Origin of the sequence: Shimia aestuarii (assembly GCF_900114635.1) — a bacterium.
Lineage (GTDB): Bacteria > Pseudomonadota > Alphaproteobacteria > Rhodobacterales > Rhodobacteraceae > Shimia > Shimia aestuarii.
In genome coordinates this window covers 553814-776107 of sequence record NZ_FOTQ01000001.1, presented here as the reverse complement: position 1 = coordinate 776107, position 222294 = coordinate 553814, and the positions used below count along the sequence as shown (strand labels likewise).

Sequence of the window (222294 nt, the reverse complement as noted above, 5' to 3'; positions counted from 1 at the left end):
TCTGGTCGGGTTGCCGCTTGGTGCGGACCTGATGGTGGACAATGCCGAAGTGATTGCCCGCCGGTACGGGGTTTCGGAAGTGGTGATCGGCCTGACGCTGGTGGCCTTGGGCACATCGCTGCCGGAATTGGCGACGACGGTCATGGCGGCCCTGCGCCGACAGGCGGACGTGGCGCTGGGCAACGTGATCGGGTCGAACATGTTCAACCTGCTGGCCATCATCGGCATCACGTCGATCGTGGCTCCGATCCCGGTGGATATCGAGGAGCTGGAATTCGACCTGTTCGTCATGCTGGGCGCGTCGATCCTGATCGTGCCGTTCGTGTTCTTCCGGCAGGATATCAACCGGGTCTGGGGTATCGCCCTGACCCTGATGTATCTTACCTATGTGATGATCGTCCTTTCGTGACGGTCTGAAGGAGGGCAGTCGTGAAAAGAGCCTTGGTTACGGGTGCGGGCAAGCGGCTTGGCCGCGCCATGGCGCTTTATCTTGCAGAGCGCGGCTTTGATGTGGCGGTACATTACGCCAGCGCCGCCGACGAGGCGGAGGCTGTCGTTGACGAGATCCGGGCGATGGGCCGTCACGCGGTCGCGCTGCAGGCCGACCTGTTGCAGGAAGCCGAAACAGCGGCGCTTTTCGAGGCGGCGGTCTCAGGGCTGAACGGGCCGGTGACATGCCTTGTGAACAATGCATCGATCTTTGAATATGACCGGATCGAAACCGCGACTCGGGAGGGCTGGGACCGGCACATCGAAAGCAACCTGCGCGCGCCCTACGTGCTGATCCAGGCGATGGCCCGACAGGGGCTTGAGGCGCAGGAGGATGCCGGGGCAGAGCCGGTGGCGGCGGGGCTGGTGGTCAATATGGTGGACCAGCGGGTTCGCAAGCTTACGCCGGAGTTTTCGACCTATACCATTGCCAAGATGGGGCTTTGGGCGCTGACGCAGACCGCGGCGCAGGGGCTTGCGCCGCATATCCGGGTCAATGCGATCGGGCCGGGGCCGACCCTGCAGGGGGCGCGTCAGAGCGACCGGCACTTTGCGAACCAGCGGGCCAACACGGTATTGCAGCGCGGGGCGGATGCGGGGGACATCACCGCAGCTTTGGGCTATCTGCTCGATGCGAAGGCCGTGACCGGGCAGTTGATCTGTGTCGACGGCGGGCAGCACCTTGGCTGGCAAACCCCCGACATTCAGGGCGTGGAATAGGCCCGGGCGCGTCTGGTTTCAGGGTGACGTAAGGGCAAGTATTTCAGGTGCAGGAAGAAGCTCGGCGAGGTCTAAACCTGTCTCTCTCCTGCAAGTTTTGCACCGGGGCGCAAATCGTCACAAACGTGTTACATTTTTTGTAATGTTTTCAGTCCTTTGCTACGCATAGAAAAAATATTTATTTATTTCAAGTACTTAAAATAGTGCCTAAAAAATAGGCAAATCAACGAAGCGGGCCGAAAACAAGGAAAATTTCCGGTTCACGGAAAGATATCATCAGACTTATCCACAGGTTCGGTGGATTTGTTTTGCCTTGCGAAAAAACGCGGGAGATTGCAGGGCGCCCAAAAGAATCATATTTCGGTGGACTATGACATCCCAAGATCAAGAAACCCCTAACGCCCCCACCGGTTACGCCTGTATCCACGGATATCTGAAGACGCTGGACGGGTCGCCCGGTGTTTACCGGATGCTGGATGCGCAGGCGCGGGTGCTTTACGTGGGCAAGGCGCGGAACCTGCGGGCGCGGGTGTCGAACTATGCGCGACCGGGGGGGCATTCGGGGCGGATTGCGCGGATGATTTCCGAAACCGCGTCGATGATGTTTCTCACGACCAAGACGGAAACCGAGGCGCTGCTCTTGGAGCAGAACCTGATCAAGCAGCTCAAGCCGAAATACAATGTGCTGCTGCGCGACGACAAAAGCTTTCCCAATATCCTCGTGAGCAAGGCGCACGATTTTCCCCAGATCAAGAAACATCGCGGGGCAAAGAAGGAAAAGGGCAGCTACTACGGGCCGTTTGCCAGCGCGGGGGCGGTGAACCGGACGCTGAACCAGTTGCAGAAAGTGTTCCTGTTGCGCAATTGCTCGGACGCGATGTTCGAGAGCCGGACACGGCCTTGCCTGCTCTACCAGATCAAGCGGTGCTCGGGGCCTTGTGTCGACAAGATTTCCAAGGCGGATTACGCCGAAAGCGTGCGCGATGCAGAGCGGTTCCTGGCGGGGCGGTCGACGCAGATTCAGGAGACTTTGGCCAAGCAGATGCAGGCGGCTTCGGACGCGATGGAGTTCGAGCAGGCCGCATCGCTGCGCGACCGGATCAAGGCGTTGACCAATGTGCAGAGCGCGCAGGGGATCAACCCGCGCGGGGTGGCCGAAGCCGACGTGATCGCGCTGCATATGGAAAAGGGACAGGCCTGTGTGCAGGTGTTCTTTATCCGGGGGCATCAGAACTGGGGCAACCGGGATTTCTATCCGCGGGTGGGGGCCGAGATCGAGGCGGCAGAGGTGCTGGAGGCCTTTATCGGCCAGTTCTATGACACCAAGGACCCGGCACGGCAGCTGATCCTGAGCCACGGGATTGAAAACGCCGATCTGATGGCGGATGCGCTGACACAGAAGCTGGGTCGCAAGGTGGAGATTTTGGTGCCGCAGCGAGGCGAAAAGGCCGAACTGGTGGCCGGAGCGGCGCGCAATGCCCGCGAGAGCCTTGCGCGCAAGATGAGCGAGACCGCGACGCAGGCCAAGCTGTTGAAAGGACTGGCGGAAGCCTTTGACCTTGAAGGCCCGCCGCAGCGGATCGAGGTCTATGACAACAGCCATATTCAGGGCACCAACGCGGTTGGGGCGATGATTGTTGCCGGGCCCGAGGGGTTCATGAAAAACAGCTATCGCAAGTTCAATATCAAGGGGGATGCGCTCACGCCGGGGGATGATTTCGGCATGATGAAAGAGGTGCTGACCCGGCGGTTCAAGCGGCTGCTCAAGGAAGACCCGGACCGCGAAAACGGGATGTGGCCGGACCTTTTGCTGATCGATGGCGGCGCGGGGCAGGTCTCGGCCGTGGCCGAGATCATGCGCGAGATGGGGGTTGAGGACATCCCCATGGTGGGTGTCGCCAAGGGCGTGGATCGCGACGCGGGCAAGGAAGAGTTCCACCGCGTCGGGCAGCGGGTGATGGCGCTGCGCCACAATGATCCGGTGTTGTATTTCGTGCAGCGTTTGCGCGACGAGGCGCACCGGTTTGCGATTGGCACCCATCGGGCCAAGCGGGCCAAGGCGATTGGCGCGACGCCGCTGGATGATGTGCCGGGCGTGGGCGCGACGCGCAAGCGCGCCCTACTTGCGCATTTCGGGTCAACCAAGGCGGTGTCACGCGCCAACCTGGCCGATCTCAAGGCAGTGGATGGCATTTCGGACGCCTTGGCCGAAACCATCTATGATTATTTCCACGAACGCGGTTAGGCCGGGGCACGGTCCTGCACGAATTGCATGCGCACGACGCGATCCACGAAACCCGCCATGGCGTCGGGGCCGGAGGCGCGGTCCTTGACGTGGATGCAAATGTCTGGCCGTCGCGTGGCGATCATTGCCACGAGGTCGCCGCGCACGTCGTCAGGCAGGGAGCCGCCAATGATGGCGCAGGCAATATTGGGTTCATTTTCAAGCTGGTGCATGACCTCGGCATGGTCATGCGCGCCCAGCCAGTTGACCGGCAGGTGATCCAGCTGGCGGGGCACCTCGCTGATGACCTGACGCAGCTTGCCGATCAGGAGTACAACTGGTTTCATACTCTTCTCCTTTGCTTTGGCATATCGCGCGTGAGCCCATCATAGCACATTCGGTTCAAAGTCGGGCTAGCTGTTGTATTCAAAAGCCTTTAGGAAGGCAGACATGAACTGGACGATCCCAAATATCCTGTCGGTCCTGCGCCTTCTTGCGGCGCCGATGGTCGCTGTTATGTTCCTTTATTTCACGCGGCCTTATGCCGACTGGTTTGCGCTGTGCCTGTTCCTCGTGGCGGCGGTGACGGACTGGTTTGACGGCTATCTGGCGCGGGCCCTTGGGCAGGAGACCAAGCTGGGCGCAATGATCGACCCGATCGCCGACAAGGCCATGGTGGTGATCGCGTTGATGGTCATCGTGGGCTATTCGTCGATGTCGCCGTGGCTGGTGCTGCCGGCCACCGTGATCCTGTTCCGGGAAGTGTTCGTATCGGGCCTGCGCGAGTTCCTTGGGGACGTGGCCGGGACGCTTAAGGTGACAAAGCTTGCCAAATGGAAAACGGCCACGCAAATGATTGCAATCGCGACGCTTTTTGCCCAAGGCGTGTTCGAACATTACCTTGGCATGAGCGCCTGGGGCATGGATCAGGCGCTGGTGGATCAGGTCATGGCCGGGGAAGTCGAGGACCTTCAGGGGCTGCGTTGGAAATATGACGGCATGATCTGGTCGGGCTGGATCGGCATGGCGCTCTTGTGGATTGCGGCGGTGCTGACGGCGGTGACGGGGATCGACTATTTCAACAAGGCCAAGCCGCATTTGAAGGATTGACGCAGATGGATGTGCTTTACTTTGCATGGGTGCGAGAGCGGATCGGGGTGCCCAAGGAGACGGTCGACACAGGGGCCAAAACGGTGGCCGAGCTGGTTGAGGAACTGAAGGCGCGCGAAGAGCGTTACGCGGCAGCGTTTGCCGATCTGAGCGCGCTGCGGGTAGCGGTGGATCAGGAGCTGACCGACTTTGACGCATCGCTGGATGGCGTGCGCGAGGTGGCGTTTTTCCCGCCGATGACCGGAGGGTGACATGCGGATTTCGGTGCAGGAAGCGGCGTTCGATCTTGGGGCCGAGGCAAGCAGTTTTGCCAGTGGCCACAAGGACATGGGCGCGATCGTGACCTTTACCGGCGTGGTGCGGGACCTGGCGCGCGGAGATCTCGACCGGATGGTGATCGAGCATTATCCGGGCATGACCGAAAAGGCGCTGGAAAAGATTGCGAGCGAGGCGCAGGCGCGCTGGAACCTTGGCGATGTGCTGGTCATTCACCGCCACGGGGCGTTGGAGCCGGGGGACATGATCATGATGGTCGCCACGGCGGCGCCGCATCGCAAGGATGCCTTTGAGGCGGCGGAGTACCTGATGGATTACCTCAAATCGCGGGCGCCTTTCTGGAAGAAAGAGATCACGCGGGACGGGGCCGATTGGGTGGCCGCCAAGGACGAGGATGAGGACGCTCTCAGCCGTTGGTAAACGGGGTCTGAACGGGGCGATTCAGTGCAGAGGCGTCAGAGGGTCCGAATCGTGCTGAAACCCCTTGGTTAACAGGCAAAATGGCTTGCGGTTTTGCGTCGGTATCACGTCGGTATTGCGTCGGTATGGGCGGGCAAAATCGCTGGTTTAAGACGCCGGGCGGTGAGTTTGCCTGATGTGCACCGTTGTTGTCCAAAGGAGCGCGGAATCAAGCCCGAAGGGCGCCGCGCATCGCCCGACCGCCCCATGGGCGGGCGATTTGGAGAGTGCGGGCAGATTTCATTTGTGGAAGTGCTTGGTAAGATAAAGCGAGCATAACCGTCGTTTCATCGCCCACCCTCGGTCGGGCGATGCGCGGCTTGCTCTTATCCGCTCTGGTTCACCCGTTCGACATAGGCGCGCAGCTCTTCGGCCTCGTGGCGGGCATCGCGCAGGCCGTCCATGGCCGCCGAAAGCTCGGCCTCGGTCTGGGTGAGCTGGTTGGTCAGCTCGGCCTCGCGCTGTTGCAGGTAGGTGATCGCCTGATCGCGGGTTTCCTCGGCCTCGTGCAACTCCTGGCTCATGCGTTCGAGTTGGTCCACGTCGGATTGCGCGACGCGGGTGAAGCGGTGCACCAGCCAGTTGGCGAACCAGCCCATGCAGAAGGCCACGAAGAGGATGACGGCGGTCATCAGGATAAACTCAGTTCGTGTCATCGGTCGTGTTCTCCGTGCCGGTGGTGTCTGTTTCGGCGTTCGTTTCCGGGGCGTCTGGCGCGGCGTCGCCGCTGGTGTCGGGTTCGGCGTCGCCGGAGCCTTCGGTGTCTTCTGTGTCTTCGGCGGTTGCGTCGGGCTGGGCCTCTTCGGTCGCGGGCGCAGCCTCTTCCGCCGCGGGCGCGGTCTCCTCGGCCCCGTCTTCGGGCGCGGTCTCCTCGGCCCCGTCTTCGGGCGCGGTCTCTTCGGACCCGCTCTCGGGCGCGGTGTCGGTCGTCTCGCCGCCTGTTCCGTCGCCTTCCTCGGCCTCGGGCTGGATCAGGACAAACTCGATGCGGCGGTTGGCTTCGCGCCCTTCTTCTGTGCCATTGTCGGCGATCGGCTGGCTTTCACCATAGCCGGTTGCCACGATGCCCGCTGTTAGGATGCGACGATCCTGAAGTGCGGTCAGGACTGATTGGGCGCGGGTCTGGCTCAGGGCCTGGTTCATCGACTCGCGGCCCTGGCTGTCGGTATGGCCCTGGATTTCAACCCGCAGATCTGGGCATTCGGTAAGCTGCTGTGCAATCGCGTCGATGATCGGTTCGGCGCTGGCGTCCAGCGTGCCCGATCCGGGTTCGAACAGGATTTTCTGGTCTTTCTGGATTGCTTGCAGCCCGGCGATGCATTCCTCGGCCGTGGGCAGGGCCGCGATCGGGTCGAGTTCCTCGACATAGCGCACGTCGATCGAAAAATTGTCGGTCTGCGAGAGCTTCTCTGCGAGGTGGCGGGCGATCTCGGCGTTGGCCTCGGTGTTGCCGGTGCGTCCGGCGACGCGCAGGCCGTCAGGGGTGATGTTGAGCACGCCGTTATGCAGCAGCGACAGCGCATCCAGCCCGGCCATGACACGCACCGGCCAGCTTGCCGGGAGCGTGTCGTCAAGCCGCGCGGCCATGTGGACCGCGCCGCCGCCGAAGCGGGCCTTGGCATAGCTTTCGGTGGTCTGGCGTGACAATTCGTCGGGCAGTCGGCCGCGCAGCTGCAGAAGCCCTTCGGGGCTGAGTGTGGCGGTGAACTCGGGGATGGCCGGAGCGCCTTCCTCTTCTTCGGGCGGCGGGGGCAGGGTGGAATGCAGGGCGAAGACCTCGGGCAGGCCGCTTTCCAGTTCGCCGACGACGGTGTCGAACAGGGCCTGTTCGGTGCCTTGGCGGGCGACAAGCGTGATGTCGGCATCGGTAAAAGTGACGGAGCCGCCGCCCAGAACGGCCAGCCCGGCAATGGCCTTTTCGGCGGCGGTGGCCCAGCTCGGGGTGGGCACGCCAAGGCCGATCGTGCAATCGGCGCTGCCGTCGAGCCCGGCAAGGCGGGCAGCGGTCAGGATGCGGACGCGCGCCTTTTCGGTGTCGGCCGAGCAGGCATCGAAACGCGCGCCTTCTTCGTCGATCAGGAAGCGCAGGGTGAAAGGCGTGATCACCGGGCGCGGCGCGGAGATGTCGAGATCAAGGCGCAGGTCCTTGGGGGCGCGGCGCAGCAGGTCGGCTTCGAGTTCGCGCCGGGCCTCGGGGCTGTCGGACATGGCGGTGATCGAGACCGCGTTGGCTGCAACCGAGATCTTGGCGCGCGGCAGGATGTCGAGCGCCGAGAGCGCGAATTTCAGGGCCCGGTTCCAGCCGCGCGGGGCGGTGTATTCGGCGGTTTCCAGAAGGTCGGTCACGTTCGGGCGTCCGGCGATGTCGATCATCTGGTCGACGATGTCGGAGCGGTCCGAGGTTTCCGGGATCAGGCCGATGAGCGAGATACCCGCGTCGTTGCGCAGGATCTCGATGGAAAAGCGCGGCGGGGCGATGTCGGCCGTGGCCTCGACCTGCATGTTGTCGATCACGCGGGCCGCGTCGACGATGCTGCCTGCCGCGGAGATCGCCTTGAAGCGGGCGGCCTCGGAGGGGGCCACCCCGGCGAGAAAGACTTGCAGCCCCTCGGCATGGACCTCGGCCCAGGACATGCCCTGCACGTCGAGCTCGTGTTTGACGCTGCTGCGCGAGCTGTCCTCGATCAGGTCGGCGGAAAAGCTCGCGGCGATCAAGCTGAGAAGGGCGGCTGTTGCGAAGGTCGCAAAGACGATGAGCAGGGAAGATAGACGCATTCAGTCAGCCGTTTCAGCGAAGTGGTGCGGAGGTGATACGACGCGGGGGACGGGCTTGCAATCACAGGAACCACGCGACGGCGAAAAACAGCAAGGGGATCAGCCCTGTGTCGCGATTGGCGCGGAAGAGGATCATGCAGATATGCGGATTGGCGATGTCGAGGCGGCGCATCTGCCATTGCATGTGCCAGCCCATCGCCAGCGGCCCCAAGAGCGCCACGGCCAGCGATGCCGGGGAGCGGTCGATGGCGGCGAGGATCACGGCCAGCCCCATCAGGGCGACGGTGGCGATCAGGAACCCTTGCAGCCATTGCGGGGAGTTGTCGCCAAAGAGGCGGGCGGTGGATTTGACCCCGATCAGGGCGTCGTCTTCGGTGTCCTGATGGGCGTAGATCGTGTCGTAATAGAGCGTCCAGACGATGCCGGCGACGTAGAGCACGATGGCTGGTGCATTGAGCGTGCCGGTATGGGCGGTCCAGGCCAGCAGCGCGCCCCAGTTGAAGGCGAGGCCAAGGAAGACCTGTGGCCACCACGTAAAGCGCTTGGCAAAGGGGTAGACGACCACAGGCAGCAGCGACAGGATGCCCAGGAGGATGGCGTTGAGATTGAAGGTGAGCAGGATCGCAAAGGCGATCAGCGCTTGCAGGACCATCCAGACAGCGGCCTGTTTGGCCGTGACCTGTCCCGAGGGGATGGGACGCGAGCGGGTGCGTTCGACCTGGGCGTCGAATTCGCGGTCGGTGATATCATTCCACGTGCACCCTGCGCCTCGCATCAGGAAGGCCCCGGCTGCGCAGGCAATGAAGATCCAGAGGTCAAAGAGCGAAGCACGCCCGTCAAAGAGCATGGCCAGCCCCAGCCCAAGCCAGCAGGGCAGCAACAGCAGCCATGTGCCGATCGGGCGGTCTGCCCGGGAAAGGCGCAGGTAGGGGCGCGACCATGCCGGGGCGAGGTGATCGACCCAGTTGCCCTTGACGGCATCGGAAACCTGCCCTTGAGGCTCTGGCGTTGTCGGCGTGGCGGCCATATGTATTGCTCCATGAAAGATGCAAAAGTCAGGCTGTATGTAGAGCACCCGCTGGGGGAAGGGCAAACCATTCCTCTTGAGCGGGATCAGGCGCATTACCTTTTCGGGGTGATGCGTCTTGGCGTGGGGGACGCGGTCGCGTTGTTCAACGGGCGCGATGGCGAGTGGCGCTGCGGGGTGGTCGAGGCCGGGAAGCGCAAAGGGGTGTTGGTCTGCGAGGCGCAGACCAAGCCGTTGCAGATGCCGCCCGACCTGTGGCTGATCTTTGCCCCGATCAAGAAGGCGCGCACGGATTTCATCGTGGAAAAGGCCGCCGAGATGGGGGCGGCACGGATCATGCCGGTGCAGACCGATTTCACCAATTCCGAGCGTATTCGGCAGGACCGGTTGCAGGCACATGCGGTGGAAGCCGCCGAGCAATGTGGCGGGACATTTGTGCCGGAAGTTGCCGATCTGCAGAAGCTCGACCGGGTGTTGGCGGACTGGCCCGAGGGGCGGCAGTTGATGTTTTGCGACGAGGCCGAGGTGGGAAGTGCCGCGCGGTTGGGTGCGGCTTCTGGCGATCAGTGGGCAATCCTGATCGGGCCGGAGGGCGGGTTTTCGCCCGATGAGCGGGCGCGGCTGAAATCATTGCCTTTTGCCCATGTGGTCAGCCTTGGGCCGCGCATTCTGCGGGCCGACACGGCGGCGGTTGCGGCGATGACGATTTGGCAGCAGGCGCTGGGGGATTGGGGATGAGCTTTGTGCGCCCCGAGGCGCGCGCGGCCATGATGCGCTGGCGCGAGGCGTTGCTGGGGCTGGCGGTGCTGCTCCTTGGCCTGTGGTGGGCCAGCGGGTTCGGGCTTTTGAAATGGCTGGGCTATGGTGTGACCGTCTTGGGCGTCATCTTCATCATTGCGGGGATTCAGCGCGCCCGGTTTCGCAGCGGGCAGGGCGGCCCCGGCGTGGTGCAGGTGGATGAAGGGGCGGTGATTTATTTCGGACCGCTTGACGGGGGCAGCGTGGCGATGCGCGACCTCACGCGGCTGGCGCTTGATGGGCGGTCGCATCCGGCTGTCTGGGTGCTGTCGCAGGCCGGACAGGCGCCGTTGATGATCCCGGTCAATGCCAAGGGCAGCGATGCCTTGTTTGACGCCTTTGCCACCTTGCCGGGTTTGAAGACCGAAGCGATGCTGGCCAGGTTGCAGGAAAAACCGGATCACCCCGTCGTGATCTGGCAGAAATCCGGCGTGCTGTTGCATTGACACTCGGGGAAATTCCCCCCACGACTGCCTGAAGCGAGCGAAAAGGATCGGAGAAAAGCGCATGTCCATCCCTCAGTCCGGCGGCGGGCCGATCGAGCATCATGACCAGTTGGCAGGCTATCTTGAGAGCGGCTGTAAGCCACGCGAGACTTGGCGGATCGGTACCGAGCACGAGAAGTTCGGCTATTGCAAGGACACGCATAAACCGCTGCCCTATGAGGGGGAACGGTCGATTCTGGCCGTGTTGCAGGGGCTGCGCGATGGCCATGGCTGGGCCCCGGTGGAAGAGGGCGGCAAGCTGATCGGGCTGGAGAAAGACGGCGCCAACGTGTCGCTGGAACCGGGCGGGCAGCTGGAACTGTCTGGCGCGCCACTGGAAAACATTCACCAGACCTGTGATGAGGTGAACCAGCACCTTGTCGACGTGAAGGACATTGCCGACAAGATCGGCGTGGGGTTCATCGGGCTGGGAGCGGCGCCGATCTGGAAACATGAAGATATGCCGCTCATGCCCAAGGGGCGTTACAAGCTGATGGACAGCTATATGCAGGAAGTGGGCACCATGGGCACGACCATGATGCGGCGGACCTGCACGGTTCAGGTGAACCTCGATTTCGCCTCGGAAGCCGACATGGTGAAAAAGCTGCGCGTGGCGCTGGCGTTGCAATCGGTGGCGACGGCGCTGTTTGCCAATTCGCCTTTCCTTGATGGCAAGCCCAACGGGCACAAGAGCTGGCGCAGCCGGGTCTGGCGCGATCTGGATGCGTCGCGCACCGGCACGTTGCCGTTTGTCTTTGAGGACGGGTTCGGTTTTGAATCCTATGTGCAATACGCGCTCGATGTGCCGATGTATTTTGTCTATCGCGACGGCAAATACATCAACGCGCTGGGGCAGTCGTTCCGGGATTTCATCAAGGGGGAGCTTCCTGCGCTGCCCGGTGAGACGCCGACGCTGAGCGACTGGGCGGATCATCTAACGACGATTTTCCCCGAGGCGCGGATCAAGAAATACATGGAGATGCGTGGGGCGGATGGCGGCCCGTGGCGGCGGCTTTGTGCGTTACCCGCGTTCTGGGTTGGCCTGATGTATGATCAATCGTCGCTGGATGCGGCGTGGGATCTGGTCAAGGGCTGGAACACCGAGATGCGCGAAGGGCTGCGCGTTGCAGCGTCGCGTGACGGGTTGCAGGCGAAGTTCGGCGATGTGAACATGCATGATCTCGCGCGCGAGGTACTGGAGATTTCGGAATCGGGCCTGAAGGCGCGGGCGCGGGCCGGGGCCGGCGGGCTGGTGCCGGACGAGACCCATTTCCTCAATGCTTTGAAAGAGAGCGTCGAGAGCGGCAAGGTGCCGGCGGACGAGCTTCTGGAGCATTATGAGGGGGATTGGGGCGGCGATCTGAGCAGGATCTACGACGCCTATAGTTATTGAGCGGGTCGGGGGGCGCTGCCCCCCGTCGCCCAAAGGCGACTCCCCCCCGGAGTATTTCTGGCAAAATGAAGGGGTGGGGCCGCGCAGGGCCTATTTCTTGCCGATCTTCGGTTCGGTTCCGGCGCGCAGGCGGCGAATGTTTTCGCGGTGGCGCCAGAACACGATCAGGGTGAGCAGGACGCCAAGGAAAAAGGCCTGTGAATGGCCGAGAAAGACCATCCAGATCGTGCTGGTCGCGGCGGCAACGAGGGCAGAGAGCGACGAGATGCGCGTGAGCGCGGCGGTGGCGAGCCATGTCAGGCAGCAGGCGATGCCGACCGGCCAGGCCAGTGCCAGCATGAGGCCAAGGAAGGTGGCGACGCCCTTGCCGCCCTTGAAGGCGAGCCAGACCGGGTAGCAATGGCCGAGAAAGGCCGTCAGGCCAGCCAGTTGGGCGGCATCTTCGCCTGCGATGGCGCGGGCGAGCAGGACGGCGACAGCGCCCTTGCCGCCATCCAGCAGAAGGGTCAGCGCGGCGGCTTTCTTGGAGCCGGTGCGCAGGACGTTGGTGGCGCCGATATTGCCTGAGCCGATTTCGCGCAGGTTGCCGAGACCCATGGCGCGGCTGAGAACCATGCCGAAGGGGATCGAGCCCAGGAGGTAGCCGAGGGCGGCCCAAAGTAGCAGGACAAGGGGGGCGCTTTCGAGGGTGGGCATCAGGCTCTCCGGTAGACGGGGGTGCCGCCAACATAGGTTGCAAGCACCTTACCCTGCATGCGCTGGCCGTCAAACGGGGTGTTCTTGGATTTTGATTGCAGCTTGGTGCGGTCAAGGATGAACGGGGCGTCCGGGTCGAAAAGCACGAGATCGGCGGGAGCACCGGAGGTGAGGCGGCCTGAGGGCAGGCCCAGCCGGTTGGCCGGATTGAGCGACATGGCGCGCCAGAGTTCCGGCAGGGTGAGGTGGTCGGCGTGATAGAGGCGCATGGCGGCCGGGAGCAGGGTTTCAAGCGCAACGGCGCCGGAGGCGGCTTCCTCGAAGGGGAGGCGTTTGCTCTCTTCGTCCTGCGGTGTGTGCATCGAGGAAATGATGTCGATCAGGCCGGATTTTACCGCCGCCACGACGGCAAGCCGGTCATCTTCGGAGCGGAGCGGCGGCTTGATCTTGAAGAAAGTGCGGTAGTCGGCGACGTCGAGTTCGTTCAGAGTCAGGTGATGGATCGACGTCCCGGCGGTGATGTCGAAACCGTTTTTCTTGGCGCGTTCCAGCGCGGGCAGCGCGCGGGCGGTGGTGATTTGGTCGGCGTGGTAGCGCACGCCGGTCATTTCCACGAGGGCGATGTCGCGATCCAGCCCCATGCGCTCGGCCATGGGCGACACGGTGGGCAGGCCGCGCAGGGCGGCAAATTTGCCCGACGTGGCGGCGGCCCCCGACGACAGGCCGGGTTCCTGAGGATGCGAGATGATCAGCGCGCCAAGGGCGCGGGCATAGGTCATGGCGCGAGTCAGGACCTTGGTGTTGGTGACGACATGGTCGCAATCGGTAAAGGCCACGGCCCCGGCATCGAGCAGGAAGCCGAACTCGGTCATTTCGCGGCCCTCGCGGCCCTTGGTAAGGGCGGCCATGGGCAATACGTTCACCGGCGCGGCCTCGTTGGCGCGGCGCTCGACGAATTCCAGTGCCTCGGGGGTGTCGGTGGCGGGCAGGGTGTCGGGGCGGGTGATGATGGTGGTCACACCGCCTGCGGCGGCGGCAAGACCGGCGGTCTTGTAGCTTTCCTTGTGGCGCTCGCCCGGTTCACAGACCTTGACGCCGATATCGACGATGCCCGGCGCGAGGCATTTGCCGTTGCAGTCGATGGCTTCGTCTGCTTGGGGCGCATCGCCTGTCCCGCTGGCTGCGATCGTTCCGTTTTCGACCAGCAGCCAGCCGGAGGCGTCGGTGTTGGCTTCGGGGTCGATCAGGCGGGCGCTGGTGAAGAGCGTGCTCATGTCTTGTCTCTTTCCGGGTCTGCGGATTTCTGGCGGTCGATGTCCTGCACCTCGCGCATCAGACGCAAGACGTTGCGTCCGTCGGGGATGCGTTCGAAGCCGATCTTGGTGCGGCTGACACCGTGTTTTTTCGTCTGGGTGATCTTTTCGGCGAAATGGATGGTCGCGAGGTCTTCGTCATAGAAGGAAAACACCGTGCCCGCGTTGATCGGGTAGAAGTCGAGCTTTTTGCCTTTGAAGGGGATGTCCGTGGCGATGAAGGCGCGCTTGTCGGTGAGCGTGTACCACGTATGGCGCCGCCGCCATGTGGGCCAAAATACCGGGCCGAGGGCAATGGCAACGCCGACGCCGAAATGCAAAAGGCCGAACATCCAGAAGAAACCGCCTGCCAGCGATGCCATGACCATCCAGAACAGCGCGAACCCGGCAAAGAACAGGCCGAAGATCAGCGGGAAAACAGCCCCCCAGTCAAAGGCGAACGCGCCGTCGGGGCGTCCCTGCCAGAGGATTTTCTCGCCCGGATCGAGGATACCGTCCCAGCCGTCGCTCATGGGTGCCCCCCGACGCTAGCGCGCTGGATCGCGGCGATGGTGGCCTTGGGGGCGGTCTGATACTTGATCAGGTATTTGTCGCCGGAATGGGTGACGATCTGGACCACGGAGCCCAGCGTGTTGAGTTGCTTGATGCTGCCCAGTGGGATGGCGCGGGTCATCGGGCCAAGGATGCGCTGGTTGGTAAGGTCCCAGCGTTCGGAGAGGGCCTCGGACATGAGGTAGAAGGCGCGCACTGCAACCGCCGCGAGGCCGCCCACGGCGCCGGTCCAGACATATGGGTTGCCCAGAAGCCAGAGGATGACCATGCCCGCGCCCATTGCAACGGCGGCCATCCACGTATTGGTGCGCACATAGGTGGCGCGGTCGGCACGGAAGCTTTGCAACACCTCTTCGCCGTCGGCGAGCGGGGTGGTGGGAGTCATGGAGGGGCTCATTTGAGAACTCCGTAGAAGATCAGACCGATGATGATCGCGGCAAGCGGCAGGGCAAGAATGGCCAGAAGCACGTTGAGATGCGGATTGGGCTTGGCCGGTTCGGGGGCTGCGCCGGAGACCGGGGCGCCGGAGGCTGCTGCGCTGGGCAGTTTTTCGTAGATCACGGGCGGGCTGTCTTCGGCGAAGCTCCCCAGATGGGTGACGCCGGGGCCGGGGGTGAGCGTGGCCGCCTTGCCGCCAAAGGCGCGCGAATAGAGGATCAGGACCGGGCCGTCAAAAGCGTTGAGGCGCATTTTGGCGGCTGCGAGGGTTTCTTCGGCCACGCCGCCGCCGTCGCGCAGGTAGCCTGCGAGGCCCAGTTCCCCAAGCACGTCGGTTTCGAAGATTTCAAACCCGCCCTCTTCGAGCCAGTCGAGGCCGACCAGCATGGCGACGGTGGCCTGCGGGCTGGGGTCGGTCTGGCCGGGATTGGTGAGGCGGGCGAGGTCGCGCTCGGGCATGTCGAGCGCAAAGACGCGGACCATGCCGCGTTCCTGCTCTGCGACAGAGAGCGCGCTCATCCGGCCACCCAGATCATCACACCCACCAGCGCGAACATCACGATCAGCGCCACCATGGCGACCATGCCGGAGGCGCGGGGGTCTTTCGGGTCTTCGTCACTCATACCATCACCCTGGGTTTGGCGCGGGCCTCGTGCAGGTTGCGGGCGAGGAGGTCCATCGCGGCCATGCGGACGGCGACTCCCATTTCGACCTGTTCCTGAATGACCGAGCGGTTGATGTCGTCGGCGATCTCGCCGTCGATCTCGACACCGCGGTTCATGGGGCCGGGATGCATGACGATGGCGTCGGGCTTGGCATAGGAGAGTTTCTCGGCGTCGAGCCCGTAGCGGTGGTAATATTCGCGTTCGGAGGGGATGAAGCCGCCATCCATGCGTTCTTTCTGAAGACGCAGCATCATCACCACGTCGACGTCGCGCAGGCCCTCGCGCATGTCTTCGTAGACCTCGGCGCCGAACTCGGCGAATTGCGCCGGGACAAGCGTGGGTGGGCCGACAAGGCGGATGCGGTTTTCCATTTTGCCCAATAGGATCAGGTTCGAGCGGGCGACGCGGGAATGGGCGATGTCACCGCAGATGGCGATATTCAGGCGGTGCAGGCGGCCTTTGGAGCGCCGGATGGTGAGGGCATCGAGCAGCGCCTGCGTGGGGTGTTCGTGGCGTCCGTCACCGGCGTTGAGTACCGCGCAGTTCACCTTTTGCGCCAAGAGGTCGACCGCGCCGGAATGCGGATGGCGCACGACCAGCAGGTCGGGGTGCATGGCGTTCAGTGTCATCGCCGTGTCGATCAGGGTCTCGCCCTTTTTGATCGAGCTGGCCTGCATCGCCATGTTCATCACGTCCGCGCCAAGGCGTTTGCCGGCGAGTTCGAAGCTGGCCTGCGTGCGTGTGGAGTTTTCAAAGAACATGTTGACCTGTGTCAGGCCGGAAAGCGCGTCGGAGTGTTTCTGTTCGCGCCGGTTCAGATCGGCATATTGATCTGCGAGGTCCAGAAGCGTGGTAATCTCGGTCGGGTGCAGCGGTTCGATTCCGAGAAGGTGCTTTTGGCGGAAGGTCATGGGCCGTCACTCCGTGGCTGAACTCAACCGCTTATAGGAAGGGTGCGGGCGCGGGGCAAGGTGGGGAGAGGGGGCCAGCCCCCTCGTTTGATAATGCAGGCATTTTCAAACCCACCCCCGGGGTATTTTCGGAAAAAGAAAGTGCCGAGGGCGGGTGGATCAGCCGCGCCAGGTGACGAGATCGTCGAGCGGGGCGCGTTCGGTGCGGAATTGGTTCGCGGGATGGTCCGTGTCGGCATAGCCAAAAGAGATCGCCGCGAGCACTTTGAAATCCTCGGGGATGTCGAAAAAGGCGCGCACCTCGTTGGCGTAGAAGGCCAGCGCGGCTTGCGGGATGGTGGCAATGCCCTGGGATTGGGCGCTGAGGCAGAAGCTTGTGATAAAGCCGCCGCAATCGAGCGCGCCATAGGTGCCAAGCTCGCCCGCCGACGCGATGAGGGCCACGTGGGGGGCGCCGAAAAAGCGGTAATTTTCGCGCATCTGGGCGCTGCGGGCGGCGCGGTCGCCGCGTCCGATGCCGACGGCGTCATAGAGCTGCATGCCGCAGGTGCGGCGGCGTTCGAGATGGGCGCCGGTATAGCCTGTGGGCGGGTCGAAATCGCAGGACGAGGACTTGGTGTCGAAGGCGTCGAGCATGGTTGTGCGGAAGGCTTCGGTCTGGTCGCCGCTGGTGAGGTAGATTTTCCACGGTTGCGCGTTGCACCAAGAGGCGGCGCGACCCGCGTCGGTGAGGATGGTTTCGATCACGTCGCGCGGCACCGGGTCCGGGCGGAAGGCGCGGCAGGAATGGCGGGCATGCAGAAGCTCTGTCAGGGCGTCATGAGGGGTCATTTTGTCTGTTCCGGTGCCAGTTACTGGTTTTGGGCGATGATATAGCCAATCCCGGCAGCCACAATGGCCCCGAGCAGCACGGCGAAGGCAATTTTCCACGCCGAATAGGGGCGTTCGCCCTGAACCCGGCCGGTCTGGCCATTGACCACGAAACGGTAGGATTTGCCGTGATACTTGTAGGCGGCCATCCAGACCGGGAGCAGGATGTGTTTGAAGGTCACGTCGCTGACGCTGGTGGAAATCTGGTGGATGCGCTGGCGGTCGCCGCCGATGTCAAAGGCCACGTCGCGCCGGATCACGGCGTCCATATGGGCGCGGGCATACTCATAACCGTCTTCGAGGGAGATCGTGTAGCCTTCGGCCTGAAACCCGGCCAGATATTCGGGGCTGTAGGGTTCGAGCGCGGAGAGGTCCCAGGGCTGCAGCGCGTCGGTGTAGGATTTGGGCAGGGCGCGGGAGGCCAGCACCAGCACGTCGTCAAACCAGCGTTTGACCCGGCCCGAGGCCGGGGTCCAGCGGATTTTCTGGACTTGTTTCTGGACGCGCTTGCCGTCCTGCATCACGGTTTGGGTGACATAGTAGATGGTGCCGCGTTCGCCCGAATAGCTGGACTTGGTGTCGGCGTCATAGGTCCAGTAAGGGACGTAGATGCCATCCATCTTGCGCCCCTTGCGGGCGTAATCCTGAAGGCCGTTTGGCGCAAACCAGAGCCTGCCCAGCCAGTCGTTCATGGCTTTGTGGGCGGTGCGTTCGTCAAGCTGGAAGGGCAGCACGGCGCGCGGTTTGATCAGGCGGTGGGTGCCGGTGTCGACCACGACGGGCGTCGCGCAGAATGGGCATTCGGTGGCATGGGTGTCGCCATCAAAGGTGACATGGGCAGCGCAATTGGGGCAGGTCGAGATGCGAGTTTCGACGATCTCGGCCTGGGGAAGCTGGTCGGCCAGCGCCTTTTTGAAATCGAGTTCCGTGATCGCGGCGGCGCGGTCGCCCTGTTCCATGGGCTCCTCGTGGCCGCAATGATCGCAGACCAGCTTGGCCTCGCGCGGGGCAAAGCGGTAGTCGGCGCCGCATTGGGGACAGGGAAAACGGTGGGTTTCCTGTGGGGCGGGCGGCGGTGTGGCGGACATGAGACGGGGTTCCGGGGGAATATCTATGGAGGCAATGAAAGCAGGATCAGAGGTATTTGTGCAAGGCTTTGGGCGCCATGATGCGCAGGGCGTTGTCCTTGAGGACGAAATGCCGCCAGAGGTGGAAGGCGATATGGGCGATGATCAGGACCAGCAGCGTGTTGAAGGCGATCTCGTGCACTTCCTCGGCCAGCTTGTGAAGACCCTTGGGTGCGGTTCCGGGGGTGATCGGCAGCACGCCGAAGGCGCGGATCATGAAGGGCGCGGCCAGCCCCGTGAGGGCGCCAGTGGCGACCATGATCGGCAGGCCGTATTGCAGGGCCTTGTGCGAGAGGCTGTGAAAGCGTTTGCCCCAGCCGGGCAGCTTGGGACCGGGGCGACCGGCAAGGCCCTTGGACCAGAACATGCCCATCCAAAGCGCGGTGACAAGGCCAAGCAGCATCCCCATGCCGGCATGGGTGGAGAGGGCGGCGCCCTTCTGGGCCGCGCCGCTCACCTCTTCGGGTTCCACGAGAAAGAAATAGAGGATCAGACCGGCGGCGAGCCAATGCAGCCATTTCAGGAGTGTGCGACGGGTCACGGGGCGGTCTCCGATGGTTGGGGCAGGTGGGCGACGATGCGGAATTCGACGCGTGCGCCGGGGCGGCGCAGCCTGGCCACCTCGACGGCGGTCCATGCGGGCAGGGGCTCGTGCAAAATGGCACGTAGGCGGGTGTCGACTGCGGAAAAATCCGCGTCGATATCGGTGTGATAGCTGGTCAATTCGACCACCGAGCCCACCGTACCGCCCGCCGTTCTCAGGATTTCGAGCACCTTGGCGAGGGCGATGTCAGTCTGTTCAGCGGCGGTGTCCGGCATCGTCCCATCCGCCCGGCCGCCCGTGGCGCCGGTCAGGAACAGGAAATCACCCGCCCGCACAGCCGGAGAGAAGCCCGAGGCGGCGACGGCGTCGCGCAGCGCCTTGGGCACGATCACATCGCGCAAGGGTCAGGCTCCGGGGGGTGGGGGCGGAAGGATGGTGAAGAGCTGGGCCAGTTCGGCGACGTCCTCGGCATGTTTCCAACCGTCCTGACCGGCGGTCCAGACATGGGTTTCGCGGGTCAGTTCCCCGGCGGCGGCCATGCGGCCCATGGCGGCCTTGGAGAAGGGACCGCGCGTCTGGCCGTTCTCAGCAATATGCCAGACATGTTCGACCGGGGGCGGCGGGGGCGGTGGAGCCATGGCCGCCTGTGGCGCGGGGGCCATGGCGGCGGCGCGGGCGCCCCAAGGGCCGGTATTGGCCATCTGCTGGGCCATGGCCATGCCCATCCCCATTCCCAGCCCGGCACCCATGCCGGAATTCGGCGTCTGGGCAGCGGCGGTCATGGCTTCCGCGGCGGAGAACTGCGTGTATTTGCCAAGGTCGCCGACGATGCCCATCGAGGTGCGCTTGTCCATGGCTGCCTCGACGGCGGGTGGGAGCGAGATGTTCTCGATATAAAGCTCGGGCATGGAAAGGCCGTATTCGGCCAGCGTGCCGGAGATTTCCGCCGCCACCAGTTTGCCCAGATCGGCGGTGTTGGCGGCCATGTCCAGAACCGGGATGCCGGAGCCAGCGATCACGCGGGAAAACTCTTGCACGATGATGTTGCGGATCTGGAACGAGATTTCGTCCATTGTGAATTCGCCGTCGGTGCCGACGATCTCGGTCAGGAAGCGGGCCGGGTCGATCACGCGGATCGCATAGGTGCCATAGGCGCGCAGGCGGACCGGGCCGAACTCGGGGTCACGCGCCATGATCGGGTTCTTTGTGCCCCATTTCAGATCGGCAAAGCGCGTGGTGTTGACGAAGTAGATTTCCGATTTGAACGGGCTTTTGAAGCCGTGATCCCAGTGTTGCAGGGTGGTCAGGATCGGCATGTTGTTGGTCTCGAGCATGTAGAGACCAGGGGTGAAGACATCCGCAAGCTGGCCTTCGTGCACGAACACGGCGGCCTGTCCTTCGCGCACGGTTAGCTTGGCGCCGTACTTGATCTCGTGGCCTTCACGTTCGAACCGCCACACAAGCGTGTCGCGGGTGTCGTCGACCCAGTGAATGACGTCGATGAATTCGCCGGTGAGAAAATCGAAAATGCCCATGGGAGAGAGTCCTTTCGGGTGGTCCTGAATTCAGTATATGCGACCCGTCTGTTCGCGGGCCAGTGTTTGGATAACGGGGCGGGCCTGTTCCAGTGGCATGCCGATGGCGAGGCGGTCGTCGTAAAGCATCGACAACAGCATCTCGTCATGGGTGGTCAGGAAGGCGAACTCGTCATCATCGTTGAAGATCGAGGGGCGGGCCTCGGGGCTGTCATTGGCGAGGCCCAGACCCTGCGCGATTTCCTCGTGGATGCAGGATTTGCGCATGAGGTCGGGATGCTCGGCACGGATCAGGGCGATGGCGGTGGTATAGTTGCCCGCGTTGTTGTCCGAGGAGAAGGCGGCCACGAGGCAATGGATATTGCGTGGCACATCCTGGAACAGGGCGCGGGTCGAGGCATTGGCGCCGGGCACGATCTGGCGCAGGCGGGCGTCGATCGTTGGGTTGTCGTCTGCACTCATCACGAGGACATGGAAGTTGGGGCGACGCGCGGACATGGTGATCGGATGGCCGGTGATTTTGGCAAGGCGGGGGACATAGGCGTTCACCGTGGCCTTGTCGGTGGCGCGAATGGATTCGGGCACCGAGGGGCCGAATTCGACATTGACGCGTACCGGACCGGACCAGCGGCGCAGGGTTCCCGCGCGCCCGTTCGACGCACGCAGACCCCGGTTCAGGGCGTATTCATCATAAAATGCGATGCGTTCGAAATTGCGGGCCAACATGTCCGGGGTAAAGGGCGTGTCCGGTCCGCCGCCATCGGTGCGTAACAAGCCCCGCGCCAGCAGGTCGGATTGCACATGCGCATAGTAGTTGCGCAGGGATTCGCTCGCCTGCGAGGGCTTGGCCGGCGCCGGGGCCACCGGTTTGGGCGTGGTCGTTGGCACGCTGTCGCAAGCGACCAGCGCGCCAAGGGCCATTGTTGCCAGTATGCTAGCGAGGGGCCTCACGCCTTGGGCACTGCCCCGGCCGTGGTGTCCCCCAGCCCGGTCTGACGTGCCTTGGCGGCGGCCAGCGTGTCGCGCAATTCGGCCTCCATCTTCTTCATCTCCTCTTCGGCGGCGGCGCGGCGCGCCTTGCCTTCGTCGGCAATCTGGAGGCTTTCGTTGATGGTGGCAATCAGGTCGGCATTGGCCTGTTTCACGGCCTCGATGTCGAATACGCCGCGCTCCATCTCTTCGCGCACCATCTTGTTGGTGTCGCGCAGGTTCTTGGCGTTCGAGGTTAGAAGTTCGTTGGTCAGGTCATTAGCGTCGCGCACGGCCGCCGCCGCCTCGGCGCTGCGCTGGATGGTGACGGCCTGTGCCAGCTGGGTTTCCCAGAGCGGTACGGTATTGACCAGCGTCGAATTGATCTTGGTCACGAGCGACTTGTCGTTTTCCTGCACAAGGCGGATCGAGGGCAGGGATTGCATGGTCACCTGACGGGTCAGCTTGAGGTCATGCACCCGGCGTTCGAGATCGTCGCGTGCGGCGCGCAGATCTCGCAGTTCCTGTGCCTTCATGACCTGCGCGTTTTCATCTGCTTCCTGCACGGCGGCTTCGGCGGTGGGAATGTCCGTGGCGTCGAGATCGGCGATCTTGGCTTCGCCCGCGGCGATATAGAGCGCCAGTTCGTCGTAGAAATTCAGGGTCTTGTCATAGAGCAGGTCAAGCGACTTGATGTCTTTCAGAAGCTTGTGCTCGTGGTTCAGCAGGTTGTCGGTGATCTTGTCGATCTGGCCCTGCACCTCTTCGTAGCGGGCGGTGAACTTGGCAAAGGGCGCAGCGCGGCCCAGCAGCTTTTCCCAGAAGGAGCGTTCGCGGCGCACGTCGAGTTCGGAGACGGAAAAGCCCCGGATGGTGGTGACGATGTTGCGCAGGCTGTCCCCGGCGGGGCCGACATCCTTGTTGCGCACATCCTGCAGCATGGCCTGGCTGATTTCCTGAAGCTCGGCCTGCGCACCCGAGCCAAAGGACACGATCGAGTTGGTGTCGCTCATGTCCAGTTCCGCAATGCGCCTGGTGATTTCGGCGCTGAGCGGCGCGTCGGCCTTTTCCAGCGGCACGATGGCGTCGGCGTCAACCGGTTCCGCGAGTTCCACGGCGGTCACGGTTTCCAGCTCGACAAGGGCGGCTTCGGCCTTCTGGCGGGTGGTGTCGGACATGGGGTTCCCCTTTCTGAAAGGATTAGCGCACGCCTTCGCGTTGCAGGCGTTCGCGCAGAACGTCGATTTCAACGGTCAGGTCGCTGCGGTCATCAAGCAGCAGTTTCTGGTTGCGGGAGGCGAAATTCTCTTCGAGGTCATCGAGCAGCGCCTCGTAGTCGGCGCGGGCTTCGGCGTTGCGGGTGCGGGCATAGATGTCGGCGAATTTGACCGTCGCGTCACGCGCACCAAGCAGGTAGACGCCGAGGTAACGGCGGGCCGCCGTGAGGTCGCGTGGATCGTTCTCGACTGTGCGAAAAAGCGCGCGGGCCGCCTGTTGAAAGCGCTCGACGCGCCCCTCGAGCGTGCGGTCCCCTGCGCGTTTGATGGCATCGGACATGGCGCGCAGATGCTCTTCGGCTTCGTCCACGGCGCGGGCCACGCGGTCGGTCTGAAACAGGTCGACACCTTCGAGCCCCTTGTTGCGCATCGGGTCGGGGCCGAAGGCAAGGAAATGCAGGACCGTGCCGACGATACCATAGGCCAGAGGCGCAAGGAGATCACCGCCGGCGGCAAATCCCGCCGCGGCAAGACCGGTCCCTGTAAGCAGAGAACCGAGGATCTTGCGTGGCAGGGCGGGGCGGCGGGCCACCTTGCGCGCGTCGTATGCCTCTTGCGCGAGGAGCCCCTCGCGGGTCAGCCACGCAGCCAGAAGCAGGGTGCCAAGGGCGGCGAGGTTGAGCACCAGCGCGGAAGGGCCATTGCCAAAAGCCTGCCAGATCAGCGGAAGCGGGGCGAGGAACAACAGGTTGACGCGCCCCCCGGCACGGCTGCGCCGCGCGCCCTGAAAGGCTTCGGGCTGGGGCGTGCTGTCGGGGCTGTATTTCCCGCCGAATTTTTGCGCCATCACACGCCTCCTGCGATCGACACATAGAGGATGAGGATGACAAGAAGAACAAACGAAAGCTTTTGTAATCCGGTTCCGGACATGCGTTTGCCCCTTTGTTGAATCCGTTAGAAATCTAGGAACTATGGGGCGGAATGGCTAGGGGGAAGTTTGCGGCGTCCGCGTCAGCAGCGGGAATCCCCGGCCCGCGCCGCGCCCGCTTTTTGCGCAAGATGCCTTTTCCTTCTCAATGCTCGAAAATACCCCGGGGGTGAATTGAGCCGCAGGCTCAAGTGGGGGCTGGCCCCCGCATCCCGATTGTCCCGGTCGCGCGCCTAGTAATGCGGCGGGCGTTCATCCCCCAAAACCACCCCACCGGTGCCTTCGGCCTCGCGGCTGGCTTCGCGTTCGAGAAGCAGGGCGACGCGGCGGGTGAGCAGCGCGATTTCCTGATCCTGACGGGCGACGACGTCGCTGAGGTCTTCGACGGTGCGGGTCAGGTGGGCGATCTGTTCTTCAAGCTTTTCCATGAGGTGTGGCTAGCCCCGGCGGGCAGGCGCGTCAAGCGACGCGGCGTTTTGTTTGCTTGGGGAGACGCTGCGTGCTGGGGTTGGGGCGGGAGGACAGGAGATGACGATCAGCTTGGAAACGGTGGGACGGGTGCGGGTGGTGACGATCCATCGCCCCGAGGCGCGCAATGCGGTGAACCCGGAGACGGCGCGGGCGCTTTACGAGGCGTTTCGGGCTTTTGAGCAGGACGACGCGGTTGACGTGGCCGTGTTCGCGGGCGCCGGGGGGCATTTTTGTGCGGGCTATGACCTGAAGGCCGCGGCCGGGGGAGAAGGCGCGGATTGGCTGTCGCAGGTGCAGATGCCGGACGACTGGTCCGACGCGGCGGCGCAGCCCCTGCCGGGGCCGATGGGGCCATCGCGGCTTTTGTTGTCGAAGCCAGTGATCGCCGCCGTAGAGGGCTATGCCGTGGCCGGGGGGATCGAGCTGGCGGCGTGGTGTGACATGCGGGTCGCGTCCGAGAGCGCGGTGTTCGGGGTGTTCTGTCGTCGCTGGGGCGTGCCTTTGATTGATGGCGGGACCGTGCGCTTGCCGCGTCTCATTGGGCAGGGGCGCGCCAATGACCTGATCCTGACCGGGCGCCCCGTGGGGGCGGTCGAGGCGCAGGCGATGGGGTTGGCGGATCGGGTGGTGCCGGAGGGCGGCGCGCTGGCGGCGGCGCTGGACCTAGCCGAGGGGCTGACGCGGTTTCCGCAGAGCTGTATGCGCGCCGATCACCTGTCGGCGCGTTTGTCGGGTGTTGAGCTGGCGTCGGCGCTGCGCCGGGAATGGGCCTCTTTCGCGGCGTTTGCCGCCGAAGGGGCGGCCGGGGCGGCGCGATTTGCGTCCGGAAAAGGCCGCGGCGGCAGTTTTGGTGACATCTGAAGCAGGGGGCTGTCTGCCCCCCCCCCGGTTTCCAAACGGGGTTTGGAAACGCTCCCCCCGAGGGTATTTGTGGAAAAGAAAGTGGCGGGTCGGCGTATGTCTCGGGGTGGTGTGAAAGGCCGTAATGAACCAGATGCCGTGCGCCAGTGATGGTGACGCCATCGAGGTGCGACGCGGGCTGGAGCGGCTTTTTGGAGCAGGATTCCCCGTGTGACGTATTTCGTCATGCTTGCGCGTCTCGATCCCGGAGCGCCTTCGGGTCAGTGATTTTTCGGGCTGGAACGCGGGGCGAAAGCGGGTCTGCGACAGAGGGTTTGCTTGCCCCTGTGCGGGGCTTTGGGTAAAGGCGTGGGCGACCGCATTCCGAAGGGACCTGTGCCATGGCCAAAGTGAAGAAAGCCCCCCGCCCCAAGGCGATCACGCCCAAGGGGTTCCGCGACTATTTCGGCGCCGAAGTGAGCGAGCGTGCCGAGATGCTGCATCAGATTGCCGGGGTGTATCATCGCTATGGGTTCGAGGCGCTTGAATCGAGTGCGGTGGAGACCGTCGAGGCGCTGGGCAAGTTTCTTCCCGACGTGGACCGCCCCAACGAAGGTGTCTTCGCGTGGCAGGAATCGGATGAAGACGGAAATGGCGATTGGATGGCGCTGCGCTATGACCTGACGGCACCTTTGGCGCGGGTTTATGCGCAGCACCGCAATGATTTGCCGACCCCCTATCGTCGTTATGCGATGGGTCCGGTGTGGCGCAATGAAAAGCCCGGACCCGGTCGATATCGCCAGTTTTATCAATGTGATGCGGACACCGTGGGTACGGCGAGCATGGCCGCCGACGCCGAGATTTGCGCAATGCTGTCCGATACGCTGGAGACCGTCGGCATTCCGCGCGGGGATTACCTTGTGCGGGTGAACAACCGGAAGGTCCTGAATGGTGTTCTGGAAGCGATGGGCTTGCCCGAGGGGGAAGGCGCGCGCGATAACGTACTGCGCACCATCGACAAGTTCGACAAGGTGGGTGAGCAGGGCGTGCGCGAGTTGCTGACCAAGGGGCGGTTGGATGCGTCGGGCGCGTTTATCGACGGTGTCGGGCTGAGCGAGGATCAGGCGGAGCCGGTGATCGCGTTCCTGACCTCGAAGGCGGATGACGTTGCCAAGACCTTTGCCAACCTGCGCGGTGCAGTCGGTGAGTCCAAAATTGGCGCCGAGGGGATTGCCGAGTTGGAACAGATTGGCGAGTTGCTGGCTGCGGGTGGCTATGGCGCGGACCGGATCGAGATTGACCCCAGCGTCGTGCGGGGTTTGGGCTATTACACCGGGCCGGTTTACGAGGCCGAGCTGACGTTCGAGATTTTCGACGAGAAAGGGCGCAAGCGTCAGTTCGGGTCGGTTTCGGGCGGTGGGCGTTACGATGACCTCGTGAAGCGATTTACCGGGCAGGCGGTGCCTGCGACGGGGGTGTCGATTGGCGTGGATCGCCTGTTGGCGGCGTTGCGTGAGAAGGGCCGGATCGGTGGCGCGGTCAAGGGGCCGGTGGTTGTGACCGTGATGGATCGCGACCGGATGGCGGATTATCAGGCGATGGTGGCGGAGCTGCGCAATGCGGGCATTCGCGCCGAGGTGTATCTTGGCAACCCGAAGAACTTTGGCAACCAGCTCAAATACGCCGACAAGCGCAACTCGCCGGTTGCCGTGATCGAAGGCGGGGATGAGAAGGACCGGGGCGTGGTGCAGATCAAGGACCTCATCCTTGGGGCCAAGATTGCCGAGAGCGCCACGTTGGAAGAATGGAAAGAGCGCCCGAGCCAGTTCGAAGTGGCGCGCGGTGATCTTGTGGCCAAGGTGCGCGAAATCTTGGAAGGGCAGGACGGCTGATGCCTCAGAAAGCGGAAATCCGGGCCCGCGCAGCGGCGCTGCGCGATGGGTTCGAGGCGGCCGGGGCGAAACCGGTGGAAACAGCGATCCTGCAACCGGCCGAAGTGCTTCTGGACCTGTATGGCGAGGACATCCGGGCGCGGGCCTATGTGACGAGCGATGCGTTGCGCGGGGAGCAGATGCTGCGCCCCGACTTTACGGTGCCGGTGGTGCAGATGCACATGGCGCATGGGGCGGAGCCAGCGCGTTATACCTATGCGGGCGAGGTGTTTCGCCGTCAGGAAGACGACCCGGACCGGGCCAATGAATACATGCAGGTCGGATACGAGGTGTTTGACCGGGAGAACCCGGCGGCGGCTGATGCCGAGGCCTTTGCGGTCATTCAGGACGCGCTGAAGGGCGTGAACCTGCGTGCGGCGACCGGGGATATCGGTATCCTGACGGCAGCGGTGCGCGGGCTGAACACCACCGAGCGGCGCAAGCAGGCGCTGCTGCGCCATGTCTGGCGGCCACGGCGGTTCCGGGCCCTGCTTGATCGGTTTTCCGGGCGGAGTGCGGTTCCGGCGAGCCGGGCCGCGTTGCTGGCCCATCCCAACCCGATGGCGCATGATTTTCCCGATATCGGGATGCGGTCGCAAGAGGAAGTGGCTGCACGGATCGAAGCCTTGCGCGAGGATGCCGAGGCGGCGCCGATCAGCGCGCGGGAGGTCGGGTTGATCGACACGCTGCTGAACGTGCGCGAAACCCTGCCTTATGCGCTTGAGCACATTCGCGATCTGGCGGTGGATATGCCTGCGATCACCGAGGCGATGTTCCGTCTGCAGGAACGGATCGAGGCGCTGGCGGCGCGGGGCGTCGATGTGGCGAACCTTGAGTTCGAAGCCAGCTATGGGCGCACGTCGATGGAGTATTACGACGGGTTTGTCTTTGGTTTTTACGTGCCGGGACGTCCCGACCTGCCGCCGCTTGCATCCGGGGGGCGGTATGATGCGCTGACCCGCGTGCTGGGGCAGGGCAGTGAAATTCCGGCGGTGGGCGGGGTGATCCGTCCGGGCCTGTTGGTCGAACTGGAGGCCGGGGCATGAGTATCAAGCTGGGGGTGCCGTCCAAGGGGCGGCTGATGGAAAAGACCTTTGACTGGTTCAAGGCGCGCGGCGTGGAATTGTCGCGGACCGGATCGGACCGGGAATATGCCGGGGCTGTTGAGGGCATCGACGGGGTGGACCTCGTGTTGTTGTCGGCGGGGGAAATCCCGCGTGAACTGGCCGCCGGGCGCATTCATCTGGGCGTGACCGGAACGGACCTTGTGCGCGAAAAGCTGGGCCGCTGGGAACAGCAGGTGGAAGAGATCGAACCGCTGGGCTTTGGTCAGGCCGACCTGATTATCGCGGTGCCGGGGTGCTGGGTTGATGTGGACACGCTGGACGATCTGGATGCGGCGGCGGCGGCGTTCCGGGCGCGGCACGGGTTCCGGCTCAGGATCGCGACCAAGTATCACCGGCTGGTGCGGGAATACCTGCGCGACAATGGCGTGGCCGACTACCAGCTTGTCGACAGCCAGGGCGCGACCGAAGGCACGATCAAGAACCTGACCGCCGAGGGTGTGGCGGATATCACCTCGACCGGGGAAACATTGCGGGCCAATCACCTCAAGATTCTGTCGGACGGGCCGATCCTGCGGTCGCAGGCGACGCTGTGGCGCAGCCGGGTGGCCGATGTATCGGACATGGAAAAGGCAACACTGCGCGAGTTGTTGAACCGGTTGGGGTAGAGTTGCTGGCGCGGCTTAGAGAACCCCGATTTCAGCGAGGGCCCGGTTGAGGTCATCGGGCAGGGTATCATCGGTTTCACGTGATTTCGGCAGGTCGGAGGGGCTGTCTTCGGGTTTGAGATAGCGCCAGCCCTGGAAGGGGCGTTTGAGAGCCGAGACGGTGCGGTGGAGCTCGGGGTCGAGTACGATGGCGCAGCGGCGGATGCCGTCCGCACCGATCACCTCGTCCAGGCGCAGGATGCGCTGGCGGCACTGGATCACGCCCTTGATGACCCAGTAGATCGAACCACCGCGCAGGATTTCGGCCTCGCGTTTGGGCCACATGCGGGTGACGTGGCGGGGCAGGCCGTCATCGCTCTGGGCGGCGCGAGTCGCTTGCCAGTCGGCGAGGGTCTCGACGCTTTCCGAGCCGACTGACAATTTCACCAGATTCACGAAGTTATCCACAGAGTCCCCCACAGAATAGGGCGCATATGGTAGTGGATTTGGGTCGGCATTCAAGGTATTGTGTATCTCCGCGCCTTCGGGTGCGTATCCCGCTTGCTACCAAAACTGCCAGACCACCGACCGAGGATCCCCGCATGAGCCGATTTGCTGCCCCAATCGCCGAACAAATTTGGGACATGAAATACCGTTTCAAAAAGGCCGATGGCGCGCCGATTGACCTGAGTGTCGAGGATAGCTGGCGCCGGATCGCGCGGGATCTGGCGAAGGTGGAGAAAGAACCCGAGGTCTGGGAAGAGCGATTCTATGCCGCGCTTGAAGATTTCAAATACCTGCCCGCAGGCCGGATCACCGCCGGAGCGGGTACGGCGCGCAACGTGACGCTGTTCAACTGCTTTGTGATGGGCACGATCCCCGACAGCATGGGCGGTATTTTCGACATGCTGAAAGAGGCCGCGCTGACCATGCAGCAGGGCGGCGGCATCGGCTATGATTTCAGCACGATCCGCCCGCGTGGCGCGGATGTGATGGGGGTGGCGGCGGATGCTTCTGGCCCGCTGTCGTTCATGGACGTGTGGGACGCGATGTGCCGCACGATCATGAGCGCCGGGAGCCGTCGCGGCGCGATGATGGCGACGATGCGCTGTGACCACCCGGATATCGAGCAGTTCATCACCGCGAAATCCGACCCGGCCCGCCTGCGCATGTTCAACATGTCGGTGCTGGTCACGGACGCCTTCATGGAGGCGGTCAAGGCGGATGGACCGTGGGAGCTCAAGTTCGGCAACAAGGTGTATCACACGGTTCAGGCGCGTGATCTTTGGAACAAGATCATGCAGTCGACCTATGATTATGCCGAGCCGGGGGTGATTTTCATCGACCGGATCAACGCGATGAACAACCTCAACTATGTCGAGACCATCGCGGCCACCAACCCCTGTGGTGAACAGCCGCTGCCGCCCTATGGCGCCTGCCTTCTGGGGTCGATCAACCTTGCGCGGCTGGTGAAGAACCCGTTTGAGGGCGATGCGGCGCTGGATGAAGCGGAGCTGAGCGATCTGGTCGCCACGGCCGTGCGGATGATGGACAACGTGGTGGACGCGTCGAAATTCCCGCTGCCCGAACAGGCCGCCGAGGCACAGGCCAAGCGGCGGATCGGTCTTGGTGTGACCGGGCTGGCGGATGCGCTGCTGATGCTGGGGCTGCGCTATGGCAGCGAAGACGCGGCGGCGCAGACCGAAACCTGGATGAAGGCGATTGCGCGGGCGTCTTATCTGGCGTCGGTGGAGCTGGCCAAGGAAAAGGGTGCCTTCCCGCTGTTTGACAAGGAGAAATACCTGTCGGGCGGCTTGGTGGCGCAGATGGATGAAGACGTGAAGGCGGCGATTGCCGAGCATGGCATCCGCAACGCCCTGCTGACCTCGATCGCGCCGACCGGGACGATCTCGCTTTATGCCGGGAATGTCTCGTCGGGGATCGAGCCGGTCTTTGCCTATGCCTATACGCGCAAGGTGCTCCAAAAAGACGGATCGCGCACTGAAGAAGAAGTGGTCGATTACGCGGTGCAGATGTGGCGCGACAAGTTTGGCGAGCGCGAATTGCCCGAGTATTTCGTGAACGCCCAGACGCTGGAGCCGTCGGCCCATGTGCGGATGCAGGCGGCGGCGCAGAAATGGATCGACTCGTCCATTTCCAAGACGATCAACTGCCCCGAGGACATCAGCTTTGACGCGTTCAAGGATGTCTACATGCAGGCATGGGATACGGGCTGCAAGGGCTGCACGACCTATCGTCCCAATGATGTGACTGGATCGGTTCTTGCCGTGAGCGAGAAAGAGGATCAGGCGCCGGGCGAGAACCCCGCCGATCACGTCGCGGATTCAGGGGAAGTGATCTATATGTCCGAGCCGCTGGAGCGGCCGCAGTCGCTGGAGGGCGCGACCTACAAGCTCAAGTGGCCCGATAGCGAGCACGCGATTTACCTCACCGTGAATGATGTGATTATCAATGGCCATCGCCGCCCGTTCGAAGTGTTCATCAACTCCAAGAACATGGAGCATTACGCGTGGACGCTGGCGCTTACCCGGATGATTTCGGCGGTGTTCCGGCGTGGGGGGGATGTGTCTTTCGTCGTCGAGGAGCTGAAGGCGGTGTTCGACCCACGCGGCGGGGCGTGGATGGAGGGGAAATACATCCCGTCGATCCTCGCCGCGATTGGCGGCGTGATCGAGCGCCACATGATCGCCATCGGGTTCATCGAAGGCGAGGGCATGGGGCTCAAATCCGACCCGCAGGCGCAGGTGATGGCCGTAGGCGAAGCGCCGCGCGGCAAGGCCTGCCCGAGCTGTGGTCAGTTCGATCTGCAGATGGTCGAAGGCTGCATGACCTGCATGAGCTGCGGCCATTCGAAATGCGGGTGAGCGGCTAAATATGTCTGTGTGTGTGGCATTGCGCGCTGTGTAATCGACGCGTGATGCCATGTGCGGTTCTTTTAACCCGAATAGGTGATCGCCAGCACTTGGCGTGGGCTGCGGCGCTCCATCAGGCGACGGCGGGCGAGGTCGAGCTTCAGACGGGCGACCTCCATGCGCTCCATCGCGCGGTGGCGTTCGTCGTAAAGGCGGCGGATGCGCGAGCCGGGATGGCCGATGCGCCAGACATTGTGGTCAATCACGTCAGGGACAAGAACGCGCGCGTCTTCGAGTGCGCGGCGCAGGGACAGGTCAGCCACCAAGTAGGCACGGGACGCATGGATCACCATGCGACGGCGGGCTTTCAGATCGGGATGCATTGCGGACCTCCTTTTCTGTCAGGCGCGTTCGGGGGCGCCATATCTCGAGTGTAGAAAGCGAGTCCAATTTGCGTCAAGAAACGCTTGCGTGACGGGGCAGGATGCGCTGTTTCCCGCTGCTCAGCCGGAGCGTTTGCGACGATACCGTTTTTGCAGGAGTTGCCCGCGCATCGTTGCAGTGCCCACGAGGTCAAACATCATAGGGTGATCGAGCGGGCCAAAAAGACGGGTGCCATCGCCAAGCAGCAATGGGAACTCGGTGATGATCACCTCGTCAATAAGATCATCGCGCAGGAAGTTCTGAATCGTGGCGCCGCCGTCGATATAGAGTGTTTCGTAGCCGAGCTGGCGCGCGATCCGGGTGATTTCGGCGGGTGTGCCGCTGGCAAAGCGGACATGGTCCTCAAAGCCCACGGGGGCGGTGGTCAGGGCGCTGGAGAGGATCAGGCCGGGTTTGGGATAGGGCCAGCCAACGCCGAACCCGACCACGGATTCAAACGTGACCCGCCCCATGACCACGGCATCGACGCGTTCCATGAAGGCGGCAAAGCCGCCGTCGTCGCCATCCGGGTTGTGAACGCTTTCCAGCCAGTCCAAGCCGCCGTTCTTGTCAGCGATGAAACCATCAAGGCTGGTTGCGATGAAAACGATGTTGGGCATGGCGGAAACCTTCGGCATCAGTCGTTGATACTGGTCAGGCTAGGGCGAAAGCGCGGTGCCCACAAGAAAAGAGGCCGCCCCGGGGCGACCTCTGGCTTGCTGCGGATTGAAGCGGGATCACGCGAAGCTTTGTTCGATCCGGTCCAGTGTGCGCATGGCGTCGAGCACATCGTGCACGGTGCCGTTGGGTTCGCGCCCTTCCTTGATCGCGGCGATGAATTCGCGGTCGATCAGCTCGATCCCGTTGTTGGAGACGGCCACGTCCGAAAGATCAATCGGGTTCTCGTTGCCATCATAAAGGTCGTCATAACGCGCGATATAGGTGCCGTTGTCACAGATATAGCGGAAGAAGGTGCCGAGCGGCCCGTCATTGTTGAACGACAGCGACAGGGTGCAAATCGCGCCCGACGGGGTTTTCATGCCGATGGCCATGTCCATGGCGATGCCCAGTTCCGGGTGGTGGGGGCCTTCGAGACCAAACGCCTGGCTGGCGGTTTCGCCGGTCTGGTACTGGAACAGGTCGACGGTGTGGCAGGCGTGGTGCCACAGCAAGTGGTCGGTCCAGCTGCGCGGTTCGCCCTTGGCGTTCATGTTGGAGCGGCGGAAGAAATAGGTCTGCACGTCCATCTGCTGAATCTTCAGCTCACCCGCCGCGACCTTGTTGTGAATCCACTGATGCGAGGGATTGAAACGACGCACCTGTCCGGCCATGGCCAGCACACCGGTTTCCTTTTGCACGCGGCAAATCTCTTTGCTGTCTTCCAGCGAGTCGGCCATGGGAATCTCGATCAGCACCGGCTTGCCCGCCTTCATGCAGGCGATGGCCTGTTCGGCGTGCACTTGCGTGGGCGTGGCGAGGATCACAGCGTCGACGTCATCGCGGGCGAGGCATTCGTCGAGCGTGGTGGCGGCGTGGGGGATGCCGCGCTCGGCGGCGAGGGCTTCGATCTTGGCCTTGGTCGGACCCATGACCGAGGTCACGGTGACCTCGTCAATCGCGGCCAACGCGTCGAGATGTTTGATACCAAAGGCGCCGTATGCGCCTGCTACGCAGATTCTCATGGGATTGGTCCTCAGCTTGCTTTGTTTTCAAGAATGATATGGCCCACGGCAGTGTTGGAGGCCGGGACGTGGTAATGGCGGTGGACTTCGGTCACGTCGTCATCAAGCGCACCGCGCATGACGTGCCACATGACCATTTCGACCCCTTCGGAACCTGCTTCGCGCAGGTATTCAACGTGCGGCATCTGCGAGAGGCCGACGGGGTCGGAGGTGAGCCGGTCAAGGAAGGCGGTATCCCATTCCTGATTGATCAACCCGGCGCGTTTGTATTGCAACTGGTGGCTCATGCCGCCGGTGCCGAAAATCACGACATTGAGGTCTTCGTCAAAGCTCTCGACCGCGCGGCGGATGGCTTTGCCAAGGTTGTAGCAACGGTTGCCGGTCGGGGCGGGGTATTGCACCACGTTGACGCAGAGCGGGATGACCAGCGCGGGCCATTCGTCCTCGGGGGTCTTGTCGCCATACATCACCGAGAGCGGCACGGTCAGGCCGTGATCGACCTCCATCTCGTTCATGATTGTGATGTCAAACTCATCCAAGATCAGCGACTGGGCGATGTGGCTGGCCATCTTCTGATGGTTCTTGACCACGGGCACCGGGCGCGGGCCCCAACCTTCGTCCGCCGGGGCGAACTCGGCAGCACATCCCAGGGCGAAAGTCGGGATGCAGGAGGCGTCAAAGACGGTGCAATGGTCATTGTAGACGAGAAAAATGACGTCCGGGTTCTTTTCCTTGATCCACTCGCGGGATTTTTCAAAGCCCTTGAACACGGGCTGCCAATAGGGTTGGTCGGTGATCCCGGTGTCCATCGCGACACCGATGGCGGGCACGTGGGAACATCCCACGCCGGCTGTGATACGGGCCATCAGTCGGTTTCCTTTTCGTCCCATTCGGATTGGTAGCGGTTGCCCTCGGGAGAGCGGCCGCCGTTGAGCATCATGTCGCGATAGGCCTCGCGGCCCATGCCGGTCATGATGCCCGCCAGATCCTGAAAGTTGATGCCGTCATTGGCGGCAAGTTTGCTGGTGTAGTAGATATTGCCGCCCAGTTCCAAAAGGCGGTTCCATTCGCGTTTGAGCACCGCATCGCGCTGTTCGGGCGTCATCGGGTAGGCGTCGAGATAGCCTTCTTCGTCGGCGTTGAATGCATCGCGATTCTTTTGCAGGCGCAGGGAAATGCAGAACTGGTTGAGGTGGTAGCCCTCGCGCCCCCGGTCGGCATCAAAGACAAACGTGCCGGGAATGTCCTCGTAGTCTTTTTTGATGGCCATGGCGGGCCTCCTGTTCGCTTAGGGTTGCTCGGCCGCAAGCGCGGCGAGAATGGCGTCGGTGAGCGCGGCGAGATTGTCCGTGCCGATGGATGCGGCATCAAGGCCAAGGTCGCCCATCTGTTGCTGGCGCGCGGCGGTGGCGGTGGCCATGAGCGGGTCAAGGCCAAGGTCGGTGACGGTTTGGGCCACCTCGCGCATTTCGGCGGCGCGGCGAAGGCCGTGGGTCAGGCTGCGTTCGATCATGTAGGGCGCGCGGGTTGGCCAGTCGAAACCGGGAAAGCTGGTTTCAAGCGAGGCGAGGATGTGGTGCTCGACCCCGGCCTGTCGCGCGGCGAGGAAGCATTCCAGCGTCAGCGCCTCGAGCCCCTTGATCATGATGGAACGCACCATTTTTCGGGTAGAAGCTGCGCCGATGTCCTGCCCGGCAAGCTTGGTTTCCATGCCAAGGGCGCGAGTGATTTCCTGCGCGGCTTGTGCATCTGGGCCAGCCAGAAGGCAGGGGGATTTGTGCAGGTGCGGTTGCACCGGGGTCATGATTGCCAAGTCGACATAGCGCCCGCCTGCGCCCTTGATGGTTTGTGCTGCGCGGCGTTTGGCGTCGGGAGCGCAGCTGTTGCCGTCAAGATAGAGCGCGCCGTCGAGATCGCAGCAGGCCGCAGCCTTGGCGGCTGCCTCTGCCTGATCGGCAGTGACGAGTGAGAAGATGAGGTCCGCGCCGAGGGTTGCGGTGGCGCTGCTTTCGGCGCCCTGTACGTTGGCGGCGGTGTAATCGGCCCTTTTGGCTGCTGCCTCTGGCCCGTCTGTCTTGATGTCAAAGGCAGAGATGGCCAGCGTCGCCATCTCCTGCCGCAATCCGCGCGTGAAAGCCTGCGCTGCTTCGCCAAATCCGATGAACGCGAGTTTCGGGGGATTGGGGGGCACGGGCGACAGTCTCCTTGAGTTTCGCACCTTGCTAGCATTTCCGCGCCCCGTGCGGCCAATTCAATTGACTGGGGCAGTATTGAAAAAAGCTATGTAGCTGTCAGTCACGCGCGGGCTCGTCCTCGGGCAGGTGGCTGAAGTTATGCAGGTAATCAATGAATTGAGCCTGTGTTTCCGTCGGGCGCCAGTCCCTGCGAGTGGTGAGGCCAATGTCGCGGTAATGGCCTTCGAGCGGGATATCGAGCGCGGTGATCATGCCGAGGGATTCATCGACGCTGATCTGGTGGCGGGACACGATGGAAATGTAATCGCCTTGCGAGAGGATGCCGCGTAGCGTGACCATCGAAGACGAGACCACACGCACCGGGGTTTGGTCGCGTTCATGAATGCGCAGCGTGTCAAACAGGTATTGCCCGGCAGGTGTTTCGCGGGGGGGGGCAATCCACGGGTAGGCAAGCGTATCCTCCAGCCTCAGGTTGGAGCGCCCGGCGAGCGGGTGGTTGGGGTGCGCAACGATGGCCAGCGCGTCGCGAAACAGAAGGGTCTGGGTGATGTCATCCGCCGGGGGCGGATATCGCAATGCGCCGATCAGGCAATCGAGATCGCCTTCGCGCAGGGAGCGCAAGAGTTCCGGGTAGCGCCCGTCGACGACACGGATCTGAACGCCGGCGGTCGCCGAGATCATGGCGTGGATCGCCTTTGGGACGATGGATGTGCGCGCCAAGGGCAGGCTGCCAAGGACAAATGTCCCCTGATCCTCACCCAGTTCGCGGCTGATCTCTTCGACGCCCTGCCGGATTTCTGCTTGAGCCAGCTTGGCCCCAAGCACAAAAGCCTCGGTGGCGGGGGTCAGCGCGACACCCGACGGGCGGGCGGTGAAGAGGGGGACGCCCGCGAGGGCTTCGAGGCTGCGTGCGGCGCGGTGCACGGTCGGTTGAGACAGGTCGAGATGGCGCGCGGCGACGGTAAAGCTGCCGGTGTTGGCGATGGCGATGAGAGTGCGCAGCTGGGCCGCCGTGACGGCGCGGTCGAAGGTGGGACGGCGGCTGGTTTTGCCCTGACTGCGCAACGCGGCGCGCGCGCCGTCAGACAGGTGCTTGAGCGCTGCTGTGGCGCGTTTCTCGAAGGCTTCACCACATGGGGTCAACGCAAACTGCTGACGGCGGCGGATCAGGAGCGGGGTGCCAAGATCGGTTTCCAGCCGGGTGATGGCCTGTGTCGCGGCGGGCTGGGAGAGGTGGCAGCGTTCGGCCGCAGCGGATACCGAGCCGGTATGGGCCGCTTCGAGGAAGACGCGCATGTGGCGAATGTTTGGAAAGCCAGTCTGCATGTGGGCCTCTATAGCATAACCTTATATTGGGAACTGATTTCGAAATAGGCAATAGCTGGGATGAGGATGTAGGGTGGAGGCAATCACGAAAACGCTTGGAGCATCAGGACATGTCCGACAAGAAAACCGCGCTAGTGATCAGTGCGCATTCCGCCGATTTCGTCTGGCGCGCCGGGGGCGCGATCGCGCTGCATCAGGAAAAGGGATACGAGGTGACGGTTGTGTGCCTGTCCTATGGCGAGCGCGGGGAAAGCGCGAAGCTGTGGAAGCAGGAGGGCATGACGCTTGAGCGGGTCAAGGCCGCGCGCCGGGAAGAAGCGGAAAACGCGGCTGCGGCGCTGGGTGTGAACGACATCCGATTCTTTGACGTCGGCGATTACCCGCTCGATCTGGGCCGCGAGACGCAGGACCGCATGGTGGACGTGATCCGCGAAGTGCAGCCGAAATTCATGATGAGCCATTCCAAGTGGGACCCTTACAACACGGACCACATGAACACGACGCAATTTGCGCTGGAATGCCGGATGATCGCGCAGGCCTGGGGGCATAACCCGGGACAGAAGGTTCTCGGCGCGCCGCAGCTTTACCTGTTCGAGCCGCACCAGACCGAACAGATGGAATGGAAGCCGAGTGTGTTTCTCGACATCACGGACGTCTGGGACAAGAAATGGGCCGCGATTCAGTGCATGCAGGGGCAGGAGCACCTGTGGAACTTCTACAAGAACGTGGCCGAAAACCGGGCCAACCATTTCCGTCGCAACTCGGGCGGGATGGCCGGGGGGCGCGCGGCGAAATATGCCGAAGGATTCCAGACGATCTTTCCCCGCACGGTGGATGAGTTGGAATGACCTATCAGGCGGGAACCACTGGCGTTGTCGTCCAGAAAATCGAACGCGCCGATCAATCGATCATTGACGGACTGGCGGAGTGTGGCGTGGCCACGGTTCACGAAGCGCAGGGGCGAAAGGGGCTTTTGGCCGATTACATGCGCCCGATCTATGCGGGCGCGCGGATTGCCGGGTCTGCAGTGACGATCCTTGCCCCGCCCTGTGACAATTGGATGATCCATGTGGCGATCGAGCAGTTGCAGGAAGGCGACGTGATGGTGCTGGGCACGATCACGCCGTCGAATGCGGGGTATTTCGGGGACCTGCTGGCGACCTCGGCCAAGGCGCGGGGCTGTCGCGGGTTGATCATAGATGCCGGGGTGCGGGATGTGCGCGACCTGAGCGAGATGGATTTCCCTGTCTGGTCCAAGGCCGTGTTTGCGCAGGGAACGATCAAGGAAACGCTGGGATCGGTGAATGTGCCGGTGGTTTGTGCCGACGCGCTGGTCAATCCGGGAGACATCATCGTGGCCGATGATGACGGGGTCTGCGTGGTGCGCCGCGAGGACGCGGCGGAGGTGCTGGAAAAGGCGCGTGAGCGCGAGGCCAACGAGGCGGCCAAGCGGGCGCGGTTTGAAGCGGGTGAGCTGGGGCTTGATATCTATGAGATGCGGGCGCGGCTGGCCGAGAAGGGTTTGAAATACGTCTGAGGGGTTTCGGATCGCTGGCGCGATCCGACCGCGTGGGGGCGCTGCCCCCACACCCCCGGAGTATTTCCGGCAAAATGAAGAGAAGGTATTGGGATGAGCGGAGGCGTGCGGTGCATGTGGATGCGCGGGGGGACGTCCAAGGGCGGGTATTTCCTTGCGGATGATCTGCCCGAAGACCGGGATGCGTTCCTGCTGCGCGTGATGGGGTCGCCCGATACCCGCCAGATCGACGGCATGGGCGGGGCCGATCCGTTGACGTCGAAAGTTGCGGTGGTGAAGCGATCTGAGCGCGAAGGCGTGGATGTGGATTACCTGTTTTTGCAGGTCTTCGTGGATCAGGCGATCGTGACGGATGCGCAGAATTGCGGGAATATCCTGGCCGGGGTTGGCCCCTTTGCCATTGAGCGTGGGTTGGTCGGGGTGAAGGGCGACGAGACGCCGGTCACGATCTACATGGAGAATACCGGACAGGTTGCGGTGGCGCGGGTGGCGACGCCGGGGGGCGTGGTGTCCTATGCCGGAGCGGCGCGGATTGATGGCGTACCGGGGACGGCGGCGGCGGTGCCGTTGGCCTTCAAGGATACGGCGGGGTCGTCCTGTGGGGCACTGCTGCCGACAGGAAATGCTGTGGACAAGGTCGAGGGCGTGGCCGTCACGATGATCGACAATGGCATGCCCTGCGTTGTGCTGCGCGCGGCGGAATTGGGGATTACCGGCAAAGAGGGGCCGGAGGCGCTTGAAGGAAATGCGGAATTGCGCGCCCGGCTGGAGGCGATCCGGCTGGCCTGTGGGCCGCTGATGAATCTGGGCGATGTCTCCAAGAAGTCGGTGCCGAAGATGACCATGGTGAGCGCGTCACGCGACGGTGGGGCGATTGGCACGCGGACGTTTATTCCGCATCGGTGCCACAAGACAATTGGCGTCTTGGGCGCGGTGAGCGTGGCGACCGCTTGTCTGATCGACGGGTCGGTGGCCTTTGACCTCGCGGCGCGTGGCGAGGGGGCAGTGCGTCATCTCGCGGTGGAGCACCCGACGGGAGAAATGACGGTGGTCGTGACGCTGGACGGTGTTGGTGCGGTGCGCGAGGCGGCGATCCTGCGCACGGCGCGGAAATTGATGGATGGAGAGGTGTTCGCATGAGTGAGCAGGTCATGGACGCGGATTGGCTGGTGTTTCACCCCAACCCCAAAAAGCCGGATTTCGTGCTGCCCGAGGGAGCGGTGGACGCGCATTGCCACGTCTTCGGGCCGAGCCCGGAATTTCCCTTTGCGCCCGAGCGCAAGTACACACCCTGCAATGCGGGCAAGGACAAGCTGTTCGAGCTGCGTGATTACCTGGGGTTTTCGCGCAACGTGATCGTGCAGGCCACCTGCCACGGCAAGGACAACAGGGCCATGGTCGATGCCTGCCGGGCTGCCGGGGACCTGGCGCGCGGGGTGGCAAGCGTGGGGGCGGATGTCACCCGCGAGGAACTTGCCGAGATGCACGAGGCCGGGGTGCGCGGGGTGCGCTTCAACTTTGTCAAACGGCTTGTGGATGCCACGCCCAAAGAGGTGTTCATCGGCATTGCCGAGAGGATCCAGGAGTTCGGCTGGTCCATCGTGGTCTATTTCGAGGCCGCCGATCTTGAGGAGCTGGAGCCGTTCCTGAAACAGTTGCCGGGTATCATCGTGGTCGATCACATGGGCCGCCCGGACGTGGAAAAAGGCGTGGAACACCCGGATTTCGAACGGTTTATCAACCTGATGGCAGAGAATGAGAATATCTGGACCAAGGTGACCTGCCCGGAACGCCTGACCAAGGCGGGTCCGCCCTATGACGATGTCATTCCGTTTTATCAAGCCATTGTCGACCGGTTCGAGGACCGGGTCCTGTGGGGCACAGACTGGCCGCATCCGAACATGAAATCACACATGCCCGATGACGGGGCATTGGTCGATTACATCCCGAAAATCGCGCGAACACCTGAGCAACAGAGAAAACTGCTCGTGGATAACCCCATGCGGCTCTATTGGGGCCGCTGAACAAGGAGGACGATGATGGCGCACGATACGCATGACTATCATATCGACATTCCAGGTACGACGGTCTTTGACGGCAAGATGGCGATGAAAGGCTATGCGCTCAACAAGATGTGCTATGGCTTTAACAAGGCCGAGAACCGCGAGGCCTTCAAGGCCGATCCGGAAGGCTGGATGGAGAAATACGGTCTGAACGACGAACAGAAACAGGCCATTCGCAACAGCGATATCCTGGGCATGATCGCAGCGGGGGGGAACATCTATTACCTCGCAAAGCTGGCCGGCATCTTCCAGCTGAGTGTGCAGGACGTGGGCGGGTTGCAGACCGGACGCACCACCGAGGAATTCCAGGAATTCCTGAAAAGCCAGGCCTGAGGAGGAAAGATCATGGCGAAAGTACTTGGCGGGATCACCACCTCGCATATTCCGGCGGTGGGCAACGCGATCCAGAAGGAGCTTTATGACGATCCCTATTGGAAACCGTTCTTTGACGGCTATCCAAAGGTGCATGCCTGGATCAAGGAGCATAAGCCGGATTATGTGGTGAATATCTACAACGACCACGGGCTTGGGTTCTTTCTCGACCAGATGCCGACCTTTGCCATTGGCGCGGCGCAGGAATATCGCAACGAGGACGAGGGGTGGGGGCTGCCGAGCCTTGATCCGTTCCCCGGCGCGCCGGAGCTGAGCTGGCATATCATCGAGAGCATGGTGGCGGACGAGTTCGACATTACTTCGTGTCAGGAACTGGCGGTGGACCATGGGTTCGTGGTGCCGATGCAGCTGTTCTGGCCGGGGGCGCCGAACAACCCGGACATGCCACGCGCGGTGCCGATCAGCGCCAACACGGTGCAGCACCCGATCCCGACGTTGAAACGGGCGCTGGATTTCGGCAAGGCGCTGGGCAAGGCGCTGCGGTCTTTCCCCGAGGATGCGAAGATCGTGATCTTGGGCACGGGCGGGCTGAGCCACCAGTTGGACGGCGAGCGGGCCGGGTTCATCAACAAGGAATTCGATCAATATTGCCTTGAGAACATCGTGTCGAACCCAGAAGAGCTGACCAAGATTTCCCGCATGGAACTGGTCGAAAAGGCGGGCGCGCAGGGCACCGAATTCCTGATGTGGATGATGATGCGCGGGGCGCTTGGGGATGACGTGACCGAGATCACGCGGAACTATCACATTCCGATCTCGAACACGGCGGCGGGTACATTGTTGCTGGAATGCGCGGCGTAAATCAGTCTTGCGGGCCGGAAGCGGCCCGCGACCGAAAAGCGCGCGGGGACAGGCCCGTGGCGCGCGAGAATACTCGGCTGAAATAGGCAGGATCCTCGAAACCAAGCGTGTAGGCGATGGTTGAGACTGGCAGGTTCGTGTAGACGAGGTTGCGCCGGGCTTCGCGGATGATGCGTTCTTCGATGAGGCGTGAAGCGGGCCGCCCGGTGGCGGTGCGGGTGATGCGGCTGAGATGCGTGGGGCTGACCGCGAGGGCATCAGCATAGTCGGCCACTGTCCAGTGGTCCTGGAAATGGGTTTCGAGCAAGGCTTCGAACCGGGAGAGCAGGCCCGGTTGATCGCTGGTTTCCGGCGTCGTTTCGTTCTGGGCAAGGGTTTGTGCGATCTGTCCAAGCAAAAGCGCACAGTGCGCGCGAAGGATATGGGCGCGGGCAAAGTCGCGCCCGCCAAAGGCCCGCGCGATTTCAAGAAGCGTGGCCATGACGGGTTTGGGCGCGGGGTGTACGGCCGGGCGCGCCAAAATGCGGTTCAGACCCTCGGAAGGGCGCAGGCTCTCATCAAGCATTTCGACCGCCATGGTGATGACCTGCCCCCGTGCGCCCGGTTCGAAGCTGAACCCATGCACAATTCCCATTGGAATATTGACAAATGAGGGCGGATTGATCCGGTGTGTCCGACCCTCCAGCGTGACCGTTCCGGCCCCCTCTTGCAGCAGCAGGACCTGATGTAGGCGCGCATGGCGGTGGGGGGCGAATTCCCAATCGTGCAGTCGTGAGCGCGCTTCGATGGTTTCGCAATGCACCACGTCGGGAAGATCGCCGGATTCTCCGAACAGGTTGTAGTTGAGGATCGTGGCGGCGGTGGGCTGATTCATGTTCGAAATGTACAAGTTGTTGGCCGTCTGGTCCATTCAATTTAACGCCGCGCGCCGTATTGTGTCACCATACCCCAAGAGGAGGACAGGAAATGAAAACCCAAGTTTGCATTATCGGTGGCGGCCCATCGGGGCTGATGTTGTCGCAGCTTCTGCACTTGAAAGGCATTGATACGATCGTGCTTGAACGCCAGAGCCGGGAATATGTTCTGGGGCGCATTCGGGCCGGCGTGCTGGAGCACGGGTTCGCGGAATTGATGCGCGAAGCCCAGTGCGGCGAGCGCATGGACAAGGAAGGTGAGATTCACGAAGGGTTCTATATCGCCAACGAAGGCACGTTGAACCGGGTGGACCTGCACAAGTATTCGGGCGGAAATTCCGTGGTTGTCTATGGTCAGACCGAGCTGACCCGCGATCTCTATGAGGCGCGCGACAAGATGAACGGCAAGGTCATCCACAATGTCGAAGACGTGAAGTTGCATGATCTGAAGGCGGAGAAACCGCATGTGACCTATCGTGATGGTGACAATATCGTGCGCATTGATTGCGATTTTGTAATCGGCGCGGACGGGTTCCACGGGGTCAGCCGCAAGTCGATCCCGTCAGATGTGCTGAAGGAGTACGAAAAGGTCTATCCCTTTGGCTGGTTGGGCGTTTTGAGCCGCACCAAGCCGGTGTCGCCGGAGCTGATCTACGCCAAGAATGACCGCGGCTTTGCGTTATGTTCGCTGCGCAGCCAGGTTCTTAGTCGCTATTACATTCAGGTGCCGCTGACCGACACGGTTGAGGACTGGTCGGATGACGCCTTCTGGGCGGAGTTGAAACGGCGGTTGCCGGACCAGGTTTCCGACAAACTGGAAACCGGCGAGTCTATCGAGAAATCCATCGCGCCTCTGCGCAGCTTTGTGGCCGAGCCGATGCGCTACGGCAACCTGTTTCTTGCCGGGGATGCGGCGCATATCGTGCCGCCGACCGGAGCGCGGGGGCTCAACTCGGCGGCGTCGGATATCTATTACCTCTACCATGCCATGCTGGGGCATTACCTTGAGGGGGATGATACCGGGCTGGAGGAATATTCGCAGAAGGCGCTGGCACGGGTTTGGAAGGCGCAGCGGTTCAGCTGGTGGATGACATCCATGCTGCACACGTTCCCGGACAATATCGACTACGATCAGCGCCTGCAGCAGATCGAGATGGAATACCTGTTCTCGTCTGAAGCGGCCATGAGTTCCTTGGCGGAAAACTACGTCGGACTGCCGTTCTGATCGTTTGGTGTGGGGTCAGTCCGACTGACCCCATTCCGCATCCTGCATCTCGCGCAGGCGGCTGGCAGTGCGTTCGAATTCGAACGTGCCTTCGCCCTCGACATAGAGCATTTCGGGTTCCGCTGCGGCGGAGCAGATCAGGCGCACCTTGGCCTCATAAAGAGCGTCAATCAGGGTGACAAAGCGTTTGGCTTCGTTGAAATTGTGGCGCGAAAGACGCGGAATATCCTCCAGGATCAAAACCTTGACGGCATCGGCAATGGCGAGGTAATCGCCCGGTCCGAGCATCTTGGAGCAGAGGTCGAAGAAGGTCGCCCGCGCCACCCCGTTGCGGAACGCAGGCAGTTCGACCTTCCGTCCCTTGATCGTGAGTACAAGCGGGTCTGCCGTGCCCCCGGAAAGGTCCTGCCAGATGGCGCGGATCTGGGCGCGGGCCTCGGTGCCGGCCTGCACGAAATAGACCTGATTGCCGGATAGGCGGTTCTGGCGGTAGTCGACTGGACTGACGAGCTCCCAGACACGCAGGCGCTCCTTGATCAGGCCGATAAAGGGCAGGAAAAGCTGACGGTTGAGGCCGTCCTTGTAGAGATCGTCCGGTACGCGGTTCGAGGTGGTGACGACGACGGTTCCGGCCTCAAAAAGCTGTTCGAACAGGCGTCCGACGATCATCGCGTCGGTGATGTCGGTGATCTGCATTTCGTCAAAGGCGAGGACGCGGACGCTTTCGGCGACCGCCTTGGCGACAGGTTGGATGGCGTCCTCGACACCGGACTTTCGGGCCTTGTGCATGGCCTCGTGGATTTCCTGCATGAAGGCGTGGAAATGCACGCGACGCACCGGGACATCCAGAGAGTCGACAAAAAGATCCATCAGCATGGACTTGCCGCGTCCGACGCCACCCCAGAGGTACAGGCCCTCGACAGGATCGGGGGTGGCCTTGCGGAACCATCCCTTTTTCACCGGTTTGGCAAGTTCGGCGCGGATGCGTTCGAACTGGGGCAAGACGGCCTCTTGCGCGTCGTCGGCGTGAAGCTCTCCGGCCGCGATCTTGGCGGCGTATATCTCGGGCAGCGTGGTCATGATCTTCCCTTAGCCAATGCGCGCGTCAGAGGGAAGGTGCACCAAGCGCGCAGGCGGGCATGACGGATCGTGATAAGGGGGGGAACAAATGCTGAATTGACCATGGCGGGCCTGCGCGCGAAGGTGTGCGGCGCGCACAGGAGACCCGCCATGGAGCAACGGCATTCGATTTTTACACCGGTGTTGATCGTCGGCTGCATCATTATCCTTGTGTCCTTTGCCGTGCGGGCGAGTTTCGGGGTGTTCCAGATCCCGATCGCCGAAGAATTCGGGTGGCTGCGCAGCGAGTTTTCATTGGCGATTGCCATTCAGAACCTCGCCTGGGGGATCGGGCAGCCGATCTTTGGCGCCATTGCCGAGAAGATCGGGGATCGCAAGGCCATCATTCTGGGGGCAGTGACCTATGCGGCAGGGCTGGTTCTGTCGAGTTTCGCAGTCAGCCCTGAGGCGCATCAACTCTATGAAATCCTTGTAGGATTCGGCATTGCTGGCACCGGGTTCGGGGTCATTCTGGCAGTGGTTGGCCGGGCCAGCAGCGATGAGAACCGTTCCATGTCGCTGGCCATCGTGACGGCGGCGGGGTCGGGGGGGCAGGTGTTTGGCGCGCCCTTGGCGGAGTGGATGCTGGGGTTCCTGACGTGGCAGAGCACGTTCCTTGTCTTCGCGGCGGCGATCCTTGCGATGCTGTTGCTTCTGCCGATGATGCGCGCCCCGGCGGTGAGCAAGGTCGAGCTGGAAGAAAGCATGGGCGCGATCCTGCGTCGAGCCTTTCGCGACCCGTCTTACACGTTGATTTTTCTTGGGTTCTTCAGCTGCGGCTATCAGCTGGGCTTCATCACCGCGCATTTTCCCGCGATGATCACCGAGATGTGCGGGGCAATTGATCCCTCAGGGACGCTGGCCAGTATCGGGGTGAGTACCACCTCGGCGCTCGGGGCGGTGGCGATTTCACTGATTGGTCTGGCCAATATCGTCGGCACGCTGACGGCCGGGTGGCTGGGCAAGCGGTTCCAGAAAAAGTATTTGCTGGCATGGATTTACACTGGGCGCACCGTGGCAGCAGCGGTATTCATCCTGTTGCCGATCACCCCGACCAGCGTCGTGATCTTCTCGATCGCCATGGGGTCGCTGTGGCTGGCGACGGTGCCGCTTACCTCGGGTCTGGTCGCGCATCTTTATGGGCTGCGTTACATGGGAACGCTTTACGGGATCGTGTTCTTCAGCCACCAGCTGGGAAGCTTCATGGGCGTCTGGCTGGGCGGACGGATGTACGACGCTTATGGCGATTACACGCTGGTCTGGTGGATCGGGGTGGGTGTCGGCGCGTTCAGCGCGATCGTGCATCTGCCGATCCGGGAAAAGCGCGCGTTGGCCGTTGCGGCATGATCCGACGGCGAATCGGGGCTAAGGGGCTGGGTTAACGGGAAAAACCCGCTTCGGTATCACGTCGGTATAACGTCGGTATTGCGTCGGTATGAATGCCCCCAACCCCTCTGGTTAAGGGTGCGTGCGGGGCATTCAGGGGATCGTCATTTCAGGATGTCTTGAACCGGTCGAGAATGTAGCGGGAAGTCATCAGGTCAAGATGCGCGCCGCCACCGTTTTTGAACAGGGTGATTTCGTCGTCGGACTGTCTTTGGAAAGCGCCGAGGTCATAGTAGTCGGCCAGCACATGATCGCGGGTGATGGCACCGGAGGCGAGCGGGATTTTCAGCTCTCCGATATGGTCGAGCGTGGTGTCAAAGCTGTCGACAAAGACGCGGGCGCGTTGCAGGGCAGTATCGTCGGCCTCGCGCATGTCGGGGCGGTAGGCGCCGATCAGGTCGACATGCTGGCCCGGTTGCAGCCAGTCGCCGCGCAGGGTTGGTTCGGTGGACATGGTGGCGCTGGTGATGATGTCGGCCTCGCCCACGGCGGTTTCAAGATCGGTTGCCACCGCGAGACCGTCGATTTCATCGGCCATTTTCGCGGCGTTTTCCGGCGTGCGGTTCCAGACGGTGAAGCGCGCTTCGGGGAAGGCGGCGGAATAGGCGGCGTGCAGGTTGCGCCCGACGGTGCCCGCGCCGACGATGAGGATCTTGCGGCTGTCCGGGCGGGCGAGGCGACGGGCGGCCAGAAGGCTGTCGCCAGCGGTTTTCCACTTGGTCACAAGGTGGAAATCCAGCAAGGCTTCGAGCCGCCCATGTGCGTCGTCGAACAGGGTCACTGCGCCGTGGATCATCGGCACGTCCTGTGCAGGATTTCCGGGAAAGACGGTGGCGGATTTCACACCGATGCCCAGCCCGTCGATCCATGCCTGTCGCTGCAAAAGCGTGTCCTTGCCGCGATAGAGGAAGCTGTCGGAAATCTCGGCCTTGGGCAGGTGATGCCCGGCGGCGAGCGCGTCGGTCAGTCCGATCCAGTCGAGGTTTTTCTCGCCTTCGGCAAATTCGATGATCGTGGTCATTTGGCGTCCTCCTCGCTCAGCAGGCCTTCGGCGACCAGCCGGTCGGCCCAGCCCTGCGGCCCGGTGAAATGGTGTACCTGCCAGCCACGCGCGGCGGCAGAGGCGATATTGTCGTCGCGGTCGTCTGTGAACAGGAGCCGATCCGGGGCGATGCCGCAATCCTGTTCGACATGTTCATAGATTTCCGGGTCCGGCTTGATCAGTTTGAGGCGGCCCGAGACATATTCGCGATCAAACAGGGTGAGAAAGGGAAAGGCCTGTTGCGAGATCGGAAAGTTGTCATGGCCGAAATTGGTCAGGGTGAAAACGGTCACGCCGTTGCGCTTGAGTGCCTCCAGCAGGCGGACGGAATGGGGAATGGCGGGCTGAGCCAGATCGTTCCAGTTGTCGTTCCACATGCGCAATTCGCGCTCCCATTCGGGATAGCGCGGGATCAGGTCGCCGATCATGCCGGGGAGCGAGGCGCCCCGGTCGATTTCAAGGTGATGGGTGTGCATGTCGGTGGCGTCAAAAAAGGCGCGGCGGCGCTCGGGGCCGATCACGCGATCATAGAAGTTTTCGGGCTGCCATTCGATCAGGACATTGCCGATATCAAAGATCACGGCGTCGATGCGGGACATGCGGAATACCTTTCGGGAGATATGCTTTTGCTGCGGACCCTAGTGGGGATCGCGCGCGGAGAAAACCCGTGAAGCCGGATCAGCGGCGCGTGCGGGGACTTTCGACCTCTTCGATTTGCCCGGTGCGGCTTTCGCGCCAGAAGACGAACAGCCCCGCCCCGATGATGAGCACCATGCCCGCCCAAGTGCTGGGCTGTGGCCATTCGTCAAAGACCACGACGCCGAAAGCCACGGCCATTGGCATGGCAGCATATTCGAGGGGCGCGATCAGGCTGGCTTCGGAGATGCGGTAGGCTTGGGAGATGAAATAGCCGCCACAGGCGCTGGCAAGGCCGAGCAGGGCCAGCAAGGGAAGGTCGGCGGTGTTGGGCCAGAACCAGCCGCGCAGCAGAAAATCGAACATGCCGCCGGAGCCGCTATCGAACTGGCCATGGCCGACGGTCAGTCCCACCGTGCCGCTCACAATGATGAAGACAAGCTGGATATAGACCGACATGGTGGCCGCGCTTTCGGTGACGCCGATCTTGCGGGTCATGACATGCAGCGCGGCATAGGCAAAGGCGGCCACGACCGGGAGCAGCATGGCGAGGTTGAAGCTGTCTCCGCCGGGGCGGATCATGATCAGCACGCCGATCATGCCCGCAGCCACGGCGGCGATGCGGCGGGGACCGATTTTCTCCTTGAGGAAGATGGCCGAGAACAGGGTGATGATCAGCGGTGAGACAAAGAACACCGCGACGGCATCGGCCAGCGGCAATACGGCAAGGCCGAGAAAGAAGGTGGTGTTGGCAAAGACCACGCAGACCCCGCGCAGCATGTGCATGCCGAGGCGCCGGGTCCGCAGAACATGGAAGCCACCATCCAGCGGCACGATGATCAGCAGGAGCAGCGTCAGCCCGATGGCCGAGCGAAACAGGACAATCTCGTGCAGGGCGTAGTCACCGGAAAGAAACTTGATGGTGACGTCGTTGATCGAGAAAAAGAACGTGGCAATCAGGGCCGAGAGCGGCCCCATGGGAAAACGGTTGGTCATTGGGGCAGTTGGCCTGTCGCTTTCGGGATGGTCTAGCGAAAATGCGACAGACAGACAAATTTCGCGGCCGCCCCGTTGGTCCACGCCCATCCGCCCTCCCCGTGGCCCAAGGGGGCGGGGAGATGCGTGTTATTGGATCGAGAGGTCGACGTTGTAGCCCACGGTTTTGCCCGTATCCCGGTCATTGCCCATCAGGTAGACGCGGATCGTGTAATCCCCCTTGGACGGCAGGTCGATCGTGGTCGTGTTGCCGTTGATCGAGCTGTTGTAGATGGCTTCGCCGGTGCTGCCGGGCGGCAGGATGTTGAAGTAGACCGTGCCGGTCCCGTTGGTGCCGGCCACGGCCAGTTCGACGAACATCTGTTGTCCGGCATTGGCGCCCAGCCGGTAGTCGAAATACTCGTCGCCCGTGATCGTGCCGGAGACCATTGTGCCGTAATTGCCGGGCTGGAACTTGACGTCGGCCACCATCTGCGCGGTGAGTGGGGTGGCCGCTGCGAGGGCAGCAACAAGAAGAGAGGCGAAGACGCGCATGGCATGTCCTTTCCGAGATGCGGTTCCGCAAGAGGGTACGCCCAAATGGACGAAACGGCCAAATAAACGTCCTGTGAAAGGGCTGGCTATGGTTGGCGCGCCGAGTTCTCAGCGGTTGGCCGCGCGCATTTCGCGTTCGAGCGCGTCGAGAAAGCGCGAGCGGTCGGCTTTGGAAAAGGGTTTGCCGCCGCCCTGTCGGAACGGGTCGGCAGAGCGCAGGTCGCTCATCAGGTCGCGCATGGCCAGCGCGTTGCCGACATTGGCTGCGGTCAGCGTCTCGCCATTGGGTTTGAGCACCCGCGCGCCGTTTTCGACACAGCGCGCGGCCAGAGGGATATCGGCGGTAATCACGATGTCGCCGGGACCGGCGCGGTCCGCAATCCACATGTCGGCCACGTCCGGCCCGTCGGGCACGACCACGGTCTCGACCAGCGGGTTCTGCGAGGGACGCAAGCCGCCATTAGAGACCACGTACATCGTGACCTTGTGGCGGGTGGCCACGCGTTCGGCTTCGGCCCGGACCGGGCAGGCGTCGGCATCAACGTAAAGGGCTGTCATCGCGATGGGGTCCTGAAGGATGCGGGTGCGGCAGCCCTTGCGGGCGTTTGCTCAGACTTCGCAGGTCATGTCCTGTCCGCAGCACATGGGCGATTTGATCTTGCCCTCGCACTTGGGACATTTCGAGATCTGCACGGTTGTGCCGTCGTCCTTGGTGAGCGTGGCGTTGACCAGCGGTTCATTGCAGTCCGCGCATGTGGCGTTTACGCCCATTCCGCAGGCGCTACAGCGATATGTTGCCATGGTAAGTCCTCCTGTCCGTTCGTTTATCTTGCGCCCGAACCCGAGCGTGATCAAGGGGGGTATGTCGCCCAGTCGAGGCTGATCTCAGTCGGCGTAGAGCGCCTCGGCATGGAAGGCGACATGGTCTTCCATGAAAGTCGAGACAAAGAAGTAGCTGTGGTCATAACCCTTTTGCAGACGGAATGTCGCCGGCTGGCGGCGCTCGGTGATGGCGCCGGCAAGGGCTTCGGGACGCAACAGGTCGATGAACTGGTCGTCAGAGCCGACGTCGATCAGCAGGGGGCCGTCAAAGCCCTTGTCCCGCATCAGCACCGAACTGTCATGGGCGGCCCAGGCCGCTTCGTCGTCACCAAGATAGGCGCGCAGTTGTTTCCGACCCCATTCTGCGGCGGTGGGGTTGGCGATCGGGGCAAAGGCCGAGACAGAGCGAAACCGACCGGGAAGCGCCATGGCCAGCGTCAGCGCGCCGTGCCCGCCCATGGAATGCCCGCAGATGGATTGGCGGCTCATGTCGATCGGGAACTCTTCCTGCAGGAACGAAGGCAGGTCTTCGGCAATGTAGTCCCACATGTTGAAATGCGGTGCCCAGGGTTTCTGGGTGGCGTTGACATAGAAACCGGCACCCTGTCCCAGGTCATAGGCCTCGTCGTCAGCGACCCCTTCGCCGCGCGGCGAGGTGTCGGGAAAGACAATCGCGATGCCCTGTTCGGCGGCCCATTGCTGGGCCCCGGCTTTGACCATGGCGTTCTCGTGGGTGCAGGTTAGACCCGAGAGGTACCAGAGCAGGGGCACCGGACCATCGCGCGCCTCTTCGGGCAGGAACAGGCCAAAGGTCATGTCGCAATGGCAGCTGTGGGAGTGGTGTTTGTAGACGCCCTGAACGCCGCCGAAGGCACGGTTTTCGGATACGGTTTCCATCAATTTCTCCCTGTCGTTTCGCGATGTTGTGGTCACGATGTCAGAGTTGGGAGACCCATGCAATGACAACCGAAACCGTGCCGATGCTGAGCAGGGTGGAGAACAGGATGGCGGCGGATGCGCGGTGTGGCGCGACACCGTAATGCTGGGCGAGAATGTAGACATTGCCCGCCACGGGAAGGGCCGCGGCGGAGATGACCACACCGGCGGAATAGCTGTCGATGGGGAAGAGGACCAGCACGCCAATGGCCACGAAGATCGGATGCAGCACCAGCTTGCAGGCGCTGAGCCAAAGCGCCACATGCACGCGTTCTGCGGATTTTGTCGCAAGCGAGGCTCCGATGGCAAACAGCGCGCCGGGTGTGGCCGCGCCACCCAGAATGGCAAGGAACTCGTTCATCGGGTCGGGAATTGGGAGTGCCAGCGCGGACCAGATCAGACCGCTGGAGATGGCGACGATCATCGGGTTCCTGATCAGGCCAAGTCCCACAGTGCGCAGGATGCCAAGGCTCATGCGCCCGTCGCGTGCGCCGGTGATCAGGATGACGATCAGGCTTGAAAACACGATGAGATCGACGGCAAGCACCAGCATGACCGGGCCGATGGCCTGATCCCCCAGCAGCAGCACCAGCATGGGCACGCCAAGGAAGCCGACATTGCCGATCACGGCGCATTGCGCCTCCATCGCGGCGGTGGGCACGTCCAGGCGACGAATGAAGGCCACGGCGGTGGCGATGCCATAGACAACGGCCGTGCCCCAGAGATAGGCGCCCACGAGGGTCCAGTTCAGCACTTCGGCAAGGCTGAGGTTGGCGGCAAAGCGGAAGAGCATGGCGGAGAGCGCGAAGTAGAAGACGAACTTGGTCAGATAGGCGGTGGCTTCGGCGCTGAAAAACCGTGTGCGCCCGGCCCAGTAGCCAAGGCCGATGATCGCAAAGAAGGGCAGGGTTTTCAGGAAGATCGCGAGCATGTTGACGTGTTAACAGCTTTGCGGATTTGGTCAATAGATTTGACCGGTTTGGGGTGGGGCTGAGGGGGCCAGCCCCCTCTTGAGCCTGAAGGCACAATACACCCCCGGGGTATTTCAGGAAAAAGAAAGCAGAAGGGCGCTAGCCGCTGCCGATCAGCGCGCCTGCGGCAAAGACGAGCGCGCCGCCGAGCACCACCTGGAATGTGGCGCGCAGAAACGGGGTTTCCATGAACTTGTTCTGGATCCAGGCGATGGCCCACAATTCGATGAAAACCACGATCAGGGCAATCACGGTCGCGGTCCAGAAGTCCGGGATCAGGTAGGGCAAGGCATGGCCCAGCCCGCCGACAGTGGTCATGATGCCCGAGGCAAAGCCGCGTTTGACCGGCGAGCCGCGTCCGGAAAGCTCTCCATCATCCGAGGCGGCCTCGGTAAAGCCCATGGAAATACCGGCGCCAACCGAAGCGGCGAGGCCGACGAGGAAGGTGGTCCAAGTGTCTTGCGTCGCAAAGGCGGTGGCGAAGATCGGGGCGAGGGTGGAGACCGACCCATCCATGAGGCCCGCAAGGCCGGGTTGCACCCATGTCAGGATGAACTGGCGGCGGGCGGTGGCGTTTTCGTCCGAGAGGGTTTCGTCGTCGAGGTTTTCCTGTTCCAGACGTTGTGCGGTTTCCTGGTGGCCTGCCTCGGCGGCGGCGAGATCGCCCAGCAGTTTGCGGGTATCGGCGTCGGTCGTGCGTTTTGCGGCGGCGAGATAAAAGCGTTCGGCATCGCGCTCCATGGCTTCGGCCTCGGTACGGATGCGGTCGATGCCGAGGTTGGAGACCAACCAGACCGGGCGGCGGGCGTAGTAGCCCGCGACATGTTCGCGGCGGATCAGGGGGATGGTGTCGCCGAAGCGGCGGACGTGCAGGTCGATCAGGCGTTTGCGGTGCTGGTCTTCCTCGGCGGCCATGCCTTCGAACTTGGCTGCGGTGCCGGGGAATTCGGCGCGCAGCATTTCGGCATAGCTGCGGTAGATGCGGGCGTCATCCTCTTCGGAGGAAATCGCGAGCGCGATGATTTCCTGTTCGTTCAGATCCTTGAAGTGTTTTCGTTGGGTCAAGAAACGCATGCGATTCACCATATGTATCCCGCGCAGGCTAGGACGGGTGCGCGGGAATGACAACCGGGGTCAGAACTTGCCGAAACTGAACTGATCAGTTTATATTCGGGGTCTCGCAGGAAAGGACGCCGATGAACGAGGCCGTACAAGTCATTCGCAAGGGGCGCAAGTTCGACCAGGTTGTCGAAAGCGCGCGGACGTTGTTCATGCAGCATGGGTTCGAAGGTATCGGCGTGGACGAGATCGCGCGCAAGGCGGGTGTGTCCAAGGCGACGCTTTATGCCTATTTCCCTGACAAGAGGCACCTTTTCATGGAGGTGGCGCGCCTGGAATGCGAGCGACAGGCGGAGCGGATGGAGGCGGAGATCGACATCGAGCGCCCCGTGCCCGAGGTGCTGGGTGCGGTCGGGAGAGCGTTCATTGGCATCATCCTGTCCGATTTCGGGCGCAACATGTTCCGGGTCTGCATCGGTGAGGGGGAGCGGTTTCCCGAGCTGGCGCGACAGTTTTATGAAAGCGGACCTATGGTGATGCGGGCCGGGATGATCGAGTTTCTCGAACTGGGGATCGCGCGGGGTGAGCTGGAGATTGCGGATGTGGAGCTTGCCGCGGACCAGTTTCCGGAGCTGTGCAAGGCCGGGGTGTTCCTGCGGCTGGTGACGGGGGTGCAGACGGTGTTCAGTGGCGACGAGATTGACCGGGTGGTCGATGGCGCGGTCGAGACCTTCATGGCGCGTTTCGGGGCGAATCGGGGTTAATACGCTGAAACCGCAGGAAGATCCGTTTCGGTAATACGTCGGTATCACGTCGGTATTGCGTCGGTATGAGACACCGCCGCGGGGCGGGTTAATGCGGCGCACGCCCTGTTGCCCGGCTGGATACCTCAGGCGCGGTGCTGCGGCTGGGTTTTCAGGAAATCGTCAAGTTCGGTGTAGAGCGCCTTGCGCTCGTCCTCGGACAGGAAGCTGCCGATTTCGACGGTGCGGCCATTGCCTGTCAGGGTGACGTAGTGGGGTACCGGGCCGCCATGGACATGCATCTCGCTCCGCGCCCAGTAGACGTTGCACTCCCAAATCTTGGCGGGGCCGCGTGCAGGGCGGTGCCGCAGGGTAAGCGTGGGGCCATCAAGGGAGAGTTCTTCGAGGATATCGCCGTCGCGGTAGGACCGCTCCAGCCCCCACCAGAGTCCGGCGACCATGATCAGGATAAAGGGCAGGATGCCCCAGAGGAACACGGTGCCCAGAAGCCCGTAGAGAGGGATGGTGCCCAGCGTGAAGGCCATCAGGATCATCGCCGCAAACCCCCGGCGTGGCAGCGAGCGGTGCGGCCAGAGGGTGAGCACGGTCTTGGTGCCTGGATCGTCTTCTGTCCAGCGGTGGGGCATCTGTTTTCCTGTCGCGTGAGCAACAGTAGAGCGACAGGGGGGCGCAGGATCAAGAGCCAAGGATGTCGCGGGCGATGACTTCGCGCTGAACCTCGCTGGTGCCTTCGAAAATGCGCATGACGCGGGCATCGCGATAAAGGCGTTCGATCTCGTAGTCGCGGGAATAGCCGTTGCCGCCATGCAGCTGGAGCATCTGGTCGACCACCCGGCCACAGGTTTCGGAGGCGGCGAGCTTGGCCATGGACGCCTCGGCGCGGATGGGGATGCCCCGGTCGAGCAACCGGGCTGCGCGCAGCATCAGGAGCCAGCATTGGTCGAGCGCGGTGCGGGCGTCAGCAATGGCGAACCGGCTGTTCTGGAATCCGGCCACGGGGCGCCCGAAGGCTTGTCGTTGGGTGGCGTAGTCGAGGCCAAGCGCATAGGCGCGTTCGGCGATGCCGATGGATTGCGCGGCGATCGCCACGCGGCTGGCGGAGATGCCCGAAAGGGCAAGGCGGAACCCGTCCCCCGGCGCGCCGATCAGCGCGTCGGCGGGAAGCTGGCAGTCTTCGAAGAAGAGTTGCGCGGTGCCGGAAGAGCGCAGGCCCATTTTGTCTTCGATCCGGCCAAGGCGGAAGCCGGGCGTGTCTGCGGGCACCACGAAACAGGAGGCCGCGTTGGGGTTGGTTTCAGTTGGTGTCTTGGCGAAGACGGTGAAAAGCTGTGCCCCCGCCGCGCCGGTGATCCATTGCTTTTCGCCATTGAGCACCCAGCCGTCACCGTCGCGCGTGGCGCGGGTGCGGATGGCCGCCGTATCGGACCCGGCGCCCGGTTCGGTCAGGGCAAAGGAAAGCGCGCCACGTTCGCCGCGTGCCACGGGGGCGAGGTAGCGGGCGCGCTGCTCGGCGGTGGCGCCTTTCGACAGGATCGCGGCGGCAAGGTTGGAGGCGACGGCGACGACGGCGATGGAGGCATCAAAGCGCGACAGGGCCTCGATGGCGAGCGCATAGCCGGTGTTGTCGAGCCCCGGCCCGTCATCCTCGGGCGCGGATTTCATGGCCATGGTGCCCATGGCGGCCAGTTCGTTGATCAATGCATGGGGGAAGATCTCGGTCCGGTCGCGGTCGGCGGCGCCGGGGGCGAGGCGCTCGGTCGCAAAGCGCAGCATCATGTCCCGGATTTCGAGTTGGGTCTCGGTCAGGTCAAACCCGAAGCGGGTCATGTCATTGGCATCCATGTGTCGCTTTCCTCCTTGATCGGGAGAAGCCTGCCCCGGACGCGGGCACAAAAAAAGGGCCCCGTGCGGGGCCCTTTTGGTATCTTGGTCGTGACGCTGCGTCAGTGCGCGTGGCCTTTGTCCCAGTCTTCCTGCTTGGGCAGGATTTCAAAGGTGTGCTCCGGCGGCGGGCACGGCAGGGTCCATTCCAGCGTATCCGCGTATTCGTTCCAGTAGTTGTTCTCGGTGACGCGGGCGCCACGGAACAGTGTGTAGAACACAATGCCGAAGAACAGGAGGAACGACGCGAACGAGAGCAGGGCACCGTAGGTCGAGATCTTGTTCCAGTAGGCGAATGCCTCTGGGTAGTCGATGTAGCGGCGCGGCATGCCCTGACGGCCCAGGAAGTGCTGCGGGAAGAAGGTCAGGTTCACACCGATGAAGAACATCCAGAAGTGAATCTTGCCCGCCAACTCGGGGTACTGACGCCCGGTCATCTTGCCCATGTAGAAGTAGACACCGGCAAAGATGGTAAAGGCGGCCCCCATCGACATGGTGTAGTGGAAGTGCGCCACGACATAGTAGGTGTCGTGATAGGCACGGTCCACACCAGCCTGCGACAGAACGATGCCGGTCACACCACCGATGGTGAACAGGATCAGGAAGCCGAAGGCAAAGAGCATCGGCGTCTTGAACTCGATCGAGCCGCCCCAGAGGGTTGCGATCCAGCTGAAGATTTTCACGCCTGTCGGTACCGCGATGACCATGGTGGCCAGCATGAAGTAGGACTGCTGGGTCAGGGACATGCCGACGGTGTACATGTGGTGCGCCCACACGACGAAGCCGAGGGCACCGATCGCGATGATCGCCCAGACCATCGGCAGGTAACCGAAGACCGGCTTGCGGGCGAAGGTGGCGAACACGTGGCTGACAAGGCCGAAGCCGGGCAGGATCACGATGTACACTTCGGGGTGACCGAAGAACCACAGGATGTGCTGGTAGAGGATCGGGTCACCGCCACCGGCCGGGTCGAAGAAGGTCGTGCCGAAGTTACGGTCGGTCAGCAACATGGTGATGGCGCCAGCCAGAACCGGCAGGGCCAGCAGGATGAGCCATGCGGTGACGAAGATCGACCACGAGAACAGCGGAACCTTGAACAGGGTCATGCCCGGCGCGCGCATGTTCAGGAAGGTGGTGATCATGTTGATCGCACCGAGGATCGACGAGGCACCGGAAACGTGCACGGCGAAGATGGCGAGGTCCATGGACATGCCGCCTTCGAGCGTCGACAGCGGCGGGTAAAGCACCCAGCCCACGCCCGAACCGAGCTGGTCGTTGCCACCCGGGCTGAACAGCGACGCAACACCCAGCGAGGTCCCGGCGACATAAAGCCAGAAGCTGAGGTTGTTCATGCGCGGGAATGCCATATCGGGAGCACCGATCTGCAGCGGCATAAAATAGTTGCCGAAACCCCCGAACAGGGCCGGAATCACCACGAAGAACATCATCAGGACGCCGTGATAGGTGATCAGCACGTTCCAGAGGTGGCCGTTCGGGGTACAGGGGCCGTCACCGCCGCCCAGGAAACGGGCGCCTTCGAGGCACATGTACTGAACACCGGGTTCCATCAGCTCGAGGCGCATCAGAACGGTGAAGAAAACTGCGATCAGGCCGACAATGGCCGAAACGATCAGATAGAGAAGACCAATGTCTTTGTGGTTGGTCGACATGAACCAGCGGGTGAAGAAACCGCGCTCGTCATGATGGTCGTGGCCGTGAATGGCTGCGTCTGCCATGCCTTGCCTCCTGTTGGTGCATTAAAAGGCGCTGCGGGGGTTCCCCGGCGCCTGGTTCATCGTCGTTTTTAGATGTGTCGGGCCAAGGTCGCAATCTCCGTATTTGACCCAGATCAAAAAAAAGTGTCGCACCCGAAACGCGCGGCGCGGCGGGAAATGCAGGGGTTTCGGGGGATTTGGCGTCGGAATTTGACGTGTTTTGGATAATGTTCGCCTTATGTTCGTGAATGTGCGAGGGTGATCGGGCGCAAATCGCAGGAGGGTGGCGGATGGACCGGGCGGAAAAGCATGAACGTTTCAAGGCATTGCACGCGGGCGCGGGTGCGTTCGTGATGCCCAATCCGTGGGATGCGGGCACGGCGCGGTTGCTGGCGTCGATGGGATTCGCGGCGCTGGCGACCACCAGCGCGGGGCTGGCCTTTGGCTTGGGGCGATGCGACGGGCAGGGGGCGCTGAGCCGGGACGAGGTGCTGGAGAACGCGCGCCGAATCGCCGGGGCGGTCGAGGTGCCGGTGTCGGCTGACCTTGAAAACGGCTATGGTGCCACGCCCGAGGCGGTGGAAGAGACCATGCGGCTGGCGGCGGAGGCCGGGCTGGTCGGGGCATCGGTGGAAGATGCCAGCGGGGATGCGGCGCGCCCGATCTATGACTTCGAGGAAGCAGTCGCGCGGGTACGTGCGGCGGTGGACGGCGCGAAGGGCCGACACCTGATGATCACCGCAAGGGCCGAGAATTACCTGTGGGGGCATCCCGATCTGGATGACACGATTCGACGGCTGCAGGCGTTTGGCGAGGCCGGGGCGGATGTGCTCTATGCGCCGGGGTTGCCGGATTTGCAGGCGATTGCCACGGTGGTGCGCGCGGTCGACAAGCCGGTGAACGTGGTGATGGGGCTGCGGCCGCCGTTCTATAGCGTTGCCGAGTTGGCGGCGGTGGGGGTGCGGCGGATCAGCGTCGGCGGCAGTTTTGCCCGCGCCGCGTTTGGCGCTGTGCGGGATGCGGCGGAGGAAGTGCTGGGTGCGGGGACGTTCGGCTATTCCGAGCGCGCAATGCCGGGCGCGGAGATTGCAGCGGTGATGAAGGGCGACGGGTAACACGCCGTTTCGCGACGCCAAGCACAGAAAAAAACCCCCGCGCCACGCGGGCACGGGGGCGGTTTTCGCAGGGATGCGAAAGATTTATTCTGCAGCCGGTGCGACCGATGCCAGATAGGCAGCAACGTCTTCGCCGCCCTTCTTCAGCTTGAAGGACATCTTCGACTTGGCGTCAAAGCCGTTGTCGGCCAGCCACGCCTTGGGATCGGCGGCATAGGCGGCAACGGATTCCTCGGTCCAGACAAAGCCCGCTTCTGCGGCCTCGGCGAGGCCCGAGCCGTATTTGAAGTCTGCCGAACCGGCAACGCGGCCGATCACGCCATAGAGGTTGGGGCCGGTCTTGCCACCCTTGACGATGGTTTCACCTTCCGGCGATTCGATCATGTGGCAGGATTTGCATTTCTTGAAGCCATTCTCGCCTTTCGCGGCGTCACCCTCGGCGAATGCGGGGGCGGCGAGGGCCAGAGCTGCGGCGGCTGATGCAATGATGAGTTTCATGTTTTGCCTCTTCAATTGGGTTACTTCGCGTCCGGGGCGCACCTTTGTGCAATCCGCGCCGAAGTGCAACGTGCAAAAGCGCGCGGGGGCCTTGTCGGCGGAAACGTGAGTATTGTTTGTGTTTTGTGAGGGAAAACCACGAAAAAAGGGCGCCGCAAGCCCGGCGCCCATGATCAGCGATTCGCGACTGTTCAGAAACGATAATTGAACTTCAGCGCCGCGCTGGTGTCTTCGAGCCGACGACCGGTGGTGCCAAAGCTGTTGTATTCTGCCTTGAGCACTTCGAGGCCGACGCTCCAGTTGTTTGACAGCATGCGTTCGACGCCGAACCCGTACACGAACCCGTCATCTGTCATCGACCCGGCCCCGGTGCTTACCGATCCGCGGGTCACGCCAGCGGTTCCGTAAAACAACGTGCCGTCGAAATCGTAGCCAAGGCGGCCCTTGAGGGCGACGGATTCATCGAAGGTGCCAAACCCAAGCCGGTTGTCGGGGCGCCGGTATTCGATTTCACCCCCTGCAACCCAGTCGCCGAAGTCGTAGTTGTACCCGGCCTGAAGGCCGCCGAAGGCGTTATCGTCGCGGACGCCAGCGGATTGGCTTTCGCCAAAGCCCAGCTGGGCGCCGCCGTAAAAGCCGGTCCAGTCGGTTGCAAGGGCCGGGGTGGCCATGGCGCCGACGAGGGCGACAGCGGTGAGTGCGGATGCGGTTTTCATTGTCTTGTCCTTTCCCATTCAAGGGGCCCATTCACGGGTCTTTCGAGCCTTTGCTCGGGACCGACATATGGAGGCAAGAAGCGGGTTCAATCGGGTAGGCGGGCAAACCAAAGAAACAGGTCCCAAAGCGTAAGAATCAGGCTGCACCATGCCGATGCAGGCGGAAGAACCGGCGAGTTTCAGCCGCTTGCGATCGATCGCGAAAATGTGGGCGCGCGCCCTCTTGAATGCGGTCGCTTGCAGGCTGGTGTCCGGGGGGGCACCTTTGGGGGCGTCAGGACGCGGGGGGCACAGCCGCGTCGCCAAAGATGTCTTCGAAACAGCGGCGCAGGGCGACATCGAGGTCATCCATCGTGACCGGCAGGCCGAGATCGACCAGCGAGGTGACGCCATGTTCGGTGATGCCGCAGGGCACGATGCCGGTGAAGTGATCGAGGTCGGGTTCAACGTTGATCGAGATGCCGTGGAAGCTCACCCATTTGCGCAGGCGGATGCCGATCGCGGCAATCTTGTCCTCGGGTTTCTGGCCGGTCACGGTGAGGGGTTTGTCATCGCGGGTGATCCAGACACCAACGCGCCCGTCGCGGATTTCGCCGCGCAGGTTGAACTCTGCCAGGGTGGCAATCACCCACTCCTCGAGCTGCTGGACAAAGGCGCGGATATCGCGCCCGCGCTTGTTGAGATCGAGCATCACATAGGCGACGCGCTGTCCGGGGCCGTGATAGGTGTATTGGCCGCCGCGCTTGGAGGTGTAGACCGGAAACCGGTCCGGATCGGTCAGGTCGGCGGGTTTGGCCGATGTTCCGGCGGTATAGAGCGGAGGGTGCTCGACCAGCCAGATACATTCCTCGGCCTCGCCTGCCGCGATGGCGGCGGCGCGGGTCTCCATGAAGGTGACGGCCTCGTCGTAATCGGTCAGGCCGTCCGTGATGATCCATTCAACCATGCTGTGCCCCAGAAGATATGCGGTTGGTATCGAGTAAAAGGTCTGCGGGGCGAATGTCCAGAGCGCGCAGCCGCGCAGGTTTTTCTTCGCGGAGGGCGGGGATTGGGGTAGGCTCAAGGCATTCTTAACCCTTTTGGGGGTCAATTTCACAAAGTGATAGGGAGACAGGGGATGTTCAACAAGTCGATCAAGGCAACGATTGCGGCGGTGTTTCTTGCCACGTCCGGGGCGGCCCCCGCGCTGGCCAGCGACGTCGGTGCCGCAATCGTCGGCGGGATTATCGGCGGCGTCATCGTGAACGAGGCGCACAAGGACAAGCGGCGCAAACAGGCGGCGGCGGCGCGCTATTCCGCCACCCGCGCCTATAACCGCGAAACCCAGACCGCGCTGAACTATTTCGGGTTCAATGCCGGGTCTCCTGATGGGGTGATGGGGCGCCGCAGCAAGGCCGCGATCACTCAGTACCAGGTCTATGTCGGGTTTCCCGCGACCGGCAACCTGACACAGTATGAACGCGATTTCCTCGTCACGTCCTATAACCGCGCGCAGGTTGGGGGGGCACAGGTTGTCAAGGCGATGCAGTCGCACCAACACGGAGTTCGCAGCCTGTTGGCGGTCTGGCATGAAGAGGCGACGGGCGTGCGCACGCCCAACGCGTCGGGCTATGCCGGGATGCCGGTCGAGGTCAGCCAGGCGATCGACGAGGTGGCCCAAAGTTCGGAACCGAGCGCGGAACAGCTGATGCAGCGCTCTGGGTTCATCCAACTGGTCGACCTGAACGGGGATGGCAAGACGGACTATATTCTCGACACATCGGTCACGGGCAGCTCGTTCTGGTGCGGCGATCAGAGCTGTACGGTCATGGTGTTCGCGTCGTCCTCCCAGGGCTACAAGCGCAATGATTTCCTGACCAATGACGCCACGCCGGCGATGTTCTCGTGCCACCAGAGCGTCTGTCGCGTGAGCCAGTCGAGCACGACGCAGGTTGTGGTGGCGCCACAACCGACCCCGGTCATCAACACGCCGCCGCCATCGACCAAGGTGTCAAATCAGAATGCGGGCAATGGGCTGAACGGAATCACGCTTTTCAACACCGGCCCGAAAGAGGCGGCGGCGCCGTCTTTGGCCAGCCATTGTTCCAAGGTGTCGCTGCTCACCAGTTCGAACGGCGGTTTCATGACCGTGTCGAACATGAACGATCCCGAGCTGGCCATGAGCGAACAATTCTGCCTGGCGCGGACATACGCGATCGGAACCGGAGAAAACATGACCAGCGCGCTTCAGGGCGTGACCGCGGCACAGGTCGATAAGCAATGTGATGCGTTTGGCCCGGCGCTGGCCCCCTATGTGGCCAAGCTTGGCACCACGGATGCGGCGGCGCTGACCGGTGAAGTGCAGAAATTTGTCCTGACCTCGAACATGTCGATTGATCAGCTGGCAAACACCGCCAAGATCTGCCTGTTCTCGGGCTATCGTCGCGACCAGATGGATGTGGCGCTTGGGTCGGCGCTGCTGATGGTTGGTCTGGGGCAGAAGCCCTATGGCGAACTGGTCGGGCATCACGTGGCGCAGGGATATGGCGCCGCCGCCGACCCGGAGCGGGCGCAGGGGTGGTACATGATGGCGATCGAGGCGCTTGAGGGCGGGGCCGAGGCGGCCTTTGCCCCCGGACAGCCCGAGCGCGTCGCCCTGTTGCGTGCCGCGGTGAGCCGCGCGCCCGGAGGATTGGCCCAACCGCAACCCGCCGCCGCGCTGCCGACATTCAAGCTTGGTGAATGAACTGGAATTCGGGGCGGCCTGTGCGGCTCCAAAACCGGGCCGGACAGGCATTCATCAAAAGTTTCGATTAGGGCACATTTGCCTCTTCACATCCCAATCCGGCTCGTCTATACGCCCCTCACCCACCAGGGCATGTGCGGTCGTGGCGGAATTGGTAGACGCGCAGCGTTGAGGTCGCTGTTCCTTAACCGGAGTGGAAGTTCGAGTCTTCTCGACCGCACCATCATTTTTCTCATGAAAACAAAGAACATTAAGAACAACAGGCCCCTAAGCTTGAAAAACGTCACACAAAATGTCACACAATGATGTGTGACGATTCCATTTTGAGGTGGCGACATGGCACTGCCAAAGATTGAGGGAACGATCCAGCTACGGGGGCGATATCAGGCCAAGATTCGCGTGCCGGAAGAAATCCGCAAGCACTGGGATGGTAAAGAGGTCTACCAGAAGAGTCTGAAAACCAGCGACCCGAAAACCGCTGAGAAGGAAGTCCGGGCAATCCGGGCAATCATGGATGCGCAGCTTGAACAATCAAAGGCAGAGGAAGGATGGCGGGCGTTAGCCCGCCATCTGCCGCCGGACCAGAAGGCACTTTTGGACCGCGCAGGCGGGCTGTCAGGCCTGCTGAAACAATTTCAGGACGGCAAGGACGCGCTGGCGTTCATGGCGGCTGGTGAACCCTTCGCCGGTGGTGCAGAGATTGTAGAAGGTCCCAACGGTCAGCCGATCAAGGTGTTTGATGATGTAGACCCCGAGGCCTTGCAGGTCGAAGTGGCAGCGCACAGGGCCGCGTCAGCGGAGATAAAGGCACAGACAAATGCGCGGGGGCGGGTCTTGCGTCAAATCGGCGAAGGCGTTGAACTAGTCGGCGACGTGTTCAGCCTGCGTGATCTGGTGGAGGATTGGGCACCGTCCGTTGATGTACATACTGCTGAGAACGCTAGAACCTACGTGCGCCGCTTCACGGAGTTTCACGGCGAAATCGCGTTGCAGGACCTGACCGGCGTACATCTCCGCGAATTCACGGACGTGCTAAAAGGTCTGCCCAAAGTGCAGAGCGGCAAGCGTCGGGAAATGACGGTTCAGCAGCTTATCGCGGATGCGAAGAAGACCGGGGCGGAGACCATCGGTTATTCGACGCAGAAGAAATATTTCGACATGTTGAAAGGCCTCATGTCGCACGCGGTTGGGCGGCGATTTGTGGAGCCTGATCCATGGGCTGGAATGAAGCTGGTCAAACCGAAGACCAAGCACAGCGCAGAAAAGCCCCGCCGCGCCTTTACAGCAGCAGAGGTCAGGAAAATTCTGGAATTCGTCAAAGGATCGAACGCGGATCAATACGGCGTGACCACAATCGACCGCTGGGCGCCGTGGATAGCGGCGCACCACGGTCTTAGGCTGCAGGAAGCCTGTCAACTTATGAGGGGCGACTTCAAGGACATCGGAGGCGTCTGGTCGATGCAGATCACGGACGAAGGCGAAGAGCAGAAGACCAAAAATGCGGCGTCCGTCCGGTGGGTGCCAGTGCACCCGGCATTGATTGCGGCGGGGCTGCGCGGCGTGGTTGAGGCGCGCGCGGCTGACGCCTTCGCCTTCAATGAATGGGGGAGGAACAGCAAAAAACTGGAGGAACTGACACCGGACGAACGCGGACGCGTGTCAGCAAACTACGGCAAACGATTCTCACACCTGTTGCGGAAAAAGTTGGAGATCACTGACACCAAGGCGGTTTTTCATTCGTTCCGGCACCGGTTTAAGGATGCCTGCGACAACGTCAATATGTCGGATCCGCACCGCCGCTATCTTTCCGGAAGAGCCAATGAGGACTCTGTGGAGGGCGGGTACGGCGACGGTGCGGGCATGGCCTATTTGCTGGAGTCGTTGGAAAAGGTCGACCCCATGCGCGGGTGATAGAACTGGCAACGCAAATGGCGTGACCGTTTGCGCGTCTACATTGACACAGGCGATCTTGTGTGGCATTATTCACACACTAAAGGGCGACACCGGGGGTGTCGGCCCACCGTGCCGGGGGCGCGTTTTTCCTACATAACAACTCTAAGGTTTCGCTATGCTTACCGCGTCAAAAGTCGCGCGGGCGCTGGGCGTATCTAAGGGCCGTGTGTATCGCGCCCTGTCACGCCCTTACCCGCTTCCCTATATCACTATCGCTTCCGCTGCAAAGGCAGGGGGGCAAGAACGGCACTACACAATAGGCGTTCTTCTGCCACGTCTAAAGGCGACATTCGGCATTTCACCTGAACAGACCAAGGCCTTGTTTGTGGAGGGCGGGTACAATGTCTGATCAGAACACAATCCGGAATATCATGGCTGGTCTTACGAAGCCCCAACTTCGGAGACTGGAAGACTTTCATACGCAAGTAGCCGTCGAGCTGGCTCGTTTCTACGGCGACCGTCTTTCGCCGATAGTTGCGCACGTTCTCGTTCAGGAAAGTACGACATGCCCTGAGGTCTTGGCGAGTGTGGAGGGAATAAGTGGTTGTATACCTACTACGCATGCCGAGTGGGGTGTCTTCGTCCAGAAACTGGTAAATGAAAACGAAATCGCTCAGCGCAATCTCGCCTTCTCAGACGAAAGGAAGCGAGAGGCGATGCGTCAGGAAGAACTGGCCTCACTTCGTCCAGACCAACGCGTAACGCTGGCACGCAACGGCGAGCTGGACCGCTACCTCGCAGATCGCATTCAGGAGAGGCTGCACCAGAATGGCTGACATGTCGAAACAACTGCTATCGGTGATCGAGTATGTCTGTGACCGTCTCAGTGAGATCGAGCGCGGCACAGTCGTAGTGGTTCGAGGCAGGGACCTCTGCAACAATTTGAGGGTTGGCCCGCTGGCTGTGGCACGAGGCCTTCGAGCCTCTGGCTTCTGGCTTTGTGAAGATGGCCTGTGGCGATCCGTGGCCGGTCCAGAGCCGGTCAATCTCTTAGAAGAGTAGACGATAATGCCACTTTGGGAACGACAAGGTCATCGTCTCCGAGCCACTAGTCTCGTGTGATTCGGGTATGGCAGGCAAATCGGAGTCCTCTAGGCAGCTCATCGTCATGGCTAGATTTCTCTTGGCTGTTGCGGTGCGGACTCACAGAATTTCGTAGATTTCGTCTTAAAGAGAAAGAGTTTTCGCCTTAAAGGCGAGTTTCGGCCTGAATGTCCGAAAAGAAATTTTTTCGGACATTTCAGTGATTTGACGGGTGCGTAGAAAGGTGCATCATGTCCAACTCATCCGCCTGCTAGAGGTAGTGGGCACAATCTAATCGGGCACCATCACATCGTGGTCCGCCATCGCGCAGAAACAGTGTTTCTGTGATCGGCGGAGCTGTGCCCAGCGCCCAGTCGGGGTGCAATGAAAGGAGAAAGTGAATGACTGAGGCAGCAGCCCAGAAGACCGCCGACACACAGGCACCAGAGAAGAAAGCGAAACCGAAGCCGCCGCTACCATTTGACCCCCTGCCAGTCAAAGGTATCTGGGGGGTCCCGTCGAAACGGAATCCTTACCATACGAAGCGGGGTAGGGATGCCTATGCAGATGCACGACAGCGCCCCTATGGAAGGTACTGGAACCAAGCAGCGGCAACGCTCTTTGACGCAGGGTTGCGGCGTGACTATGACGACCCGAGTCACGCCGGGTCTGCCTTGCACAATACTTATACGTTGGCAGCAGCGATGCACTATGGCGATTGCGGTCTCCATGCAATCGACTGCCACGGACTTTACAACACAGGCTATCCGACTCTCACTTCGGGGAAAGGCATCAAACACCCACGCGGTGCGGGGTGGCAGAACGAGTCTTCCACGTCCCACGACAAGTTGGGCGCGCGATGGACTGGGGACGGTAAGTACCCCGCTGACAAAGAGGGTGACATCCATGACTATGCGGCGGTGGACAAGCCACGTAACGTCGGACTGACTTTTCCTCCGGGTTGCGGGATGTTCGTTTTGGACGAGGACGGCGAAACAGGGATGCAGTCTGTTCTCGACCTAGAAGCAAAGCACGGCAAGCTTCCCGAGACGTGGACGTCTGTCAGCGGCTCCGGCGGGCAGCACCGCATTTTCAAGGCTGACGTGCAGATTCACAACAGCAGCAACGAAGTTGGTCCAAAGATCGACATTCGCGGTAAGAACGGCTGTATTGTGGCCGCTCCGTCTGTGCATCCGTCACTTGGTTATTACCAGTGGAAAGAAGGTTGCGCGCCGGGGGAGATTGAGTGTGCAGAAGCCCCGGAATGGTTGGTCACAGCGGCGCTAGAAGCTTCAAAGCAGACACAGACGAAGGCAGGGCACGGGCGACGTCTCCGTCCGGAAGGGCAAGCGCCGTCGAAGGTGTATGAACCGAAAGAACCGAGCGGCGACAGTCGCGGCTTTGAGGCACACCTGTCCAATATTGGAGACCACGCCGGGGGCAAGGGGTTCAATGCCCCGATCTACAGCGCCGCATGCTCATGGTTCAGCGCGCATGGGGCAGACGCAGATACTGCGGAGCTTTTGACCCAGCTACAGGACGCGATTGCCGTTGCGGAGCGTAAGGGCGGGCGTGGGAAGTCCACTAAGTATGATACCGAGTCTCACCTGTTGGAGGAGATCGAGAACGCCCGGCGTTATATCAGGTCGAAAGAGGCGGAGGCGGCGGCATTCGAAGCCGCAGGCGGGGGAGAGTTCGACGCAGAAAGTCAGGAGCACAGCGGCAAGTCGCCGTCAGGCGACGGTATCAAGCTGGAAACCCGTGCCGATGTGTCAGAGGCCGTCAAAAACCTCGGTGATACCCCTGAACAGGAAGCTTTGGATTCGTTCATTGATCAGATCGAAGCACCATTGACGGCGGTTATTGCAGAGGAACTGGCAAAACGTCTGAAGACGGTGTCGGGGCTTCCTATCGCCGAAGTCCGGAAGATGTTGAAGCATCTGAAGGGCGCGGTGCACGACTCGGACTTCCCGCTTGTCTCTGTCAGTGAATCCTTTCGCGAGGCATGCGCCGAAACATACGCAATTATGACCGATCAAGGCAACGAACCGGAACTATTCCACAGCACGGAACGGCTTGTGGATATCCGGGAAGATGAGAACGGAAATATTAACATTCGTGCTATTGGTAAGGACCGATATAAGGCGTTGATGGAAGACCGGATCGACTTCGAGAGCAAAGGAGAAGTTGGTGAAGCCCCGCAAGGGGTGGTCAATAATGTGTACCAAAAGCCGCTGACCGGGTACCCGGCGCTACATCGCGTGATCAGTTCACCTGTCTACGATGTGGACAAAAACTTAATCACAGAGCCGGGTTATCATGCGGCGTCTGGGCTGTACTACAAGCCGAAGGAAGGCGTGATTATCCCGCCGGTCAGCGCCGTTCCAACCGAAGATGAGGTCAGGGAGACGGTCAGTAAACTGGTCGATGTGTTCGCCGACTTCCCGCTTGATGCACTGTCACGTGAGCAAATGACAGGGTGCGAGATTGAACGCGACGAAGACCAGAGGATCACGAAAGAGACCTACATCGGGGGCGGGATCGTTGACGGGCTAGAGTCGCCGTCGTTCTGTCACTTGTTGTCGGTGGGGATGACGTCCATTTGCCGTGATTTTATATTGGGGGCTACTCCGGGGCACTTGGGGCGAAAGGATCAGCCCAGAAGTGGGGCCACATTGGCGCTGAGCAACATTGGATACATGGCGACGTTGCAAAATCCCGCCCCTCAGTCACTGCCGAACAAGGCGGACGAAGTGTCAAAAACGGTGATGGCGTCGGTGGATAGCGGTCGGCCTCAAATATTCTTCGATAACATGCCAGATGACGGGAAAGTGGATTTTGGGGAACTGGCGGCGGCGATGACGGCATACCCGCTGTATTCGGGGCGGCGATTGGGTGTCACAGAAATGATCGACGCCGCCGTGCGAGCCGTGTTCATGTTCACCGGAAATCGCACCCATTTGAGCAAAGAGCTAGCAGACCGGATGATACTGATCGACATTGATCCGGAAATGGAAAACCCCGGCGACCGTCCGACTACCTCCTTCAAGTACAATCTGGCTGAACACGTGCCCGCATACGCGGGCGAATACCTGCACTGCCTGTTGACCCTCGTTCAGAATTGGATTGCCAAGGGGTGCCCTGAATGGTCAGGGCAGGCGCTGGGGGGCTTTGAGAGTCACGCAAAGGTCATTGGCGGCATCCTTGAGGCCGCAGGGATCAAGGGCTTCCTTGGCAACCGGGACAAGATGAAGACGACGGTGAAAGCTGTTTCGCCGGAAGCAGAACTTCTCGACGCGATGATCGATCTGCAACTGAAGGTTCCCACCCTGTTCCGCGTGGGGGAGGCGCACGCAGCCCCTAAGGAGGTCGGCAAGGTAGGCGAACGGAAGCCGTTCGAATATGCAGACCACCGCGTTATCTCGATCATGAAGGACGTTCTGAACGTTGAGGGCATCGCCATGAAGAACTGGGGTTACCTAACCGACGAGTCTGGCAATGTGTTTTATCCTGATAAGGCCCGAAACACGATTGCCGGTTTCATTGGCAATATGTCCCCTGTGCGGGAATGGCGCGACGAACAGACCGAAGAGGTGCAGCACCATGGGCGGTATGTTCTGAAAAAAGCTCACAAGGATAAACACGGTACACTGTACCGGTTCGAGAAGCTGGATTTGATATGATCGGGGTTGTGTGTTGGATACTTAGGAGGGGCCGCGTTAGCGGCCTTTTTTCTGTCTGATGCCAGCCTGATGCCAAGGGGCAGGGGTTGTCATCAGGACTGGCATCAGCCCAGTGTTTTTCTGATGTCGGGGTAGAGCGGAAAAGGGGGGTGGCATCAGGCTGGCATCAGGGCTGGCATCAGAAATCTCCTTGTGTACAAGGGGTTTGGGGCTTCTGATGGCAGGTATTCTTCTGATGGCAGGTATATTCAGGATTACTATAGGAAAGATATGTTTTTGGCCCACACACCCCGATACACAGGATAATGGGTAAAAACATATGTTTCCGGGGGATGACGGGGCCTAGCCCCCCTTGTCATCAGACCCCTGTCATCAGCCCCGATACCTGCACACAGGCAGCGCGCATGGATCGGGCCTACTTGGCGGCGGTTGTGCCTAGAACATGAAAAAAATCAGTAGAATGCCGATAAACGCAACAACGAGCCAAAAACTGTGCGTTACTGGGAGCGGAGGAGGTGACGGAGGAAAATGCGGGTGGGCCATAGCATTGTCATCTGAAAGCATATCGTGCCCGCACTGTGGGCAGGCAATAGAAGTGGGTGAAAGGTCTGTGTCGCAGTACGGGCAATTCATACCCAGTAGGCTGCAATGGGAGGGGTAAGTTTACAAGCTCTCTATGTTGCAGCGGTTCTCAAATGCCTGCATCGCCTTGCACGCTATCCCCCCAGATTTGGTTGGTTAACTGACCAATTGACCGGAAATGCCCATCACAGCAGCCGCCTGCCTCTGACAGTGCAACATCAAAATATTTAACATGTGTGCAAGTTTGGGGTCTCGTGAACATCCCCCATTTTTCGTATGCGGAAGGAATCAATCTCGTTTTGTGGCTGCCCATCTGTGCTAAGCGGTCAGGCCTGCCAATGTTAACCGTTCTAACACGGTTGCCTCGGCAAACTGCTTCCTGCGGTTCGCAAATTTCTAGGGCCTCTATTTGACTTTTTTGAACCACAAGGAGGGCAAGAGTTTTATAGAGTGTCCGCAAGGCTATGCCCTTGCGGTCAATTGGATTGTTGCGAAAAAATGTGTCCGTAAGGGTATCGAATCATCAACGGACACGATAAACAAAGGACACTACCCTTACGGACAAAAGGTGACCAAAAATGACCCAGACGATCCTGTACGCACGCGTCTCAACAGCGGACCAAACCTTGGAGCATCAGAGAACGCACGCAGAGGCCGCTGGGTTCAAGATCGACGACGTGGTCGCTGATCAAGGCGTGTCCGGTATTAGTACCAAGCTTGCCGAACGTCCCGAGGGGCGCCGCCTTTTCGACAAACTGCGCTCTGGAGACGTTCTGGTGGTTCGGTGGGTCGACCGTCTTGGGCGGGACTACGCGGATGTAACCGACACAATCCGCGAGTTCATGCGGAAAGGGGTTGTGATCAAGACCGTAATCAACGGAATGACCTTTGATGGTTCCACCACAGACCCCGTGCAACAGGCTGTCCGGGACGCGCTAATCGCTTTCATGGCGGCAACTGCGCAGGCACAGGCAGAAGCCACGAAGCAGGCCCAGCGGGCAGGGATTGCCCACGCAAAAGGCGATGCGCGGAAATACCCCGGCAGGAAGCCTAGCTTTGATCGGGCGACGTTCACGATGGTTCGTGATCTGCTAACGCAGGGAAGCGGAACTTCTGAAATCTCGCGAGCTGCAGGTATATCGCGTCAAGCCGTCCTGCGAATAAAAGAAGACCCTGCTGCGGCAGAAGCGGCGCTGGTCCGCTGGGGCATGTAAACTCCGGCATTGTCTTTCCATTGGTCTCCCTGTCAGCGAGCCTTTTGCCAAGCGGCAAAGGTTCCTGACGGGGGTACGTCCAATCACAAACTGGGGTTACAGGTGCCGTGGCTCTCGAACTCACCGAATTTCAAAAACAGTTGCAGGGACCCATTTAGACATTCTTTCACATAATCTGCTTTCGGAAAGCCATTTGATTTGCGCGCAAAAAATTTCAAAAATGTTGCACAATCCAAGTCTGATGCGACCACAAAATACCACAACCCTAGGGGTGAGCGTCGCTGGACATTTGTGCCGAACTGGAGCCATGGTAAGAGAAACTTGAACAGGCAATCGAAAGAAACGCCTGTGAATGGCAATTGATCCGGGGCAGCATGTACGAAAACGCATTCAACAAGATTGAGCGAGACCTGAGAGCAGAAGAGGGCATCGCCAACGAACTCGACTACGTCGAACAGACCTCATGGGTCTTGTTCTTGAAGTACCTTCATGACCTCGAAACAGAACGCCAGGATCGCGCTGAACTAGATGGCGAAGACTATACACCGATCATCGATGGAGACTTCCGTTGGGACAAGTGGGCCGCGCCAAAGAAGGGCGGAGAGTTCGATCACAACACCGCGCGTATCGGGGACGATCTGATCAAGTTCGTTGATCAGGACTTGTTCCCATATCTCGCTGCATTCAGGCAGTCAGCCACTGGACCACAGACGATCCAGTATAAAATCGGCGAGGTGTTCACAGAGCTGCGCAACAAGTTCCGGTCGGGTTATATACTGCGCGATGTGCTGGAGCAGGTGGACAGCCTGTCATTCAACACGCAAGCCGAACGGCACGAGCTTTCGGCACTCTACGAAACCCGTATCCGCCGCATGGGCAACGCTGGCCGCAATGGGGGCGAATACTACACGCCTCGTCCGCTGATCCGGGCCATGATCAAGGTGACTGATCCGAAAATCGGTGAAACCATCTATGACGGCGCTTGTGGTTCTGCGGGCTTCTTGTGCGAGGCCTACGACTACATGAGGACTGACACCCTATCGGCGTCCGAGTTCGAGACCTTGCAAGCCAAGACCTTTTATGGACAGGAAAAGAAGGGTCTCGCCTACATCATCGGGATCATGAACATGGTCCTGCACGGGATCGAAGCTCCGAACCTCTTGCATTCCAACACGCTGAACGAGAACGTGATGGACATTCAGGAGAAGGATCGTCACGACGTTATCCTAGCCAATCCCCCATTTGGTGGCGGCGAACGGCGGGAGGTTCAACAGAACTTTCCGATCCGTACGGGCGAGACTGCCTATCTTTTCCTTCAGCACTTCATCCGCAAACTGAAAGCCGGTGGACGTGCTGCGGTGGTGATCAAGAACACCTTCCTCAGTAACACCGACAACGCCTCGGTCGCGCTGCGCAAGGAATTGCTGGAGGTTGCCGAGCTACACACTATTCTCGATTGCCCGCAAGGCACGTTTCAAGGGGCGGGTGTAAAAACCGTGGTGCTGTTCTTCGAGAAAGGCGCGCCGACGCGGGACATCTGGTATTACCAGCTTGATCCGGGCCGCAGCCTTGGCAAGACCAGCCCGCTGAACGACGACGATCTGGCGGAGTTCGTGGAGCTGCAACGCACCCGCCCAAACGAGCCGCAAAGCTGGATCGTCAACCGCGCCGATCTGGACGAGGACACCTACGACCTGTCGGTCAAGAATCCCAACGCACCCGAGGCCGAGGCGCTCCGTAGCCCCGAAGAGATCATCACCGACATGCTGGCACGGGATGCCGAGACTACGCAAATCCTCCAAGACATTCGGGGGGTGCTGTGAAGGACATCGCTGAGTTCGGCTGGCCAACGAAGCCACTGGGCGATCTAGTGGATGTGCTCGACCGATTGAGAAAACCGATCACCAAAAAAGATAGGAAGGCCGGCCCTTATCCATACTATGGAGCTACCGGTGTCCTTGACCACGTGGACGGATACCTCTTCGATGAACCATTGGTTCTAATTGGCGAAGATGGTGCGAAGTGGGAAGCTGGTGCAAACTCAGCTTTCGCTATTGAGGGCAAGACGTGGGTAAACAACCATGCTCATGTGATCCGCCCGCATAGAGACCAAGTCTTGGATGGCTGGCTGATCTACTACTTGAACGGTGCGGACCTAATGCCGTTCATATCTGGCATGACGGTTCCTAAGCTAAACCAAGGTCGACTGCGGGAAATCCCAATCCCATTGCCGCCACTCGAAGAACAACAGCGAATTGTGGCGGTTCTGGACGAGGCCTTCGAGGGGCTGGTTCGCGCTCGCGCCCATGCCGAAGCCAACCTCCAAAACGCACAGGAGTTGTTGAAGAGCGCTCGAAGTGTTGCGCTTGATCCTCCAGAAACTCAGGAAGGATGGCATAGACTTAAGTTGGGTGATGTTGCCACGCTTCAACGTGGTTTTGATCTTCCGAAAAGGCTCAGAACGAGAGGACGTTTTCCACTGGTCACGTCGAGTGGGCCAACGGACACCCATTCACAGGCAAAAGTAAAAGGTCCGGGTGTCGTAACAGGGCGAAGTGGGAGTATTGGGAATGTGTTTTTCATCGAAGAAGATTTTTGGCCACTTAATACCGCACTGTACGTCAAAGATTTTCACGGCAACGAGCCTAGGTTCGTATTCCATATGTTAAAGAGCTTTAACCTTGCGCGATTTGCATCTGGGGCAGGCGTTCCAACTTTGAACAGGAACGATGTGCATTATGAAGTTGTAGAGCTTCCAAAGTCACGCGATGCACAAAAGAAAATAGTCGAACACATGGATGCAATTAGTGAACAGATAGGACGAGCTGAGGTGCTCTACGAGGCGAAGCTTCAAGACCTCGAAGACCTTCGACAATCCCTTGTGCAGAAAGCCTTCGCGGGTGAATTGACTTGAAGGGAGCATCATGAGCCAGCAACCAAAAAAACACCGCCTACCCATTCGCTTCGTCGACGGTGCATTTGAAATGGAGTTTGGCGGTGCCGTCCCAGTTGCGGACGGCGCGGAATGCGAACTAATTATCAGCGAGGACAAGATCAGCGATCCGGCTCTGTTGAAATCGCTGCGCAGCAAGAAAGCGATCAGGATTCTTGAGAAGGGTACCAAGCTGATTGCAATGCTGTCGGGTAGCCGTCCTGAAGAAGTCACCGACGAACTTCGACAGGCGACGTTGCCTGCGGATTTCGCGTCTCGAAGTCTTGGTAAATGGTTTGAACGCTGGGAACGGCGGTCAGCTTTGCGCAACTTTGTTGAGGTCGAAATTGGCCCTGCCGACGACAGACAGCGGCAATTGCCGGACATGGAAAGCGGTGGTCTCTGGCTTACCGTCCAAGGGTGGCGAGCGGTGGGGTTGGAGTCCTCGCAGATCATCCTGCCAGAGTGTGTGTCGAGCGAACCGGCGACCAGCCTGAACCATGCCTATACGCTCTTGTCTGAGGCCTATGAACCTTGGCGCATCTCACACACAGGGAACATCTATGAACAGGTCCTGTATCAGGAGGGCAACGGTAAATGGTACCCGCTAGAGTTCCTGCGCGATGAGACCGAGCTGGAAGAGGGGCAAACCATTGCCAAGGCGCATTGGGAACGTTTCCTGCGTGACATGAAGCCTCGCAACCCGGGACAATGAGCTGATGAGTATTCACGAAGAAACCGAAGCTGATACCCGTGCGGAGCGGATTGACCCTGTTCTTGCAGCGGCGGGATGGGGACAGAATGGCTCCAAGGTTCGTCGTGAGGTAATTTGTCCGGGGCGCATCCAGTCAGGTGGTACACGCGGGCGAGGTCTGTCGGCTGACTATGTCTTGATCCACAAGGGGCAGAAGCTCGCTGTTCTGGAAGCAAAACGCGCTGGGCTGAGCCATCGCGACGGCGTAGGGCAGGCAAAGGACTATGCTGGGCGTCTTGGCTCTCGCTTTGCATATGCCTCCAATGGATTGAATTGGTACCAGATCGACATGGCCAACGGGGCAGAGGGCGACATGTCCTTGCCCTTTCCGACACCTGATGAGCTTTGGGACCGTACGTTTACCGACCAAAACGACTGGCGTGAACGTTTTGGCGCTGTGGATTTCGAGACCGATGGAGGCAAGTGGGAACTCCGCTACTACCAGCACAAGGCTATTACGGCTGCGCTGGAGGCTGTGGCAAAGGGGGATCGTCGTATCCTTCTGACGCTGGCCACGGGCACCGGTAAGACGTCCATCGCCTTCCAGATCGCTTGGAAGCTCTTTCGGGCCAAATGGAATCTCTCAGGAGAGCCTGTGCGCCGCCCACGCATCCTGTTCCTAGCCGACCGCAACATCCTAGCCGATCAGGCTTACAACGCCTTCTCCGCCTTTCCCAGTGACGCTGTGACCCGGATTGACCCGGACACTATTCGCAAGAACAAGGGCATGCCTCCTAAAAACGCGAGCCTGTTCTTCACGATCTTCCAAACCTTCATGACTGGCGAGGGCGAACCGGTCTACACCCAGTACCCGCCAGACTTCTTCGACTTCATCGTGATTGACGAATGCCACCGTGGCGGCGCCAAGGACGAAAGCGAATGGCGGCGGTTGCTGGAGTATTTCGAACCAGCGGCGCAGCTTGGCCTGACGGCCACGCCTAAGCGCAAGCATAACGCTGATACCTATGCTTACTTTGGCGAGCCGGTTTATACGTATGCACTACGCGACGGGATCGAGGATGGCTTCCTTACGCCCTTCAAGGTTCGCCAGATGGCCAGCACCATTGACGAATACGTCTATGACGGCAGTGATTTATTGGTCGCGGGTGAGATCGAGGACGGAGAGACCTTCACCGAAGGTGACTTCAACACCAGGATTGTAATTCCCGAGCGTGAATTGAGCCGCGTGAGGGAGTTCATGGGCCAAATCGATCAGCGGCAGAAGACACTGGTGTTCTGCGCTACGCAAGATCATGCGGCATTGGTGCGCGACTTGATCAACCAAGTGAAAGACAGCACGAACCCGAACTACTGCCACCGTGTTACGGCCAATGATGGGGCAGTAGGGGAACAGCACCTTCGCGACTTCCAAGACAATGCCAAGACCATTCCGACGGTTCTGACGACCTCGCAAAAGCTCTCCACGGGTGTAGATGCGCGCAACATTCGGCACATCGTGTTGATGCGTCCAATTCGCTCCATGATCGAATTCAAGCAAATTATCGGGCGAGGGACCCGAACCTATGAAGGTAAGGATTTCTTCACGATTTGGGATTTCGTGAGGGCGCACGAAAACTTCAACGATCCAGAATGGGACGGAGAACCGCTGGCTCCAGAACCCCCGAAAGGACCGCGCACCCCTCCAACCGGACCTGAACCGGGGGGCGAACCGCCGGAACCGGGTGGCGGTGGTCCTGACGATCCCCCTCGCGCAAAAATCGAGGTGAAACTGTCGGATGGTAGTGTCCGTCGTATCAAATACGTTTCCGCGACGACCTACTGGAGTCCTGAGGGTAAGCCGATAACTGCGGCCGAGTTCCTAGAGCGGTTGTTCGGCGATCTTTCTGGGATCGTCACTGATGAGGATCAACTCAGGGCTATGTGGAGTGCCCCTGATAATCGGGAGAGGTTCCTCGAACAGCTTTCTGATCGTGGATACGACCGCGATAGGCTGGATGACATACGCAGGTTGGTTGACGCGCCAGACAGCGATCTTTTCGATGTCCTGAGCTACATTCTATTCACCAATACGCCCAAGACGCGCCACGACCGCGCAAATGTCGTTCGCACCGGCGGACTTGCCGACGCCAAACGAGACATGAAGGAATTGCTGCTTGCAATTCTAAGCGCCTATGAGGCACGAGGGGAAAGAGAGCTAGCAACCAAAAAGCTGGGGGCCTTCCTTACAGCGCGGTACGGCAGTGTCAGTGAGGGCAAAGCAAGGTTAGGCGATTTACCCGCTATCAAAAAGGCTTTCCTCCGCATGCAGGAAAAACTGTATGCGGAATAGGTGGCCTCCCATGTTGAGGAGCGCTTCAGCTTTTTGCTAGACATGCTCTTTCAGTTCATTGCTTCGGAAATTGACCGGACGAAAGTAGACTTGCGACAAGAGGAATATTCTATTGAAAAGACTTTCTGCCATCATGGCGATTTGTTTGTTCTCGACCTCTGCAGTAGCTGCAGACCGCAACGGAACTCGGGCTATGCAGCATGCATTGTTTCGCCTTGGTTTGTACGAATCGAAGATCGATGGTCTGACTGGGCCGGGGACTAGAAAAGCTATGGCGGAATACTCCAAGAGGTATCATGTCGACAATAATTTCGCTTCGATTGCATTGGACATCGAGTTCAAACGACGAGAGCAATGGCAAGCCGAATGGACAGACTTGCTCGACGCTGCGGTATCAGAGGAACTGGAAACGTACCTCTTGGACTTCGGATCCGCAAAAATCAAAGAGAAGATCCTCTTCGTCGGCAATCACGGATGGCAAACCGCATGCCTTTACATCAACGCTAAGAACCAGTTCGGCGCGTATACAGGTTACCAGTGGGTTTTCTTCCCGATGAAGAAAAGCGTCGTGGATGGATACCCTCCGTATGTGATGCCAGACCTTGTTCCCCCTCTTCCGAAAGAGACCTACGAGTTCTGGTGTCAGATGGGGTTCGTTGTTGGTCAAGCTGACTAGGGTTGCGCTTGTACTGCACCACTCCGTGCGAGTGGCGCGTTGCCTCAGAATAAACGTCACACAAAGGGTAACGAACGGATGTGTGACGTTGCTCCTTATCCCCTTATTTTTAAGGCTTTTCGGAAATTCGGTGAGTTTCGAGTCTTCTCGACCGCACCATTGGGTCCTTGCCCATAGCAACGCCCGGGCCATGCCGGGTTCCTGCCTTGGCTCAGACGCCGAAAATCTTCTGACAAACCAATCCAGCGGGCCGATGCAACAGGCGTTTGGCGTGTGCGGTGCGTGTGTTCTGTTCAGGGCTGTTCCGGTTTTGCAGTTCGGGTCGGTTGTCGGCAAAAATGTGTCGCTGTTGCCCGAACCCGAGAGCGCAAACATGTAAGAGTATCAGCCAACAACGCGCGTTTCGCCGTGCATGCCGTGCGTGTGGTTATGTGCCCCCCTGATAAGGGAGTCGGAGCGGCAGGGCGCGTGGCGCCGCAGGCGGAGGCCTGTGTGTAGTGTCGCGATCAGGGGCGTTGGCGGGCCCGGTATCCCCGGCCATCTTGTTGACCCGAGGTCAGGAACATGGGGCAGGCTGTGCCGGCTCCATGAATGAAAACAGCGCTTGATCCGCACGGGCTGCAGGCGCAAGACTAGGACAAAGGCGCGCGGAATTGCGCGCCCTATGCTTTTTCGCGGGGGCGCGGGCCCCTGACGGAACGCCAGGAAGGAAGGTCATATGCATTATCATTCGCCGTCGACATTCGAAGACGCCGCGCGGCTTGCGGCGTCGACCACCGGAGTCACCCGGTTTCTCGCTGGTGGCACCGATGTGCTGGTGCAGATGCGCGCCGGTATGGTGCTCCCGGACGATCTGATCGACCTCAAGGGGATACCCGGGGTGGCCGACATCCAACAGACCGAGGATGGCGGTTGGCGGATCGGCGTCGCTGTGCCGGGCATTCAACTGGGCGCGCATGCCGCGCTGGTGGCGGATTGGCCCGGTGTGGTCGAGGGGATGGAGCTTGTCGGTTCGACCCAGGTGCAGGGGCGCGCGACGCTGACCGGGAACCTGTGCAACGGCTCGCCGGCAGCGGATTCGGTGCCGGGGCTGGTGGCGGCCGGGGCGACGGTGGAGATCACCGGACAGGACGGCACGCGTACTGCATCGGTTGAGGACATCCCGGCGGGACCGGGCAAAACGACGCTGGCGCAGGGGGAGCTGATTTCGGCGATCCTGTTGCCGCCGCGCGGGCAGAATGGCGGCGACGCTTACCTGCGCTTCATTCCGCGCACCGAGATGGATATTGCGGTGGTGGGCTGTGCCGTCAGCCTGACGCTTGACGGTGATACGGTGACAGCGGCGCGTGTTGCGCTGGGCGCGGTGGCGCCGACGGTGGTGCTGGTGCCCGAGGCGGCCGAGGCCATCATTGGCACGACGCTGGACGACGCGGCGCTGGAGGCGCTGGCCAAGGCGGCAAGCGCCGCCTGCAACCCGATTGACGACAAACGCGGAACGGTGGCGTTCCGCACGGATGTGGCGGGCGTGTTGGCCGGGCGCGCCGCGAAGATCGCGTATACGCGCGCGAAAGGAGCCTGAGACATGAGCAAGACCCACGTAACGACGAAGGTAAACGGGGACACGGTTGAGTTTCTGGCCGACCCGCGCGCCAGCCTGCTGGATTGCCTGCGCGACAATCTTGGCCTGACCGGAACCAAGGAAGGCTGCGGCACCGGCGATTGCGGTGCCTGTTCGGTGACGCTTGACGGAACGCTTGTGTGTTCCTGTCTCGTGCTGGGGGTCGAGGCCGAGGGCCGCGAGATCGGCACGATCGAGGGCATGGCGGAAGACAAGGAACTGCATCCGTTGCAGCGCAAGTTCATCGAACATGCGGCGCTGCAATGCGGGTTCTGCACGCCGGGCTTCCTTGTGGCGGCCAAGGCGCTTCTGGATCAGAACCAGAACCCGACCGAGGAAGAGGTCCGCTATTGGCTGGCGGGCAACCTGTGCCGGTGCACCGGCTATGACAAGATCATCCGCGCCGTGATGGATGCGGCGGCGGAACTGCGTGGGGAGGCTGCGTGATGGCGAAGGACGGACTCACAGAATTCAGACTGGTTGGCACACGGCCGGACCGCCCGGACGGGCTCGACAAGGTGACGGGGCGTGCGCGCTATGGTGCGGATATCTCTGCTCCGGGCATGCTTTGGGCGGCGGTGGTGCGCAGCCCTCATGCGCATGCGCGGATCGTCAAGATCGACACCTCGAAGGCCGAGGCGCTGGACGGGGTGAAGGCGGTGATCACGCGTGCCGACTTCCCAGAGGGGCTGACCGGAGAGGCGTGGAACCTGCAGGAAAACACCATGGCCGGGGACCGCGCGCTTTATGACGGGCATGCGGTGGCCGCCGTGGCGGCGACGTCGGCTTTCGTGGCGCAGGATGCGGCGCGGCTGATCGAGGTCGAGTACGAGGTGCTGCCGCATGTGATCGACGTGGATGACGCGATCAAGCCCGATGCGCCGGTGATCCGGGAAGGCGCGGCGGATGCGACCGTGCCCGAAGGCATGCCACCCAACGTGGTGCGCTATATGGAGTTCGGTCATGGCGACGTGGAAGCCGGGTTCGGCGCCGCGGATCTTGTCATGGAGAAGACCTACAAGACCGAGGCCACGCACCAGGGCTATATCGAACCGCATGCCTGCATGGGGCAGATGGGCGAAGACGGCCGGGGCGAGATGTGGGTCTGTACGCAGGGCCATTGGTTCATTCGCAAGATGTGTACCGATGTGCTGGGGCTCGACCCGGCGCAGCTTCGCGTGACCCCATCCGAGATCGGTGGCGGTTTTGGCGGCAAGACGACGATCTTCATGGAACCGCTGAGCCTTGCGCTGAGCAAGAAGGCGGGCGGGCGTCCGGTGAAGGTTGTGATGACCCGTTCCGAAGTGCTGCGGGCCACGGGGCCGACGGCGTCGGCGTCGATGGACGTGAAGATCGGCATGACCAAGGATGGACAGATCACCGCCGGGCGGGCCGAGTTCCGCATGCAGGGCGGGGCCTTTCCGGGCGCGCCGGTGGATTTCGCGCTGATGTGTGGCTTTGCCGCCTACAAGATGCCGGCGGTGGAACATATCGGCTATGACGTTCTGGCCAACCGCCCGCGCGCGGCGGCCTATCGCGCGCCGGGCTCCCCGATGGGGGCCTTTGCGGTGGAGAGCCTTGTCGACGAGATGTGCCGTGAGCTGGGGCTTGATCCGCTGGAGGTGCGCCTGAAAAACGCGGTGCACGAAGGGGACAAGGCCAGCTATGGGCCGAAATTCGGTTCGATCGGGCTGGAAGAAGTATTGCAGGCCACGAAGGCGCACCCGAACCTGTTGGCCGAGTTGGGGCCGAACCAGGGACGCGGTATGGCCAGTGGTTATTGGTTCAACCATAGCGGCGACACGTCAGTTTCGCTGGCGATTTCCGAGGATGGCACGGCGCAGGTTTCCGTGGGCACGCCGGATATCGGCGGGAGCCGGGCGTCGATTGCGCTGATGACGGCGGAAACGCTGGGCATCGACTATGAAGACGTGCGGGTCAACGTGGTCGAGACCGGCGCGCTGGGCGTGAACGAGCCCACCCACGGAAGCCGTGCGACATTTGCCAGCGGCAAGGCGGCGGTGATGGCCGCAGAGCAGGCGATTGGCGAGATGTGTCGCCGGGCGGCGGCCAAATGGGGCATTGATCCAGAGGCCGTGGAATGGGTCGATGGCGCGGCACAGCCCGCCGGGCCGAATGCCGGGAAGTTCCCGCCGATGACCATTGCCGAGATCGCGGCCAAGATGAGTTCGACAGGTGGTCCGATTGCCGGACACCATGAATCGGTACCCGAAGGTGTGGGCGCAAGCTTTGGCACCCATGTGGTGGATGTCGAAGTGGACCCGGAGACCGGGCGCACGACCATTCTGCGCTATCTCGTGGTGCAGGATGCCGGTCGGGCGATTCACCCGGCCTATGTGGAAGGCCAGTATCAGGGCGGCGCGGTGCAGGGCATCGGCTGGGCGCTGAACGAAGCCTATATCTATGGCGAGGACGGGCGGTTGCAGAACACGGTGTTCCTTGATTACCGGATCCCGGTGGCGTCGGACCTGCCGATGATCGACACGGTGATCGTTGAGGTGCCCAATCCGGGCCACCCTTACGGGGTGCGTGGGGTCGGGGAAACCGGGATCACGCCGCCGCTGCCTGCGATTGCCAACGCGATCCATGACGCGGTGGGCGTGCGTCTGCGCAGCCTGCCGATGTCACCCCCCGCAGTTCTGGCGGCACTCAAGGCCAAGGAATGAGCGGGGCGGTTTCCGTTCATCTGTGGTCCAGCCTGACCCGGTTCACGGACGGGGCGCGGGTGGTCGCGGTCGAGGCGGGAACGGTTGGGCAGGTTCTGGAGGCGCTTTCGGGCGCCTATCCGGGGCTTGAACCGATCCTTGAGGCGGGCGTTTCGGTGGTGATTGATGACGAACTGGTCACGGATCACCACAGCGCCGTGCCCGAGGGGGCCGAAGTGTACCTGATGCAACGGATCAAGGGCGGCTGAGGCCGCCCTTTGGTTTTTTGACCGAGATTTATTGGCTGACCTGGCGCGGTTGCGCGGCCATCTGGGTTAGCACCTGTGTGAAAGTGTCGACGCCCTGCGCGCCCGAAGTGGCCTGTCGCGCATCAAAGATCATCGTCGGGACGCCGCTCACTCCGCGCGAAGTCCAGAAAGCTTCCTTGTCGCGCACGGTATGGGCAAAGCGCTGATCGTTCAGAACAGCGCGGGCCTCGTCGCCGTCAAGGCCGACGGTTTCGGCCACCGCAATCAGGATTTCGGGATCGGACACGTCTTTGCCGTCAGTGAAATAGGCGTCAAACAGCGCGAGCTTGAGGTCCTGAGTTTTTCCCATGTCCGAGGCCCAGTGCAGCAGCTGATGGGCGTTGAACGTGTTGTAGATGCGGCTCTCGGGGGTGAAGGCAAAGGTGAAGCCGAGATCGGCGCCCAATTGCGTGAGATGCGCGCGGGCGGAGGCGGATTGTTCGGGGGTGCTGCCGTATTTGCGGGCGATGTGTTCGCCGGTGTTTTCACCCTCGGGGACCATGTCGGGGTTGAGTTCGAACGGGTGCCAGTAGGTTTCCACGGGCACGCCGGCTTTCTCGCTGGCCGCGATCAGTTGGCGGTAACCGACAATGCACCAGGGGCAGACGACGTCTGAAATGATGTCCACTCGGATGGGGGCGATGGTCATGGCGTTGGCTCCTTTGCGCGAGGCAAGGAATATGGACCTCGGGTGCCGGGGGTTCAAGTCACGGTGTTGTGTGTCGGGCGTCTGCCTTAGGGGATCACGAAGAGCCAGAGCCAGATGGTGAAGACCGAGGCGCCGGTGGCAATCAGCACGCTTGAAGCGGCGACACGCTGGGCGCGGCCATACATGTTGGCAAAGAGATAGGCGTTGACGCCGGGGGCCATGGTGGCGGTGAGCACGGCGGAGCGAAAGCTGTCGCGGTCAAGGCCGGAGAGTGTACCCAGTGTCCATGTGATCAGCGGGTGCAGGCCAAGCGCGATGGCGCAGGCAAATAGGATCACGCGCATGTCGCCTTCGGGGCGGTAACGGAACAGGACGCCGCCCATGCCGAAAAGCGCAGCCGGCAGGGCCGAGGCGGCGATGAGGTTGACCGCCGAAGTGATGGCGTCGGGCACAGGGATATGGCCAAGGTTGACGATGAAGCCCAGACCGATCCCGAGGATCAGCGCGTTGGAAAACATCGCCTTGAGCACCTTGGGCACGATGGCGCGGCGACTGCCGCCACGGGCGCGCAGGATTTCCATGACGGTGATGCCCAGCCCATAGCAGAAGGGTGCGTGGATCGAGACGATGGCATAGTTGCCGGTGAGTGCGTCGGGGCCATACGCCTGTTCGGTGATGGCTAGGCCGAGGAGCAGGGAGTTGGAGAAGAGGCAGATGAAGCCGATGGCGGTGGCGTCTTCCCAGTCGCGGCCAAAGAAATAGCGTGCCCCCAGCATCCCGGCGAGAAAGCACAGGAAAGCCCCGGCATAGAAGCTGCCCATCATGGGCAGGTTGTATTCGGCGGCCAGATCCAGCGAAGAGATCGCGCGGAACAGCAGGACGGGTACGGCAATGCCGGTGGCATAGCGCATCAGCCCGTCGACGTGATTATGCGTGAAGTAGCCGCGCCAAGTGGCGACATAGCCCGCGCCGATCACCACAAAGACCGGCAGGATGACCGAGATCAGCGTCTGCATATGCGCAGCCGTTCAGACATCGTAGGTGATTTGCATGCCGTCATAGGCCGGTGTGATGTGGGCGGGGGTTTCGGCGTCGACCGTGGCATAGTCGAGGTCGATATGCATGTTGGTCAGCACGGCGCGCCGGGGAGCGGTGCGGTCGATCCATTGCAGCGACTTTTCGAAATGCGCGTGTGTCGGGTGGGGCGTGCGGCGCAGGGTGTCGAGGATGAAGCAATCCATGTTCTGCAGGGCGTCCCAGGCATCGTCGGGGATGTCGGCCACGTCGGGCATGTAGACCAGCCCGCCGACACGGAAGGCGAGCGCGTCGATGCTGCCGTGATTGACTTCGATCGGAGTGAAGGTGATGTCGCCTCCGGCGCCCGAGACGGTCACGTCGCCCTTGATCGTGTGCATGTCGAGGATCGGCGGATAGGGCGAATCCTCGGGCTGCACAAAAGCATAGCCGAAGCGGGAATAAAGCGCGTCCTGTGTCGGGCCGTCGGCCCAGACCGGGATGCGTTTGCGCATGTTGAAGACGATCATGCGCAGATCGTCGATGCCGTGCACGTGGTCGGCATGGGAATGGGTGTAGAGCACGGCGTCAAGCGCGCCGATCTCTTCGCGCAGAAGCTGGTGGCGCATGTCGGGCGAGGTGTCGATCAGGACGGTCGTCTTGCCGTCATTGTTTTCACGCTCGACCAGCAGGGAGCAGCGGGTGCGGCGGTTGCGTGGGTTCTCGGGGTCGCAATCGCCCCAGTGCCCGCCAAGACGGGGGACGCCGCCCGAGCTGCCGCAGCCCAAGATGGTGAAGGTCAGACGGGCGCTCATGCGGCTTTGGCCTTGAGCTGGGCCTTGGAGAACAGGCGGTCGAAATTGGCCTGTGTCTGGGCCGCGAACTCGGCGTAGTCCATGCCGAACACCTCGGCGCCGACGCGGGCGGTTTTCTCGACATAGGCGGGTTCGTTGCGCTTGCCGCGGAACGGGGGCGGCGCAAGGTAGGGCGCGTCGGTTTCGACGAGGATGCGGTCCACGGGGGCAGCGGCAAAGATGTCGCGCACCTCTTGCGAGCGGGGGAAGGTGGCGATGCCGGACATGGAGAGGTAAAAGCCTAGGTCGAGCATCTGGCGCGCCAGCTCTGCGCCGGAGCTGTAGCAATGCATGACGCAGGTATAGGCGCCGTTCTGGAATTCTTCGGTCAGGATGCGGGCCATGTCTTCGTCTGCGTCGCGGCTGTGAATGATCAGCGGCAGACCGGTTTCGCGGGCTGCTTCTACGTGTACGCGCAGAGAGGTCTGTTGGATGTCCTTGCTTTCGGCGGTGTAGTGGTAATCAAGCCCGGTTTCGCCGATGCCGACGAATTTCGGATGCTTGGCAAGTGCAACCAGTTCGTCGAGCGTGGCCAGCGGTTCGTCGGCGGCGCTCATCGGGTGGGTGCCGGCGGCGTAGAAGACGGGCGCATGCGCTTCGGCAATGGCGCGCACCTGCGGTTCGAGGCGCAAGCGGGTGCATATCGTGACCATGCGGGTGACGCCGGCCCGGCCCGCGCGGGCGACGATGTCTTCCAGTTGCCCCTCGAAGTCGGGGAAGTCGAGATGGCAATGGCTGTCGGTGATTTCGGGCAGGTCGGTCATATCGCTCATGCGCTGGCAGTTTTCTGAATCCTGAAAACCGTATCAAGCACCAGCGCGGCAGGGTCAAGGTTCACCGCCTGACCGTGGCGGCTGCGATCGGTGATTTCCTGTGCCGCGACGGCCCATTCGCGCGCTTTGTGGGCGTTGGGGGCCAGACGGGAGAGCAGGGCGGCCTCGCCCGGGGCAGCCTCGACCAGAGGCGGCTGTCCGGTGGCGCCGGTGCGCGCGAGGCGGGTCACGAAGGTGTCGATCAGGGTCAGGAGCAGTTCGAACTTGTCGGCGGCACCGCGCTGGGCGGCGGCTTCGGCCAGTTTCAGCGCCTGCTGGCGGTCAAAGCCGGGCATGGTGGAGAAAAGCGCAACGAGATGCTGGTACATCTCCATCCCGCCAAGGCGGACAAGGCGCAGGGCCTCGCCGACTGAGCCGGCGGAAAGTTCGGCAAGCGCCGGGGTTTCCTCGACCTCGAGCCCGGCCTGTTGCAGCGCGGCGTGCATGTCCTCGGGAGAGAGCGGGTGCAGGCGCAGTTCGCGGCAACGCGAACGGATCGTCGGCAAGAGGCGTGAGGGCTGGTGCGAGATCAGAAGGAGCGTGGTGCGCGCGGGTGGCTCTTCGAGCATTTTCAGAAGGCCGTTGGCGGCGTTCATGTTCATGTCGTCGGCGGCATCCACGATCACGACGCGGCGCCCGCCCTCGGCAGAGGACATGTGCAGGAAATGGGTCAGGCCGCGAATGTCGTCGATCACGATCTGGTCGCGCAGGCGCCCGGTTTTCTCGTTTACGGTCCGCGTGATCGAGAACAACCCCGGTTCGGAGCGCGCGGCGATGCGGCGGGCGGCGGGGTGGTCGGGATCGACCTGCAGGCTGTCATATTGGGGAGGGCCGCCGAACAGGCCGCCATCGGCCTCGCCCGCCGTGGCCAGCAGAAAGCGGGCGATCTGCCAAGCCAGCGTCGCCTTGCCCACGCCAAGCGGGCCGGTGATCAGCCAGCCGTGGTGCAGACGGTCTGCGTTCAGAGCCTGCAGGAAATCGCGCTGGGCGGCGTCCTGTCCGAAAAGGCGCAAGGTCTCGCGAGGATGCGGCGCGCCGGGGACGCGATCGGCTTCTGGGAGGGCCTCTTCGCTCACGCCAGATGCTCCAGCGCGATGCGGGTGACGTCTAGGGCAACCTCTTCGGGGCTGCGCCCGCCATCGATGACGCGGAAACGGTCGGAAAATTCATTGGCGAGGTTGAGAAAACCGCGGCGCATCTGTTCTTGAAGCGCCTGCCCGAAATCCTCGAACCGCTCCTCGGAAGTCTGGCGGGCCTTGGCGCGGGTGAGGCCAAGGGCCGGGTCCATGTCGATCAGCAATGTCAGGTCGGGTTCACGCCCGATCATGAGGGCGTGCAGCTGGTCGACAATGCCGCGCAGATCGCCGCGCGACAGGCCCTGATACATGCGGGTTGAATCGGCAAAGCGGTCGCAGATCACCACCTTGCCCTGCGCCAGCGCGGGCAGGATCGTGCGTTCGAGATGATCGCGGCGGGCCGCCGTGAAAAGCAGGATCTCGGTTTCAGCGGACCAGCGGTCTGGGTCGCCTTCGAGCACGAGGGAGCGGATTTCCTCGGCCCCCGGAGAGCCGCCGGGTTCACGGGTCAGGACAACGTCATAGCCTTCGGCGCGCAGGGCATCGGCCAGACGGCGGGCCTGTGTCGACTTGCCGGACCCGTCGATGCCCTCGAAAGTGATAAAGCAGGCGGCGTGTTTCAAAGCGCCCCCGCCGGGGTCAGCCCGAGCTGACCCATCAAGACGTTGGTCGCGGTGCGCAGGCGCACGGCAAAGCCCCCTTCGGAGATGTCGTTCTCGGCCACGAGGGGCACGCGGATTTCGGGCAGTTCTTCCGGTTTGAGCACCAATTGGGCCAGTTCCTGCCCCTTGGTAATCGGCGCGTTGACCGGCCCTTGATAGACCACTTCGGCCTGTACCTTGTTCTGGGCCAGAACAGGGAGCAGCACGGTGATGTCCTCGGTCGGGACAAGACCGACACGGGGCAGGCTGCCCATCCAGACATCCGCCTCGGCCACGCGCTCACCGGCCTTGACGAGGGTGGATTGCGAGAACTGGCGGAAAGCCCAGTTAACGATCTGTTCGGACACTTCGGCACGGGCGGCGGTACTCTCGAGGCCAGAAATGGCAAAGATCACGCGGCGTCCGCCCTGCACGGCGGACCCGACAAGACCATACCCTGCTTCGGATGTGTGGCCGGTCTTGAGACCGTCGGCGCCGATGTTGAGCTTCAGAAGCGGGTTGCGGTTGCGGGTGTTCTGGGGGGCGCGGCCGTCAAACTTGAATTCGGTTTCGGCGAACATCGGGTAGAAGTCGGGGAAGTCGCTGATCAGGCGGTTGGCAAGCAGCACCAGATCGCGCATCGACATGCGATGTCCGGGCGCGGGCCAGCCATTGGAGTTGGCGAAGGTCGAGTTTGTCATGCCCATCTGGCGCGCCTTGCGGGTCATCAGGCGAGCGAACCCGGCTTCGGTCCCGTCCGGGCTCAGTGTTTCGGCGATCACGGCACAGGCGTCATTGCCCGAAAGCACGATGATCCCACGCAGAAGGTCAATCACCTTGACCCGGTCGGTCGTGTCCAGAAACATCGTCGAGCCGCCATAGCTCATCGCGTGTTTGGACACGGGCAGGCGTTCTTCGGTCGACAGGCGCCCGTCGCGGATCGCCTCGAACGCCATGTAGAGTGTCATCAGCTTGGACATCGAAGCCGGCGGCAGGGCGGTGTCGGCATTCTTGGCCATGAGCACGGTGCCGGTGGACTGATCCATGACAAAGGCCGCCGTCGCGCGGGTTTCAAAGGCGCGGGCCGCCGACAGCGGCAGCATCAGCACAAGCACAAGGGCCAGAAGGGTGGCAAAAAGCCGGGGCATTCAGCGTCTCCGTCAGTTGGTCACGGCATAGGCGTCGGTAAAGCCGGTGCCGTGCACTTTCTTGATCATCGCGTTCAGGCCGGATTTCGAGGTCGCGGGCCCGACCAGAACGCGCCAGAAGGTCTTGCTTCCGGACGTGGTTTTCTTGATCTGCGGCTCAAGCCCGGCGGTGCGCATCTGGTCGGCGGCGGTCTTGGCGTTGGCCTCGACCGAGAAGATGCCGATCTGCACATAGGGTTTCTTGAGCGACGAGGATTGCGGTTTGGGGGCAACCTCCGACTGGGCCGCGGGCGGTGTCGGCTTGGTTTCTTCGGCCTCGGCGGCGGCAATGGCCGCCGTCGCCGCTGCAATCGGTTCGAGCGGGGCCTCTTCGACCTGAGCAGGTTCGGTGACTTCGGATGTCGCCTCGGCGGTGGCTGGCGGATCCTCGGGCACTTCCTCGCGCCGCAGCGCAGTGACATTCAGTTCGACGGGCTGACCGGCGAGCATGCCAAGCGCCTCGGCGGCGTCAGATGAGACCTGGATGCGCGGTCCGGGGATTTCCCGTTCGCGGCGGAACAGTGCGCCGATCACGAACTTGCCGTTGGCCTGGTTGCGGATGATGACTCGTTCCGGGTCGGCCACGTCCGGGTGCGCCGCCCAGACCCCGCCCAGCGACGGGCGCCCATCCCAGAGGCCGGCCTCGGTCTTGGAAAAGACCTCGGGGGCTTCGACATCGCGTTCCACCAGCTTGGTTGTTTGTCCGGCAGTGGTGGGCGCGGTGGGTTCCTTGTTCCCGAACAGCGCAAATTCCTCGCCGTCGGTGCAGGCACCGAGCGACATCACGAGAAGCAATGCGGCGACGGATGCGCCACGCCGTCCCGGTCCGATTGGAGTGCGGATGAGTGCCATGTCTTGTCCCTTGCCTGTCAGCGGTCGTTGTCGCAGATGATCCCGACACCGCGATACGCGCGGGCCGGACCGTGTTTGTTTGCGCAGAGTTTACCCCCATGTGCAAAGCAATAAAAGTCCGGCAGGTGCAATCGGCAAAAAATCACCCTGTCACGTCTTGCACATGGGCAATCGCGCGATTAGTCATGTCGCGTCGGAGGAGTGGCAGAGTGGTCGAATGCACCGGTCTTGAAAACCGACGAGGGTTAACGCCCTCCGTGGGTTCGAATCCCACCTCCTCCGCCACCGACCCCTGTCTCAGAAATCCCTGCAGAATTGGTTGCGATTAGTGCCGCGATTTCCGTCGGTTGCGGGCGGGGCTTTGGAACTGAGACGCACCGTGGCGCTGCATTTTCCAGAGCATTCTCAGAAGTCTCAGAGAGCCATTTTGGCCGGTGAGGTTTGGGGTGGGATTTCCCTGATACGGGCAGATTAACAGGGAAATTCGACAAATTCGGTTTGTTTTGCCTGATTTCAAGATCGTTTTCGGCGGCTATTTCAGCAGGTTAGTTGGCAAATTCCCTACATATCGGAACAGGGAATTTGAATCTGTAAACAGGGAAATTTCGGGAGCAGATCAGGGAAGTTATTTTCTCGAACAGGGATCAGGCGATTTGGGCGATTCCGAAGAGGCATTCCTGAGCCGACCAGCCCATCGGTATCTTGCTGCGGGCAATGGTTTCGAGCGTCAGGTCTGTGGGCTGCGATCCGTTGAGGATGGCCTGCTGGATTCGGGGCGACAGGAATGCCATCGGAACGATACGTGTGATGTAACTTTCCGAGATGGAAGTCGCGCTGGCGATCTGTTTGACCGATGACCCAGCCTTCATCTGGACGACCCAGTCATGGGCATTGCGCAGCGCCCGGATCAGGGTGGCGTCGGGCGATGGCGCCATCTCGCCTGCGATGATCTTCATCTCGACACCCCGGCGGCGGATGGTGAAGGGGACATCGACGGAACACAGTCTCGGGTTCAGTTCCGTTTTCGACAGGTTCAGTCTCGTTGCGAGGGTCTTGGCGCAGAGATCAAGGTGCAGCCGCCCGTCGCTGATTGACCCGGACCTGAGAATGTCGACGACTACCCTGAGGCCATTTCGCTCAATCCCGGCCACCAGGGTCTCCGTGGCCTTGACGGCGGTTGCCGATGTCAGTGCGTCCGAAGCCGATACGACCTGATGGTGTTTGGCCGCCTGACGAAGATGATCTGCGATCGCCTGTGTCACGACGTCTTCCAGCGCCTTGGCGGGCAGGCGCCAGCCGGAGGGATCGGGCTTGCCGTAGATCAGGCGGTTCGAGACATAGTAGTGATGGCGTTGGCTGCCCTTCTGTGTGTGAGACGGGGTGAGGATGTCGCCGGTCTCATCGCGCAGCTTGCCCAGAAGTGGCGCGGTTGGTGTGGACGAGGTGGCTTGGTCTGATCCACTCCCGCCGCGTCGGCGCATCGCGGCGGCTTCCAGCTTGTCCTGCACCCGGTCCCATTGATGCTGGTCGATGATGGCGGCGTGTTGCCCCGGAAAGGACGTGTCCTTGTGACGGATGCGCCCGAGATAGGTCGGGTTGCGCAGAATATGGTAGATTTGACCCCGGGTGAACGGGTTCCCGCCCTGCACTCGACCCGTGGAAAATACATGCCGCTTTGAGATAAGGCCTTCCGAGGTCGCCTGCCGCATGACGGCATTCAGGCGTGCCAGCTCGTCATAGAGGTCAAAGACGCGCCGCACCGTCGCCGCCTCGGTGTCGTTCATCACCAGTTCCCGGGCGTTCGGATCGGGATGGGCATCATAACCGAGAGGCGGGACGCCGCCCATCCAGAGCCCCTTCTTCTTGGAAGCGGCGATCTTGTCGCGGATACGTTCTGCAGTGACCTCGCGCTCGAACTGCGCGAAGGAGAGAAGCACGTTGAGGGTGAGGCGCCCCATGGAAGACGACGTATTGAACGCCTGCGTGACAGAGACAAAGGAACAGTCGGCCTCTTCGAGCTGCTCGACCAGTTTGGCAAAGTCGGCAAGCGACCGGGTCAGGCGGTCGATCTTGTAGACCACCACCATGTCGATGAGACCGGCTTCGATATCTGCCAGCAGCTGCTGCAGGGCAGGGCGCTCCAGATTGCCGCCGGACTTGCCGCCATCGTCGTACCGGGCGGGCAGCAGTTTCCAGCCTTCGTGCTTCTGACTTGCGACATAGGCGGCGCAGGCCTCGTGCTGGGCATCGAGCGAGTTGAACTCCTGGTCGAGGCCCTCTTCGGACGACTTGCGGGTGTAGATGGCGCAGCGGATCTTGCGGGTCTTGCTCATTTGCCTGCCCCCTTGTTCAGCCCGAAGAAACGGGGCCCGGACCAATGCGCCCCGGTGATGGTGCGGGCAATGACCGAGAGCGAACGGTAGGTCTCCCCGTTCCAGACGAACCCGTCTTCGGTGACGCCCACCACATGGGTCACCCCGTTCCATTCCCTGAGCAACCGTCCACCGGGCTTGAGGGCGGGGGCGGCTTTGGAGGGCGTTCGGGATGGGCCGGGTTTTGCAAGCTCCTTGAGGAGAGACTTTGGCAACCCTCCGTACATCTGTGCCTGGATCTCGAAGGCCAGCACCCGGCGCATGAAGACCTGGCTCATGCGTGGGGGTGGGGCTTTGTCATGGATCTCGCGCCATGCGACGGACAGGGCATCGCGGTCGAGGTCGTCGAGGTCATTCAGCGTGGGCAGGGGCATGTGCGTCTCCTCATGGTCATGGGTGGGGGGTCGATGCCCGGTACTGAGGAGAGCCCGAACTCTTCGGGCGTGAGACCAGTGATGCGTGGTCTGGCCGCTTCGTCCAGTCTTTTCTGCAATTGGCTGGGAATTGTCTCAAATTGGGGGCGCTCGGTGCGATACCAACCCCACAATTCTTCGTACTTTCAATGTGTTACATTCCTCGTCAACAAATATTTTCCTTGCGCCTGGGTGTCTGGAAGCATATGATGCCCACAGCCCTGCAAGGGACAGGTTCCCGAGGGGGGATGGTGACATCTCCCAGGCAGCATTCGGCACCGCCGGTTACGGCGGATATGGCCGGGAGCATTCGAAGGGGCAATTCACCGGATCGTTGGTCCGGGGAGTTGCTGTTTTATGCTCTCTCCGATTTTTCCAAAGCGATCCTTTCAATCCGGCACTGAAACGGTGCCCTTCGAAAGGAGACGCCCATGCGTACTCACCATCAAAAACCCGATGCCTCGGCATCGCACAAACCTATCTGGATGGCCGACAAGGTCGTTCAGACACCGGTCACAGACCTCAAACCCTACGGAAACAACAACCGCGTCCACAGCGCAAAGAACATCGGCAAGCTGAAGGCGTCGGTGGCGCAGTTCGGGTTTGTCATGCCGATCTTGTTGGATGGCAACAATGTCATCATCGCAGGCCATGGGCGTTACGAGGCGGCCAAGGCACTGGGAATGAAGACGGTGCCGACCGTCGTGGCGGCCCACCTGTCTGACTCCGAAGTACGTGCCTTGCGTATCGCCGACAACAAGCTGGCGGAACTCTCGGACTGGAACGAGGCGGCCCTGCAGATCGAATTTGCCGAGCTGATGGATCTGCGCCTTGATGGTGACCTGGATTTTGATCTGGACCTGACCGGGTTTGAGATGCCGGAGATCGACCTCATCATCGGCGGGGCGGTCGCCCCTGAGGCGGCTCCGGCAGAAACCGTCCCGGTGCCCCAGACGGACAAGCCGGCAGTGACGCGGCCGGGTGATCTCTGGGTTCTCGGCGACCACCGGGTTCTCTGTGGCAATTCCCTGGAGGAGGAAAGCTATACCCGGGTGCTGGATGGGAAGATCGCCCGGATGGTCTTCACCGATCCGCCCTACAATGTACCGGTGAACGGGCATGTGCGTTCGGGCAATGGCGGAAACCATCGTGAGTTTGCCATGGCGTCGGGCGAGATGTCCGACACGGAGTTCCGCGACTTCCTCGGCAAGGTCATGGTGCACCTCTTCGAGATCCTGCCCAAGGGTGGCATTGCCGATGTCTGCATGGACTGGCGCCATATCGAAGAGCTGATCGCGGCCGGCAAGAAAGCCGGATTCGAGCTGATCAATCTTTGCGTCTGGAACAAGACCAATGGCGGCATGGGCAGCCTTTACCGGTCCAAGCAAGAGTTGGTGTGCATCTTCAAGAAACCGGGTGGCCCTCACATCAACAATGTCGAATTGGGCAAGCACGGGCGCAATCGCACCAATGTCTGGGACTACGCCGGCGTGAACAGCTTCGGCAAGACCCGCGCGGCTGATCTTGTTGACCACCCGACCGTGAAACCGACTGCACTGGTCGCGGATGCGATTCTCGACGTGACCCATCGTGGAGATGTGGTGCTGGATGCCTTTGGCGGGTCCGGTGCGACCCTGCTGGCCGCCGAACAGACCCAGCGCAAGGCTTGCCTGATCGAACTTGATCCAGCCTACGCCGATGTCACGATCCGTCGCTGGCAGGAAATGACGGGGGGCGAGGCGGTGCTGGAGAGCACCGGAGAGACCTTCGATCAGCGCTGCGCCAAAATCGAAAACCCTACGGAAATTAATGCGGACAAGGAGAAACCCGATGTCTGAAGATGAGAACACCTACGATGTCGGCTATCGCAAACCGCCGAGGCATACGCAGTTCAAGCCGGGTCAGTCCGGGAACCGGAAAGGGCGCCCCAAGGGGGCGAAGGGTGTTGGCGCCATGGCGAAGGACACCTTCCTGCGTAAGATCCAGATTACGGAGAATGGCAAAAAGAAGAAGGTGACCATCCTCGAAGCGTTGTTCCGCCAACTGGCCAATGGCGCCTTGAAGGGCGAACCGCGTCAGTTGGACCGTGTCCTGAAACTCCTGCCTCTCGTCCAGGAAACGATGGAACAGGAGAAGATGGCGGGTACGGGTGGTTCCGGGGATGGTCCGGCCGATCTGGCGGTTCTGGAAGTGCTAGCCGACATGTTCGGCAGCGATCCCGAGGACCTCTTTGCCACGATCCAGGGAGGCATCGATGCAGAATGTCCCGAGTTCTGATCTTGTCAGGGCCCTTGAGACCAAGGCAATGCGGGAAAACCTTTATGCGTTTTTGGCAGGGGTCTTTCCGGTCTTGTGCCCGGGAGAGACACTCTCCCGGGCGCCTTACCTCGAGGCGATGTGTTATGCGTTGCAGAATGTGGCGGTGGGAAGAACGCAGCGCCTGATGATCTCGATCGCGCCGCGCCATCTCAAGACGGTGTGCGGGTCGGTTCTTCTGCCCGCCTTCCTCCTGGGGCGTGATCCGAAACAGAAGGTCATTGTCGTCAGCTACAGCAAGGATCTCGCGCGCGAACATGGGGAGCTGTTCCGCAAACTGGTGACCAGCCCGCAGTATCGGCGCGTGTTTCCCGATATCCGTCTTGATCCGAAGCACAACCGGGTCGAGCATGTGAAAACGACGGCAGGGGGGGGGCGCAAGACTGTCTCGATCGGCGGCAGCGTCACAGGGTTTGGGGCGGATCTGATCATCATTGATGACCTCGGCAAGCCCAGTGAGATGCGCCATGAAACCTACCGTCAGGAGTTGCGCGATTACTTTGACCAGACCCTGTTCTCACGGCTGAACGACAAGCGGTCGGGCCGCATTGTCTCGATCCAGCAACGCCTGCACCCGGACGACTTCCCGGCCTATCTGCTTGAGAAGGGCACGTTTGAACACCTGTGCTTGCCGTCGATCGCCGAGATCCCGGAAGCCATCCAGCTTTACAATGGGCGCTTCTTTGAACGGAAGCCGAATGATCTCTTGAACCCCGAGCGTGAGCCGCAATCCCTGTTGGACCAGATCCGTGCAGATATCGGTACCTACGCCTTCCAGGCCCAATACCAGCAAAACCCGCAGACTGGTGAAAGTGCTTATCTCGGCATGGGGGATCTGCACCTTGTGGAAAGCCTTCCCGACGAGTGTGTCTTCGTTCGGCGCGTGCAAAGCTGGGATATGGCCGCCTCGGATGGTCCGAGATCAGACTACACCGTGTGCCTGACGTTTGGCTGGCACGCGCATGAAGAACGCTGGTACTTGCTGGATGTGTATCGGGTCCGGAGCAGTTATACCGAAGCGCGTGATGCGGTTCAGCGCCTGCGAAGGCAGTGGCGGGCCGACCGGGTCCTGATCGAAAGTTCCGCGATGGGTATTCCCATCCTCGACGAAATGCGCTGGACAGCGGCGGGTGTGTTCCATGCCGTGAATGTCGTGAGCAGCAAACTTGACAGGTTCATTCCCCACACGGACTGGATCAAGTCCGGTAAACTGGTCATCCCCACAAACAAGCCCTGGTTTGACGATTTCCGCCGCGAGCTGCTGGCGTTTCCGGACAGCCTCAAGGACGATCAGGTTGATGCCCTGACCCAGTTCGCCGAATATATGCGACGTGGTCAGGACGCCTATCTGGATACCGATCTCCATACTGGACGGCCGTTGGGACGTCGGCGGCGCGAGCGCCCACGGCGGGAGGACAGGATGGTGTTTTGAAAGGTGTGGGGTTTTGACAGGAGTCGGGATTTGAAAACGTCTGGAAGGTTCGAATCCTCGTCTGTCCGCCATTACTCATTGGTTTTTTGTAATAAAAAAATCAACGAAAGTGACCTACACCACATAATTCCCCACAAAATGAAAGTCGCTATCTACAGGTTTGGCGCGAAGTTCGCATTGGTAAAAACCGGGTTAGCGTTCCAGGCGGTGATCCGCCTCGGAGCGCGAGCCAAGCTTCTAGAGGTTCGCGATACCCCTACAGTGCAATATCAAGAGTGCGGAAGTTATCGACTAGGAAGCACCCGCGACTAAGGCTGGCAACCGTGCGCGCATACACGCCGTGGTCAAACACGGCGAACCCTATGGCCCCTTCTTCGAGGGGGTGAGCCCTGGCGGAAGGACCCTTGTCTGATCAGAGCCGTGGAGGCAGTTCCCTGACCTCGTAGATAATGTTCAGTCTGCCGCTTGGGATTTTGGATCTCGTCTTAAGAACGGTGAGGGCTGCCATCGCGCGTACGGGGCAGCTTCACTGTCCGTTTAGAGACCAGTTCGAATCCGTTTTACAACACCCAGCTCCATCTTGAACCTTTCGCAGCCCGCGCGGAGATAAGTTTCTAGCGATCGCGCGGTGCAGGCGACGGGTCATCTTCGCGGCCTCGGAACGCCATGGCGGATCGCCTGCGAATAGTTCTCGCTCAGCCCCTCGGCCCGAGCGCGTTCCGAAATATCGCCAAGACGGTAGAGCTCCCCGATGGAAACATCGGTCGCGAGGGCGCCCCGGTCGTGGAGGTAGTCGGGGAAGTAGCCGTTGACGAGGATCCGCCAATCAGCTGGCAGCGTCGCCCCCGCGTAGCGCGCCAGAAGGATCGCGGTGCGCGAGCAATTCGTGAATGCCGAATTGAACCAGTGCGGTTGCTCGATGAGCCGGTTGGCACCGGCGACATAGGCTTCGATCAGGTTGCGCGCCCGGTCGGGCGGCATCCTGAGGCGGAACATGCGCACGCTTGCCTTCTGGATATTGGAGCGCAGGCCCACGATATCGCGCTCCTCTCCGGCCACGATGGCGATCGGGTGCGCCTTGAAGAAATCTGCAACAGGTGAGAAGCCGTCTTCGCTCCGGCGGCGGACCTCGATGGACCACGCGAGATAGTCGCCGTCGGCGAAACCGAAGCTCAGCATCAGATGCGCCATGTTCCGGCCGCCCCAGTAGGACATGAACAGATCCACGCTCTCGATCTGCGAGAGGTCATAGCTGCGGGTCGTCCAGACCTCCGAGAAGTCGTCTTCGGATCGCCACTCGAAGGCGCGGACGTTCTCGAGCGTCAGGACGTCTCCTTCGATCGTCCCGATGACTTGCCGCGCCAGTTCGGGCGACCATTGTCCCTCGCTGGGTGGGACGAGGCTGTTCCACCACACGAGCAGGACGATGGAGGCCAGTGCGAAGACCGAAAGCCACCTCAGGCGGGCCATCGTGAAGATGCCCACGACCGTCCCTAGCCCAAGCGCGGCGAACGCTGCCGCGACGAGCCATCTGACCGTGTCGGGGCCCGGCAGCTTGAACCAAAGCGCCATCGCGCCCCAGGCCGTCAGATAGCCAACGGCGAGAGCGAGCAGCAATCGCGCGAGGCCCCGGAGAAGTCTCAGCATTCAGAGAATTCCTTCAAATTCGGACCTACCAGCCCATCGAAGCTGATCGTGAATTGCGCCCTTGTACCGGAAAGAGGATGGTAGCGTCCACGGACGTGGTGTAATTTCTGCGCTGTAAACGTTTTAGCGCCATGCTATGGCACCGGTGCGAGTGCCCGGGCAAGTCTTGGATGATACATCCCACGACGGGCCAAGGGGCTGCACGCACTTTTTTGGCCAAGGCGGATGCAGCTTCTGATCGCTTGGAGAGAAACGTTGAGTTGGAGCCAATGACAGAACAGAACAAGAAGCGCGGAAGAGATGCGGACATGGTCCAGCCGCGATTCGATCTCACTCGGCGTGCGGCGATGGCGTTTCTGCTGGCGGGAACAGCGAGTGCATGTTCCTCTCCGAGGCATCTGATCGCTGTGGGGCCTGACATGCAAGGCGCAGGGCAAGACGCGGCGCTCCGCAAGCACAGGATCTTCATCGGAACGACACGAGCGCCATCTTCGGAGCCGGGGGTCTTTTTCTCTGGTCATCGCAGCGAAATGATGAGCTACGCGACCGTAGATGTGCAGATCCCGCCGAACCACGTGATCGGGCAAGTGGAACGGCCGCGTAGCCTGCCACCCGATCCCGACAAGCACTTCGTAATATCGAACCCGCAAACTTTCGACGGAAAGGGTTTGCTCGCCGAGGCAGAGGCGGTCGCAAGGAAAAGGCCGCGCGGCGAGCGAAAACTGTTGATCTGGGTACATGGGTATAACTCGACGTTGACCGATGCCGCCCTGCTTCTCGCACAATTCGTGGAGGATACGGGATACGATGGCGTTCCATTGTTGTTCTCATGGGCCTCCGACGGGCGTCTCACGAGCTATGTTTACGACATCAACAGTGCTCTGATCGCCCGCGATGCAATCTATGAAGTCGCAAGCACACTGGGCCGGTCATCATTCGACACCGTAGATATCGTCGCCCATTCCATGGGCAACTTTCTCACCATGGAAGCGATCCGGACCGGCGTTCAGCAAAAGCTTTTCGATTCAACCGGGAAGCTTGCGAACATCATCCTGGCGTCCCCTGACATCGACTACGATCTGTTTGCGGCACAGGTGCGTCCCATTCCGCCAGAGAAGCGCCGGTTCTTCGTTCTCATTTCCGATGATGACCAGGCACTTGGCTTATCAAGTTTTCTCGGCCGCCGCCCGAGGGTCGGCAATGTCGATGCGGATCAACTGACCAGCCTCGGCGTAAACGTCATTGATCTGAGCGAGGTGAAGGATACAAGCTCGATCCATCATACGAAATTCAGCGATGCGCCAGAAGTCGTACAATTACTCGGGTCGCGTATTTTGGCCGGTGATAGCTATTCCACAAAAAACCCTTCATTGCTGGGCCAGGGATTTATCATTGGAACCGGTGGTGTCCTAGAGCTCATCGAATGAGCGGATATCGCAGCGTGCCCTTTCGACGTTCCAGAGCGGCGGATGACATCGCAGCCACTGTGACGCAAACTGCCTTGGGCCATCCGCAGAACGATCCGTTGGATGACCTCGATTGCCAGAAACGGCGGCCCTCACCCGGACCGAATTCGGATCGAGGTGTGGTTGACCTTGCGTCGCCCCCCAATGAATGGAGGTAGCCTCTTGGCTGACACAATCTTGGCATCCTTGATGGGTGAAAATGTCCTGACAGTAGCAATACCGGTCATCCTGCTCGCGCTTTGGGCCCTTGTAGCCCGTCTGCGCATTTTGCGTGGGGTGCTGGGCAAATACCCCTTCACACGCGCAATCATCGAGATTGCGTTGGTTCTGGCGGGTGGCTGGTGTCTTGGAACTGCGGCCGAGATCCTGCGCGACACTCTCTTGTCCGATCAAACGCATGCTCGGCCGGGAATGTTGATCAGGCTGGTCATGTACCTGGCCGTTTCCTTCAGCATCGCGAGGCTTGTGGAAGCGGCGGCCGTCTCGCGGGAGCGTCATGGGCGCGGCGATGGCCTCTCGCGGCTTTCCCGCACCTTTCTTTATGGGGTCTGTCTCCTTGCGGGCCTGCTTGTCTTCTTCGCCGCGAACGATTTTCCACGGCTGACGGTGGTCGTCGGCGGGTTCGCTGCGGTCCTCGCCTTCGCGCTGCGGCAGACTCTTACGGACGTCGTCGCCGGGGCGGCAATGTCGATAGAACATCCTTGCAAACGCCGTGATTGGGTAATGCTGGAGGACGGCACCGTCGCTCAGGTTGTCGACATGGATTGGCGGGCAACGCATCTTCGGGGCTGGGACCGTGCGATCTTCCTCGTTCCGAACGCGCAACTGGCAGGTCAGCGTCTACGGATTCTTCCAAAGCCGGGCGAGCTTTACGCGGACACCTTTACAATCCTTGTTTCCGGTGACGAGGACCCGGAGCGCGTGAAGTCCCTTCTGGAGGAGGCGGCACGGCAATGTGCGGCCCTGCTGTCACGTCCGGCCCCCGTGATCCGGCTGGCCGACGCTTCGTCACTCCCCTACCGCTATTCGCTTTGGGTGCACTTTGACGGCTACATGGCGAGCTTTGCCGGGCGTGAGGAGCTTTTTTCCAACATCCACAAAGCCTTCACCGAGGCAGGTTTGCAGGTGACGACCGAGGTGCAGGATGTGAGGTTCGAACGCAAGCACTCTTCCAGTCATCAGTGAAGCGGCGGCGTTTGCCGCAGCGACTGTTTGGCAGCACACAATTCGGAGGAGGCGCTCAGATACTTCCACATAATACAGTCGCATCAAGCCTTGGCGATCGCCTGATCCGGGTCTCCGGCAAGTTCATCGCTTTTCGAGAGTCTCCGATGGGAGTTCCCCGAAAACGCTCCGATACTGTCTCGCAAAGCGACCACTGTGAGTGAAGCCGAGCGACAGGGCGGCGTATTTGACGGAAGGTGGGGGCCCTTCCTCTGCAAGGAATAGACTACGGGCTTGGGTAAGTCTTTTTGCCTGCAGGTACGCAATTGGCGCCACGCCGAAAACTTCATTGAAGCACACGCGCAGTTTCGTTGCTCCGACGTTGGCTGCCTTGCAAAGGTCAGCTATGCTTGGTGGATAAGTCGCGCGGTCCTCAAATAGATTTTCTGCTCGCCTGACAACTCGTAGCGCGTCAAGGTTGGGGCTTGAAACAGCATTCTCTTCGATTGTCTGTGCAATGATGAGGCCGGCGATCTCAGCAAAAAGATCGTTCTCGATGGCAGTCTCGAGTGCGAACTTGCCGGGGCCAATAGGCTCCTCAAGCGACGCCGCTATGGTTTCCAGAATCCGCCTGTGGAACGTTGTGCCCAAGCCTGGACCAAGGGCCATCCTTTGATCATCGAGGTTGATATCGTCTATACAACGACCACTCATAATTGCGCACGTCTCCTTCAGTTTAGATTTTCGTATGCCCAGTGATAAATTGTGTCTTCCCATGCCGGTGGAAGAATAACCATCAGGGCCTGCAAAAACAAAAACATCGAACGGTCGCGCCAATTGCCCATTGAGTACGTGGTCGCCGAGCCAACGGACTGGCACCATCAAAACCATCCAGTCTGGATGAGTTACGATGGTACTGGCCATCTTAGGCGCGAAATTGCTGCGAAATATGAGCATGTCCCGTCCAGTGACTTGCAGCATTTCGTACACATGACTCCCCGGCCCGAGTTGCACCGCTTCTGACTGAAGCAAGGGCAAGCCGCGCCAAAGCGCTTGATGCGTCAGGTAGGTCCTTGCGGGAATGCCCGGCAAGGGGTTTCGCTGTTCACTTTTCATTGGAAGTTACACTCAATAGCTGCGTCCGCATCGCATATCTCTAACTCTCCCCTCCTACCGTTGACCCCTTCCATCTGGTCATCCAAGTAAAAAAAGCTAGAGGATACTCGGGCCTCTGTCCATCGGGACGATGGCTTCGGGGGCTGCAGGGCGTTATCCTACGGTGTTGTGTCGCCGCTTGGTGTTGTAGTGCTTCTCCAGCCTTCGGTGATCATGTGCGCCTCACAGGACGAGCAGGAGATTTCCATTTTTAGCAGTTTGTCGCGGAAACGGAAACACAAGTTTTCGGCATAGCCGTACTTCCACGGGCTGCCAGGCTCGATGGAAGCGGTTTTCGCGCCCACGGCCTCGACCACGGTTCGGACCTCCCTCGCAACGAACTCGCGCCGATTGTCGCTGCGGACGAAGGCTGTCTGCCTCCCTCAGGATCAACAGATCTCTGAGGACGTGGATCACGTCGGTCGAGTTCAGCTTTCGCTTCACCCTGATCGCCAGAAAAAGCCGACTGAACCGGTCGAGGGTGAGCGCCCTTGAGTCTGGAGCCTGTCTGGGGAGAGGCGCGATCTGCGTCGGATATGACCCTCGATTCCCGAACCATTTCGTTGCCCGAAGTGTATTATCGGCAGATAATTTGGCTCCCCTGAAAGAGGATCTTCTGTGCGCGTTCTGCTTGCGAACCTTGCGTTTATAGGCGCTACTTCTGCGTCTTTGACCGCCTCAGCATTGGCTTTGGCTACACCCGCTTGGGCGCAATCTACGCCCGAGGTGAATAACGGCACCGACCCAACCTTGCTCGCGACCAGCGCCGGCATTCAGTACAAGTATACGGATTTCGGATCAGGGTTTTCCAACGGCCTCTTTGAAGCCAGTTTCGGGGTGCCGTTCGGTCAAGGAAAAAATAAGTCCCTGAGTGTCACTGTCCCCTACGCTTCCGGGCCAATCGATGACAGTTTTGGCTTTGGAGACGTGAGTTTGACATTCACTCATGTCCTCGACGTGAATTCCAGCCGCGGGTACGCTTATACGGCGAAACTCACTTTTGATACCGCTGACCGCCTCGATCTTGGTGGCGGCCAGACAGTGCTGGAACTGTCTGGATTTTATGCCAAGTTTCTCAAGGACGGCAGCATCATCGCGCCCGCGCTGGTTCAGACAATCGGTCTGGGTGACGAAGATCCGGGGCGCAGCAAGATCAACACGACCACTTTCGATTTCTACTACGTACCAAAGCTGCCGACTGATAAGATTTTCATCACCTTTGATCCGGCCCTCATCTATGACTGGGAACGGGACGAAGTTTATGCCGGCCTTTCGACCACATTTGGCTTTCCGATGGGCAAGGCCTTTGGCGGAGATAGCCAGATCTTCATCAAACCGCAGATCCTTGCCGGCGCTAACCGCCCTGCCGACTGGAGCCTGCAGGTCGGGTATAAGGTGATCGGATTTTGACCGCCCTTGCCGCAATAAACGTCGCCCGCAGGTGTGAAGGGCGGCGCCATGCTCGTCAACGAAACCCACTTGGGAAAGATCATCACGAACCTTGGAGGATGTGAAGACATGATGAAGAAGCTAAGAAATGGCCTGTACCTTGCCTTGGCTACTGGCCTTGTTCTCTCTACAACGCTGCAGCCGGCGAACGCTTGTTCCCGAATTCTGGTGGAAACTGGTAACGGGTCGTTCATTACCGGACGTAGCATGGACTGGGTCGACCCCGACCTTGCCAGCGATCTGTGGATTTTCCCGCAAGGCGTGGAACGCAAAGGAGGGGGCAGCGACAACGAACTGACCTGGACCTCGAAATATGGATCCGTCATCACATCATTCTACGGCACCGCATCGGCGGATGGCATCAACGAGAAAGGCCTCGCCGGAGGCATGCAGTATCTTTCCGACAGCGATTACGGTGACCCGGCCGTAACCGGGAAGCCGACGATCAGCATTGGCGCCTGGTTGCAGTATTTCCTCGACAACTTCGCCACGGTTGAAGAGGCCGTGGCAGCCATGCAGGATCCGCCGTTCACGATTGTGTCCAAGCCGGTTGCAAATGGCGTCGCCGCGGAAATACACATGGCGATCTCCGACGCGTCAGGGGACTCTGCGATTTTCGAGTATATTGACGGCGAACTCGTGATCCATCATGGCCGTGAATACAATATCATGACCAACGACCCGGACTTCTCGACACAACTCAAGCTGCTTGAGTACTGGAAAGGAGTGAATGGCGATAAATTCCTTCCAGGAACGCTAAGTCCAACTGACCGGTTGGTAAGACTGGACTGGATGCTGAATAGACTGCAAAAGTTCGAAGATCAGAATATGTCGCTGGCCAGCGTGTTTTCCGTGATGCGGAATATCAGCCCCCCGATCGGGATGAACAGCCCGGAGAATCCCATGAGCGCCATTACCCTATGGCGCACCGTGTCCGACCACAGTGCCAAGACCTATTACTTTGACTCGGCAGTTTCACCCACTGTGTTCTGGGTCGACTTGAATAAAGTTGATCTGCAACCCGGGGCAAAAACGATGACCCTCAAGGTCTCAAAGGACCGCCCGCTTTCAGGAGAAGTCTCCTCCCAGTTCGAAGAGGCTGAGCCTTTCGAGTTCCTGTAAAGGCTTGCAGTAACCTTGCGAGGATTTCTCATCGATTTCTTTGGTGAGAAATCCTCCAAATGCTTTCCTGCTACGATGAACTGAGTGGAAAAATCGCACAGGTTCTCTCGGCGAAGAGCTTCCGGTCGCTCAGCGCTTCGAACCGCACGAGTTCACGACGCCGCATATCACGCTTGTTCAACATCGATCGGGACACTCTCGAAGCTCATCTGACAGAAAGAGAAACCAGATGCGAAAACTGAACCCAAAGACCTTGACCGCAGCGCTTGCCGTCGCCGTCAGCGTCGCCCTGCCGGCGGCGGCTCAGGACGCCTCCGGGCCGATCCTGTTCACGAACGTCAACGTCTTTGACGGCGTGAACGAAGCCCTGATTACGAATGCCAATGTCGTGGTGACGGACAACCTGATCACCGCAGTTTCCACCGAACCGCTTGCAGTTGCAGGGGGCAGGGTGATCGACGGCGGTGGTCGCACGCTGATGCCCGGGCTGATCGAGGGGCATGCCCATATCATGCTTCACACCGATCCGGTCCAACTGCTGATCAGCCAGGATACTTTTGAACAAGGTGCCCGCGCGGCAAAGCGGGCCAATGATTACCTGATGTCGGGGTTTACGACCGTGCGCGACATGGGTGGCAATTGTTTTGGCGTCAAGAGAGCTATCGATGCGGATGTCTTCAGCGGTCCGCGGATTTATTGTGGTGGCGCAGGCATCGGGCAGACCTCAGGTCACGGCGATTTCCGCATGCCGTCCGATGGGCATCCGGTTCTAGACGGGCCCGAATTTGGTGGCACCGCCAACCGTTACAAGCATACGCTTATCGCTGACGGCGCCGACGATGTCCGTCGTACTGTTCGCGAATTGCTGTTTCGCGGCGCGTCGCACATAAAAATCCTAGCCGGCGGCGGCGTGACCAGCTTCACCGACCCGCTGCAGGCCGCCCAGTACACGCACGAAGAGCTTAAAGCTGCTGTGGAAGAGGCGACCCGCTATGGAACCTACGTAACGGTGCACGCGCAACTGAACAACAGCGTCTCCAACGCCCTCGATGCAGGTGTCAGGGTCATCGAGCACGGGCTTGTTCTGGAAGAAGATACCGTGAAGCGCATGAAGGAACTGGGCGTCTTCTATTCGCCGCAGGCCTTCCTGCCGCTTCAGGACGTGTCTGGAAACCCGCAATTCCAAGCTCCGATCCAGCAGGCGAAGTTGGCGATAGTCGCCGAAGGAACGCGCAATGCGTTTGATCTGGCAAGGAAATACGAACTTAAGATCCTTTGGGGAACTGACGTGTTTGGCAGCGATGAGATATTTAAGAACTTCACGAAGGAATTTGCCTTCCGCGACGAATTCTGGTCACCCATCGAGCAAATGCAGCAAGTCACTGGAAACAACGCCCAAGTCCTGGCGCTGTCCGGACTGAAAAATCCCTATCCCGACGCTCCGCTCGGAGTCATCCAATCCGGCGCCTATGCCGATATCATCCTGGTCAACGGCGACCCGACCACGGATATCAAGCTCCTGATGGACGCAGAAAGGAACATCGACCTGATCATGAAGGATGGCGTGATCTACAAGAACACTGTCAAGTAAGCCGGCCGAGAGCCCTGCCAATAGTGAAGGAGCCGACCATGAAGACACCCATGACCAATCGCATGCGAACCTCGTTTCACTGCACGCTTTACGCGCTCCTGATGCTCGTCCTGCTTCCAGGTCAGTACAGCCACGCACAGGATGCATCTACCGTTGAGGTGATGATCCAAACGGCCGAGGGGGATATCCGCGTGGAGCTGTACGCCGAAAAGGCACCGGTTACCGTGGCCAATTTCCTGCGCTACGTGGAGGGCGGCTATTTCGACGGTGGCAGCTTCTACCGGACGGTTAACTCGGAAAACGATACAGGCACCCCAGCTATCGAGGTCATCCAGGGTGGCATGGCGGGCCGCGAGCCCCCGTTTCCACCGATCGCGCATGAATCAACGCGCGACACTGGCATACGCCACACGGACGGGACACTCTCGATGGCGCGAGCGGAGGCGGGAACTGCCTCTTCAGAGTTTTTCATATCCGTTGGAGATCAGCCGGGGCTCGATTACGGCTCGAGCCGTAATGATGATGGCCTCGGTTTCGCCGCTTTCGGACGCGTGGTCGAGGGCATGGAAGTGGTGCGGACCATCCACGGCAAGCCAGCGGATGGATCGGTCGATATACCCTATCTCAACGGACAGATGCTGACCGAGCCGGTTACTATAGAAGTCATCACTCGACTGCCGGGCCACGGCGGGACGCAGTGATGGATAAACCTGAGTGATATCCTTATTCACAGAGAAGGCAAAGACCTCGGAGCGTCTTGCCGCAAGCTCTTGCGGAGACAGTGAACCATCCCAGGTTGATGACAAAGCTGAAGAACTTGTTCTCCGAAGAGGCTCTCAGGTTGGTGACACTGGACAACGCGGAACTGCTTATGATGATTGGTCCGCGCCATCCCTATCGGGAAGGCCCACTTGGCGCGATCGCGGAAGACTCGTTTGCCGACCCGCTGGAGAACCTCGACCTCATCGGCGACGCGTAAGCCAACTTCGGCCTGATCATGAAAGACGGCGCGGTTTAATAGAGCGCCCGTCAGTTAAATGGGCCGCTGATTGGGACATCGGGGCGGGCGACCGCGCTTGCGGGAGGCCGCTGCATGCACCCATTGCGGATTGAACGGCTTGTCTACCGATGGCCGGGCGCGGAGCGCAGCACGCTGGAGATTGGCGCGCTGTCTCTGGCGTCCGGCGAGAGCCTGTTTCTTCATGGACCGAGCGGCTGCGGAAAATCGACCTTGCTGTCCGCGATCGCAGGCGTGGTCGATGTGCCGAAGGGGGTCATCCGCCTGGCGGATCAGGACCTCGGCGCCCTGCGCGGTGGTGCGCGGGACCGGTTCCGGGTGGATCACATCGGCAGGTGTTGTCAAAGAAAACCGGCTTGAGGCGGGTAGGGCGGTTTTGTAGCGTCGCGTCATGACCAAAAGATCGCCGTTTCGCTATTTCAAAACGAGCCCGGAAATCATTCGGCTCGCCGTCATGTTATACGTTCGCTTCCCACTGTCGCTTCGCAATGTAGAGGATCTTCTGCATGAGCGGGGCGTCGATGTAAGCCATGAAGCCGTTCGATACTGGTGGCATCGGTTTGGTCCGATGTTCGCGTCTGAGATCAGCAAGCGCCGCATCTGCGGAATGAAAGCTAGCCACTGGCGTTGGCACCTGGATGAGGTTTTCGTGAAGATCAACGGTGAGCGGCATTACCTCTGGCGTGCCGTTGACCACGAAGGCGAGGTGCTCGAAAGTTTTGTCACGAGGAAGCGGGACAAGAAGGCTGCGCTAAAATTCCTAAGAAAAGCAATGCGCAAGCATGGGCAACCGGAAGTGATCGTGACGGACAGATTGAGGTCGTACGGGGCTGCGATGAAAGAACTCGGAAACGCCCACAAACAGAAAACGGGTCGTTGGCTCAATAATCGAGTTGAGAACTCGCACTTGCCTTTTCGACGAAGGGAGCGGGCAATGTTGCGTTTCAGGCGCATGCGAAGTCTTCAGAAATTCGCCGCCATACACGCCTCAGTCTACAACCTCTTCAACGCAGAACGCAGCCTCTACTCAAGATCAAATTTCAAGTTGAACCGGGCCGCTGCTCTATCTGAGTGGCGCGGTCTCTGCGCGGAATAGGGACAGTGATACTGTCCAAGCTGAGACGAGTTCGAATTGGTCTGGCAGCACCTTTCAACCGAAACGGATAACCGCCCTTTCCTGAGGACGGTAGTCGCGTCGCTGCTCCGCAGAGTAGCGCGGTCTATGCGCGGAACAAAGGGCGACATCACTGCCCAAGCTGAGACGAGTTCGAATCCGTTTGACAGCACCGGCCTGGCGGTACCGCAGGATGGTTTGTCGCTGGAAGAGGATGAGCGCCAAAGGCGCGTTTGAATGTCGTGTACGTTTTCGCGGGTTCAAACGCGTTCCTTATTTGCCGCCCGACTGATCGTCGCAATGGGGTACAGGATTACTCGGTGTGTTCGTTGTCCGGAGTAGGGGCGATCAGCGGGCCGGCGATCCAACCGACGATGAACCCTCCCAGGTGAGCTTGCCAAGCAAGTTGTCCTCCCAATGCCCACCAAAGCACAAGGTTGAAACCAGCGAGGGCCAGAACCGTCAAAGAAATGTGGCGCCGGTCCACTTTGTCTGCGTCTGGGTGCACGAATGCGCAGGCCATCAATGCGCCCAACAAACCAAATAGTGCGCCCGATGCCCCTACCATCGGTTGCAAGCCGGGGGCGAAGAGTGCAAACCCGGCGCCCCCTCCAAGAGTGGTTGCGACATAAAGGACCAAAAATTTTCCTTGGCCCATACGGACTAGGACCGGTCGCGCCAGCGACCAGAGCGTGATCATATTAACAGTCAAATGTATCGGGCCGCTGTGCAGGAAGCTGTGCGTTAGGAACATCGTATATGGCTGGGCAGAATAATTTGGCTGCCAATTCCCCAGAAGGCCGGGCCAAAACGCTCCGTACTCGAGCACAAGTCGCCTCAGGTGCGTAGACCAGAGTAGTCCGTGGTCTGCAACGCTCAAAGCGATCTCGATCACGCAGCATGCAGTGATAAGCAGATAGAGGAAAAAACGATTCGGTTTCAGCTTTGCCTCCAGTGCAAAAGCTCGCCATTCCATGCTCAAAAGCGCATTCTGCCCGGCGCGTCAAACACGTTTTTTGGGGTTAATCCATCTTGTGGACAACCTTGTGAGTGCTGGGAAGTTGATAAGAAGGTTTCTGATTTGGCAACAGTGGACCCCAAATGCGCGACATTTCCGTCCAATTGTTTCACTTTTGCCAACGAGTCGTGGCGAGATTGTGGCCCTGGGCCCCTCGGCTGCCTCCTTTTCGCCGCATTTCGTTGACATCGAGGGCGATAAAGCGCTATAAATACCGGTAGTTTCAACCTTTGGTCGCTTGTCACGAAGTGTCATTATTGCGAGCGAACGTTTAGTGTGAGGGCAAAGCAATATGAAAAAGTTTAGTACGGCACTTTCGGTAATTGCGCTGGCGACGCTGGCTGCGCCGGTTGCACAGGCTAAGACGATCATCGATCATTTCACCTCTTTCCAGAAAGTGACTGCCGACCCGGACGGCGTGTCTCCATCGTACTCTGAAATTTTGGATGGATCGGTCATTGGAGGCGCGCGCGACATGCGTGTGACTACCGATCCGTCAGGAGATATTATTAACCAAGGCAAGACGACCCTTCTGTCGTCTGACTCCGTCAACACTTCCAGAAGTGAGTTGACCTTTTCAAATGCATCCGGGGTAACCGGAACTGGTTTGATAGTTTACGATGGTGTTGGCGGGTATGACGGCGTCGACATTGGGTCGATCGCAACTGGTGGCCTCGGGGGTATAGACCTGACCAAAGGTGGTAAGGATAACGCTTTCTTTTTCGGTGTTACAGATTTCGATCTCAACGGTGTTTTGGAATTTGAGATGAGGGTTTGGGACACAGAAGGTGGCTTCTCAGATTACACTGAAACCGTCACCATCACTCTCAATCCGCTCCTGAAATTCAATGAGTTCTCCGGTGACGTGAATTTCGAGAAGGTGGGCGCTATTGCCTTTGCACTACGTTCGAACCAGGCATCTTTTGACGGCGCCATTGACCTGATCTCGGTTGTCCCGGTTCCTGCATCTGCTCTCTTGCTTCTGGGCGCGTTGGGCGGTCTCGGCGGGATTTCCGCATCCAAGCGTCGTCGTCGCAAGGCGGCTTGACAAACAGTTCTGCCCAAATCCGAACTACGCGGGCGAGGCGGTAGCACAATGAAAAGGGCCATGGTGGTTTAAGTCGCCGTGGCCTTTTGCATTTGGGGCGTTGAAATTGCTGGCCGGCTCATTATGGCCAGCACCGCCAGTATTCGTTGGGTGCGAACTTGGCGAGAAAATGCGAAGCGGCGTTGGCCCGAGTGCTGCTTGGTCGTGTGTGTAGACAAAGCGTGCAATCCCGTTGGGCTGTGGCGGCCCTGGAAGCAGGCATGAAAGTTACATTGAGGCTCTAAGAACGAAGGCCGGCGGCTCAATCAACCTGACCGGAATGGCTTGAGCGTTCACTTCCATAGTTGGAATCAGATGGGGTGACGCGAGTGCGCACGCATAAACGAATCATGATGTGACGGGCGATCCAGATAAGCACAATTGTTTCCAAATTCGCCATTATATATGTCAACGCAACTCACTGTTCGAAGGCGACATATGGAAACCTCACCGCTGGCACGCAGGTCTGACAACCATAGATTGAATTTTTGAATTTTCGCCTTAAAAAAGCCAAAATGCCTCCAGTTTTGGGGCCAAATGTGTAAACGTTAAGGTAACGTTTCCGCTGACTTGCCTGTCTCCTGAGTCATACGTTCGCCGTTGAAGAAAGCTGCTACGGTATGAGCAATCTGAAGGCAGGAGAAAACAGAAGGCGGGCCAGGGACGTTCAGCGGGTTAGCGTATGCCCGCAGCAATAGTTCTGTGTTTGTTAGGATCAAGCCTATGAGAATGTCAAAAACTTTGATAGCAATTCTCGCTTTTGGCGCTTTGAGTGTAAGCTCCACACTTGCCAGCGCGGCGACTGTGTTCAGTTGGTCTGAAGCGACGTACGGTTCATCTGTCACTTCGGGGACGCTTTCGATTGACCGTATTAACCCGGACCCCGGTGTCAACCAGTACGCTTACTCAATGAGGTTGTCGAATACATCGAACGACTCCAGTGTCTTGACAGGGTTCCTGCTGCAGGTTGATCCAGAACTTGCAACCATTTTTTCTATTACATCGACCAGTTCGTTCATAAGTAAAACGGTCAACGACGGTGGCTATTCTACGACGTTTGATTTTTGCTTTGGTAACTCTCCGACGGGTTCCTGTCAGGGGGGCGATCCGAATGGACCTGTTCAGCCGGGGCAGTTCGTAGACATAGACATCGTGTTTATGGCTGCTGCGCCGTTGACGTTTACAGCTGCTGGTGCGCGCTTTCAGCGGGTTACAGACGGTAACGGCGGCACTGAAGGTAGCTTGAAGTTGACCGACACATGCTCAGTAAACTGCAATGGCGACCCTAATGGTGGTGGTGTGAAACCTCCCCCTGTGGTTCCGCTGCCTGCCGGGCTTCCCCTTCTTCTCTCGGCCTTTGGACTTGGGGGGCTTCTGAAGCTTCGCCGCCGAGCTTGAGAGCGTTCACTTCAATAGTTGGAACCAGACGGGGTGACGCGAGAGCGAACGCATAAACGAATCATGATGTGACGGGCGATCCAGACAAGTGTAATTGTTTCCAAATTCGCCATGATATTCGCCAGCGCAGTTCACTCTCCCCAAGCCACACATGGAAACCTCATCGCTGGCGCGCGAATCCCACAGCCATAGGTTGAATTTTTGACTTTTTGCCTCAAAAAAGCCAAAAAGTCTCCAATTTTGGGTCCAAATGTGTAAAGGTTAAGTTAACGTTTTCGCTGACTTGCTGATTTTCTGAGTCGCGCCTTCGTCGCGGAAGAAAGCTATCAGGGCAAAAACAATTTGAAGTCAGGCGGAAACGTAAGGCGGACCGGGCAAATTTTTTGCGGGTTACTGCATGCCGACCGCAGTGGTTTAGTATTTGTTAGGATCAAACCAATGAGAATGTCGAAAACTTTGATAGCAATGCTCGCTTTCGGCGCTTTGAGCGTCAGCTCCACACTTGCCAGTGCGGCGACTGTGTTCAGTTGGTCTGAAGCGACGTATGGCTCCTCTGTCACTTCGGGGACGCTTTCGATTGACCGTATTAGCCCGGACCCCGGTGCTGGCAAGTACGCGTACTCAATGAGGTTGTCGAATACATCGAACGACTCCAGCGTCTTGACAAGGTTCCTGCTGCAGGTTGATCCAGAATTTGCATCCATTTCTTCTATTACCACGACCAGTTCGTTCGAAGCTAAAACGGAAAGCGATGGTGGCTATGCTACAACGTTTGATTTTTGCTTTGGTAGCGATTCGTCGGGCTCCTGTCAGGGTGGCAATGCGAATGGAGGTATTCAGCCGGGTCAGTTTGTGGACATAGACATCGTGTTTTGGGCTTCTGCACCGTTGACGTTTACCGCGGCTGGTGCGCGCTTTCAGCGGGTTACAGACGCCAATGGCGGCACTGACGGTAGCCTGAAGTTGACCGACACATGCTCGGTAAACTGCAATGGCAACCCTGGAGGTGGTGTGACACCTCCCCCTGTGATTCCGCTGCCTGCCGGACTACCCCTTCTTCTCTCGGCCTTTGGACTTGGGGGGCTTCTGAAGCTTCGCCGCCGAAAATCGGCATAGCAGTAAACCTGAAAACCTACAGAAATTGGGGCGCCCTTTTGGGCGCCTTATTTTTGCCATGGACCTCACATAGAAGCTACTCCGGCGCGGGGGCGTAAACGAGTGAGTTGGACATGCAAAAGCGAGACTTTGCGGGGCCAGGTGCCCCTTTGGCGGATTTGCTTCCGCCTGAATTCGATGCAGAATTGGTGGCTTCCTTTTTTGATAGCAGTGCAACGGATCGCAAGGCAGAGCTGCTCCCAGACAGCGACGGCCCAGTCTTAGAGCAAGTGCAGGCTTCAGATGAGCCGCAGCTTGAGGAAACGGACAACACCAACCACCTGAGTAGCGACCGCACCATTTTTGACAGCGACACACCTGCATCATCTGAGGCGGAATCTGAGGCGGACAAGCGCGAGTTTGCCAAATTTGAAGCGGCTGATCCTCTTGTCCTGGTCGATTCATATCAATCCTCGAATGCTTTTTCCGGCCTGGAAATCGCCGGTAACAATGCGCCGATTGACCTTTGGAAATATGCTCGTCCTCTGGGTGAACACGACGATGCCACTGACAGCCCTCTAACGGGCGCGGGGGCAAAACCAACCTGGTCTGGCGGCGGCAAAGGCGGCACCGACGATGGGAGCGATTCCGGAACAGGTGGCAAGGGAAAGGGTAAGACCAAGAGTGACGATGGAACAACCGGCGACGACGGCGTAGTCACGCCCCCGCCTGATGACGGTGTGACGCCGGTCGAGCCCGACTTCGTCAGCGGCATGGACAACCCCACAGGGTACAATATCGCGATCGTGTATGTTGGTACTTGGAGCGAAACGCTCCGCCAGGGAATTGAAAACGCCGCCGAGATGATCAGTACTTTGATCACCGATGATCTTCCCGATCACAACGGCATCGACGATATTTCTATTACGGCAACATTGGAAAACATCGATGGAACAGATGGTTACTGGGGTTGGGGAGGGTATGACACCCTGCGCAGCGACAGCCTTCTCCCAAGTTCAGGCTACATAAAGTTTGATACCTCGGATACGGACAGGATTGAGTCCCTTGGCCTTTGGGAAGATCTGATGCTGCACGAAATGTTGCACGCGTTGGGTTTTGGAACGACATGGTCCGACATGGGATTGGTCGAGGACTTTGGGGGTGACTTGAGGTTTACTGGCGCAAACGCAACCGCAGCCTACAACCGGGATTTTGCCGACATCGCGATGCACGATGCTTTGGCCGACTTTGGCGTCGCCGTGGAAACTGAGGGCGGACCCGGGACGGCTGGCGTTCACTGGGACGACGCAACATTCAAAAATGAGTTGATGACCGGACAACTAAATTACGACAACTATCTGTCCGACATGAGCATCGCAGCATTGGAAGACATGGGGTATGGTACCGTCCTTGCAGACAGTTTCATCTTTACTTAGAGTAATTTAGGCGATTGAAGGCGCCCGGCTCAGTACTGTGGGACGGGCGCATCTTTCGTAGCAAATTTTCGCCGGGTGTGTTTCGCGCTTTCGACATCTATTCTATAGACATTAGGATGGCATGAAGAATTTCTAGCCATCTTGGTTTGAGTGAGTTGAGTGAAGCATGGGTGCTGCCCTGTACAACGACTATTTCGGATTTCGCGAGAGACCATTTTCTCTATCGCCTGATCCGGACTTTCTGTTCTGGTCCAAGGCACACGCCAGGGCTATTTCAGTGCTTGAATACGGTATCGTAACAAGGGCGCCTCTTACGCTAGTCTCCGGCGAGGTCGGGACGGGCAAGACCACGTTGATTCAGCAACTTCTGCGCAATCTCGAGAATGATGTGACCGTTGGGCTGATTTCGAACGCCCGCGGCGATCGTGGCGACTTGCTCCGTTGGGTTCTAGGCGCGTTTGATTTGGATGTACCAAACGATGGCGACTACGTGGACCTCTTTCAGCGGTTCCAAGATTTCGTGTTGGCGGAGTACGCGGCCGGCCGACATGTGGCTCTGATTGTTGACGAGGCGCAGAACTTGGGCATCGATACCTTGGAAGAATTGCGAATGCTCACAAATATCAACTCCGGCAAGGACGAGCTGCTGCAAATCATCCTTGTCGGTCAACCTGAATTACGCGTTATGGTCCGCAAGCCAGAGCTGCGCCAATTTGCACAACGCGTAACGGCGACCTACCATTTGGAGCCAATGGACTTAGACACCACTGTGAATTATGTCATTCATCGGTTGAAGCACGCGGGCGGGACCGGCAAGGAATTCACCCTCGAGACCATACGCCATATCTACAACGAATCTGAAGGAATCCCGAGAGTAGTCAACAAGTTGTGTGATCTCGCTCTTGTTTATGCTTCCACTGCAGGAGAAAAAGAGGTTGGCGTGGGCACGATCAAGGAGTTGATCCAAGACGGGCTGATCCTGAAGTCGTCCAAAGAGCCTTTGGTTTTGACTGAGCGAATTGATAATGTGGGAAAGGCCGCTGAATGAACTTTGACCTAAGTTTCTACTGGGCCATATTCCTGAGGCGCCTCCCGGTGATGGCATTATTCGTACTGCTGTTTTCGTCGCTGGGTATCGTCGCAGCTCTGAAGTTACCTGAAACCTACATGACGTCCGCACGGCTATTGCTGGAGGCGTCGCATATTCCCGACAGCATGGTTTCCTCTGTAGTGCAGTCCAGCGCTGCTCAGCAGCTCGAAGTTATTGAGCAGCGTTTGATGACCCGTGCGAATTTGATCGACATCGCTAACCGTTTTGACGTGTTCGAAGATATGGACGCGATGGAACCCGACAACGTCAACGCGAAGATGAAGGAGGCGACAAAAATTCGTCGGCGCGGCGGTCGAGAAGGTGGTCGGGGTGATAGCTCAATAATGATGACGATAAGTTTCGAGGCGCGTACTGGACAGATTGCCGCGAGCGTTGTGAATGAATACGTCACCTTGGTATTGGAGGAAAACTCCAAATTTAGGGCTTCTCGCGCTGAGAGCACGTTGGAGTTTTTTGAACATGAGGTCGAGCGGCTAAATGACGAGCTCAGCCGAAAAAGCGTGGAAATTGCCAACTTCAAGAGTGAGAATGCCAAAGCTCTGCCCCAAGACCAAGCTTTCCGACTTGGGCGCGAGAACAGTCTCCAGGAACGTCTTGATCAGCTGGCGAAAGAGCTTGCAGTAGCGGAGCAGCGACGAGAACAAATCAAGCTCAACTTTGAAAATCCAAGAAAACCCGCTGAAAACGCCCGTAGCGCTTATGAAGAAGAGCTGGTTATTGGTAAAGCGGAGCTTGAGCGCCTGAGAGAATCTTATGGCGAAAGCAATCCCAGGATTATTCGACTGAAGGATCGGATCAAGAGGTTGGAAGCGATTGTTGCCGCGCGGAATTCGGTTGATGGGACAGCCGAAGAAAGTGAAGACATAAAAACGCTTTATGATGCCGCGTTGAAAGACGCCGACGGCAAAATCAAGGTGATTCGAGACCAGATTGAGGCAACGGAGGACGAGCTCGAAGAGCTAAGAAAAAACATCTCCAGAAGCGCAGTCAATGCGATCCGACTTGCGGAGCTGGAGCGTGATTATCAAATTCTCCAAACACGATACGGTTCGGCGGTATCCAATCTGAATTTGGCGCGCATGAGTGAACGTATTGAGTCCACCGCACAAGGTCAGCGGATCAACGTGATCGAGAACGCCAGTGTGCCACAGGTACCCAGTGGGCCCAATCGCCCCTTGATTGCGGCCATTGGTATCTTTTTCGGCTTCGGCTTGGCCGTGGGGTACTTTGTCGTGTTAGAGCTTTTGAATTGGGTCATTCGGAGACCTTCGGAACTTTCTGAGCGCTTCAACATATCGCCGCTTGTGACGATTCCATATATCGAAAGCCGGATGGAGAAAGCTGTGCGTCGCGGTGCGCTTGTGGTGACATTGGTCGCCGTGTTGATCGGGGTGCCGGCGGTACTCTGGTATATCGATACACATTATCTTCCTTTAGAGTTGATTGTGCAAAAGAGCCTGTCCAAGCTCGGGCTTGGGTAGACGAATCGGGAGATTAAGCCCTGTGGAAAAACTGCAAGCAGCCCTTGACAAGGCCCGTAACTCCCGACGCGAGCGCACTGACCCAGGAGTGGAGGTCAAGCCGGTTGCCAAGGAAACACAACCGTCCGGTGTCGATGCGCGCTGGCAGGCGCTAACCTCCTTCGACGCGAAAGATGCGGATCTAATACGGCATCGAGTTGTGACCCGGCATGCGCGCAAAGAAGCGACACCGTTTGACATTCTGCGCACCAAGGCACTTTTGCAGATGCGTCAAAACGGCTGGAAGCGACTGGCAATTACATCGCCAATGCCCCAGTCCGGTAAGACCACGACGGCATGCAACCTTGCGCTTGGGCTTGGACGTCAGAGAGACCTGCGTGCTATGCTCTTTGACTTGGATCTTCGCGACCCTTCTGTGCATGCCTTTTTCGAAACTCAGCCGCCTTATTTGATTGGCGAGATGTTGACAGGGGCTGTTTCCTTCGAAGAGCAAGCCTTGCGCTATGGTGACAACGTCGCTGTTTCCATGTCCTTGCATCCTGAAACTGACCCGACACGAATACTGTTGGCCGAAGATACCGCGGAGAAGTTGACTTCGATCCAAGATGCGTATGAGCCAGATGTCATGATCTATGATCTTCCTTCGGTACTTGTGAACGATGACACGCGGGCATTCCTTAAGAACGCGGATTGCGCATTGATTGTGGTCCGCTCTGATTCAACGACTTACAGTCAATTCGAGCATTGCCAGCGCGAGGTCGCCGAGCAAACTAATGTTCTTGGTGTGGTTTTGAATGCCTATCGCCACGACAAGCGGACCACATAACCCGCAAATTTCAGGTCAATGTGAGACACAATGTTCCTGGAGTTAGTTGTGTTTTCCCGGGTGGTTAATGTTTGATTCTTGCTCGGCGAGAAACCTGAGCACAACCGAGAAACTCGGCTACATAATTCAAACCTGGTCGTCATCCCACGAGTTCGATGAACCTATGAGACGGGAAAGCCCAAGACTGTGATATGCCGATTCGCACGAGCGGGTCCGACTCGTGCCGCACAAACACATCTCCAATTGACGTAATGCGGGTGCAATTGTTTTCGCGTCGGGGTCAATACCCGCACCTGGGTGCACTTTGTTGCTGGTTTACAAATTGTTACTTCAAATCACTTGATTACATCTGCTAATAACAAGAGGATTAACAAAAGAATAATATCTGAGTCTTTGAGACGTGCCTCGGAGTTGAGGTTCGGTTGGCAGTAAAATTTTTTTTTGCTTCCTTTGGGGGGGGTCAGTTTTGAAAATAGAAGCCGCTGCATTGTACGGCCAAGCCGTTCCTACCGAAGCATCTATTTCCGCGGTTCGGAAAGCTTCCATCGAACGTGAAAACTTGCTCCACGGCTACAATGGATTTTTTGTTGCTAAGCGTGCGTTGGACTGGATATTCGCTATCCTGGTTTTTCCTACCTTTTTGGTAATCACTGCCATACTTTTTTTGGTGAACCCTCTGTGGAACCGTGGCCCGGTTTTCTTTCGCCAAGTAAGGATGGGGCGGGGTGGAAAACCATTCACCATGTGGAAGTTCCGGACAATGACGGAAAACGGCGTGTCCGTACGCGCGGCCGATGCGCCGCTTGACACGCACCGTATCACACCGCTCGGCCGCATGTTGCGCCGGACAAAGCTCGACGAGTTGCCGAACATCCTAAATATTTTTTCGGGTGATATGAGCCTTGTGGGGCCGCGACCTGACGCTTTCGATCATGCCTGCGAGTACATTGCGGGCGTGCCACATTATTGCAAACGTTTTACCGTGCGTCCCGGCATCACGGGGTTAGCACAAGTGCGCGGAGGCTATGCCGACAACAGGCGTGCAGTGGCGCGCAAGGCGCGTTATGACACTTTTTACATCAAAAACTCCAGTCTCCGTATGGAACTGTATGTGATCTCTTTGACTTTTGTGGTTGTCTTCTCGGGCTTCGGTCAACGGTAAGCCATGGCTGGTGGAGCAGTTTCTGAAAACCATAATGAACCTTGGTTTCTTGCTCAGCTTAAGCCAGGTGGATTAGAGCGCGCAGTGACAAACCTTGCTCGGCAAGGTTATGAGAGCTTCATGCCGATGCGTGAGGAGACGCGCCGTCGCGCTGGGCGATGGGACAGAGTGCGAAAGCCGCTTTTCCCGGGGTACTTATTCGTCAAGGTGCCGCTTAGTCAGATGCATTGGCGGTCTATCAATTCCACTTATGGTGTCGCAAGAATAGTTGCACTTGAAGCGGGGCGCCCAACAAGAGTTGATCCCGACCTTGTTGCGGCTTTAAAGGTTCGTTTCCGCTTCAATGGAGAGCTGAACCAACCAGCCGAACTTGAGGTTGGCAACAGGGTGAGAGTAATCACCGGACCTTTGGCGGATAATCTTGCAGAGATTGAAGCTGTCCCGGAACGGGGGCGCATCCACGTTCTTCTGCAGTTCATGGGGCGCTACACCAGGGCTGTTCTGGCTACTGACGACGTGGAGAGTGTTTAAGTAACACTTGTGTCGTGCGTCGTATGCAGACTTAAGCGAATCGCAGGGGCGGCTTGCCAATCTCATTTCATTTTGCGCACCATGAAGCCGCTAGAAGGGTTGTCGTTTGGCAAGGGTCAACGTAGCGCTAGCTTCGGCACCGGATTGACCTTCTCCCCTGAAAAGCCCTCGATTTGTGGTTAGCCTGTTCTCCAACTGAGGAGACGGACGATGAAGAGAAGCCGTTTCAGCGAAGCACTTAATGGCGTTTTGAAGGAGCGCCAAGCGGGCTTGCCGACCGGTGAGCTGTGCCTCAAACACGGGATCAGCGGCGCGACGTTCTACAAATGGCGACGCAAATAAGGCGGCGTGGAGGTCGCCGATGCAAAACCGCTGAGGGCGCTGGAGGCCGAAAACGCGAATTTGGCGAAGATGATGGCCGAACAGATTCCCGACAACGCGATGCTTAGGGATGTTAACGCGCAAAAGTGGTGACACCCGATGCCAAGCGCAAACGGTGGCGCATCTGATGAAAGTCCACCTGGCGAGCCAGCGTCGGGCGTGCGCTGCATTGAGCGTGGAACGCTCGACGGTGCGATATCGATCGCGCCAGTCGGAGGATGGCAATCTGCGGGATGCCATCAAGCGCGTATCGAAGGAGCGCCGCCGGTTTGGTCATCGCCGAATCCACGTGATGGTCCGGCGCGAGGGCTTCGAGGGGAACCACAAGAAGCTCAGGCGCATCTGTCGCGAGAACTTGGCCCTGGTGCCGACACGTCTCTGTATGGGCTGCGGGTCACGCTGAAACTGAACCGGGTTATCGCTGAGCACGGAATTCCGGGAACGATCCTGTCTGACAGTGGCTACGAGTTCACCAGCATGCCTACCATTTGAAGGGTGCAAAACACCGGGATCGACTGGCATTACATCGCACCGGGAAAACTACCCAGAACGCGTTCATGGAAAGTCTCAACGGCAAGCTGCGCGATGAATGCCTCAATGAAACGCTCTTTAGCTCACTGGCCGAACCTCGGGAAACTCTGAAGCCGTGGCAGGAGGATTACAACAATCACAGACCAGACTCGGCGTTGGGAAGTCTGACGCCAAGATAATTTTCTGAGAATACAAACATGGACAACTGGCCGCGTAAGGCCATCACACAAACCCCAAGGACTCTCCACTAGGCGGAGGAAACTTGGGGCTCAGGTCACGCATGTCTGACGTTAGACACCCGCTACTGCCTGCGGTGCTGCGGAAGGTTCATGCCTTCAGCGGCAAAAAAGCGGTATCCAGAAACACATTAATTACCCCCGGATTTGGTCTCGGCGGTAGCGTGTTGCGGACTCGCAAAATGGAACAGAATAAAAACAGAATGTTTAGACAAACGTTTAGACGCGCGATGGCCGCTCGGCTGAAAGTCGTCTAAGTCATTTTTTATTTGGAGGCGAGTACCGGAATCGAACCGGTGTACACGGATTTGCAATCGTTCTGCCGAAGTTGTTCACGGATTATGGCCCGCGCCTCTTCCCGCATCAGTTGTTCCAAGTCTAGCATTCTGATAACCTCTAGTGCTTTGTTATATAGGAAGAATATGAGAATTATGGGCCTTGGGCTAGGTGGTTGAACGTGAATTTTGCTCATAACCTTGGGGGACAACTCAAGGAGTGAGAAAATGAGCAAAACAATCGCGGTCACACTGACCGACAAACAACGCCAAGCGGTCGATGATCTGTCCGCCCGGCTCGAAGTCCCCCGTACCGTTATCGTGCGGCAAGCCGTCGCCGCGTATCTGGTGAAGATGGAGCGCGAAACCGATCTTTTGCGGGGTGCGGTATGAGTGACACCATCGTTCTCAACCCTGCCCAGAATGAGGCGGTGCAGGCCGCGCGCGATCTGAGGCGGGGCGAGATTCTGGTTATTCTCGGATCGGCTGGTTCTGGGAAATCGACCGTGATCGACCACGTGAAAAATGTGGTCGAAGCGCCCACCTTGATGGCTCCAACACATACCGCCAAGCGCGTGATGACAGACATCACCGGACTTCAAGCGATGACCTACCACAAGGGATTAGGCATCGTGCCGGACGGCGAAGGTGAGTTCTACACCAACGGTAAGGTCAACGGGCAGGCAACCGCGATCTTTGACGAGACGTCGATGATGCCGGACAAACACCTGACCCGCGCGACTCTCATGTTGCAAACGGGGCGGATGATCTTTCTGGGCGACGAGGCGCAACTCCCCCCGGTGGGAGCCGACCAGATGTTCACCCGCTGGTTTACCGCACGGGGCGGGGTGAAAGTCATCCGCTTGCAACAGGTCATGCGACAGGCAAATGACAACCCGTTGCTCAATCTCGCTTTGCAATATCGGCACGGTGAGGACGCGAGGATAAGTTTCCCGACCAGCAACGTGACCAGCGGGGCGGGTGGTTTTTATCTCGACACCAAAGACGGGGCGATGCGGAATTTTCGGAAATACCGGGAAGAAGGTCATAACGTCCTGATGGTCAGCTATTTCAACAGGTCGGTGAACAGCTTGAACCAGAAGTTCCGCATGGACTTCTACGGGGACGCGGCGGCGGAATGGCCGTTTTTGATGAATGAACCGATTGTTGCGTCCGGCTTGTGTCTTCGGGCGGATCGGTTTTCCGACTATCTCGAATTCAAGCGGCAAATGCGTCTGGTCCGCGACAAGAAGATGGACTTCAAAGACGTGACCGCAGACCCGTTTGAAAGCTACGTCGCCTTGGAGAACGGTCAGGAGGGTGTTGTGGTCGGCGCAACCCGCGTTGTCGGTCATCACGCCTTTGGCTCCAACGATGTTTGGGAACTGAAAATCCGCGTCACCGAGACCGGGAAAACCTTCCCGGTCTGGACCATGCGGCCCGATGAAAGAGCGTTTACCGTTGAACGGGAAAGGCGTCACCACGAGGCGCTTTCCGAGGATGACCGGAAAGAGAACAGGCTCCATATGGCCTACTATTTCCACCTTGCCGACATCCGCGCCCCGTTCGTGTGTTCGATCCACAAGTCACAGGGCCGGACCGTGGATGTCTGCTTTGTTGACATGGTGTCGGTCAACGCGGCCCGCACAATGCGGACCGGATCGCAGGAACTGTGGAACAGATTGGCCTATGTGGCGCTTTCACGCCCGAAACATATCGCAGTGGGGTTTGCATAATGATCAAACGAGTCGGAACTGAGGTCTATAAACTGACCAGCTTGAACCGGGCTTTGCCGGATGATCTTCAGGAACAGGCACGGGCCTTTGCGGCGCGCTGCGGGGCGGATCATGCCGCCGCGTTCGCGTGGGATTTGTTCGCCGTTCATGGCCTGTTGGAAAGGGGCGACGCCGATCATGCGCGGGTGCATCTGGATGTTGTGTTCGCCCGCGTCCGAGCGCGGCAATATGAGGTCGGACACGGACCCGAGGTGATACCACAGGCGCAGAGCATGACGCTTTTGTCCGGTAGACCGTTCTTGCCCAAGAAATACGTGAAGACGTTGGACGTCTACCGGGCATGGGTCGGTCAGGGGACCGCGCTCTGCTTGCTGACCGAACTGTGTGTCATTGCTGATTTGCTGGATCGCGGCCAGATCAATCTCGCACATGCACGGGCGACGGGCGAGATTCAGAGACTGGCATAAAAAAAGACCCGTCCGAGCCACCCCCGCCCGGACAGGTCATTACACCGGATAGAGGAGTCCGATATGGACACAATAGTCGATTTGAACGCGACTGTCACATTACTGACCAGTCACGGAAAGCCGCTGTGCAAGACCTTCACCCAAACACCCGATGGTGTTGTCAGCACACCTAGCGCGAACATGCATAAAGGGCTTGCGCAGGAAGTCTACGCCCGAACCCCGGTCGAATTGGCCCGGTTGCTGGATGGGCTGACACAACAGCAAGCCATTGCCCTTGGATCACTGAAGTCGGGCAAGGCGTCGGCGGCATTGACCACGAAGCGCCACGCCACTGGCGACGTCATCGCCCGGTCGACCGATCACCTGCACTTCAAACCGGATCGGCTGGCGTGGTTCCTTTTGGACTTCGACACCAAGGCGATGCCCGATCACGTTGCCGAGCGCATAGCGGACATGGGCGGACCGTGGCCTGCCCTGTGCGCCATCTGGCCCGAATTGGCCCATGCCGCGTCTGTGGTGCGCCCGAGTTCCAGCGACGGGGTGACGGGCGCAGACGGGGCTGTGCGGCGCTCTGACGGCATCCACGTCTATGTCCTGATGCACCTGACCTGTCCGATGTCGGAGACCCTGAAGACCCTTCAGGCCCGTGCATGGGTGCTGGGCTTGGGCTGGTTGATGATCAGCAAGGCCGGGGATTTTCTCGTCCGCAGTATCGTTGACACCACGGTCGGCTCCCCGGAGCGGCTGGTTTACGAGGCACCGCCGATCCTCGGTCCCGGTGTCGCCCGATACCCCCGCCCGACCATCATTCAGGACGGGATCGCCCTCATGGGGTTGCCGACACATGAGGCGGACAAGGCAAAGGCCGATGTGCTGATCGCACAGGCCAAGCGCGGTCTCGCTGATCGCGCCGCCGAGATAAAAGAAAAGCATATGGCCGAACGGGTCGCCGACCTTGTTGAGCGCAAGAAGATCGCCCCGAAGCTGGCCCGCAAGATCATCGAACAGCGCGTGAATGGGTGTGTGCTTGATGATCGCGACACCTTGCAGATCGACACGGGCGAGTGGGTGGCCGTGGGAGACATTCTGGACGATCCGGGGACGTGGGACAGGCGCGGCATCCCAGACCCCATAGAAGGGCTGGAATACGGGCCAGACAAGGCCACGTTGATGCTGACCCCGCGCGTGGGTCACCCGACAGACCGTCCCGTCATCGTCAGCCACGCCCACGGCAAAAAGACCGTCTTTCGGTTCAAGCGGTACGAGATGACCGCGCCGCCTGATCTGGGTCCGCATTACCCCGCACCAACGGAACCGCGACAAGAGGCCATCAAAGCCCATGGGCGGACTGTTGAGGACTGGGCGGATGCTGCATTCAAGACCGTCAGGGCATCCCGTGATGTGAAGGCGCTGGAAGAGATGGACGAGTATGACCGAGCGGTCGCGGTCGGGGAGATAATGGGGCGTTACGGTCTCGACCACACCCCGCGCTCTTACCTGACCCGCAACAGCAACGCCCCGCGATGGATGCTGACGGGCGCGCTGGGTGTCGGTAAGACCGAAACGATCTTGCGGGTTCTGGTCGAGAACCCGGACGTCACCGCTCTGTTTCTGGTGCCGGATCACCAGATGGCCGAGGAAGTGGCCGAGCGCTATCTGGCGATGGGGGGAGACCGGGCGATGGTGTTGCGCGGTCGGGCGATGGTCGATCCCGAGGTCGAAGGCGAGAAAATGTGTCTGATGGCGCACAGGGCGGCGCAGGTTCTGAAACACGGCTTGTCAGTGCGATCCGCCCTTTGTGAGAAATGCCCGAAGCGCAACCAATGTGGATATATGCGACAAGCGCGGTTCTTGTCCGGTGCACGGGCAGTGTTCGCGCCGCATGACTGGGCGTGGTTTCAGCTTCCCGGCGATTTCAAACCCGACGTTGTGATCTTTGACGAGCGCCCGAGAGATTTCGGGATCAATGTTCATGACCTGCCCGTCGACTGGTTGCTTTCTGATCTGGTTTTTGACGGTGGCGATGCGTTCGAGACGATGGACGCCCTATCGGCCCGTCACCACATTCTGCACCCGTTGATGCGAACACTGCACTACGCGGCCCGCCTGTACCCGTGGGCCATGCTTGCCGTGTTGCGCCAATACGGGTGGACGCGGGATCATCTGGCCGAAGCGGTTCGGGTGGTGGACCTGTTTGGTGCGCGCGGTGTGCTGCGGGGATGCCGGAACTTTGTCATGCACGATTTGTGCAAGGTGGACGAAGTTCTCTGCGCTCCCCCCCGCCCCATTCAGGAATTCAAAGCGTTGCTGATGGCGCTGGAAGCCGAGATTGATCTGGGACACCTGAACCCGACGACGGTGCGCCTTACCAGCGATGACAGCTTCAGGATCACCACGACCAAGACGTTGGCGAACGTCCCGAATGCGCCCTTTCTGCATCTGGACGGCACCGGGGACGAAGCGCTGGCGAATGCGTGGTTCGGGGCGTTGGATCACCGGAACCACAAGGTCGAACGCAATGCCTACGTCACCCAAGTGACGGGCCACAGCTTCAGCAAGGCATACATGACGGCTGGTGGCGGTGAGTGGCAAGGAGAGTGGAAGGACCGCAGCGAGGCTTTTCAGGCCGATCTGTGGGGCGTGGTGCGGGCCGATGAAGGTGCGGCGGTGTTCTCGTACAAAGCCACCAAGCCCGATGGCTGGTTCGGTGCTTTGCGCGGTCTGGATCGCTGGGCGAATCATCCGTCAGGGTACGTGATCGGGCGCAACCAGCCGGGACCGCGAGATGTGGAACACCTTGCCGCGCCGTTTGCCGTGCGGGCCGGACATGTGATCCAGTCGTCCGAATACGGGCAGGAGTGGCGCGGTATTCGGATGCGGGATGGGAGCGTGACGCCGCAGTTGGTCGACGTTCATCCCGATCCTTGGGTGCAACGCGTCCTCGAACAGATCAGGGAAAGAGAGAGCGAACAGGCCATGGATCGTCTGCGCTTGATCCACAACCCACAGCGAAAGTCGATATACCTTCTGATGCCCATCGTATTGGATCAGACCGTTGATCGGGTGATTGACTGGAAAGATTTTGTTCGTGGTGGAGAACGTATAGAGCGCGCCATTAGGCGTTACGGGTTCTTGCCGATGTCCGGCAAAGAATGTGTTCGGCTGTTCCCGGACATCTGGGACAACAGAATGACCGCGAACCGCGATCTGGAACCGCTGCAAGGCGCTACAGCGGAAACATTCGTAACATTTGGTAATAAAGAGTCTCTTATTACGGAATGTTACCAATGTTTGTATCAGCGGAACGCCCACTACGCTCATTCGGTAAAAGCGTTCGTGTTCGCTACAGCGGCAACGGCCAGAGAACGTATAGCGGAAATCGTTGGGGAATTGCGGTCCTTCGAACTACTAGAATGAGCCGCTATAGGACCGAACCACCTATAGCACGACCGCTATCGTCCCGAGGGCGGACCGAAGCGGGGCGTCAGCGCAGCACACTCCCCGGCATATCCCCCATATCCATCTCAATTCCGGCACCAGACCCACACCACCCCGACACCAGCCAAGCACCAGACCGAGGTCAGAGCGGGATCGGCTCGACGGGGGGCGGGTGGGTCGTATCTGAGATTAAGGGGCGCGCTACCGCACGGGGGAGTGAATCTCAAAAACGAACGGGCAAAATGACCAACCTTCCCGTCACTGGAAGGTTTGATTATACTCGGTCTACGCGCGCCCCGACGCGCACAGCCCGCCCTATATCGGAACGAAATGGAACTAGATCGACTCATGGCCGACGCCCGCGCCTTAGGGGTGATCCAACATGCGCGGCGGATGATTGCGCGCCATGTCGGCGCTCCGACCAAATACGAGCGCATCGACCACCACACACATCGAATCGTCTGTCTGGAAACCGAGGTGATCTTTCACACGGCGCGATCCAGCTTGGACATTTTTGAACGATGGAAGGAAGCGTATGAATCACATTGATGCAACGGCCTGTGCGCGTTTGTGGTCCGCAGCGCTCGAAGCGCAAATAAAGGCCGCACGGCGCGGAGATGCCGCCGCAATCCATTGGCTGAAAACATCCGGCCCTGCGGTCGCCGCCATGCTGAACCTTGACCCTGACGTCATTTCGGACCTCGTGAAACACAATATATAGGTTTAGGTACGACCAAAACCCAACATCTTGTGCGAATCACCTACATCGTGCACCCTGACCGCGACGGGCCGGGTGCGAAGACGCTTTGCTGATCCGCCCGGTTCCGTCGAACACCCGACCAAATGGGACCGAGAAATATGACACTGACCGTCCGCACCGCGCCGACATTGGCCCGCAAGCTGATCAAATCCACAGGCTACATCCGCCGAGAACTGGCAGCGGCTTCCAAAGCAGAACAAGCAGGCCGCGAAGGCGCGACCGAGACCCGGCAAAAAATCACATCCATCTTCACCGACCGTCTGAAAGCCGCAGAGCAGGCCGTCGAAGATACCCTCTCCCTTGCCGAAGAATTTGAGGCCGCAGTCCATATCCTGCGCTTCAAGCAACCCGGCGCTTTCCACCCGTCGCCCGTCATCGGGGCGGCGAAGCGGTGTTTGTCGCTGGGTTGCGCAAATCCTGTCCTGATCGAAAAGCTGGAACACGCCGCCAAGCGCGCCCGAGACGCCGCCGAGCGCGCCGAGCGCCGCCTTGTGGATGCCGAGGCCGATCTGGCCGCGACGGCGCTTCATGGCGAGTTGCTGGCCGCTCTGCCCGGTGCTGGTTTCGATCCACAACATCCCGACATCAAAGACCTGCGGCAAAAATACATGGCCGCAGCGAACTCATCACGGAAGGCCCGCGCATGACCGAGTACCGAAATCCATATCGGCGCAAGGCCGAACCCGTCTTGACCCAGCCCCAGATGGAAGCCATCGCGAGGGCGATGGGTGAACTGATCGTCAAACACGTGAAGCCTCTTCGCGACCGCGTTGCAACCTTGGAAAAGACGCTGGAACACGCGCAGGCCGATGCCGAAGCCGCGCTCGAAAAACAGGCCGATGAATTCACACTTGATGATCTGAGCGCCATGGCCAAACGAGCAAAGGAGTCTCGTCATGCGAAATGATCACCGACTCCGCGCCGCGATCCGCGCCGATTACGTACAGGCCAAGGGCAAATTGCTGGCCGCTGGATGTCCGGTGTCGGATGCCCGGAAAAAAGCCGCATCCTTTACCCGGCGCGTTTGGCGCGAGGTGGCCGAAGAAAAGTCCGAGACCGGACAAAACCGCATCCGCGCGGCTCTGCGCGCCGTGATCACAGGAGACTGAACAATGCCCAAAGATAGCACCGCCGTGATCGGCGAAATCGAAAACCCGATTTTGCGAGATAAGGTCAAGAACGAGAGGGACCGAATGCGCGCCGAACGCGCGCTGGACCTTGCCAACGAGGAATTGAAAAACGCGGAAGCCGCAGTGAAGCGCCTGCCCGCTGTTGAGGCCGAATTGGCGTCTGTGCGGCGCATGTTGGATCGTCCTCAGCGGCTCGAAGCCAGCCTGAAGGCACCTGCACAGGCCAAGGCAACGGTGAAGACTCCCAAGCCCTTGGACGTGCTTGCTCTGGCGATCAGCGCCGAGTTGACTCGACGCATGGACAAGACCCCCATCGCAAAGTTCTTGGAAGACGTCGCCCCCGGCGAACAAAACCGTCTCGTCCGCCGTTACGCGCAGAAAGCGGCAACCGACCCGGCCTATACCGCCCAAGCCGGATGGGCACAGGAACTGACGTCGACCGGACTGGGCCAATTCTTTGCGGATGCGGCTCCCACGGCCCTGATCCCGCAGGTGGCCAATGTGGCTCGTCAACTCAACTTCAACGGCCAAAATGCGGTCTCCCATCCCCGTCGCCTGCGCGACAATCTCCCCGGTGAGTGGGTCGGGGAAGGGCGGATGATCCCGGTCAAATCTGGGCAGTTCGGATCGGCGGTCGCCAACCGATTTAAGTTGGGCGTGATCGCTGCCGTCAGCAACGAGATTAAACGCGCATCGCGCCCTCAAATTGTCGATCTGGTCCGAGATGCGATCTTGTCCGACACGGCGACGGCGCTCGACGGGTATTTCTTGGATGCTCAGCCGGGTGTTTCAGGTGTCCGACCCGCTGGCCTGTTGTTCGATGCAACCTCGCAACCCGCAGCGGGAACCGGAACCATTGCCGACGTATTCACCGATCTGCGCTGGTTGTTGTCCGGTATGTTGTCAATCCGCGCCCGGTCGGCCCGCATCCTGATCAATCCGTTGCTGATCGCGGCGCTGCGGATGAAGACGACCGATCTTGGTGTGTCACCATTCGCCGCTGATCTGGACAAGGGCCAACTCGCGGGCATTCAGTTGATTGTGTCCGATAACGCGCCCGCTGATCAGGTCATCGCCGTCGATCTGGATAGCTGGATGCTGGGGATCGACGCGCCCGAGGTGGACTTGTCGGAACACGCAACCATCGTCATGAGCGACGATCCCGAGAACGATGTCGACCCAACGACCCGCAGCGCATTCCAAACTTGGGAAACGCTCATTCGCTTCATCCAGCCCGCAAGCTGGGGCGCGTTGCGCGAAGGCACGGTCTTCGAACTGACGGGGGTATCGTGGTGATCATCAGCGTCGACCATGACGACGCCATCACGGCCCGCGTCAGCATCAACGGCGTCCACCGCGCCACACTGACGCACCCCGGCGCTTTGAACGCCGCCATCGGCGCGTATCTCGTTGACCTGAACCTGCCTGCGCAGGCGACGGTCTGGGTCGCGCCTGAAGGCCGCAAGGCCACCCCTGCCGATGCTGGGCAATACATCGGCGCGGCAAAGGTCTACGCCGAGACAAATGGTCCGACGGCGTTGGCCAAACTGTTGAAAGGAGCGCTGACATGAATCCCGATCTGGAAACCGTCAACAGTCTGCTACTCGACCTGATCAGACAGGCGCTACTCGACGGCGCGGCGATGCAGAAGACCCCCGGCGCTGACGTCAGCGAGACCATGCGTGACCTGAACGAGCGCAGGCTCACCATTCTCCAACTGATTGATGCGGATCGTGCTGCAGGATGAAATCGGCATAGCCCTGCGCCTTGCTTGGGCCGCTGAGGATGACGCAGCATTCGCGCGTCACGTGACGGCCCTATGTCGGGACGTCTGGCGTCTCGTGCGGTCCGATCCCTTCCCTGATCCGGTGGCGTTGGCGCACCACATCGAAGGCGTCCGCGTGGGTGATGGCGAAGAACTTCTGCGGCGCATCCTGTCATTTGGGGAGCGCGTCCTGCAATGAACATTCCCCAGCGCGCATACAAGCGAGGATACCGACCGCCACCGCTCTACAAATGGTCAGCAAAGCGCAAACATCCCGTCGTCAACCTCGGTGGCAAGCTGGTGCGTCGTGCGCTGATCATGCAGGTGGTCCCGGGCATCGTCGACGCGATGCGCGCCTTTCACGTCAACAGCTACGTGCAGGGCGTGAAGCACTACCGCGCCCAAGGCGAATTCCAACCCGAGGACGAAGTGGTCCAGCTTGTCGACGGGTCTCCTGCGCGCCCTGTGCGCAATGTGTCACTTGGTGGGCGGATCGTCCTTGCCGAGAACCCGCAGGGCGCGGCGCGGGTGTTACAGGCCGCGCAGACCGCCTTTATCGAATGGACCACCCGCGCGCAGATATGGCGCGAGAGCGGGCGCTATCTCGCCGGGATGCGCGTCCATGTCGATGGTCGGGAAATCTCGCCCGGTGAACTTGCCCGACTGAGCGGGACTTTCGATCAGATCATCATCAGCAACCACGCGCTCCATGCTGGCAAAATGGAAGCCGCGTGGGATCAATTCGCAGGCTATTCCGTCTGGAAAAAGATGATGGCCGAAGGCTGGGGCAACCGCGTTTCGATGCGCTTCCAGATCGGCGGACACCCGGACTATCGCACCGCATCGGGACGGCCCTCTCGGATACCCCAACTTGTCATTTCCCGCCTTGGTGAATTCACCAGTCGCGGACCAAATAGGAGGATTTTGTGACATGCAGATCACTGAAACCACCCACATCATGACGCTTGATGTCCGGGCTGAACGCATGGTCAAAGCGTTGGATGCGGCTGAAAAGGAACTCGGGCAGTTATCCCGAAAGTTTGACGAGTCACAAAGGCGCGGTCAGGCGTTCACGAAGCAGATCGCAAACACAAATCGTGCATTAAAATCCAACGGTCGCTTTGCCCAGCAGGCCGGGGTTCAGTTCGGTGATCTGATGGTCCAGATCGGCGGTGGCCAGAACGCATTGCTGGCCTTTTCGCAGCAGGCCAACCAGCTTGGCGCGTTCATGGCGGGGCCGTGGGGGATCGGCTTCACGGTCGCGACAGGTCTTCTCGCCGCGTTCGCCGGGAAATTGGGCAAGTCTTCTGAGGAAGCCGACGAGTTGCGCAAAAAGCTGGAAGCCGCCGAGAAGGCTACGGCGGACCTTGTGCGCGAGACAGAACGCCTGCGGTCCGGTGACAGCCGGGAAGTCCAGAACCTGCGCGAAATCATCGCCGCAGAACAAGAGCGCCTGCGGATCAACGAAGCGCAGGAACGCACCACTACGAACACGCTGCGACTTAACTCGGAGCGGATTGAGATTTTGCGCACCATCCGACAGGCCGAAGCGGACCTTGCCGCGCAGTTCAATGCCGAAGAGGAAGCCCGCGCCGTCAACGATCTGCTCGAAGCCCGCGAAGGGTTGCTGAACGGCTTTTTCGGAATCTACGGATCAATTGCGGGGCGCTTGGATGAAATCTGGAAAGGTGAAAAAGCGATTACCGACGAACTCTCCAAGCGCCTCGGGATCGCATACGAATATGCAGGTCTGATCCGGGCGGCATCCGAGGCTGAAAAAGCGATGGGTCTGGACGCGTTCGGCGGATACGGCGACTGGCGATACGATCTTCCCCAGACGATCCGACCACCAGCCCCAGACACAGGCACCACCACAGGCGGTGGCGGTGCCACTGGCGGTGATGTCGTCGATGACGTCCAGCGCGTGATCGACAAGCTGATCGAAGCAGAACGACAGGCGGACCAGTTCGGCCAGTCCATGACCGATGCCTTTGCGGGCGTGGCATCCAGCGCGCTGGATGATTTTGTTGACGGTCTCGTCACAGGCGAACTCGCGTTCAAAGACTTCGCGCGCTCGGTCCTGCAAGACCTAGCCAAGATCATGGTGCGGGCGATCATCGTTAATACTCTCATGTCGGCTTTTGGCGGCATCCCCGGCAACCCGACAAACACTGTGCAATCCATCGTTCAAGGTCTCGCCGGGGTGTCGCGGTTCAGCAAAGGCGGTGTCGTGTCCGGTCCGACACTCTTCCCCATGTCGGGCGGTGCGGGGCTTATGGGCGAAGCGGGTCCAGAGGCCATTGTGCCTTTGCAAAGGGACGGATCGGGGAACCTTGGTGTCGGTGCCAGCCCGGTTGTGATCCACAATTACACGGGCGCGCAGGTGCAGGTTGAGGATCGCGAGGGTGAACGCCACGTGATCATCGGACAGGCGCTGGAAGCCGTGCGCAACGATTTCAGCAAGTCCATGGCCAGCGGACAGGGAACCTTTGCCCGCGCGCTGGAAGCGGGCTACCCGGTGCGCAGGAAGGCGACCTGACATTGCCGGGTCGGTGGCTGGATCACATGGACACAACAACAACCATGTTAGAGGGGGTATTACCCCCTCTAAACCTGACAAAGACACCAAAGCCATGCGCCGCCTCAACCTTGCCAGTCAGGTCCGTGACGGCGCGCTCTCCCTGAATGCGGCGGGCAATCAACACGTTAGAGGTAGTAATACTCCCTCTAAACCTGACCCAGACACCAAAGCCATGCGCCGCCCCGACCTTGCCGCAACGCACCATTGCCGGGTCGGTGCGCGTGAGCAAGGAGGTATTACTACCTTGAACGACCAGCCAGACACCAAAGCCATGCGCCGCCTCAACCGTGACCGCCCCGATCTGGGTGCGTTGTGACACCGGATCACCACAGGCAGGGCGACCAGAGGGAAATGGGCACAATGTGCCTATTAAATCCGACCGTCACACCAAAGCCATGCGCCGCCTCAACTCGTAACGCACCATTGCCGAGTCGGTGGGTGTGTCAGAAGGCACGGTGCGTAATATCCTGCGTTTGCAGGATTCTACGCACTCTGACCAACCCGTTGAAAACACTGAGGAAAATGGTGGTGTGGATTCTGGCGGATTGGAAACCGCCAGATGTGGAAGCGTGCTACCAGAGCCGCAGGAAGGCGACCTGATCCCCGGCTATGCCAACACGCGCCGAATGACCATCAAGTCGAAAGCCCGACCCCCTAAGTCATTGATATTGCAGGATAAACGCTAAAATCCTAGCGTCCCGATGCGGTCCGTAAGTCATTGATATTGCAGGATAAATCCGACACCTCGATCTAAGCGCGACGTGACCCGCGCCTAGTCAAATAGCATCCTCTCCCATTGGTGGGCGATTTCCCGGCGCTGTGACAAGCGTCGGGCGCGATTGTATGTTCTCGCCACGCCTCGGGCCGTCTGACTGGCGCAGTGGTTCAGCATCCGATCAATGTCGGCTTCATCTTCCCCGGCTTCGGCCAAATGCGTGGCGAAGGATCGCCGGATGTCGTGCAGGCGGTACGACAGCGGCACCCCGGCCCGACGAAACCAGCGACGTTTGTAGTGGGCCGTGGTGGCCATGTTGAACCCGAAGCAAGCAAACTGGGCCAGTGACTGCCCGCGCGGTCCCAGAGCGACGATGTGGGGTGTGCCGTTCTTGCTGGTGGGCAGGTGCATGTCACCATCCTTGAAGCGCTCCATGTGAAAGTTCATCACATCCCCGTGCCGTTGCCCGGTCAGGATCAGCAAGCGCCCGTAGGTCTCCCATTCGAAGGACTCGCGATACCCGGCTGTGTTGTAGAGCGCGCGCAACTGGCGCATGGATAGCACCTGATCACGCGGCGACTCTTTGCCGGGAAGAAGCGTCGGGTGCAGATCGGTGAATCCGTGGGCGCGACCCCATTTCCAGAAATGAGTGAGTGCGGCCCGATACCGATTCCTTGTCGATCCAGACCAGCGACTCAGTGCGTTGGTCAAATCCACATTGGTGATCGTGTGCATGTCGGAACATGAATGGGATTCAAGTACCCGATTCAGTTGATTGAGTCGCTCGTTTCCACCTTTGAGCGAGTGCAGATGATCGTGGGTGTAAGCGTCAAGCGCGTGGTCGATACGCATGGGTGTCCCTTCAAAATCCGTGGACATCCCGCGCAACACAACGTCGCGTTCAGTTATGTGAGCCATTTCAGTGGCTTGTGAGTTGGAGGCGAGTACCGGAATCGAACCGGTGTACACGGATTTGCAATCCGCTGCGTCACCACTCCGCCAACTCGCCATCCGTGGTGTTTCGGGCAGGCCCGAAAGTGGTGGCATACATGGTCTGAAATCCAGGGCGGTGCAAGTCCTTTTTTGGGCCCCAATACTCCGAAAACACCGTTTTGAAGCGGGACAGGTGGGCGGGTCAGGCCATGTGTCGCGGGGGGTGGGGCGGAAAAGCGGGGGCGGGACGTTGCCGAGCGGGGGGAGTTGTGGCAAGAGAGGGCATCCCGAGTCTGAGCACATGAGTTTGGAATGACCGACTATACCGCCCTGCGCACTACAATGGTTGATACACAGGTACGTCCTTCGGACGTCACCAAATACACCGTCATCGAGGCGATGTTGAGCATTCCGCGGGAAGCCTTCGTGCCGCGCGACTGCCGGGATGCGGCCTATGTCGGGGAACATATTGCCCTGGGGGGCAAACGGGTGATCCTGGATCCGCGCACGCTGGCCAAGATGCTGGACGGCCTGGATATCCAGAAAGACGAGCTGGTGCTCGATATTGGCGCGGGGCTTGGATACTCCACGGCGGTCATCGCGCGTATGGCCGAAGCCGTGATTGCGGTCGAGGATGATGAGGATCGCGCGGCGGAAGCGCAGAACCTTTTGGCCGAGCAGGGTGTCGACAATGCGGTGATCCACACGGGCGCCCTGACCGACGGCGCGGCGGAACATGGCCCCTATGATGTGATCGTTGTGCAAGGGGGTGTGGAATTTCTGCCGGATTCCCTCACGTCGCAGTTGAAAGAAGGTGGCCGTATGGTCACTCTGTTCGTAGAGGGTGCCTTGGGCGTGGTCCGGATCGGATACAAGATCGACGGCGAGATCAATTGGCGGTTTGCATTCAATGCGGGCGCGCCGGTTTTGCCGGGGTTCGAAAAACACCACGCCTTCGAACTTTGAGCACGACCGGAAGGGTCGGGCCGCAACAGGTGAGGGAATAATGTTCCAACAGGTACGCAAGGCGGTTCGCACGGGGGCCTTGGCCTTCTCGGTTTCGGTTCTCGCGGTGGCATCCGCCTCGGCGGAGACATTGTCCGATGCAATGGTGTCGGCTTATCGGCACAGTGGTCTGCTGGAACAGAACCGCGCTCTTTTGCGGGCTGCGGACGAAGACGTGGCCGCCACTCTCGCGTTGTTGCGGCCCGTGTTGAACTGGTTTGGCGAGATTAGGCACACCAGCAGCAACGCACGCAACGCTGGATCTGTTGGCCGGGTCGTCAGCAACGACCGGCAATATGCGTCCATTGGGCTCGAGTTCCAGTTGCTGCTTTTCGACAATGGGGCAACCCGTCTCGCGGTTGATGCGGCCAAGGAAACCGTTTTGGCGACCCGTCAGGCGTTGGTATCTGTCGAGCAGGCCGTGTTGTTTGACGCGGTGCAGGCATTCATGTCGGTCGTGCGCGATACGGAAATCGTGTTGTTGCGTCAGAACAACCTGCGTGTGCTGGAGCGCGAGTTGCAGGCAGCGCGGGACCGTTTTGAAGTTGGCGAAGTGACGCGTACCGATGTCGCGTTGGCCGAAGCTCGTCTGGAGGGCGCGCGGGCGCAGTTGGCGGCGGCACAGGGCGACCTGCTGCAGAGCCAGGAATTCTATGCCTCTGCGATCGGACATCGCCCGGGCAAGCTTACTGCTCCGACACGCCTGCCATACACGGCGAAATCCGTTGATGATGCCAAGGCGGTTGCCATTCGATCCCACCCGGAGATGATCCGGGCCCAGCATGAGATCTCGGCGGCGGAGCTGAACGTACTGAGGACGAAGGCGCAGATGGGGCCGACCGTATCGCTTGGTGCGCGCTATGGGACAGAGCAGGAATTCGGCAACAACTTTTTCTCGGACGGGGCCTCGGTTGGCGTGACCCTGGGCGGACCGATCTATCAGGGCGGGCGCCTGTCTGCGCTGTCCCGTCAGGCCATGGCGCGGCGTGATGCAGTGCGCGCGGGGCTGCACGTCACGCGGCACGGTATTCGCGAAGCTGCGGGTAGCTCGTGGGCGCGCCTGATTGCATCCGGCGCGGCGATCACCTCGAGCGAACGCCAGGTGGATGCGGCGCGGATCGCATTTGAAGGGGTGCGCGAAGAAGCCAAGCTTGGCGCGCGTACAACGCTGGACGTGCTGACGGCGGAGCAGGATCTTCTGGATGCCGAAGCCAACCTGATCACGGCCATGGCAACACAGCATATCGCGGCCTATGCGGTGCTTTCGTCGATGGGGTTGCTGACCATTGATCACCTCAACTTGCGGGTCGAACAATATGACCCCGAGGCCTATTACAACCTTGTCAAGGACGCCCCCGCAGTGCACTCCAAGCGAGGCAAACAGCTCGACAAGGTCTTGAAGTCCTTGGGCAAGGCTGCCGACCATAACTAGGGTTTGAGGGGCGTGTTGGTGCTGGGTCGCGGGATTCGGCGCCACGTTGCTGCGAACAGCGTCCTGTGTGCGTTTACAATTCTTCCTATAGGTTGTGCGAAAAGCAGGCAGTCGCTACACTTGCGACGAGGAAAGAGTGGTACTGCACAATGTCTGATCCCGTCACCAATTCTGAGATCGAAGATGTCCTGACGTCTATTCGTCGGCTGGTTTCGGAGAATCGCAAACCGGCGCAGGCGGCTGCACCCGTGGCGGTTTCGCATGGCGAAAACGAAGCAAAACAACTTGAATCAGAGCATCCACCCGCACCGCCGGCGTTGGTCCTGACGCCGTCATTGCGGGTGGCCGAAGTGCCGCAGGAAGCGGAAGCCGATGGCGACGACGACGTAGCCCCCGAGGACGAATCATTTGCCGCGTGGGACGACGTGGACGATGGCGAAGAAGCCGCGGCCGAAGCTGCCGCGGAAGAAGACATCGCGGCGGATATCGACGAAGATGCCGAAGATGCGGTGGCCGCGTGGGAAGAAGATGCTTCGGAGCTGTCTGAAGGCGATGGTGACGACAGGCACGACGACGAGCTTGATGCAGGGTCGGATGTCAGCGAAGCCGAGGCCATGGCGAACTCGGACGCCTGGGACGCGCCGGAAGCTGCGCCCGATGTTCCGGAAGCGGGAGACGCCGACGCGTGGCACGACACCTTCGAGGACGCGGGCGAGGATCGTGACGTGGATGTCGCGGAGGATCACGTCGAAGCCGGGCAGGACTCCGAAATGCCGGGGGAAGAGGAAACGCCGTTCGATTTCCAGCAGGTTTTGGATGCGCGCATCGTACAGTGGCGCGAAGGTGAGCCCGCGTTCGGCCCGGAAGAGCCGGATGCCCCGGGGGACAGTGACTATGCCGGGACGGAAACGGTCGCAACCGGATGGAGTGCCGAGCCCCACGAAGAGGATGTGGAAACAACGACTTTAGAACAGGCGCTTCAGGATGAGTTCATCGAAGAGGTCGAGGCCGCAGCGTTGCCGGATCTGGCTGACGGTGTCGACGAGGCCGCTGTGATCGATGAAGAAATGCTGCGCGAGATGGTGGCCGATATCGTGCGCCAGGAACTGCAAGGTGCCCTGGGAGAGCGGATTACCCGTAATGTGCGCAAGCTGGTCCGGCGCGAGATTCATCGGGCGCTGGCGGCACATGATCTGGACTGACGAAGCCACCAGTTGAGAAAGGAAAAGCGGCGCGCCCGATAGGCGCGCCGCTTTTTCATGAGACGGGCGAGGAAATCAGGCGGCTTCGGCCTGTGCAGCGGCGTTGCGCCGTTCGCTTTCTTCGCGCGACAGGGCCACCGATGTGCGGACCCCTTTGGCGACGAATTCCATCAGACCCGAAACAACGCGTTCGTTGGGGTCAATCCCGGCGCAGGACAACACCTCGCGCCCGTCTCGCGACCGGGCCCAACGGGCAATCTGTTCCGGACCATTGCCGTACTTCTTGTCGTCGGCGATGGCATCATCGAGTGCGGCCAGCACAACAGCCGCGAAAAGTTTGCGAGCGCGGTTGCCTTGCTCGTTGTTAAAGGCCGCTCCATCAACGAAATCGGTCATCTCGTCGTCCTTGTATTATTGCTCTTGTGTTTTCGGCGTGACGCCCCTTATGGCGCAATTCATTTGATTCGGATAGGGCAGTGTTGCATATCTTCTATGCACAATTTGCATAGCATTCTGCGTTTGCAGCACGAGATACGCCACCTTGCCACCTGTCAGCCTGCCAGATATAGGAGCGGGTGAACTCGGATCAACCTTTCTGACATGGTTTTGTAACATGCCCAAGATCAACGGTAATGAAATTCGCCCCGGCAACGTGCTGGAGCATAATGGCGGTCTTTGGGCCGCTGTCAAAGTGGACCACGTGAAGCCCGGTAAGGGCGGTGCCTTTGCCCAGGTCGAGCTGCGCAACTTGCGCAACGGCTCGAAGCTGAACGAACGCTTCCGTAGCGCCGACAAGGTGGAGCGGGTGCGTCTGGAACAAAAAGATCAACAATTTCTGTATGAAGACGACGGAATGCTGATATTCATGGACACCGAAACCTATGAACAGATCCAGCTTCCGGCGGACCTGTTGGGGGACCGGCGCCCGTTCCTGCAGGACGGTATGACGATTGTTGTGGAGTTCTACGAGAACGAAGCACTGAACGCGACTCTGCCGCAGAAAGTAACTTGCAAGATCGTGGAAACCGAGCCGGTGGTCAAAGGTCAGACGGCGGCGAACTCGTTCAAACCGGCGGTTCTGGACAACGGTGTGCGGGTCATGGTGCCGCCCTTCGTGGGACAGGACGAGGACATCGTGGTCAATACCGAGACCATGGAATACTCCGAACGCGCCTGATGTGACGTTGCGTTTCTTTTGGAAAGGGCCCGCCAAGCGCGGGCCTTTTTTGTTTTGGGTATTTGGAACCAATGAGAAATGGGAGTCGCGTTAGACCTTGAGCGTGTTGAGCAGACGCGTGACGAGAGCCTGATAGGTGGACCCAAAGAGTTTCAGGTGCACAAGTGCGGGCCAGAGCTGGTAGATCGGGAGGCGTGTGCGCCAGCCCGGATCGGGGGCGCCGTAGCCTTGCCAGAATTTGTCCGGAGGGGCGGCGAAAAGGAGCAGCATGGCTAGGTCGACTTCGCTGTGGCCAAAATAGCAAGCTGGGTCGACCAGCCATGCCTTCTCGTTTCGGTCGAAAAGCACGTTGCCGGACCAGAGGTCGCCATGCAGGAACGCGGGCGGCGGTGTTGCCGGGAGCAGATCGGGCAGGCGGGTGACCAGGGGTTCAAGGCGATGGGCGATTTCCGGTGGGAGGGTGCGGAGATCGGCCAACAAGCGGTGATCGGCCCAGAAACTGGGCCAGTTCGAACACGATGAATTTCGAATGGCTACGGCACCGAAAGCATAATCTTCGGGCCAGCCGTAGCTTTCGCCGGATTGCGCGTGCAGATGGCGCAGGGTTGTACCGAGTTTGTGCCAGCCCGCCGGAGAGGCAGGAGTTTCGTCGAGATAGGCGAGCAGGAGCAGGGTGCTTTCGGCCGCGAGGACTTCGGGAACCGGCGCGCCGCGCCGTGCCATAGCCTGCAACATACGGGCTTCGGTGGCGACGAGCGGGCCGGTTTTGGCCACCACGTTGCGCCCGTCGGACAGGGTAAGTCGCGCAACCTGCGAGAGATCGCCGCCGTGTAGCGGGCGCGCGTGAAGGACGGCGGAGCCAAGCAGCCTTTCGACCGCGTCGCTCAGCCTGTCCGGGGTCATGCGGTCCAGCGGATGCGGGCGTCGCCGGCCTGCATGTCTCCGCCCGCGCGATCAAAGCGCAGATAGGCCAGAGCGCGGGTGCCAGATTGGGTAAAGAGTGTGCCGATGGCGCGGCCGTCGCGGGTGATTTCTGTTCCCACCGGGGCGGTGCCATCAATCTCGACCACTGTCAGCCCCTTGCGTAGCTCAGTCTTGTGTTTCATGCGCGCGGTGACTTCCTGTCCGACATAACAGCCTTTGCGGAAATCGACGCCGTTCAGTCGCTCGAACCCGTTTTCGAGGATATAGCTGTCTTCGGTCAGCTCCACGCCGGAAGCAGGGATCGCAAGCGAAACGCGCAGGGCGTCCCAGTCGGTTGTGTCCGCGGCCTGGGGCGTATCCCGATAGGCACGCCAACCCATGTCGGGGTGGCGGGGGTCCGGGTGGCCGTCTTCGGGGACCGGTCCGGTGCCCCGATGCAAGTGCAAGTTGGTGGTGGCGATTTCGACCGCAGCGCGCAGTTTGTACATGGAGAGGCGCGTCTGAAGGGCGGGCGCCTGTGCGCTGTCTGCGTCCAGGAGAACAGTGTCCCCATCGCGGAGCAGGAAGAAATCGGCCAGATACTTGCCCTGTGGGGTCAGGATGGCGGTGTAGAGCAGGCCACCCGTGAGGTGGGTGATGTCATTGGTGATCAGCCCCTGCAGGAAGTGATCGGTATCGGGGCCTGTGATGCGGAGAATGGTTCTTGGGCGGTCCATGGCGTGTCCTGTTCTTGCGCTTCTTGTTCATATAGAAGCAACAGGGCCGTGCAACAGGGCAGGAGAGAGAAATGCGCGCACCGGTTTCGGTCATTATCCCGACCTTGAACGCCGAAGGGGCGTTGGCGGCGTGTCTGGCGGCGCTGTTCGAGGGGCTGCGAAGCGGGGTGATCCGAGAGTTGATCGTGGTGGATGGCGGATCGGATGACGGCGCCGTGGCCATGGCCGAGGAGGCCGGCGCTGTTGTGCTGCGCACTGCGCCTTCCCGGGGTGGGCAGTTGCGTGCGGGCGGCGCAGCGGCCAGCGGGGAGTGGCTTTTGTTCCTGCATGCGGATACCTGCCTTGAACCGGGGTGGAGTGAAGCCGTGATGGATCACATGGCGTCTTCACTGGGTGCGGGGTATTTCCGTTTGCGTTTTGATACCGGCGGCGTGGCGGCGCGGATTGTGGCAGGCTGGGCAAACCTGCGGTCGCGCCTGTTTGGACTGCCTTACGGGGATCAGGGGTTGCTGGTCCCGCGCGCTCTTTATGAGCAGTCAGGTGGTTTCGCCGATATGCCGCTGATGGAAGACGTGGCCATGGCGCGGGCGCTGCGGGGGCAAATGCGGGGTCTGGATGCCATTGCCGTCACCAGCGCGGAGAAATACCGGGAGGCGGGTTGGATACGGCGGGGGGTACGCAATCTCTGGACGTTGGCGCGGTATTTTGCGGGGGTATCGCCAAAAACCTTGGTTGAAAGCTATCGGCGTTAGGGGCCGCTGACCCAAGGCAGCCGAGACAGGAGGCGGCCGAACATGGATCTGGAGGACTCGTCCCCCTGCGGCGCGTCATCCGCGACCGGTTTGAGCGCCTTTTCTTCGGCGCTTTCTCCTGTTGTGTTGAATTGCAGGTTGTAAAGCTCGGCATAGAGCCCGCCGCGTTTCAGAAGCTCGTCATGGGTGCCTTGATCGACAACCTGCCCCCGGTCCATGACCACGATCTTGTCGGCTTCCCGCACGGTGGACAGACGGTGGGCAATGACAAGGGTCGTGCGGCCTTGTGACAGTTCGTCCAGCGCCTGTTGCACGAGGGTTTCGGACTGGGCGTCCAGGGCGGAGGTGGCTTCGTCCAACAAGAGGATCGGGGTGTTGCGCAGCAGGGCGCGTGCGATCACGACGCGCTGGCGCTGACCACCGGACAGGTTGGAACCGCGCGGGCCGACCTCGGTATCCAGACCATCCGCGAGCTTGGGCAGGAACTCGGCAACATGGGCGGCCTTGAGCACGGCCTGAAGCCGGTCGTCGTCGATATTATCCTGACCCAGAAGAATGTTTTCCCGCAGGGTTTCGTCAAACAGCATGGCGTCTTGGGACACGACGGAAAATAGGTTGCGCAGGTCGGTCAGTGTCATCTGGCGGTTGGCGACGCCACCAACGATCGCCTCGCCGGATTGCGGGTCAACGAGCCGGGTCAACACGTTGAAGACGGTGGATTTGCCGGCCCCCGAGGCGCCGACGATGGCGGTTGTCTTGCCGGGTTCGGCGGTGAAGCTGGCCCCCTGCAGAACGGTCGTATCCCCATAGGCAAGGGTGACCTCGCGCAGTTCGATGCCGGGTACGTCTTTGGGCGGGGCAAGAGGGTTGCTTGGGTCGGTCAACGTGGGCTGGGTGTCGACCAGTTCCTTGACGCGCTCGATCGAGGAGGCGATGACCTGCCAGCGACCGGCAATGCCACCAAGGCGGCGCAGGGGTTCGAACATCATGCCCATGGCCGTGAAAAAACTCATGAACTGGCCCACGGTCTTTTCCCCGGCGACGATTTCGCTGCCGCCGTAGAGCAGGACGAGGAAAAAGCCGAGACCGGCGGTGAAATCGACCATGCTGGCAATCGAGGCTGTCCCGACCGAGGCGCGGATTTCAGCGCGCACCAGCCGTTTTGTGGACTGGCGGAACTTGTTGGATTGGTAGTCTTCAAGCCGGTTGAGCTTGGTCGGGATGATGCCGTGGAAAATCTCGTCCAGAAGGGTGGCAATGCGCGCCCCGAGGTCACGGGCTTCGCGTGACCGGCGGCGGACGAATTTCTGTGCGGCCAGTGTGGGCAGGATCAGAAGCGGGGTGCCGACGCAGGCGATCAGGGTCCAGATCGGATCGACGCTCACAGCCACCACGAGCAGCGCAATAAGCGACACGAGATCCCGACCCGCACGGGTGATAAAGGTGGACCAGATATTGTTGATCGCCTGAACGTCTGACTGCACACGCTGGATCAGGAAGCCCGGGGGGTGCGTCTGATGATAGGCGTTGTCCTGAAGCATCAGATGTCCGAGCAGGTCGGTGCGCAGATCGGCTGCGGCCTTTTGCGACACGGATGTCATCATGACCTTGTGCAGGATGCTGGTGACGCCACGGGTAAAGAAAATGCCCGCGAAAACAAGGGCAACGAACCAGAGTGCCCCTGAATTGCCCGGCGCAAAAGCCGTGTCGAACATGGGTTTCACCATGTAGCTGATCGCGCCCAGGGTCGAGCCTTCGATGGCCATCAGAACACCGGCAAGAGCCAGAATCCATTTGTACTTCCTGAGGTATCCGTGCCAGATCCAGAGTATCAGCGCGCGGCTGTCCTGGCCATAATCTGCGTCTTTGTCTGCCACGTGGTCCGGCCCTGTTACCCATTCTTAGGCCCTTGGTTTACAGCCCGGGCACGGGCAAAACCAGAGGCAAAGGGGTGGGTGCCGGTTTTTAGGACGGTTTCCGCGGAAAACCTCTTTCGCCCGTGTGGCGGGTTATTGACGCCGGTTTATGTGGGGATAGTGTCTGTCCTATCACTCTTAACAGCGCAAGGAGTCGGGTTCATGGATCTGACGCAGGGACGTTCCTATCTCGCCATTCCCGGCCCCTCCGTGATGCCCGAGGCGGTGTTGCGCGCAATGCACCGTGCTGCGCCCAACATCTATGAAGGGGAACTGATCGACCTGACCTACGGTCTGATTCCGGATCTGAAGATGGTGGCAGGGACCAGGCATCACGTGGCGATCTATATCGGCAACGGGCATGCGGCATGGGAGGCGGCGCTGGCCAACGTGATCTCTCGCGGAGAGAAGGTGCTGGTGCCGGCCTCGGGGCGGTTCGGGTACGGCTGGAGCGAGATCGCAGAGGGGCTAGGTGCCCAAACGCAGATCATTGATTTCGGGCGTCAAAGCCCGATTGATTCCGAACGGGTGGCAGATGCGTTGGCCGCCGACACTGGCCACGAGATCAAGGCCGTGCTGGCGGTGCATGTGGACACGTCGACCTCGGCACGCTCTGACATTGCCGCGTTGCGCAAAGCCATGGACGCCGTGGGGCATCCGGCACTGTTGATGGTGGATTGCATTGCGTCGCTGGGCTGTGACCGGTTCGAAATGGATGCCTGGGGCGTGGATGTGATGGTTGCGGCCAGCCAGAAGGGGCTGATGGTGCCGCCGGGACTGGGGTTCGTGTTCTTCAATGACAAGGCGGCGGCGGTGCGCGAGTCAATGCCGCGCGTAAGCCGGTACTGGGACTGGACACCGCGCGCGAATCCCGAGTTCTATTACCAGTTGTTCTGCGGCACGGCGCCGACGCATCACATTTATGGGCTGCGTGCCGCGCTGGATATGATCAAGGCGGAGGGGCTGGAGCATATCTGGGCGCGTCATGAGATCCTGGCGCGGGCGATTTGGGCGGCTGTGGAGGCGTGGGGGCAGGATGGTCCGATGCGGCTCAACATGGCCGATCCGGCGCATCGCAGTCACGCGGTGACGTCCCTGCATCTTGGTGCACCGCATGGCACGGTGCTACGGCGCTGGACACAGGATCAGGCGGGGCTGACGCTTGGCATCGGGCTGGGTATGTCGACCGACGCGGATCCCGCAGGTGACGGGTATTTCCGGTTCGGTCACATGGGGCATGTGAATGCGCAGATGATCCTTGGGCTTCTGGCGACGGTTCAGAGCGGGCTTGTGGCGTTGAGTATTCCCCACGGGCCGGGTGGGATCGAGGCGGCCTCGGCGGTGATTGCGGGCGCCTAGGGGCGCCCGGAAATACGGTTGATGCCGGCGTTCAGGATCGCGGCGAACACCATCACGGCGGGTAGGCCCCAGAGCACCCAGAGCACGCCGAATATCCAGAGCAGGTTGACGAACCCCATCACCAGGCAGGTGGTGGTGTAATCCTCGACACGCTGGATCGGGCGGGACATGGGCTTTCCTCCTTGGGCAGAAGGATAGCGCCGTTTCGTGTGCGGGGCGGCAAATTTTTCGTGAGCAGGCGTGAAATCAGCCGAGTTCCGCCAGTACCTCTTCGAGCGCGGCGTCGAACAGGGCGAGTTCGTGTTCCGGCCCGCAACTGATGCGGATGCAGCGGTTCTGGGGGGCGACGAAAGGCATCCGCACGAATACGCCACGCGCCACGAGACCGTCGAGAATGGCCTTGGCATAAGCGCCGTCACGGCCGCAGTCGATTGCAACGAAATTGGTGGCCGAATGCAGAGCGGTGAGCCCGTATTTGGCGGCGATATCGGTGATCGTGTCGCGCGCGGCCGCGACCTTCGCGCGGGTTTCTTGGAGCCAGTTGGCATCTTGCAAGGCGGCCAGCGCCCCGGCCTGTGCGGCGCGGTTCATACCGAAATGGTTGCGGATCTTTTCGAAGGCGCGGATGAAATCGGCCTGCCCAAGTGCATAGCCCACACGGGCGCCCGCCATGCCGTAGCCCTTGGAGAAGGTGCGCATGCGGATCACGCGGGGATCGTCGATCGACACCGGCGCGGCGGTGCCCTCGGGGGCCAGTTCGACATAGGCCTCGTCGAGCACCAGAACGCAGCCTTCGGGGATAGCGTCGAGCTGGGCCACGATGTCGGCGCCCTTGCACCAACTGCCCATCGGGTTATCGGGATTGGCGAAGTAGACCAGCTTGGCGTCGACCTCGGCAGCCTTGGACAGCAGCGCGGGCAGGTCTTCAGAATCGCCGTGATAAGGGACCGTGTGCAGCGCGCCGCCGAAACCTGCGACGTGGTAGTTGAAGGTAGGGTATGCGCCGAGCGAGGTGACCACCGAGTCGCCGGTTTCGATCAGCAGGCGCACGAGATAGCCGAGGAGGCCGTCGATGCCTTCGCCTACGACGATGTTCTCGGGGGCAACCGCATGAAAATCGGCAAGCGCATGGCGCAGATCATGGCTTTCGGGGTCGCCATACATCCAGATATCAGAGGCCGCGCTCTGCATGGCGGCGATGGCCTTGGGCGAGGGGCCGAAGATGTTTTCGTTGGCGCCCAGACGAGCGTCGAAGGCACGGCCCATGTTTCGTTCCTGGGCTTCGGGTCCGACAAAGGGGACGGTGGCGGGCAGGCTCTGGGCGAGCTTGGTAAAACGGGGTCCGGTCATGCGCGTGAATTTGGCGCAATGGCCGTCAGGCGGCAAGCGAGAAATGCCCCGACGTTAGAGTGGATTTTGGCGGCAGTCCTTGTGAGATTGGGGCAACGACGCTTTGAGAGGGAGGCATTCATGGCCCGCGTATCGGTTGAGATTGAAAACCACATTGCCCGCGTGACGCTGACGCGGGGGGACAAGATGAATGCGCTGGACCCGGAGATGATGCAGGCCATCGTCGATGCCGGGGAAAGCCTGATGGACAACGAGGACGTGCGGGTTGTCGTGCTGTCGGGAGAGGGCAAGGCGTTTTGCGCGGGGCTGGACGTGATGTCGTTTGGCATCCACGCCGGAAGCGACCCTGTCGAATTGTTGATGCCGCGCAGCCATGGAAACGCCAACCTGTTCCAGCAGGTGGTTATGGTGTGGCGCAAGTTGCCAGTGCCGGTGCTCTGTGCGCTTCAGGGTGTGGCCTATGGTGGCGGATGCCAGATCGCGCTGGGCGCGGATGTGCGCTTTGCGGCGCCCGATACCAAGATGGCGGTGATGGAGATGAAATGGGGAATCGTGCCGGATATGGGCGGGATGGCGCTGTTGCCGCATCTCACCCGGTCGGACGTGATCCGGCGGCTGACCTATACGGCGGCACCGTTTGATGCCGCGCAGGCGCTGGACTGGGGGTTGGTCAGCGAGATTGCCGAAGATCCGGTGGCGGCCGCGATGGCGCTGGCCGAGGAGATTGCAGGCAAGAGCCCGTCGGCCATTCGCGCGGCCAAGGCTCTGATCGGGTTTGCCGAAGAAAACAAGGGCGATCCGGATGCCGTGCTGCTTGAGGAGAGCCGGGTGCAGTCCACCCTAATGGGCAAACCGCACCAGATGGAGGTGATTGCCGCGAACCTGCAAAAGCGCAAGCCGAATTTCGGGTGAAGCAAGGGGGCCAACCCCCTGGTTTGAAAATGTAGGCATTTTCAAACTTACCCCCGGAGTATTTGCGGAAATATGAAGAGGCGGAGCTATTTCAGGAACTTGCGGTAGGCTTCGCGTTCGACGTTATAGGCGAGTTCCAGTTCAGCGATGCGGGCCATGAGGCGCTTCCTGTCCGCCGGATCGGTGGCGCTCCGCCAATCCTTGCGGGCCTGCTCTAACTGTTCCTTGAGCTCAAACTCTCGCGGGACCACACCGGCCTGGGCCATGATGCGATGACCGGCCGCAATGGCCGGGTCTTCGAGCGCGTGGCGCGGGGGCAATGGTTTGCCCGCGCCTTCGAGATCGGCGAGCTGGCCTTCGGCTTCGGCTTTCTTGATCTGGCGTTCGATCAGGTTTCGAAAAGAGCGCATCATGCCGTCATTATAGGCATGATGCTCGGCTTTTCACAGGCTCAGTCGAGTTCGGCCAGCTTGTCCAGCGCGGCCTTGAGCTTTGCCTCTTCCTCTTCACGGGCGGCGAGGTTTTCGCGGGCTTCTTCAACCACCTCGTCCGGAGCGGAGGCAACGAACTTGGGGTTGTTGAGGCGTCCGCGCAGGCCGCCGAGTTCCTTGGCGAGTTTGCCCAAGGTCTTTTCAAGGCGTGCTTTTTCGGCGTCGATGTCGATGATGTCGGCCAGCGGGAGACCAAAGCTGCCGCCCTCGACCGCGACCGTGATCGAGCCTTTGGGGAACTCGGCCGCTTCGGTCAGGCTGTCGATGCGCGCGAGCTTCATGATCAGCGCCTCGTTGCGGGCCCACGCCTCTTTGCCAGCGGCGTCAAGCTCGCTCACCAGCATCGGGATCTTGAGGCCTGCGGGCACGTGCATCTGGGCGCGGGCCGAGCGCACGTTGTCGATCACCGAGATCACCCAGTTCATTTCGCGATCTGCGGCTTCATCAACAAAATCAGCAGCTTGGTAGGTCGGCCAGTCGGCGTGCACCAGCATCTGCTCGCGGTCTCCAAGGTTGCCCCAGAGCTCTTCGGTGATGAAGGGCATGATCGGGTGCAACAGGATCAGGCACTGGTCGATGACCCAGCGCATGGTCGACTTGGTTTCGGCCACGACAGCGGCGTCTTCGGAGGCGAAGAGCGGTTTGGAGAATTCCAGATACCAGTCGCAGACCTTGCCCCAGACAAAGGCGTAAAGCGCGTTTGCCGCGTCGTTGAAGCGGTAGTTTTCGAGCGCGTCATCGACGGTTTCGCGAACCTTGGCGGTTTCGCCGATGATCCATTTATTGGCCGTTTGGGCCACGTCGGTATCACGTCGGTATTGCGTCGGTATCACGTCGGTATCGAACACGCCGTTCATCTCGGCAAAGCGCGCGGCATTCCAGAGCTTGGTGCCGAAGTTGCGGTAGCCCGCGATGCGCTGCATGTCGAGTTTGAGCACCCCCCCGAGCGCGGCCATGGCCGCCGAGGAGAAGCGCAGCGCGTCCGCACCGTATTCGTCGATGATTTCCAGCGGGTCCATGACGTTGCCGGTGGACTTGGACATCTTCTTGCCCTTGGCGTCACGGACGAGGCCATGCAAGTAGACCGTGTCGAACGGGATGTCGTCGACCACCGCGAGTTGCATCATCATCATGCGGGCGACCCAGAAGAACAGGATGTCCTGTCCGGTGACGAGGGTCGAGGTCGGGAAGTATTTCTCCAGCTCCGGCGTCTTGTCGGGCCAGCCCAGCGTGCCGATGGGCCAGAGGCCGGAGGAGAACCATGTGTCGAGCACGTCGGGGTCGCGCCAGACCGGGTAGACCAGCTTGGTCGGGTCCTGCGTGACCTCGTATTCTGCCAGCGCGGCGGCAAAGGCGTGCACGGCGGCGGCGCGGTCTTCGACCTCGATCACGGTTGCATGGTTGAGCGGGGTCGGCAGGGCGGCTTCGACATCGGCAAACTGGGCTTTCACCGCTTCGAAATTATGGGCGCAATGGTGGCGCTCATCCCCGAGCAGCAGTTTCTGTTCAGAGAGCAGGCGGCCCATTTCCACGAGATCCAGCGTGCCGTCGCCTTCGTCATCGACAAAGCCGTTGGCCGAAAGGTCAAAGCCATACCAGACCGGGATCTGGTGTCCCCACCAGAGCTGGCGCGAGATACACCAGGGTTCAATGTTTTCGAGCCAGTGGTAATAGGTTTTCTCGCCCGACTCGGGGAGAATCCTGACCTTGCCCGAACGCACGGCGTCGAGCGCGGGGCCGACAACCTTTTCGGCGTCGACGAACCACTGATCAGTCAGCATGGGTTCGATCACCACCTTGGAGCGGTCGCCAAAGGGCTGCATGATCGGCTTGTTCTCGACCAGCGGAATCTCTTCCGGCTCACCCTCGGCCCCGGCGGCGGGGTTGGGGATCATTACCGCGAGACCTTCTTCGGTGATCTGGTTGATCACGGCGGTGCGTGCGTCGAACCGGTCCAGCCCGCGCAGATCATCGGGTACGAGGTTGATGGCGTCGGCCTCGTTCTCGGTGAGGCTGGCTTCGCCCTTGGCAACGGCCATGGCTGTGGCGGCGTCTTCGGCATAGGGTTTGCCGTCGGCGCGCATGTGGCCCTTGGTGTCCATCAGGCGGTACATTGGGATGCCGCCGCGCTTGGCGACCTGGTAGTCGTTGAAGTCATGCGCGCCGGTGATCTTGACCGCGCCCGAGCCGAAATCGGGGTCGGGGTATTCGTCGGTGATGATCGGGATCAGGCGGCGATGTTCCTTGGGGCCGACCGGGATTTCGCAGAGCTTGCCGACGATGGGCGCATAGCGTTCATCCGAGGGGTGCACCGCAACGGCGCCATCGCCCAGCATGGTTTCGGGGCGGGTCGTGGCGATGGAGATATAGTCGCGCTCCTCGGTCAGGATCACGTTCCCGTCTTCGTCTTTTTCAACGTAGGTATAGGTCGCGCCACCGGCGAGCGGGTACTTGAAGTGCCACATATGGCCGTGGACTTCGATGTTCTCGACCTCGAGGTCCGAGATCGCGGTCTCGAAATGCGGGTCCCAGTTCACGAGGCGTTTGCCGCGATAGATCAGGCCCTTGTTGTACATGTCGACAAAGACCTTGAGCACGGCATCGTGGAAGTTGCCGCCGGCCACGTCTTCGGGCGCGCCGGGGGCGCCGGACATGGTGAAGGCTTCGCGCGACCAGTCGCAGGAAGCGCCAAGACGCTTCAATTGGTTGACGATGGTGCCGCCGGACTGCGCCTTCCATTCCCAGACTTTTTCGAGGAACTTCTCGCGGCCCAGTTCGCGGCGCGAGGGCTGTTGGTCTTCGGCGAGCTTGCGTTCCACAACCATCTGGGTGGCGATGCCGGCATGGTCGGTGCCGGGCTGCCAGAGCGTGTCAAAGCCCTGCATCCGTTTCCAGCGCATCAGGATGTCCTGAAGCGTGTTGTTGAAGGCATGGCCCATGTGTAGAACGCCGGTCACGTTCGGGGGCGGGATCATGATGCAATAGGTCGAGGCGCCGGGCTTGGCATTGGCACCAGCGGTGAAGCAGCCCGCCTTTTCCCAGGCTTCGTAGAGACGGCCTTCGGCTTCGGCCGCGTTGAAGGTCTTTTCCATTGCCATTTTTCTTGATCCAGCTTGGTGTTCAGGTTGGATGATCCATTATCGAATGGCGCGCCCAAGGGAAAGGTCGTGTGCCAAATTTCTTGACCTGGCCGAGGCAGGCAGGGAGTTTGGAGGAAAGCAAGCCGGAGGGCCGAAGACATGACCGCGATCAAGGTGTTTCAGTTGGACCGGTTGGGGCATGTGCGAGGCGACGGGGCCGGCGAAGGGTTTGTCTGGAAACATGCCGACCTAGCGGTAGAGGGCGCGCGCGATGCGCTTGAGGCGCTTGGTCTGGATCCTTTGGTGATGCAGGCGTTGTTGGCAGCAGAGACGCGGCCGCGCTGCACGGTGCATGGGGCGGGGGTTCTTATGAACCTGCGCGGCGTGAACCTGAACCCCGGCGCAGAGCCCGAGGATATGGTGTCGTTGCGGTTGTGGTTGACGGCGGATCTGGTGGTGAGCGTGCAGTTGCGCCAGTTGCGGGCGTTGACGGATGTCGTGGAGGCGGTTGAACGCAATCAGGGGCCGGAGGGGCCAGCGGACCTAGTGGCGCAGCTTGCGCTGCGGTTGGCGGATCGGGCCGAGCCGGTGGTGGCGGGGCTCAACGAGAGTATCGACGGGCTGGAGGATCGCGCGCTGGACGGCAGTGTGCCGCCGTCGCGCGCGCAGCTGGCCGAAATCCGGCGGGCTGCGATTGTGTTGCGCCGCTACATGTTCCCGCAGCGCGATGCGCTGAGCACGCTGGAGATCGAAACGCTGCCATGGGTGCGGTCCCAGGATCGCTCTCGGTTGCGGGAGGCGACAGAGCGGGTCACGCGTTTGGCCGAGGAACTGGATGCGATCCGCGACAGGGCACAGTTGGTGCAGGACCAGATCCTTGACCAGCGTGCCGAGGCGATGAATCGCCAGATGTTGATCCTGTCCGTGGTGGCGGCGCTGTTCCTGCCGCTGGGGTTGATCACGGGGTTATTAGGGATCAATGTCGGCGGGATGCCGGGGGCTGAAACGCCTTGGGCCTTTTGGGCGGTCTGCGCGATCCTGGGGGTGACGGCGGTGTTTCAGCTTTGGTTCTTCTGGCGGATTGGCCTTGTGGGCGGCAAGCGGGACTAGGCCCCGCGGCGTCGGGCGGCTTCGGCGTCATTGACCAGCGGTTCGCGGGTGCCGGGGCGGATCACTTCGGGGTCGTAGGGTTTGCGGGCAAAAACCTCGCGTACCATCGGGGCGAAGAATTCGAGCGGCAGGTCTTCATAGTCGGGATCAAAGGACGCCTGATCCCAGCGTTCGCAGAATTCGGCGTTGTCGTCGAAATAGGGGTGGCCCTTGTGCCGGTCGCGTTTGTTCTGATCGAAACCGTCAAGGTGGTGACCATAATAGAGCATCTGGAAGTCGCCATGAGTCTGAACCACCCAGGCGCATTGCTCGCGCACGAAAGGTTTGAGGATCGTGGCGGCGTATTCGTCGTGATTATAGGGCGCGTAGATGTCGCCAATGTCATGTAAAAGCGCGGAGACAATCCAGTCGATATCGGCTCCGTCGCGCCACGCGCGGGTGGCGGATTGCACGGAATGGCCAAGACGGGTGATCTGGTAGCCCGACAGGCTTTCGTCGAGCTCGACAAGGGCCTTGAGGAGCCGGTCGGCGGTGTGGCGCGTGTGGTCGATCTCGTGGGCGGTCAGGAATTCGTACTCTTCCTTGGTGCCGTCCTTCATCCGGGTGAAGTTGACCTTGTCCATCATGCGTAGAGTCCTTTTCTGTTGTCCGCGCCCTTCATCGTCGCCTGTGCCTGAGCCGAACGGATTTCCTCGTAAAGGGCAAGGCTTTCCGGTGTGAATTGCGCGCGGGGTGGGGCGTAGTTGATGAAATTTCCGATACGGTCGGCGCCGCGGGCGAGCATGGCATAATCCTTGTCCGCGACCTGTTGGGCGACTTCTGGCGTGACGTAGCGGATCACGGCGGCGATGCGGCGGTCATCGCTCGTGTTGGGGCCAGAGCCGTGGATTGTCAGCCCGTGATGCAGCGACATCTGGCCGGGGTGAATCTCGATGGGCACCTTGTCGGCCTCGGCCACGTCGACGCGCACTTCCTGTCCACGCGAGAGCAGATTCTCTTCGGAAAAAGTGTCTTCATGGGGCAGGATGGCGTTCTTGTGGCTGGCACGCACGAAATCCATGCAGCCCGATTGCGGTGTCGCAGGGGAGAGCGCCAGCCATGCCGTGACCAGCCCGTCGATCGCGCCCAGCCCCCAATAGGTGAGGTCCTGGTGCATACCGACCATGTGGCGTGTGCGCGGTTCCTTGATAAAGAATTCGACCCCGTAGATCAGGATATCTGGCCCGATCAGTCCCTCGACAATATCAAGGATGCGCGGGTCTGCGCCGATGCGATGGGCCAAGGGCATGACACATTGAGCGTTGACCCGTTTGTAAGTGTTGAGCGGCAAAGGCAGACCTGCATCCAGCCAGTCGCGTTCCAGGTCTTCCAGTTCGGCGCGCAAGGTTTGGGCCTCGTCCGGGGCCATGACCGGGAGCGGGAACAGGAAACCGTCCTCCCAGTATTGGGCGGTTTGGGCGGCAGAGAGGTGACCATTGGTCAAGGGCAGGGAAGGAATCATGAGGACCTCCGGCTGGGTGATGATCTGAGGCTAGTGCGGGAAGCGCGATTTGCAGCACGGCGGCTCTTGCCTCAGAGGCTAAGCTGAGCTTAGCCTGCTGGGATGGAGAGCCGTATTCCTTCGCTGAACTGGCTGCGCGTGTTCGAAGCCGCCGCGCGTACCGAGAGCTTTGCGCGCGCCGCGCAGCAGTTGAACATGTCCGCAGCCGCCGTCAGCCAACAAGTGCGTGCGCTGGAAGACCGGCTTGGCGCGCCTCTGTTCTCGCGCCATGCACAGGCGGTGCGGTTGACCGAGGCGGGGCGGGCCTATCTGCCCCCGGTGCAGCAGGCGTTGATGACACTGGAAGAGGCCACCGAAGGGCTTTTTGGGGCGGTCGGCGGGCAGGGGCTTTACCTGCAATCGGTGCTGATCTTTGCCCATGGGATACTCACCAAGGGGTTGGCCGAATTCGAGGCGCAGCATCCGGGGATTTCGGTGATGCTCAGCACCGGAAATTCAGCGAGTGATTTTCAGCAGGGGTTCAGCGATCTCAAGATCATCTTTGGCAACCCGCATGAGTATGGGCGTGAGAGTGATCGGATCATGGGGGAGTGGTTGATCCCCGTGGCGCCGCCGGATGTGGCGCGCCAGATTGCCCATGCGGGCGACCTGTTGGATTGGCCGCTGATCGAGGTGGGCACACATCGTTCCGGTTGGCGGCAGGTTTTGGAAACGGCGCGGGCGCGGCCCGGAGCGGGGCGGATGGTGCATGCGGATAACACGTTGATGGCAATGGCAATGTCCCGCGCGGGACGCGGGATTGCCCTCGCGCGGACACCTGCGAGCGACCTTGAAATGCAAGGGGCCGGGCTGGTGCCATGCCTGCCCGGGTTCGAGGTGCAGGGCAGCCAAGCTTATTATCTGGTTTACGACAGCCTGAGCGGTCTGCGCCCGCCCGCGCGGCGGTTTCGCGACTGGCTTTTGGACTGGGTGCGCGCGCAGGGGTGGGCTTAGGCGCGGCTGCGCGAGAGCTTGGTGCTCAGGTGGATCAGGCTTTCGGAACTGCGCACGCCCTTGGTTTCACCGATCCGGTCAAGGGTTTCGTCCAGTTCGGTGGTTGATTCGGCGGCGATGCGGACGATCAGGTCGACCCGGCCCGAACAGGTGTGTACCGATTCGACGGCAGGCAGGGTCTTGAGTCTTTGAAGCACCGACGGACCGGCACGCAGCTCGATCGACACGAGGGCGGTGGCCCGGATGCGCGGGCGCGCCATTTCCCCAAGTTTAAGGGTGTATCCGGCAATGGCGCCGCCTTGTTCAAGCCGGTCGATCCTGGCCTGAACCGTGGTGCGCGCAAGGCCGAGCTGGCGGGCCAGCGTGGCCACGGGGGCACGCGCGTTTTCCGATAGAAGTGTGAGCAGTTTGCGGTCGATTTCGTCAAGTTGCATTTGTGTTTCGTCACTTTGCCGAAAAATTCCCGCCTATTTACCATATCAGCACGTGAAATCGACTGAAAACTACCTGAGTCTGAAAAGAAACAGGACGTGAGGCAGATATGCGCAATCAACCGGCCCTTTGGCCTTCTCCCACTTGGCATCTCAAGAAATTCCAACCCGATGATCCGATCTTGTACTTTTCACCGGATGTTTTGCAGGCGACCGCGCGTCGGTTCGAAGCGGGGTTTGACGGGCTGGTGACCTATGCGGTCAAGGCCAATGATCAGGCGGCAGTGCTCGATAACCTCGTAGGGGCCGGGCTGGGGGCGTTTGACGTCGCCTCGCTGAGCGAGATGGAAAAGGTGCGGCAGGCCAAGGCGGATGCGGTGTTGCACTACCACAACCCGGTGCGGTCGGTGGCCGAGATCGCCGGGGCGGTGGGGCATGGCATTGCGAGCTGGTCGGTGGATTGCCCGTGCGAGTTGGACAAGCTGGCCGATGTTCCACGGCATTGCACCGAGATCGCGGTGCGCCTGCGGATGCCGGTGCCGGGGGCAGCCTATGATTTTGGTGAGAAATTCGGAGCCGACCCGGATCAAGCGGTGGCGCTGATGAAAAAGGCGCGCGCGATGGGATTTGATGTTTCCCTGACCTTTCATCCGGGTACGCAATGCGCCGATCCGCAGGCATGGGCGGTGTATATCGTGGAAGCGGCGGATGTGGCGCGCCGCGCGGGCGTGACCTTGAAGCGGCTGAATGTGGGGGGCGGTTTTGCCGCCCATCGCCGGGGGGCGGCCCCTGATCTTGAGGCAATTTTTGACCGGATTGCGTCCGAGACCAATCGCGCCTTTGGTATCGCGCGTCCCGCGCTGGTGTGTGAGCCGGGCCGGGCGATGGTTGCCGAGAGCTTTACATTGGCGCTTCGGGTCAAGGCGGTGCGCGGGGATGCGGTGTTCCTGAATGACGGTGTGTATGGATCGCTGACCGAACTGCGCGACATTGGTGCGCCCGACCGGGTGTCGGTGATGCGCCCGGATGGCGGGGCGCTGGAAGGTGCGATGGCGCAGAAAGTGGTGTTCGGGCCGACCTGTGACAGTATCGACCGGTTGCCGGACCGTATGGCGTTGCCCGAGGGCGTCGCGGAGGGTGATTACGTGATGATCCGGGCAATGGGGGCCTATTCCTCGTCGATTTCGACCGGGTTCAACGGCTATGGCCGACAGGAGATCGTCACCGTCGCTTCTTTGTGAGCGACGGTCCCTCTGGACATGCTGTCCGCGCAGATTACATTCCATGTTAACAATCTGACGCGCGGGGAGCAGGTGCATGGAAAAGTTCGGAAAAAGCCAGCCGGTGCGGCGGGTCGAGGATTCGCGGTTTCTGACCGGGCAGGGGCGGTATGTGGATGACATTGCGCCCAAGGACGGGCTGCATGCGTTTTTCCTTCGCTCGCCGGTGGCACATGCAGAGATCACGGAACTGGATGTCAGCGATGCGGTTGAGGCCGAGGGGGTGCATTGCATTCTGACGCAGGCCGATCTTGAGGCGGCGGGGCTGGACGCGCGGCTTTTGGGGACGCAGGTCAAGAACCGGGACGGCTCGACCGGGGCCGGGCCCAAGCGGCCTTTGCTGGCCGAGGGCCGTGTGCGCTATGTCGGGGAACCGATCGCGGTGGTGGTGGCAGAAACACTGGCGCAAGCACGTGATGCGGCGGAAATGATCCTGTTCGATTTTGACGATCTGCCCGCGCATGTGGATGTGGCGGCGGGCGGCGAGACGCTGCACGCCGAAGCGCCGGACAACCGGGCGTTTGACTGGGGGCTGGGGGATGAGGCGGCGACCGAGGCCGCCTTTGCCAAGGCAGCGCATGTGATGCGGCTGGAGGTTGGCGACAACCGGGTGATCGTCAATTCGCTGGAGCCGCGCGGCAGCTATGCCGAATGGGAAGACGGACGGGTGCATGTCGCGGTAAACGCGCAAGGGGTCTGGGTGCCCAAGGCGCAGGTGGCCCGGATTTTCGGGTTGGAACCTGAGGAGGTCCGTGTGACCAACCCCGATACGGGCGGTGGGTTCGGCATGAAGGCCATGGTCTATAACGAGCCTTTCGTAATCGCGCAGGCCGCGCGCATCGTCGGGCGGCCGGTGCGCTGGATGGCGGAGCGTACCGAGGCGATGTTGTCGGACAATGCCGGGCGTGACCTCGTGTCGATGGCGGAGATGGCGTTTGACGAGAACCTCAAGGCGATTGCCTATCGGGTGCATACGACCTGCAACCTCGGGGCCTATAACTCGCAGTTTGCCCAAGCCATTCAGACCAACCTGTTCAGCCGGGTTCTCATGGGCGTTTATGACGTGCAGGACACTTGGCTGCGGGTTGAAGGGATCTATACCAACACGACGCCGGTGGATGCCTATCGCGGGGCCGGGCGGCCCGAGGCAATTTACGTGCTGGAGCGCCTCATGGACCGGGCGGCACGCGAATTGGGGGTGGATCCGCTGGAGCTGCGGCGGCGCAGTTTCATTCCGAAAGAGGCGTTCCCGTACAAGACGGCGACGGGGGAAACCTATGACGTGGGTGATTTCGACCGGGTGCTGACACGGGCGGCTGCGTTCTCTGACTGGGACGGGTTTGAGGCGCGTAAATCGGCCAGCGCGGGAAGGGGAAAGCTGCGCGGGCGGGGTTTGTGTTACTATATCGAAAGCATTCTGGGCGATCCTTCGGAAGGGGCGAAGGTGGAGTTCAACGAGGATGGCACCGTGTCGATCTATGTCGGGACGCAAAGCAACGGACAGGGGCATGAGACGGTTTATGCCCAGTTCCTGTCGGATCAGACCGGGATTCCGGCGTATCTGATCGAAGTGGTGCAGGGGGACAGCGACCGGATTGCGCAGGGTGGCGGCACCGGCGGGTCACGTTCGGTCACGGTGCAGAATTCAGCCACGCTGGTGACGGTCGAGAAGATGATCGCGGCCTTCACGCCATTTCTGGCAGAAAAGATGGGGGTCGATCCCGAGGCGGTGCGCTTTGATGATGAGCAGTTCCGCGCCGACGGGTCAAACCTGCATCCGACGATGCTTGAAGCCGCAGAAATGGCCCGGGCCGACGGGCGCGAAGACCTGCTCCGCCACGAGGCGCGCATGACGCTTGAGGCGCGCTCTTTCCCCAACGGGGCGCATGTCGCCGAGGTCGAGATTGACCCCGAGACAGGGCAGGTCACGGTCGACCGCTATGACGTGGTCGACGATTTTGGCAACCTGATCAACCCGATGCTGGCCGAGGGGCAGGTGCATGGCGGGGTGGCGCAAGGCGTCGGACAGGCGTTGATGGAACATGTCGTCTTTGACGAGGATGGGCAGTTGCTGACTGCGACTTTCATGGATTACGCCATGCCGCGCGCCGGGGATTTGCCGATGATCCGGTTCACCACCGAGGCGGTGCCGTCCACGGCAAATGCGATGGGGATGAAAGGCTGTGGCGAGGCCGGGACCGTGGGCGCTATGGCGGCGGCAGCGAATGCGGTGCAGGATGCCTTATGGGAGCACGGTGTTCGCCAGGCGGATATGCCCTTCACACCGCTGCGCGTATGGGAAATGTTAAGGGATGCCTCTCAGACGGCTGCATGAACGACTACTCGGATGGCTTGGTCGACGCGCGAGCGAAGACCATTCCGCAGCCGTTGCGCGTCGCGGACCGCAGACCCATGTGATCATTCTCGATGGCACGATGTCGACATTGGAGCCCGGACAGGAAACAAATGCCGGCCTCACCTATCGCCTTTTGCAGGAGATGGGCGCGGAGGTATCGCTTTACTACGAAGCTGGGGTGCAGTGGCCCGGCTGGCGCCATACGCTTGACGTGATGATGGGGCGGGGGATTAACCGTCAGATCAGACGCGCCTACGGGTATCTGGCGTCACGATACCGCCCCGGAGACCGGATCGTGCTCATGGGGTATTCCCGCGGGGCGTTTGCTGTGCGCTCGCTGGCCGGGGTAATTGACCGGGTGGGGCTGCTGCGGACGGCCTGCGCTACCGAGCGCAATATTCGCACAGCCTATCGCCACTATGAGTGGGCCCCGGAAAGCGATGCCGCCCGTGCTTTCGCCAAGGCTTATTGCCATGAAGGTATCATGGTCGAGATGGTCGGGGTCTGGGACACGGTCAAGGCGTTGGGGCTGCGGTTGCCTATCTTGTGGCGCCTGACCGAGGATCGTCACCAGCATCACAACCACAACTTGAGCCCGTCAGTGAAACACGGGTTCCACGCGCTGGCGCTTGATGAAACCCGCGAAGTGTTCGAGCCGGTGCTTTGGGAATGCCCCGAAAGCTGGGACGGGCGGGCGGAACAGGTCTGGTTTCGTGGGTCACATGGCGATGTGGGCGGCATGCTTGGCGGCTATGACGCGGCGCGGCCCCTGTCGAATATCCCGCTGGTCTGGATGCTGGAAAAGCTGGAAAGCTGCGACGTGCGCCTGCCGGACGGATGGCGCGCGCGTTTCGTGACCGATGCGGACGCGCCTATGGTGGGGACGTGGCGCGGCTGGGGCAAGATGTTCCTGCTGCGCAAGCGTCGGGTCGTTGGGCGGGATCGCTCGGAACGCATTCACGAAAGTGCCCGATCACATGTTGAATCGGGACGTCTTAAGGCCACCGGACCGGATGGATCGCCAGTCGTACTTTCACCTTCGGTGGACGCCTGAAGGCCTGTTCAGGCCATGGTGTCGGACGGCAGGTCCCCCATGGCTTCGCGCCAGTGGCGACGGCAGAGCGAGACGTAGGTTTCATTGCCGCCAATCTGAACCTGCGCGCCCTCGCGCAGCACGGCCCCGGTTTCGTCCTGACGCACGACCATGGTGGCTTTCTTGCCGCAATGGCAGATCGTGCGCACCTCGCGCATTTCGTCCGACAGCGCGAGCAGCGCGGCAGAACCAGGGAACAGCTTGCCTTGGAAGTCGACGCGCAACCCGTAGCACATGACCGGCACGCGCAGATCGTCCACGGCGCGCGCCAGCTGCCAGACCTGATCTTCGGTCAGGAACTGGGCTTCGTCGATGAAGACGCAGGTGACCGGACCTTGAACGAGGCGGGTTTGAAGCTGCGCGAACAGATCCGTGTCCGGGCCGAATGTGTCCGCGTCCTCAGAAATACCAATCCGCGAGGCGATCTTGCCCTTGCCGGCACGATCATCAAACCGCGCGGTCAGAAGGTACGTCTGCATGCCGCGTTCGCGGTAGTTGTGGGATGCCTGCAAAAGCACGGTCGATTTGCCGGCATTCATGGTCGAGTAGTGAAAGTAGAGCTTGGCCATGCGCGCGGTGATAGGACGGTGTTGCGGGCGTGCGCAAGAGGGTTGCTGCGGAAAGTCCCGCCGGGATGGGAGGCGGGCTTTCCTGCAGACGGGAATACGCCTCCCCTGGCGGGATGCAAAGGGAGGCGTACCCGTAGTATCCGGCGTAACAGTGCCGGAAACTCACACATGCCCGCGACGTCACAAGCAATTATTGAATGACAAATCGGGCTTAAGTTATTAATGGGAAAAGACTTGTAACATTCCCCGGTTTTGGGAATGGGTGGTAGACTCGGAGCATGGGTATGGGCGTCGTCGGAAGCTATTTGAAGAAACATTCGGAGGCCCTCGTCAAGGACGTGGGAATCGAGGCGGCGTGCAAGCTGACTGGCAAGTCAAAGGCGACACTGGGGCGCTATTATTCGGCCCATGACGAACACGAAGACCGGTTCATGCCGATCGACGCCGTGGTTGCGCTTGAAGAGGCGGCCTCGTATCCGCATGTCACCGCAGCGCTTGCCGAATTGCAGGGCATCACGCTGTCCCATGACGAACGCCGCCGCAATACCGACGAAAAGGGTGGGGTGAACTCCGATGTGATCGCCCTGAGCCAGCGATTTGCCGTGCTGATGGCGGAATATAGTCAGTCGATCGAAGACGGGATCATCACCGTGACCGAGGCCAAACGGCTTTTGCGCGAGACGGTGGCGCTACAGCAAGTCCTTGTGGACATGAAGCTGCATCTCGAAGAGGAAACGGTCTAGGGCGATGGAGGATGGCCAGAACCGCCGCCCCCTGACAGCAGCCGAACAGTATGTGCCGGAGCTGTTGCAGGAGTTTCTGGTCGGCCTTGAGGCCACGTCGCACTCGGCGGATGTCTGGCGGCTGATTGTCCGTCTGGGGCGGACATTGAACCTGCCTTATATCGACTTCATTTCGGCCAATAACTACGCCGACTGGAAAAAAACACTCTTTATCCGCACCTCTTACGATTCGACCTGGCTCAATGCGGTCAACAAAGACCCGGACCTGGCCAAGTGGTCCTATTTCCGTACGCACGCGATGCACCACCTGACACCGATTGCGGTCGGGCTGGAGTTTGTCGACGAGTACCACCATATCCCCGAGGCGCGCTACAAGGTGCTGCGCGAAGCCGCTTCACGTGGCATCCGTGCCGGCTTCTCGATTCCACTGCGGGTGCATGCGCCCGCGCAGGCCGCGTTAATCACGTTTTCCGGCAATCACAGCAAGCGGGACATGAAGCGGATCATCCAGACGCATGGATGGGTTCTGAATGCCGCTGCGCTGATGGGACATCAGCGCTACATGATGCATTTCGCGGCCGAGTTCGTCGAGCGGAACGCGATTTCCGACAAACAGCGCGAGTTGCTGGAAATGATCGGTGCCGGGTTGCAGGACAAGGTTATCGCGGAACAATTGGGAATTTCAGTGTCTGCGGTGCGTCAGCGTATGAACAACCTTCTGAACAAGACCGGCTTGAGCAATCGCGCCGAACTGGCAGCACTCGCGATGAGTTCCGGTTTGTTGCCCGACCCGCTCAGCCATCGCGGGGAAGGCCGGGATTCTGTGCTGGTGGAAATGGGTGTCTCTGAAAACGGTCCGGGCAAGTTTCGCAGCCGCTAGGGAAAGCCCCGGTTTTTCGGGGGACAAAAAAATTGGGTGTCCCGGATAACCGGAACACCCAGACGTCATGAAATGACCTACAGGAAAACCGATGTGCACGGGTGTGCATCTCGATTGATCCTCTGCACGGGACAGCACAGAGCAGAAGGTGATTGGAGAATTCTCCGCCCGAACGCCCGATCCGCGACCGCCTGGGGATGCAGCCATGTGCGGCTCAAGCTCCTTCCAAAGACGAGATTACCTTAGGGAAGAGTGCGTGTCTGGTAAGGAATCCCAAACTATTGGGTAATGCGTGACTGTTAATTTTGACAGTATTTGCCGAATCCACTGGTGAATTAGACAGTGGCTTGATGCTGGTTGGCATCGCGAATTCGAATCGCCAACCGCAAATGATCCAAATCAATGTCGGCGCAAAAGTACCGAACCGACCGAGTACCCGGCACCGAAGGAACAGATCATGCCGTGTTCGCCCGGAGCGATGTCATCGGAGTATTTCGAGAAGGCAATGATCGACCCGGCGGACGAGGTGTTCGCGTAGTCTTGAAGAATATTGGGTTGCTCATCAGGCTCGGGGCTGCGTCCAAGGACTTTCTTGCCAATGAAGTCGTTCATTGTCTTGTTGGCCTGGTGCAGCCAGATGCGACGCAAGTCATCCTGTCCGATACCTTCGGTGGCAAGGTGATCGAGCATGTGCTGGGACACAAGGGGCAGCACTTCTTTGAACACCTTGCGACCATTCTGCATGAACTGCATGTCGCGGCGATCCTTGAGCCCGTCCGGGCGCGAACGGCGCAGGAAACCGTTATTATTGCGGATGTTGTTGGAGAACTGTGTCGCGCAGCGGGTCGAGATCACTTCGAAATAATCACTCTTGGCGTCCTCGCAGCGTTCCAGAACAGTCGCCGTGGCCACGTCGCCGAAGATGAAGTGGCAGTCGCGGTCGCGCCATTCCAGGTGCGCCGAACAGATTTCGGGGTTCACGACGATGGCCTTGCGAACCGATCCCGAGCGGATCATGTCGGCGGCGGCCTGAATACCGAACGTCGCCGAGGAACAGGCGACATTCATGTCGAAGGCAAAGCCGTTGGCTCCCAGCGCGCTCTGTATTTCGACAGCGACCGCAGGATAGGCGCGTTCCATGTTGGAGGCAGCGCAGATCACGAGATCAATGTCTTCCGCACCGACGCCGGCCTGACCAAGTGCCTTCTGGCAGGCGTCCAGCGCCATTTCGCACATGAGCGAGGGCTCGTCATCGCTGCGTTGGCGCAGGAGCGGGTGCATGACAGTCGGGTCCAGCACGCCCGTCTTGTCGATCACGTAGCGCTGGTTGATGCCGGATGCCTTGACGATGAACTCGGTCGAGGAATGCGGGATCGGTTCCACCGTGCCCGCGGCAATTGCGTCGGCGTTCTGAGCGTTTACCAGATCGGCAAAAGCGTTAAAGCTTTCGACCAACTCGTCATTGGTGATCACGTTTTCAGGTGTGAAGACACCGGTGCCGGTGATGGCGGGCTGGTACATAGAGGGCCTCATGCGGTTCTGGTGGTGGTCAGATAGCACCAGGTTGGCCGGCCGGGTCAAGGGTTTCCGCAGGGTAAGCTGGTGGCGTTTGGCCTTGGTTTGCTGGGGTCGGAGGGGTGCAGGCCCCTCTTGGACCGCGGGCCCAATTCATCCCCGGGGTATTTTTGGCAAATGGAAGAGATGTTCAGATGAAAGGGTCGTCGGGGTAGCCGACACCGGCAAGGTAAAGTCCTTGGGGCGGGCAGACAGGGCCACATGCCGCGCGGTCGCGAGCGGCAAGCGCGTTGGCTACGTCACCCGGCGTCCAGGCACCTGCGCCGACCCGTTCGAGCGTGCCGACAAAGCTGCGGACCTGATTGTGCAGAAAGGAGCGGGCGCGGACGTGAAAGTGGATTTCCGGCCCCCAGAGCGTATCGACACGTTCGACGCGCAGTTCATCAAGGGTTTTGACCGGGCTGGCGGCCTGGCAGATGGTGCTGCGGAAAGTGGTGAAATCGTGATGACCGATCAGGTGGTCGGCGCCGCGCTGCATGGCGTCTGCGTCCAACCTGTGGTTCACGCGCCAGACGAGGCCGGATTGATGCGTCGCAGGGGCGCGGCGCATGAGGATGCGAAAGAGGTAGCGCCGCTCAACCGCCGAGAAGCGGGCGTGCCAGTCATCCGGGACGCGGGCGGCGTTTCGAATGGCGACGGGGGCGGGTTTCAGATGGTGATTCAGTGCCTCGGACAGGCGGAAGGGGTCCCAGTCCTTGGACATGTCGCAATGGGCGACCTGAGCGAGGCCGTGCACGCCCGCATCGGTGCGTCCTGCGGCGGCGATCGTGTGTGGGCCGGGTTCGAGGCGCGCAAGCGCGGCTTCGATGGCTCCCTGCACCGAGGGCTGATCCGCCTGGCGCTGCCAGCCGGCAAAGGGGTGTCCGTGGTATTCGACCTGAAGGGCATATCTGGGCATGGGCGCGCTTTAGACGATTCCAAGGGGGAAATGAAGCGGTCTTGGGCCACTGGAAAAGGGCGGGGGCAGGGCTTAGGTTCGAAGCGAAGCAGTCAAAGGGGCCGTTGGTTTGGTCATTTCCACAATTGCGGACAGCGTGACACGCGGGGTCGAAGCCATCGGCGACGCGGTGTCAGAGGCGTTGTTCGAGCCGGTGATCCGTTTGGGGGTGACCGGGTTGGCGCGGTCGGGCAAGACCGTTTTCATCACCTCTTTGGTGGCCAACCTGATGGATCGGGGGCGTATGGGGCAGCTGGTGGCGGCCTCGGAAGGCCGCATAGAGGCAGCGTTTCTGCAGCCGCAACCGGATGTCACGGTGCCGCGTTTTGATTATGAGACACATCTTGCGGCCCTGACCGGGCCGGAACCGCGTTGGCCTGACAGCACGCGGGCGATCAGCGAATTGCGCCTGTCGCTTAGGGTACGCCCTTCGGGATTGCTCTCGGGGTTGCAGGGGCCGCGTACGATCCACCTTGATATCGTGGACTATCCGGGGGAGTGGTTGCTGGACCTCGCGCTGCTTGACAAAAGCTATGCGCAGTGGAGTGGTGAGGTTCTGGAGCGCATTGCCGGGCGCGCCGAGGCCGAAGCCTATTGCGCGTTGATGCAGGCTGCAGATGGTGCAGCGGAACTTGATGAGCCGAGCGCCAAGGCGCTTGCCGCGGCCTTTACCGATTACCTCAACGCGGCGCGGAACGCGGGGTATTCCGATTGCACGCCGGGGCGGTTTTTGCTGCCGGGCGACCTTGAGGGATCGCCGGTTCTGACCTTTGCGCCCCTGCCAGAGGTGGTGCGGGCCGGGAAGCGGTCCTTGTGGCGGGCGTACGAGCGGCGGTTCGAGGCCTATAAGGCCCAGGTGGTGAAGCCGTTTTTCCGGGACCATTTCGCACGGATTGACCGGCAGGTGGTGCTGGTCGATGTGCTTGGCGCGATCCATAACGGGCCGCGCGCCGTGGAAGACATGCGGGGCGGGCTGGCAGATATCCTGTCGGCGTTTCGACCGGGACGGAATGCGTTTCTGAGCCGGTTGCTGTTGGGCAAGCGGGTGGAGAAGATCCTGTTTGCCGCAACCAAAGCGGATCATTTGCATCATTCCCAACACCCCCAGCTGACCGCGATCATGCAGGCGCTGACCCGCGATGCGGCGGACCGCGCACAGTTTGCCGGGGCTGAAACCAGCGCATTGTCGCTGGCGGCGCTCAGGGCGACGGTGGAGGAAACGGTTGCGCATGACGGGAAGGCGCTTGATTGCGTGCGCGGGCGGTTGCTCGATACCGGGCGCCAAGCGGCGTTTTATCCAGGGGCATTGCCCGATGATCCATCGCAATTGCTGGTTCCCGCTCGGGACGGGGCCGAAACCTGGCTTGGTCAGGACTATGAGGTGATGAAATTTGCGCCCGCGCCGCTGAGCTTGCGCCCAGGTGAGGGGCCGCCGCACATCCGGCTGGACCGGGCGGCGCAATTCCTGATTGGAGATCGGTTGTGACCAACGGGCCTGTGTTGATTGATTTGGACGACAAGCCGTCCGTGAACGTGGCCGAAGCCGCGCCGGTGCCGGATGTGACGCCGCCTTTGCCGGAGGGGCAAGCGATGCAGGTCGCGGCGCGGTTGGGCGCGCGGAGGCCGTCACGGCTTGCGCGGTGGTTCTGGGCGCTGCTGGCGGCGTTTTTCGGGGCGGTTGTTTCAGTGGCGGCTTGGGATTTCGTGACCGGGATGGTCGCGCGGTCACCGGTTCTGGGATGGGCCGTGACCGGATTGGGCGCGGCGTTGCTGCTGGTGGCTGTGGCCATGATGTTCAAGGAGCTGGCCGGGTTCGCGCGGTTGCGCCGGGTCGACCAGCTGCGGCAGCAGGCGGATGCGGCACAAGCGGGCGGGACGCTGGCCGAGGCGCGCGTGGTCGTAGACAATCTGACCCGGTTCTATCGCGGTCGCGAGGATACGCGTTGGGGCCGGGAGCGGCTGGCGGAGCGACGCGGAGACGTCATGGATGGCGATGCCCTGTTGCAGCTGGCCGAAGCCGAGGTGATGGCTCCTCTGGACGCAGCAGCACGGCGGGAAGTGGAGGCGGCTGCACGGCAGGTGGCGACCGTCACTGCGCTGGTGCCGTTGGCGCTTGCGGATGTGGTGGCGGCGTTGACGGCCAATATGCGGATGATCCGGCGTGTGGCCGAGATTTACGGCGGGCGCGCAGGAACGCTGGGCAGTTGGCGCCTGTTCCGGGCAGTGATGACGCATCTCGTGGCCACCGGGGCCGTCGCCGTGGGCGATGACCTGATCGGAACGCTGGCGGGGGGCGGTGCGCTGGCCAAGTTGAGCCGCCGGTTTGGCGAGGGGCTTGTGAACGGTGCCCTGACCGCGCGCGTTGGGGTCGCGGCTATGGAAGTGTGTCGACCCTTGCCCTTTGGCGAGGGGCGGCGTCCCTCGGTTTCCGGGTTGGTCAAAAGGGCGTTGACCGGGCTGTTTGATCGCTGAACCCGTCTTTTTTGATCTGGCGCATGGAGGCGCAGCGGCGGCTTTGACAGTCTGAGGCCATGAAAGATCATGGCCATTCTCAAAGCGAAGTCGAAAAAAGGATCGGTGCCCCGCCAGGGCGGGGATATCTGCGCGATCTTGTGTATGGCGGGATCGACGGATCGGTCACGACCTTTGCCATTGTCGCGGGGGTCGCGGGCGCCGGGCTGTCGCCGATGATCATTGTTGCGCTGGGGTTGGCGAATGTGCTGGCGGACGGGTTTTCGATGGCGGCGGGAAATTACTCGGGAACCAAGGCGGAGCTGGATCATGCGCGCCGGTTGCGGGGGGTTGAGAAGCGGCATCTGCGTGAGCACCCCGAGGGAGAACGCCGGGAGATAAAGGAAATCCTGCGCCTGAAGGGGCTGGAGGGGGAGGTTCTGGAGGCGGCGGCGGATGCGATTGCGGCCAACGAAGAGGCCGCCATTCAGTTGATGCTGGAAGGCGAATACGGTTTGGCCGGTGTGGATCCGCACCCGATGCGGGCCGCTGTGGCGACGTTCTTGGCGTTTCTTGTGGCCGGGCTGATTCCACTTTTGCCTTTTGTTTTCAGTGTATTGGACGCATTTACATGGTCTGCGGCGATGACGGGGGTTGTCTTTTTTGTCATCGGCGCAAGCAAATCATTTTGGTCGCCGGAGCCGTGGTGGCGGTCGGGGTTCGAGACGCTGGCGATCGGCGGTGCGGCAGCCGCGATTGCTTTTGGTGTGGGGTCACTATTCCACCCGTGAGCGAGGGGCAAGAGGCGCCGTTGGGACGCCTCCGGCGGGAGTATTTTGGGCAAAATGAAGGGGGTGTTGGGTGCAAAACCCCTTGCGGTTTTGCGTCGGTATCACGTCGGTATTGCGTCGGTTTGAACCGTCACTCTTGCAGATGGGGCGGGACTTTGCCCTGCATCCCCATGCTCAGCCGCTTGCCGAGGCGATGGGCGACCATGGACCAGGCGCGCGCCTGATCGGGCGAGAGTTCTTCGGACAGGACCGTGTCGAGCATGGCCAGCCAGGGTTCGAAATGGGCCAGTTGCATCGTGCTCGCCTGATTATGGGCTTTGAGCGGATTGCCCTGATAACTGTTCTCGCCCAGCAGAGTGCTGCGCCAGAAGCTTGCCACCCGGGCCACATGTGCGGGCCAGGCATCGTCTGTCACGGTCGCGGCAAATACGGGGCCAAGCGTGTCATCCCCCCGGATGCGATCATAAAACAGCGCGGTCACGTGGTCGATCTGCTCGGCGCTCAGGGTGGCTTCGGCGGTGGGCGTAGAGGTCATGGCAAAGGTCCGTCAATCGTTACCCGGTCAGGAAACCGGAGCGTTGACGCAAGGGCAATGATACGCATTGCCGCGCCCGGGCCCGTCAGCGTAGGATCGGGACGCCGCCGGGACCCTTCTGGCGTTCGACGACGCTGGCGCGCAGGCTGCGCCCGATTGTGTGTGCCAGCGCCGACCACGAGGCGGCCTGTTCGGGGGCGAGTTCCTGTTTCAGGGTCATGTCAAACAGTGCTAGCCACGGTTCGAACATGCCGGGGCGGACGTTTTGTGCCTGTTTGTGAATCTGGGCCGGGTTTCCGTCATAGCTGCGCTCGTAAAGGATCGCGTTGGCCCAGAACCGGGTGATCTTTTCCTCATGCGCGAGCCAGTCGCGCACGTGGACGGAAAAGACCGGGCCGAGACCCGGGTGCTGGCGGATTTGCGCATAGAACGCGGCAACAACGCGGGCGATGTCGTCGCGGGAGATGTCAAAGCGGGGTGGGATGGGGGACATGTTCAGGTCTCGCTCTCTGTGTGGGCACACTAGTGTTGCAGGCAAGAAGGGAAAAGAGCCAAAGCGCCGCGTTTCAACCCTCTGGACGCTGGTTTCGCGCGGGCCTATAAGACGGGCATGATGATGCACCGTTCCGCGATCATTATTCGAATTATATGCCCGGCGCTCTGACCCACGAGCCGCCGGGACAAGGCGTTTGAGATGTCGCGCCGCCCCAGACCATTCCGATACGACCGATAGATGAAGGACGCCAAAGATGTGCGCCGATACGCCTGAATACAAAGACACCCTGAACCTGCCCAAGACCGATTTCCCGATGCGTGCAGGGCTGCCCAAGCGCGAGCCGGCTTGGTTGGAGCGTTGGGAGAAGATCGGGGTTTATGACAAGCTGCGTGAGAAAGAAGGGCGCGATCCCTTCACGCTGCACGATGGTCCGCCCTATGCCAACGGGCACCTGCATATCGGCCACGCGCTCAACAAGACGATCAAGGACATGATCGTACGCTCGCACCAGATGATGGGGTATGACAGCCGTTACGTGCCGGGCTGGGATTGTCACGGGTTGCCGATCGAATGGAAGATCGAGGAACAGTACCGTGCCAAGGGTCAGGACAAGGACGCGGTTGACGTGGTCGAGTTCCGTCAGGAATGCCGTGCCTTTGCCGACAAGTGGGTCGACATCCAACGCGAGGAATTCAAGCGGCTGGGCATCACCGGCAATTGGGAAAACCCCTATCTGACAATGGATTACCACGCCGAGGCGGTGATTGCCGGGGAGTTCATGAAGTTCCTGATGAACGGTACGCTTTACCAGGGGTCCAAGCCCGTGATGTGGTCGCCGGTGGAGAAGACCGCGCTGGCCGAGGCGGAGATCGAGTATCACGATCACAAGAGCCACACGATCTGGGTCAAGTTCCCCATCGTGCGGGCGGTGGAGAAGACCGGGGCACGCTCGCAGCTTCTTGGCGTGAACGTCGTGATCTGGACCACGACCCCGTGGACGATCCCGTCGAACCGCGCCGTGGCGTTCAACCCGGACCTCTCCTATGGCCTTTACAAGGTCACGGCGGCGCCGGAGGGCAACTGGGCCCAGAAAGGCGAGCATTACCTATTGGCAGACAACCTGGCCGAGGACGTGATGAAGGCGGCCAAGGTCGAGGAATTCGTGCGCAAGCGCGATGTGAGCGCCGAGCAGCTTGACCTTTTGATCTGTGCGCACCCGCTGCGCGGGGTCTCGGGTGGCGAAGGCGAATGGGACTATGATGTGCCGATGCTGCCCGGCGACCATGTGACCGACGAGGCCGGAACCGGGTTCGTGCACACTGCGCCGAGCCATGGTGCAGATGACTTTATCCTTGGGGTGAAGCACGGGCTTCAGATGACCCATAACGTGATCGAGGACGGATCGTTCCGGGCGTCGCTGCCGTTGTTTGGCGGCGAGGTTATCATCACGCCCAAGGGCAAGGAGGGTGGCGCCAACACGGCGGTGATCAACAAGCTGGCCGAGGTTGGTGCGCTGATTGCGCGGGGCCGGGTGACGCATAGCTATCCGCATTCTTGGCGCTCGAAGGCGCCGGTGATCTTCCGCAACACGCCGCAATGGTTTGCCGCCGTCGATCGGGACATCGAGGACGGGCAGGGCGAGATGGGCGATACCATCCGCGAGCGGGCGCTGAATTCGATCGACAAGCTGGTGAAATGGACGCCGCAGGCGGGCCGCAACCGACTTTATTCGATGATCGAGAGCCGCCCGGACTGGGTGCTTTCACGCCAGCGGGCCTGGGGCGTGCCGCTGACCTGTTTTGTGAAGAAGGATGCGTTGCCAAGTGACGAAGGGTTCCTGTTGCAGGACCCGGCGGTGAACGCGCGGATCGTGGAAGCGTTCGAGGTTGAAGGCGCGGATTGCTGGTATGCCGAGGGCGCGAAGGCGCGGTTCCTTGGCAATGAGTATGATCCGGAAGAATGGGTGCAGGTCTATGACGTGCTGGACGTCTGGTTTGACAGTGGATCGACCCATGCGTTTGTGCTGCGCGACCGGGAAGACGGGACCAAGGACGGGATTGCCGACGTCTACATGGAAGGCACCGACCAGCATCGCGGCTGGTTCCATTCCTCGCTGTTGCAGGCCTGTGGCACCAAGGGGCGCGCGCCTTATCGCAACGTGGTGACCCACGGGTTCACGCTGGACGAGAAGGGCAACAAAATGTCCAAGTCGCTTGGCAATACCATCGTGCCTGAGAAGGTCGTGCAGCAATACGGCGCCGATATCCTGCGTCTGTGGGTTGCTCAGACCGATTACACCGCCGATCAGCGGATCGGGCCGGAAATCCTCAAGGGGGTTGCGGACAGCTATCGCCGGTTGCGCAACACGATGCGGTTCATGCTGGGGTCCTTGTCGGAATTCAGCGAAGCGGATCGGGTGGAACTGGCGGATATGCCGGAGCTGGAACGCTGGGTGTTGCATCGCCTTGCCGAGCTGGATCACAAGGTACGCACCGGATACGCGGCGTTTGATTTCCAGGGTGTGTTCAGCGCCGTGTTCAACTTTGCCACGGTGGACCTGTCGTCTTTCTATTTCGACATCCGCAAGGACGCGCTTTATTGCGACGGGGATACGCCGCGCCGCCGCGCCGCGCGCACGGTGCTTGATATCCTTTATCATCGTCTGACCACCTGGCTGGCGCCGATCCTTGTTTTCACCATGGAAGAGGTCTGGCTTGAGCGGTTCCCGGGCGATGAGTCCTCGGTGCATCTCGTGGACTTCCCGGACACGCCGGCTGATTGGCTGAACGAGCCGCTGGCCGCGAAATGGGCGCAGGTGCGCGAAGTGCGCCGTGTCGTGACCGCGGCGCTTGAAATCCAGCGGACCGATAAGGTAATCGGGGCGTCGCTTGAAGCGGCACCGACCGTTCATGTACGCAATGAAGAGGTGCTGATCGCGCTGAAGGGCGTGAATTTTGCCGATGTCTGCATCACATCGAGCGTCTCCCTGACCGGTGATCCGCTGCCTGCCGAAGCCTTCCGCATGCCTGAGGTTGAAGGCGTGGGCGTGGTCTTTGAAAAGGCGGACGGTGCGAAATGTCAGCGGTGCTGGAAAATCCTGCCGGATGTGGGCAGCCACGCGCATGCGGCGGTCTGCGGCCGTTGTGACGAGGCATTGAGCTGATTAGGAGCCGGCCTCCAACCGCATGATGAATTGGGGGCCAGCCCCCAAACCCCCGGAGTATTTCGGGCAAAATGAAGAGACGGGCGCCTTGCTTGCGGGGCGCCTTTTTCATTGGCAGGATGGGGTATGGAAGAGCGCTGGATGGAGAGCCCCTTGGGGGCAATGAGGATCGTCGCAGAGGACGGGGCGATTGTTGCGTTGGATTGGGGCGGCGTGCCGGAGCGCTCGTCAGATTGTGCCGTTTTGCAGGATGCGGAGGCGCAGTTGGCAGACTATTTTGTCGGGGGGCGGGAAGTATTCGACCTGCCTTTGCGCGTTCGTGGCTCGGCGTTTCAGCGCGCGGTTTGTGACGCGATGCGGGCGATCCCTTTCGGGTACACGCGGACTTATGGTGAGATCGCGGCCGATCTGGGTGTGCCCGCGCAGGCGGTCGGGCAGGCCTGTGGCGGCAATCCGATCCCGATCCTCATTCCCTGTCATCGCGTGATGGGGGCCAAGGGGCTGACAGGCTTCTCCGGCGCGGGCGGGGTTGAAAGCAAGGTTTGGCTTCTGCGCCACGAGGGGGCGGGCGGGTTCCTGATCTGAGGTTTTGGGCGAAACCGTTCCGCGTGCTAAACTGTGTCCTGCGCCAGCAGGAGATTTTTGTATGGAACGCAGACTTGCCGCGATCCTCGCCGCCGATATGGTCGGGTTTTCGCGGATGATGGAACAGGATGAAGAGGGGGTGCTGTCCCGCCAGAAGCGGCATCGCCGCGAGTTGATCGACCCCGAGATAGCCCGCAACCGGGGACGAATCGTCAAGACGACAGGCGACGGAATGCTGGCCGAGTTCGCCTCGGCACAGGATGCAGTGCGATGTGCGATCGACATTCAATCGGACATGGCCCGGCGGGAAGCGAGTTTGGAAGACGACCGGCGCATCGTCTATCGCGTCGGGATCAATATCGGCGACGTGATTGTGGACGAGGAGGACGTATTCGGTGACGGAGTGAATGTTGCGGCGCGGCTCGAGGCATTGGCGGAACCTGGTGGGGTGGCGATTTCGGACATCGTGCACCAGACGGTGCTTGACCGGCTGGGTGAACATTTCCGCGATCTGGGCAGCCAGCGCGTCAAGAACCTCACCCGGCCGATCCGGGTTTGGCAATGGAGCCTTGAGCGGCCCGAACCGCCCCCCGAGTTTCGGGAAGCGCGTGCGCAGCATGTGCGCTATGCCCGGTCGGCGGATGGAACGCAGATCGCCTGGGCGGAGACCGGACAAGGAAAGCCGGTTTTCAAGGCACCGAACTGGATGACTCATCTTGAGTACGAATGGGGGAACCCTCTTTGGTCCGGGTTCCTGCGGCGGTTCTCGGAGAATACGCGGCTGATCCGGTTCGATCAGCGGGGCAATGGCCTTTCGGATTGGGACGTGCCCGAGATTTCCAGTGATGCCATGATCGCGGATATGGAAGCGGTCGTGGCGGCGTCGGGGTTGGACCGTTTCGCGATCTTCGCGGCCAGCCAGGGGGCGGGGTTTTCGATCCGCTACGCTCTGCGCCACCCCGAGAAGGTCAGTTGCCTCGTGATCTGGGGCGGCTATCTTCAGGGGCGGTTGATGCGGGAGAGCCAGGAGGAAACCTTGCTCTACGACGCGGCCTGCAGGATGATCAAAGATGGCTGGGGTCTGCCCAACCCGATCTTTCGACAGTTCTTCACATCGAGCTTTGCCCCCGGATTGGCACCGGAGCAGCAGAAGGCCTTTGACGAAATGCAGCGGCTGACGGTGTCTTCAGAAAATGCGCTGGAACTGTTCAGGATGAACGCGCGGCTTGATTGTGTCGAAGAGGCGCGAAGGCTTGGTGTGCCGGTGCTGGTGTTGCATGCCTCGGGCGACCGCATTGCGCCGGTATCGCAAGGCAGGTTGATGGCGCGGTTGATCGATGGGGCCGAATATGCGGAATTCGCTGGCGACGATCATTTCATGTTCGAAGGGTCGGCCACCTTCGATGACATGTGCGCCGAGGCGCTTGCCTTTATCGACCGGCACGATTGACCCGGATCACAGCGTTTCGCGGTAGATCATCTGTTGCGCGGCCCCGGCGACCAGCAGGTAGGCGGAGGTGGCGACGAGGCCCCAGTGGGCCCAGCTTTCGGGATGGAAATCGACCCAGGCCGCCCAGCCGGCAAAGAAGGTCCAGGCGACGGCCATGGGCAGGGAAACAAGGCGCCAGCGTTCGGTGCGGACCGGGTGGATGAACTTGATCGGCAGGAACATGGCGATGGCCAGAACCGTGACGAGGGCGAGGCTCACCCAGAAGTTCGGCTCAACCGCGAAGATCACGATCACCAGCATGTTCCAGCATCCGGGGAAGCCGGAAAAGGAGTTGTCCTTTGTTTTCATGCGCGTGTCGGCAAAATAGAGAGCCGAGGTAAAGGTGATCACGATGATCGCGAACCAACCGGTCCAGCCGTCCATGAGCCCGGATTTGAAGAGGGCGAAGGCCGGGATGAAGACATAGGTCAGGTAGTCGATGATCAGGTCGAGCAATACACCGTCGAACTCCGGCGCGTATTTCTTGACATGATAGCGGCGTGCCATTGGGCCATCGAATCCGTCGACGACGAAGGCCACAACCAGCCAGAGGAACATGAGGCTCCATTTGCCGTCAACGGCGGCCAGCATGGCCAGCATGGCGAAAACCGCGCCGGTGGCGGTGAAGAGATGAACGGCGAGGGCGCGGGCGTGTTTGGTCATGGGGCACTCATGCCGCAAAAGGCGGAGGGGCGCAACTTTTTGGGCGGATGGAAATGCCTGCGACGCGGGTATTCATCGAGGGCGGAGGGCGCGAATAGCGGCTTGCACGGTTTCGGGAAGGGTTGTGTCGGCGTCTGGCGGGGCGGCATCCAGGGCGGAGGCGACGTCTTTGACGAGGATGCCAATGGTGTTTTCCGGGTCGAGACCATCGCGCGCGAACTCGATGTCGTTGAAGCCGGAGGCGAACCAGTTTTGCCCGGAAGAAGTGTGGATCAAACTCAGCAGAGCGGTTTCGTCAATTCCGGCGACGTCGGCCCAATCGAGCACAAGCCGGGTCATGGCTGTGTTGGAGGCGGCGAGCAGGTTGTTGAGCACCTTGGCCTGCATGCCGGTTCCGAATCCGCCCATGCGGTGAAAATGCGCACCCATGACATCAAACAGGGGCTGGTGGCGATCAAGCGCGTCGGTGTCTCCGCCCAGCATGAAGGACAGGCGCGCCTCTTCTGCGGCGATGGCGGCGCCCGACATGGGGGCATCTATCAGGGTGATATGCGCGGGAATGCGGTTGCGCAGATCAGTGACATAGCGCGGGCTGAGCGTGGAGGAGATGATCACCGATTGCAGATTGGGGGCTGTTGCGAGGTTCTGGGCGCCGAACAGCACGTCGTCGGTCTGGGCAATGTCGCGCACAACCGTGATGAGGGTGCGGAGATGGGCGCCGAACTCGGGCAGGGGGCGCATGTGGGGGGCGAGGGGGCCGAATTCTTCGGGTGGTCGGACGTCGAACCCCAACGCATCAAATCCGGCGGCGCGCAGGGCGGCGAGCATGGGAGCCCCCATGCGGCCACAGCCAGCCACGCCGATGCCGGTGAGCGACACGGCTCTAGTCCAGCCCGGCGATGATGGCGCGCAGTTCGGCGAGCCCGTCGCCCTTTTCGGAAGAGGTCAGCACGATCTCAGGGAAGGCGGCGGGGTGTTTGGAGAGCTTTTCCCGAACCTGTTTCAGCACCTTCTCTCGGTCCTTTTCCTTGACCTTGTCGGCCTTGGTCAACACTGCCTGAAAGGTCACGGCAGAGCTGTCGAGAAGGGACATGATTTCCTCGTCCACGGCCTTGATCCCGTGGCGGGTGTCGATCAGGACGAAGGCGCGGCGCAGGTTGGCGCGGCCCAAGAGGTATTGTTTCAGCAGCTTCTGCCATTTCTCCACCACAGCGAGTGGTGCGTTGGCATAGCCATAGCCGGGCAGGTCGACGAGGTAATGGCTGTCGGACAGGGTGAAAAAGTTGATTTCCTGAGTGCGGCCCGGTGTGTTGGAAGCGCGCGCGAGGCGGGTACGGTTGGTCAGGGCGTTGATCAGGCTGGATTTGCCCACGTTGGAGCGGCCCGCGAAGCAGACTTCGACCCGGTCGGACGGGGGCAGGCCGGACATGGCCACGACGCCCTTGAGAAAGTCGCTGTTGGCGCCATCAAAAAGCTTGCGCCCTTTTTCAACGGCAAAGGGGTCGAGGTCTTCGACAAGCGGGAAAGGCAGTTGCATCAGAGCACCTCTGCGGGGGAATCTAGGGCGATGTCGCCGGATTTCGTGACCACACCGTAGACGCCAAATTCCTGATGACCAAACACCTCGTTCAAAACGCCCAGCGTGTCGGCATCGCGATGGCCAGTGTCGGGGTTTGCGGTGGTTGCGAGACAGCGGGTGATCGGTTCGCGGATTTCGATTTCGGCGGTGCCGATGCGCAGCGTCTTGCCGATCCAGTCGAATTCTTCCCACGGGGCAAAGCCATCGAGCCAGATATTGCCGCGCCAGCGCTCGGTCGAGAGTTTGCGACCCATGCGGCCTTCGACGGCGCGGTGCGACGCGGTGGTGTGGATCGAGATCGAGGCAAACATGGTATCGGTCATGCCGTGGTCCCCCGCCGGGACAACGCGGGCCGAAGCGGCGCGGTCGGCGGGCATGATCGGGCGGACCCACTGGATCAGTTTTTCGCCCTGCGTGCTTGGGTCAAATGTGAGATCCCAGAGATCGGGATGGCGAAGCGTGATCCGGCCCGTTGTCTCGTCGGTTTGCGCCGTGATGGCCATCAACGAAGGCGCTTTGGCGGCGCGGGAGAAATTGGCACAGGGGGCCCACTCGCCCACTGTCGTTTTTGCGGCTTCGTGGGCCACGGCCCAGCGGCGATCCCAAGGCAGGGTCTGGCCTTCGGTCAGGGCGACCCGGCCAAGGGCTTCGCGGCCATGGGCCTTGATCGGGTGCCGCCAGAGGGCCGCAACGCGGCCCATCACTTGGCGTCCGGTTTGGGCTTGCGCTTGAAGCTCGACCGGATGTTGCCAAAGACGTCAGGCTTGTAGCCGTGGCTGCGCATGATCAGGTACTGCTGCGTGAAGGTGATCACGTTGTTGGTGATCCAGTAGACCACCAGGCCGCTGGCAAAGCTGCCGAGCATGAACATAAAGACCCAAGGCATCCAGGCAAAGATCATCTGCTGCGTAGGGTCGGTGGGGGCCGGATTCAGTTTCTGCTGAAGCCACATCGAAATACCCAGAAGGATAGGCAGAATGCCAAGGCTGAGGATTTCGAGGAAACCGAGTTCGGGCACCGCGTAGGGAAGCAGGCCGAACAGGTTGAAGATCGAGGACGGATCCGGTGCCGAAAGGTCGGTAATCCAGCCGATCCACGGGGCATGGCGCAGTTCGAGGGTGACGAAGATCACCTTGTAGAGCGAGAAGAAGATTGGGATCTGGATCAGGATCGGCAGACAGCCCGAGGCTGGGTTCACCTTTTCCTTCTTGTAAAGCTCCATCATGCCCTGCTGCATCTTTTGACGGTCGTCGCCGGCGGCCTCCTTGAGGGCTTCCATCTGCGGCTGGAGTTCCTTCATCTTGGCCATGGAGGCGTAGGATTTGTAGGCTAGCGGGAAGACGATGATCTTGATCGCGATGGTGAGGCCGATGATGGCCCAGCCCATGTTGCCAATGAAGCTGTTGAGCCAGTGCAGAAGGGCGAACATCGGTTTGGTCAGGAAGAAGAACCAGCCCCAATCGATGGAATCGAGGAAGCCCTGAACGCCACCCGATTTCTGATAATCGCGGATGGTGGCCCATTCCTTGGCCCCGGCAAACAGTTGCGAGGTGGTAGCGACCGTGCTGCCCTGGGCAACGGTCAGGGTCGGCATGACGGCTTCGGTCTGGTAGATGTCGCGGCGCTCGTCATATTTGGCGACGGATTTGAAGGCGGTACCGGGCTGGGGAATGAGGGTGGCCATCCAGTAGTGATCGGTAAAGCCGATCCAGCCATTCTCGGTCACTTGCGTGACCTCGGCGCGCGCGCCTTCGCGCTGTTCGAACGGGTAGTCCGTCATGCCGTCATAATCGGTTTCGGTCAGCTCGCCATCGGCCATGGCGATCAGACCTTCGTGCAGGATGAAGAAGTTCTTGAGATCTTCGGGCTCCCCATGGCGGGCAAGAATGCCGTAGGGCGCCAGCGACACGGTGCCTGCACCGGTGTTCTCAACCGATTGTTCGACCGAGAACATGTAGTTTTCGTCCAGCGAAATGGTGCGGCGGAAGGTCAGCCCTGCGCCGTTGTCCCATTTCAGGGTAATCGGGGCGGTTTCGGTCAGCTTGTCGCCATTTTCCAAGGTCCACTCGGTGTTGGAGCCAGGAACCTGATCGTAGCTCAGGCCGGCACCGGGCGCCCAGCCATAGAGCGCATAATAGGCGTGCGGCTGGCCCGACGGGGACAGGAAAGAGACAATCGGAGCGCCTTCATCCAGGGTTTCGCGGTAGTCGTTCAGTTTCAGGTCGTCGATGCGACCGCCGACAAGTGAAATCGAGCCGCTCAGGCGGGCGGTGTCGATGTCAACGCGCGGGGCGTCCGGGACGGCTTCGGTTGTGGTTGTCCCGGTTTCGGCCGCGGGGGCAGCCGAAGGCGCGGTGGCGGTCGGCGCCACGGGTACGGAACCATCTGCCGCAATCACGGCGTTGGGGTCTTCCACCGGTTGTTCCGGGGGAGGGAACATGACAAACCAAACCAGGATCACGACGAAGCTGAGCGCTGTCGCGAGGATGAGGTTCTTGTTCTGATCGTCCATTGCCGAAGGCCACCTGTCTTTGAAACGTTGGGGTGGTTCAACAGAGGTGCGCCCCAAAGGTCAAGGGGGTAGTGCCCGATTCTGAGCCCCGAGCGACCCCGATCGGCAGGTTCACCCCGACTTTCGCCCAATTTCGGGGGGAAGACAGAGTTTGGCCTTGTGTTTCTCCATCCATCCGAGCGTATCGGCAAAGGGCATGGGACGGGCGATGCCAAAGCCCTGGACGTGGCGGCAGCCCAATTGAGCAAGCATCGCGTGCTCAGCTGCGTTTTCCACACCTTCGGACAGGGTTTCGAGACCCAGTCGCTCGGCCATGGTGACAATGGCGGCGATCATGCGTTGCTGTTCCGGGTCGCTGTCGACATGCGTGACGAAAGAGCGGTCGATCTTGAGCCGTGATATCGGCATCCGGCGAATCGACGATATCGAGGCATGTCCCGTGCCGAAATCATCAAGGTCGATGGCGCAGCCGAGTTTGGCGAGAGCCTCGACATTGCGCACCACCATGTCGTCGGGTGCCCCGGCGATCACGCTTTCAAGGATTTCGACCGCCAGCCGCGACGGGTCAAGGCCGGTGCGGTCAAGCTCCCAGCGGATCCGGTCGAGCAATGACGGGCTGCGCAGTTCGTCACCGGAAAAGTTCACGCCGACCATGGGGACAATAAGGCCGGCCTCGTCCCACGCGCGCAGGGCGTTCAATGCCTGCGCCAGCATGTAGTCGGCCAGGCGCGACATCTGGCCCGTCTGGGTCAGGACATCGAGGAATTCATAAGGGGCAAGGATGCCGCGCGAGGGGTGCTCCCAGCGGGCCAGCACTTCGAACCCGGTGACCCGTCCGGTGTCGGTCGAAATCTGCGGTTGATACCATGCGCGGATCTGATCGCGTTCCAGCGTGCGGGCAGCTTCGCTTTCTGTTCGACGGCGGGTCACAACCTTGCGCCGCATGTCCGCGGAGAAGGCGCGGATACTCGAATGGCCGGCGCGGCGGGCTTCGGTCATCGCCATTTCCGCCGATTGGATCAAGGCGCGCGCGGTTGCGTCGCGTATCCGAGTAGCCAAGCAAAACCCGATCGAACAGGAGGCATAGATCGATGCCATGCGCAGGGGGACGGGTTCCTCGATCGCGGTTTGCAGGCGCACGGCAAGTTGCAACCCGGTTTCAAGGTCGAGCAGGCGCACAGGATCAAGCGCAATCAGGAAGGTTGCGTCCCCAGAGCGTGCGACGAGATCATCGCTGCGCAGGGCGCGGACAATACGCTCTGCCGTGAATTTCAGCACCTGATCCGCCTCGGCATCTCCATAGGTTTCGCGCAGCCGCGCAAAATCGTCGATCTTGATCGAGAAACACGCGGTTGTGCGCCCGCTGTCGGGCAGGGAGCGCATAAGTGCCTGGAATCGCCTTTCGAACGCGGAGGACAAGAGCGCGCCTGTCAACGCATCGGTTTGCGACGCGCGCCGCTGGTTGGGCGCGGCGGCGGTACCACGCAGGAACAGCAGCGGCAGAGGCAGCAACAAGGCGGCAATCAACAGGCCGGATTCACCCGCGAGCATCCAGGCAGCAAGTGATACGACCGGAATCAGAATAGGCAGACGGCGCCACGATGACGTCTCCGCAGGAGGAGGGGCGGTCCGAAGCAGGTTGAGTAACGGTCCCAGGCGCAGCGGCATGTATCATGTCCCTGATGGCAGCGATTCCCAACAAGGTTAGAGGCACATGTTGACCTGACCGTTAACGCAGCTTGGGGACTTCCGTGTCAATTTGTTCAAATTTTACAGACCCGCGCATCAGCCCCGTAAAATCAAAGAGCTTGGGGTCGAGCATGTGGCTTGGCCGGATGTTCATCAGGGAACGGAACATCACCTGTCGCCGGCCGGGGCTGTTTTTTTCCCATTGATCAAGGATTTGCTTGACCTGCTGGCGCTGCAGCCCGTCCTGAGATCCGCAGAGATCACACGGGATGATCGGGTAGTTCATGTCACGCGCAAACTTCTCGCAATCGGCCTCGGCGACATGCGCAAGCGGGCGGTATACAAAAAGATCGCCCTCTTCATTGACCAGCTTGGGCGGCATGGTTGCAAGACGCCCGCCATGGAAGAGGTTCATGAAGAAGGTTTCGAGAATATCATCACGGTGATGCCCGAGCACGACGGCGGAACACCCTTCTTCGCGGGCAATGCGATAGAGGTTGCCGCGGCGCAGGCGCGAACAGAGCGCGCAATAGGTGCGCCCCTCGGGGACCTTGTCCTTCACAACGGAATAGGTGTCCTGATACTCGACCCGGTGTTCGACCCCCATCTTTTCCAGGAATTCCGGCAATACGGTCGAGGGAAATCCCGGCTGCCCCTGGTCAAGGTTGCAGGCCAGCAGGTCGACCGGCAAAAGGCCGCGCCACTTCAGTTCATGCAAAACGGCGAGCAGGGTATAGCTGTCCTTGCCGCCTGACAGGCAGACAAGCCAGCGTGCTCCACGTTCGATCATGCCGTATTGTTCGATCGCCTCGCGCGTCTGGCGCACGATGCGTTTGCGCAGTTTCTTGAAACTGGCGGAGGACGGTGCGCCGTGGAACAGCGGGTGGATATCATCGAGATCGTCAAGCATGGGGCGGCTTTAGGGGAAATCGTCCCGCCGGGCAAGCGTTTGAGCGTGGGGGGGCGTACCCCCCGGCCCGTGTTTACTGCACTTGCTCGGCGTTGCACTTTTTAGCCAGTTCGAGCGCCTTGGCCGTGCCCTTGAGATCGACGAAGAAACTGTAGCTCTTTTCGGGGAACACCGTCATGGTGTAGGCCTTGGCGATGTCATCGAACACCTGAGGATCGTCGGTCAACACATAGCCGCCGGAATAGCCCTTGGTAATATTGCCGCGCATGCCCGTGGCTTCGCCAACATAGAGGTTTTCCCCGATCAGCACGGCCACAGCAGACTTTGCCCCTTTGCGGATGTCGGTTTCCGCCTTGGTAAATACGCCGATATAGGCCACGCCCCGATCCCGGGTCAGGCCCATCTGCACGACATTTTCGAAATCGTCCTTGGTTTCGATCATGCAGGATTTTTTCTCGGTATCGACATAGACGTTCCAGCCTTCGATGGCTCCGTAGCCGAGGAATTTTTCGGCCATGGCCGGAGCGGCGCAGAGGGCGGCGGTGGTGAAAATGGCAATTTTGGTAACAAGGCGCATGCTCAACTCCTGAAGCAATAAAGTTATGGTCGCACCGTAGGAACCGCCAGATCAGCTGTCCAGCGTGTTAGCCCGGTGGGCGTAATGATCGGCGACCGATTGCGTGTTTGCGACGGTCGGGATTCAGGGATTGATTGAGCGGGGCAGCTTTTTCGGCGGTCGCATGAATCCTATTCCTTGCCCGGAGGGACGGGATCATAGCCGCTGCTGCCCAAGGGGTGACAGCGCCCGATCCGGCGCAGGGTCAGCCAGCTTCCCTTGACCGCCCCGTGCTTTTCCAGCGCTTCAAGCGCATAGGCGGAACAGGTCGGCTGATAGCGGCAGTTGAAGCCGACCCACGGGGAGAAGATCAGGCGATAGGCGCGCACCGGGAGCGCGGCGATATGGGCCAAGGGTGTCATGACCTTTATTTAGGGGATGCGGGGCGTCGGGAAAAGGGGGCGCGCTGCCCCCCGTCGCAGCGGGCTGCGCCTCCCCTCGGGGTACTGGTAGAAATAGAAAGTGCGGGCGAGCCCCTATTTGACGATGTGCTCGTCCTTGACGAACATGTTGGCCCAGGCGCGGTCGATCAACGCGGGGGACATCTGGTAGGGGATGCCTTCGAACTCGCAAATCGAGATCATCTGGTCGATCAGGAAGACCGGCTGGTAGTTGGCATAGACATTGTCGATCGTCGGGTACTTGTGCTTGAGAAGGTGCACGAGGGCCTCTTCGTCGAGCGGCATCTTCTTTTTCTTGGCGACCAGTGCGAAGATCTTGAGGAAGTTGGCCTGGTTGGGGCCGTCGATCTTGATCTTGAAGAAGATCCGGCGCAGCGCGGCCTGGTCGAAGATCTCGTTGGGGTGAAAGTTGGTCGAGAAGATCACCAGCGTGTCGAAGGGCACTTCGAACTTCTCGCCCGATTGCAGGGCGAGGATGTCCTTGCTTTCTTCCAGCGGTACGATCCAGCGGTTGACGAGCGCCTGAGGCGGTTCTTCCTGGCGGCCAAGGTCGTCGACGATGAAGATGCCACCGGTCGATTTAAGCTGCAGCGGGGCCTGATAGGTGCGGGCGGTGGGGTTGTAGACAAGGTCGAGCATGTTGAGCGACAGTTCGCCCCCGGTGATCACGGTGGGGCGGTCGCATCGGACATAGCGGCTGTCAAAACGGGCCACGCGGCGCAGGGAGGTTTCATCCTGTTCATCGCCTTCGGCAGCAGAATGCACGATCGGGTCATAGACGGTGATCACCTGGCCTGCATATTCGATGGCGCGGGGCACATAGATCTTGTCTCCCATGGCGTCGCGGATGCCGTTGGAGATCGAGGATTTACCGTTGCCGGGCGGGCCGTACATCAGGATAGAGCGTCCCGAGCTCACGGCCGGTCCAAGGTGATCGAGCAGCGAGTCCGGCAGGATCAGGTGGCCCATGGCATCGGTCAGCTGCTGGCGGGTGATCTGGATGTTGCGGATGGACTGGCGTTTGACCTGTTCGCGGTAGACATCGAGCGGCACCGGCATCGCGCCGAAATACTCGGATTGGGCCAGCGCGTCCTGCGCCCGGGATTTGCCGAGATCCGTCAGCTGATAGCCCATTTCATTGCCGTTATTGGCGTTGAGCGTACCTGTCGCCTCGAGCAGGCGCTGTTCGCGGGCCATGTCGACCAATTCCTGGGTGACGGCGCGCGGCAGGCAGATTGCCCCGGCGAGGTCGGACACCAAGTCGATATTCTTGCGGAACATGGTCTTGAGAAGGATGTCGCGCATCATGACGACGGGCAGTTTCATCTCTTCGAGCCGCTTGGGCGGGGGCGGGGCCATCACATGGGATGTCTGCATGTTCATTGGCAAATCTCCAACAGGGCGCAATGCGGGCGCCAGATTCCTTGCCTTGGTTACACACCAGAAAAATGGCGATATTCAGGCTGGTTCAGGCCCCGTAGATGGCCCCGAGCACAAGGTAGGTCGCCAGAGCGCCACCAAGGGCGAGGCCCATCGGGAAATCCCAGCCCTGATCCCAGCTATCCCAGTCGGGCACAGCGCGGCGGATCGGGGAATGCTTGGCAGTGCGGTGTGTCACCCAGGCGGCAAGGAGCGTGGCGGCAAAGATCGCAAGCAACAGGCGCAGATCGCCAAAGGCGATGAAGGGCGCGGCGGCGGCGGAGAACTTGGCGTCGCCCGCGCCGATGAGCCCCCCGGCGTTGAGCACCATGCCAATCAGCAGGATCACGACGACATGCAGAAGACGATAGGCGTATTCCGTGAATGGCAGCGCGACGAGGCCAACCACAAGGAACACACCGAGCAGAACCAGTACCGACTGGTTGGGTATGCGCATGGCGCGCATGTCCGACCAGGCGACATAGAAGCAGATCGGCAGGACGAAGGGCAGGAACCACATCGCGGAATATGCAGTGATTTGCATCGCGGGTGCCCCTGGTTAGGTGTTTTCGAGTGCCCGCAAGGCACGCACGGCGGCCTCAAAATGCTGCGGGTGCGTGTCGATCGCCTCGCGCAGGAGCGCCTTGCCGGTGGCAGTGTCACCCTGCTTGATCGCGGAGAGCGCCAGCGTGTGCAGCAACTGGGCGCGCTCGGTCTGGACCATGGGGATCACGGGAAGCGTGTACTTGCGCTGGGCACCACGGGCGAGAACCATGTTGTTCTTGGCGGTGAACAGCGTGTTGTCCTGACGGATGGCTTCGCCGAACAGGCGCTCGGCCTCGGCGTAGTCGCCTCGGGTGAGCTTGGAATAGCCCCAGTTGTTCATGACCCCGGCGGGGCGGGTGGTGAGGCCCACGGCGGTTTCATAGAAGCTGTCGGCGCGCGACCATTCCTTGTTGCTGTCGGCGATCATCGCCTCGAGCCGATAGCGTTTGAAGGTTTCATGCGTGGGCGGAATATCATCAAGCGTCTTTTCCGCATCTTCCCATTTGCCGGCCCTGATCTGGGCGTCGGCAAGATCGACGCGGTCGTTGGCCGTACTGTCTTCGTGCTTGGTCACTTTCGTCCAGGCCGGCACGGCCTCGGTATAGCGTTTGGCGCGCACGAAAGAAATTGCCAGGCCGCGCTGAATGTCGATCCGGTCAGGATGATCCTTCAGGGTTCGCTGGAAATAGGAGACCCCCTCGTTAGGGTCTGCCACCGTCAACATGATGTCTGACAGGTTGCTGTCATCCACCGCGTTCACATTCTGGATTGCGCGTTCGACGCTTTCGTCGGTCGTGTCAGCGCATGCCGAAAGCATGGCGATTGCTGCCACGCAGACTGTCCCAAGGAAAGGATGGCGCATTTTTTGCGTCCTTATACTGCTCGTGCCCTTTATGGTGTTTGCCGGATGAGGTAGTCGCTGCTGCCCCGCCGCACCAATTTGTAGTCTTGTGTTTTCCCGTCATCATAGCCGGGGTTTTCCGATTTTGCGAGCGCTAAGCGCAAATTGTCGCGGATCGAGTCACTTTCGCCATTGTCGAGCGCATAAGCCTTGCGAAAAACCAGCTCTGCCTCGGGTAATTCGCCCTTTTCCATGAGCACTACACCGAGATTGTTCCATGTTTCCGGGTGGTCAGGGCCTTCTTTGAGGCTTTCGCGCAACAGTGTCTCGGCCTGCCCAAGCCGCCCAAGCCCGATATAAGCGGTGCCGACGGCAGCCTTGAGCTCTGGCGTGGTGCCGTGATCGACCGCGTGGCGGGCAAAGGCGTCGAGCGCCAGTTCGTATTCCCCGGCTTCCATCAGGCGCCAGCCGACCACAAGACCGTCCACGGCCTCTTTGGACGTGTCGACAGGGGGGGCAAAGGGGTTGTCGTCGGACGTGCCAAGGCCGCCCGAAGAACAGGCGGCCAAAGACAGTAGCAGGATGACAAGGGCAGATGCCCGTAAGGTGGTCATGCTCGGTTCGTATTATTGGCCCATGTTGCCGATGCCGACGATCGACGGCGAGACCAGGATGATCAGCAGCGGCGGGACTGTGAGCATCATAGTGGCGAGTGTCATCTTGGTTGGCAACTTGTTTGCTGCCTCTTCCGCGCGCATCACGCGCTTGTCGCGCATTTCCCCGGCATAGACCCGCAGCGCTTCGGCAATCGACGTACCGAAGGTGGCCGACTGGATCAGCACCGTCACGAAAGACGAGACATCCTGAACACCGCAGCGCTCGCCCATGTCCGAAAGCACCTGCGCCTTGTCCTTACCGGCTTTCATCTCGTAGGCGACGATCTGGAATTCGTCAGCCAACGAAGGGTAGGAGGCGCGCAGTTCTCCGGCGACGCGGACGATGGACTGGTCGAGCGACTGGCCTGCCTCAACACAAACGAGCATCATATCGAGCGAGTCCGGGAAGCCGGAGGTGATCTCTTCCTTGCGGGCGGCGACGCGGCGCGTGACCCAGTATTTGGGTAGCATGTAGCCAATAACGCCGGGGCCAAGCGTGTACATCAGCGTGTCCTTGGTGCTGGCCCCGTCGGTACCTTTGACATAGACGAAATATAGAACACCGAGGATCAATCCGCCGATGCCAAGCAGCATCTGCGACAGGTGATAGGCACGCACGGCGTCGCGCGACGGATAGCCCGCCTGCATCAGCGTGAGGCGTACCGAGCTCAGTTCCTCTTCGTTTTTGGGTTCAAGGAACTGCTTGTATTTGTCCAGCTTGGCATTGGCGCCCTTGCGGCGCAGTGCTTCCTTGCGCTGGTCTTTCCTGCCGCCGTCTGTCTGACTGCGCTTGAGCTTGTCGATCGGGTCTTCCTTGCGGCTCATCAGAAGTGGGATGATGAGGAGGATCAGGAAAACGACCACGACCGAGAGGCCGATCATCGGGCCACGGGGACCGAGAATGTCGGTCAGCATCATGTTGAGCGCTTCAAAGGTGTTCATATCGGCGTCTCCTCAGACCTTGATGTTCGTCAGCACGCGCATCACGAACAGGTTGGCGGCCAGGAACAAACCCACGGCGATACAGCCGGGAATGAACCACGGATGGGGTTTAACTTCGTCGTAGTAGTTCGGATCCAATAGGTTGATCACGATCAGCGCGACGACCGGGAAGGCGGACAGGAACTTGCCCGACCACTTTGCCTCGGCGGTGATGGCCTTCACGCGGCGGAACAGGCGGAAGCGGGCGCGGATCACCTTGGAGAGACCAGCGAGGATCTCGGCCAGGTTACCACCCGATTGCTGCTGGATGGCCACGGCCACGGCGAGGAAGCGCAAATCCTGCATGTCCAGGCGTTCGGCCATGTCTTTCAGCGCTTCGCCAAGGTCGCGGCCATAGGCGCTTTCGTCGGCGATGACGCCGAATTCGGTGGCCAGCGGGTCGTCGATTTCTTTCGAAACAATCTGGATCGCCGAGGAGAACGGATGGCCGACACGCAAGCTGCGCACCATCAGTTCGATGGCGTCCGGCAGTTGCTCTTCGATCATTGCAACGCGCTTGCCCGCCTTCATGCTGACCCAGAAATAGACGCCGCCCACGCCCATCATCACCGAGATGAGTGCTGTGGTGACGGGACCGGTCTGAGTGCCGACACTCAGGCCAACAAAGGCAAAAGCGGTCACGGCGGCCATCATCATCATGAGTTGCTTGGGCGTGAAAGCAATTGCGGCCTTCTGGGCCTTGTCCGCCAGAAGCGAATAAAGCGGGATGGTGCGGGTTTCGCCGTGCTGCTTCATCTCCTTGCGGAGCTGTTCGAGCACTTCTTCACGCCGCGCGCCCTTGTCGAGCATTTCGAGGCGGCGATTGACGCGGCTGTTGAGCGAGATCGATTTGCCGAAGACGGTCAAGTAGACGCCTTCGACAAGGACAAAAACGCCGATGAAGATCATGCCATAGACGATGAGTTCAGGAGAAAACGGCATATCAGTTACCCCGCGGTCGGTTCATAGATTTCAGCAGGCAGGTCGTAGCCCCACATGCGGAAACGTTCGGAATAATGGCTACGCACACCGGTTGCGGTGAAGTGGCCGATGATCTTGTTGTCGGGTGTCAGGCCGGTGCGCTGGTAGCGGAACACCTCCTGCATCGAGATGACGTCGCCTTCCATGCCGGTGATCTCGGTGATCGAGGTCATGCGGCGAGAACCGTCCTGCAGGCGGCTGGCCTGCACGATCAGGTTCACAGCCGAGGAGATTTGCGAGCGCACGGCCTTGATCGGCATCTCGATCCCGGCCATGGCGATCATGTTTTCCAGACGGGACACGCCATCTCGGGCCGAGTTGGCGTGGATCGTGGTCATGGACCCGTCGTGGCCGGTGTTCATGGCCTGCAGCATGTCGATCACTTCTTCACCACGCGTCTCGCCCACGATGATGCGGTCAGGGCGCATCCGAAGAGCGTTTTTTAGACAGTCGCGCGGGGACACCTCGCCCTTGCCTTCGACGTTGGGCGGGCGGCTTTCCATCCGGCCAACATGGGTTTGTTGCAGCTGAAGTTCGGCGGTGTCCTCGATGGTGAGAATACGTTCGGCATTGTCGATGAAGGACGACAGCGCGTTGAGCGTCGTCGTTTTACCGGAACCGGTACCGCCGGAGACGATCACGTTGAGGCGAGTGGCCACGGCGGCCTGAAGATAGGCGGCCATCTGTTCGGAAAACGCGCCAAAGCCGACGAGGTCGTCAATGCCCAGCTTGTCTTTCTTGAACTTACGAATGGAGACCAGCGAGCCGTCCACGGCAATCGGGGGCACCATGGCGTTGAAACGCGAGCCATCCTGAAGACGGGCGTCGACATAGGGGTTGGATTCATCGACGCGGCGGCCCACGGCGGATACGATCTTATCGATGATGCGAAGTAGGTGCTTTTCATCTTTGAACACGATGTCGGTCAATTGTAGCTTGCCGGCACGTTCGACAAAGATCTGCTTGGGCCCGTTCACCAGAATATCGTTGACGCTTTCGTCCTGAAGCAGGGTTTCGAGCGGGCCGAGGCCGGTCACTTCATCGTAGAGTTCCTGAAACAGCGTGGAGCGCTCTTCACGGTTCAGAACGATGGCCTTTTCCTGCAGAACTTCAGTCGCGATCGAGCCGATCTCTGCGCGCAGCTCCTTTTCCGATGCCTTGTCGAGGGCGGCAAGGTTCAGGTTGTCGAGCAGTTCGCGGTGAAGTTCGAGCTTGATTTCGCCAAGTCGCTCCTTACGCCGCCGCTCCTTGTCGCCGGCCACAGGCTGTGCCGGCGCCTTGGCCATGGGTTTGCGCATGGAGACTTTCTTGGGCGCGGCATCGGGGGCGACAGCCTCGGATGGTTTCGCTACAGCCTTGGCCTGCGCGGTCTGCGCGGCTACCGCCGGGTTCGGCTTTGGATCGGTTGTCTTCTTGTAGCGAGAGAACATGGTTTATTCCTCCCTCAGGCTGCTTTGTCGTCGGACTGGTCAAGCTCGTGCAAGCTGACCGCGAGTTTCGAGATTTCCTTGCGGAGCGGATTCTTGGGCACGTTTAGCGCCAGCGGTTCGCCATGGTCGCTTGCCGCCGCGATCGGCTTGCCGCCGTCCGGGAGGTGCACGTCGATCGAGATGCCGAGGCTTTCGGAAAGGCGCTTGACGCGGCTCTTGCCGCTCAAGTCGGTGAATTTCGGCGCGCGGTTCATGACGTAGCGCAGTTTTTCGAAGGGAAGGTCCTCGGCCTGAAGCGCACGCTTGAGGCGCATGGCGTTCTGGGCGGAACGCATGTCGATTTCCATCGTCGCAAAGTAGACATGGGCCGCGTTCAGGACGACTTCGGACCACTGGACCAATGTCGAGGGCATGTCCACGATCACATAATCGTAGTGGCGCCGCGCCATACCAACCACACGTTCGACATCTTCGGGGGATACGAGATCCATCGGGATGATGTCGGGGGGCGAGGTTAGGACGTGCAGTTTTTCCTGGTAGGTCTGCAGAGCCTGTCCGAAACTTTCGCTGTCCAGCGCCTCTGTGTCGGTGATCACCTCGAAGGCCGCATCCTGGCGCGGCAGGTCAAGGAAGGTCGAAACCGAACCGAATTGCAGGTCGAAATCCAGCAGGCACACGGTTGGCGAATTCTTCTTGTCGATCGTGGCCAGTTCCCAGGCGAGGTTGACGGCCAGCGTGGTGGCGCCGGTGCCACCGGCAAGCCCCTGAACCGCGATCAGCACACCTTCGCGGGACTCTGCGGCGGAACTCAGCGAAACGGTTGCCTGTTGCGGAACGGGTTCCGGCTCGGGTTCGACGGCGTGCATCTTGTCGATGACGTTTTGTAATTCGCCCGGCGGCAGAGGGTAGGGGATGAATTCGTTGGCACCTTGGCGCAACAGGTGGTGCAGCGATGCCGGCGTGACGTCCTCGGCGATCAGAAGTGTGCGGATATTGCGTTCGCGCGCGGCGGAGATGATATTGGTCAGCTCGGCGAGGTTGTCCTCGTCCATGTCGTCGATAGCAAGAGCGATGAATTCCAGATGCGCAGCCTCTGGCTGCTCCATGAACGGGATCGCGTCCTCGAAACCAAGGTCGCCCCATTGTTCGCCAAGCGCCTCCTCCATATCCACGATAAGGAGTTCGAAGTTCTGCACGTCCCGGCAAATGGTACACGCCAGGATCGGGCTCTGCTCGGTCTGGATCGGCTCGCTACTCGTCATAAGCCTCAAGTTCCTCGCTCGCGGTCAGGCCGCAATTTGTTCCTAGGGGGTGCTGGCTTCTTGTCGCTGTCGCCATGCCCCCTGATTGTTGGGAACCGAGGGAACCGACTCGTGTCGGCACACTGGTCCCATGCAAGTGAAAATCGCTGGCAAGTTGGGCAACATTGGGGCCAAAAAACCGAAATTGTGCGGAATTATGCGACGATAGCGGAAAAGTTGCCCGATCGTTTCCGCAACAAAAAAGGACCGGCCGCGGGGGCCGGTCCTTTGTATTTGTTGATGGTTTGAATGCTTAGTCGCTGGTTTCGCCCGTTGCAGACAGACCGGACAATTGTGTGCGGTAGGTCGCACTTGCGGTATACTCTCGCGCGATGATCTGGGCGTATTTCCCATCCAGCACGGTCGGGTGCCGTTCGACAAAGCCGGTCACTTCGGTGACGGTGCGGCGATTGCGACGTTCACGGCCCTGGGAGACGATCAGCGGCTGGGTCTTGCCAAGCGATACGACGGCCTCGAGACGGTCACGACCGATGCCCTGTGATGCCAGGTAGCTGACCACGGCGCGGGCGCGACGCATGCCGAGAGACTTGTTGTAGCCATGGCTGCCGACGGCATCGGTGTGCCCGTAGACCTTGAAGCGTACTTCGGGGAATTGAAGAATCCACGATGCCTGCTGGCGCAGCGTTGTGCGGGCCGCCTCGTCAAGCTGGGCGCTGTCGAAGTCGAAATTGATCGTTGTGTCCACTTCTTCCGCGAAGCGATTGGCGAGGCTCAGAACATATTGCTTGTCGCCGTTCTGAATGCCGACGTTGTTCATGGTGGCATAGCCGAAATTGCCTGAATCCACCACTGAGCCGGCTTCGCGGAACCACGAAGGTACGTAGTCACCGTCCCCATCCGAACAGGCTGCCAGGGCAAACAGAGCGAGGGTAGCGAGTTTCTTCCACATCTTCCTGCTCCTCAATCCATCACATAGCCGTAAGAGCCAGAGAAGTCCTGCTTGGCCACTTCGCTCGCCGGGCCCTTCTTGGGCTTGCGCCGCTTGGCGTCATCGGCGACATGGCCAAACAGGAACAAGTCCTGCTCTGTCGGGGGTTTCACACGATCCGTCGGCAGGGCCAGCGCCTCGCCACGGGTGGGGGTTACGAGATGGGCGGTGACGATGATGACCAGTTCGGACTGGTTGCGCTGGTAATCCGCGCTGCGGAACAGGGCGCCCAGTACGGGGATGTCCCCAAGCCAGGGCACTTGCGCATTGTTGTCCAGAAAGTCGTCCATCAGCAACCCGGCAATGGCAAAGCTCTCGCCGTCGCGCAGCTCAACCGTGGTCGAGGTTTCGCGCCGTTTGAAAGCGTTGATCGTCAGGGTTCCGTCCGAATAGCTGTTGGTGCTGTCCACCGAGGAGACGGCAGCGGCCATCTCGAGATTGATCAGGTCGCTGTCGACGACGCGTGGCACGAAATTCAGCTCTACACCGAAGGGTTTGAATTCCACGGTGATCGCGCCGTTTTCCTGGGCAACCGGGACGGGATACTCGCCACCGGCAAGGAACTTGGCCTCTTGCCCGGACAAGGCCGTCAGGTTGGGTTCTGCGAGGGTGCGGACAACGCCTTTGTTTTCAAGGGCTTCCAAGAGGATACCCACTTCGAACGCACCGACGCCGAACTGAAACGCCATGGCGCCGACAGTGCCTTCCTGGGTTGCAATTGGGTTGCCAAGCCCATTGTCGCCGGACAGCCACGTGCCGGTCTCAACGCCGACGCCTTCGCCACCGAGGGCGAAGGAGGAACTGAGCGACTTGGACACCGAGCGCTGCATTTCCGCAAAACGGACCTTTAGCATGACTTGTTGCACGCCGCCGACCACCATCAGGTTAGAGACGCGTTCCGGTGAGTAGCGCTGTGCCAGTTCCATGGCGCGATCGAGCTTCTGGATCGAAGACACGGTCCCCGAAAGCACGATGCCGTCATTGGCGGTACGGACTTCGATTTTCTCGCCGGGCAGGATCTGCCGCAGACGTTCCTTGAACTCGGTAATGTCTGGCGCGACGCTGACTTCGACATTGGTGATCAGCTTGCCCGCCGCATCCAGTAGCGTGAGCGTCGTCATGCCCGGCGATTTGCCCAGAACATAGATCGTGCGATCCGACAGCGACGAGATATCGGCGATGGCCGGGTTGGCGATCGACAATTCCGCAAAGGGAACATCGCTTTCGACGACCACGGCGCGGTTCATCGGAACCCCGAGTGTCGAGGAGGTTCCGCTTCGGACCACCCGCAGGGTTTCGGCCAACGACGGCCCCACAAAAACAGGTAAGATACCAAGTGCCGCACCCAAAAGGGCCGCACCCAAGATTTTTCGATATGTCATGTGACCTGCCTCTCGATCACGCCTCAGTTCGTGGATCTTTTGTCCACATTTCCTTGCACTGTGCGCCAGTTTGCGAATTTTTGCAAGAATCAATGGTTTCGCGGCCATTTTGCATGTGGACGCCGTGCCACAGCTGGGCATGGCGAAAGGGCGCCCGGAATGCGGGCGCCCTTGTTTGGAAAGGAATTTGATCAGTTCGTGCACGGGATCGGGATCTGGATGATCTCAGAGCCTTTGCGGGTCTTGATGGTACAGACTTGCTTGCTTTCGACGTGCTGCACCACTTCTTCCTGTTCGGCCTCGATCCCGAGAAGGGCGCGTTGGTCCACCTCGATGGCAGAGGCAACCGTGTCATCCTCGGCGCCAACCAGCGACAGGGACAGGCGGCCCGTGGATTGGGCTTGGGCCAGAGCTGCGACCTGCTGGGGAGATGCGGCCACGGTGACGGTGCGTGCAATGGTGCCGGTGTCGACCTCTTCGTTGGTTGTCTGGTCAATTGCGATCAGCGAGACATTCGCTTCGATCAGTTTGGTGAAGTCGCCGCGAGAGTCGTTCATGTCACCGGCTCGGCCTGTCCAGTAGACATCGACGCGGTCGCCGGGGCGCAGGAAACCGGAGACACCGCTGGATACGTCAACCTTGATGGCAAAGGCACGTTGGCCGCGCTGAAGGCGCGACACGATGCCAGCTTCTTCACCGGGCTTGGTCAGCTTGGCCGCGATCAGGACTTCGCCTTTTTCCATGGCACGCAGGACAACCCGCTTGCTGTTGTCGCCCTTGGGGAAAAGTTCGTCCACAGTAACGAACATGCCCTCGGGCATGGCGGCCTTGGGCCACTTGACCCGTCGCACGTCATCCTTGACGAGCGTTTCGCCGTATTTCAGCGATCGGGCGACGATGAACCCGTCGACCAGTTCGATGGTCTGGCGTTCCGCGCGTTCCTTGGCCAGGGCGGCCTGGTAACCTTCGATATAGTTCTGGGCCATGTAGACCGCGACTCCTGCAAGTCCCAGGCCGACAAGGAGAACGACTGCAAAAATAGCACGCATGTCTCTTACCTCGTTTTCCGTCTTGTACAGCGGCGGATCAGACCGCAGCTGGGATTTCTATCGCCCCACATTGACGGGTGAATGTGGCGATTTAAGGGTTGCTTGGGGCATCTTTCATGGCCTTGGCCATGTTTTGGGCGGTCGGATCAGTAGCTGGCCCGGTCATTGATGAAGCTGCCGGTATCGCGCGCCGATTGCTTGGCGCTTTCCCCGAGCGTGCTCATGATGGCCAGCAGGAAGCCGACCATGGCGGCGGTCAGAACGACCCATTCTACCGAGATCGCCCCGTTTTCATTCGCGCGAAAGCGCAACAGAAACCGTTTCATACAGGAACCCTCACATTTATCGGATGTCGGGAAAGCCTCATGCGGCGTGCATGAATGAACAAGGACCTGGGCAGCATCCGGTGTCGCAGGCGCGTGCAAATGGTGCGCCTTGCAAAAAAGGGGCCGACACGCAAGGTGTACCGGCCCCTTTTCGTTGGTCTGGCGGGCTGAGGATTAGTCAGCGGCCAGGGTGTTCTCGACGGCGATACGGTCAGCAGCTGCACCGGCCAGCGTCTTGGTGTTGCTTTCGATGGTGGTGTAAGCAGCAACGGCCAGGCCAACAACGGCTGCGGTCAGCACAACCCAGTCAACAGTCACGGCACCGTTTTCGTCTTTGCGGAAGTTCTTGATGAACTTGATCATGGTATATCCCTCCAAAGGATCAGATTTGGTTTACAGTCGACCTTGCCGGGATGATCAGACGTCTCTCTCAGTAGCCTGTCCGACTTGGTATGAGAGATTTATTGCGGGGGAATGCGGCGGGATTTGGGCCGCAATAGAACCTTTCTGGTTCTTTTCAGCGGTTGTTGCGTGTCCGAAGGCCCGAAGGTGGAGCATGTGTGCAGGTGTCCCGACCGCAAAGAAAAGGGCCGCGCTGGAAGCGCGGCCCTTCTGAAAACTCGACTGGGCTGAGGATTAGTCAGCGGCCAGGGTGTTCTCGACGGCGATCCGGTCAGCAGCTGCGCCGGCCAGCGTCTTGGTGTTGCTTTCGATGGTGGTGTAGGCAGCAACGGCCAGGCCAACAACGGCGGCGGTCAGCACAACCCAGTCAACAGTCACGGCACCGTTTTCGTCTTTGCGGAAGTTCTTGATGAACTTGATCATGGTATGTCCCTCCAAAGGATCAGATTTGGTTTACAGTCGACCTTGCCGGGGTGATCAGACGTCTCTCTCAGTGATCTGTCCGACTTGGTATGAATGACTTATCGCGGCGGAATGCGGCGGGATTTGGGCTGTAATCGTGCGAATCTGGTGCAATTCAAAGGAAGTTGCATGGCTTTTGATGAAAACCCCTCATGCGCGAGTTGCCTGAGTAGTGGTCGGGTATATGACAGCCGCATGAAAAAGGGCCGCGCTGGAAGCGCGGCCCTTCTGAAAACTCGACTGGGCTGAGGATTAGTCAGCGGCCAGGGTGTTCTCGACGGCGATCCGGTCAGCAGCTGCGCCGGCCAGCGTCTTGGTGTTGCTTTCGATGGTGGTGTAGGCAGCAACGGCCAGGCCAACAACGGCGGCGGTCAGCACAACCCAGTCAACAGTCACGGCACCGTTTTCGTCTTTGCGGAAGTTCTTGATGAACTTGATCATGGTATGTCCCTCCAAAGGATCAGATTTGGTTTACAGTCGACCTTGCCGGGATGATCAGACGTCTCTCTCAGTGGCCTGTCCGACTTGGTATGAGAGATTTATTGCGGGGGAATGGGGCGGGATTTGGGCGCAAGTGGCACCATTTTCGCGCGCCGTCATTTTGTTAGGGGGATTTTAGTAATTGTATGAATTATCTGGATAAATGGTTAATGGAAGGTGCGCAAACCGTGTATTTCTTGCCAATCTCCGGGTGGTCTGTGGGGCACAATCGGCCAAAAACGCTTCTGGAATCGACCTGCAGGCTGGTTTTGACGCGCGCCATTTGCAAGACTTGAGACAGAGCAGAGAAACATACAGGCGCATATTCAATGAAATGGCGCAGATATTTCGCGATGGCCCTTGTCGTGGCAGGGCTGGCTTGGCCGGTTGCGGCCGAGTCGCCGCCGCCTTTTCCGGATTTCAAGGCAAAGCGGGTCAAACCGCCCAAACCGGGGCAGACAAAAAGGATCACGGTTCAGATCGAACCGCAGGTGGCGGCTGTTGCTGTGCCGGGTACACAGAACGTGGCCGCGGCGACCCCGGCCGTGGCCGGGCAACGTTATGGTTGGTTCTGGGATGGGGTTTCTCCTCAGATTGATGCCTCCGGGCCGGGACGGCTGGAACCGGCTTTGGTGAAACTGTCCAATCCCCCGATGGGGGCGGGTGTTGCGGCGCCACGCTTGTCGGATTTAAGCAGCATCGTAGAGGCGCATGGTATCGAGATATTGAAGGCAACGGTCGGTACCAAGGTTTCGCCCGCCTTGGTACTTGCCGTGATCGCGGTGGAATCCAGCGGGCGCGGGGACGCCGTCAGCGGCGCGGGGGCGCAGGGGCTGATGCAGCTGATGCCGGCGACGGCGGAGCGATTTGGCGTGTCGGACGCAATGGACACCCCCCAGAACATTCAGGGGGGCGTGCGGTTTCTCGACTACCTGATGGAGCATTTCGAACGCGATCCGATCCTCGTGCTGGCCGGGTATAATGCCGGGGAAAATGCGGTGCGCAGCCATGGCGGCGTGCCGCCCTATGCCGAGACCCGTGATTACGTGCCCAAGGTGCTGGCCGCGTTTAACGTGGCCCGGGCCATGTGCCTGACGCCACCGCAACTGGTAACGGATGGCTGTGTTTTCGCAATGCGATAGGGTTTAGGGGGCGCTGCCCCCTCTTGCGCCAAGGGCGCAATTCACCCCCGGGGTATTTCTGGAAAAAGAAAGAGCGGGGCGTCAGCAGTTGGGAACGTTGACGGCGAGTCCCCCCAGCGAGGTTTCCTTGTACTTCTCGTGCATGTCCGCCCCGGTTTGACGCATGGTTTCGATGACCGCATCCAGAGGTACGAAATGGGTTCCGTCGCCCCGCAAGGCAAGGCTGGCGGCGGAGACGGCCTTGATCGCGCCCAGCCCGTTGCGTTCGATACAAGGCACCTGCACCAACCCCTTGACCGGGTCGCAAGTCATGCCGAGATGGTGTTCCAGGGCGATTTCTGCGGCGTTTTCGACCTGTTCAGGCGTGCCGCCCATGACGGCGCAGAGACCGGCGGCGGCCATGGCCGAAGCGGAACCGACCTCGGCCTGGCAGCCGGCTTCTGCGCCCGAGATCGACGCGTTGAATTTGACGAGGCCGCCAATCGCGGCTGCGGTGAGCAGGAATTCGTCGATGCGCGAGGCCGTGGCACCGGGCACGTGGTCGAGCCAGTAGCGGATCACGGCCGGCAATACCCCGGCCGCACCGTTGGTGGGGGCGGTGACGACCTGTCCCCCGGCGGCGTTCTCCTCGTTCACCGCCATGGCATAGGCGCTCATCCAGTCGTTGATCGTGTGGGGCGCATTGAGGTTCATGCCACGTTCGGCCTGAAGCGCGTCATGGATGGATTTGGCGCGGCGCTTTACGCCGAGCCCACCGGGCAGGGTTCCGTCGGTGGTCAGGCCGCGGTCGATACAGTCATTCATGACCTGCCAAAGGCGGGCACAGCCTTTGGCGAGGCTCTCGGTACAGCCGCGCGAAATCTCGTTGGCCTTTTTCATCTCGGCAATGGATTTGCCCGAGATCTGGGCCATTTCCAGCATTTCTGCTGCAGACTTGAAGGGAAAGGGGACAGGGGCGCCTTCGTCGGTGTCCTTGCCGGCGGCGAGTTCGGCTTCGGTCATCACGAAGCCGCCGCCGATGGAATAGTAGGTTTCCTGCAGGATCACGTCGCCCTGGGCGTCGGTGGCCATGAGGATCATGCCATTGGCGTGGCCGGGCAGGTTGGGGCCAAAATCGAACCTCAGATCGTCCTGCGGGTTGAAATGCAGGGCCGGCAGGCTCTCGGGGTGGACTGTGTGGGTTGCGTTGATCTGCGCCAGAATGGCTTCGGCCTTGTCGTGGTCATAGCTGTCAGGCTGGAATCCGGCGAGGCCAAGAATGGTGGCGCGGTCGGTGGCGTGGCCGACGCCGGTAAAGGCCAGAGAGCCATGCAGAGAAGCGCGAAGACCGTGGAAATCAAAGGGGGACGCGCGCATGGTGTCAAGAAAACGGGCGGCGGCGACCATGGGGCCCATGGTGTGCGAGGAGGAAGGGCCGACGCCCACTTTGAACATGTCGAAGACAGAGAGGAACATGCGCGCGTCCGATTCTGAGATGTTTTCAGAAGGGATAACGCAGGCAATGGCCGGCTGGCAGCCTCAAAGCGACGCTTGCCGCCGAAAACGCGCAAAACGCGGCCGTTCAATGAGATTAACGCGAAGTTGCGGCGGCGGCGCGGGTGCGGGGCGAATCGGTGGCGGAGATGAGGTAAACAAGGCGACAGAGGAGAAAATCGCGGTCGGTCTCACGTCGGTATCACGTCGGTATAGCGTCGGTACGGCGTGCCATGACAGCCATGGTAAACACCGCGCGCGATGATCCTGTTAACCAAGGCGCAGCCCTTTGCGGGCTGCGCGCATTCGAGCAGGGCGGTTCAGGCGGCGGTCCGTTTCAGACGCCTCCCGCGCAGTGCGAGCCCATCCTTCATGTTGCGGATCAAAAGGGTGATGTTGGTTGCGCCGGCCAAAAGTTCCACGCCTTGAACGAGGTAGAAGGCCGTGTCGAACTGGTGGGACTGGGCCCGCAGAGCGAGAAAGACCGCGCTGGGCAGGAGGATCAGAAGGCCATTTGCAGCGATGATCTTCATGCGGCGTTGCTTGGCTGCCACCTGGGGTAGGCGCCAGCCCTTGCCGAGCATCGCGCCGGTGGCACCTGCGGTCGCCATGGCCGGAATCAGCACGAACATGCCGTAGAGAACCGCAGTCTTTACCCAAATGATCATGTCTTTGTTTCCAGAGACTTCAGAGACCACCGTGCTGGTCCAGAACGTCGAAATCGTCAGCAAGGCAAGCGCGCCCGAGAAGGCGTGGAGTTTAAGTTTCATGGCGAATCTTCAATTAACATAGCATGCTATGTGAAATAGGGTTGAATAGCGTGCTATGCAAGTGTTTTTTGTGACAATGACTTTTGAAACGGGAAACTCGGCTGGATTTCTGGCCAATCACATGGCGCGATTGTTTGCCGCCGGGCTTGCCCGGCGCATCCAGCCGCTAGGGCTGGCACCGGCACAGTTCATGGTGCTTCTCGTGTTGTGGGATGGCGACGGGCTGACACAGCGGGATCTCGTTGAACGGCTGGATGTCGAACAGGCAACCATGGCCAATACGCTTGCGCGGATGGAGCGGGACGGGCTGATTACACGTCAGCCCAGCCCCACGGACAAGCGCGCGCGGATCGTGCGACTGACGGACAAGGCGCGCGCTCTGGAAGGGGACGCGAAGGCGGCGGCACAGGCGCAGAACAACGCGGCCTTGTCAGGTTTGAGTGCGGCCGAGGCTGATCAGTTGGTCGACCTGATGCGCCGGGTTGTGGGCACAATGCAGAGGCGGGCATGACGGCGCCCGTACAGACTGGCGTGCGGTAGGCTGAATTGGCGCTCGCACCTGCGGCGCTTCTTTTCTATAACCTTTACAAAACAAATCAGGGAGTCGCGCCATGACCGGAGAATTGTCGCCCATCGACAAGGCCAAATTCGTCGCCGCAAAGCGGGCCACGGATTATGTCGAGGATGGTATGCGCGTCGGGCTGGGCACGGGATCGACCGCCGCGTGGATGGTGCGATGCCTGGGCGAGATGGTCCGGGAACAGGGGTTGCGTATCAAGGGCGTACCGACATCGACCCGCACTGCGCAGCTGGCGCAGGATGTGGGGATCGAGGTGGTGAGCCTTGATGCGGCCAAGTGGCTTGACGTGACGATCGACGGCGCGGATGAGTTCGACGGAAACCTGAACCTGATCAAGGGCGGCGGCGGCGCGCTGTTGCAGGAAAAGATCGTGGCGACGGCAAGCGACCAGATGATCGTGATTGCCGATGTCGGCAAGGAAGTGGAAACGCTGGGTGCGTTCCCCTTGCCGGTCGAGGTGGTGCCGTTCGGATGGCAGACCACACAGGCGTTGATCGAGGAAACGCTGGTGAGCATGGACGTGCTGGGGCGCAGCACGACTTTGCGGATGAATGGCGCGGCGCCGTTCATGACGGATGAAGGCAACCACATCCTTGATCTGCATCTGAAGCGGATCGGGGATGCCCGCCAGCTGGCGATGGTACTCAACCAGATGCCGGGCGTGGTTGAAAACGGGCTGTTCATAGATATCTGTGACGCGGTTGTTGTCGGTTTTGGGGATGGGCGCGTCGAAGTGCGCGACATCAACGCCGGAACGATCGAACAGGCGATGCTCGACTTCGCCGAGACCGATAATCTTTTCACGGATCTCGTGGACTAGGGAAAACAACGATACATGTCTTTTGATTATGATCTGTTTGTCATCGGCGGTGGTTCCGGTGGTGTAAGGGCTGCGCGTGTTGCGGCCGCCGAAGGTGTCAAGGTAGCGCTGGCCGAGGAAGACCGTTACGGAGGCACCTGCGTGATCCGGGGCTGTGTGCCCAAAAAGCTGATGGTGTTTGCCAGCGAGTATTCCGGCATGGTGGAAGATGCCGCCGCCTATGGCTGGGACATCAAGCCGGGGCCGTTCAGCTGGGACAATTTCAAGGGCAAGCTGCATGCCGAACTGGACCGGCTGGAGGGCGTCTATCGCAAGCTTTTGGCCAATAGCGGGGTCGAGACCTTTGACCAGCGCGCCAAGCTGGTGGATGCGCATACGGTTGAACTGGCGGACGGGACGCAGAAAAGCGCCAAGCATATCCTTTTGGCGATGGGCGGGCGTCCGGTGATGCCGGACATGCCGGGGGTCGAACTGGGGATCACCTCGAACGACATTTTCCATTTGGAAAAGCTTCCCGAGGACATGCTGATCATCGGCGGGGGCTATATCGCCTGTGAGTTTGCCGGTATCATGCACGGGCTGGGTGTAAAAACCACGCAATATTACCGCGGGGCGCAGATCCTGCGCGGCTTTGATGACGAGGCGCGCGGGTTGATCTGTGAAGAGATGTGCCAGCGCGGGATCGACGTGCATCTTGGCACCAATATCCTTTCCATGGAGAAGGATGGCGACAAGATCCGGGTGAAGGCGACGAATGGCACCGAGCGCCTGTTTGACCAGGTGATGTTCGCCACGGGCCGCGCGCCCAACACCGAAGGCATGGGGCTTGAGGAGATTGGCGTTCAGATCGGGCGCAAGGGCGAAGTGGTTGTCGATGAATACAGCCAGACGGCGGTGCCGTCAGTCTATGCCGTGGGTGATGTCACCGACCGGGTGAACCTTACCCCGGTGGCGATCCGCGAGGGCATGGCGTTCGTGGAAACCGTGTTCAAGGGCAACCCGACGCCGGTCGATCACGAGTTGATCCCGACGGCGATTTTCACCCAGCCGGAAATGGGCACGGTGGGGCTTTCGGAAGAGGAAGCCGCTGAGCAGGAGCCGATTGAGGTTTACGCCACCAGCTTCAAGCCGATGCAGCAAAGCTTTGCCGGGCGGGCCGAGCGGGTGCTTATGAAGCTGATCGTGAGCAAGGCGACACGCAAGGTTCTGGGCTGTCATATCGTGGCCCCGGGGGCGGGCGAGATGATCCAGCTTGCTGGGATCGCCGTAAAAATGGGTGCGACCAAAGAAGATTTTGACCGGACGGTTGCGGTGCACCCGACCATGTCGGAAGAGATCGTGACGATGAAAACGCCGGTACGCTCCGCGTAAATCGGGTTGAAATTTGTGGCGCAGACCTCAGGTTAAGAGCAGCGCCGAAGACGGATGTAGGAAAGGGATGAACCTTTATGGCAGGTAATAGCGGCGGCCCCTGGGGAGGGGGCGGCAATCAGGGCGGCGGAAATCGCGGCAACAACGGGGACGGGCGACGCCCGCCTGAGGGTGGCGGCGACGGTCCGCAGATCCCGGACATTGATGATCTGATGAAAAAGGGTCAGGACCAGCTGCGTGTGCTCATGGGCGGGCGCGGTGGCGGCGGTGGTCGCTCGGGGGGCAATGGCCCGACGGGGGGCGGTGGCCCCAAGCTGACTCGTGGCACTGTAGGCATCGGGATCGTGGTGGCAGGCGTATTCTGGGCGCTGGCCAGTTTCTATTCCGTGAAACCGGAAGAACAGTCGGTTGAGCTGTTCCTTGGTGAGTATTACGCGACCGGCAATCCCGGTCTGAACTTTGCGCCCTGGCCGCTTGTGACGGCCGAGGTTGTCCCGGTTACGAACGAACAGACCGAAGATATTCCGTCAAGTTCGCGCTCGACAGACGGGCTGATGCTTACCGGCGACGAAAACATCGTGGATATTGATTTCCAGGTGGTGTGGAACATCTCGGACCCGGCGCAGTACCTTTTCAACCTGCGCGACCCGGAAACCACGATCCGCGCGGTGGCGGAATCGGCGATGCGCGAGATTATCGCGCAGTCGGAACTGGCACCGATCCTCAACCGGGACCGGGGAATTATTGCCGACCGTCTGCAAGAGCTGATTCAGGAAACGCTGGACACCTATAACTCTGGCGTGAACATCGTTCGGATCAACTTTGACGGTGCCGATCCGCCCGAGCCGGTAAAAGACGCCTTCCGCGAAGTGCAGTCGGCCAGCCAGGAGCGTGACCGCTTGCAGAAACAGGCCGATGCCTATGCCAACCGGGTTCTCGCCGGGGCGCGGGGTGAAGCCGCTCAGGTTCTGGAAGAAGCCGAAGGGTATCGTGCACGGGTCGTGAACGAAGCCGAAGGTGAAGCGAGCCGTTTCTCGGCCGTGCTTGAGGAATACAAGAAGGCGCCGGAGGTGACGCGCAAGCGTCTGTATCTCGAGACCATGGAAGAAGTGTTGGGTGGTATCGACAAGGTGATCATTGATCAGAATGCGTCGGATCAGGGCGTGGTGCCTTATCTGCCGCTGAATGAGCTGCGCAAGGGGGGTAACTGATATGCGGAAAGCCACTTATCTTTTGCCCGTACTGGTGATCGTCGCCGCTGCGGCGCTGTCGTCGGTCTTCATCGTGGATGAACGCGAAAAGGCGCTTGTCCTGCAGTTTGGCCGGGTTGTGACCGTCAAGGAAGATCCGGGCATCGCGTTCAAGATCCCGCTTATTCAGGACGTGGTCAAATATGACGACCGTATTCTGAGCCGTGAAGTGGGCCCGCTGGAAGTCACGCCGCTGGACGATCGACGTCTGGTCGTGGACGCCTTTGCCCGTTATCGGATCGCGGATGTGAAACAGTTCCGTCAGGCGGTTGGTACCGGTGGTATCGAGCTGGCTGAACGGCGTCTGGACAACATTCTGCGCTCGCAGACACGTGAGGTGTTGGGTTCGGTTCGTTCCGATTCGGTGCTGTCGTCGGATCGTGTGTCGCTGATGAACCGCATCCGGGATGCGGCCATCACCGAGGCGCGGGGCCTTGGCCTTGAGGTGATCGACGTGCGTCTGAAACGCACCGACCTGCCGCAGGCCAACCTTGAAGCGACGTTTGCACGGATGCGTGCAGAGCGGGAACGGGAAGCCGCGGACGAGATCGCGCGTGGTGAAGAAGCCGCACAGCGGGTGCGTGCACAGGCCGACCGTACCGTGGTCGAGCTTGTGTCGGATGCAAACCGTCAAAGCGAGATCATCCGAGGTGAAGCAGATGCCCGGCGCAACGCCATTTTCGCCGATGCTTTTGGCGCGGACCCGGAATTCTTTGAATTCTACCGTTCGCTGAATGCGTATCGCGCGGCTTTGGGCGGGGACAACTCGTCGATGGTGATGTCGCCCGACAGCGAGTTCTTCAACTACCTGAAGAGCGACAAGGGCCGCGAATGATCGGCACTGCGCTTTTGGCCATTGGCCTTGTATTGATTGTGGAGGGGCTGGTCTATGTACTGGCCCCTTCGCTTGTTGAAGACCTGCTTGCCGCGCTGCGCAGCCTGCCGGAGGGCCAGCGGCGTACACTGGGTTTGGTGGCGCTGGCGTTGGGGGTGGTCTTTGTCTGGGTGGCCAAGACGCTGGGCGCGTGAGCGATCCGGCGCGCATTTCTTTGCAGGAATCTGCGTTATGGGCGTAATCTTACCGAAAAATTCACGAGTCACTCACGCGGATTTGTGACAAAGCGATAGGTGTGCTGTTGTACTTGCAACGGTAAGAACACATTTTTCAGCCTGACGAACCGGCGGGGCCGGTTCATAGGACCAAAACAGAATAGGGGGAACCTGACGTGAAATCTCAGGCGATTGCAGTGGACCGCCACACTTGGGCCCAGATGCGGCTTTTGTGGCTGGCGTTTCTGACCGGCATGCTGGTGCTGGCACAGGCACTCACGGCACAGGCGCGGCCCGAGAGCTTTGCCGATCTGGCGGAGAAGTTCAGCCCGGCCGTGGTCAATATCACCACATCGACCGTGGTGGCCGGGCGCACCGGGCCGCAGGGCATCGTGCCCGAAGGCTCGCCCTTCGAGGACTTTTTCCGCGAATTCCAGGACCGCCAGGGCGATGGTGACCGCCCGCGCCGCACTTCGGCGCTTGGGTCCGGTTTCGTGATTTCGGAAGACGGATATGTGGTGACAAACAACCACGTGATCGAGGGCGCGGATGAAATCCTGATCGAATTCTACTCGGGCGAGGAATTGCCCGCGAAAGTGATTGGCACCGACAAGAACACTGATATTGCCCTGCTCAAGGTCGAATCCGACAAGCCGCTGCCGTTTGTTTCCTTCGGCGACAGCGACACGGCACGTGTTGGTGACTGGGTCATTGCCATGGGCAACCCGCTGGGGCAGGGATTCTCGGTTTCGGCCGGGATCGTGTCGGCCCGCAACCGGGCGCTGTCGGGCAGCTATGACGACTACATCCAGACCGACGCCGCGATCAACCGGGGCAACTCGGGTGGGCCATTGTTCAACATGGACGGCGAGGTTGTCGGTGTGAACACCGCGATCCTGTCGCCCAACGGCGGGTCGATCGGGATCGGTTTCTCGATGGCGTCGAACGTTGTCAAGAAAGTGGTCGCCCAGCTCCAGGAGTTTGGGGAGACCCGTCGCGGTTGGCTGGGTGTGCGCATTCAGAATGTGAGCGAAGACATGGTCGAAGCGATCGAGGGCCTGGAAACCGCATCGGGCGCCATGGTCACGGATGTGCCGGAAGGGCCGGCGAAAGAAGCTGGCATGGAAGCGGGTGACGTGATCCTGAGTTTTGATGGCGCGGACGTGGAAGACGTGCGTGGGCTGGTCAAGCAGGTGGGCAACACCGATGTGGGCACGACCGTGCGCGTGGTTGTCCTTCGGGATGGCAAGACCCAGACGCTCAAGGTGACTTTGGGCCGTCGTGAAGAGGCCGAAGCTGTGCCGGCGAGTCAGCCCGTGCCGCAGGGCGAGCCGCAGGAGAAAGAAATCCTCGGCCTGACCGTGGCGCCGCTGACCGATGCGCTGCGCAGCGAACTAGGCATTGATGATGGCACCACCGGGCTTGTTGTCGGAGCCGTGGATGAGGCGTCGAAAGCCTATGAAAAGGGCCTGCGCGCCGGGGATGTCCTGACCGAGGCGAGCCAGCAGAAGCTGCTGACGATCTCGGATCTGGAAGACCGGATTGCCGAGGCCAAGGAGGCAGGGCGCAAGTCTTTGTTGCTTCTGGTGCGTCGTGGGGGAGAGCCGCGTTTCGTGGCACTGAGCCTGGAAGAGTAACGTCGCACGCATGACGCGAGATCAAAAAAGCCCCGGCCTCTGGTCGGGGCTTTTTTCTTTGTAGGGACTTATTCCTCGCGCGGAACCGCCACCAAGCCCAGCCGCCGGGCACTTTCCTGCGAGAGGGCCGCGCTGTCGAGCCCACCCGCTTTCTGATAGCGGCGGATGGCGGCACGGGTACGGGCGTCGGGCTGACCGGTGATGGGGCCGTAGAACAGGCCACGCGCCTGCAGGGCGCGTTGCAAGGAGGCGGTGAATTCCTCGGTCCAGACCTCGGGGCAGGGGGTTTCGAACCAGGTTTCGCGGCGTTCCTTGACGATACGTTGCTGGGTTTCCGTGCGGAAAATGGCCGGGCTGAGCACGGTGCCGTCGTCCAGCACTTCGGCGGGTTGCACGATGATCTGTTCGGTGACGGTTTCCACCACGGCCGGGGTCACGTCGCGACCCCAGCAGCTTCCGGGGCGCGCATTGGGCGGGGCGCCTGCGTCTTCTGCGCGGACAATCTCGGGTTCGGCCAGCGCAGCGATATAGGGTACGTCCGCAATCTGCTCCTGGCAGGCGGCGAGAACCGCCAGCGCGATGGCCGGAAGAAGGGCGGATCGGGGGGGCATGCTCGGGCCTCTTGATTTGCTGCGCTCCCTTCTAGCCGGTTTTTGCGCATCTCAAAAGGGTCAGGGTGTGTTCCCGCTCAGAAGTCTGTCGAGCATGGGCGAGATATCCTCGATCCGTTCGGCAATCACATGGGTGACGTTGTTTTCACGCTGAAGCTGCCCGGTGACGCGCAGCATCCGCCCGGCGATCACCGCGCGGCGGAACTGTTCATAGCGCTTGCGCCAGACAATGATGTTCACCACCCCGGTTTCGTCCTCGAGGGTGAGGAAGATTACGCCCTTGGCGGTGCCCGGACGTTGGCGCAGAATCACCAGCCCGGCCACGGTGATGCGGGCACCGTTGGGCGGCTCGACAAGGCGGTCGGCGGTCAACGCCGAGGGGGGGCGGGGCCAGTTGTCATAAGGGGCGCGGGAGGGGGAAATGGTCAGCATAGGAACAAATATAGAACATTTGGATTTTGTCGCAAGGTTGTTCCCGCGATGTCGCAAAAGGGACTGGCAGCGCGGGGCGTGCATGACTAGGTACAGGCGGACGTCAAATAAGAAGGGGAGCCCGAGGGCATGGCAAAGATCACCTATGTCGAGCATAACGGAACCGAGCACACGGTCGAAGTGGCCAACGGTCTGACCGTGATGGAAGGCGCGCGCGACAACAATATTCCGGGCATCGAGGCCGATTGTGGCGGCGCCTGTGCCTGTTCGACCTGCCATGTTTACGTGCATCCTGATTGGGCGGACAAACTGCCCGCCAAGGATGACATGGAAGAGGACATGCTGGACTTTGCCTACGAACCCGATCCGGCCCGCTCGCGCCTGACCTGTCAGATCAAGGTGACGGATGCGCTGGACGGGCTGGTCGTGCAGATGCCCGAAAAGCAGATCTGATGCGGCGCGCGCTCGCCGTTCTGATACTGGCGCTGGCAGTTCCTGCCGTTGCGCTGGCGGGAAGCGATCGCGAAATTCTGTCGGTGCGCTATGACGCGCCGACCACCCGCTATGCCCATGGCGTGCTTGGGGATGCTGTGGAGTGGGGTGCACTGGTCCTCAAGGTGGATACCTGTCCGGCCTGTGCGCTGCTGAAGGCCAAGACCATCAGAATTACCTTGCCGGACACGCGGGTGTTCGAGGACTTGGAGCCGCGCCTTGTGGATCTGGACAATGATGGTCGTCCGGAAGTGGTCGTGGTCGAAAGCGATGTTCGCCTGGGCGCGGCATTGGCTGTTTATGATGAATCCGGCAAAATCGCCCAGACCCCGCATATTGGGCGCACCAACCGCTGGCTTGCGCCTTTAGGGGCGGCGGACCTGGATGGGGACGGCAAGGTCGAGCTGGCCTATATCGACCGCCCGCATCTGGCCAAGACACTGCGCATCTGGCGGTTTGACGGCGGCAAGCTGGTGCACTTGGCCGACAAGCCGGGGCTGACCAATCACAAGATCGGTGAAGATTTTATCTCGGGCGGTATCCGCGACTGCGGCACGGGACCCGAGATCGTGACGGCCAGCGGCGACTGGGCGCGCGTGATGGTGACGACGTATCGCGGCGGCAAGGTCGCCAGCCGCGATGCAGGTCCGTTCAAAGGGTCGAAGAGCCTGTCCGACGCGGTGGCCTGCAAATAGGCCTTTAATGATCGTAAGCCGGATCGCAGAAGCGGAACCGGGCCTGTGCCTCTGACGGGATGCCCATGGCCTGCAGCAGGGCCGGTGTTATGCGCCCCTGTGCCGTGGTGTCACCGGTCAGCCGGTTTTGTGCGGTCTGAATGCCTTCGCGGGTGTTGGGGCCGGGGGCGCCGTCAGGGCGGCCCACATTGATGCCGAGATCGTTGAGCTTGCCCTGAACCATGCGCACCAGTTCCGGATTGGCATCATCCAGAACGCCGCAATAGGCCAGAGGCATGCCGATCTGGTCCGGGGTCAGCGGCACATCGCGGAACAGGTAGCTTTCATCCTTGTAGAACTCGCGGACATAGGCGAGCAGCGCGCCGCGATGGGCATAGTCGCGGATGGCGATGCCGAGCTCTGCGTTGTCGATGCCGACTGCGATTTCCAGCATCTGGTTATAATATTTGAGCGCGGGGTCCTTGGGCATCATCTCGACCTGGCCATAGGTCTCGAATACGCAGCGATTGCTGTCGCAAATCTCGACCTGCCATGTCCCGGCGTTGCTCTTGTGGCCCATGCAGGCAAAGTTGCGCCCGGTTTCGAAGGTAATGAAGGACAGCGCGTCGACCTGAAGGTTATGCACGAGGTCCATGCTGTCGACCTTGTAGGTCGAGCGGAAGCTTTGCCCGCAATAAGCCAAAGCGGCGGCGCGGGTAGCGGTTAGTCGGCCCGGCAGGGGCTGGTTCGGGGCGGCGGCCCAGTCAAAAAGGAAAACATGTTCCCCGGCGAGATCGAGCGGGGTGAGCGTGTACATGTCCTCGGGGGCGGTGGCGAACATGCGGTCCATCAACCCGATGGACACGCCGGACCCGAGGAAGAACTTGGTCACGGCATTGGTCGAGCGGGACAGAATGGTGAGGATCTGGTCGACTTCACCCGCAGAATAGTCACGGCGGGGCAGGGTGATCGCGGGCTGGTGCACGCCGACGCGGGAGGTGACATGGGCAAAGCGGCGGGGAAAGAAGCGGCCCTCGTAGCTGGTGTAGCCGCCAAGAAACATCAGCGTGCAGGCGCTTTCGCAGGTGGCGTTGGGGCCGACGACGGTGACGAAGTTTTCTGACCGTATGATTTCGGCCAGCCGCAGCGCCTCGGCGAAGTTGCCGCCCGGTGAGTCGAGAGAAATCACGTTCGCAAAGGGGCAATAGCCGGGGGCGCGGCAGTTGCTGAACCCGCCTGCCTTGATCAGCCTTTGCAAAACCTCGGCATCGCCTTTTTCGATCTGTCCTGAAAGGTGGATCACGCGCCCGGCCTGCAGGCTTCCGACGGCGGCAGGAATGAGCAGGGTTTCATAGCTGTGCGCGCCGTCCGAGCGGATTGCATTGCCCCGAAACACCCAGTCCCAATCCTCTTGTACCCCTTCCAGCGTGGGTTTGGAGGGGCCGAGGCCCTGAATGAAGCCGATCGCCTCGGAATAGGTCTGGTTCAGGTCGAGAAGCTGAAACCGGGGATCGCCATATGGGTTGGTGGCGCGGATTTCGAAATTTGCGGCCTGTGCCGAAAGTGCGGTCAGGAAACCGATCAGAGTCAGAACCGCCCCGAATAGTCTTGTCATGGTGGGGTCTCCCTGGCTTGGGGGATCAGCGGGCCGAGAACTGGTGCCCGGCGTTGATCACGTGATCGCCGCTGATCGCGCCGAGGGACTGGAACAGGGCGGCGGTGTTGGTGGCCCCGAATTTCTTCAGGAGCTTGGCGCGGTGGACCTCGACGGTGCGGTTGGACATTTCCAGAACCTTGGCGATTTCCTTGGAGGTCATGCCTTCGCTCATCAGGGAAAATACTTCGCGCTCGCGGCGGGTGAGTTGCTGATAGGGGCGGGTGTCGGAAAGGTCGGCAAAGCTCCAGACCGCGCGCATGAGAGGGTCTTCGGGGGTAAACGTGTGGCCGCGCACCCGGCACCAGAACATCTCGCCCCCATTGCGCATCATCACGCGTTCGTCCCAGTAGATGCCGCCTTCGCGTAGGCAGTCGACGCCGCGGTTCCGGATATTGGCGAATTCTTCCTGGCTGGGATAGAGGATGGCAAAGGTCTGATCGCGCAGGGCGGCGCGTTCGTAGCCGAACATATTGGCAAAGGTCTGGTTGCAGTCGCGGATCACGCGGTTTTCGGTCACAACGATGCCGACCGGCACGAAATGAAAGGCCAGATCGGTGAACTCACCGCTTTGATAGGCATCCGCAACGGATGGTGTGTCGGACATGGGTCCGGCTCCCGTATTTTCTCCCCTGAAGGGCAGGTTACTGTGCGTATGGGGGACTGGCAAACGCTTTGCTCAGGGGGTTTCTTCGACCTTGCCCCCAGCCATGTAGGTCAGGATTGGCGGGAGCAGGGTGAGCGCGATGCGTGGCGGGCGTTTCCACGGGTTATAGGCGCGGATCAGAAGGCCGCCAAATAGGGTCAGGCCCAGAAGCGGGACGGCGGCCTCGGTCAGGCGGCTGGAGGAAACGCCGCTGAGCAGGGCGGCGGTGAAAAGCCCTGCCCCGGCGAGGGCCGACAGAAGGCCGACGGCAAAGATCGCCTTGCGCGCGCGGCCATGTTCGCCAAACAGGATCTGTTGGTCCGGCAGGGCTTCGCCAAGCGCGCTGACCAGCCCGTGAAAGGCGGCGAAATCGTCGGTGAGATAGGCGTCGCGGCTTGGCAGGTTGGCGTTGATGTGGTGCGTTTCATCGCCGCTCATCAGGTCAAGCCGCCAAATCTTGCGGCCATGGGCCTTGTAGGAGGCAAAGGCCGCGTCGGTGATATTGGCCAGCTGCAGGGACCATTCGGCACGGTCGTCCTTGAGGCAGGTGAGGCGATCCGCGTCCAGCCGGAACACCCGTTCGGAGCGAACGGGCGCCGGGCGGAAGCGGAACTCGACCATGTCAGAGCGCCCGCCAGCCGATATCGCGGCGGAAGAACCCGCCGGGCCAGTCGATGGCGTCAACCATGGCATAGGCGCGGTCGCGGGCCTCTTGCAGGCTGTCACCGCGCGCCGTCACGTTGAGCACACGACCGCCCGAGGCGGTGATGGCGCCGTCCCTGGCGGTGGTGCCGGCGTGGAATACCATGTTCATGCTGTCCTCGGGCAGGGCATCAAGCCCCTTGATCACCGAGCCTTTTTCGTAACTGCCGGGATAGCCGTTGGCGGCCATGACCACGGTGATGGCGTGATCGTCGGCCCAGTTGACCTCGACGCCGTCAAGACGTTCTTCGGCGGCGGCATGCATCAGGTCCATCGCCTGTGCCCCAAGGCGCATCATCAGAACCTGGCATTCCGGGTCGCCAAACCGGACGTTGTATTCCACAAGGCGTGGCTGGCCGTCCTTGATCATGAAACCGGCATAGAGCACGCCCTGATAAGGCGTGCCGCGCCGTGCCATTTCGTCGATCGTGGGCTGAATGATCTGATCAAGCGCCTTTTTTGCCACCTCGTCGGTGAGAACGGGGGCCGGGGAATAGGCGCCCATGCCGCCGGTGTTGAGACCGGTGTCGCCTTCGCCAACGCGCTTGTGATCCTGCGCCGTGCCGATGGGCAGCGCGGTCTTGCCGTCGCAGAGGATGAAGAAGGAGGCTTCTTCGCCCTCCATGAACTCTTCGATCACCACCTCGGCGCCCGCGCCGCCAAAGGCGCCGCCGAACATGTCGTCGATGGCGTCCAGCGCGGTTTGTTCATCCATGGCCACGATCACGCCCTTACCGGCGGCCAGCCCGTCGGCTTTGACCACGATGGGCGCGCCCTGTTCGCGGATATAGGCCTTGGCGGCGTCGGCGTCGGTAAAGTGGCCATAGGCGGCGGTGGGAGCGTTGGCCGCGTCGCAGATTTCCTTGGTAAAGCTTTTGGAGGCCTCGAGTTTCGCGGCGGCCGCGGAAGGGCCAAAGACGAGGATTCCCGCCTCGCGCAGGCGATCGGCCACACCGACGGCAAGCGGTGCCTCGGGGCCGACGATGACAAAGTCGATGGCGTTTTCTTCGGCGAAATTTACCACCGCGCCGCCATCCATGATGTCGATCCCGGCGCAGTCGGCGATCTGGGCGATCCCGGCATTGCCCGGCGCAACGATCAGCTTGTCGCATTTGGGGTTTTGCAGGACGGCCCATGCCAGCGCATGTTCCCGTCCGCCGCTGCCGAGAATGAGAATGTTCATGGGGGGTGCCCTTCTGCTTGGCCTTCGGTTGTGCGCGTTCTAAGCTGTGGGACGCAGAGTGACAAGCGAGGCCAAATGTCCGACCTCATCGATTCCCCCATCGAAGGCGAAAACGCCCCGGAATTCTCGGTGTCCGAGATTTCCGGCGCCTTGAAACGCACCATCGAGGGCGCCTTTGGGCGCGTGCGGGTGCGCGGCGAAGTGGGGCGGGTGATGCTGGCGCGCTCGGGGCATCTCTACTTTGACGTCAAGGATGACCGTTCGGTCATTGCCGCGGTGAGTTGGAAAGGTCAGGTGAGCCGCCTGTCGATGATGCCCGAAGAGGGTATGGAGGTGGTGGTCACGGGCAAGCTGACCACCTTTGGCAGCCAGTCGAAGTACCAGATCAATGTTGATGACGTGACCGTCGCAGGCGAAGGCGCGCTGATGGCGATGCTGGAAAAGCGCAAAAAGGCTCTGGCGGCCGAGGGGCTGTTTGCCGAGGAGCGCAAGCGGCCCTTGCCCTATCTGCCCGAGATCATTGGCGTGGTCACGTCGCCGAGCGGTGCGGTGATCCGCGATATCCTGCATCGGCTGCGCGACCGGTTTCCGCGCAAGGTTCTGATCTGGCCCGTGGCCGTGCAGGGCGAACAATGCGCGCCGCAGGTGACGCGTGCGATCGAGGGGTTCAACCGTTTGACGCCGGGCGGAGCGATGCCGCGCCCGGACCTCCTGATCGTGGCCCGGGGCGGTGGATCGATCGAGGATCTTTGGGGGTTCAACGAGGAAATCGTGGCCCGTGCGGCGGCGGCTTCCGAGATTCCGCTGATTTCGGCGGTCGGGCACGAGACAGATACCACGTTGATAGATTTCGTGTCGGATCGGCGGGCGCCCACCCCGACGGCGGCGGCGGAGCTTGCGGTGCCTGTGCGGCTGGACCTGCTGGCGTGGGTGGATGAACAGGGCGCGCGGCTGACGCGGGCGATGGGCAATGCTGTCGGTCAGCGCGGACAGCGCCTGCGCGATGTCGCGCGCGCCTTGCCACGGGCCGAGGCCCTGTTGCAGACGCCGCGCCAGCGGCTGGACGAGGCGTCAGATCGTCTCCCCCGTGCGCTGGTCGCCGGGGTGCAGCAACGCAAGGTCACGCTTTCGCAGACCAGCGGTTCGCTGCGCGCCAGCACGCTGCGGCGCATAATCGAGGGCAAACGCGAGGCGCTCTATCGCCGTTCCGACCGGTTGCGCACAGATGCGTTGGAGCGTGAAATAGATCGCCGCAAGGACAGGATCGACGACCTGCACAGGCGGCTGGAGGACGCCTATTTGCGCCGGATCAGATTGCAGCAGGACAAGCTGGCGGGACTTGAGCGCATGCGCCAGACACTGGGCTATCACGCGACGCTGGAGCGTGGTTACGCCGTGGTACGCGGGGACGGGGCGCTGGTGAAAACGGCCAAAGCGGCCAAGAAGGCGCAGGTGCTGGAAATCGAATTCGCGGATGGCAAGTTCACGCCGGGCGGCCCGGCCACGGCTGCGCCAAAAAAGCCAGCCAAACCCAAGGATACACCCGAACAGGGCAGCCTTTTCTGACCCGCTTCTTCATGTTGCCGAAAATACTCCGGGGAATCGCGGCCATGCCGCGATGGGGCAGCGCCCCTCCTACCTGTCAGACCCCCACTTCCGGGCCAAGACAAAGCATCTCTTCTCCGGTGGATTCGATCTCGTAAAGCGTGCGTCCGCCGGGACGGTTTTCGAACGTTGCTGTAAGGCCGCGACTGCCAAGGAAGAAACTCCAACATTGCGGGCCATCGCTTTCTTCGTAGACAAAGCAGATTTGTTGATTGTCCTCGTACCAATACCCTTCCTTGCATTGTCCATCGAGAAAGGACCAGCGGACCCGGCGGTCGGGCAGGTATTCTTCGACACCATAGCGCTGACCATCGGCCGCAAAGAAGAGGGTCTTTCCCTCGGCATAGGCTTCGAATTCGGCGGCCGTCATGGGCGATTGCGCCCAGAGCGGCGCGGCGAGGAGGCTGAAGAGGAGGAGCACGCGTTTCATGGATCCATGCTGCCAAAACCCGTCCGCGCGATCCAGTCTCAATCCCGGGGCGCGCGCAAAGCCGCCACTCGCGGATCCATCACGCGCCGCCAGAGGGGCGGCCAGAGCGCCAGCGCGCCCATGGCCGGAAGGGAGCGGGGCAGGGTGGGCATTGTGTCGGCATCAAGGCGCAGCGATGGGTAGCTGCGCAGCGGGTGCATGTGGTGATCCGAATGGCGCGGGGCATTCAGCATCAAGGCCGAAGAAAAGAAATGCGGTGCATTCCAGCTATGGGCGGAAGAGACTGGTTCCGGCTTGCCCGAGTCACTGACGGCGCGGGTCAGGCCATAGTGTTGCACGTAGTCCGACACCAGAAGCTGCATCTGGGCATATCCTGTCACAGTGATCAGCGCGGCGAGACCCGCAGGGCCGAAGAGCACCCCGGCAATGCCGCAGGCCGCGAGAGCGCCGCCGACATAGACGATATAGGGGTGGGTCCAGGGCTGCGCGCGGCGGGTGGCGCGGGCGCGCAGGGCGTTTTCTGCCCTAAGACCTTCGACAAAGGAACCGACCCACGCGCGCGGCCAGAATCGGTAAAAGCTCTCGCCCCGGCGTGGGCTGTTGGGGTCATGCGGGGTGGCGACCCAGACATGGTGCACGCGGGTATGAGCCGACGTGTGATGGCCAAAGAGCAGGCTGGTATAGATCAGCATGCCCAGCCGCCGCGGCCAGCGGGCCTGTTTGTGGATCAGCTCATGCGCATTGGGGTTGCTGACTTGCCCGAAGAAGATGCCAAAGCCGAGGAAACAGGCAAGCCGCTCGGCCCATCCGAACCCGCCTGCGCCCGAGATGGCGTAGACGGCAATCAGGAGAAGCGGGAAGTGCGCGAGGCCCAGAAACACGGCCAGCCCTTCGCCCACAGGGAACTCGCCATTGCTTTTGCGCCGTGCGGCAGCCCCCTGGACCAGGAGGTCGACGGCAAGGGTGAAGGCGGTCAGGTAGATCAGCGCCAGCAGCGGCCAGACACCGCCCAACATCCCGGCGGCCAGCAAAAGGGCGGCGGGCGTGGTGGTGGCAAGCGTGAACCAGAGCATGACGATTCCCGACAACGGCGAAAATTGCAGTATTTGCCCACAAGGGTGCCGGGCAGGCAAGTCGGCCGCAGCGGCAAGGTATGGCTCCAATGCGCCGGACATGGCTTGATTTCGTGGGGATCGTGTCGAATTTGCGTAAATACGCGGGGTCGCGAAAAATCTTTGGTCGGGGCCATTGACTCGGGGGCGGGCATCAGTAAAAGGCAGGCTTCATGAGAATTTCACGGGGCGGTCTGTCTGCCTCGGCGCAGGAGAAGACAAATGGCGAAGCCGACGACCATCAAGATCCGTCTGAACTCGACCGCGGGCACGGGCCATTTCTACGTGACCAAGAAAAATGCGCGCACCATGACTGAAAAGATGGTCGTACGTAAGTACGACCCGGTGGTGCGCAAGCATGTCGAGTACAAAGAAGGCAAGATCAAGTAAGATCCCCCCTTCCGACACATGCAAAAGCCGCGCCAACCAAGGCGCGGCTTTTTGCATTTGAAGACCCCGGTCGCGCCCTGAACTCCAAGAAAAGATTTTCAGGATGCCACCATGTCCCAATATTTTAGTATTCACTCCGCCTCGATTTCCGACAGGTCCGATGTGACTGCGTTGCTGCGCCGGTCCTACCCGCAGCTGTTGCCCGATGACTATGACGCCCGTCTCTTGCGCGACGCGCTGCCTCTGATCACCACGGCGCAGCCTGCCCTTCTGGCCTGTGGTACCTATTTCGTGGCGCGTTGTCCCGAAAGCGGGGTGATCGTTGGCGCGGGCGGCTGGACCGATCTCAGCCCGGCGCGTGGCATTTACGGTCCGGGACAGGGGCATGTGCGGCACGTGGCAACCGACCCGGATTGGTTGCGTCGCGGTGTGGCAGCGGCGTTGATCGCGCATACGCTGGCTTCGGCGCGGGCGATGGGCATGACGCGGATGCATTGCATGAGTACGCTGACCGCACGTCCGTTCTATGCGGCCATGGGGTTTCGCCCTGTCGGCGAAATCGAGCTTACCCTAGCACCGGGGGTATATTTTCCCGCGGTCCAGATGGTGCGAGACCTGGAAGACCTGCAAGATGTTGATGAGTGTTATGGCGCCGTTACACCGGATGCGGTTGAATAGGCGTGGTATTTGTAGAAAGGAGCGCATTGGCATGTCAGACGACAAGAAACCCGATTGGATCGAAGAGATCGAAGTGGCCGGGGAAAAGCTGGTCGAAGAGGTCAAGCGGATTGCGGCAGAGGGTAAGGCGAGCCGAATCCGTATTTATGAACCGGACGGCGATATCGCGGTTGATATTCCGCTGACCGTGGGGGCCATTGCCGGGGGTGCGGTTGTTTTGGCCGCGCCAGTGCTGGCCATCGTGGGCGCGCTGGCCGCGTTTGTCAGCAAGGTCAGGATCGAGATCGTCCGCGAGGACCCGCCTGAAGAAGACGGCGCGGATTGAAATGCGTCTTTGCAAAAAGAAAAGGCCGGTCCCGAAGGACCGGCCTTTGTCTTGGTTGAGACGTCTGCGCGTTACTCGCGATTGCCGAGCAGTTGCAGCAGGAACATGAACATGTTGATGAAGTCGAGATAGAGGTTCAGGGCCCCCATGATCGCGGCTTTGCCCAACCATTCGCTGTCGCCATGATGGGCGTGCTGCAGGTAGGTGTTCTTGATGTTCTGCGTGTCATAGGCGGTGAGGCCGGCAAAGATCAGCACGCCGAGGATCGTGATCGCGAAATGGATCGCGGGCGAGCCGAGGAAGATGTTGATGATCGACGCCACGAGGATCCCGATCACACCCATGATCAGGAAGCTGCCCCAGCCCGAGATGTCTTTCTTGGTCGTGTAGCCCCAGAGGGACAGACCCGCGAAAGCGATCGAGGTCACAAGGAAGACCTGCGCGATCGAGAAGCCGGTGAAGGCCACGAAGATCCACGACAGGGACAGGCCCATGACCGCCGCAAAGGCGTAGAAGAACAGTTGCGCGCCAGCCGCCGACAGTCGGTTGATGGCCGCGCCGAATGCAAAGACCATAATCAGCGGCGCAAACATGACGATCCAACCCAGGATGTTGGGTTGCAGGGTCATGGGATCGCGGAACATGCCGAGCAGGGCGGGCGACGTGCCCACGGCCCAGGCAACCGCGAAAGTAATGAGCATGCCCACGGACATCGTGCCGTAGACTTTGTTCATGTGGGCGCGCAGCCCTTCATCAATCTGGGCCGCGCGCGCGCCTACGCCGCTCCGGATTGTGTCAAATTCAGCCATTCAAGCCTCCGATATTGAACTTTTGGGCCGCCCGATCCCTCGGGCAGCCGTCACAGATGAATATCGGTGAGATGATGGGGCTTTTCAAGGATTACACGCCGGAGAAACGCGAAATAGATTGTTGAAAAGCCGCGGGGCTGGTTTAGCCGCGCCAGTTGGTCGGGACATCCCAGACCGGGCGCTTAAGTTCTGCTTCCACATCCGCACGGGTCAGGCCCAGATCCTTCAGCGCAGCAGCATCAAGCCGGTTCAGCGCACGACGCTGGCGCATAACGGCGGCAGCTTTGGTGATGGCGCTGGTATCAAACGAAATGCCGAACGAACGGCCGATTGTGCTGAGAAGGGTCATGGCGTGTTCCTTTCCTGATCTGCGATGAGTCTTCCATGTTTCATCAAATTGCTTGATGTATATGGAGGAGTGTGGTCTATTTTAAAAACGAATAGTTGTGACGTGATGCATCAAGGATGTTGATGAAATGCGAAATCTCGACGTAACGACCCTTCGCAGCTTCGTGGCGGTCGCCGATCTTGGCGGTGTGACACGGGCCGCAGGGTTCCTGCATCTGACCCAATCGGCGGTGTCGATGCAGTTGAAGCGGTTGGAGGAACTGATCGGTGTGGCGTTGCTTGACCGTTCCGGACGGGGAATTGCCCTGACTCCGGCGGGTGAGCAGATGCTGGGCTACGCGCGGCGCATGGTGACGCTCAATGACGAGATCATGCGGCGATTGACCGACGATACCTTCGAGGGGGAAATTTCGCGCGGAGTTCCCCATGACATCGTTTACCCGGTTATTCCCCGGGTGTTGCAACAGTTCAATGCGGCCTTTCCACGTGTGAAGGTGCATCTGGTGTCGTCCTTCACACGTGCGCTCAAGCAGCAGTATGAAAAGGGCGAGATGGACCTGATCCTGACCACCGAAGCGGAAAAGCCGGAAAGCGCAGAAGGGCTATGCCAACTGCCGCTGGTTTGGATCGGGGCGCCGGGGGGTGCGAGCTGGCGGCGGCGGCCGATCCAGTATGCTTCGGGGCGGCAATGCGTTTTCCGCGCGCGGGCAATTGGATCGTTGGACAAGGCCGGGATCGAATGGGAATCGGCGCTGGAAACCGAGTCCGACCGGACGGTGGAGGCCACGATTGCGGCCGATCTGGGGATTGGGGCCATGATCGAGGGGACCGAGCCGCAGCAACTCGAGGTGATCGACCACGGCGGCGCGCTGCCTGACCTGGGTGAGCAGTATATCAACATGTATGGGGGCGACGCGGCGAAGGGCGACGCGATCACCCATCTCGCCGGTTTGGTCCGTAAGGGGTTCCGCCCGATCTCGACCCGCCAGGAGCACCCGGTACGCCTCGGGGTAGTGCGCTGAGCCCCACCCCGCTCCGGAATCAGTCGATGGTGACAACCACTTTGCCGGTTGATTTGCGGCTGCGTAAAAGTTCGTAGGCTTCTGCCGCCTGATCAAGCGGCAGGGAGTGGCTGATGTGCGGCGTGATCTTGCCTTCGGAATACCAGCGGAACAGGGTGGTCATGCTGTCGGTGATGACCGACGGTTTGAAGGCCATGTAGCCGCCCCAGTATAGACCCATCACGGTGAGGTTCTTGACCAGAAGGTGGTTGGCCGGGATTTGCGGCACGTCCCCCGAGGCGAAGCCGATGGGCAGCAGGCGTGCTTCGGGGCGGCAGGCGCGGAAAGCGGCCTTGAACTGCTCGCCGCCCACCGGGTCATAGACAACGTCGGCCCCGCCGAGCGCCTTGACCGCGGTGCGGATATCGTCGGTTTTGGCGTCGATCAGGTGATCGGCCCCCATTTTGCGCGCCACTTCCAGCTTGTCGGCCCCGCGGGCGCAGGCGATCACGTTTGCGCCCATCAGCTTGCCGATCTCGACAGCGGTCAGGCCCACCCCCCCTGCGGCACCCAGTACCAGCAGGTTTTCTCCGGGTTGCAGGCGGGCACGGTAATCCAGCGCCACGTGGCTGGTGCCGTAGGCGACCGGGAAGGCGGCTGCGTGTTCAAAGCTCATGCTGTCGGGCAGCGGCACCGCCTGGTTCGCATTGTAGCAACCGTACTCGGCCAGCCCGCCACCGCCACCGAACACCACAACGCGAGTACCAATGGCCGGGCCTTCGGTATCCGGACCCAGGGCGTCTACCTCGCCCGAAACTTCCATGCCAAGCACGAAGGGCAGTTCTGGCGTGTCCTGATAGGTGCCCTTGATCATGAGGAGATCGCCAAAATTCAACGCGCAGGCGCGGATCCGGATGCGGATCTGACCCTTGGCAGGCTCGGGGCGGGGAATGTCTGCGATGCTTGGGGGCGATTCGTGGGACGTGACCTGATATGCGCGCATTGTGATATGTTCCTCTGTCTGATGCTGTTTGATTACACAGCCTTGCGAACCCGTGTCAAAACGCCAAACCGATTTGCGCCGAAACGCGACACCGCGTCACGAGCTTGAAACAAGCAATGATTGAATGTGATGCCTTTTCGTTAACCGCTTGCTTGTATCAATATTCTTGATTGCGTGGTCAAAGATGTTAAAGTGACGCATCGCTGTAGGGATGCGCGGCGACGTCAAGATGGTCTCACGTTGAGGGAGATGGGAACCGACGCGTGATGCGGTGAAAGCCGTATGAAAGTTATAAAGGAGTCGTGTGTGATGACGCACCCAGTAGATGTGCATGTTGGGAAACGCATTCGTCAGCGCCGGTGGTTGACCGGGATGACGCAGCAGCAGCTGGCCGAGCAGGTCGGCATCAAGTTCCAACAGATTCAAAAATACGAGACCGGCGCAAACCGCGTCAGCGCGTCACGGCTTTGGGACATCGCGGATGCTCTCGACGTTCCGGTAAGCTTCTTCTTCGAGGGGCTGGATGCGGAAGAGGGCGAACTGGCCAAGAAAGTGCCAGCCGACCTGATGGGGGACAAGGAAGCGCTCGACCTGATCCGCTCCTACTATGCGATCCCAGAGAACCAGCGCCGCCGCCTGTTCGAGCTTGCGCGGGTTTTAAGCGACGTAGCTTGAGTTTTCTTCCGCCCTGGGCTAGCGCAGAGAGTGTTGGCAAGGGCGAAGGAAAATCAAGTGAACCGGTCAGACACTAGTGAAATCATTCGGGTGGCGCATGCGATGGCAGACGCCGCCCGAATTGCGATTCTGCCTCATTTTCGGGCCGCGGGCCTGACGGCGGAGAACAAGCTGGATGCTGGGTTCGACCCGGTGACGGTTGCGGACCGGGCCGCAGAGCAGGCGATGCGCGACATCCTTGCCGAAGTGCGGCCGCAGGATGCGATCCTTGGGGAAGAATTTGGCAACAAGGCGGGGACCAGTGGCCTGACATGGGTTCTGGATCCGATCGACGGCACGCGCGGCTTCATCAGCGGCACGCCGACTTGGGGCGTGTTGATTGCGCTGTCCGATGAAACGGGGCCGATCTTTGGTATTGTCGACCAGCCGTATGTGCAGGAGCGGTTTGTGGGTGGCTTCGGGTTGGCGACGGTCAACGGACCGACTGGCGAACACGCGCTCAGGACCCGGGCGACGCAGAATTTGGAAGATGCCATTCTGTTCACCACCTTCCCGGAGATCGGTACGGAGGCCGAGCGTCGCGGGTTCGAGGCTGTCGAACAGCAGGTGCGGCTGACCCGGTACGGAATGGATTGCTATGCTTATGCCCTGATCGCGGCGGGGCAAGTCGACCTTGTGATCGAGGCGGGTCTCAATGCGTATGATATCCAAGCGCCGATTGCCGTGATCGAAGCTGCGGGCGGTGTCGTCACTGATTGGCAGGGCGGTCCGGTCCACGAAGGTGGACAGGTTCTTGCCGCCGCCAACCCAGAGTTGCACGCCAAGGCGCTGGAAAAACTTCAGAAGGGTTGATCTGCGCAAGTTGCAGCCGCTAAACTGGGGATGCACCGAGTCCTTTGCCCGTCTTCTGTCGGTGCCCATTCACACTTCGTAACCGAAGCGGGCCATATGAAGTGTGAAGGGACCGTTATGGCTGAAACTCTCATCAAATCTTGTGAAACCGTTCTGACCATGGATGATGCGCGCCGCGAGATGTCGGCGTGCGATATCCGCGTTCGTGACGGGATAATCGTGGAAATCGGAATAGGGCTGGAAAGCGACGGTGAAATCGTTCTGGCCGAAGGCTGCGTGGCGACGCCCGGATTGGTGAACACCCACCATCACCTTTATCAGACGCTGACGCGTGCGGTGCCGGGGGGGCAAGACGCGCTGCTGTTCGGGTGGTTGCAGACGCTCTATCCGATCTGGTCGCGTTTCGGGCCGGAAGAAATGTTCGTTTCGGCGCAGATCGGATTGGCCGAGCTTGCCTTGTCGGGCTGCACGCTGTCGTCGGATCACCTGTATCTTTACCCCAACGGCACGCGGTTGGATGACACGATTGCCGCCGCACAGGAAATCGGAATGCGATTTCACCCGACGCGCGGCGCGATGAGTATTGGCGAAAGCGATGGCGGCTTGCCGCCTGATGTGCTGGTCGAGCGCGAGTCGGACATTCTCAACGATGCAATCCGGGTGATCGACGCTCATCACGATGCGCGCGAGGGGGCGATGGTGCGGATCGGTGTCGCGCCCTGTTCGCCGTTCTCGGTGAGCCGCGAGTTGATGCGGGATGCGGCCATTCTGGCGCGGGAAAAAGGGGTCATGTTGCACACCCACCTGGCTGAGAATGACGAGGATATTGCGTATTCTCTTGAAAAATTCGGGTGTCGGCCCGGTCAGTATGCCGAGGAACTGGGGTGGACCGGAGAGGACGTCTGGCATGCGCATTGCGTCAAGCTGGACGGGCAGGAGATCGATTTGTTTGCGCGTTCTAAGACCGGGGTGGCGCATTGCCCCTGTTCGAATTGCCGCCTTGGCAGCGGTATCGCGCCGGTGCGCGCGATGCGGGATGCAGGTGTTCCCGTCGGGCTTGGCGTAGATGGATCAGCCAGCAATGATACGGGCAACCTCGTCGTCGAGGCGCGGCAGGCGATGCTTTTGCAGCGCGTGGCGCGCGGCGCGGACGCGATGAGCGCGCGCGAGGCGCTGGAGATTGCGACGCGGGGTGGGGCCGAGGTTCTGGGTCGCCATGATTGCGGGCAGATTGCCGTGGGCAAACGCGCCGATATCGCGCTTTGGAATGTGTCGGGCGTGGAGAGCGCGGGCAGCTGGGACAAGGCGGCGCTTTTGCTGGCCGGACCGACCCGCGTGCGGGATCTGTTTGTCGAAGGGCGTCAGGTGGTGCGGGATGGGACGGTGACAACCATCGACCTACCGCGTGTGATCGAGCGGCAGAATGCGCTGGCGCAGAAACTGGCTTCCTGAAACGCGAAAGGCGCAGAGCCAAGCTCTGCGCCTTTTCGAAGACCTATTGGAGCGGGCGAGGCGATTCGAACGCCCGACCCTAACCTTGGCAAGGTTATGCTCTACCCCTGAGCTACGCCCGCATCCTTAGGTGAGGCGTGAGATAGCCCCAGCGGCGGGCGACTTCAAGGGCAAAAATGATGATTTTTTCGAGTGCGAATTCAGGGCATGAAAAAGCGAAAAGGCGCAAGGTTGCCCTTGCGCCTTTTTCACTGTCCCTCGCGACTGGAGGTTTGTTGGAGCGGGCGAGGCGATTCGAACG

At 60.7% G+C, this 222294-nt stretch carries 228 protein-coding genes and 5 tRNA genes (2 of these 233 only partly in view); 117 read left to right on the top strand and 116 right to left on the bottom strand.

Annotation, left to right across the window (positions count from 1 at the left end; translation table 11 throughout):
• The 3 genes from BMZ35_RS03970 to uvrC form a co-directional block, all read left to right on the top strand.
• Positions 1-409, top strand: the end of a protein-coding gene (locus tag BMZ35_RS03970) for a calcium/sodium antiporter (protein ID WP_093091078.1). It extends 545 nt beyond the left edge of the window; only the last 409 of its 954 coding nucleotides appear in the window; the start codon falls outside the window, past its left edge; the stop codon is at positions 407-409.
• A 20-nt stretch (positions 410-429) separates the two neighbouring features.
• Positions 430-1209 (top strand): SDR family oxidoreductase, encoded by a 780-nt coding sequence (locus tag BMZ35_RS03965; RefSeq protein ID WP_093091076.1) that lies wholly within the window; start codon positions 430-432, stop codon positions 1207-1209.
• 370 nt (positions 1210-1579) lie between these two features.
• Positions 1580-3454 carry an excinuclease ABC subunit UvrC gene (gene uvrC / locus BMZ35_RS03960; RefSeq protein ID WP_093091074.1) on the top strand — a complete coding sequence of 625 codons (1875 nt, stop codon included), beginning with the start codon at positions 1580-1582 and terminating at the stop codon, positions 3452-3454.
• Here the strand turns inward: uvrC and BMZ35_RS03955 are convergent.
• Entirely contained in the window at positions 3451-3780 is a 330-nt protein-coding gene (locus tag BMZ35_RS03955) for a hypothetical protein (RefSeq protein WP_093091072.1), read from the bottom strand. The two genes, uvrC and BMZ35_RS03955, sit on opposite strands and share 4 nt — an antisense overlap.
• A 103-nt stretch (positions 3781-3883) precedes the next feature.
• On the opposite strand from BMZ35_RS03955, the gene pgsA reads away from it, so the two are divergent.
• From pgsA to BMZ35_RS03940, 3 genes are read left to right on the top strand one after another with little or no spacing between them, the layout of a single operon-like run.
• Positions 3884-4543 (top strand): CDP-diacylglycerol--glycerol-3-phosphate 3-phosphatidyltransferase, encoded by a 660-nt coding sequence (gene pgsA / locus BMZ35_RS03950; protein ID WP_093091070.1) that lies wholly within the window; start codon positions 3884-3886, stop codon positions 4541-4543.
• A gap of 5 nt (positions 4544-4548) precedes the next feature.
• Positions 4549-4794, top strand: a complete 246-nt coding sequence (gene moaD / locus BMZ35_RS03945) for a molybdopterin converting factor subunit 1 (RefSeq protein WP_093091068.1) — start codon at positions 4549-4551, stop codon at positions 4792-4794.
• Between the two features lies 1 nt (position 4795).
• Positions 4796-5239, top strand: a complete 444-nt coding sequence (locus BMZ35_RS03940; protein WP_093091066.1) for a molybdenum cofactor biosynthesis protein MoaE — start codon at positions 4796-4798, stop codon at positions 5237-5239.
• A 365-nt stretch (positions 5240-5604) separates the two neighbouring features.
• On the opposite strand, the gene BMZ35_RS03935 is transcribed toward BMZ35_RS03940, so the two are convergent.
• The 3 genes from BMZ35_RS03935 to ubiA all read right to left on the bottom strand — a co-directional run bounded on the left by BMZ35_RS03935 (position 5605) and on the right by ubiA (position 9080).
• Entirely contained in the window at positions 5605-5934 is a 330-nt protein-coding gene (locus BMZ35_RS03935; RefSeq protein WP_093091064.1) for a hypothetical protein, read from the bottom strand.
• Positions 5921-8053: an OmpA family protein gene (locus tag BMZ35_RS03930; protein WP_093091062.1), complete on the bottom strand. Its 2133-nt coding sequence runs from the start codon at positions 8051-8053 to the stop codon at positions 5921-5923. Before BMZ35_RS03930 ends, BMZ35_RS03935 begins: the two co-directional genes overlap by 14 nt.
• 61 nt (positions 8054-8114) lie before the next feature.
• On the bottom strand, positions 8115-9080 hold the full coding sequence (gene ubiA / locus BMZ35_RS03925; RefSeq protein WP_242654686.1) for a 4-hydroxybenzoate octaprenyltransferase: 966 nt from the start codon (positions 9078-9080) through the stop codon (positions 8115-8117).
• 12 nt (positions 9081-9092) lie between these two features.
• Between ubiA and BMZ35_RS03920 the strand changes: the two genes are divergently transcribed.
• The 3 genes from BMZ35_RS03920 to BMZ35_RS03910 all read left to right on the top strand — a co-directional run bounded on the left by BMZ35_RS03920 (position 9093) and on the right by BMZ35_RS03910 (position 11756).
• A complete protein-coding gene (locus tag BMZ35_RS03920) occupies positions 9093-9818 on the top strand; it encodes a 16S rRNA (uracil(1498)-N(3))-methyltransferase (RefSeq protein WP_093091058.1) in 726 nt (241 codons plus the stop codon).
• A complete protein-coding gene (locus tag BMZ35_RS03915; protein ID WP_093091056.1) occupies positions 9815-10324 on the top strand; it encodes a hypothetical protein in 510 nt (169 codons plus the stop codon). The genes BMZ35_RS03920 and BMZ35_RS03915 overlap by 4 nt, the downstream gene beginning before the upstream one ends.
• Positions 10325-10385: 61 nt before the next feature.
• Complete coding sequence (locus BMZ35_RS03910; RefSeq protein WP_093091054.1) at positions 10386-11756, top strand: glutamate--cysteine ligase; 1371 nt, start codon at positions 10386-10388, stop codon at positions 11754-11756.
• 90 nt (positions 11757-11846) lie between these two features.
• On the opposite strand, the gene plsY is transcribed toward BMZ35_RS03910, so the two are convergent.
• The 15 genes from plsY to BMZ35_RS03835 form a co-directional block, all read right to left on the bottom strand.
• The gene (gene plsY / locus BMZ35_RS03905) at positions 11847-12452 is read right to left on the bottom strand and encodes a glycerol-3-phosphate 1-O-acyltransferase PlsY (RefSeq protein WP_093091052.1); all 606 of its coding nucleotides are present in this window, start codon (positions 12450-12452) and stop codon (positions 11847-11849) included.
• On the bottom strand, positions 12452-13726 hold the full coding sequence (pyrC, locus tag BMZ35_RS03900; protein ID WP_093091050.1) for a dihydroorotase: 1275 nt from the start codon (positions 13724-13726) through the stop codon (positions 12452-12454). Before pyrC ends, plsY begins: the two co-directional genes overlap by 1 nt.
• Positions 13723-14277, bottom strand: a complete 555-nt coding sequence (locus tag BMZ35_RS03895; RefSeq protein ID WP_093091048.1) for an MFS transporter — start codon at positions 14275-14277, stop codon at positions 13723-13725. The genes pyrC and BMZ35_RS03895 overlap by 4 nt, the downstream gene beginning before the upstream one ends.
• Complete coding sequence (locus tag BMZ35_RS03890; RefSeq protein ID WP_165609997.1) at positions 14274-14702, bottom strand: hypothetical protein; 429 nt, start codon at positions 14700-14702, stop codon at positions 14274-14276. Before BMZ35_RS03890 ends, BMZ35_RS03895 begins: the two co-directional genes overlap by 4 nt.
• A gap of 8 nt (positions 14703-14710) precedes the next feature.
• Positions 14711-15274 carry a hypothetical protein gene (locus BMZ35_RS03885; protein WP_131814322.1) on the bottom strand — a complete coding sequence of 188 codons (564 nt, stop codon included), beginning with the start codon at positions 15272-15274 and terminating at the stop codon, positions 14711-14713.
• Positions 15275-15374: 100 nt separating this feature from the next.
• Positions 15375-16331, bottom strand: coding sequence for an aspartate carbamoyltransferase catalytic subunit (locus tag BMZ35_RS03880; protein ID WP_093091043.1), 957 nt, complete (start codon positions 16329-16331; stop codon positions 15375-15377).
• A 159-nt stretch (positions 16332-16490) separates the two neighbouring features.
• Positions 16491-17162, bottom strand: coding sequence for a nitroreductase (locus BMZ35_RS03875; protein ID WP_093091041.1), 672 nt, complete (start codon positions 17160-17162; stop codon positions 16491-16493).
• Between the two features lie 20 nt (positions 17163-17182).
• Positions 17183-18289 carry a TFIIB-type zinc finger domain-containing protein gene (locus BMZ35_RS03870; RefSeq protein WP_093091039.1) on the bottom strand — a complete coding sequence of 369 codons (1107 nt, stop codon included), beginning with the start codon at positions 18287-18289 and terminating at the stop codon, positions 17183-17185.
• A gap of 46 nt (positions 18290-18335) precedes the next feature.
• On the bottom strand, positions 18336-18869 hold the full coding sequence (locus BMZ35_RS03865) for a cytochrome b (RefSeq protein ID WP_093091037.1): 534 nt from the start codon (positions 18867-18869) through the stop codon (positions 18336-18338).
• Complete coding sequence (locus BMZ35_RS03860) at positions 18866-19264, bottom strand: Rid family hydrolase (protein WP_242654724.1); 399 nt, start codon at positions 19262-19264, stop codon at positions 18866-18868. The genes BMZ35_RS03865 and BMZ35_RS03860 overlap by 4 nt, the downstream gene beginning before the upstream one ends.
• Before the next feature lie 12 nt (positions 19265-19276).
• Complete coding sequence (locus BMZ35_RS03855) at positions 19277-20407, bottom strand: SPFH domain-containing protein (protein ID WP_093091033.1); 1131 nt, start codon at positions 20405-20407, stop codon at positions 19277-19279.
• Positions 20408-20437: 30 nt separating this feature from the next.
• Positions 20438-21328, bottom strand: coding sequence for a DUF2927 domain-containing protein (locus BMZ35_RS03850; RefSeq protein ID WP_093091031.1), 891 nt, complete (start codon positions 21326-21328; stop codon positions 20438-20440).
• A 26-nt stretch (positions 21329-21354) separates the two neighbouring features.
• Complete coding sequence (locus BMZ35_RS03845; protein ID WP_093091029.1) at positions 21355-22554, bottom strand: toxic anion resistance protein; 1200 nt, start codon at positions 22552-22554, stop codon at positions 21355-21357.
• A gap of 22 nt (positions 22555-22576) precedes the next feature.
• The gene (locus BMZ35_RS03840) at positions 22577-23440 is read right to left on the bottom strand and encodes a 5-bromo-4-chloroindolyl phosphate hydrolysis family protein (RefSeq protein WP_093091027.1); all 864 of its coding nucleotides are present in this window, start codon (positions 23438-23440) and stop codon (positions 22577-22579) included.
• Between the two features lie 314 nt (positions 23441-23754).
• Positions 23755-23949, bottom strand: a complete 195-nt coding sequence (locus BMZ35_RS03835) for a SlyX family protein (RefSeq protein WP_093091026.1) — start codon at positions 23947-23949, stop codon at positions 23755-23757.
• Between the two features lie 100 nt (positions 23950-24049).
• Here BMZ35_RS03835 and BMZ35_RS03830 point away from each other — a divergent pair, with 100 nt between their 5' ends.
• The 4 genes from BMZ35_RS03830 to hisG all read left to right on the top strand — a co-directional run bounded on the left by BMZ35_RS03830 (position 24050) and on the right by hisG (position 28495).
• On the top strand, positions 24050-24853 hold the full coding sequence (locus BMZ35_RS03830; protein WP_093091024.1) for a crotonase/enoyl-CoA hydratase family protein: 804 nt from the start codon (positions 24050-24052) through the stop codon (positions 24851-24853).
• Between the two features lie 380 nt (positions 24854-25233).
• Complete coding sequence (hisS, locus tag BMZ35_RS03825; RefSeq protein ID WP_093091022.1) at positions 25234-26724, top strand: histidine--tRNA ligase; 1491 nt, start codon at positions 25234-25236, stop codon at positions 26722-26724.
• Positions 26724-27809: an ATP phosphoribosyltransferase regulatory subunit gene (locus tag BMZ35_RS03820; RefSeq protein ID WP_093091020.1), complete on the top strand. Its 1086-nt coding sequence runs from the start codon at positions 26724-26726 to the stop codon at positions 27807-27809. The genes hisS and BMZ35_RS03820 overlap by 1 nt, the downstream gene beginning before the upstream one ends.
• Complete coding sequence (gene hisG / locus BMZ35_RS03815) at positions 27806-28495, top strand: ATP phosphoribosyltransferase (RefSeq protein WP_093091018.1); 690 nt, start codon at positions 27806-27808, stop codon at positions 28493-28495. Before BMZ35_RS03820 ends, hisG begins: the two co-directional genes overlap by 4 nt.
• Positions 28496-28510: 15 nt before the next feature.
• Here hisG and BMZ35_RS03810 read toward each other — a convergent pair whose 3' ends face one another.
• Entirely contained in the window at positions 28511-28942 is a 432-nt protein-coding gene (locus BMZ35_RS03810) for a DUF1489 family protein (protein ID WP_093091016.1), read from the bottom strand.
• A 134-nt stretch (positions 28943-29076) separates the two neighbouring features.
• On the opposite strand from BMZ35_RS03810, the gene BMZ35_RS03805 reads away from it, so the two are divergent.
• Entirely contained in the window at positions 29077-31359 is a 2283-nt protein-coding gene (locus BMZ35_RS03805; protein ID WP_093091014.1) for an adenosylcobalamin-dependent ribonucleoside-diphosphate reductase, read from the top strand.
• A gap of 71 nt (positions 31360-31430) precedes the next feature.
• Here the strand turns inward: BMZ35_RS03805 and BMZ35_RS03800 are convergent, their stop codons facing one another.
• From BMZ35_RS03800 to BMZ35_RS03770, 7 genes are all read right to left on the bottom strand, one after another.
• Positions 31431-31730, bottom strand: coding sequence for a hypothetical protein (locus BMZ35_RS03800; RefSeq protein WP_093091012.1), 300 nt, complete (start codon positions 31728-31730; stop codon positions 31431-31433).
• A 120-nt stretch (positions 31731-31850) separates the two neighbouring features.
• Entirely contained in the window at positions 31851-32390 is a 540-nt protein-coding gene (locus BMZ35_RS03795) for a dihydrofolate reductase family protein (protein ID WP_093092546.1), read from the bottom strand.
• A 117-nt stretch (positions 32391-32507) separates the two neighbouring features.
• Positions 32508-33452, bottom strand: coding sequence for a Gfo/Idh/MocA family oxidoreductase (locus tag BMZ35_RS03790; protein WP_093091010.1), 945 nt, complete (start codon positions 33450-33452; stop codon positions 32508-32510).
• Positions 33453-33463: 11 nt separating this feature from the next.
• Positions 33464-34318: a class III extradiol dioxygenase subunit beta gene (locus BMZ35_RS03785; protein ID WP_093091008.1), complete on the bottom strand. Its 855-nt coding sequence runs from the start codon at positions 34316-34318 to the stop codon at positions 33464-33466.
• Entirely contained in the window at positions 34318-34722 is a 405-nt protein-coding gene (gene ligA / locus BMZ35_RS03780; RefSeq protein ID WP_093091006.1) for a protocatechuate 4,5-dioxygenase subunit alpha, read from the bottom strand. Before ligA ends, BMZ35_RS03785 begins: the two co-directional genes overlap by 1 nt.
• An 18-nt stretch (positions 34723-34740) precedes the next feature.
• Positions 34741-35643, bottom strand: coding sequence for an NAD(P)-dependent oxidoreductase (locus BMZ35_RS03775; protein ID WP_207502890.1), 903 nt, complete (start codon positions 35641-35643; stop codon positions 34741-34743).
• A gap of 100 nt (positions 35644-35743) precedes the next feature.
• On the bottom strand, positions 35744-36973 hold the full coding sequence (locus BMZ35_RS03770) for a LysR family transcriptional regulator (RefSeq protein ID WP_093091004.1): 1230 nt from the start codon (positions 36971-36973) through the stop codon (positions 35744-35746).
• Positions 36974-37083: 110 nt separating this feature from the next.
• Here BMZ35_RS03770 and BMZ35_RS03765 point away from each other — a divergent pair, with 110 nt between their 5' ends.
• From BMZ35_RS03765 to BMZ35_RS03740, 6 genes are all read left to right on the top strand, one after another.
• Complete coding sequence (locus BMZ35_RS03765; protein ID WP_093091002.1) at positions 37084-37821, top strand: PIG-L deacetylase family protein; 738 nt, start codon at positions 37084-37086, stop codon at positions 37819-37821.
• The gene (locus BMZ35_RS03760; protein ID WP_093091000.1) at positions 37818-38510 is read left to right on the top strand and encodes a 4-carboxy-4-hydroxy-2-oxoadipate aldolase/oxaloacetate decarboxylase; all 693 of its coding nucleotides are present in this window, start codon (positions 37818-37820) and stop codon (positions 38508-38510) included. Before BMZ35_RS03765 ends, BMZ35_RS03760 begins: the two co-directional genes overlap by 4 nt.
• Positions 38511-38603: 93 nt before the next feature.
• The gene (locus BMZ35_RS03755; protein WP_093090998.1) at positions 38604-39650 is read left to right on the top strand and encodes a 4-oxalomesaconate tautomerase; all 1047 of its coding nucleotides are present in this window, start codon (positions 38604-38606) and stop codon (positions 39648-39650) included.
• Positions 39647-40534, top strand: a complete 888-nt coding sequence (locus BMZ35_RS03750) for an amidohydrolase family protein (protein ID WP_242654685.1) — start codon at positions 39647-39649, stop codon at positions 40532-40534. Before BMZ35_RS03755 ends, BMZ35_RS03750 begins: the two co-directional genes overlap by 4 nt.
• Positions 40535-40549: 15 nt before the next feature.
• The gene (locus BMZ35_RS03745; RefSeq protein ID WP_093092540.1) at positions 40550-40906 is read left to right on the top strand and encodes a protocatechuate 4,5-dioxygenase subunit alpha; all 357 of its coding nucleotides are present in this window, start codon (positions 40550-40552) and stop codon (positions 40904-40906) included.
• A 12-nt stretch (positions 40907-40918) separates the two neighbouring features.
• The gene (locus BMZ35_RS03740) at positions 40919-41767 is read left to right on the top strand and encodes a class III extradiol dioxygenase family protein (RefSeq protein WP_093090996.1); all 849 of its coding nucleotides are present in this window, start codon (positions 40919-40921) and stop codon (positions 41765-41767) included.
• A 1-nt stretch (position 41768) separates the two neighbouring features.
• On the opposite strand, the gene BMZ35_RS03735 is transcribed toward BMZ35_RS03740, so the two are convergent.
• Positions 41769-42641 carry a helix-turn-helix domain-containing protein gene (locus tag BMZ35_RS03735; protein ID WP_242654684.1) on the bottom strand — a complete coding sequence of 291 codons (873 nt, stop codon included), beginning with the start codon at positions 42639-42641 and terminating at the stop codon, positions 41769-41771.
• Between the two features lie 92 nt (positions 42642-42733).
• On the opposite strand from BMZ35_RS03735, the gene pobA reads away from it, so the two are divergent.
• Positions 42734-43906 carry a 4-hydroxybenzoate 3-monooxygenase gene (pobA, locus tag BMZ35_RS03730; RefSeq protein ID WP_093090993.1) on the top strand — a complete coding sequence of 391 codons (1173 nt, stop codon included), beginning with the start codon at positions 42734-42736 and terminating at the stop codon, positions 43904-43906.
• A 15-nt stretch (positions 43907-43921) separates the two neighbouring features.
• Here pobA and zapE read toward each other — a convergent pair whose 3' ends face one another.
• A complete protein-coding gene (gene zapE / locus BMZ35_RS03725) occupies positions 43922-44986 on the bottom strand; it encodes a cell division protein ZapE (protein WP_093090991.1) in 1065 nt (354 codons plus the stop codon).
• 150 nt (positions 44987-45136) lie between these two features.
• Between zapE and BMZ35_RS03720 the strand changes: the two genes are divergently transcribed.
• On the top strand, positions 45137-46372 hold the full coding sequence (locus tag BMZ35_RS03720) for an MFS transporter (protein ID WP_093090989.1): 1236 nt from the start codon (positions 45137-45139) through the stop codon (positions 46370-46372).
• A gap of 148 nt (positions 46373-46520) precedes the next feature.
• Here BMZ35_RS03720 and BMZ35_RS03715 read toward each other — a convergent pair whose 3' ends face one another.
• The 9 genes from BMZ35_RS03715 to mbfA all read right to left on the bottom strand — a co-directional run bounded on the left by BMZ35_RS03715 (position 46521) and on the right by mbfA (position 53422).
• Positions 46521-47432, bottom strand: a complete 912-nt coding sequence (locus BMZ35_RS03715) for an ornithine cyclodeaminase family protein (protein ID WP_093090987.1) — start codon at positions 47430-47432, stop codon at positions 46521-46523.
• The gene (locus BMZ35_RS03710; RefSeq protein ID WP_093090985.1) at positions 47429-48052 is read right to left on the bottom strand and encodes an HAD family hydrolase; all 624 of its coding nucleotides are present in this window, start codon (positions 48050-48052) and stop codon (positions 47429-47431) included. Before BMZ35_RS03710 ends, BMZ35_RS03715 begins: the two co-directional genes overlap by 4 nt.
• Positions 48053-48131: 79 nt before the next feature.
• Positions 48132-49085 carry a DMT family transporter gene (locus BMZ35_RS03705; RefSeq protein ID WP_093090983.1) on the bottom strand — a complete coding sequence of 318 codons (954 nt, stop codon included), beginning with the start codon at positions 49083-49085 and terminating at the stop codon, positions 48132-48134.
• A 129-nt stretch (positions 49086-49214) separates the two neighbouring features.
• Positions 49215-49619, bottom strand: a complete 405-nt coding sequence (locus BMZ35_RS03700; RefSeq protein WP_093090981.1) for a hypothetical protein — start codon at positions 49617-49619, stop codon at positions 49215-49217.
• Between the two features lie 108 nt (positions 49620-49727).
• Positions 49728-50177, bottom strand: a complete 450-nt coding sequence (locus BMZ35_RS03695) for a YaiI/YqxD family protein (protein WP_093090979.1) — start codon at positions 50175-50177, stop codon at positions 49728-49730.
• A gap of 51 nt (positions 50178-50228) precedes the next feature.
• Entirely contained in the window at positions 50229-50420 is a 192-nt protein-coding gene (locus BMZ35_RS03690) for a hypothetical protein (RefSeq protein ID WP_093090977.1), read from the bottom strand.
• 84 nt (positions 50421-50504) lie between these two features.
• A complete protein-coding gene (fghA, locus tag BMZ35_RS03685; RefSeq protein ID WP_093090975.1) occupies positions 50505-51338 on the bottom strand; it encodes an S-formylglutathione hydrolase in 834 nt (277 codons plus the stop codon).
• 40 nt (positions 51339-51378) lie between these two features.
• Positions 51379-52308 carry an AEC family transporter gene (locus BMZ35_RS03680; RefSeq protein ID WP_093090973.1) on the bottom strand — a complete coding sequence of 310 codons (930 nt, stop codon included), beginning with the start codon at positions 52306-52308 and terminating at the stop codon, positions 51379-51381.
• Positions 52309-52447: 139 nt separating this feature from the next.
• Positions 52448-53422, bottom strand: coding sequence for an iron exporter MbfA (mbfA, locus tag BMZ35_RS03675; RefSeq protein ID WP_093092538.1), 975 nt, complete (start codon positions 53420-53422; stop codon positions 52448-52450).
• 122 nt (positions 53423-53544) lie between these two features.
• On the opposite strand from mbfA, the gene BMZ35_RS03670 reads away from it, so the two are divergent.
• The gene (locus BMZ35_RS03670) at positions 53545-54171 is read left to right on the top strand and encodes a TetR/AcrR family transcriptional regulator (protein WP_093090971.1); all 627 of its coding nucleotides are present in this window, start codon (positions 53545-53547) and stop codon (positions 54169-54171) included.
• A gap of 125 nt (positions 54172-54296) precedes the next feature.
• Here BMZ35_RS03670 and BMZ35_RS03665 read toward each other — a convergent pair whose 3' ends face one another.
• The 3 genes from BMZ35_RS03665 to BMZ35_RS03655 form a co-directional block, all read right to left on the bottom strand.
• The gene (locus BMZ35_RS03665; protein ID WP_093090969.1) at positions 54297-54797 is read right to left on the bottom strand and encodes a DUF2244 domain-containing protein; all 501 of its coding nucleotides are present in this window, start codon (positions 54795-54797) and stop codon (positions 54297-54299) included.
• Positions 54798-54846: 49 nt separating this feature from the next.
• Positions 54847-56013: an acyl-CoA dehydrogenase family protein gene (locus tag BMZ35_RS03660; RefSeq protein WP_093090967.1), complete on the bottom strand. Its 1167-nt coding sequence runs from the start codon at positions 56011-56013 to the stop codon at positions 54847-54849.
• Between the two features lie 101 nt (positions 56014-56114).
• The gene (locus BMZ35_RS03655; protein WP_093090965.1) at positions 56115-57788 is read right to left on the bottom strand and encodes a cytochrome c oxidase subunit I; all 1674 of its coding nucleotides are present in this window, start codon (positions 57786-57788) and stop codon (positions 56115-56117) included.
• A gap of 269 nt (positions 57789-58057) precedes the next feature.
• Between BMZ35_RS03655 and BMZ35_RS03650 the strand changes: the two genes are divergently transcribed.
• On the top strand, positions 58058-58882 hold the full coding sequence (locus BMZ35_RS03650; RefSeq protein ID WP_093090963.1) for an isocitrate lyase/PEP mutase family protein: 825 nt from the start codon (positions 58058-58060) through the stop codon (positions 58880-58882).
• 84 nt (positions 58883-58966) lie between these two features.
• Here the strand turns inward: BMZ35_RS03650 and BMZ35_RS03645 are convergent, their stop codons facing one another.
• The 3 genes from BMZ35_RS03645 to lipB all read right to left on the bottom strand — a co-directional run bounded on the left by BMZ35_RS03645 (position 58967) and on the right by lipB (position 61042).
• Positions 58967-59380: a c-type cytochrome gene (locus tag BMZ35_RS03645; RefSeq protein ID WP_093092536.1), complete on the bottom strand. Its 414-nt coding sequence runs from the start codon at positions 59378-59380 to the stop codon at positions 58967-58969.
• A gap of 191 nt (positions 59381-59571) precedes the next feature.
• Entirely contained in the window at positions 59572-60096 is a 525-nt protein-coding gene (locus BMZ35_RS03640; protein ID WP_165609996.1) for an outer membrane protein, read from the bottom strand.
• Between the two features lie 274 nt (positions 60097-60370).
• On the bottom strand, positions 60371-61042 hold the full coding sequence (gene lipB / locus BMZ35_RS03635) for a lipoyl(octanoyl) transferase LipB (protein WP_093090959.1): 672 nt from the start codon (positions 61040-61042) through the stop codon (positions 60371-60373).
• Positions 61043-61213: 171 nt separating this feature from the next.
• Here lipB and BMZ35_RS03630 point away from each other — a divergent pair, with 171 nt between their 5' ends.
• From BMZ35_RS03630 to BMZ35_RS03550, 15 genes are all read left to right on the top strand, one after another.
• Complete coding sequence (locus BMZ35_RS03630) at positions 61214-62821, top strand: peptidoglycan-binding domain-containing protein (RefSeq protein ID WP_093090957.1); 1608 nt, start codon at positions 61214-61216, stop codon at positions 62819-62821.
• 136 nt (positions 62822-62957) lie between these two features.
• Positions 62958-63044: transfer RNA gene (locus tag BMZ35_RS03625), tRNA-Leu, on the top strand.
• A gap of 113 nt (positions 63045-63157) precedes the next feature.
• Complete coding sequence (locus BMZ35_RS03620) at positions 63158-64732, top strand: site-specific integrase (protein ID WP_093090955.1); 1575 nt, start codon at positions 63158-63160, stop codon at positions 64730-64732.
• Between the two features lie 383 nt (positions 64733-65115).
• Positions 65116-65550 carry a hypothetical protein gene (locus BMZ35_RS03615; RefSeq protein ID WP_093090953.1) on the top strand — a complete coding sequence of 145 codons (435 nt, stop codon included), beginning with the start codon at positions 65116-65118 and terminating at the stop codon, positions 65548-65550.
• A gap of 648 nt (positions 65551-66198) precedes the next feature.
• Positions 66199-69480 carry a bifunctional DNA primase/polymerase gene (locus BMZ35_RS03605; RefSeq protein ID WP_093090949.1) on the top strand — a complete coding sequence of 1094 codons (3282 nt, stop codon included), beginning with the start codon at positions 66199-66201 and terminating at the stop codon, positions 69478-69480.
• Between the two features lie 1160 nt (positions 69481-70640).
• On the top strand, positions 70641-71276 hold the full coding sequence (locus BMZ35_RS03600) for a recombinase family protein (protein WP_093090947.1): 636 nt from the start codon (positions 70641-70643) through the stop codon (positions 71274-71276).
• Positions 71277-71650: 374 nt separating this feature from the next.
• Positions 71651-73099 (top strand): class I SAM-dependent DNA methyltransferase, encoded by a 1449-nt coding sequence (locus BMZ35_RS03595; RefSeq protein WP_093090945.1) that lies wholly within the window; start codon positions 71651-71653, stop codon positions 73097-73099.
• Positions 73096-74190, top strand: coding sequence for a restriction endonuclease subunit S (locus BMZ35_RS03590; protein WP_207502886.1), 1095 nt, complete (start codon positions 73096-73098; stop codon positions 74188-74190). Before BMZ35_RS03595 ends, BMZ35_RS03590 begins: the two co-directional genes overlap by 4 nt.
• 10 nt (positions 74191-74200) lie before the next feature.
• Entirely contained in the window at positions 74201-74923 is a 723-nt protein-coding gene (locus tag BMZ35_RS03585) for a hypothetical protein (RefSeq protein ID WP_093090943.1), read from the top strand.
• Between the two features lie 4 nt (positions 74924-74927).
• Positions 74928-77252: an EcoAI/FtnUII family type I restriction enzme subunit R gene (hsdR, locus tag BMZ35_RS03580; RefSeq protein ID WP_093090941.1), complete on the top strand. Its 2325-nt coding sequence runs from the start codon at positions 74928-74930 to the stop codon at positions 77250-77252.
• 112 nt (positions 77253-77364) lie between these two features.
• Complete coding sequence (locus BMZ35_RS03575) at positions 77365-77928, top strand: peptidoglycan-binding domain-containing protein (RefSeq protein WP_131814321.1); 564 nt, start codon at positions 77365-77367, stop codon at positions 77926-77928.
• A gap of 718 nt (positions 77929-78646) precedes the next feature.
• A complete protein-coding gene (locus tag BMZ35_RS03565) occupies positions 78647-79507 on the top strand; it encodes an FAD binding domain-containing protein (protein WP_093090935.1) in 861 nt (286 codons plus the stop codon).
• A 3-nt stretch (positions 79508-79510) separates the two neighbouring features.
• Positions 79511-79993, top strand: coding sequence for a (2Fe-2S)-binding protein (locus BMZ35_RS03560; protein WP_093090933.1), 483 nt, complete (start codon positions 79511-79513; stop codon positions 79991-79993).
• A complete protein-coding gene (locus BMZ35_RS03555; protein ID WP_093090930.1) occupies positions 79993-82233 on the top strand; it encodes a xanthine dehydrogenase family protein molybdopterin-binding subunit in 2241 nt (746 codons plus the stop codon). The genes BMZ35_RS03560 and BMZ35_RS03555 overlap by 1 nt, the downstream gene beginning before the upstream one ends.
• Positions 82230-82481, top strand: a complete 252-nt coding sequence (locus tag BMZ35_RS03550; protein WP_093090928.1) for a MoaD/ThiS family protein — start codon at positions 82230-82232, stop codon at positions 82479-82481. Before BMZ35_RS03555 ends, BMZ35_RS03550 begins: the two co-directional genes overlap by 4 nt.
• A 28-nt stretch (positions 82482-82509) precedes the next feature.
• Here the strand turns inward: BMZ35_RS03550 and BMZ35_RS03545 are convergent, their stop codons facing one another.
• The 8 genes from BMZ35_RS03545 to BMZ35_RS03510 form a co-directional block, all read right to left on the bottom strand.
• A complete protein-coding gene (locus tag BMZ35_RS03545) occupies positions 82510-83169 on the bottom strand; it encodes a DsbA family oxidoreductase (RefSeq protein ID WP_093090926.1) in 660 nt (219 codons plus the stop codon).
• Positions 83170-83255: 86 nt separating this feature from the next.
• Complete coding sequence (locus BMZ35_RS03540) at positions 83256-84185, bottom strand: AEC family transporter (RefSeq protein WP_093090924.1); 930 nt, start codon at positions 84183-84185, stop codon at positions 83256-83258.
• Positions 84186-84197: 12 nt separating this feature from the next.
• A complete protein-coding gene (locus BMZ35_RS03535; protein WP_093090922.1) occupies positions 84198-84998 on the bottom strand; it encodes an MBL fold metallo-hydrolase in 801 nt (266 codons plus the stop codon).
• On the bottom strand, positions 84995-85801 hold the full coding sequence (locus BMZ35_RS03530) for a TatD family hydrolase (protein WP_093092532.1): 807 nt from the start codon (positions 85799-85801) through the stop codon (positions 84995-84997). The genes BMZ35_RS03535 and BMZ35_RS03530 overlap by 4 nt, the downstream gene beginning before the upstream one ends.
• Before the next feature lie 5 nt (positions 85802-85806).
• Positions 85807-86925 (bottom strand): DNA polymerase III subunit delta', encoded by a 1119-nt coding sequence (locus BMZ35_RS03525; protein WP_093090920.1) that lies wholly within the window; start codon positions 86923-86925, stop codon positions 85807-85809.
• On the bottom strand, positions 86922-87548 hold the full coding sequence (gene tmk / locus BMZ35_RS03520; RefSeq protein WP_093090918.1) for a dTMP kinase: 627 nt from the start codon (positions 87546-87548) through the stop codon (positions 86922-86924). The genes BMZ35_RS03525 and tmk overlap by 4 nt, the downstream gene beginning before the upstream one ends.
• On the bottom strand, positions 87545-88714 hold the full coding sequence (locus BMZ35_RS03515) for a D-alanyl-D-alanine carboxypeptidase family protein (protein ID WP_093090916.1): 1170 nt from the start codon (positions 88712-88714) through the stop codon (positions 87545-87547). The genes tmk and BMZ35_RS03515 overlap by 4 nt, the downstream gene beginning before the upstream one ends.
• Positions 88715-88726: 12 nt before the next feature.
• On the bottom strand, positions 88727-89605 hold the full coding sequence (locus tag BMZ35_RS03510) for an SPOR domain-containing protein (protein ID WP_093090914.1): 879 nt from the start codon (positions 89603-89605) through the stop codon (positions 88727-88729).
• Positions 89606-89800: 195 nt separating this feature from the next.
• Here BMZ35_RS03510 and BMZ35_RS03505 point away from each other — a divergent pair.
• Positions 89801-89890 (top strand) — tRNA-Ser (locus tag BMZ35_RS03505).
• A 359-nt stretch (positions 89891-90249) separates the two neighbouring features.
• Here BMZ35_RS03505 and BMZ35_RS03500 read toward each other — a convergent pair.
• Together BMZ35_RS03500 and BMZ35_RS03495 are read right to left on the bottom strand one after the other, a co-directional pair.
• A complete protein-coding gene (locus tag BMZ35_RS03500) occupies positions 90250-91938 on the bottom strand; it encodes a recombinase family protein (RefSeq protein WP_093090912.1) in 1689 nt (562 codons plus the stop codon).
• Positions 91935-92351: a DUF2924 domain-containing protein gene (locus tag BMZ35_RS03495; protein ID WP_093090910.1), complete on the bottom strand. Its 417-nt coding sequence runs from the start codon at positions 92349-92351 to the stop codon at positions 91935-91937. The genes BMZ35_RS03500 and BMZ35_RS03495 overlap by 4 nt, the downstream gene beginning before the upstream one ends.
• 470 nt (positions 92352-92821) lie before the next feature.
• Between BMZ35_RS03495 and BMZ35_RS03490 the strand changes: the two genes are divergently transcribed.
• From BMZ35_RS03490 to terL, 3 genes are read left to right on the top strand one after another with little or no spacing between them, the layout of a single operon-like run.
• Positions 92822-94228, top strand: a complete 1407-nt coding sequence (locus BMZ35_RS03490) for a site-specific DNA-methyltransferase (RefSeq protein WP_242654683.1) — start codon at positions 92822-92824, stop codon at positions 94226-94228.
• Positions 94221-94667, top strand: a complete 447-nt coding sequence (locus tag BMZ35_RS03485) for a DUF5681 domain-containing protein (protein ID WP_093090906.1) — start codon at positions 94221-94223, stop codon at positions 94665-94667. The genes BMZ35_RS03490 and BMZ35_RS03485 overlap by 8 nt, the downstream gene beginning before the upstream one ends.
• Positions 94645-96138 carry a phage terminase large subunit gene (terL, locus tag BMZ35_RS03480; protein WP_093090904.1) on the top strand — a complete coding sequence of 498 codons (1494 nt, stop codon included), beginning with the start codon at positions 94645-94647 and terminating at the stop codon, positions 96136-96138. Before BMZ35_RS03485 ends, terL begins: the two co-directional genes overlap by 23 nt.
• A gap of 642 nt (positions 96139-96780) precedes the next feature.
• Here the strand turns inward: terL and BMZ35_RS03475 are convergent.
• Positions 96781-97785: a lipoprotein N-acyltransferase Lnb domain-containing protein gene (locus tag BMZ35_RS03475; protein WP_093090902.1), complete on the bottom strand. Its 1005-nt coding sequence runs from the start codon at positions 97783-97785 to the stop codon at positions 96781-96783.
• Positions 97786-98054: 269 nt separating this feature from the next.
• On the opposite strand from BMZ35_RS03475, the gene BMZ35_RS03470 reads away from it, so the two are divergent.
• A complete protein-coding gene (locus tag BMZ35_RS03470; protein WP_165609995.1) occupies positions 98055-99212 on the top strand; it encodes an alpha/beta hydrolase in 1158 nt (385 codons plus the stop codon).
• 201 nt (positions 99213-99413) lie between these two features.
• A complete protein-coding gene (locus tag BMZ35_RS03465; RefSeq protein ID WP_165609994.1) occupies positions 99414-100436 on the top strand; it encodes a mechanosensitive ion channel family protein in 1023 nt (340 codons plus the stop codon).
• A gap of 123 nt (positions 100437-100559) precedes the next feature.
• Here the strand turns inward: BMZ35_RS03465 and BMZ35_RS21205 are convergent, their stop codons facing one another.
• Together BMZ35_RS21205 and BMZ35_RS20750 are read right to left on the bottom strand one after the other, a co-directional pair.
• Positions 100560-101531 (bottom strand): AraC family transcriptional regulator, encoded by a 972-nt coding sequence (locus BMZ35_RS21205; protein WP_093090896.1) that lies wholly within the window; start codon positions 101529-101531, stop codon positions 100560-100562.
• 158 nt (positions 101532-101689) lie between these two features.
• Positions 101690-101887, bottom strand: a complete 198-nt coding sequence (locus BMZ35_RS20750) for an integrase core domain-containing protein (RefSeq protein ID WP_131814320.1) — start codon at positions 101885-101887, stop codon at positions 101690-101692.
• 301 nt (positions 101888-102188) lie between these two features.
• On the opposite strand from BMZ35_RS20750, the gene BMZ35_RS03455 reads away from it, so the two are divergent.
• The 7 genes from BMZ35_RS03455 (at position 102189) to BMZ35_RS03425 (ending at position 107846) form a co-directional block, all read left to right on the top strand.
• Positions 102189-102980, top strand: a complete 792-nt coding sequence (locus BMZ35_RS03455) for a hypothetical protein (protein WP_131814319.1) — start codon at positions 102189-102191, stop codon at positions 102978-102980.
• A 48-nt stretch (positions 102981-103028) separates the two neighbouring features.
• Positions 103029-104141 carry a linear amide C-N hydrolase gene (locus tag BMZ35_RS03450; protein WP_207502884.1) on the top strand — a complete coding sequence of 371 codons (1113 nt, stop codon included), beginning with the start codon at positions 103029-103031 and terminating at the stop codon, positions 104139-104141.
• Between the two features lie 229 nt (positions 104142-104370).
• Positions 104371-105732: a metal-dependent hydrolase family protein gene (locus BMZ35_RS03445; protein WP_093090892.1), complete on the top strand. Its 1362-nt coding sequence runs from the start codon at positions 104371-104373 to the stop codon at positions 105730-105732.
• Between the two features lie 38 nt (positions 105733-105770).
• Positions 105771-106433, top strand: a complete 663-nt coding sequence (locus tag BMZ35_RS03440) for a peptidylprolyl isomerase (RefSeq protein WP_207502882.1) — start codon at positions 105771-105773, stop codon at positions 106431-106433.
• Positions 106434-106531: 98 nt separating this feature from the next.
• A complete protein-coding gene (locus BMZ35_RS03435) occupies positions 106532-106711 on the top strand; it encodes a hypothetical protein (RefSeq protein WP_093090890.1) in 180 nt (59 codons plus the stop codon).
• Positions 106712-106825: 114 nt separating this feature from the next.
• Positions 106826-107110, top strand: a complete 285-nt coding sequence (locus BMZ35_RS21200) for an ATP-binding cassette domain-containing protein (protein WP_207502880.1) — start codon at positions 106826-106828, stop codon at positions 107108-107110.
• Between the two features lie 31 nt (positions 107111-107141).
• Positions 107142-107846 carry an IS6 family transposase gene (locus BMZ35_RS03425; protein WP_093090888.1) on the top strand — a complete coding sequence of 235 codons (705 nt, stop codon included), beginning with the start codon at positions 107142-107144 and terminating at the stop codon, positions 107844-107846.
• A gap of 331 nt (positions 107847-108177) precedes the next feature.
• On the opposite strand, the gene BMZ35_RS03420 is transcribed toward BMZ35_RS03425, so the two are convergent.
• Entirely contained in the window at positions 108178-108840 is a 663-nt protein-coding gene (locus BMZ35_RS03420; RefSeq protein ID WP_093090886.1) for a rhomboid family intramembrane serine protease, read from the bottom strand.
• A gap of 334 nt (positions 108841-109174) precedes the next feature.
• On the opposite strand from BMZ35_RS03420, the gene BMZ35_RS03410 reads away from it, so the two are divergent.
• The 27 genes from BMZ35_RS03410 (at position 109175) to BMZ35_RS21270 (ending at position 132267) form a co-directional block, all read left to right on the top strand.
• A complete protein-coding gene (locus tag BMZ35_RS03410) occupies positions 109175-109930 on the top strand; it encodes a hypothetical protein (RefSeq protein ID WP_093090882.1) in 756 nt (251 codons plus the stop codon).
• Between the two features lie 768 nt (positions 109931-110698).
• Positions 110699-111367: a hypothetical protein gene (locus BMZ35_RS20745; protein WP_165609993.1), complete on the top strand. Its 669-nt coding sequence runs from the start codon at positions 110699-110701 to the stop codon at positions 111365-111367.
• Positions 111368-111805: 438 nt separating this feature from the next.
• Entirely contained in the window at positions 111806-112483 is a 678-nt protein-coding gene (locus BMZ35_RS20740) for a hypothetical protein (RefSeq protein ID WP_131814317.1), read from the top strand.
• 149 nt (positions 112484-112632) lie between these two features.
• Positions 112633-113898 carry a leishmanolysin-related zinc metalloendopeptidase gene (locus tag BMZ35_RS03395; protein WP_093090876.1) on the top strand — a complete coding sequence of 422 codons (1266 nt, stop codon included), beginning with the start codon at positions 112633-112635 and terminating at the stop codon, positions 113896-113898.
• Positions 113899-114064: 166 nt separating this feature from the next.
• Positions 114065-114946 carry an ExeA family protein gene (locus tag BMZ35_RS03390; protein ID WP_093090874.1) on the top strand — a complete coding sequence of 294 codons (882 nt, stop codon included), beginning with the start codon at positions 114065-114067 and terminating at the stop codon, positions 114944-114946.
• Entirely contained in the window at positions 114943-116490 is a 1548-nt protein-coding gene (locus BMZ35_RS03385; RefSeq protein ID WP_093090872.1) for a GumC family protein, read from the top strand. Before BMZ35_RS03390 ends, BMZ35_RS03385 begins: the two co-directional genes overlap by 4 nt.
• A 22-nt stretch (positions 116491-116512) precedes the next feature.
• Positions 116513-117316 carry a tyrosine-protein kinase family protein gene (locus BMZ35_RS03380; RefSeq protein WP_093090870.1) on the top strand — a complete coding sequence of 268 codons (804 nt, stop codon included), beginning with the start codon at positions 116513-116515 and terminating at the stop codon, positions 117314-117316.
• 466 nt (positions 117317-117782) lie between these two features.
• Positions 117783-118478, top strand: coding sequence for a sugar transferase (locus BMZ35_RS03375; RefSeq protein WP_242654682.1), 696 nt, complete (start codon positions 117783-117785; stop codon positions 118476-118478).
• 3 nt (positions 118479-118481) lie between these two features.
• Entirely contained in the window at positions 118482-119009 is a 528-nt protein-coding gene (gene nusG, locus BMZ35_RS03370) for a transcription termination/antitermination protein NusG (RefSeq protein ID WP_093090868.1), read from the top strand.
• A gap of 210 nt (positions 119010-119219) precedes the next feature.
• Positions 119220-119351, top strand: a complete 132-nt coding sequence (locus BMZ35_RS21030) for a transposase (RefSeq protein ID WP_093090866.1) — start codon at positions 119220-119222, stop codon at positions 119349-119351.
• A 109-nt stretch (positions 119352-119460) separates the two neighbouring features.
• A complete protein-coding gene (locus tag BMZ35_RS21025; RefSeq protein ID WP_093090864.1) occupies positions 119461-119793 on the top strand; it encodes an IS3 family transposase in 333 nt (110 codons plus the stop codon).
• Between the two features lie 85 nt (positions 119794-119878).
• Entirely contained in the window at positions 119879-120100 is a 222-nt protein-coding gene (locus BMZ35_RS21020; protein WP_423227743.1) for an integrase core domain-containing protein, read from the top strand.
• Positions 120101-120660: 560 nt separating this feature from the next.
• Positions 120661-120825, top strand: coding sequence for a ribbon-helix-helix domain-containing protein (locus BMZ35_RS03350; RefSeq protein ID WP_093090860.1), 165 nt, complete (start codon positions 120661-120663; stop codon positions 120823-120825).
• A complete protein-coding gene (locus tag BMZ35_RS03345; RefSeq protein ID WP_093090858.1) occupies positions 120822-122168 on the top strand; it encodes an ATP-dependent DNA helicase in 1347 nt (448 codons plus the stop codon). Before BMZ35_RS03350 ends, BMZ35_RS03345 begins: the two co-directional genes overlap by 4 nt.
• On the top strand, positions 122168-122635 hold the full coding sequence (locus tag BMZ35_RS03340) for a hypothetical protein (protein ID WP_093090857.1): 468 nt from the start codon (positions 122168-122170) through the stop codon (positions 122633-122635). The genes BMZ35_RS03345 and BMZ35_RS03340 overlap by 1 nt, the downstream gene beginning before the upstream one ends.
• Positions 122636-122698: 63 nt before the next feature.
• A complete protein-coding gene (locus BMZ35_RS03335) occupies positions 122699-126052 on the top strand; it encodes a hypothetical protein (RefSeq protein WP_131814316.1) in 3354 nt (1117 codons plus the stop codon).
• 369 nt (positions 126053-126421) lie between these two features.
• Positions 126422-126622 carry a hypothetical protein gene (locus tag BMZ35_RS03330; protein ID WP_093090855.1) on the top strand — a complete coding sequence of 67 codons (201 nt, stop codon included), beginning with the start codon at positions 126422-126424 and terminating at the stop codon, positions 126620-126622.
• On the top strand, positions 126609-126794 hold the full coding sequence (locus tag BMZ35_RS03325; protein ID WP_093090853.1) for a hypothetical protein: 186 nt from the start codon (positions 126609-126611) through the stop codon (positions 126792-126794). Before BMZ35_RS03330 ends, BMZ35_RS03325 begins: the two co-directional genes overlap by 14 nt.
• 137 nt (positions 126795-126931) lie before the next feature.
• Positions 126932-127480, top strand: a complete 549-nt coding sequence (locus BMZ35_RS03320) for a hypothetical protein (protein ID WP_093090851.1) — start codon at positions 126932-126934, stop codon at positions 127478-127480.
• Positions 127481-127557: 77 nt separating this feature from the next.
• Positions 127558-127740 (top strand): hypothetical protein, encoded by a 183-nt coding sequence (locus BMZ35_RS03315; protein WP_165609992.1) that lies wholly within the window; start codon positions 127558-127560, stop codon positions 127738-127740.
• Complete coding sequence (locus BMZ35_RS03310) at positions 127730-127942, top strand: hypothetical protein (protein WP_093090847.1); 213 nt, start codon at positions 127730-127732, stop codon at positions 127940-127942. The genes BMZ35_RS03315 and BMZ35_RS03310 overlap by 11 nt, the downstream gene beginning before the upstream one ends.
• A gap of 3 nt (positions 127943-127945) precedes the next feature.
• A complete protein-coding gene (locus BMZ35_RS03305; protein WP_093090845.1) occupies positions 127946-129259 on the top strand; it encodes a phage major capsid protein in 1314 nt (437 codons plus the stop codon).
• Positions 129253-129534, top strand: a complete 282-nt coding sequence (locus BMZ35_RS03300) for a hypothetical protein (RefSeq protein ID WP_093090843.1) — start codon at positions 129253-129255, stop codon at positions 129532-129534. The genes BMZ35_RS03305 and BMZ35_RS03300 overlap by 7 nt, the downstream gene beginning before the upstream one ends.
• The gene (locus tag BMZ35_RS03295; protein ID WP_093090841.1) at positions 129531-129710 is read left to right on the top strand and encodes a hypothetical protein; all 180 of its coding nucleotides are present in this window, start codon (positions 129531-129533) and stop codon (positions 129708-129710) included. Before BMZ35_RS03300 ends, BMZ35_RS03295 begins: the two co-directional genes overlap by 4 nt.
• Positions 129688-129927, top strand: coding sequence for a hypothetical protein (locus BMZ35_RS03290; protein ID WP_093090839.1), 240 nt, complete (start codon positions 129688-129690; stop codon positions 129925-129927). The genes BMZ35_RS03295 and BMZ35_RS03290 overlap by 23 nt, the downstream gene beginning before the upstream one ends.
• Positions 129924-130658 (top strand): hypothetical protein, encoded by a 735-nt coding sequence (locus BMZ35_RS03285; RefSeq protein WP_093090837.1) that lies wholly within the window; start codon positions 129924-129926, stop codon positions 130656-130658. The genes BMZ35_RS03290 and BMZ35_RS03285 overlap by 4 nt, the downstream gene beginning before the upstream one ends.
• Before the next feature lies 1 nt (position 130659).
• Positions 130660-132267, top strand: a complete 1608-nt coding sequence (locus BMZ35_RS21270) for a phage tail tape measure protein (RefSeq protein ID WP_093090835.1) — start codon at positions 130660-130662, stop codon at positions 132265-132267.
• Positions 132268-132289: 22 nt separating this feature from the next.
• On the opposite strand, the gene BMZ35_RS03275 is transcribed toward BMZ35_RS21270, so the two are convergent.
• The 3 genes from BMZ35_RS03275 to BMZ35_RS03265 all read right to left on the bottom strand — a co-directional run bounded on the left by BMZ35_RS03275 (position 132290) and on the right by BMZ35_RS03265 (position 134033).
• Positions 132290-132628, bottom strand: coding sequence for a hypothetical protein (locus BMZ35_RS03275; RefSeq protein WP_131814314.1), 339 nt, complete (start codon positions 132626-132628; stop codon positions 132290-132292).
• A gap of 453 nt (positions 132629-133081) precedes the next feature.
• Positions 133082-133876, bottom strand: coding sequence for a tyrosine-type recombinase/integrase (locus BMZ35_RS03270; protein ID WP_165609991.1), 795 nt, complete (start codon positions 133874-133876; stop codon positions 133082-133084).
• An 83-nt stretch (positions 133877-133959) separates the two neighbouring features.
• Positions 133960-134033 (bottom strand) — tRNA-Cys (locus tag BMZ35_RS03265).
• 236 nt (positions 134034-134269) lie between these two features.
• Here BMZ35_RS03265 and BMZ35_RS03260 point away from each other — a divergent pair.
• From BMZ35_RS03260 to BMZ35_RS03250, 3 genes are all read left to right on the top strand, one after another.
• Positions 134270-134923 carry a protein-L-isoaspartate O-methyltransferase family protein gene (locus tag BMZ35_RS03260; RefSeq protein ID WP_093090829.1) on the top strand — a complete coding sequence of 218 codons (654 nt, stop codon included), beginning with the start codon at positions 134270-134272 and terminating at the stop codon, positions 134921-134923.
• A 40-nt stretch (positions 134924-134963) separates the two neighbouring features.
• Positions 134964-136394 (top strand): TolC family outer membrane protein, encoded by a 1431-nt coding sequence (locus BMZ35_RS03255; RefSeq protein WP_093090827.1) that lies wholly within the window; start codon positions 134964-134966, stop codon positions 136392-136394.
• A gap of 149 nt (positions 136395-136543) precedes the next feature.
• Positions 136544-137596: a hypothetical protein gene (locus tag BMZ35_RS03250; protein WP_093090825.1), complete on the top strand. Its 1053-nt coding sequence runs from the start codon at positions 136544-136546 to the stop codon at positions 137594-137596.
• 75 nt (positions 137597-137671) lie between these two features.
• Here BMZ35_RS03250 and BMZ35_RS03245 read toward each other — a convergent pair whose 3' ends face one another.
• Positions 137672-137992 carry a DUF6280 family protein gene (locus BMZ35_RS03245; protein WP_093090823.1) on the bottom strand — a complete coding sequence of 107 codons (321 nt, stop codon included), beginning with the start codon at positions 137990-137992 and terminating at the stop codon, positions 137672-137674.
• A 217-nt stretch (positions 137993-138209) separates the two neighbouring features.
• Here BMZ35_RS03245 and efp point away from each other — a divergent pair, with 217 nt between their 5' ends.
• Complete coding sequence (gene efp, locus BMZ35_RS03240) at positions 138210-138773, top strand: elongation factor P (protein WP_093090821.1); 564 nt, start codon at positions 138210-138212, stop codon at positions 138771-138773.
• A gap of 90 nt (positions 138774-138863) precedes the next feature.
• Here efp and BMZ35_RS03235 read toward each other — a convergent pair whose 3' ends face one another.
• Both BMZ35_RS03235 and ygfZ read right to left on the bottom strand, forming a co-directional pair.
• Positions 138864-139676: a fructosamine kinase family protein gene (locus BMZ35_RS03235; RefSeq protein WP_093090819.1), complete on the bottom strand. Its 813-nt coding sequence runs from the start codon at positions 139674-139676 to the stop codon at positions 138864-138866.
• Positions 139673-140413, bottom strand: a complete 741-nt coding sequence (gene ygfZ, locus BMZ35_RS03230; RefSeq protein ID WP_093090817.1) for a CAF17-like 4Fe-4S cluster assembly/insertion protein YgfZ — start codon at positions 140411-140413, stop codon at positions 139673-139675. Before ygfZ ends, BMZ35_RS03235 begins: the two co-directional genes overlap by 4 nt.
• Before the next feature lie 71 nt (positions 140414-140484).
• Between ygfZ and BMZ35_RS03225 the strand changes: the two genes are divergently transcribed.
• A complete protein-coding gene (locus BMZ35_RS03225; protein WP_093090815.1) occupies positions 140485-141165 on the top strand; it encodes a TIGR04283 family arsenosugar biosynthesis glycosyltransferase in 681 nt (226 codons plus the stop codon).
• Here BMZ35_RS03225 and BMZ35_RS03220 read toward each other — a convergent pair.
• Positions 141162-143042, bottom strand: coding sequence for an ABC transporter ATP-binding protein (locus tag BMZ35_RS03220; RefSeq protein ID WP_242654681.1), 1881 nt, complete (start codon positions 143040-143042; stop codon positions 141162-141164). The genes BMZ35_RS03225 and BMZ35_RS03220 overlap by 4 nt on opposite strands.
• 201 nt (positions 143043-143243) lie before the next feature.
• Here BMZ35_RS03220 and BMZ35_RS03215 point away from each other — a divergent pair, with 201 nt between their 5' ends.
• On the top strand, positions 143244-144440 hold the full coding sequence (locus BMZ35_RS03215; RefSeq protein WP_093090813.1) for a pyridoxal-phosphate-dependent aminotransferase family protein: 1197 nt from the start codon (positions 143244-143246) through the stop codon (positions 144438-144440).
• Here BMZ35_RS03215 and BMZ35_RS20850 read toward each other — a convergent pair.
• Entirely contained in the window at positions 144437-144610 is a 174-nt protein-coding gene (locus tag BMZ35_RS20850) for a hypothetical protein (protein WP_165609990.1), read from the bottom strand. The two genes, BMZ35_RS03215 and BMZ35_RS20850, sit on opposite strands and share 4 nt — an antisense overlap.
• A 76-nt stretch (positions 144611-144686) precedes the next feature.
• Positions 144687-145790: a pyridoxal phosphate-dependent aminotransferase gene (locus BMZ35_RS03210; protein WP_093090811.1), complete on the bottom strand. Its 1104-nt coding sequence runs from the start codon at positions 145788-145790 to the stop codon at positions 144687-144689.
• Positions 145791-145910: 120 nt separating this feature from the next.
• Between BMZ35_RS03210 and BMZ35_RS03205 the strand changes: the two genes are divergently transcribed.
• Positions 145911-146702, top strand: a complete 792-nt coding sequence (locus tag BMZ35_RS03205) for a crotonase/enoyl-CoA hydratase family protein (protein ID WP_093090809.1) — start codon at positions 145911-145913, stop codon at positions 146700-146702.
• A gap of 86 nt (positions 146703-146788) precedes the next feature.
• Here the strand turns inward: BMZ35_RS03205 and BMZ35_RS03200 are convergent, their stop codons facing one another.
• Both BMZ35_RS03200 and BMZ35_RS03195 read right to left on the bottom strand, forming a co-directional pair.
• Positions 146789-147115: a DnaJ family domain-containing protein gene (locus tag BMZ35_RS03200; protein WP_093090807.1), complete on the bottom strand. Its 327-nt coding sequence runs from the start codon at positions 147113-147115 to the stop codon at positions 146789-146791.
• A gap of 38 nt (positions 147116-147153) precedes the next feature.
• The gene (locus BMZ35_RS03195) at positions 147154-150291 is read right to left on the bottom strand and encodes a valine--tRNA ligase (RefSeq protein ID WP_093090805.1); all 3138 of its coding nucleotides are present in this window, start codon (positions 150289-150291) and stop codon (positions 147154-147156) included.
• Between the two features lie 141 nt (positions 150292-150432).
• On the opposite strand from BMZ35_RS03195, the gene BMZ35_RS03190 reads away from it, so the two are divergent.
• On the top strand, positions 150433-151383 hold the full coding sequence (locus BMZ35_RS03190) for a zinc transporter ZntB (protein ID WP_093090803.1): 951 nt from the start codon (positions 150433-150435) through the stop codon (positions 151381-151383).
• Here the strand turns inward: BMZ35_RS03190 and BMZ35_RS03185 are convergent.
• Entirely contained in the window at positions 151380-152006 is a 627-nt protein-coding gene (locus BMZ35_RS03185) for an HD domain-containing protein (RefSeq protein WP_093092520.1), read from the bottom strand. The two genes, BMZ35_RS03190 and BMZ35_RS03185, sit on opposite strands and share 4 nt — an antisense overlap.
• Positions 152006-152884 carry a phytanoyl-CoA dioxygenase family protein gene (locus tag BMZ35_RS03180; protein WP_093090801.1) on the bottom strand — a complete coding sequence of 293 codons (879 nt, stop codon included), beginning with the start codon at positions 152882-152884 and terminating at the stop codon, positions 152006-152008. Before BMZ35_RS03180 ends, BMZ35_RS03185 begins: the two co-directional genes overlap by 1 nt.
• 102 nt (positions 152885-152986) lie before the next feature.
• On the opposite strand from BMZ35_RS03180, the gene BMZ35_RS03175 reads away from it, so the two are divergent.
• Positions 152987-153877, top strand: coding sequence for a LysR family transcriptional regulator (locus BMZ35_RS03175; RefSeq protein WP_093090799.1), 891 nt, complete (start codon positions 152987-152989; stop codon positions 153875-153877).
• On the opposite strand, the gene BMZ35_RS03170 is transcribed toward BMZ35_RS03175, so the two are convergent.
• The gene (locus BMZ35_RS03170) at positions 153874-154311 is read right to left on the bottom strand and encodes an Lrp/AsnC family transcriptional regulator (RefSeq protein ID WP_093090797.1); all 438 of its coding nucleotides are present in this window, start codon (positions 154309-154311) and stop codon (positions 153874-153876) included. The genes BMZ35_RS03175 and BMZ35_RS03170 overlap by 4 nt on opposite strands.
• A 107-nt stretch (positions 154312-154418) precedes the next feature.
• Here BMZ35_RS03170 and BMZ35_RS03165 point away from each other — a divergent pair, with 107 nt between their 5' ends.
• From BMZ35_RS03165 to BMZ35_RS03155, 3 genes are all read left to right on the top strand, one after another.
• Positions 154419-155549: a type III PLP-dependent enzyme gene (locus BMZ35_RS03165; RefSeq protein ID WP_093090795.1), complete on the top strand. Its 1131-nt coding sequence runs from the start codon at positions 154419-154421 to the stop codon at positions 155547-155549.
• A gap of 76 nt (positions 155550-155625) precedes the next feature.
• The gene (locus tag BMZ35_RS03160) at positions 155626-157923 is read left to right on the top strand and encodes a xanthine dehydrogenase family protein molybdopterin-binding subunit (protein WP_093090793.1); all 2298 of its coding nucleotides are present in this window, start codon (positions 155626-155628) and stop codon (positions 157921-157923) included.
• Complete coding sequence (locus tag BMZ35_RS03155) at positions 157901-158998, top strand: DUF2235 domain-containing protein (RefSeq protein ID WP_093090791.1); 1098 nt, start codon at positions 157901-157903, stop codon at positions 158996-158998. The genes BMZ35_RS03160 and BMZ35_RS03155 overlap by 23 nt, the downstream gene beginning before the upstream one ends.
• An 8-nt stretch (positions 158999-159006) precedes the next feature.
• Here BMZ35_RS03155 and BMZ35_RS03150 read toward each other — a convergent pair whose 3' ends face one another.
• Positions 159007-159606, bottom strand: coding sequence for a thymidine kinase (locus tag BMZ35_RS03150; RefSeq protein WP_093090789.1), 600 nt, complete (start codon positions 159604-159606; stop codon positions 159007-159009).
• Positions 159607-159890: 284 nt separating this feature from the next.
• On the opposite strand from BMZ35_RS03150, the gene BMZ35_RS03145 reads away from it, so the two are divergent.
• Both BMZ35_RS03145 and BMZ35_RS03140 read left to right on the top strand, forming a co-directional pair.
• The gene (locus tag BMZ35_RS03145; RefSeq protein WP_093092518.1) at positions 159891-160349 is read left to right on the top strand and encodes a hypothetical protein; all 459 of its coding nucleotides are present in this window, start codon (positions 159891-159893) and stop codon (positions 160347-160349) included.
• A gap of 4 nt (positions 160350-160353) precedes the next feature.
• Positions 160354-161229: a helix-turn-helix transcriptional regulator gene (locus tag BMZ35_RS03140; RefSeq protein ID WP_093090787.1), complete on the top strand. Its 876-nt coding sequence runs from the start codon at positions 160354-160356 to the stop codon at positions 161227-161229.
• A gap of 399 nt (positions 161230-161628) precedes the next feature.
• Here the strand turns inward: BMZ35_RS03140 and BMZ35_RS03135 are convergent, their stop codons facing one another.
• Both BMZ35_RS03135 and truA read right to left on the bottom strand, forming a co-directional pair.
• On the bottom strand, positions 161629-162750 hold the full coding sequence (locus BMZ35_RS03135; RefSeq protein ID WP_093090785.1) for a beta-ketoacyl-ACP synthase III: 1122 nt from the start codon (positions 162748-162750) through the stop codon (positions 161629-161631).
• Positions 162751-162934: 184 nt separating this feature from the next.
• Positions 162935-163702 (bottom strand): tRNA pseudouridine(38-40) synthase TruA, encoded by a 768-nt coding sequence (gene truA / locus BMZ35_RS03130; protein WP_093090783.1) that lies wholly within the window; start codon positions 163700-163702, stop codon positions 162935-162937.
• A gap of 109 nt (positions 163703-163811) precedes the next feature.
• On the opposite strand from truA, the gene BMZ35_RS03125 reads away from it, so the two are divergent.
• From BMZ35_RS03125 to BMZ35_RS03115, 3 genes are read left to right on the top strand one after another with little or no spacing between them, the layout of a single operon-like run.
• On the top strand, positions 163812-165227 hold the full coding sequence (locus BMZ35_RS03125; RefSeq protein ID WP_093090781.1) for a YcjX family GTP-binding protein: 1416 nt from the start codon (positions 163812-163814) through the stop codon (positions 165225-165227).
• The gene (locus BMZ35_RS03120; RefSeq protein WP_093090779.1) at positions 165224-166213 is read left to right on the top strand and encodes a YcjF family protein; all 990 of its coding nucleotides are present in this window, start codon (positions 165224-165226) and stop codon (positions 166211-166213) included. Before BMZ35_RS03125 ends, BMZ35_RS03120 begins: the two co-directional genes overlap by 4 nt.
• 59 nt (positions 166214-166272) lie before the next feature.
• Positions 166273-166983 (top strand): VIT1/CCC1 transporter family protein, encoded by a 711-nt coding sequence (locus BMZ35_RS03115; protein ID WP_093090777.1) that lies wholly within the window; start codon positions 166273-166275, stop codon positions 166981-166983.
• A gap of 130 nt (positions 166984-167113) precedes the next feature.
• On the opposite strand, the gene BMZ35_RS03110 is transcribed toward BMZ35_RS03115, so the two are convergent.
• Both BMZ35_RS03110 and BMZ35_RS03105 read right to left on the bottom strand, forming a co-directional pair.
• A complete protein-coding gene (locus BMZ35_RS03110) occupies positions 167114-167518 on the bottom strand; it encodes a group III truncated hemoglobin (protein WP_093090775.1) in 405 nt (134 codons plus the stop codon).
• A gap of 85 nt (positions 167519-167603) precedes the next feature.
• A complete protein-coding gene (locus tag BMZ35_RS03105; RefSeq protein ID WP_093090773.1) occupies positions 167604-168011 on the bottom strand; it encodes a group III truncated hemoglobin in 408 nt (135 codons plus the stop codon).
• A gap of 256 nt (positions 168012-168267) precedes the next feature.
• Between BMZ35_RS03105 and ileS the strand changes: the two genes are divergently transcribed.
• From ileS to BMZ35_RS03090, 3 genes are all read left to right on the top strand, one after another.
• The gene (ileS, locus tag BMZ35_RS03100) at positions 168268-171177 is read left to right on the top strand and encodes an isoleucine--tRNA ligase (RefSeq protein ID WP_093090771.1); all 2910 of its coding nucleotides are present in this window, start codon (positions 168268-168270) and stop codon (positions 171175-171177) included.
• 126 nt (positions 171178-171303) lie between these two features.
• Positions 171304-171762 (top strand): methylated-DNA--[protein]-cysteine S-methyltransferase, encoded by a 459-nt coding sequence (locus BMZ35_RS03095; RefSeq protein ID WP_093090769.1) that lies wholly within the window; start codon positions 171304-171306, stop codon positions 171760-171762.
• A 61-nt stretch (positions 171763-171823) separates the two neighbouring features.
• A complete protein-coding gene (locus tag BMZ35_RS03090; protein ID WP_093090767.1) occupies positions 171824-173212 on the top strand; it encodes an alpha/beta fold hydrolase in 1389 nt (462 codons plus the stop codon).
• Positions 173213-173218: 6 nt separating this feature from the next.
• Here BMZ35_RS03090 and BMZ35_RS03085 read toward each other — a convergent pair whose 3' ends face one another.
• The 24 genes from BMZ35_RS03085 to BMZ35_RS02970 form a co-directional block, all read right to left on the bottom strand.
• Positions 173219-173914 (bottom strand): CDP-alcohol phosphatidyltransferase family protein, encoded by a 696-nt coding sequence (locus BMZ35_RS03085; RefSeq protein ID WP_093090765.1) that lies wholly within the window; start codon positions 173912-173914, stop codon positions 173219-173221.
• Between the two features lie 72 nt (positions 173915-173986).
• Complete coding sequence (locus tag BMZ35_RS03080) at positions 173987-174793, bottom strand: NAD(P)-dependent oxidoreductase (protein WP_242654680.1); 807 nt, start codon at positions 174791-174793, stop codon at positions 173987-173989.
• 4 nt (positions 174794-174797) lie between these two features.
• Positions 174798-175451, bottom strand: coding sequence for a ribosome biogenesis GTP-binding protein YihA/YsxC (gene yihA / locus BMZ35_RS03075; protein ID WP_093090763.1), 654 nt, complete (start codon positions 175449-175451; stop codon positions 174798-174800).
• A complete protein-coding gene (locus BMZ35_RS03070) occupies positions 175451-176194 on the bottom strand; it encodes an MOSC domain-containing protein (RefSeq protein WP_423227742.1) in 744 nt (247 codons plus the stop codon). The genes yihA and BMZ35_RS03070 overlap by 1 nt, the downstream gene beginning before the upstream one ends.
• Positions 176194-178005, bottom strand: coding sequence for a membrane protein insertase YidC (gene yidC / locus BMZ35_RS03065; protein WP_093090759.1), 1812 nt, complete (start codon positions 178003-178005; stop codon positions 176194-176196). The genes BMZ35_RS03070 and yidC overlap by 1 nt, the downstream gene beginning before the upstream one ends.
• A 111-nt stretch (positions 178006-178116) precedes the next feature.
• On the bottom strand, positions 178117-179556 hold the full coding sequence (locus BMZ35_RS03060) for a putative bifunctional diguanylate cyclase/phosphodiesterase (RefSeq protein ID WP_242654679.1): 1440 nt from the start codon (positions 179554-179556) through the stop codon (positions 178117-178119).
• 178 nt (positions 179557-179734) lie between these two features.
• Positions 179735-180604 (bottom strand): tRNA 2-thiocytidine(32) synthetase TtcA, encoded by an 870-nt coding sequence (gene ttcA / locus BMZ35_RS03055; protein WP_093090755.1) that lies wholly within the window; start codon positions 180602-180604, stop codon positions 179735-179737.
• Positions 180605-180677: 73 nt separating this feature from the next.
• On the bottom strand, positions 180678-181181 hold the full coding sequence (locus BMZ35_RS03050) for a hypothetical protein (protein ID WP_093090753.1): 504 nt from the start codon (positions 181179-181181) through the stop codon (positions 180678-180680).
• 170 nt (positions 181182-181351) lie between these two features.
• Complete coding sequence (gene yidD, locus BMZ35_RS03045) at positions 181352-181582, bottom strand: membrane protein insertion efficiency factor YidD (RefSeq protein WP_093090751.1); 231 nt, start codon at positions 181580-181582, stop codon at positions 181352-181354.
• Positions 181583-181696: 114 nt separating this feature from the next.
• On the bottom strand, positions 181697-183004 hold the full coding sequence (locus BMZ35_RS03040) for an ATPase (RefSeq protein WP_093090749.1): 1308 nt from the start codon (positions 183002-183004) through the stop codon (positions 181697-181699).
• Positions 183005-183089: 85 nt separating this feature from the next.
• Positions 183090-183584 carry a prepilin peptidase gene (locus BMZ35_RS03035; RefSeq protein WP_093090748.1) on the bottom strand — a complete coding sequence of 165 codons (495 nt, stop codon included), beginning with the start codon at positions 183582-183584 and terminating at the stop codon, positions 183090-183092.
• A 15-nt stretch (positions 183585-183599) separates the two neighbouring features.
• Positions 183600-184448, bottom strand: a complete 849-nt coding sequence (locus BMZ35_RS03030; protein ID WP_093090746.1) for a tetratricopeptide repeat protein — start codon at positions 184446-184448, stop codon at positions 183600-183602.
• 29 nt (positions 184449-184477) lie between these two features.
• Positions 184478-185041, bottom strand: a complete 564-nt coding sequence (locus BMZ35_RS03025; RefSeq protein WP_093090744.1) for a tetratricopeptide repeat protein — start codon at positions 185039-185041, stop codon at positions 184478-184480.
• 12 nt (positions 185042-185053) lie between these two features.
• On the bottom strand, positions 185054-186025 hold the full coding sequence (locus BMZ35_RS03020; RefSeq protein ID WP_093090742.1) for a type II secretion system F family protein: 972 nt from the start codon (positions 186023-186025) through the stop codon (positions 185054-185056).
• 12 nt (positions 186026-186037) lie between these two features.
• Positions 186038-187006, bottom strand: coding sequence for a type II secretion system F family protein (locus BMZ35_RS03015; RefSeq protein ID WP_093090740.1), 969 nt, complete (start codon positions 187004-187006; stop codon positions 186038-186040).
• A gap of 5 nt (positions 187007-187011) precedes the next feature.
• Complete coding sequence (locus tag BMZ35_RS03010; protein ID WP_093090738.1) at positions 187012-188475, bottom strand: TadA family conjugal transfer-associated ATPase; 1464 nt, start codon at positions 188473-188475, stop codon at positions 187012-187014.
• A gap of 14 nt (positions 188476-188489) precedes the next feature.
• On the bottom strand, positions 188490-189737 hold the full coding sequence (locus BMZ35_RS03005) for a CpaE/TadZ family protein (RefSeq protein ID WP_093090736.1): 1248 nt from the start codon (positions 189735-189737) through the stop codon (positions 188490-188492).
• Positions 189738-190029: 292 nt separating this feature from the next.
• Positions 190030-190686: an OmpA family protein gene (locus tag BMZ35_RS03000; RefSeq protein WP_093090734.1), complete on the bottom strand. Its 657-nt coding sequence runs from the start codon at positions 190684-190686 to the stop codon at positions 190030-190032.
• A gap of 11 nt (positions 190687-190697) precedes the next feature.
• Entirely contained in the window at positions 190698-192107 is a 1410-nt protein-coding gene (locus tag BMZ35_RS02995; RefSeq protein ID WP_093092514.1) for a type II and III secretion system protein family protein, read from the bottom strand.
• A gap of 191 nt (positions 192108-192298) precedes the next feature.
• Positions 192299-193156 (bottom strand): Flp pilus assembly protein CpaB, encoded by an 858-nt coding sequence (cpaB, locus tag BMZ35_RS02990; protein WP_093090732.1) that lies wholly within the window; start codon positions 193154-193156, stop codon positions 192299-192301.
• A gap of 146 nt (positions 193157-193302) precedes the next feature.
• Entirely contained in the window at positions 193303-193482 is a 180-nt protein-coding gene (locus BMZ35_RS02985) for a Flp family type IVb pilin (RefSeq protein ID WP_093090730.1), read from the bottom strand.
• 174 nt (positions 193483-193656) lie between these two features.
• Positions 193657-193845, bottom strand: coding sequence for a hypothetical protein (locus BMZ35_RS02980; protein ID WP_093090728.1), 189 nt, complete (start codon positions 193843-193845; stop codon positions 193657-193659).
• Between the two features lie 273 nt (positions 193846-194118).
• Positions 194119-194307, bottom strand: a complete 189-nt coding sequence (locus BMZ35_RS02975) for a hypothetical protein (RefSeq protein ID WP_093090728.1) — start codon at positions 194305-194307, stop codon at positions 194119-194121.
• A gap of 291 nt (positions 194308-194598) precedes the next feature.
• Entirely contained in the window at positions 194599-194787 is a 189-nt protein-coding gene (locus BMZ35_RS02970; protein WP_093090728.1) for a hypothetical protein, read from the bottom strand.
• A gap of 368 nt (positions 194788-195155) precedes the next feature.
• Here BMZ35_RS02970 and BMZ35_RS02965 point away from each other — a divergent pair, with 368 nt between their 5' ends.
• Positions 195156-195968: a lytic transglycosylase domain-containing protein gene (locus BMZ35_RS02965; RefSeq protein WP_423227741.1), complete on the top strand. Its 813-nt coding sequence runs from the start codon at positions 195156-195158 to the stop codon at positions 195966-195968.
• Between the two features lie 81 nt (positions 195969-196049).
• Here the strand turns inward: BMZ35_RS02965 and BMZ35_RS02960 are convergent, their stop codons facing one another.
• Together BMZ35_RS02960 and BMZ35_RS02955 are read right to left on the bottom strand one after the other, a co-directional pair.
• Positions 196050-197423, bottom strand: a complete 1374-nt coding sequence (locus tag BMZ35_RS02960; protein ID WP_093090726.1) for an L-serine ammonia-lyase — start codon at positions 197421-197423, stop codon at positions 196050-196052.
• A 338-nt stretch (positions 197424-197761) separates the two neighbouring features.
• The gene (locus BMZ35_RS02955) at positions 197762-198211 is read right to left on the bottom strand and encodes a hypothetical protein (protein WP_093090724.1); all 450 of its coding nucleotides are present in this window, start codon (positions 198209-198211) and stop codon (positions 197762-197764) included.
• A gap of 76 nt (positions 198212-198287) precedes the next feature.
• Here BMZ35_RS02955 and BMZ35_RS02950 point away from each other — a divergent pair, with 76 nt between their 5' ends.
• The 7 genes from BMZ35_RS02950 (at position 198288) to BMZ35_RS02920 (ending at position 204919) form a co-directional block, all read left to right on the top strand.
• Positions 198288-198722 (top strand): MarR family winged helix-turn-helix transcriptional regulator, encoded by a 435-nt coding sequence (locus BMZ35_RS02950; RefSeq protein ID WP_093092510.1) that lies wholly within the window; start codon positions 198288-198290, stop codon positions 198720-198722.
• Positions 198723-198822: 100 nt separating this feature from the next.
• Positions 198823-199611, top strand: coding sequence for a ribose-5-phosphate isomerase RpiA (gene rpiA / locus BMZ35_RS02945; RefSeq protein WP_093090722.1), 789 nt, complete (start codon positions 198823-198825; stop codon positions 199609-199611).
• A gap of 15 nt (positions 199612-199626) precedes the next feature.
• Complete coding sequence (gor, locus tag BMZ35_RS02940; protein WP_093090720.1) at positions 199627-200982, top strand: glutathione-disulfide reductase; 1356 nt, start codon at positions 199627-199629, stop codon at positions 200980-200982.
• Between the two features lie 77 nt (positions 200983-201059).
• Positions 201060-202193, top strand: coding sequence for an FtsH protease activity modulator HflK (hflK, locus tag BMZ35_RS02935; protein WP_093090718.1), 1134 nt, complete (start codon positions 201060-201062; stop codon positions 202191-202193).
• A gap of 1 nt (position 202194) precedes the next feature.
• Complete coding sequence (gene hflC, locus BMZ35_RS02930) at positions 202195-203067, top strand: protease modulator HflC (protein WP_093090716.1); 873 nt, start codon at positions 202195-202197, stop codon at positions 203065-203067.
• Positions 203064-203261, top strand: coding sequence for a DUF2065 domain-containing protein (locus BMZ35_RS02925; RefSeq protein ID WP_207502878.1), 198 nt, complete (start codon positions 203064-203066; stop codon positions 203259-203261). The genes hflC and BMZ35_RS02925 overlap by 4 nt, the downstream gene beginning before the upstream one ends.
• 242 nt (positions 203262-203503) lie before the next feature.
• Positions 203504-204919, top strand: coding sequence for a DegQ family serine endoprotease (locus BMZ35_RS02920; protein ID WP_093092506.1), 1416 nt, complete (start codon positions 203504-203506; stop codon positions 204917-204919).
• 68 nt (positions 204920-204987) lie between these two features.
• On the opposite strand, the gene BMZ35_RS02915 is transcribed toward BMZ35_RS02920, so the two are convergent.
• On the bottom strand, positions 204988-205530 hold the full coding sequence (locus tag BMZ35_RS02915; protein ID WP_093090714.1) for a peptidoglycan-binding domain-containing protein: 543 nt from the start codon (positions 205528-205530) through the stop codon (positions 204988-204990).
• A 60-nt stretch (positions 205531-205590) separates the two neighbouring features.
• Positions 205591-205962, bottom strand: coding sequence for an OB-fold nucleic acid binding domain-containing protein (locus BMZ35_RS02910; protein ID WP_093090712.1), 372 nt, complete (start codon positions 205960-205962; stop codon positions 205591-205593).
• Between the two features lie 129 nt (positions 205963-206091).
• Between BMZ35_RS02910 and BMZ35_RS02905 the strand changes: the two genes are divergently transcribed.
• Complete coding sequence (locus BMZ35_RS02905) at positions 206092-206415, top strand: 2Fe-2S iron-sulfur cluster-binding protein (protein ID WP_093090710.1); 324 nt, start codon at positions 206092-206094, stop codon at positions 206413-206415.
• The gene (locus BMZ35_RS02900) at positions 206415-207149 is read left to right on the top strand and encodes an FG-GAP repeat domain-containing protein (RefSeq protein ID WP_093090708.1); all 735 of its coding nucleotides are present in this window, start codon (positions 206415-206417) and stop codon (positions 207147-207149) included. Before BMZ35_RS02905 ends, BMZ35_RS02900 begins: the two co-directional genes overlap by 1 nt.
• Positions 207150-207153: 4 nt before the next feature.
• Here BMZ35_RS02900 and BMZ35_RS02895 read toward each other — a convergent pair whose 3' ends face one another.
• The 4 genes from BMZ35_RS02895 to purD all read right to left on the bottom strand — a co-directional run bounded on the left by BMZ35_RS02895 (position 207154) and on the right by purD (position 211313).
• A complete protein-coding gene (locus tag BMZ35_RS02895; RefSeq protein WP_093090706.1) occupies positions 207154-208743 on the bottom strand; it encodes a peptidoglycan-binding protein in 1590 nt (529 codons plus the stop codon).
• A gap of 25 nt (positions 208744-208768) precedes the next feature.
• Entirely contained in the window at positions 208769-209389 is a 621-nt protein-coding gene (locus BMZ35_RS02890) for a LuxR C-terminal-related transcriptional regulator (protein ID WP_093090704.1), read from the bottom strand.
• 72 nt (positions 209390-209461) lie between these two features.
• Positions 209462-210049, bottom strand: coding sequence for a hypothetical protein (locus tag BMZ35_RS02885; protein WP_093090702.1), 588 nt, complete (start codon positions 210047-210049; stop codon positions 209462-209464).
• A gap of 1 nt (position 210050) precedes the next feature.
• Positions 210051-211313 (bottom strand): phosphoribosylamine--glycine ligase, encoded by a 1263-nt coding sequence (gene purD, locus BMZ35_RS02880; RefSeq protein ID WP_093090700.1) that lies wholly within the window; start codon positions 211311-211313, stop codon positions 210051-210053.
• Positions 211314-211388: 75 nt separating this feature from the next.
• Between purD and xseA the strand changes: the two genes are divergently transcribed.
• Positions 211389-212879, top strand: coding sequence for an exodeoxyribonuclease VII large subunit (gene xseA / locus BMZ35_RS02875; protein ID WP_093090698.1), 1491 nt, complete (start codon positions 211389-211391; stop codon positions 212877-212879).
• Positions 212880-212955: 76 nt separating this feature from the next.
• Here xseA and BMZ35_RS02870 read toward each other — a convergent pair whose 3' ends face one another.
• Positions 212956-213348: a hypothetical protein gene (locus BMZ35_RS02870; RefSeq protein WP_093090696.1), complete on the bottom strand. Its 393-nt coding sequence runs from the start codon at positions 213346-213348 to the stop codon at positions 212956-212958.
• A 38-nt stretch (positions 213349-213386) separates the two neighbouring features.
• Positions 213387-214421: an alkane 1-monooxygenase gene (locus BMZ35_RS02865; protein ID WP_093090694.1), complete on the bottom strand. Its 1035-nt coding sequence runs from the start codon at positions 214419-214421 to the stop codon at positions 213387-213389.
• 261 nt (positions 214422-214682) lie between these two features.
• Between BMZ35_RS02865 and rpmG the strand changes: the two genes are divergently transcribed.
• The 3 genes from rpmG (at position 214683) to BMZ35_RS02850 (ending at position 215853) form a co-directional block, all read left to right on the top strand.
• A complete protein-coding gene (rpmG, locus tag BMZ35_RS02860) occupies positions 214683-214850 on the top strand; it encodes a 50S ribosomal protein L33 (RefSeq protein WP_007814563.1) in 168 nt (55 codons plus the stop codon).
• Between the two features lie 111 nt (positions 214851-214961).
• Positions 214962-215528 (top strand): GNAT family N-acetyltransferase, encoded by a 567-nt coding sequence (locus BMZ35_RS02855; protein WP_093090692.1) that lies wholly within the window; start codon positions 214962-214964, stop codon positions 215526-215528.
• Between the two features lie 31 nt (positions 215529-215559).
• Complete coding sequence (locus BMZ35_RS02850; protein ID WP_093090690.1) at positions 215560-215853, top strand: DUF4342 domain-containing protein; 294 nt, start codon at positions 215560-215562, stop codon at positions 215851-215853.
• A 71-nt stretch (positions 215854-215924) separates the two neighbouring features.
• On the opposite strand, the gene BMZ35_RS02845 is transcribed toward BMZ35_RS02850, so the two are convergent.
• Positions 215925-216662 (bottom strand): Bax inhibitor-1/YccA family protein, encoded by a 738-nt coding sequence (locus tag BMZ35_RS02845; protein WP_093090688.1) that lies wholly within the window; start codon positions 216660-216662, stop codon positions 215925-215927.
• A 142-nt stretch (positions 216663-216804) separates the two neighbouring features.
• On the bottom strand, positions 216805-217011 hold the full coding sequence (locus tag BMZ35_RS02840; RefSeq protein WP_093090686.1) for a DUF1127 domain-containing protein: 207 nt from the start codon (positions 217009-217011) through the stop codon (positions 216805-216807).
• Positions 217012-217138: 127 nt separating this feature from the next.
• Here BMZ35_RS02840 and BMZ35_RS02835 point away from each other — a divergent pair, with 127 nt between their 5' ends.
• Complete coding sequence (locus BMZ35_RS02835; RefSeq protein ID WP_093090684.1) at positions 217139-218032, top strand: LysR family transcriptional regulator; 894 nt, start codon at positions 217139-217141, stop codon at positions 218030-218032.
• Between the two features lie 19 nt (positions 218033-218051).
• Here the strand turns inward: BMZ35_RS02835 and BMZ35_RS02830 are convergent, their stop codons facing one another.
• Positions 218052-219014, bottom strand: coding sequence for an NADPH:quinone oxidoreductase family protein (locus tag BMZ35_RS02830; RefSeq protein ID WP_093090682.1), 963 nt, complete (start codon positions 219012-219014; stop codon positions 218052-218054).
• Positions 219015-219323: 309 nt separating this feature from the next.
• Here BMZ35_RS02830 and BMZ35_RS02825 point away from each other — a divergent pair, with 309 nt between their 5' ends.
• From BMZ35_RS02825 to BMZ35_RS02815, 3 genes are all read left to right on the top strand, one after another.
• Positions 219324-219689: a helix-turn-helix domain-containing protein gene (locus BMZ35_RS02825; protein ID WP_093090680.1), complete on the top strand. Its 366-nt coding sequence runs from the start codon at positions 219324-219326 to the stop codon at positions 219687-219689.
• 57 nt (positions 219690-219746) lie between these two features.
• On the top strand, positions 219747-220541 hold the full coding sequence (gene hisN / locus BMZ35_RS02820) for a histidinol-phosphatase (RefSeq protein WP_093090678.1): 795 nt from the start codon (positions 219747-219749) through the stop codon (positions 220539-220541).
• A gap of 117 nt (positions 220542-220658) precedes the next feature.
• Complete coding sequence (locus tag BMZ35_RS02815) at positions 220659-221993, top strand: 8-oxoguanine deaminase (RefSeq protein ID WP_093090676.1); 1335 nt, start codon at positions 220659-220661, stop codon at positions 221991-221993.
• Between the two features lie 47 nt (positions 221994-222040).
• Here the strand turns inward: BMZ35_RS02815 and BMZ35_RS02810 are convergent.
• Positions 222041-222115: transfer RNA gene (locus BMZ35_RS02810), tRNA-Gly, on the bottom strand.
• Positions 222116-222269: 154 nt separating this feature from the next.
• Positions 222270-222294 (bottom strand) — tRNA-Gly (locus tag BMZ35_RS02805) (it continues 50 nt past the right edge of the window).

Excerpts from the sequence above, each read along its gene's own strand:
- uvrC (WP_093091074.1), top strand. The coding sequence starts at position 1,580 with ATGACATCCCAAGATCAAGAAACCCCTAACGCCCCCACCGGTTACGCC.
- BMZ35_RS03955 (WP_093091072.1), bottom strand. The coding sequence starts at position 3,780 with ATGAAACCAGTTGTACTCCTGATCGGCAAGCTGCGTCAGGTCATCAGC.
- pgsA (WP_093091070.1), top strand. The coding sequence starts at position 3,884 with ATGAACTGGACGATCCCAAATATCCTGTCGGTCCTGCGCCTTCTTGCG.
- moaD (WP_093091068.1), top strand. The coding sequence starts at position 4,549 with ATGGATGTGCTTTACTTTGCATGGGTGCGAGAGCGGATCGGGGTGCCC.
- BMZ35_RS03940 (WP_093091066.1), top strand. The coding sequence starts at position 4,796 with ATGCGGATTTCGGTGCAGGAAGCGGCGTTCGATCTTGGGGCCGAGGCA.
- BMZ35_RS03935 (WP_093091064.1), bottom strand. The coding sequence starts at position 5,934 with ATGACACGAACTGAGTTTATCCTGATGACCGCCGTCATCCTCTTCGTG.
- BMZ35_RS03930 (WP_093091062.1), bottom strand. The coding sequence starts at position 8,053 with ATGCGTCTATCTTCCCTGCTCATCGTCTTTGCGACCTTCGCAACAGCC.
- ubiA (WP_242654686.1), bottom strand. The coding sequence starts at position 9,080 with ATGGCCGCCACGCCGACAACGCCAGAGCCTCAAGGGCAGGTTTCCGAT.
- BMZ35_RS03920 (WP_093091058.1), top strand. The coding sequence starts at position 9,093 with ATGAAAGATGCAAAAGTCAGGCTGTATGTAGAGCACCCGCTGGGGGAA.
- BMZ35_RS03915 (WP_093091056.1), top strand. The coding sequence starts at position 9,815 with ATGAGCTTTGTGCGCCCCGAGGCGCGCGCGGCCATGATGCGCTGGCGC.
- BMZ35_RS03910 (WP_093091054.1), top strand. The coding sequence starts at position 10,386 with ATGTCCATCCCTCAGTCCGGCGGCGGGCCGATCGAGCATCATGACCAG.
- plsY (WP_093091052.1), bottom strand. The coding sequence starts at position 12,452 with ATGCCCACCCTCGAAAGCGCCCCCCTTGTCCTGCTACTTTGGGCCGCC.
- pyrC (WP_093091050.1), bottom strand. The coding sequence starts at position 13,726 with ATGAGCACGCTCTTCACCAGCGCCCGCCTGATCGACCCCGAAGCCAAC.
- BMZ35_RS03895 (WP_093091048.1), bottom strand. The coding sequence starts at position 14,277 with ATGAGCGACGGCTGGGACGGTATCCTCGATCCGGGCGAGAAAATCCTC.
- BMZ35_RS03890 (WP_165609997.1), bottom strand. The coding sequence starts at position 14,702 with ATGACTCCCACCACCCCGCTCGCCGACGGCGAAGAGGTGTTGCAAAGC.
- BMZ35_RS03885 (WP_131814322.1), bottom strand. The coding sequence starts at position 15,274 with ATGAGCGCGCTCTCTGTCGCAGAGCAGGAACGCGGCATGGTCCGCGTC.
- BMZ35_RS03880 (WP_093091043.1), bottom strand. The coding sequence starts at position 16,331 with ATGACCTTCCGCCAAAAGCACCTTCTCGGAATCGAACCGCTGCACCCG.
- BMZ35_RS03875 (WP_093091041.1), bottom strand. The coding sequence starts at position 17,162 with ATGACCCCTCATGACGCCCTGACAGAGCTTCTGCATGCCCGCCATTCC.
- BMZ35_RS03870 (WP_093091039.1), bottom strand. The coding sequence starts at position 18,289 with ATGTCCGCCACACCGCCGCCCGCCCCACAGGAAACCCACCGTTTTCCC.
- BMZ35_RS03855 (WP_093091033.1), bottom strand. The coding sequence starts at position 20,407 with ATGGGCATTTTCGATTTTCTCACCGGCGAATTCATCGACGTCATTCAC.
- BMZ35_RS03850 (WP_093091031.1), bottom strand. The coding sequence starts at position 21,328 with ATGGCCCTTGGCGCGCTGGTCGCTTGCGACAGCGTGCCAACGACCACG.
- BMZ35_RS03845 (WP_093091029.1), bottom strand. The coding sequence starts at position 22,554 with ATGTCCGACACCACCCGCCAGAAGGCCGAAGCCGCCCTTGTCGAGCTG.
- BMZ35_RS03840 (WP_093091027.1), bottom strand. The coding sequence starts at position 23,440 with ATGGCGCAAAAATTCGGCGGGAAATACAGCCCCGACAGCACGCCCCAG.
- BMZ35_RS03835 (WP_093091026.1), bottom strand. The coding sequence starts at position 23,949 with ATGGAAAAGCTTGAAGAACAGATCGCCCACCTGACCCGCACCGTCGAA.
- BMZ35_RS03830 (WP_093091024.1), top strand. The coding sequence starts at position 24,050 with ATGACGATCAGCTTGGAAACGGTGGGACGGGTGCGGGTGGTGACGATC.
- hisS (WP_093091022.1), top strand. The coding sequence starts at position 25,234 with ATGGCCAAAGTGAAGAAAGCCCCCCGCCCCAAGGCGATCACGCCCAAG.
- BMZ35_RS03820 (WP_093091020.1), top strand. The coding sequence starts at position 26,724 with ATGCCTCAGAAAGCGGAAATCCGGGCCCGCGCAGCGGCGCTGCGCGAT.
- hisG (WP_093091018.1), top strand. The coding sequence starts at position 27,806 with ATGAGTATCAAGCTGGGGGTGCCGTCCAAGGGGCGGCTGATGGAAAAG.
- BMZ35_RS03805 (WP_093091014.1), top strand. The coding sequence starts at position 29,077 with ATGAGCCGATTTGCTGCCCCAATCGCCGAACAAATTTGGGACATGAAA.
- BMZ35_RS03800 (WP_093091012.1), bottom strand. The coding sequence starts at position 31,730 with ATGCATCCCGATCTGAAAGCCCGCCGTCGCATGGTGATCCATGCGTCC.
- BMZ35_RS03795 (WP_093092546.1), bottom strand. The coding sequence starts at position 32,390 with ATGCCCAACATCGTTTTCATCGCAACCAGCCTTGATGGTTTCATCGCT.
- BMZ35_RS03790 (WP_093091010.1), bottom strand. The coding sequence starts at position 33,452 with ATGAGAATCTGCGTAGCAGGCGCATACGGCGCCTTTGGTATCAAACAT.
- BMZ35_RS03785 (WP_093091008.1), bottom strand. The coding sequence starts at position 34,318 with ATGGCCCGTATCACAGCCGGCGTGGGATGTTCCCACGTGCCCGCCATC.
- ligA (WP_093091006.1), bottom strand. The coding sequence starts at position 34,722 with ATGGCCATCAAAAAAGACTACGAGGACATTCCCGGCACGTTTGTCTTT.
- BMZ35_RS03770 (WP_093091004.1), bottom strand. The coding sequence starts at position 36,973 with ATGCAGACTGGCTTTCCAAACATTCGCCACATGCGCGTCTTCCTCGAA.
- BMZ35_RS03765 (WP_093091002.1), top strand. The coding sequence starts at position 37,084 with ATGTCCGACAAGAAAACCGCGCTAGTGATCAGTGCGCATTCCGCCGAT.
- BMZ35_RS03760 (WP_093091000.1), top strand. The coding sequence starts at position 37,818 with ATGACCTATCAGGCGGGAACCACTGGCGTTGTCGTCCAGAAAATCGAA.
- BMZ35_RS03755 (WP_093090998.1), top strand. The coding sequence starts at position 38,604 with ATGAGCGGAGGCGTGCGGTGCATGTGGATGCGCGGGGGGACGTCCAAG.
- BMZ35_RS03750 (WP_242654685.1), top strand. The coding sequence starts at position 39,647 with ATGAGTGAGCAGGTCATGGACGCGGATTGGCTGGTGTTTCACCCCAAC.
- BMZ35_RS03745 (WP_093092540.1), top strand. The coding sequence starts at position 40,550 with ATGGCGCACGATACGCATGACTATCATATCGACATTCCAGGTACGACG.
- BMZ35_RS03740 (WP_093090996.1), top strand. The coding sequence starts at position 40,919 with ATGGCGAAAGTACTTGGCGGGATCACCACCTCGCATATTCCGGCGGTG.
- BMZ35_RS03735 (WP_242654684.1), bottom strand. The coding sequence starts at position 42,641 with ATGAATCAGCCCACCGCCGCCACGATCCTCAACTACAACCTGTTCGGA.
- pobA (WP_093090993.1), top strand. The coding sequence starts at position 42,734 with ATGAAAACCCAAGTTTGCATTATCGGTGGCGGCCCATCGGGGCTGATG.
- zapE (WP_093090991.1), bottom strand. The coding sequence starts at position 44,986 with ATGACCACGCTGCCCGAGATATACGCCGCCAAGATCGCGGCCGGAGAG.
- BMZ35_RS03720 (WP_093090989.1), top strand. The coding sequence starts at position 45,137 with ATGGAGCAACGGCATTCGATTTTTACACCGGTGTTGATCGTCGGCTGC.
- BMZ35_RS03715 (WP_093090987.1), bottom strand. The coding sequence starts at position 47,432 with ATGACCACGATCATCGAATTTGCCGAAGGCGAGAAAAACCTCGACTGG.
- BMZ35_RS03710 (WP_093090985.1), bottom strand. The coding sequence starts at position 48,052 with ATGTCCCGCATCGACGCCGTGATCTTTGATATCGGCAATGTCCTGATC.
- BMZ35_RS03705 (WP_093090983.1), bottom strand. The coding sequence starts at position 49,085 with ATGACCAACCGTTTTCCCATGGGGCCGCTCTCGGCCCTGATTGCCACG.
- BMZ35_RS03700 (WP_093090981.1), bottom strand. The coding sequence starts at position 49,619 with ATGCGCGTCTTCGCCTCTCTTCTTGTTGCTGCCCTCGCAGCGGCCACC.
- BMZ35_RS03695 (WP_093090979.1), bottom strand. The coding sequence starts at position 50,177 with ATGACAGCCCTTTACGTTGATGCCGACGCCTGCCCGGTCCGGGCCGAA.
- BMZ35_RS03690 (WP_093090977.1), bottom strand. The coding sequence starts at position 50,420 with ATGGCAACATATCGCTGTAGCGCCTGCGGAATGGGCGTAAACGCCACA.
- fghA (WP_093090975.1), bottom strand. The coding sequence starts at position 51,338 with ATGGAAACCGTATCCGAAAACCGTGCCTTCGGCGGCGTTCAGGGCGTC.
- BMZ35_RS03680 (WP_093090973.1), bottom strand. The coding sequence starts at position 52,308 with ATGCTCGCGATCTTCCTGAAAACCCTGCCCTTCTTTGCGATCATCGGC.
- mbfA (WP_093092538.1), bottom strand. The coding sequence starts at position 53,422 with ATGCGTTTCTTGACCCAACGAAAACACTTCAAGGATCTGAACGAACAG.
- BMZ35_RS03670 (WP_093090971.1), top strand. The coding sequence starts at position 53,545 with ATGAACGAGGCCGTACAAGTCATTCGCAAGGGGCGCAAGTTCGACCAG.
- BMZ35_RS03665 (WP_093090969.1), bottom strand. The coding sequence starts at position 54,797 with ATGCCCCACCGCTGGACAGAAGACGATCCAGGCACCAAGACCGTGCTC.
- BMZ35_RS03660 (WP_093090967.1), bottom strand. The coding sequence starts at position 56,013 with ATGGATGCCAATGACATGACCCGCTTCGGGTTTGACCTGACCGAGACC.
- BMZ35_RS03655 (WP_093090965.1), bottom strand. The coding sequence starts at position 57,788 with ATGGCAGACGCAGCCATTCACGGCCACGACCATCATGACGAGCGCGGT.
- BMZ35_RS03650 (WP_093090963.1), top strand. The coding sequence starts at position 58,058 with ATGGACCGGGCGGAAAAGCATGAACGTTTCAAGGCATTGCACGCGGGC.
- BMZ35_RS03645 (WP_093092536.1), bottom strand. The coding sequence starts at position 59,380 with ATGAAACTCATCATTGCATCAGCCGCCGCAGCTCTGGCCCTCGCCGCC.
- BMZ35_RS03640 (WP_165609996.1), bottom strand. The coding sequence starts at position 60,096 with ATGAAAACCGCATCCGCACTCACCGCTGTCGCCCTCGTCGGCGCCATG.
- lipB (WP_093090959.1), bottom strand. The coding sequence starts at position 61,042 with ATGGTTGAATGGATCATCACGGACGGCCTGACCGATTACGACGAGGCC.
- BMZ35_RS03630 (WP_093090957.1), top strand. The coding sequence starts at position 61,214 with ATGTTCAACAAGTCGATCAAGGCAACGATTGCGGCGGTGTTTCTTGCC.
- BMZ35_RS03620 (WP_093090955.1), top strand. The coding sequence starts at position 63,158 with ATGGCACTGCCAAAGATTGAGGGAACGATCCAGCTACGGGGGCGATAT.
- BMZ35_RS03615 (WP_093090953.1), top strand. The coding sequence starts at position 65,116 with ATGTCTGATCAGAACACAATCCGGAATATCATGGCTGGTCTTACGAAG.
- BMZ35_RS03605 (WP_093090949.1), top strand. The coding sequence starts at position 66,199 with ATGACTGAGGCAGCAGCCCAGAAGACCGCCGACACACAGGCACCAGAG.
- BMZ35_RS03600 (WP_093090947.1), top strand. The coding sequence starts at position 70,641 with ATGACCCAGACGATCCTGTACGCACGCGTCTCAACAGCGGACCAAACC.
- BMZ35_RS03595 (WP_093090945.1), top strand. The coding sequence starts at position 71,651 with ATGTACGAAAACGCATTCAACAAGATTGAGCGAGACCTGAGAGCAGAA.
- BMZ35_RS03585 (WP_093090943.1), top strand. The coding sequence starts at position 74,201 with ATGAGCCAGCAACCAAAAAAACACCGCCTACCCATTCGCTTCGTCGAC.
- hsdR (WP_093090941.1), top strand. The coding sequence starts at position 74,928 with ATGAGTATTCACGAAGAAACCGAAGCTGATACCCGTGCGGAGCGGATT.
- BMZ35_RS03565 (WP_093090935.1), top strand. The coding sequence starts at position 78,647 with ATGCATTATCATTCGCCGTCGACATTCGAAGACGCCGCGCGGCTTGCG.
- BMZ35_RS03560 (WP_093090933.1), top strand. The coding sequence starts at position 79,511 with ATGAGCAAGACCCACGTAACGACGAAGGTAAACGGGGACACGGTTGAG.
- BMZ35_RS03555 (WP_093090930.1), top strand. The coding sequence starts at position 79,993 with ATGGCGAAGGACGGACTCACAGAATTCAGACTGGTTGGCACACGGCCG.
- BMZ35_RS03550 (WP_093090928.1), top strand. The coding sequence starts at position 82,230 with ATGAGCGGGGCGGTTTCCGTTCATCTGTGGTCCAGCCTGACCCGGTTC.
- BMZ35_RS03545 (WP_093090926.1), bottom strand. The coding sequence starts at position 83,169 with ATGACCATCGCCCCCATCCGAGTGGACATCATTTCAGACGTCGTCTGC.
- BMZ35_RS03540 (WP_093090924.1), bottom strand. The coding sequence starts at position 84,185 with ATGCAGACGCTGATCTCGGTCATCCTGCCGGTCTTTGTGGTGATCGGC.
- BMZ35_RS03535 (WP_093090922.1), bottom strand. The coding sequence starts at position 84,998 with ATGAGCGCCCGTCTGACCTTCACCATCTTGGGCTGCGGCAGCTCGGGC.
- BMZ35_RS03530 (WP_093092532.1), bottom strand. The coding sequence starts at position 85,801 with ATGACCGACCTGCCCGAAATCACCGACAGCCATTGCCATCTCGACTTC.
- BMZ35_RS03515 (WP_093090916.1), bottom strand. The coding sequence starts at position 88,714 with ATGCCCCGGCTTTTTGCCACCCTTCTGGCCCTTGTGCTTGTGCTGATG.
- BMZ35_RS03510 (WP_093090914.1), bottom strand. The coding sequence starts at position 89,605 with ATGGCACTCATCCGCACTCCAATCGGACCGGGACGGCGTGGCGCATCC.
- BMZ35_RS03500 (WP_093090912.1), bottom strand. The coding sequence starts at position 91,938 with ATGAGCAAGACCCGCAAGATCCGCTGCGCCATCTACACCCGCAAGTCG.
- BMZ35_RS03495 (WP_093090910.1), bottom strand. The coding sequence starts at position 92,351 with ATGCCCCTGCCCACGCTGAATGACCTCGACGACCTCGACCGCGATGCC.
- BMZ35_RS03490 (WP_242654683.1), top strand. The coding sequence starts at position 92,822 with ATGCGTACTCACCATCAAAAACCCGATGCCTCGGCATCGCACAAACCT.
- BMZ35_RS03485 (WP_093090906.1), top strand. The coding sequence starts at position 94,221 with ATGTCTGAAGATGAGAACACCTACGATGTCGGCTATCGCAAACCGCCG.
- terL (WP_093090904.1), top strand. The coding sequence starts at position 94,645 with ATGCAGAATGTCCCGAGTTCTGATCTTGTCAGGGCCCTTGAGACCAAG.
- BMZ35_RS03475 (WP_093090902.1), bottom strand. The coding sequence starts at position 97,785 with ATGCTGAGACTTCTCCGGGGCCTCGCGCGATTGCTGCTCGCTCTCGCC.
- BMZ35_RS03470 (WP_165609995.1), top strand. The coding sequence starts at position 98,055 with ATGACAGAACAGAACAAGAAGCGCGGAAGAGATGCGGACATGGTCCAG.
- BMZ35_RS21205 (WP_093090896.1), bottom strand. The coding sequence starts at position 101,531 with ATGAAAAGTGAACAGCGAAACCCCTTGCCGGGCATTCCCGCAAGGACC.
- BMZ35_RS03450 (WP_207502884.1), top strand. The coding sequence starts at position 103,029 with ATGCTCGTCAACGAAACCCACTTGGGAAAGATCATCACGAACCTTGGA.
- BMZ35_RS03445 (WP_093090892.1), top strand. The coding sequence starts at position 104,371 with ATGCGAAAACTGAACCCAAAGACCTTGACCGCAGCGCTTGCCGTCGCC.
- BMZ35_RS03440 (WP_207502882.1), top strand. The coding sequence starts at position 105,771 with ATGAAGACACCCATGACCAATCGCATGCGAACCTCGTTTCACTGCACG.
- BMZ35_RS03435 (WP_093090890.1), top strand. The coding sequence starts at position 106,532 with ATGACAAAGCTGAAGAACTTGTTCTCCGAAGAGGCTCTCAGGTTGGTG.
- BMZ35_RS21200 (WP_207502880.1), top strand. The coding sequence starts at position 106,826 with ATGCACCCATTGCGGATTGAACGGCTTGTCTACCGATGGCCGGGCGCG.
- BMZ35_RS03425 (WP_093090888.1), top strand. The coding sequence starts at position 107,142 with ATGACCAAAAGATCGCCGTTTCGCTATTTCAAAACGAGCCCGGAAATC.
- BMZ35_RS03420 (WP_093090886.1), bottom strand. The coding sequence starts at position 108,840 with ATGGAATGGCGAGCTTTTGCACTGGAGGCAAAGCTGAAACCGAATCGT.
- BMZ35_RS03410 (WP_093090882.1), top strand. The coding sequence starts at position 109,175 with ATGAAAAAGTTTAGTACGGCACTTTCGGTAATTGCGCTGGCGACGCTG.
- BMZ35_RS20745 (WP_165609993.1), top strand. The coding sequence starts at position 110,699 with ATGTCAAAAACTTTGATAGCAATTCTCGCTTTTGGCGCTTTGAGTGTA.
- BMZ35_RS20740 (WP_131814317.1), top strand. The coding sequence starts at position 111,806 with ATGAGAATGTCGAAAACTTTGATAGCAATGCTCGCTTTCGGCGCTTTG.
- BMZ35_RS03390 (WP_093090874.1), top strand. The coding sequence starts at position 114,065 with ATGGGTGCTGCCCTGTACAACGACTATTTCGGATTTCGCGAGAGACCA.
- BMZ35_RS03385 (WP_093090872.1), top strand. The coding sequence starts at position 114,943 with ATGAACTTTGACCTAAGTTTCTACTGGGCCATATTCCTGAGGCGCCTC.
- nusG (WP_093090868.1), top strand. The coding sequence starts at position 118,482 with ATGGCTGGTGGAGCAGTTTCTGAAAACCATAATGAACCTTGGTTTCTT.
- BMZ35_RS21030 (WP_093090866.1), top strand. The coding sequence starts at position 119,220 with ATGAAGAGAAGCCGTTTCAGCGAAGCACTTAATGGCGTTTTGAAGGAG.
- BMZ35_RS21025 (WP_093090864.1), top strand. The coding sequence starts at position 119,461 with ATGTTAACGCGCAAAAGTGGTGACACCCGATGCCAAGCGCAAACGGTG.
- BMZ35_RS03350 (WP_093090860.1), top strand. The coding sequence starts at position 120,661 with ATGAGCAAAACAATCGCGGTCACACTGACCGACAAACAACGCCAAGCG.
- BMZ35_RS03345 (WP_093090858.1), top strand. The coding sequence starts at position 120,822 with ATGAGTGACACCATCGTTCTCAACCCTGCCCAGAATGAGGCGGTGCAG.
- BMZ35_RS03340 (WP_093090857.1), top strand. The coding sequence starts at position 122,168 with ATGATCAAACGAGTCGGAACTGAGGTCTATAAACTGACCAGCTTGAAC.
- BMZ35_RS03335 (WP_131814316.1), top strand. The coding sequence starts at position 122,699 with ATGGACACAATAGTCGATTTGAACGCGACTGTCACATTACTGACCAGT.
- BMZ35_RS03330 (WP_093090855.1), top strand. The coding sequence starts at position 126,422 with ATGGCCGACGCCCGCGCCTTAGGGGTGATCCAACATGCGCGGCGGATG.
- BMZ35_RS03325 (WP_093090853.1), top strand. The coding sequence starts at position 126,609 with ATGAATCACATTGATGCAACGGCCTGTGCGCGTTTGTGGTCCGCAGCG.
- BMZ35_RS03320 (WP_093090851.1), top strand. The coding sequence starts at position 126,932 with ATGACACTGACCGTCCGCACCGCGCCGACATTGGCCCGCAAGCTGATC.
- BMZ35_RS03315 (WP_165609992.1), top strand. The coding sequence starts at position 127,558 with ATGGGTGAACTGATCGTCAAACACGTGAAGCCTCTTCGCGACCGCGTT.
- BMZ35_RS03310 (WP_093090847.1), top strand. The coding sequence starts at position 127,730 with ATGCGAAATGATCACCGACTCCGCGCCGCGATCCGCGCCGATTACGTA.
- BMZ35_RS03305 (WP_093090845.1), top strand. The coding sequence starts at position 127,946 with ATGCCCAAAGATAGCACCGCCGTGATCGGCGAAATCGAAAACCCGATT.
- BMZ35_RS03295 (WP_093090841.1), top strand. The coding sequence starts at position 129,531 with ATGAATCCCGATCTGGAAACCGTCAACAGTCTGCTACTCGACCTGATC.
- BMZ35_RS03290 (WP_093090839.1), top strand. The coding sequence starts at position 129,688 with ATGCGGATCGTGCTGCAGGATGAAATCGGCATAGCCCTGCGCCTTGCT.
- BMZ35_RS03285 (WP_093090837.1), top strand. The coding sequence starts at position 129,924 with ATGAACATTCCCCAGCGCGCATACAAGCGAGGATACCGACCGCCACCG.
- BMZ35_RS21270 (WP_093090835.1), top strand. The coding sequence starts at position 130,660 with ATGCAGATCACTGAAACCACCCACATCATGACGCTTGATGTCCGGGCT.
- BMZ35_RS03270 (WP_165609991.1), bottom strand. The coding sequence starts at position 133,876 with ATGCGTATCGACCACGCGCTTGACGCTTACACCCACGATCATCTGCAC.
- BMZ35_RS03260 (WP_093090829.1), top strand. The coding sequence starts at position 134,270 with ATGACCGACTATACCGCCCTGCGCACTACAATGGTTGATACACAGGTA.
- BMZ35_RS03255 (WP_093090827.1), top strand. The coding sequence starts at position 134,964 with ATGTTCCAACAGGTACGCAAGGCGGTTCGCACGGGGGCCTTGGCCTTC.
- BMZ35_RS03250 (WP_093090825.1), top strand. The coding sequence starts at position 136,544 with ATGTCTGATCCCGTCACCAATTCTGAGATCGAAGATGTCCTGACGTCT.
- BMZ35_RS03245 (WP_093090823.1), bottom strand. The coding sequence starts at position 137,992 with ATGACCGATTTCGTTGATGGAGCGGCCTTTAACAACGAGCAAGGCAAC.
- efp (WP_093090821.1), top strand. The coding sequence starts at position 138,210 with ATGCCCAAGATCAACGGTAATGAAATTCGCCCCGGCAACGTGCTGGAG.
- BMZ35_RS03235 (WP_093090819.1), bottom strand. The coding sequence starts at position 139,676 with ATGACCCCGGACAGGCTGAGCGACGCGGTCGAAAGGCTGCTTGGCTCC.
- ygfZ (WP_093090817.1), bottom strand. The coding sequence starts at position 140,413 with ATGGACCGCCCAAGAACCATTCTCCGCATCACAGGCCCCGATACCGAT.
- BMZ35_RS03225 (WP_093090815.1), top strand. The coding sequence starts at position 140,485 with ATGCGCGCACCGGTTTCGGTCATTATCCCGACCTTGAACGCCGAAGGG.
- BMZ35_RS03215 (WP_093090813.1), top strand. The coding sequence starts at position 143,244 with ATGGATCTGACGCAGGGACGTTCCTATCTCGCCATTCCCGGCCCCTCC.
- BMZ35_RS20850 (WP_165609990.1), bottom strand. The coding sequence starts at position 144,610 with ATGTCCCGCCCGATCCAGCGTGTCGAGGATTACACCACCACCTGCCTG.
- BMZ35_RS03210 (WP_093090811.1), bottom strand. The coding sequence starts at position 145,790 with ATGACCGGACCCCGTTTTACCAAGCTCGCCCAGAGCCTGCCCGCCACC.
- BMZ35_RS03205 (WP_093090809.1), top strand. The coding sequence starts at position 145,911 with ATGGCCCGCGTATCGGTTGAGATTGAAAACCACATTGCCCGCGTGACG.
- BMZ35_RS03200 (WP_093090807.1), bottom strand. The coding sequence starts at position 147,115 with ATGATGCGCTCTTTTCGAAACCTGATCGAACGCCAGATCAAGAAAGCC.
- BMZ35_RS03195 (WP_093090805.1), bottom strand. The coding sequence starts at position 150,291 with ATGGCAATGGAAAAGACCTTCAACGCGGCCGAAGCCGAAGGCCGTCTC.
- BMZ35_RS03190 (WP_093090803.1), top strand. The coding sequence starts at position 150,433 with ATGACCGCGATCAAGGTGTTTCAGTTGGACCGGTTGGGGCATGTGCGA.
- BMZ35_RS03185 (WP_093092520.1), bottom strand. The coding sequence starts at position 152,006 with ATGGACAAGGTCAACTTCACCCGGATGAAGGACGGCACCAAGGAAGAG.
- BMZ35_RS03180 (WP_093090801.1), bottom strand. The coding sequence starts at position 152,884 with ATGATTCCTTCCCTGCCCTTGACCAATGGTCACCTCTCTGCCGCCCAA.
- BMZ35_RS03175 (WP_093090799.1), top strand. The coding sequence starts at position 152,987 with ATGGAGAGCCGTATTCCTTCGCTGAACTGGCTGCGCGTGTTCGAAGCC.
- BMZ35_RS03170 (WP_093090797.1), bottom strand. The coding sequence starts at position 154,311 with ATGCAACTTGACGAAATCGACCGCAAACTGCTCACACTTCTATCGGAA.
- BMZ35_RS03165 (WP_093090795.1), top strand. The coding sequence starts at position 154,419 with ATGCGCAATCAACCGGCCCTTTGGCCTTCTCCCACTTGGCATCTCAAG.
- BMZ35_RS03160 (WP_093090793.1), top strand. The coding sequence starts at position 155,626 with ATGGAAAAGTTCGGAAAAAGCCAGCCGGTGCGGCGGGTCGAGGATTCG.
- BMZ35_RS03155 (WP_093090791.1), top strand. The coding sequence starts at position 157,901 with ATGCCTCTCAGACGGCTGCATGAACGACTACTCGGATGGCTTGGTCGA.
- BMZ35_RS03150 (WP_093090789.1), bottom strand. The coding sequence starts at position 159,606 with ATGGCCAAGCTCTACTTTCACTACTCGACCATGAATGCCGGCAAATCG.
- BMZ35_RS03145 (WP_093092518.1), top strand. The coding sequence starts at position 159,891 with ATGGGCGTCGTCGGAAGCTATTTGAAGAAACATTCGGAGGCCCTCGTC.
- BMZ35_RS03140 (WP_093090787.1), top strand. The coding sequence starts at position 160,354 with ATGGAGGATGGCCAGAACCGCCGCCCCCTGACAGCAGCCGAACAGTAT.
- BMZ35_RS03135 (WP_093090785.1), bottom strand. The coding sequence starts at position 162,750 with ATGTACCAGCCCGCCATCACCGGCACCGGTGTCTTCACACCTGAAAAC.
- truA (WP_093090783.1), bottom strand. The coding sequence starts at position 163,702 with ATGCCCAGATATGCCCTTCAGGTCGAATACCACGGACACCCCTTTGCC.
- BMZ35_RS03115 (WP_093090777.1), top strand. The coding sequence starts at position 166,273 with ATGAAAGATCATGGCCATTCTCAAAGCGAAGTCGAAAAAAGGATCGGT.
- BMZ35_RS03110 (WP_093090775.1), bottom strand. The coding sequence starts at position 167,518 with ATGACCTCTACGCCCACCGCCGAAGCCACCCTGAGCGCCGAGCAGATC.
- BMZ35_RS03105 (WP_093090773.1), bottom strand. The coding sequence starts at position 168,011 with ATGTCCCCCATCCCACCCCGCTTTGACATCTCCCGCGACGACATCGCC.
- ileS (WP_093090771.1), top strand. The coding sequence starts at position 168,268 with ATGTGCGCCGATACGCCTGAATACAAAGACACCCTGAACCTGCCCAAG.
- BMZ35_RS03095 (WP_093090769.1), top strand. The coding sequence starts at position 171,304 with ATGGAAGAGCGCTGGATGGAGAGCCCCTTGGGGGCAATGAGGATCGTC.
- BMZ35_RS03090 (WP_093090767.1), top strand. The coding sequence starts at position 171,824 with ATGGAACGCAGACTTGCCGCGATCCTCGCCGCCGATATGGTCGGGTTT.
- BMZ35_RS03085 (WP_093090765.1), bottom strand. The coding sequence starts at position 173,914 with ATGACCAAACACGCCCGCGCCCTCGCCGTTCATCTCTTCACCGCCACC.
- yihA (WP_093090763.1), bottom strand. The coding sequence starts at position 175,451 with ATGCAACTGCCTTTCCCGCTTGTCGAAGACCTCGACCCCTTTGCCGTT.
- BMZ35_RS03070 (WP_423227742.1), bottom strand. The coding sequence starts at position 176,194 with ATGGGCCGCGTTGCGGCCCTCTGGCGGCACCCGATCAAGGCCCATGGC.
- yidC (WP_093090759.1), bottom strand. The coding sequence starts at position 178,005 with ATGGACGATCAGAACAAGAACCTCATCCTCGCGACAGCGCTCAGCTTC.
- BMZ35_RS03060 (WP_242654679.1), bottom strand. The coding sequence starts at position 179,556 with ATGCTCGCGGGTGAATCCGGCCTGTTGATTGCCGCCTTGTTGCTGCCT.
- ttcA (WP_093090755.1), bottom strand. The coding sequence starts at position 180,604 with ATGCTTGACGATCTCGATGATATCCACCCGCTGTTCCACGGCGCACCG.
- BMZ35_RS03050 (WP_093090753.1), bottom strand. The coding sequence starts at position 181,181 with ATGCGCCTTGTTACCAAAATTGCCATTTTCACCACCGCCGCCCTCTGC.
- yidD (WP_093090751.1), bottom strand. The coding sequence starts at position 181,582 with ATGACACCCTTGGCCCATATCGCCGCGCTCCCGGTGCGCGCCTATCGC.
- BMZ35_RS03040 (WP_093090749.1), bottom strand. The coding sequence starts at position 183,004 with ATGAACATGCAGACATCCCATGTGATGGCCCCGCCCCCGCCCAAGCGG.
- BMZ35_RS03035 (WP_093090748.1), bottom strand. The coding sequence starts at position 183,584 with ATGCAAATCACTGCATATTCCGCGATGTGGTTCCTGCCCTTCGTCCTG.
- BMZ35_RS03030 (WP_093090746.1), bottom strand. The coding sequence starts at position 184,448 with ATGCGCCATCCTTTCCTTGGGACAGTCTGCGTGGCAGCAATCGCCATG.
- BMZ35_RS03025 (WP_093090744.1), bottom strand. The coding sequence starts at position 185,041 with ATGACCACCTTACGGGCATCTGCCCTTGTCATCCTGCTACTGTCTTTG.
- BMZ35_RS03020 (WP_093090742.1), bottom strand. The coding sequence starts at position 186,025 with ATGAACACCTTTGAAGCGCTCAACATGATGCTGACCGACATTCTCGGT.
- BMZ35_RS03015 (WP_093090740.1), bottom strand. The coding sequence starts at position 187,006 with ATGCCGTTTTCTCCTGAACTCATCGTCTATGGCATGATCTTCATCGGC.
- BMZ35_RS03010 (WP_093090738.1), bottom strand. The coding sequence starts at position 188,475 with ATGTTCTCTCGCTACAAGAAGACAACCGATCCAAAGCCGAACCCGGCG.
- BMZ35_RS03005 (WP_093090736.1), bottom strand. The coding sequence starts at position 189,737 with ATGACGAGTAGCGAGCCGATCCAGACCGAGCAGAGCCCGATCCTGGCG.
- BMZ35_RS03000 (WP_093090734.1), bottom strand. The coding sequence starts at position 190,686 with ATGTGGAAGAAACTCGCTACCCTCGCTCTGTTTGCCCTGGCAGCCTGT.
- BMZ35_RS02995 (WP_093092514.1), bottom strand. The coding sequence starts at position 192,107 with ATGACATATCGAAAAATCTTGGGTGCGGCCCTTTTGGGTGCGGCACTT.
- cpaB (WP_093090732.1), bottom strand. The coding sequence starts at position 193,156 with ATGCGTGCTATTTTTGCAGTCGTTCTCCTTGTCGGCCTGGGACTTGCA.
- BMZ35_RS02985 (WP_093090730.1), bottom strand. The coding sequence starts at position 193,482 with ATGAAACGGTTTCTGTTGCGCTTTCGCGCGAATGAAAACGGGGCGATC.
- BMZ35_RS02980 (WP_093090728.1), bottom strand. The coding sequence starts at position 193,845 with ATGATCAAGTTCATCAAGAACTTCCGCAAAGACGAAAACGGTGCCGTG.
- BMZ35_RS02975 (WP_093090728.1), bottom strand. The coding sequence starts at position 194,307 with ATGATCAAGTTCATCAAGAACTTCCGCAAAGACGAAAACGGTGCCGTG.
- BMZ35_RS02970 (WP_093090728.1), bottom strand. The coding sequence starts at position 194,787 with ATGATCAAGTTCATCAAGAACTTCCGCAAAGACGAAAACGGTGCCGTG.
- BMZ35_RS02965 (WP_423227741.1), top strand. The coding sequence starts at position 195,156 with ATGAAATGGCGCAGATATTTCGCGATGGCCCTTGTCGTGGCAGGGCTG.
- BMZ35_RS02960 (WP_093090726.1), bottom strand. The coding sequence starts at position 197,423 with ATGTTCCTCTCTGTCTTCGACATGTTCAAAGTGGGCGTCGGCCCTTCC.
- BMZ35_RS02955 (WP_093090724.1), bottom strand. The coding sequence starts at position 198,211 with ATGAAACTTAAACTCCACGCCTTCTCGGGCGCGCTTGCCTTGCTGACG.
- BMZ35_RS02950 (WP_093092510.1), top strand. The coding sequence starts at position 198,288 with ATGACTTTTGAAACGGGAAACTCGGCTGGATTTCTGGCCAATCACATG.
- rpiA (WP_093090722.1), top strand. The coding sequence starts at position 198,823 with ATGACCGGAGAATTGTCGCCCATCGACAAGGCCAAATTCGTCGCCGCA.
- gor (WP_093090720.1), top strand. The coding sequence starts at position 199,627 with ATGTCTTTTGATTATGATCTGTTTGTCATCGGCGGTGGTTCCGGTGGT.
- hflK (WP_093090718.1), top strand. The coding sequence starts at position 201,060 with ATGGCAGGTAATAGCGGCGGCCCCTGGGGAGGGGGCGGCAATCAGGGC.
- hflC (WP_093090716.1), top strand. The coding sequence starts at position 202,195 with ATGCGGAAAGCCACTTATCTTTTGCCCGTACTGGTGATCGTCGCCGCT.
- BMZ35_RS02925 (WP_207502878.1), top strand. The coding sequence starts at position 203,064 with ATGATCGGCACTGCGCTTTTGGCCATTGGCCTTGTATTGATTGTGGAG.
- BMZ35_RS02920 (WP_093092506.1), top strand. The coding sequence starts at position 203,504 with ATGCGGCTTTTGTGGCTGGCGTTTCTGACCGGCATGCTGGTGCTGGCA.
- BMZ35_RS02915 (WP_093090714.1), bottom strand. The coding sequence starts at position 205,530 with ATGCCCCCCCGATCCGCCCTTCTTCCGGCCATCGCGCTGGCGGTTCTC.
- BMZ35_RS02910 (WP_093090712.1), bottom strand. The coding sequence starts at position 205,962 with ATGCTGACCATTTCCCCCTCCCGCGCCCCTTATGACAACTGGCCCCGC.
- BMZ35_RS02905 (WP_093090710.1), top strand. The coding sequence starts at position 206,092 with ATGGCAAAGATCACCTATGTCGAGCATAACGGAACCGAGCACACGGTC.
- BMZ35_RS02900 (WP_093090708.1), top strand. The coding sequence starts at position 206,415 with ATGCGGCGCGCGCTCGCCGTTCTGATACTGGCGCTGGCAGTTCCTGCC.
- BMZ35_RS02895 (WP_093090706.1), bottom strand. The coding sequence starts at position 208,743 with ATGACAAGACTATTCGGGGCGGTTCTGACTCTGATCGGTTTCCTGACC.
- BMZ35_RS02890 (WP_093090704.1), bottom strand. The coding sequence starts at position 209,389 with ATGTCCGACACACCATCCGTTGCGGATGCCTATCAAAGCGGTGAGTTC.
- BMZ35_RS02885 (WP_093090702.1), bottom strand. The coding sequence starts at position 210,049 with ATGGTCGAGTTCCGCTTCCGCCCGGCGCCCGTTCGCTCCGAACGGGTG.
- purD (WP_093090700.1), bottom strand. The coding sequence starts at position 211,313 with ATGAACATTCTCATTCTCGGCAGCGGCGGACGGGAACATGCGCTGGCA.
- xseA (WP_093090698.1), top strand. The coding sequence starts at position 211,389 with ATGTCCGACCTCATCGATTCCCCCATCGAAGGCGAAAACGCCCCGGAA.
- BMZ35_RS02870 (WP_093090696.1), bottom strand. The coding sequence starts at position 213,348 with ATGAAACGCGTGCTCCTCCTCTTCAGCCTCCTCGCCGCGCCGCTCTGG.
- BMZ35_RS02865 (WP_093090694.1), bottom strand. The coding sequence starts at position 214,421 with ATGCTCTGGTTCACGCTTGCCACCACCACGCCCGCCGCCCTTTTGCTG.
- rpmG (WP_007814563.1), top strand. The coding sequence starts at position 214,683 with ATGGCGAAGCCGACGACCATCAAGATCCGTCTGAACTCGACCGCGGGC.
- BMZ35_RS02855 (WP_093090692.1), top strand. The coding sequence starts at position 214,962 with ATGTCCCAATATTTTAGTATTCACTCCGCCTCGATTTCCGACAGGTCC.
- BMZ35_RS02850 (WP_093090690.1), top strand. The coding sequence starts at position 215,560 with ATGTCAGACGACAAGAAACCCGATTGGATCGAAGAGATCGAAGTGGCC.
- BMZ35_RS02845 (WP_093090688.1), bottom strand. The coding sequence starts at position 216,662 with ATGGCTGAATTTGACACAATCCGGAGCGGCGTAGGCGCGCGCGCGGCC.
- BMZ35_RS02840 (WP_093090686.1), bottom strand. The coding sequence starts at position 217,011 with ATGACCCTTCTCAGCACAATCGGCCGTTCGTTCGGCATTTCGTTTGAT.
- BMZ35_RS02835 (WP_093090684.1), top strand. The coding sequence starts at position 217,139 with ATGCGAAATCTCGACGTAACGACCCTTCGCAGCTTCGTGGCGGTCGCC.
- BMZ35_RS02830 (WP_093090682.1), bottom strand. The coding sequence starts at position 219,014 with ATGCGCGCATATCAGGTCACGTCCCACGAATCGCCCCCAAGCATCGCA.
- BMZ35_RS02825 (WP_093090680.1), top strand. The coding sequence starts at position 219,324 with ATGACGCACCCAGTAGATGTGCATGTTGGGAAACGCATTCGTCAGCGC.
- BMZ35_RS02815 (WP_093090676.1), top strand. The coding sequence starts at position 220,659 with ATGGCTGAAACTCTCATCAAATCTTGTGAAACCGTTCTGACCATGGAT.